Here is a 230,121-nt window from a genome sequence, read left to right on the forward strand (position 1 = left end):
AAACAGCGCAAGGATGGCAGCGCGGTTTCGCTAGTGATACTCCTCGCGTGCCGAGGCGGGGATGCCCGGCCGCAAATCCGCGAAAGCTACTGGCGCGAGGCCTGGAACGTGAAGAAATATTCGGTATTCGCCATCGCCCGCGAGGCCATGCGCGGCCACAAGGGCTGGGAAGAGCAATGGTCTTCGCCGGAGCCGAAGAAGGAATACGACGTCATCATCGTCGGCGCCGGCGGTCATGGCCTGGCCACCGCTTACTACCTGGCCACCGTGCACGGCATCACCAATGTCGCGGTGCTGGAGAAGGGCTGGCTTGGCGGCGGCAACACCGGTCGCAACACCACCATCATCCGCTCCAACTATCTCTACGACGAGAGCGCCGGCATCTACGACCATGCGCTGAAGCTGTGGGACGGGCTCTCCCAGGAGCTCAACTACAACGTCATGTATTCGGCGCGCGGCGTCATGATGCTCGCCCACAATGTGCACGACATCCAGGTGCTGAAGCGCCACGTGCATGCCAACCGCCTCAACGGCATCGACAATGAATGGCTGACGCCGGAGCAGGCGAAGGAATTCTGCCCGCCGCTCAACATCTCCAGGGATGCGCGCTATCCGGTGGTGGGAGCCGCCTTGCAGCGCCGCGGCGGCACGGCGCGCCACGACGCGGTCGCCTGGGGCTATGCGCGCGGCGCCTCGGCGCGCGGCGTGCACATCATCCAGAATTGCGAGGTTACCGGCGTCAAGCGGGCGCCGAACGGCGCGGTCATGGGCGTCGACACGACGCGCGGCTTCATCGGCGCCAAGAAGGTCGGCGTCGTCGCCGCCGGCCACTCCTCCGTCATCATGGATATGGCCGGCGTGCGCATGCCGCTGGAAAGTTACCCACTGCAGGCGCTGGTGTCGGAGCCGGTCAAGCCGGTGGTGCCGTGCGTGGTGATGTCGAACACGGTGCACGCCTATATCTCGCAGTCCGACAAGGGCGAGCTGGTCATCGGCGCCGGCACCGACCAGTATGTCTCCTATTCGCAGACCGGCGGCCTGCACATATTGCAGCACACGCTCGACGCCATCTGCGAGATGTTCCCGATCTTCACGCGCATGAAGATGCTGCGTTCCTGGGGCGGCATCGTCGACGTCACGCCGGATCGTTCGCCGATCCTGGCCAAGACGCCGGTCAAGGGCCTCTACGTCAATTGCGGCTGGGGCACGGGCGGCTTCAAGGCGACGCCGGGCTCCGGCCATGTCTTCGCGCATACGATCGCCAAGGACGATCCGCACCCGATCAACGCGCCCTTCACCATCGAGCGCTTCCGCACCGGCCGCCTGATCGACGAGGCCGCGGCAGCGGCGGTGGCGCACTGATGATGATGGCCGAGATGGCCGTCGCGATGCCGCTGGTGCTCGCCGGCGAGCAGGGCCTGTTTCATTTTCCGACGCCCGAGGAGGTGCGCGTGCAGCCGATCAGCCGCGCCGAAAACGAGGCGGAGTGGCCGTTCTCGGTCGACGACGGCATGCTCGCCTGCGTCTGGAGCGGCGGCCGCAAGGTGGTGATGTTCTTCGAGAACAGGCCGGCTCACCTCGACGAGAGCGAAAGCTTCGAGCCGCGCCGCGTCATTGTCACCACCGATCCGGTGCAGCTCACGATCGGCAACATGGCCTATCGCGACCTTTTCCGCCCGGCGGCAAGCGTCGAGGAGCGCATCCGGCTGATTGCGCCCTTTGTCACGCTCGGCCAGCGGCTTTGCGATCAACCGGCCGGCACCCATGTCGGCCACGGCGAATTGTAGGAACGAAACACGATGCTTCTCATCCGCTGCCCCTATTGCGAGGAAGAGCGCCCGGAACTCGAGTTCCGCAACGCCGGCGAGGCGCATATCGCGCGCTCGACCAACATGGCCGGCGAGAGCGATGACGATTTCGAGAAGTTCTTCTTCATCCGCTCGAACCCCAAGGGCGTCATCTACGAGCGCTGGCGGCACATGCATGGCTGCGCGCGCTTCTTCAACGCCGTGCGCGACACCGTCACTGACAAGTTCATCATGACCTACAAGGCCGGCGAGCCGAAGCCAGCGAAGCTGCCGGGAGCCTCGAAATGAGCACCTCTTTCCGCATTTCCGGCGCCGGCCGCCTCAAGCAGTCGAAGACCGCCCGCTTCAGCTTCGACGGCCAGGCCTATGCCGGCGTCGAGGGCGATACGCTCGCCTCGGCGCTGCTCGCCAACGGCGTCCATCTCGTCGGCCGTTCGTTCAAGTACCACCGGCCGCGCGGCTTCCTCTCCGCCGGCGCGGAGGAGCCCAACGCGCTGGTGCAGATCGTGCGCGACGACGCGCGCAAGACGCCGAATGTGCGGGCGACCGTGCAGGAGCTCTATGACGGGCTCACCGCCAACTCGCAGAACCGCTGGCCCTCGCTCGCCTTCGATGTCGGCGCGGTCAACGACATCGCCTCGCCGCTGTTTTCGGCCGGCTTCTACTACAAGACCTTCATGTGGCCGAAGGCGGCCTGGAAAAGCCTCTATGAGCCGAAGATCCGCGCCGCGGCCGGCCTCGGCGTGTCGCCGGACCGGCCGGATCCTGACCACTATTCCGCGCGCTATGCCCATTGCGAGGTGCTGGTGCTGGGCGGCGGCGCGGCAGGCATCGCGGCAGCACTTGCCGCTGCCGAGACCGGCGTCAGGGTCATCCTCGCCGACGAGCAGGCCGAGTTCGGCGGCAGCCTGCGCTTCGAGGCCGGCGCCAGGATCGATGGCGCGGACGGCTTTGCCTGGGCGCAAGGCGCGATCGCGAAGCTCAAGGCGATGGACAATGTCCGCCTGCTGACGCGCACGACTGCATTTGGCTATTACGCGCAGAATTTCGTCGGCCTGGTCGAGCGGGTCGGCGACCATTTGCAGTATCCGGGCCGTGATGTGCCGCGCGAGCGGCTGTGGCAGGTCCGCGCCAGCCGAGTCGTGCTGGCAACTGGCGCCATCGAGCGGCACATGGTGTTTGCCGACAATGACCGTCCGGGCATCATGCTGGCATCGGCCGCGCGCACCTACCTCAACCACTACGGCGTCGCCGTCGGCAAAAATGTCGGCGTCTACACCGCCAATGATTCCGCCTATGCGGCGGCGATCGACCTGAAGAAGGCCGGCGTCAACATCGCCGCCATCGTCGACCTGCGCGACCATCCGACCGGGCCGGTGATCGATGAGGCGAGGGGGCTGGGCATCGAGGTGAATTTCGGCCGCGCGGTGATCCGCGCCGGCGGCAAGCTGCGCGTATCGTCGATGACCGTGCAGCCGAAGAACGGCGGCGGCGAGCGCACCATCCCGGTCGACGCCATCCTGATGTCGGCCGGCTGGACGCCCTCGGTGCATCTGTTCTCTCAGTCGCGTGGCAAGGTCGCCTTCAACGACGAGACGCGGCGCTTCGTGCCGGGAACCTATGCGCAGGACTGCGTTTCGGTCGGCGCCTGCAACGGCACCGACGGGCTGGCGGCAACCGTCGACGAGGCCTATGCGGCGGGCGCCAAGGCGGCGAAGGAAGCCGGCGGCAAGGATTCCAGCGTGAAGACGGGCAAGGGCGCCAAGCCCAAGGTCGATGCCGGCGAGAGCTGGTCGCGCGGCATGCTGGGTGCTGCGCCCGGCGCCGGGCCGGACACGACGGTCAAGGCCTTCGTCGATTTCCAGAACGACGTCACCGCCAAGGACATCCGCCAGGCGGTGCATGAAGGCATGCACTCGATCGAGCACGTCAAGCGCTTCACCACCAACGGCATGGCGACCGACCAGGGCAAGACCTCCAACATGCACGGCCTGGCGATCGCCGCCGAGACGCTGGGCAAGCCGATCCCGCAGGTCGGCCTCACCACCTTCCGGGCGCCCTATACGCCGGTGACCTTCGGCTCGATCGTCGGCCATGCGCGCGGCGCCCTGTTCGACCCGACGCGCAAGACGGCGATCCATCCCTGGGCGGCCGCGCAAGGCGCGGTGTTCGAGGATGTCGGCCAGTGGAAGCGCGCCTGGTACTTCCCCAGGGGAGGCGAGGACATGCACGCTGCCGTCGACCGCGAATGCGTGACCGTTCGCAAGACGGCCGGCCTGTTCGACGCCTCGACGCTGGGCAAGATCGAGGTGGTTGGGCCGGACGCGGCCAAGTTCATGGAGCTGCTCTACACCAATCCGTGGGAGAAGCTCGAACCCGGCCGCTGCCGTTATGGCATCATGCTGCGCGAGGACGGCTTCATCTATGATGACGGCGTCGTCGGCAGGCTGGCGCCGGACCGCTTCCATGTGACGACGACGACGGGCGGCGCGCCGCGCGTCATGAACCACATGGAGGATTATCTCCAGACCGAGTTCCCGCATCTCAATGTCTGGCTGAGCTCGATCACCGAGCAATGGGCGGTCATCGCCGTGCAGGGCCCGAAGTCGCGCGAGATCATCGCGCCGCTGGTCGAAGGCATCGACATGTCGGACGAGGCGCTGCCGCATATGTCGGTGCGCGAAGGCAAGATCTGCGGCGTGCCGACGAGGCTGTTCCGCATGTCGTTCACCGGTGAGCGCGGCTTCGAAGTCAACGTGCCGGCCGATTACGGGCAGGCGGTCTGGGAAGCGCTGTGGGCCGAGGGCCAGAAGCATGGCGCCTGCGCCTACGGCACCGAGTCGATGCACGTGCTGCGCGCCGAAAAGGGCTACATCATCGTCGGCCAGGACACCGACGGCACGGTGACGCCGAATGATGCCGGGCTCGACTGGGCGGTCGGCAAGAAGAAGACCGACTTTGTCGGCATTCGCGGCATGGTCCGGCCGGACTTGGTCGCCAAGGGCCGCAAGCAGCTCGTCGGCCTCAAGACCAAGGACCCCAAGGTGGTGCTGGAAGAGGGCGCGCAGATCGTCGAGGATCCGAAACAGGCGATCCCGATGAAGATGATCGGCCACGTCACTTCCAGCTACTGGTCGGAGAATTGCGGCCGCTCGATCGCGCTGGCGCTGGTCGCCGGCGGCCGCGACCGCATGGGCAAGACGCTCTATGTGCCGATGCCGAACGGAACGATCGAGGTGGAGGTCACCGGCATGGTGTTCTTCGACGAGAAGGGGGAGCGCCTCAATGGCTAAGGCTGCCGCAAAGACTAGTGCATCCGCCGCGACCGCATCGGCCGAGCGCCGTCCGGCGCTTGCCGGGCGCACAGTGGAGGCGAAGGGCGTCGCGCTCGCCGTGCTGCCGCCGGCTGAGCGCATCTCGCTGCGCGCGCCAGAGGCTTCCGGTGCCGCGCTTTCGAAGGCGCTCGGCGTGAGCTTGCCGACCAAGCCGAAGAGCTCGGCGGCTAAGGCAGGGCGGACAGCGCTCTGGCTCGGGCCGGACGAATGGCTGGTGATCGACGAGGCCGGCAAGGATCCGCTCGCCGACTGCGCCAAGGTGACGGCGCTGCATTCGGCGGTCGGCATCTCGCATCGCAATGTCGCCTTTTCCGTCACCGGTCCCGCCGCTGCCGCGACCGTCAACGCCGGCTGCCCGCAGGACCTGTCGCTGGAAGCCTTTCCGGTGGGGGCTGCCTCGCGCACCATCCTCGGCAAGGCCGAGATCGTGCTTCTGCGCACGGCGGCGGATGCCTTCCGTGTCGAATGCTGGCGTTCGTTCTCGGACTATGTCTTTACTTTGCTGTCGGAAGCGGCAAGCGACGCGGCGGCGTGAACCTAGAGCGTTTCAGCGTTTCACGGAAACGCCGAACCGCTCTATCTCTTTGTTTTCACGCAATTCCGGACGGAAAACCGTTACACACTTTTCCTGGAATTGCTGTGGGAACCATAGTCGCGCTAGGCCGTTTTGCCGCAGCGTGTCGAGGGAGAATGCCGGTGCCGTCGAAATCAGTGTCGAAGTCACCCAAGAAGACCGCGGCTGTGCGCTCGCTCGAGCACGAGCGAAGTCACGAGGTCGAGGAAGAGGAACTCGAGGAAGGCCTCGAGGACACGTTTCCGGCCAGCGATCCGGTGTCGATCACGTCGACCTCTATTCCTGGTGGTCCCGCAAGACCCGGCAGGGCCAAGACGGTACCAGGGCGCAAGCCGCGCAAGTAATTCGACCAGTAAAAAGGGCGGCCAGGATATCCTGCCGCCCTTGTTTTTCATGGTCCAAGATTCGAACCCTCAGAACGTGCTGGGCACGATCCACGGATCGATCTCGATACCCAGACGCGGGCCCTTGGCCGCGTCGGTCTTGGTCGTGGTGCCTGTCTTTTCGATTGAGCCGGTCGTGCCGCAATCGAGCTTCACATTGGTCTGCACGCAGGCCGCGGCAGGAGCCTGCTTGGCCTGATGGCTGGTGCCGGCGAAAGCGGCGCCCGAGAAGGCCAGGACGGTAGCGAGAGCGAGGACTGACTTTTTCATCATCTTTCTCCGGTCAAACCTTTTCGTACATGTACGATACGACGTACATATACGTCCGAAGGATAGAGACTTCAAGTGAGAAATCGTACACGTACGGTCAAATTTTCTGAAAATGCGAAAATGCCGCACCGCTCCCCTAAACCGGATCGTTCCGGCGGAAACCAGCCACGTACTTTTCCTGGAATTGCCCCAATCAGCAGTTGACCGGTGTTTCGGTCAGCGGCGGCACGTCCTGCGCCGAAAGCGAGGCAAGCGTGAAATCGCACATCCGCTTCACGAAGGCCTGCGGGTCGCCGAACGGATAGAAGGGGAAGGTGATCAGCAGCGAGATCGTGCCGTGGCCGACCGCCCACAACATGGTGGCGATGGCGCGCGGGTCGCCCTTGAGCTTGCCGGCGGCGACGCAGGCCTCGACCCTGCTGATCAGCACTTTCATCGCCGGATTGCCCTCTTCCATGTCCTCGTAACTCCGGCCATCCGGCAGCCGGGTCTTCTCAGTCATGAAGACGGTGCGGTATTCGTTCGGATTGCCGAGCCCGAAGGCGGCATATTCGGTCATCACCGCCTGCAGCGCCTCGATCGGATCATCGGCGGGGTGTTCCTCGATCCGCCGCGCCAGCGTTTCGAAAGCGTCCTCGGCCAATGCGAACAGAATGTCCTGCTTGTCGGCGAAGTAGGAATAGACCGACATCGGCGCGTAGCCGACGCGCTTGGCCAGCTTGCGGATGGTCAGGCCTTCATAGCCCTCTTCCTGCACGAGCTTGTGGGCCGCTTCGACCAGTTCGGAGCGCAATTCGGCTTTCTGCTTTTCACGGCGTGTCTGGACGCTCAGCGGCAATGTCTGCCTGCCTTTGATGTTTGGTTGCCTTACTAAATTATATACGCTGTACGGAAACGGACAAGTGCGCCGCAGGTTCCCCAACGTTCGCCCTAACTCTTTGTTCCAACGCGATTCCAGGTCCGAAACGGTCCAGGATCACACCAGTCTAGATGGCGCCGATCCCGCCATCGAGCGCCAGAGCATGGCCGGTCATGAAGGAATTGGCGGGATCGGCAAGGAATAGGATTCCCGTCGTGATCTCGTCGACCTCGCCGACCCGCTTCATCGGCACGCCGCGCGTAAGCTCGGCAATCGCCTCGGTTTCCGGAGAGCCGCTGGAGCGGACGAAGCCGTCCACCATCGCTGTTCGGGTATGGGCTGGGCAGACGGCGTTGATGCGCACGCCTTTGGTGGCGTATTCCACCGCCGCCGAACGGGTCAGACCGACGACGCCGTGCTTGGCGGCGGCGTAGACCGACAGCTTGGGTGCGCCGGAGAGGCCGGCGACCGAGGCGATGTTGACGATGGCGCCGCCCTTGCCGCTGGCCCTGAACTGCCGTTCCATCTGCGGGATCTGGTGCTTCATGGCGTAGAAGACGCCGAGCAGGTCGACCTCCAGCACGCGGCGCGCCTCGTCCGACGCCACCTGCGGCAGGCGCACGAAAGAATGGACGATGCCGGCATTGTTGACGGCGATGTCGAGCCGGCCGAATTTTTCCACTGCCAGGGCGACCAGGTCCTCGGAGAGCTTCTCATCGGCGATGTTGCCGGCAAGGATTGTTGTCTCGGCATCAAGCGTCGCGGCGAAATCGGTGAGGGCCGCTTCGTCGAGATCCGAAAGGACCAGCCGCGCGCCCTCGATGGCGAAGGCTTTTGCCGCGCCCCTGCCGAGACCGCCGGTCGCTCCGGTGATCAGCACCGTCGCTCCATCGAAACGGCCCATCGCTCAGTTCTCCGCGTCGATCAGTTTTACCGCCAGCGAAGCGAGCAGTTTTACCGCCTCGCCATAGGTCCTGGCTTTTTCCGGATTGGAGGCGTTGCCATCCAGCGCGCGGCGGTAGACGCCCTGGCAGATCGCCGCCAGCCGGAAGAAGGAGAAAGCGAGGAAAAAACTCCAGTTGCCGATGCCGGCTAGCCCGCGCCGCCGGCAATAGGCCTCGACATAGGCGTCTTCCGACGGCAGGCCGAGCGACGCGCGGTCGATGCCGCCGAGGCCGCGAAAGCCGGATGCGTGCGGCAGGCGCCATTGCATGCATTGATAGGCGATGTCGGCGAAGGGGTGGCCGAGCGTCGACAGCTCCCAGTCGAGCACCGCGGTCACCATCGGCTCGCTGGCTGCGAAGATCATGTTGTCCAGCCGGTAGTCGCCATGCACCAGCGAAACGCGGCCGTCATCGGCTGGCATATGCGTCTCCAGCCATGCGATCAGCCGATCCATGTCCGGGATGGTTCCGGTTTCGGAGGCGCGGTACTGGCCGGTCCAGCGGGCGAACTGGCGCTCGAAATAACTGCCGGGCTTGCCGAAATCGCCGAGGCCGATGGCTTCTGCATCGACATCGTGCAAGGCGGCGAGCGTCGCGTTCATGGCATCGTAGATGGCGGCGCGTTCGTCATTGCCCGATACGTCCGGCAAGGACGGGTCCCAGAAGATGCGGCCGTCGAGGAACTCCATGACGTAGAACATGCGGCCGATCGGCGTCACTTCGTCGGAAAGGTGCAGCATGCGGGGCACCGGCACGGCGGTGGGGGCAAGCGCCTGCATTACCCTGAATTCACGATCGACCTGATGCGCTGATTTCAGCAACTGGCCCGGCGGCTTGGCGCGCAGCACGTAGCGGCCGCTTGCCGCGGTGAGCAGATAGGTCGGGTTCGATTGTCCGGACTTGAATTTGTCTATCGCGGAAAGCCCTGCAAAACCAGGGATATGCGCCTCTAGATACGGCGCAAGCGCTTCCTGATTGAGCGCAAGCGCCGACTCGTCGTGCGCGTTGGCGTCGCCGCTCATGCGGTCTCGGGCTGGCGCTCGATCAACGTCAGGGTCAGCCAGCGCGCGGTCAGCGCCGGCTTCTTCGAGCCCTCGATCTCGATGGTGACGTCATGCGCGGTCTGCACCCAGCCGGATGGCCGCACCTTGACGTCGGCCAGCACGAAACGGGTGCGGATGCGCGAGCCGGTCTTCACCGGCGCCAGGAAGCGCAATGAATCGAAACCGTGGTTGACGCCCATCTTGCTGTTTTCGAGCGGCGGCATGGTTTCGAAGGTCATGGCCGACAGCAGCGACAGCGACAGGAAGCCATGCGCGATGGTGCCGCCGAACGGCGTCTCGCGGCTGGCGCGCTCCGGATCGCAATGGATGAACTGGTGGTCATCGGTGGCGTCGGCGAACTGGTCGATCATGCGCTGCGTGACCACGCGCCAAGGCGACACGCCGACTTCCTTGCCGACGCTGGCCAGAAGCACGTCGAGACTGATCGGTTCCACGCTGATGTCCTCCACTTCACCCCCGCCGGCGTTCCGGTCGGACATATCATTCCTTGAACAGGGTCAGCCCATGCTGCACCGACTGGCCGCCGTCGATCGGCAGGATGGCGCCGGTGACATAGCTGCCCGCACGGCTGCACAAATAAAGCGTTGCGCCGGCAATGTCATCCGGCATGCCGATACGGCCGATCGGAACATGGCTGCCGACATGACGGGCCTGTTCCTCGGTGCCGGTGGCGAAAGCGGTCATCCGGCTCTGGAAAGGACCGGGGGCAAAGGCATTGACGGTGATGCGGCGGGCGGCGAACTCGATCGCCAGCGTGCGCGTCAGGTGATGAACCGCGGCCTTGGAGGCGGTGTAGGAATAGGCGTCATCGGCAAGCGGCTGTGTGCCCATCACCGAGCCCAGATTGATCACCCGGGCCGGGTCGGCGTCGCCGGCAGCGGCGTCGAGCAGGGGCAGCAGCTCGCGCGTCAAGTGGAAGACGGCGGTGACGTTGACGCCGAACACCTTGGCCCAGGCGTGGTAGGGGAAATCCTCCAGCGGCGCGCCCCAGGAAATGCCGGCGTTGTTGATGAGTATGTGCAGCCGCTCGGTCCGCGCCTTCACCTCGGCGACGAGCGCGGCGATGCCGGCCTCGCTGGAGACGTCACCGGCAAAGCCCTCGGCACGTCCCGGGCCGCCGAGGGCGTTCAATTCGCTGGCGACCTCGACGCAGTCCTCGCCCTTGCGCGAGGCAATCATCACGCTGGCGCCGGCCCTGACCAGGGCGGTCGCCGCCATGCGGCCGATGCCGGTCGCCGCACCGGTGACCAGCGCGGTTTTGCCGGAGACCGAGAACAACTCGTCCAGATAGCTCATCGCACTCCTCCGCTTTGCCCTTCTGGCCGAGACCAGGGACCCGCCCAGGGACTCGCCCAAGGACTCGCGTTGACAAGGCTAGCCGAAGTACGGTCATCCTTGCCACGGGTAAAGATGCATCTCCGAAAGGACCGGAAGCCATGGCGGACATGAATCTCGGTATGACCGAGCGGCTGAAGCCGATCCATGCTCGCGTCGCGGCGATGGTGCGTGACGAGATTGCGCCACTCGGCGAGGAGTTCCTGGCCGAAATCGGCAAGGGCGGCGACCGCTGGGTCTACACGTCGCGGCAGACTGAAATCCTCGAAGGGCTGAAGAAGACCGCCCGGGAGCGCGGGTTGTGGAATTTCTGGCTGACCGGCTCCGAGCGCGGTTATGGGCTTTCCACCGTCGAATATGCCTATCTGGCCGAGGAGATGGGCAAGGCCCATCTCGGCGCCGAGACCTTCAACTGTTCGGCGCCCGACACCGGCAATATGGAAGTGCTGGAGCGCTACGGCTCGGCCGAACACAAGCGGCAATGGCTGGAGCCGCTGCTCGAAGGAAAAATCCGCTCGGCCTATCTGATGACCGAGCCGGATGTCGCCTCCTCCGACGCCACCAACATTTCGATGCGCTGCGAACGGCAGGGCGACGACTATGTGCTCAATGGCGAGAAATGGTGGGCGTCCGGCGCCGGCGATCCGCGCTGCGCCATCTACATCGTCATGGTCCGGACGGGCGGCGACGACGCGCCGCAGCACCGCCGGCATTCGATGGTCCTGGTGCCCGCGGATGCCAAGGGCGTAACCAAGCTTCGGCCCATGCAGGTCTATGGCGACGACGACGCGCCGCACGGCCACATGCATCTCAGGTTCGACAATGTGCGCGTGCCGGCCGCGAACCTGATCCTCGGCGAGGGCAGGGGTTTCGAGATCGCGCAGGGGCGGCTGGGGCCGGGCCGCATCCACCACTGCATGCGCGCCATCGGCCAGGCTGAGATGGCGCTGGAGATGCTGTGCCAGCGCTCGGTGCGGCGCGAGGCCTTCGGCCAGAAGCTGGCGAAGCTCGGCGCCAATTTCGACATCATCGCCGAATGCCGCATGGAGATCGAGATGGCGAGGCTGTTGTGCCTCAAGGCGGCGTGGATGATCGATCAGGGCGATGCACGCGCCGCCGCGCCCTGGATCAGCCAGATCAAGGTCGTGGCGCCCCGCGTCGCGCTCAAGGTCACCGACGAGGCGGTGCAGATGTTCGGCGCGCAAGGCATCAGCCAGGATACGCCGCTGGCGCGCTCGTGGACGCATCTGCGCACGCTGCGGCTGGCCGACGGGCCCGACGCTGTGCACCGCCGGCAGGTGGCGCGGACCGAGCTGAAGAAGTACACGCAGGAGAAGGTCTGAGCGCAAAGCCCGGCCGGTCACAGTCTGCGACAAGCAAGGAGTATTCCCATGGCCGTTCCATCCGAGATGAAGGCGTTGCTGCTCACCGGCGACGGCTACACGAAGACGCCGTCCGGCAGCGCGCTGGAGGCGATGGAGCCTTATCTTGAACAAGGCACGATCGCAGTGCCGACCCCCGGACCCAGCCAGGTGCTGATCAAGGTCAGCCTGGCCTCGATCAACCCGTCCGACGTCGCCTTCATCAAGGGCCAATACGGCCAGCCGCGCGTCAAGGGCCGGCCAGCCGGCTTCGAGGGTGTCGGCACCGTGGCGGCGACCGGCGGCGAACCTTACGCAACAGGTCTGGGCGGCAAGCGCGTCGCCTTCGCCACCGGCCTGTCGAACTGGGGCGCCTGGGCCGACTACGCGGTCGCGGAAGCCGCGTCCTGCATCCCGCTGCTCGACACGGTGAAGGACGAGGATGGTGCTGCGATGATCGTCAACCCGCTGACCGCGCTCGCCATGTTCGATATCGTCAGGCAGGAGGGCGAGAAGGCCTTCATCATGACCGCCGGCGCCAGCCAACTCTGCAAGCTGATAGCGGGTCTGGCGAAGGAAGAGGGCTACAGGCCGATCGTCACCGTGCGCCGCGACGAGCAGATCCCGCTGCTCGAGGAGGCCGGCGCCGCCCATGTACTCAACGAGAAGGCGCCGGATTTCGAGGCCAGGCTGCGCGAGGTGATCAAGGCCGAGCAGCCGCGCATCTTCCTCGACGCCGTCACCGGGCCGCTAGCCTCGGCCATCTTCAACGCCATGCCGAAGCGTTCGCGCTGGATCGTCTACGGCCGGCTCGACGCGCAACCGACGGTGATCCGCGAGCCCGGCCAACTGATCTTCCAGCACAAGCATATCGAAGGCTTCTGGCTTGCCGAATGGATGCGCCAGTACCGCGACAGGATGGGCTCTGCGGTGATGGAGGCGCAAAAGCGCTTTTCCGACGGGCGCTGGTCTACGGATGTGACGGCGGTGGTGCCGCTGGGCGAGGCGATCGGTCGCGTGGCGGGGGAACTCGCCAAGCCGAATGGGAAGGTTTTCATCAAGCCATGAACCTTACCCTCCCCACAAGGGGGAGGGTAAGGGACCTACTCCGCCGGTTCGATATTGGTGTAGGCGGCTTCCTCGAGCTCGCGCTTCAGCCGGGCTTCCTCGTGCGTCTTTGGCGTGACGAAGCGGCCGAGCAGCAGATAGGCGACCGGGGTCAGGAACAGGGTCGAGACGGTGGCGAGGCCGAGCCCACCGACGATCACCCAGCCGAGCGCGATGCGCGCCTCGGCGCCGGCACCGGCGGCCAGCACCAGCGGCACGCCGCCGAGCACGGTGCAGATCATCGTCATCATCACCGGGCGGAGCCGAATGATGGAGGCCTGCTCGATCGCCTCGCGCACGCCGAGCCCGCGGTCACGCAGCTGGTTGGCGAACTCGACGATCAGAATGCCGTTCTTGGCCATGACGCCGACCAGCAGCACGAGGCCGATTTGGCTGTAGGCATTGAGGCTGGTGCCCGAAAGCAGGAGCGCGAAGATCGCGCAGGCGAGGCCCAGAGGCACCGTCGCCATGATGATGATGGCGCTGACGAAGCTTTCGAACTGGGCGGCGAGCACGAGGAGGATGATGACCAGCGCGAAGCCGAAGATGGTGATCATGGCGCTGTTGGTTTCGCCCAGCGTCGCGGCTTCCGCGAGTGGCAGGATGCGGCTGCCGGGCGGCAGAAGCGGCGTCGCGATCTCCTCGGCGTGGCTCAGTGCGTCGCCGAGCGCGAAGTCGCCCGACAGGTTCGAGGTGATGGCGACTGACGGCTGTTGCTGCTCGCGGGTCAGCGATGGCGGCACGGCGCGTTCGGTCAGCGTGGCGATGGTCGACATCGGCACGAAGCGGCCGTCGCCGGTCTTCAGGAAGATGTTTTCCAGGTCGGTCGGGTCGTTGATCGGATTGGTCGTCGAGACCAGCTTCACGCCGTAGCTGCGGTCGGCGATATAGACGTCGACGACGTCGTTGCCGTCGAGCATGGCCTGAAGCGTGGCGGCGAGCCCGGTGATGTCGATGCCGAGGTCGGAGGCGCGCTCGCGGTCGATGGCGACTGCAAGCTGCGGCTGCGTCGGGTCGACCGAGAGCCGTGGCGACTGGAAGCGCGGGTCCTTCTGCATCTCGGCGATGACCTTGACCGCCGCCTCGCCGAGCGCCTTGCGGTCGTTGCCGACCAGCGCGAACTGCAGGCCGTTGCCGGCGCCGCGGATGCCCAGGCTGTTGGGCTGCACGGGAAAGACGCGCACGCTCGGTACCTGCCTTGTCAACCGGCTGATCTCGGCCATGATCTCCTGCTGGCTGCGCGCGCGCTCATTCCACGGCGCCAGCGTCATCACCATGAAGCCTGAGTTGTAGGCGCCGTTCTGGCCGGCGTTTTCGAAGGTGCTGCGGATCTCGCCGGAATCGCGCAGCGGCTGGATCAGCCTTTCGATCTTCTGCATCTGCTCGGTGGTGTAGTCGAGGCTGACGCCTTGCGGCGCGTTGATGCGCAACAAGACGACGGCGCGGTCCTCGCTCGGCGTCAGCTCCTGGCGGATGGTGCCGAAGAGGGCGAAGGCGGTGCCGGCAAAGAGCAGCGCGACGAGGACCACAAGCCATGGCGCGCCGAGGCATGCATGCAGGCAGCGCCGGTAGGCCGCGTTCAGAGCGCCGCCGATGCGGGCGCCGATGCCCTTGCCGCCTTCATGGTGAAGCGAGGCGCTGGATAGCATGCGGGAGGCGAGCATCGGGCAAAGGGTGAGCGCCACCACGCAGGACAGAAGCACCGACATGGCAAGCACGAAGCCGAATTCGCGGAACAGGCCGCCGGTCTGGCCGGGCAGGAAGGAGATCGGCACGAAGACGGCGACGAGCGTCAGCGTGGTGGCGATGACGGCGAAGAAGACCTCCTGTGCGCCAAGCACGGCGGCGGCGCGCGGCCCCATGCCCTGGTTGCGCCGGCGCACGATGTTTTCGAGCACGACGATGGCGTCGTCGACGACGAGGCCGGTGGCCAGCACCAGCGCCAGCAGCGTCAGGATGTTGACCGAGAAGCCGGCGAGATAGATCGCGGCGATGGTGCCGATCATGGCGACCGGCATCGACAGGCCGGGGATCAGCGTCGCGCGCCAGTCGAGCAGGAAGGCGTAGATGACGATCAGCACGATCGAAACCGAGAGCGCCAGGGCGATCTCGACCTCGTGCACGGCACCGTTGACGAAGACGGCGTCGTCGCTGGTGACCTTGATTGACATGCCCTTGGGCAGGTTCTCCTGCAGCTTGGCGACGGCCGCCCTGACGCCGGTCGAGATGTCCAGCGTGTTCGATTCCGCCTGGCGGATGATGCCGAGACCGATGCCGGTCTTGCCGTCCGACCGCAACGCCGTCTGGCCGATGTCGGGACCGAGCGTGACGGTGGCGACGTCGCGGATGCGCGTCTTGCCGCCGATGATGATGTTCTCGAACTCCTCCGGCGTCGTCACGTCCGCAGTGGTGCGCACGATCAGGTCCTGGTTGGTCGTGGTGATGGAACCCGCCGGCGAATCGAAGGCGACCGAGGCGAGGGCCGCCCTCAAATCGGCGACGGTGAAGCCGTGGCTGGCGAGCTTGTTCTGGTCGACATCGATGCGGAAGATCTTGTCGCGGCCACCGGAAACTTGGACGTCGGCGACGCCCGGCACTGCGGCGAGCTCATCCTCGATCTGATCCTGGACGATCACCGTCATGTCCTGCACCGACATGGTGTCGGAGGTGACCGCCAGGCGCATCACCGGCTCGGAATTGGCATCGGCCTTGACGATGCGCGGCGTGTCGGCCGTATCCGGTATCTGGTTGGCGATGCGGCTGACGGCATCGCGCACATCGGAGGCGGCGACGTCGAGATCGACGCCGTCATTGAACTCGATGGTGACGCGGCTGTTGCCGAAGGAGGAGGTCGACGAGATCGACTTGACGCCGGAGACGCGGGCGACCGCGCCCTCGATCGTGTCGGTTAGCTCGCGGTCGACCGTTTCGGCGGCCGCTCCCTCGAAGGTCGTGCTGACGGTGATGACGGGCCGGTCGACATCCGGCAGCTCGCGGATCTCGACACCATAGAAGGCGGCGAGGCCGGCGACGGCGATCAGCGTGTTCAGCACCAGGGCCATGACCGGCCGGCGGATGAACAGCGCGGTGAAGCCGGTCTCGCTGGCACCGTTGACGGCGGTCATGTGCCGTCCGCTTCGGCGGCGCGCTGCTGCTCACCGGCTATGCGGACCTCGCCGCCCTCGCTGACGCTCTGGGTGCCTTCGGTCACCACCATGTCGCCGCTGACGATCGGGGCGTCGATCAGCACCGTCTCGGTGTTGCGCTGGATGATGCGCACCGGCACGCGCCTGGCCTTGCCGTCTTCGATCGCCCAGACATAGGCGCCGTCGGAGCCCCACAGGATGGCCAGCGGGCTGACCGCCGGATAGGAGTCGCCCGGGAATTTCATGCTGATCTGGAATGACATGCCGGCGCGCAGCGAATCCGCCGGGTTGGCGATCGTCGCCTTGACCAGCAGCGTGCGGCTGGCCTCGTCGATATGGTTGTCGATCGCCGAGACCGTTCCGGTATAGGCCTGGCTCGGATTGGCGATCGGCGTCGCCGACAGTTGCGCGCCGACCTTGACGGCGGCGGCGAAGCGTTCCGGCACGAGGAAGTCGACCAGGATCGAGGAGCGGTCGTCGAGCGTGGCGATCGCCGACTGGCTGGTCACGTAGTTGCCGGCCGAAATCGGCAGGATGCCGACCGTGCCCGCTATCGGCGCCACGATGGAGCGGCGCTGCAGGGCGAGTTCGGCGTCGCGCAGCGCCAGCTTGGCGTTGGCCAGCGCCACCTCGGCATCGGCGACGGCGACCGGCGTCGCCGCGTTGGAGGCCCTCAGCGACTTGACCCGGTCGAGCTTGGCCTGGGCGTCCTGCAGGCCGACCTTGGCACGGTCCTCGGCAATCACCTCGGTATCGGAATCGAGGGTGGCGATGACCTGGCCCTTGTCGACATGAGCGCCGGAGGCGACCAGGAATTCGACGAGACGGCCGGAGGAGTAGGGATTGACCGTCACCGAGGCGTTGGCGCGGCCGGTGCCGATCGCCTGCAGGCGGTCGTTGATGGTGGCCATGCTCGCCGGCAGGGCGACGACAATCGCCGGCCGGCCGGCGGCGCCGCGCCCGCTTGCCTGCTTTGCCGCGTCGATCGCGCCAGTCGTCACCGCCGGCGTGGCGGCATCGGCCCATTCGATACCCCAGCGTGCCAGCACCGCCGGCGCGCCCGGGGAAAAGCGGACCCAGGCGGCAGCCGCGGCCACCAGGACCACAAGCGCAAGAACAATCTGTTTCCAGGCGGCCATCGGCACTCCGGTTGGCAAAACGTCTGCCGGGTTCCGGGTGGAAGCGGCGCGCCGACGATACGGACCGGCGGCCACGTCAACCCCCGTTGTGACCGGTTATCGCAATTATCACGCAATCGTGCACATTAAATCTGCGTAACGTGACGCCAAACGAAAGCTAGCGCAGGCCTTCCAGCTCGCGGATGCGCTTGGCGCCGTCGGCCTCGAGCTGCCTGGTGACGGCGCCGATCAGCGTCTCGGCGACGACGAACAGGGCGGCCGAGGAATCCCAGGCCGAGGGCACGGCGGTGCGTCCGGCAATGACGTGACGGGCGAAGCGGGCGATCGGCGACAGCCACTGGTCGGTGAACAGCACGATCTGGACGCCGCGCTGATGCGCCGTCTCGGCAAAGCGCACCAGGCTGTCCTGGTAGCGCCGGATGTCGAAGATCACCAGCACGTCGCGCTTGCCCATGTCGATCAGCCGGTCGCGCCAGATGCTTTCCTGTCCGGCGAGGTGGTAGACGTCCGGCTGGACGATGGCGAGGTGGGCGGCCATATAGCGCGCCAGCGGATCGGTGAAACGCCCCCCGATCAGGAAGGTCTTGCCGCGCCGCGCGGCGAGCATGGCCCCGATGTCGGCAAGCTGCTTCTCGGACAGGTGCCTGAAGGTCTCGCGCATGTTCTCGAGCGTCGCCTCCAGCATCGGCGACACCGCGCCGCCGCTGCCGGGCGAGGCCGGGTTGAGCGTGCGCGACGCCGGCGACTGCAATTGCGCCGCCAGTTCGTCCTGCAGCGCCGACTGGAATTCCGGATAGTTCTGGAAGCCGAGACGGGCGACGAAACGCAGGATCGTCGGCGAGGATACACCGGCGGCGGCCGAGAACTCGGCGACCGTCTTCAATCCGATCAGCGGATAGTTGGCGATCAGCGTCTGCGCCGCTCGCCGCTCGCCGGCCGGCATCGTGCCGATGCGGTCAGAAATCAGTTCGGCGATGCTGGAGATCATCGTTTTCCCCCATCTATTGGCCCGGTCGACGCCGTTCCCCGAAATCGCGTTTGACAAAGCCGGACAAACTGTATGAAATCATCCGCAAGGGCGCAATGACACAAAATACGTAACATACGGTACAGCGCTCTCCAGGGGACGACGGACTATGGAGACAGCACGGCCCGCCAGCCATGCAGAGTCTGAAACCGTGAGGGTCAGCAACCCCGGCGGATCGAGCCCATTTGTGCTGACTTGCGACCACGCCTCCAACTTCCTGCCCGCCGAATTCGGCACGCTTGGCCTGCCCGCCGAGGACCTTTCCCGCCATATCGCCTGGGATCCCGGCGCGCTGCCGGTCGCTCACCGCATGGCCGCCGCGCTCGACGCCACGCTGGTCGAGACCGGCATCTCGCGCCTCGTCATCGACTGCAACCGGCCGCTCGACGCGCCGGACCTCGTGCCGCCAATCAGCGAGACCACGATCATTCCCGGCAATGCCGGCCTGTCGGACAAGCAGCGCGAACGGCGCATCGATCTGTCGTGGCGCCCGTTCCACGACACGATCGCGCGCATCATCGACGGTAGGCTGGCGCGCGGGCAGGAGACGCGGTTGGTGTCGGTTCATTCCTTCACGCCGGTCTACAAGGGCAAGAGCCGGCCCTGGCATATCGGCATCATCCATGACGAGGACCGCCGGCTGGCGGCACCCCTGATATCAGCGCTGCAGCGGCTCGCCGGCGTCACCGTCGGCGTCAACGAACCCTATTCGCCGGCCGACCGCGTCTATTTCACGCTGGAACGGCACGCGCGCTCGCGCGGCCTTGCCTGCGTGATGATCGAGATCCGCAACGATGAAATCTCCGGCGAGACCGGGCAGCGGAGATGGGCGGATCTGCTCACCGGCATTTTTTCCAATCTGGAGCCCGAGGAGGCCAGCGGCTCCCGACAACGCGCAGTGGGATAGTCAGTACAATCGGCCAGCTAAGAAATTAAGGGGACTTCACATGGCAGACTACTCGGACGTCGACAAGCATGAGGACCTAAAGGTCCTTCACGGAATGGGCTATGCCCAGGAACTGTCGCGAAGCATGAGCCGCTTCTCGAACTTCGCGATCTCATTCTCGATCATCTGCATCCTGTCGGGCGGCATCAATTCGTTCGCGCAAGCCACCTCGTCCATCGGCGGCGCCGGCGCCGGCATCGGCTGGATTGTCGGCTGTGCCGTTTCCGGGTTCTTCGCTCTCGCGATGGCACAGATCGCCTCGGCGTTTCCGACCGCCGGCGGCCTCTATCACTGGTCGTCGATCCTCGGTAACCGTTTCACCGGCTGGCTGACCGCCTGGCTCAACCTGCTTGGCCTTATCACCGTGCTCGGCGCCATCAACATCGGCACCGCGTTCTTCTTCGTCGGCACGTTCGGCAGCTGGTTCGGCATCACCGGCACGCCTGGCGAGATCGTCGGGTTCGTTGCCTTCATCACCGTGCTTCAGGCGCTCTGCAATCACTTCGGCATCAAGCTTACCGCCATGCTGACGGATGCCTCCGGCTTCCTGATCCTCGGCGCAACGGCGGTGCTGATCGTGGCTTGCCTGGTGTTTGCTCCGGCAATCGACGTCACCCGGTTGTGGACGTTCACCAACTACTCGGGCGACGCGGGCGGCGGGGTTTTCCCGCAGACCGACTCCATGACCTACCTCTTCCTGCTCTGCCTGCTGCTGCCGGTCTACACGATCACCGGCTATGACGCGTCGGCGCATACGTCGGAAGAGACGCTCAAGGCCGCACACTCGGTTCCGCGAGCGATCGTTTCGTCCGTGCTCTGGTCGTCGCTGATTGGATGGGTCATGCTTTGCGCCATCGTGCTGGCGATCCCGGACCTCGCGGCCGGCGCCAAGCAGGGTTGGAGTGTCTTCTTCTCGACCATGGACGCAATCCTGCCCGTGTGGCTGAAGGAACTGCTCTATTTCGCCATCCTGATCTCGCAGTTCCTCTGCGGTCTGGCCACGGTGACCTCGGCTTCTCGCATGCTGTTTGCCTTCTCTCGCGATGGCGGCATGCCGGTCGGGTCAGCCGGACTCGCCAAAGTCAGCCCAACCTGGCGGACGCCGGTCAACGCCATCTGGACCGCCGCGATCCTCGAGATTATCTACGTCTTCCTTGCCCAGTTCATCTCGATCGGGGGCACCAACATCTACACCATCGTCGTCAACTCGACGCTGGTCTTCCTGTTCCTGTCATTCACGGTCCCGATCGTGCTCGGCATGCTCACTTTCGGAACGGCGAAGTGGCCGAACCCCGGCCCGTGGAATCTCGGCGCCGGCCTGTTCAAGCTGTTCTGCGCCCTGTCGGTCATCGGCATGGCGATCATCTTCTACATCGCCATCCAGCCGCCGAACGACAAGGTGCTCTACATCACCATTGGCTTCCTTGTGCTGACTGCGGTGCTTTGGTTCGGTTTCGAGAACCGTCGCTTCCAGGGCCCGCCGATCGGCGACCAGATCGCGGCACGCCAGGCAGCGATCAAGGCAGCCGAACAGGCGGTCGGCGAAACCGGCAACTGACGTCTATTTTCATGGCCATGGCCGGCCTCGCGCCGGCCATGGCTGCGTTTATGCCTCTCAACGACCAAGCGCTGGAGTGCCAAAGGAATGGCCGGAAATTTCTCGTTCGATCAGTTGAAGAAAGCGGTCTCCAATGGCGAGATCGACACGGTACTGGCCTGTATCGTCGACATGCAGGGCCGGCTCGCGGGAAAGCGGTTCCTGGCCCAGTACTTCGTCGATTCCGCGCATGGCGAGACGCATGGCTGCAACTATCTGCTCGCCTGCGACATCGATATGGAGCCGGTGCCGGGTTACAAGGCGGCGAGCTGGTCGAAGGGCTATGGCGACTTCGTCATGAAGCCCGACCTTTCGACGCTGCGTCGCATTCCCTGGCTGGAAAAGACAGCGCTGGTGATCTGCGATGTGCTCGACCACCACGACCATGAGGACCTCGCGCATTCGCCGCGCGCCATTCTGAAGAAGCAGGTCAAGCGGCTGAGCGAACGCGGCTATATCGGCTACTTTGCGTCCGAGCTCGAGTTCTACCTGTTCAACGAGACATACGATTCCGCCCGCAAGAAGCACTGGCAGGGCCTCGACTCAGCCTCGCCCTATATCGGCGACTACCAGATCGGCATCACCACCAAGGAAGAAGGCGTCATGCGCCGGCTTCGCAACGAGATGGAAGCCGCCGGCATTCCGATCGAGAACTCCAAGGGCGAGTGGGGTCCCGGCCAGGAAGAGATCAATGTGCGCTATGCCGAGGCGCTCGACATGGCTGACCGCCACGTCATCTTGAAGAACGGCGCCAAGGAGATCGCCGATTCCGAAGGCAAGTCGATCTCCTTCATGGCCAAGTACAATTACGGGCTCGCCGGCAACTCCAGCCACATCCACAATTCGCTGTGGAGCGCCGACGGCAAGACGCCGCTGTTCTTCGACAAGAAGTCGGAGTGGACGCTGTCCACGCTCGGCCAGCAATGGGCGGCCGGTCAGCTCAAATACGCCAAGGAGTTCACCTGGTTCCTGGCGCCCTACATCAACTCCTACAAGCGCTTCCAGGCCGGCACGTTCGCGCCGACCAAGATCATGTGGAGCGAGGACAACCGCACCGCCGGCTTCCGCCTGTGCGGCGAGGGCACCAAGGGCATCCGCATGGAGTGCCGCATCGGCGGCGCGGACCTCAACCCCTATCTCGCCTTCGCCGCGCTGATCGCGTCGGGCCTTGCCGGCATCGACGAGAAGCTGGAACTGCAGAAGCCGTTCGTCGGCGACGCCTACCAGGCCTCGCGCCTGCCGGAGATCCCAAAGACGCTGCGCGACGCCACCGAGACGCTGTCGAAGTCGAAGATGCTGAAGCAGGCCTTCGGCGAGGACGTGATCGAGCACTACGTGCACACCGCTCGCTGGGAGCAGTTCGAATACGACCGCCGCATTACGGACTGGGAACTGCACAGGGGGTTCGAGCGGTACTAGACTGGCTGCAGCGGCGGCGGCGCGCTTCACCTTTGCCCTCTCCGATGCGAACGCGGAGAGGGGGGAACTGCCGCCGAAGTTTCGTCCTTTCCCCGTTTGGGAGGAAGTGCCGGCAGGCGGACGAGCGGTGACGCCAACCGACAGAATTTCGATTGTAACAAGTGCGAGGACTGAAAGAATGACCGAAACGGTCAAACTCAAATCACCCATCGATGGCTCGATCTATGCCGAGCGGCCGGTCGCCACCGATCATGCGATCAATGCCGCCGTCGAGCGCGCCAAGGCGGCGCAGGAGAAGTGGGCCGAAACGCCGGTCGTCGAGCGCGGCAAGTACATGCTGGCGATGCTGGAAGCACTGGTCGCCATGACCGACGAGATCGTGCCGGAGATCGCCTGGCAGATGGGGCGCCCGGTGCGCTATGGCGGCGAATTCGGCGGCGTCAAGGAACGCGTCAACTACATGGTTGAGATCGCCGAGCAGGCGCTGAAGCCGGTCATGGCCTCCAACCCGAAGGACGGCTTCCGCCGCTATGTGAAGAAGGTGCCGCTCGGCGTCGTCATGGTCGTCGCGCCGTGGAACTACCCCTATCTCACCGCCGTCAACACCATCGTGCCGGCGCTGATGGCCGGCAGCGCCGTCATCCTCAAGCATGCCGCGCAGACGCTGCTGGTCGGCGAGCGCTTCCAGCAGGCCTTCGACAAGGCCGGGCTGCCCAAGGGCCTGTTCCAGAACCTTGTCCTGAACCACGGCCAGACCGAGAAGCTGCTCGGCTCCGGCAAGATCGACCATGTCAACTTCACCGGCTCGGTCGCCGGCGGGCGCGCCATCGAGAAGGCGGCGGCCGGCACCTTCATGAGCCTCGGCCTCGAGCTCGGCGGCAAGGACCCGGCCTATGTGTTGCCCGACGCCAAGATGGATCATGCGGTCGCCAATCTGGTCGACGGCGCCTTCTTCAATTCCGGCCAGTGCTGCTGCGGCATCGAGCGCGTCTATGTGCACGAGAAGGTCTATGACGAGTTCGTCGAAGGCTTCATCGCCGAGACCAGGAACTATGTCGTCGGCAATCCGCTGGAGCAGGCGACCACGATGGGGCCGATGGCGCAGGCGCGCTTCGCCGACCTGATCCGCGAGCAGAAGGCCGAGGCGCTGCGCAAGGGTGCCGCCGCGCACATCAACATGAAGGTCGAGAACGACAAGCCGGGCTCGCCCTATCTTGCGCCGGAAGTGCTGACCAATGTCGACCACCAGATGAGCGTCATGCGCGAGGAAAGCTTCGGGCCGATCGTCGGCATCATGAAGGTGCGCAACGATGAGGAGGCGATCGCGCTGATGAATGACAGCCCCTATGGGCTGACGGCCTCGATCTGGACGCACGATACCGAGCGCGCTGTCGCGATCGGCGATCGCGTCGAGACCGGCACCGTGTTCATGAACCGCTGCGACTACCTCGATCCGGCGCTGGTCTGGACCGGAGTCAAGGACACCGGCAAGGGCGCGGCGCTTTCGGCCATCGGCTACGACAATCTGACCCGGCCGAAATCCTATCACCTGCGCGAAGCAATCTGACTTTCGAAAGACAAGCCATGTCCAAGCTGATCTCCAAATGGAACTACCCGACCACCGTCCGCTTCGGCGCCGGCCGTATCAAGGAATTGCCCGACGTGCTGGCCGCCGCCGGCATCGAACGGCCGCTCTTCGTCACCGATCCGGGCCTGGCCAAGCTGCCGGTCGTCGCTTCGACGCTCAAGATCCTCGACGACGCCAAGGTGCCCTATGGCGTGTTTTCCGAGGTGAAGCCCAATCCGGTCGATTCCAATCTCACCGCCGGCATCGCGGTGTTCAAGAAGGGCAAGCATGACGGCGTCATCGCCTTCGGCGGCGGTTCGGCGCTCGACCTCGGCAAGCTGATCGCCTTCCAGGCCGGGCAAACGCGGCCGGTGTGGGATTTCGAGGATGTTGGCGACTGGTGGACCAGGGCCAATTCGGACGCAATTGCGCCGATCATCGCGGTGCCAACCACGGCCGGCACCGGCTCGGAAGTCGGCCGCGCCGGCGTCATCACCAACGAGGCGACCCACACCAAGAAGGTCATCTTCCACCCGAAGCTGTTGCCGGCCATCGTGATTGCCGATCCGGAACTGTCTGTCGGCATGCCGGGCTTCATCACCGCCGGCACCGGCATGGACGCGCTTGCCCACTGCCTCGAGGCCTATTGCGCGCCGGGGTACCATCCGATGGCCGACGGCATCGCCGTGGAGGGCATAAGGCTGGTGTTCGAGAACCTGCCCAAGGCCTTCGCCAACGGCAAGGATCTCGTCGCCCGCGCGCATATGATGAGCGCCGCGGCGATGGGCGCAGCCGCGTTCCAGAAGGGGCTCGGCGCCATCCACTCGCTGTCGCATCCGATCGGCGCGCTCTACGACACCCATCACGGCATGACCAATGCGGTGTTCATGCCCTATGTGCTGGCGTTCAACCGCGACGCCATCGACGAACGCATTGCCCGGCTCGCCGCCTATTGCGGCATCAAGGGCGGCTTCGACGGCTTCGCCAAGGCGATCATCAAGCTGCGCAAGGATCTGAAGGTGCCGCATGCGCTGCCGGGCCTGATCAAAGGCCTCGACATGGACAAGAAGCGCAAGGGACTGATCGCCGACATGGCGGTGGTCGATCCGACCGCCGGCGGCAACCCGGTCAAGCTGACCAAGAAGGCAGCACTGACGCTGCTCGAGAATGCCATAGCCGGCGCTGTCTGAAACTGATTTCGGGCGCCGGAATTTGATCCGGGAAACGAGGGGAAAGGAAAGGGGAAGGGCGAAAGACAAGGCGGGAAATGATTAGCCGGAAAAAGAATCGCGGGGCGATTGCTACACCCGGTTAAAAAGAGTTTACTTTTTCGTACTGCGCGTGCTGGTTTCACAAAGCTTTCATCTGGCTGTCACACGAAAACGATACCGCATCGCAGGCGTCCACAGGCGTCAGTTCAACGGAGAGAACACATGTTCAAATTCACGGGGAAAGTGCTTTCCCTTTCGGCCGCGACCCTGATGGTGTCGTCGGTGATTTCGTCCGCGGCTTCGCTGGATGAACTCGTCAAGGCGGCCAAGGCGGAGGGCGAGCTCACCACCATCGCGCTGCCGCATGACTGGTGCGGTTACGGCGCCGTCATCGACGGCTTCAAGGCGAAGTATCCGGAAATCAAGATCAACGAACTCAATCCGGATGCCGGCTCGGGCGACGAGATCGAGGCGATCAAGGCCAACAAGGACAACAAGGGCCCGCAGGCGCCCGACGTGGTCGACGTCGGCCTTTCGTTCGGCCCGTCGGCAAAGGCTGATGGCCTGATCCAGCCCTACAAGGTGTCGACCTGGGACTCGATCCCTGACAGCGCCAAGGATGCTGATGGCTTCTGGACCGGCGACTACTACGGCGTGCTGTCCTTCCTGGTGAACAAGGACCTGGTCAAGGAAGCTCCGGCCGACTGGGCCGATCTCTTGAAGGCAGACTATGCCAACACGGTTGCGCTTGCCGGTGACCCGCGCGCCTCGAACCAGGCCATCCAGGCCGTCTACGCCGCCGGACTTTCCGGTGGCGCGGCTGCTGGTGAAGCCGCTGGCACCGCCGGCCTCGACTTCTTCAAGAAGCTCAATGCCGCCGGCAATTTCGTGCCGGTCATCGGCAAGCCGGCGACGCTCGCCCAGGGCCAGACTCCGATCCTGGTCACCTGGGACTACAACGCGCTTGCCGGCCGCGACACGCTGAAGGGCAATCCGCCGGTCGACGTCGTGGTGCCGAAGACGGGCGTCGTCGCCGGCGTCTACGTGCAGGCGATCAGCGCCTACGCGCCGCACCCGAATGCCGCCAAGCTGTGGCTTGAGTATCTCTACTCCGACGAAGGCCAGGTCGGCTGGCTGAAGGGCTATTGCCATCCGATCCGCTTCAACGACCTCGCCAAGAACGGCAAGCTCCCGGCCGATGTGATGGCCAAGCTGCCGCCGGCCGAGGCCTATGCGTCGGCCGTGTTCCCGACCCTCGACGAACAGGGCAAGGCCAAGGAAGCCATCACCAAGAACTGGGACGCCGTTGTCGGCGCCAACGTCAAGTAGCACAATGGTATCGGCCGGGCGGCCCTTGGTCGCCCGGCTCTACTCAAAGACGGTAGCCGGCGCATGACCGATGTCTCGCTTTCCAACCAGGCCATCGCGGGAAAGACCGCGCCACCCGCCGAGGCGCGAAGCCTGAGGCTGCCGACGCAGTGGCTCGGCGTTGCGCCGTTCTTCGTCTTCGCGATCATGTTCCTGATCCTGCCCACGCTCTACCTAATGCTGGGCGCCTTCCAGAACGATGCCGGTGAGTTCACCCTCGAAAATATCGCGGCCCTGGCGCAGCCATCGATCGTTGCCGCGTACTGGATCTCGATCAAGGTCAGCCTTGCCTCGGCGCTGATTGGCGCCTTCGCCGGCCTCGCCATCGCCATCGCCATCGTGCGCGGCGGCCTGCCGGACTGGATACGCTCGGCGACGCTGACCTTCTCCGGCGTGGCCTCCAACTTCGCCGGCGTGCCGCTGGCTTTCGCCTTCCTCGCCACGCTGGGCCGGCTCGGGCTTGCCACCGTCATCCTGAACACCGTGTTCGGCCTCAACATCTACGCACACGGCTTCAACATCCTGTCGTTCTGGGGCCTCACTCTCACCTATGTCTATTTCCAGATTCCGCTGATGGTGGTCATCATCACGCCGGCCATCGACGGGCTGAAGAAGGAATGGGGCGAAGCCGCCGCGACGCTTGGCGCGACCACGGCGCAGTATTGGCGCATGGTGGTCATCCCGGTGATCTGGCCGAGCTTCCTCGGCACCGTCATCCTGCTCTTCGCCAACGCCTTTGGTGCCATCGCCACCGCCTATGCGCTGACCGGTTCTTCGCTCAACATCGTGCCGATCCTGCTCTACGCTCAGATCCGTGGCGACGTGCTGCACAATGCGCATCTCGGCTATGCGATCGCTTTCGGCATGATCGTCATCACCGGTCTGGCCAATGTGTTCTACATCTGGTTCCGGACGCGTTCCGAGAGGTGGCTCAAATGAAGTCCGGCAGATTCTGGGCCTGGATCGTCTTCATCCTCGGCGCGGCCTATTTCTTCATTCCGCTGATCGCGACCGTCGAATTCTCCATGCGCATGCGGCGCGGCGCCTATTCCTTCGACGCCTATCAGATCGTGCTTGGCGACGAACGTTTCCAGGCCACATTCATGTATTCGGTGATCGCCGCGATCTTCACCATCGTGCTCGGCGTGCTGATCGTGGTGCCGGCTGCCTACTGGATCCGTTTGCGGCTGCCGCAGATCAGGCCGGTCGTCGAGTTCATCACGCTCTTGCCGCTGGTCATTCCGGCCATCGTCATCGTCTTCGGCTACATCAGGATGTACGGCTCCAACTCGCCGCTGCCCTTCCTGGCCAGCGATTCCGGCACCAATGCCTTGCTGGTGATCGGCTATGCGACACTGGCGCTGCCTTACATGTACCGGGCTGTCGACACCGGGCTTCGCACCATCGACGTCAGGACGCTGACGGAAGCAGCGCAGATCCTCGGCGCCGGCTGGGGGACGATCATAACCCGCGTCATCCTGCCCAACGTGCTGATCGCAGTGCTGTCGGGCGCCTTCCTGACCTTCGCCATCGTCATCGGCGAATTCACCATGGCAAGCCTACTCAACCGGCCGGCCTTTGGTCCGTACCTGCAGAACATCGGCGCCAACCGCGCTTATGAGCCGGCGGCGCTTGCCATCATCGCCTTCGCCATCACCTGGGGCTGCATGTCGCTGATCCAGATCTTGTCCCGCTTCGCGCCGAAATCGGCGAACCGCCCGAACTGAAAGTCAAAGCCATGGCCGAGCCGTTCCTCTCCATCCAGCATGTGCGAAAGTCCTTCGGCGCTACGACCGTGGTGCAGGACTTCAACCTCGACGTCGAGCCGGGCGAGTTCGTCTCCTTCCTCGGGCCATCGGGCTGCGGCAAGACGACGGTGCTGCGCATGGTCGCCGGCTTTGAGGAGCCTTCGGCCGGCAAGATCGTCGTGGCCGGCAAGGACATTACGCGGCTGAAGCCAAACCAGCGCAATGTCGGCATGGTGTTCCAGGCCTATGCGCTGTTCCCGAACCTGACGGTGGCACAGAACATCGCCTTCGGGCTGAAGGTGGCAGGCATGCCCAAGGCCGACGCCGACAGGCGCGTCGCCGAGATGCTCGACATCATCAAGCTGCCGCAGATGGGCGACCGCTATCCTTACCAGCTCTCCGGCGGCCAGCAGCAGCGCATCGCGCTGGCGCGCGCCATCGCGCCGAAGCCCAAGCTGCTCCTTCTCGACGAACCGCTGTCGGCGCTCGACGCCAAGGTGCGCGTGTCGCTGCGCGAGGAAATCCGTTCGATCCAGAAGAAGCTCGGCATCACCACCATCTTCGTCACCCATGACCAGGAAGAGGCGCTGTCGATCTCGGATCGGATTGCCGTGATGTATGGCGGCAAGGCCGAGCAGGTCGGCACACCGTTCGAGATCTACAACCGTCCGGCGACGAAGTTCGTCGCCAATTTCGTCGGCACACTGAATGTGCTGGAAGGCACGGTGACCGATGCCGCATCCGGCACGGTGCGCGTCAACTCGCAGGAGGTCGCTCTCAAGGGCAAGCTGAACGGGTCGAAATCGGGCGACACGCTGTCGCTGGCGCTGCGGCCCGAGGCGATTTCGCTCGGCCGCCAGCCCGGTCGCGATTCCAGCCTTTCGGGCGAGATCGCCGAGGTCCACTTCCTCGGCTCGGTCATCCGGGTTCGTGTCGGCATCGGTGGCAGCACGGTCTCGCTCGACACGTTCAACAGCCCGGCCACACCGCCGCCCGCCGTCGGCGAAAAGGCCGAGATCTCCTTCTCGTCCGGCGACATGCTGGTCCTGCACTGAACTCGCCTGGCAGCGGCTTCACGACGGGGGTTTGAAAGGTAGCGTCGTCAGGAATTGGCGATGCTGCTCAAGCCAGTCCGGGTTCTGGGTTGCGACGATCCTGACGCACAGCTGGACGCATTCATCGCAAATGAAAGCATCAGGACCTGCAATTATTTGCAGCACTTGCGATTGGGATTTTCCACAAAAGGAGCAACTCGGTTCCGGTGCCATAACGCAGTCCTTCAAACCTCTGCGGACAGGGTGTCGAAGTTAGGCCGTGATGCGATCCCGGGCATATGGCCAGGGGGCTTGAGTTTGATGGCCAATCGACCGCATCCTGCAACCCGCCCTCAATCCCGCCTCGGATGCAACAGGTCATGGCGCTGTTCGAACTTACCCTCGTCCTGCTTTTGATCGCCGTCGCGCTGACGGCGCTGTCGCGGCGGCTGGAGGTTCCTTATCCTTCCTTGCTGGCTTTGGCCGGGGTCGGGATCGCCTTCGTGCCTGGCGCGCCGACCATCGAGATCGATCCGGAACTGGCGCTTGCGCTGTTCATCGCGCCGGTGCTTCTCGATGCCGCCTATGACACCTCGCTGCGCGACCTGAAGCGCTACCGGCTGCCGCTGGCGCTGCTGGCGCTCGGCGCCGTCGTCTTCACCACCGTGGTCGTCGCTTTCGTCGGCTGGAAGATGGCCGGCTTGCCGATCGCGGCAGCGATCGCGCTCGGCGCCATCGTCGCGCCGCCGGACGCGGTGGCGGCGAGCGCCGTGCTCGGTCAGTTCAAGGTGCCGCACCGGATCACCGCCATCCTGCAGGGCGAGAGCCTGCTCAACGATGCAACCGCACTGCTGATCTACCGGATCGCGGTTTCGGCCGCCATCGGCTCGGTCATGCTGAAGGACGCGGTACCTGTCATCCTGTTGTCGACCGTCGGCAGCGTTGTCGCCGGCTATCTGTTCGGCCGCTTCTCGCTGCTGACGCTGACGCGGATCGAGGACGCGGCAAGCAGCACCGTGGTGCAGTTTGCCGGAACCTTCGCCGTCTGGATCATCGCCGACAAGCTCGGCCTTTCAGCCATCATCACCATCGTCGTCTATGCCATGACAATCGCACGCACCGGGCCGCGCCGGATGTCGGCACGGAGGCGCGTCAGCACCTATTCGGTCTGGGAATCGGCGGTGTTCGTTCTCAACGTGCTGGCGTTCGTGCTGATGGGCCTGCAGGCGCGGTCGATCGTCGGCAGGCTCTCGGGCGACGGGCAAGGCGAAGCATTTCTCTTCGCCGCAACGGTGCTGGTCGTCGTCATCGTAGCGCGCCTTGTCTGGGTGGCGAGCTACGTTGCGATCATCCGATGGTTTGCCCGCTTCGACAGCGAAGACAAAAGGCGAGGTTTGCCGACATTTCCCGGCGCCGTGCTCGTCGGCTGGTGCGGCATGCGGGGGCTAGTGACGCTGGTGGTGGCCATTGCGCTGCCGGCCGGCTTCCCCGGCCGCGACCCGATCGTGCTTGCCGCCTTCGCGGTCGTGCTCGGCACGCTGGTTCTGCAGGGCATGAGCTTGAAACCTCTGCTGCGCTGGCTCAACTTCGAACGGGATACGACGATAGACCGCGAGGTGGCTGAAGCACGCGTCGCCATCATGCAAACCGCGCTCGACGTGCTGAGCGGCAAGACCTCGACCGCGGCCGCCGCCGTGCGCGAGCAATATGAGGCGCAGCGCCGGATCGCCGAGAACCCTGAGGACGCCCAGGCGGCGACCGAATACGACCGGCTGCGCCTCTATGCCATCAAGCGCCAGCGCGACGCGCTGGAGGAGCTACGCAGCAACGGCACGATCGGCGACGAGGCCTATCACCGGCTGGAGGAGGAAATCGACTGGTCGGAACTGGCAGCGTCGCCGGCGGGGCGATTCCAGCCGCTGACCACCTAGGCCGTGCTGATATTCAGGTGAGGTCGGTCTGCAAACGGCGGCTTCCTGCGCTTCCGGTGCTCACGTACTTTGAGTACGCTCCGCTCCGGTTCTCGAAAGCCACCATTTTCGACTCGGCCTGACCTGAATCTCAACACAGCCTAATGCGCAGCCCGACGACGCTACGGCAGTTGGCCTACTGCTGGCGACGTTGCGGTCCATTGCAACACCATCACGGAACCGCTAGTGCCATCGCCGAAAGTTGAGCCGGGTAATCAATGAAGCTGGTCAGCTACAACATCCAGTACGGGTTCGGCGGCGACGGGCGCTACGATCTCGCGCGCGCCGCGCGCGTGGTTGCTGGCGCCGACATCATCGCCTTGCAGGAGGTGGAGCGGCACTGGCAGCGCACCAACGGGGACGACCAGCCGGAAATCCTGTCGCGGCTGCTGCCCGACTACCATTGGGTCTACGGTCCGGCTTTCGACATGGATGCCAGCGAGCAGCGCGACGGCCTCATCGTCAACCGTCGCAGGCAGTTCGGCACCATGGTGCTGTCGAAGCTGCCGATCGTCTGGTCGCGCCTGCACACGCTGCCGCTGCGGCGCACGCTGCGCCCGTTCAACACGCGCAACGCCGCGCTCGAATGCATGATCCGCACGCCGGCCGGGCCGGTGCGGGTCTTCTCGCTGCATCTCGCCCACATCGCCGCAGAGGAGCGGCTGGAGCAGATTGACTATCTGCTCGGAGAACACCGCCGGGCGCCGTCCGACGGCGGCCCTTGGAGCGGCGCCGATGATGAGCCGCAGCGCAACTGGAGCAATGGCGGGCCGGAGCCGGAAAGTCCGCCGGCGGCGATCTGGCTGGGCGACTTCAACATGGAGCCGGGCAGCCCCGAATACCGGCGCATCGTCGGCAGCACGCCCTACCATCGCGGCGCCGCCTATCTCGACGGTTTCGTCGACGCCGCCGCCGTTGCCGGCGAACCGGCCGCCGACTTCCACACCCATGAGAAGATCATCGACGGCAGGCTGGCAAAGCGCCGCCTCGACCACTGCTTCGTCGGCGGCATGCTGGCCACGCGGGTGCGCTCGGTCAGCGTGGACATTGGCGAAGTCGCCTCCGACCATTTTCCGCTGCGGGTCGATATCGACCTGGAAACACCTGGTCTCGCGTCCGGAGGCGGATGAGCCGGGCATGACGCTTTTCGTCTTCTTCGCGGTGCTTGCCGCCGCCGCCATGCACGCGATCTGGAACGCGCTGGTCAAGGTGCATCTCGACCGGTTCCTGTCGATTACGCTGATGACGCTCGGCATGGGTTTCGCCGCGCTGTTCGCGCTGCCTTTCGTCGAGGTGCCGAAGGCCGAGGTGTGGCCCTATATCGTCGCCTCGGTGATCTTCCACATGGGCTACCGGACCTTCCTGATCGGCGCCTACAAAGCCGGAGATTTCGCCCAGACCTATCCGCTGGCGCGCGGCACCGCCCCACTGCTCGCGGCCCTCGGCGGCATGATGGTGGTCCATGAGGTTCCCGCACCGCTCGCCATTGTCGGCATCCTGCTGTTGTCGGCCGGCACGCTGGTGATGTCGTTTCGCGGCGGCGTGCATCTGGAGCGGTTCAACCTGCGCGCCGTCGGCTTCGCATTGGGCACCTCGGTCTTCATCGCCAGTTACACGCTCTCCGACGGCAGCGGCGCGCGGCTGGCGGCTACCGCGCAGAGCTACGCGGCCTGGCTGTTCGTCTGCGATGCTCTGTGGGCCCTGGTGTTGTGCATAGTCTTCCGTGGGCCGCAGTCGCTGCCGGTGCTCGCGCGCGACTGGAAGGCGGGGCTGTTCACCGGCGTGCTCAGCGGCGCCGCCTACTGGATCGTCATGTGGGCGATGACGAAGGCGCCGATCGCCTCGGTCGCATCGCTGCGCGAGACCTCGATCCTGTTTGCCATGCTGATCTCGGTCTTCGCGCTGGGCGAGAAAATGACGGGCTGGCGGGGTGCTGCCGCGCTCAGCATCGTCGCCGGCGTTGTCGCGCTGCGCTTGGGGTAATCTTGGCCGGTTAGCCGAGAATTTCCAAATCGACCACCATCAGCCCGTCGGTGCCACCTTCAAGCGCGGCGACCAGCCGGGCGCCGGCGCGCTGATGCGCCTCGTGCACCAGATAGGCGTCGCGAGCGGCAGCATCGCGGAAGTCGATGGTGAAGCCGTGAGTGAGGCCGCGCGCGAAAGGTTCCGGGCTGACATTGGCGCTGAACTGGACCTTGTCCATACCGTCGATCGCCCAGCGCAGGGCTTCGAGATCGGCATGGATCGCGGCGCGCTCGGAGGCGTCGACGTCGTCGCGGAATCTCACAAAGACACAGTGCCGGATCATGGCGTCCCTCAAGCCGCGCGATTGGAGGAGAACACGGCCGGCGGCAGCGGCTCGCGGCCGAGGATCAGATCGGCGCCCTTTTCACCGACCATGATGGTCGGAGCATTGGTGTTGGAGGAGGGGACGCGCGGCATCACCGAGGCGTCGCAGACCCGCAAACCCTCGATGCCGCGCAGCCTGAGATCCGGCGTCACCACGGCCATATCGTCGTGGCCCATGCGGCAGGTGCCGACGGGATGATGGTCGGTCTTGGAGCTGCGACAGGCGTAGTCGAAGAGATCGTCGTCGCGCTGCAGGGAAGGGCCGGGCAGCACCTCGCGCAGGACGTATGGGGCTAGCGCCTTCTGCCGCATGATCTCGCGCGCCAGCCGCAGCCCCTTGATCGACATGTCGCGGTCGTAGGGGTCGGACCAGTAGTTCGGGTCGATCAGCGGATGGTCGGCCGGGTCGCCGCTCTTCAGCCGCACGGTGCCGCGCGAGCGCGGGCGCAGGAAAGCGGAATTCAGGGTGACGCCCGGGTTCTTCAGCTTCTCGACGCCTGCCTCGATGCCCGAGCCGAGGCCGAGATGGAACTGGATGTCAGGCGAGGCGGCCGTCGGGTCGGCGTACCAGAAGCCACCGGTCTCGAACAGGCTGGAGGCGACCGGCCCCTTCTTCAGCAGCAGATATTGCAGGCCGGCCCACATCGTTCGGTGCAGCTTGGCGTAGTTGTCGTAGGTGTGGTCGCCGGTGCATTCGGCGATGACGAACAGGTCAAGGTGGTCCTGCATGTTGGAGCCGACGCCGGGCAGGTCATGGACAGGCGTCACGCCGACCAACTTCAGATGATCGGCCGGGCCGATGCCCGACTGCATGAGCAGCTTCGGCGAGCCGATGGCGCCGGAAGAGACGATCACCTCGCGCTCGGCGCGCAGGATCGCAGGCTGACCGCCCGGCTTGTCGACCACCTCGACACCAACGGCGCGGCCCTTCTCGACGACGATGCGGGTGACCAGCACGTCGGTCCTCACCGTCAGGTTCTTGCGGGCGCGGATTGGCTTCAAATAGGCGACGGAAGCGGACGAGCGGCGCGCATCCTTCTGGGTGAGCTGGTAGTAGCCGACACCTTCCTGACTGTCGCCATTGAAGTCCGGATTGAAGGGGATGCCCATCTCCTGTCCGGCGCGGAAATAGGCTTCGCAGATCGGCAGCGGCGAGATCGGATTGGAGACGCCGAGCGGTCCCTGGTCGCCGTGGAAGTCGTTGGCGTAGCGCTGGTTGTTCTCGGCCCGCTTGAAATAAGGCAGCACGTCGCGATAGCCCCAGCCGGCGAGGCCTTCCTCCTTCTCCCAGGCGTCGTAGTCGCGCGCATTGCCGCGCGTGTAGATCTGGGCGTTGATGGAGGAGCCGCCGCCGACCACCTTGGCCTGCGTGTACCAGAAGACGCGATCCTTCATGTTCTTCTGCGGCACCGTCGACCAGCCCCAGGAAGCAATACCCTTGGTCATCTTGGCGAAGCCCGCCGGCATGTGGATCAGCGGATGCCAGTCCTTGCCGCCGGCCTCCAGCAGAAGGACCGAGTTGGACGGGTCCTCGCTCAGCCGGTTGGCCAGAACACAGCCGGCCGGGCCGGCGCCAACGATGATGTAGTCGGTCATGGCAGCACTCGCTTACAGTCGCGGCACGGACAGCGCGCCGTCGACATTGATGATCGAGCCGGTCGAAAAGCCGAGTTTGCCGCCGGCGAGACTTGCAACCACGGCGCCGATGTCGGCGGCTTCGCCCCAGCGCCGCGCCGGCACCAGCCCGCTTTCAATCAGCGCGTCGTATTTGGCGGAAACGCCCGCGGTCATGTCGGTGCGGATGATGCCCGGCCGCACCTCGAACACGCCGATGCCTTCGGCGGCGAGCCTGAGCGCCAGCGTCTTCACCCACATCGAAAGGCCGGCCTTGGAGATGCAATATTCGGATCGCTCGGGCGAGGCCATCTCGGCGCTGACCGAAGTGACGGTGATGATCGATTTCGGGTGCTCTCCGGGCGTGCCAAGCATGGCTTTGGCGACGGCCTGGGTGAGGAACACCGTGCCGCGCAGATTGATGTCCAGCGCGCGGTCGAAATTCTCCGGCTTCAGTTCCAGCAGATCGCCGCGCATAACGGCGCCGACGCCGGCGTTGTTGACCAGGCAATCGATGCGGCCGAAGGCGCTCTTCGCGGCTCGGACGAGGGCGGCGTGGCCGGCAAGATCGGCGATGTCGCAGCTTGCATAGGCGAACTTCGCGCCGCGCGCGGCGATGTTCCTGGCCAGCCCGTCGGCGGGCTTGTCGGCGAGGTCGGCGACGAGGATGTCGAAACCGGCATCAGCCAACGCCTCGGCTGAGGCGAGCCCGATGCCGCGCGCGCCGCCGGTGACGATGGCTGCGGGGCGGCTCATGCGGCGAGATCCGTCTTGCGAATGTGGTCGGCGACGCGCAGCGCTTGTGCTGCGATCGACAGCGCCGGGTTGACCGCGGCCGAGGTCGGCAGGAAGCCGCCATCGACGACGAACAGATTCTGGTGATCGAAGGCACGGCAGAAAGGATCGAGCGGCGCCAATGCCGGATCCTTGCCCATCCTGACCGTGCCGCACTGGTGCGAGGGCGTGCGCTTGTCGAATGGCCGCGACAGCACGATCGGATAGCCGCAGGCGCGGAAGTTCTCGCGCATCACCTTGGTCAGGCCGTCCAGCGACTGCATGTTGGAGCGCCGCCACTGCATGACGATGTCCTTGCCGTCGACCATGATGCGGCTCTCGGGATCGGGCAGGTCCTCGCACATCAGGTACCAGTCGACGGCGTGACCGGCCATGAAGTCGAGCGCGAATTTCGGCATCGTCTTCACATTGGCTTTCAGCATGTTGCCATCGATCTTGCCCAGGAGCTGCACGTTGCCGAGCGGCTTGCCGCCCTTGCCGTCCGACAGATAGTAGTCGTTGAGCATCAGCGTCTTCTGGTAGACGGCGTCGTTGCGGCGGCGCGGGTCGATCGCCAGCATGGCGCTGGAATTGTGGTTCATGAAATTGCGTCCGACCTGGTCGGAGCGGTTGGCGAGGCCTTTGCCGCCTGCCTTGGCATTGCCCGAGGGCGAGCGCAGCAGGATGACGGCGGAATTGACCGCTCCGGCCGACAGGATGACCAGCTTCGGCGAGAGCTTCTTTTGCGAGCCCTTCTGCGTGTAGTGGATGGCGGCAATGGACTTGCCGTCCGGCGTTGCCTCCAGATAGTCGACATGGGCGCCGGTCTCGAGCCGGATGTTCTTGTCCGCAAGGGCTGCTGCCAGCGGTCCGGTCTGGGCGTCGACCTTGCCCTGGCCAGTGTTGGGGAAGGCGTCCCAGCCCGTCTTGCCGTCCTTCAGCCAGGCTTCGATATCGACGCCGAGCGGCAGCGATGCCGGATGCAGGCCGAGCCCCTTCAACTCGGCGCGGGCGCGCGCGATCGAAGGCTCGTCGGGCACCGGCTTGAAGGCATAGGGGGTCGAGTGGAACGGCTCGGTCGGGTCTTCACCCAGTGTCCCGCGCACGCGAAAAAGCTGCTCGGTCTTCGAATACCACGGCTCGAACTCGTCATAGGAGAACGGCCATGCCGGCGAGACGCCGCCGAAATGCTCCATGGCGGAAAAGTCTTCCTTGCGGTAGCGGATCAGCACGGCGCCGTAGAATTTCGAATTGCCGCCGACATAGTAGTAGTTGCCGGGATTGAAGGCAGCGCCGCCGGCTTCGCGCCACATCTCCTTCGGCCGGTAGTGGCCGTTGACGAAGATGGCGCGGGTGTCACGCGTCTCGGGCGTCGCCGGCAGTGGCTCGCCGCGCTCCAGGATCAGGATGGAGGCGCCGCTGCCAGCCAGACCGGAGGCGATCGTGGCGCCGCCGATGCCGGAGCCGATGATGACGATATCCGGGTTTGCCATGGCCGTCAGAGAATGCGCTTCTCGGTCGCCGGATCGAAGAACACCGCTTTGGTCAGATTGAAGGCGAGCGGCGTCACCGTGCCAGGCTGGATCTTGGCGTCGGCGCGCAGCCGTGCCACCACCGCCTTGCCGCCGAGATTAGTGACGGCGAAGGTGTCGGAGCCGGCCGGCTCGATCACCTCGATATGGCAGTCGGCCGTGGCGATGTTGGAGGCGTTGCGTTCGGCGCCTTCCGGATCGGTCAGCGACTCCGGGCGGACGCCGAAGATGACCTGCTTGCCCTGGAAGGCCGAAAGGCCCGTCGGCGCGTTGCCGAGCGGCAGCGAGATCGGCTCGCGACCGTCGCGCTGCAGCACCACCGACAGCCCACTGCCATTGCCGCCGATCGTCGCCGGCACCAGGTTCATCGCCGGCGAGCCCATGAAGTCGGCGACGAAGATGTTGGTCGGGTTGTTGTAGATTTCGGCCGGCGTGCCGAACTGCTGCACCTCGCCATCGCGCATCACGGCAATCTTGGTGGCCAGCGTCATCGCCTCGATCTGGTCATGGGTGACGTAGACGATCGTCGTCCCGGTGTTGGCGTGCAGGCGCTTGATCTCGATGCGCATGTCGACGCGCAGCTTGGCGTCGAGGTTGGAGAGCGGCTCGTCGAACAGGAACAGCTTCGGGTCGCGCACCAGCGCCCGCCCCATGGCGACGCGCTGGCGCTGGCCGCCGGACAGCTGGCTCGGCTTGCGCTGCAGCAGGTGGCCGATCTGCAGCACCTTGGCCACCTTGTCGATCGCCTTCTGGCGCTCGTCGGCCGGCACGCCGCGCATCTCCATGCCGAAGGAGATGTTTCCGGCCACCGTCATGTTCGGATAGAGCGCGTAGCTCTGGAACACCATGGCGATGTCGCGCTTGGACGGGTGCAGATCGTTGATCGCCCTGCCGTCGACGCGGATCTCGCCCTCGGTGATGTTCTCCAGCCCGGCGATGGTGTTGAGCAGCGTGGACTTGCCGCAGCCGGACGGGCCGACCAGAACAAGGAAGCCGCCTTTTTCGAGCTCGACATTGATGCCCTTCAGGATCTCGACATTCCCGAAGCGCTTCTTCAGCCCATCAATTTCAAGAAAAGCCATCAGATTATCCTTTGACCGCACCGGCCATCAGTCCGCGCACGAAATAGCGGCCGGCGACGACGTAGACGAGAAGGGTGGGGAGGGCGGCGATCATCGCCGCCGCCATGTTGACGTTGTACTCGACGACGCCGGTCGAGGTGTTGACGACGTTGTTCAGCGCCACCGTCATCGGCATGACGTCGCCGGTGCCGGCATAGGCGGAAGCGAACAGGAAGTCGTTCCAGATGTTGGTGAACTGGTAGATCACGGTGACGACGAAGATCGGCATCGAGTTCGGCAGCATGATGCGGCGGAAGATCTGGAAGAAGGACGCGCCGTCGACCTGCGCTGCCTTGATCAGTTCGGTCGGAAAGGCCTCGTAGTAGTTGCGGAAGAACAGCGTGGTGAAGCCAAGGCCATAGACGACGTGGACGAAGACGAGGTTCACCGTCGAGTTGCCGAGGCCGAAATTGAATCCGGTCGCATTCTGCAGGGTGACGCCAAAGCGGCCGATGCTGCCGAGGATCGTCGCCATCGGCAGCAGCACCGACTGGAACGGGATGAAGCAGGCAAACAGCATCATCGCGAAGACCAGCGTGTGGCCGCGGAAGCGCCATTTGGTAAGCACGTAGCCGTTGAGGGCACCGAGCAGCGTCGAGATCAGCACAGCCGGAACCACCATCTTGATGGAGTTCCAGAAGTAGCCCTTGATGCCGGCGCAGGTGAGACCGACACAGGCCTCGCCCCAGGCCTTCCACCAGGGGTCGAAGGTCGGCGACTGGGGCAGTGCCAGCATATTGCCGTTCTGGATCTCGTCCATGGTCTTGAACGAGGTGACCAGCATGACGAAGAGCGGCATCAGGTAGAAGAGCGCGAAGAGCGCGAGCAGCCCGTAGATGACGATGCGGTTGACCGTCCTGGCGCTGATGCCGCTGCCGGTGGCCGGGCGTGCCGGTGAGGTGATGGCGCTCATCGCGGCTTCTCCCTGAGCTCGGAATAGAGATAAGGCACGATGATCGCGGTCAGCGTCATCAGCATGATCACGGCGCTGGCGGAGCCGACGGCCATTTCATTGCGCTTGAACGTGAACTCGTACATGAAGTTCGACGGCAGCCAGGCCGAGCCGCCCGGCCCGCCGCTGGTCAGCGCTACCACCAGGTCATAGGACTTGATGGCGAGGTGGGCGAGCACGATGAAGGCCGACAGGAACACCGGCCGCAGCAGTGGAATGACGATGCGGCGGTAAAGCTGGAAGGTGGTGGCGCCATCGATCTGCGCCGCCTTCATGATCTCGCCGTCGATGCCGCGCAAGCCCGCCAGGAACATCGCCATAATGAAGCCAGAGGCCTGCCAGACGCCGGCGATGACCACCGTGTAGATGACGAAATCCTTGTTCTTGATCCAGTCGAAATGGAAGCTCGTCCAGCCCCATTGATGCAGCGTCTGCTCGAGGCCGAGGCCGGGATCGAGGAACCATTTCCAGGCGACGCCGGTGACTATGAAGGACAGCGCCATCGGGTAGAGATAGATCGGGCGCAATACGCCTTCGCCGCGGATCTTCTGGTCGAGCAGGATGGCCAGGAACAGGCCGAGCGCCAGGCAGATGAAAATGTAGAGGAAGCCGAAAATGCCCATGTTGGTGATCGAGGTGTACCAACTCGACGGCGGGTCGCTCTCGAAGGTCCAGCGCCACAGCCGCTGATAGGCGCGCGGCCCGGTGATGGCGTAGGACGGGAAGGTCTTGGAATTGGTGAAGGACAGATAGATCGTCCACAGGATGAAGCCGTAGACGAAGACGATCGTCGCCGCGAAGCTCGGCGCCAGCACGATCTTCGGCAGCAGGTCCTGCAGCCGCGAGCGAACGGACGCGCCCGGGCGGGCGTCGTGCTCCGGTGTCGACTTGATGTTGGTTTCGGCAACTGTGCTCATCGGCTCGTCCAGTACCGGTTCGTCGGGGGCCGGCCGGCGCAACGCGCCAGCCCGGGCAACCCGGACCTTGCCTCGGTGAAAGTCTCCCCCACCCAGGGGCGGGGGAGATCAGTTTTCAGTCGCTTACTTGGCGTCGTCGATCGCCTTGACCAGTTCGGTCACGGCCTCGTCCGAGGTCTTGATCTGGCCATGGACGAACTTCGAGACGACGTCCTTGTAGGCGTTGGCAACGGCCGGAGGCGCGCCATAGCCCTGGGCCAGCGAGCCGAACAGCGTGCCGCCCTCGTTGGCGGCCTTCAGGTCGGCAATGCCCTTCTTGCCGCAAGCGTCGAAGTCGGTGTCAGGCACGTCGGTGCGGGCCGGAACCGAACCCTTGACGACGTTGAAGGCCGACTGGAAGCTCTTCGACAAGGTGGCGGTGGCAAGTGCCGCCTGGGCGGCCTTGCGGTCGTCCGGAACGTTGAACATGCCGAACATGTCGGAGTTGTAGATCACGCTGCCGTCGGTGCCCGGGAAGCGATAGCAGAGGAAGTCGGTGCCCGGGGTCTTCTTGGCGGCGTGGAACTCGCCCTTGGCCCAGTCGCCCATGACCTGAACCAGTGCGTCGCCCTTGATGACCATGGCGGTGGCGAGGTTCCAGTCGCGGCCCGAGAAGTTCGGGTCGACATAGGTGACCAGCTTGGCGAGGTTGTCGAACGACTTCTTCATCGTGTCGGACTTCAGCGATTCCTCGTCGAGGTCGTTGAAGGCCTTCTTGTAGAATTCCGGCCCGCCGGTCGACAGCACGACGGAGTCGAACATGGTGGCTTCCTGCCAGTTCTGGCCGCCGAGCGCGAGCGGGATGACGCCCGCCGCCTTGGCCTTGTCGAGCAGGGCGACGAAGTCGTCGAAGGTCTTCGGCTCGGTGCCGCCGATCTTGTCCATCACCGCCTTGTTGATCCACAGCCAGTTGACCGAGTGGACGTTGACCGGAGCCGCGACCCACTTGCCGTCATAGACCGAGAATTTCTGCAGGGCCGCCGGAACGGACTTGTCCCAGCCTTCCTTCTTGGCGGTCTCGGTCAGGTCGCCCATGACGCCGGCGGCGGCATAGTCGAGCACGGTGTAGCCGAGCATCTGCGAAGCGGTCGGATAGTTGCCGGCCGCGACCATCGCCTTCAGCGCGGTCATGGCGGCGTCGCCGCCGCCGCCGGCCACCGGCACGTCCTTCCAGGCATAGCCTTCCTTGGACAGATCCTCCTTGAGGACGTTCAGAGCAGCCGCTTCGCCGCCCGACGTCCACCAATGCAGCATCTGCACTTCCTTGACGTCGGCGGCATGCGCCGAAAACGCAAAGGTCGACGCAAGAGCCGTTCCGATAAGCAGTTTGCGCAACATGTAGTTCCTCCCTTGTTGCAATGCACACAACCGACGGATGCCCGCCGGGGTCTTCCCAACTCAGCCGACCCACCAACCGGTGCGCTGGCCGCGATGAAACTGGATTGTCTTTTCCTCTGTATAGTCCTCGACAGCGCGCTTGCCGAGTTCACGTCCAAGACCGGACTGTTTGTAGCCCCCGAACGGCAGCTCGGGGTAGCCTTCCATGAACGTGTTCACCCAAACAGTCCCCGAACGCACATTACGCGCCACCGACATGCAGGTGTCGATGCTGGCGCTCCACACACCTGCCGACAAACCATAGGGCGTGTTGTTGGCGATGTGCAACGCCCTTTCAATCGATTCAAAGGTGAGCACTGAAAGCACAGGCCCGAACACTTCCTCGCGTGCGATCGCCATGTCCTCGGTCACGCCGCGAATGATGGTCGGATCGAGATACTGGCCGGCATTGGAGGCGCGCTGGCCGCCGCCCGCAAAGACGGAGCCGCCGTCTCCGGCTGCCGCCGTTACATAGCCGGCTACCTTGGCCAGATGGTCGGTGGAAATCATCGCGCCGACCTTGGTGCGGTCGTCCAACGGATCGCCGACCGTCACCCTGGCGGTCAGCGCCTTGACGGCCGCGAGGAAGTCGTCGGCGATCGCCTCATGCACGATCAGCCGGCTGCCGGCATTGCAGCACTCGCCGGCGTTGAAGAAGCCGCCGAAGACGGCCGCATCGGCCGCCGCTTCGAGGTCGGCGTCGGGGAAGACGATCTGGCCGTTCTTGCCGCCGAGCTCCATCGACACCTTCTTCAGGGACTTCGAGGCGGCAGCCATCGTCATCTTGCCGACGCGGGTGGAGCCGGTGAAAGACACCATCTCGACCTGCGGATGGTTGACCATCGGCGCGCCGACATCGGCGCCGAGGCCGGCAAGGATGTTGACGACACCCGCCGGCAGGCCCGCTTCGAGCAGGATGTCGCCGAGCACGAAGGTCGAGGCCGAGGTCATCTCGCTCGGCTTCACCACCGCCGTGCAGCCGGCGGCGAGCGCGAAGGGCAGCTTCTGGCTGACGATCAGGAAGGGGAAATTCCACGGCGTGATGATCGAGACGACTCCGATCGGCTCGCGCAGCACCACGCCCAGCATCGCGTCGCCGAGATTGGCGTAGCTCTCGCCATGCAGCGTGCGGGCGAGCGAGGCGGCGTAGCGCCAGATGTCGACGGCGCCGCCGATCTCGCCGCGCGCCTGGGCGATCGGCTTGCCGGATTCCAGCGCGTCGAGCCTGGCGATCTCTTCCAGCCGGACCTCGATCAGGTCGGCCGCCTTGAGCAGGATGGCAGCGCGCTCGGCCGCCTTCATGCGCGGCCAGGGACCGGTCTCGAAAGCCTTGTGCGCGGCGGCCACCGCGGCCTCGACTTCTGCCTCACCGGCCTGCGCGTAGAGCGAGACGGCAAAGCCGTGGCCGGGGCTCCTGCGCTCCAGCATGCGGCCGTCGCGGGCTTCGACATGCCTGCCGTCGATCAGCAGCCGGTAGGTCTTCGGCGCGGAGGATGCCTCGGCAGGCATGGCGATGTTGAGAGGCGCGTTCATCGGCGATCGGTATCCATTCTGTCCTAGGATCGTGAAAACACTGGCTTCTGCTTGGCCTTGAAGGCGCCGACGCCGGCCTTCAGGTCGCCGGTCAGGGCGATGAAGCCGCTGGCAAGCGCTTCCGTGGCGGCGGCACTTTCCTCGCCTTCGGCGACCGCGATCATCAGCTTGGCGGCCTCGGTCGCGAGCGGCCCGCGTTCGGCGATTTTTTCTCCCCAGGCCTTGGCTTCGTCGAAAGCCTTGCCGGTCTCGGCCACGCGGTCGACGATTCCCAGGGCCAGAGCCTCCGAGGCGAGAAAGATCTCGCCGCCCAGCGCCATGCGCCGCACCGTCTGCGCGCCGAAGCGGCGCACGGCGCGCTGCGTGCCGGACCAGCCGGGAACGACGCCGATCGAGGTTTCGGGGAAGCCGAGCTTCACCTGCGTCTCCGCAATGCGGAAATCGCAGGCCACGGCCAGCTCCAGCCCGCCGCCCAGCGCATGGCCGGACAGCACCGCGATGGTCGGCTGCCTGAGCCGCGCCAGTCGGTCGAAGACACGGTGGCCGTAGCGCACCCACTGCACCTGGAAATCGGCGGCGCTCATGCCGCCCCAGGCCTCGACGTCGCCGCCGGCGCAAAAGCCCTTGCCTTCGCCACGGACGAGCACGACGCGGACACCGTCGGCCAATTCGGCCTCGTCGAGCGCCGTTTCGAGCGCCCGCAGCATCGGAATGTCGAGCGCGTTGAACTTTTCTGGCCGGCGCAGGGTGATGGTGCCGATGGCGCCGTCCTGCTCGAAGCTGACGAGACGCTCAGCCATGACCGCCTCCAAGCGAGGCGCCGCCGTTGAGCGACAGGCGGATCGGCCGATCCTGATAGAGCGCTTCCGGTGTCACCTTGAGGTCGTTGGCCACGCCGAGCGGAATGTCGGCCTGCGCCAGCACATCGCGTTCGAGGTCGATGCCGGGCGCAAGCTCGGTCACCATCAAGCCATCCGGTGTCAGCTTCATCACGCAGCGCTCGGTGACATAGGTGATGTCCTGCCCTTGCGCGACGGCGCGCTTGCCGGAGAAGGAGATGTGCTCGACCTCCTCGACGACCTTCTTGACCTTGCCCTCCTGGTCGATGCGGATGCCGCCATCGGCCAGCGACAGCTTGGCGCCGGCATTGAAGAAGCCGGAGAAGACGATCTTTTTGGCGCGCGCGGTGATGTCGACAAAGCCGCCGGCGCCGGCGGTGACATGCGGCCGCGCTGACAGCTTCGACACGTTGACCGAGCCGTGGCGGTCGATCTGCAGGAAGGAGAGCAGCGAGGCGTCGAAGCCGCCGGCCTGGAAGTAGATGAACTGGTGCGGCGAGGGCATGATCGCCTCGGCGTTGGAGGCGCAGCCGAACTTGAAGTCGAGCAGCGGCACGCCGCCGACCGCGCCCTGCTCGATCACCCAGGTGACCTTGCCGTGCTGGCCTTCCTCAAGGAGGATGCGCGGCACGTTGGCGGAGATGCCGAAGCCGATGTTGACGGCCATGCCGTCGCGCAACTCCATGGCGACGCGGCGGGCGATCACCTTCTGGACGTTCATCTCGGCGTTGCGGAAGGTCGAGAGCGGCCGGAAGATCTCGCCAGAAATCGCCGGGTCGTAAGGCGTCAATGTCGTCTGCAACTGGTCGGGCGCGACGACGATATGGTCGACGAGCACGCCAGGCACACGCACGTCATGCGGCTTCAGCGTGCCGTTCTCGACGACGCGTTTGACCTGAGCGATGACGACGCCGCCATTGTTACGGGCGGCAAGCGCCTGTTCCAGTCCGCCGAGATAGGCCCCCTCATGCTCATAGGTGAGGTTGCCGCGCTCGTCGGCGGTGGTGGCGCGGATGATCGAGACGTTGGGAACGATGGCGCGGAAATAGAGCCATTCCTCGCCGTCGAACTGCTGCACCGAAACGATCGGCTCGCTGGCCGCCGCGTTCATGGCGCAGCCCTGGTGGCGCGGGTCGGCGAAGGTGTCGAGGCCGACCTTGGTCAGCACGCCCGGCCGCTTGGCGGCCGCCTCGCGATGCATGTCGAAGAGGATGCCCGAGGGCACGTTGTAGGCGGCGACCGAATTGTCGCCGATCATCTTCCAGATCTGCGGCGGCTCGGCGGAGGAGGGGCCGGAAGGGTAGGAGCCGCACAGCGTGCGCTTCAACAGGCCGGGCTTTGCCAGATGGTCGATGCCCTTGATGCCGTACATGTCGCCGGCGGCGATCGGGTGCAGCGTGGTGATGTTCTTTGGATGGCCTTCCGCGTCGAATCGCTCGCCGATCGCCGCAAGCACGGCATCGGGGCAGCCGAGGCCGCTCGACGACGACACCGACACGACCATGCCGTCCTTGACCAGCGCGGCTGCTTGTGCCGCGGAAATGACCTTGCTCACGCCGCGCTCCCGAGTTTCGGATCGATGATGACGGCCTTGCCCGATCTTGCCGACTGCAAGGCCGCTTCCGCCGCGGCGAGCGACCAGACACCATCCTCGCCGGTGGCGGAAGGCTGGCCCTCGCCACGGATCGCGGCATGGAACTGGCGCAGCGACCGCGTGTAGAGGTCTTCGCGGTCGAAGCTCAGATCTTCGTCGCCGGCAGCGGTGCGCAGCAGGATCGAGCCGACCGGCTTCTGCGTCATCACATTGCAGGCGAAAAGGGAGCCTTCCGATCCGTGCACCTCGAAGCCGGTGCCGGCGAACCTGGTCGTGAAGCCTTCGTGCGACTGGGCAATGACGCCTGACTTGAAGCGCCAGATGCACATGGCGCCATCCTCAAGCCCGCCGCCGGCCATGCCGGCCGACTGCGTGAAGGCGGAAATCTCGACCGGATCGTCGCCCAGCACGAAGCGCAGCGTGTCGGCGTCATGCACCGTGATATCGAGCACCACGCCGCCGCCGGCTTCAGGCTTGGTGATGCGCCAGCCCTGCAGGTTTTCCGGCAGATAGACGGAATGGAAGACGCGCGCGGCGACCGGCCTGCCGATCCTGCCGGCGGCAATCGCGTCGCGCAGGGCGCGGTGCGCGCCGGCATTGCGCAGATGATGGTTGGTGCCGAGCACGATGCCGGCGGCCTTGGCGGCGGCGACCATCTCCCTGGCATCGGCGCTGGTCAGCGCCAGCGGCTTCTCGCACAGCACATGCTTGCCCGCCCTGATCGCGGCAAGCGCCTGTTCGAGATGCAGCTCGTTGGTGGTCGAGATGTAGACGGCGTCGATGCCGGCATTCAGCAAAGCGTCGAGCGTCGACACGCCGACCGGAATGCCGTTCTCGCCGGCATAGGTTTTGGCGCGCTCGGCGTTCGAGCTCATCACCGCAATGATCTCGCCATCGCCTTGCGCGCGAATGGCGTTGATCATGAATTGCTTGGCGATCGTGCTGGCGCCGATCAATCCCCATCTGACGCTCATGCGGCACCCCCGATCAGCGCATGGCGGTTGCCCGAGGACCGGTCGGGGCCGCTGCTTTCCCTGATGACCAGGTTGACGGCGCCGATATGGTCCTCGGCGCGCGTGGTGCGCGACTGGATCATCTTCAGCATGACATGGGCGGCGCGCTCGCCGAGGCCGGCCGTGTCGACGGCGACGCTGGTCAGCGCCGGCATATAGTGCTCGGCCTCGACGACGTCGTCGAAGCCGACAACGGCGAAATCCGCGCCTGGCTCCAGTCCGCGCTTGCGCAGCGCCAGCATGACGCCGAAGGCGACCGCGTCGTTGAAGCAGAGCGCGGCCGTCGGCGGCTCGGCTGTGGCAAGCGCGGTTTCCAGGCAAGCAATGCCGCCCTTGCGGTTGGTTTCGCCTTCGACAACCAACCTGTCGGCCGCGGCGATGCCGTGCGCATCGCAGGCCTCCAGAAAGCCGCCGAGGCGCTCATGATAGACGACGAGGTCGGACGAGCCGCCGAAGAAGGCCAGCCGGCGGTGCCCCTTGCCGATCAGATGGGCAGTGGCGAGGAAGGCGCCGCGATGATTGTCGGGCGCGATCACCGGGATACGGCTCTCGGGTAGACGACGCATGGCAAAGACCACGGGGACACCCGCCGCCTCGATGCGGCGGAAGGCGCCCGGCATGGTGCCGCGCGCCGGCGACACGATCAGTCCCGCGACCCCTTGCTCCATCAATGACTTCAGCACCTCCTCCTGGCGCACCGGATTCTCCGCCGTGTTGGCGATGAAAGGCACGATGCCGGCCGACTGGAAGACGCGCTCCATGCCGACCGCCAGCTCGGCGAAAAACGGATTGGTGAGGTCGTTGATGACCATGCCGATGACGTTGGAATGGGCCTTGCGCAAATTGGCGGCGCCGCGGTTGTAGACATAACCGACATCCTCGATCGCCTTGCGCACCTTGACCGCCGTCTCGGGCCGGATCAGCCCGCTGCCCTGCAGCACGAGCGATACCGTCGACTTGGACACGCCCGCCTCACGGGCGATGTCGAGTATCGTCGCCTTGGCCCGGCTGGCCATCCAGATCATTCCTCCCGGTTTGGTCAAATCTATTGGAACGTTCTAATCATGAGGCGCCGAAAGAGTCAATCGGGATTTCTGGAAAACCGAAAAGTCGATATTTTTCCACCTCAACGCCTTACCCGGCAAGGTCAACTGTGTTGCGGCGCAGCATTTTGGCGTGTCCATTGCAAAAATCGTAAAGCTTCTTGATTTATTGGAACGTTCCATTTATAGGCGCTGCGAAAGGGAGAGTTTCATGGACATCACCTTGCCCGAGGAGGGTGGCCGCCGCGCTCGCTATCGGCTTGTCGGCCAGCCGGGTCAGCCGGTTGTCGGCGCGCGGTTTTCGCGCATCGCCTATGCCGCCGCCCATGTCGTCGCCGATCCGCTTGCCATGACCGACCCGTGGTCGCGACCCGTCGTCGACTGGGACAGGACGATGGCGTTCCGCCATCATCTGTGGCGGCTCGGCTTCCGCATCGCCGAAGCGATGGACACCTCGCAGCGCGGCATGGGTTTCGACTGGACGAGTGCAAAGGAACTGATCCGCCGTTCGATCGCCGAGGCCGGCACCGTTGAAGGCGCCGATCTCGCTTCGGGCGCCGGCACCGACCATCTGGCGCCTTCCGACGCCAGCACGCTCGATGATGTGATCTCTGCCTATGAGGAGCAGTTCGGATTCATCGAAGGGCTGGGCGGCAAGGCGATCATGATGGCGAGCCGCGCGCTGGCGGCGGTGGCCAAGGGACCGGACGATTATGCCCGCGTCTACGACCGGCTTCTCTCGCAGGCATCCGGCAAGGTCATCCTGCACTGGCTGGGCGACATGTTCGATCCGGCCTTGAAGGGATATTGGGGCAGCGGCGATTTCGAGACGGCGCTCGACACGGTCGTCGCCATCATCGAGCGCCACGCCGGCAAGGTCGAGGGCATAAAGATATCGCTGCTCGACACCGGCAAGGAGATCGCGTTGCGGGACCGGCTGCCCGAGGGCGTCGTCATGTTCACCGGCGACGACTTCAACTATCCGGAGTTGATCGCCGGCGACGGCACAAAGCATTCACATGCGCTGCTCGGCATTTTCGATGCCATCGCGCCGGCCGCCAATGCGGCGCTGGCCAAGCTCGCCGATGGCGACCGCGCCGGCTATGACGCACTGATGGCGCCAACAGTCCCGCTGTCGCGCAAGATCTTCGAGGCGCCGACCGAATACTACAAGGCCGGCATCGTCTTCATGGCCTGGCTGAACGGCCACCAGGAGCATTTCGCGATGGTTGGCGGCATGCAGTCGGCGCGCGGCATCCTGCACTATGCCGATGTGTTCCGGCTGGCGGACCAGGCTGGATTGCTGGCCGATCCCGAGCTTGCGGTGGCCAGAATGAAGAGCCTCTGCGCCGTCGCGGGTATTTGACCACGACGCCCGATCGGTTCTGGTCGAAGACGGCAGATTTGCCTTGGCCGGATAAATCTGTTTTCCCTATTCGTCCCGAGGGGCGGGCGAAGACGGACAATGACGGGCAAAGTGGCGCTCATCACCGGTGTGACCGGTCAGGACGGGGCCTATCTGGCGCAATTGCTGCTTGAGAAGGGCTACATCGTCCATGGCGTCAAGCGACGCTCGTCCACGCCCAACACCGAGCGCATCGATGACATCGATGCCGACCCGCATGAGCGCGACGCGCGCTTCGTCCTGCACCATGGCGATCTGACCGACGCGGCCAGCCTGATCCGCCTCGTGCAGGAGGCGCGGCCGGCCGAGATCTACAATCTCGGCGCCCAGAGCCATGTCCAGGTGAGTTTCGAGAACCCGGAGTATACCGGCAATGCCAATGCGCTGGGGACGCTGCGGCTGCTGGAGGCGATCCGCATCCTCGGCCTCGAAAAGTCGGTGCGCTTCTATCAGGCCTCGACATCCGAGCTCTACGGCAAGGCGTCGGTGGCGCCGCAGACCGAAACCACGCCTTTCCGTCCGCGCTCGCCCTATGCGGCGGCCAAGCTCTACGCCTACTGGACGACGGTCAACTACCGCGAGGCCTACGGCATGTTCGCCGCCAACGGCATCCTGTTCAACCACGAGAGCCCGAAGCGCGGCGAGACCTTCGTCACCCGCAAGATCACGCGCGCCGTCGCCGCTATCCATCGCGGGCGGCAGGAAGTGCTCTATCTCGGCAACATCGACGCCAGGCGCGACTGGGGCCATGCGCGCGACTATGTCGAGGGCATGTGGCGCATCCTCCAGCATGACGAGCCCGACGATTTCGTGCTGGCGACGGGCGAGACGCATTCGGTGCGCGAATTCGTCGAACTTGCCTTCGCCGAGACGGGGCGCACCGTGCTCTGGCAAGGCCATGGCGCCGACGAAGTGGGTATCGATGCCGGTTCGGGCGCGGTCCTTGTGCGCATCGACCCAGTTTATTTCCGGCCAACCGAGGTTGACCTCCTGGTCGGCGATGCGTCCAAGGCGAGAGCCGTGCTGGGCTGGTCGCACAGGACCGGCTTCAGGGATCTGGTGGCGGAAATGGTGCAGGCCGACCTGGCGGATTTTGACGATGCAGCCATGGCAAGGCGGACGTTCCGCCCGGGGATGGACCGATGACTTTCGACCTGAAGGGCAAACGGGTCTTCGTCGCCGGGCATCGCGGCATGGTCGGCTCGGCGGTCGTGCGCCGGCTGGCAGGCGAGGATTGCGAGATCCTGACGGTCGCGCGCAGCGAGCTCGACCTTCTCGACCAGGCCGGCGTGCGGCGCTGGATGGCCGAGCACCGGCCGGACGCCGTGGTGATGGCCGCCGCGAAAGTCGGCGGCATCCTGGCCAACGACACGCTTCCTGTCGACTTTCTCCACGAAAACCTGGTCGTGCAGACCAATGTCATGGAGAGCGCCTTCCGCTGCGAGGTGCGGAAGCTCCTGTTTCTCGGCTCGTCCTGCATCTATCCGAAGCTCGCGCCGCAGCCGATCCCGGAAGACGCGCTGCTGACCGGTCCGCTCGAACCCACCAATGAGTGGTATGCGGTCGCGAAGATCGCCGGGCTGAAACTCTGCCAGGCCTACCGGCGGCAGTATTGCGTGGACTACATCTCCGCCATGCCGACCAACCTCTATGGTCCGGGCGACAATTTCGACCTCACCAGCAGCCATGTCGTGCCGGCCCTGATGCGCAAGGCGCATGAGGTCAAGCGTGCCGGCGAGAAGACGCTAAAGGTCTGGGGATCGGGCAGGCCGATGCGCGAGTTCCTGCATGTCGATGACGCCGCCGATGCGCTGGTCTGGCTGCTGAAGAACTATTCCGGCGACGGCCACGTCAATGTCGGCTCGGGAGAAGACATCAGCATTGGGGAGCTTGCCAGCACGATCCTGTCCGTGGTCGGCGTCGAAGCCACGGTCACCTTCGACGCGACGAAACCGGACGGTACGCCGCGCAAGCTGATGGACGTGTCGCGCCTGTTTGCCACGGGCTGGCATCCGCGCTACTCGCTTCGCGATGGATTGGAACAGACCTATGCGTGGTTTCTCCAGCATGTCGAGAAAGGCGATGTCCGCCTCGGCGTGGGCTGAGCCGCAATCGAAGCTGATTGCCGCGACGCGAAGGGACGGCCTGGGCAGCCGCCTTCTGGCAATGGCCAATGCAAAGTCGGTCGCGGACGCGTTCGGCTACCGCTTCGGCTTCACCTGGAACCGGAGAGCCGTTTCGGACAAGACCTTCCACGTCGTCGACGTCGTCGACAAGATCTTCTCCGCCGAGTTCATCGAGAAGCACTGGTTGGGGGCTCGGATCAGAGAATCCGATTTCGATGTTCTGGATGCAGCCGCCCTCAAGCAATTCGGTCTTGATCAGGGCGCGCGGCAAAGACATTCGCGTGGCTGGATCTGCGACGATTTTCGCATTCTGGATCCTTTTCGCGGCGACGAAGCCGGGCTCTTCGACACATCCCGGGCGCTGCTCGGCTTCGGCTTCTCGGACAATGTGAGGCAGGCGATCGACGCAGCCGCCCGCAATCGATTTCCTCGCCCCATGGCCGCGTTGCATCTGCGCAGCGGCGATATTGTCCGAGGCAAATACCGCACGCGGCTGGTCTTCGGTCGCAAGGTCATCCCGTCGACACTGGCCAGGGCGATCGTGTCGGAATTGTCCTCGATGGGCCTCGCGACCCTGCTGATCGGAGAGGATCGCGCCACGCTCGACTATCTGAAGGCCGAAACCGGAGCGTCCCTGGCGGACGACTTCGGAGCCGGCGCGTTCGAGGACCGGACGCTGAGGGCATTCTTCGAAATGGCGCTGATGGCGCGATGCCAACGGATCTACGCGGGCAGCAGCATCTTTGCATCGATAGCGTCGCTGATGGGCGGTATCCCCTTGGTCGAGACGAAGACGCTGTTTGACAGGTCCCGGGCCGCGGAAATCATCCTGGACGAGTTGAAGGGCCACCAGGCGGACTACCATCCGCTTGAGGCCGCCTTCGGCTATCAAGCGGCCTTCTTGAACCTGGAAGACCGGATCGACCCCGCGCGGGCGCGCGACATCCTCGGGAAGGCTCGCGGTCTTGATCCGGACAACGACGTCTATGCGCTGAAGATGGCCTCGGCCTGCTTTCGCGAGCATGACTATTCCTCGGGTGAGGCAATCCTGAGATCATTGATGACAACGCAATTTCGGGCGCGGCCACAAATCCCATTGCCGATGATGAAAGTCCTCGGAGACGAGGCTTCAGGCGGCTTTGTCCTGGCAAGAGACTTCGAATTCTTCCTCGCAGCGGCGAACGCCGGCCATCCCTGCGCAGCGGCGTGCTCGGCCTGGATCCGCCAGCAGGTTTCGGCCGAAATGAAGCCGGCGCTGGCGCTGGCGCGGCTCTCGGTGAGCGCGGAGCCGGCAAATCGGATGTTCAGGAAAATCGAACGCCGGATAAGGCGGGGCAGGAAACCAAAAGCCGGGCGGCTGGCGAAATTGAGGTGGCGGCTTGCCGGGCTGACGCGTTTCTAGGGCAGGTCAGCGTTTCATGGAATCGCTGACCCGCCCTCAGTATCTGTTTTGACGCAATTGCGGACCTGGCGGCGGACCTTCCGCCCGCCTCGAGAAAGGTTTCCGCAGAAATTTTCCGATTCGTTTGAACCAATCCATGGAGGGACGCGACCCAGCGCTGCGTAACAAACGCGGTCCTTCAAGGAGAACGTCCATGTCTATTGTATCGAGAAACGTCTTGCTTGCCATCGCCACCGCTTCGGTGCTGGCGGGCTGTAAAACCACCACGCCCCCGCAATGCGACAAGCTCAAGCCGAACGTCACCTATCTTGGCAAATGCTGCGGCATTGGCGAAGCGCCGTGCCATGAAGGCAAGAACGGCAACCACGACCGGCCCGATCCTCGGCCGCAGTGAAGGTGGGGAGCAAGGCAGTAGGGGAGTAGGGGAACGAAAGGCGGCGACAAGACCCTACTGCCGTATTGCCTTACTCTCTGATTCCCGTAGGATTTGTTAGGATGGTGGGCGTGACAAGGATTGAACTTGTGACCCCTGCAATGTCAATGCAGTGCTCTCCCGCTGAGCTACACGCCCATCCGATGCCGCGCATACACCATTTTTGATCCAGCGCGTCAATAGGTGGAAAAACGAAAGAAGGGCTCGTTTTGTCGCGCCCGAAGGCGCGCCGGGATCAAGCTGGAAACGCCTCAGGCCGCCTGCAGCATCTTCTCGACCTCGTTGACGAGGTCACGCAGGTGGAACGGCTTCGACAGCACCTTGGCGTCCTTCGGCGCCTTGGAATCGGGATTGAGCGCGACGGCGGCGAAGCCGGTGATGAACATGACCTTGAGGTCGGGATCGATCTCGGTGGCGCGGCGGGCAAGCTCGATGCCGTCCATCTCCGGCATGACGATATCGGTCAAAAGCAGCGAGAACGGCTCCTCGCGCAGCCGCTCATAGGCGCTGGCGCCATTGTCGAAATCGCTCACCTGGTAGCCGGCGCGCTCCAATGCCTTGACGAGGAACCGGCGCATATCATCATCGTCTTCCGCCAGCAGAATGCGTGCCATCATGTCCCGTCCGAATCACCCGCCCGATGTTGATGCCGGGCAAGCCCGTTAACCATCCTGTATATGAGGCGGTGTCGGTAAACATCAAGTGAACGTTGGGAGCATAAGCCCGACTTTGACAACGGGGACAGAGCGCTGAAATGCTGGACATGCGGCCGGGGAGATGGCAGTTTCAGACCATGATGCAGTGCTGTTTCCGGGTTCGTTCACATTGAAGACGGCAGCCGAGGATTTTTCGGTCGTTCCACCCTTCGAAATCCGAGCGGGCGCCGAGCAGCGCGTTCCCTTCCTCTTCAACTCGCCGCATAGCGGCCGCTACTATCCCGAGCGGTTCCTGGCCATGGCCAGGCTCGACAGCAACGCCATCCGCCGGTCGGAGGATTGCTATGTCGACGAATTGTTCGGCGGGGCTGTCGCGCTCGGCGCGCCGCTGCTGGCGGCGAACTTCCCGCGCGCCTATCTCGACGTCAACCGGGAGCCTTGGGAGCTCGATCCGCGCATGTTCGCCGAGCCGGTGCCGTCCTTCTGCAACATCCGCTCGGCGCGGGTGGCGGGCGGGCTCGGCACCGTGCCGAAGCTGGTCGGGGAGGGGCTCGACATCTACTCCGGCCGCCTGCCGCTGGCCGAGGCGGTGGCGCGCATCGAGGCCGTCTACAAGCCCTATCACGAGACGCTGAAGCGGCTTTTGACCAGGACACACGCCAGGTTCGGCTACGCGGTACTGATCGACTGCCATTCGATGCCGGCCAGCATCAGGGTCGGCGACAATGGCGTGCGGCCGGACTTCATCGTCGGCGACCGTTTCGGCATCTCCGCCACGGCGGCGCTGAGCGAGACGGCGATCGGCCTGCTCACCGGCATGGGCTACACGGTTGCCCACAACAAACCCTATGCCGGCGGCTTCATCACCGAGCACTACGGCCGGCCGGCGCGTCATCTGCATGCGCTGCAGATCGAGGTCAATCGCGGGCTCTATATGAACGAGCGGACGTTCCAGAAGTCCGCCGGCTTCGACGCGCTTGCGGACGATCTCACGCGCTTCAGTGCCGATCTGATGGCGATGCCGGACCATCATTTCGTCGACCTGCCGCTGGCCGCCGAGTAACGCCGGCACAGCCGATCCGCGCCGCGAGCCGGGTGAAAAAAAGACCGCATCGTTTTCACGACACGGTCGAAGTCTAGGGAGGAAACGCCCAAGGAGGGCATGGACAGGAAAACCTGTCCGAGAACAAATCTATTGTGCGATGCACAAATGTCAATCGACTTCAGGCTTTTTTAATTCACTCTGAATGGGAAATTGCGTTTCGGTGGCGTTTGCGTGACATTCAGGCAACAGTTGCCGCGGTGCTAAATGATCCATGCCCTTGTTCCGGCAGGAAATCATCGGCAAAGGACGGCATGCTGCAACGCGGGAGAATCAGTTGGACATCAGCATCGACTTCATGCGGCGCATCGCGCATGCCGCCGCCGCCGAGACCTTGCCGCGCTTCCGCAGCCAGGGCACGGTCGTCAACAAGGAGGCGGGCAGCTTCGACCCGGTCACCGAGGCCGACCGCGAGGCCGAGCGGGTGATCCGGGCGCTGATATCGGCCGAGTATCCCGATCACGGCATTCTCGGCGAGGAGCACGGCAGCTCGAACATCTCCAGCCGGCATGTCTGGGTGATCGATCCGATCGACGGCACGCGCGCCTTCATCTCCGGCCTGCCGGTCTGGGGAACGCTGGTCGGGTTGACCGTCGACGGCGAGGCCGTCGCCGGGCTGATGTCGCAGCCCTTCACCGGCGAGCTGTTCTATGCCAACGCGTCCGGTTCCCACTATGAAGGTCCGGGCGGCCCACGCCAGCTGGCGACGCGCAAGACGACGGATCTCGCCAGGGCGACGCTGTTCACCACCACGCCGGCGCTGTTCAAGGGCGAGGCGCGCAAGCGCTACGACGCGTTCGAAAAGCAGGTCCAGCTCGCCCGCTACGGCACCGATTGCTACGCCTTCGCCATGGTCGCGGCGGGAAGCGTCGACATCGTCGCCGATCCCGGCCTGAAACCCTATGACATCGTGGCGTTGATCCCGATCATCGAGAAGGCGGGCGGCGTCGTCACCACGTTCGAGGGCGGACCGGCGGAACAGGGCGGCGACATATTGGCGGCCGCGACACCGGAGCTGCACGCGGCGGCGATGGCGGCGCTGCGCGGCTGAGCCAGCGATTGATCCTCAGCGCGGCGGATGACACCGATCCTGACAGCAGGCTGTCAGCTGCCCTCGGTTATGGAGAACCATGACAGGGGAGGAATCGCTATGCCGGCGCAGACAGCGCAAAGCCACGTCAATCCGGCCGACGGCCGGTCGGATTTCGATTTCCTGCACGGGCACTGGGCGATCAGCCACCGCAGGCTGCGCAAGCGTCTCGCCGGCGACACCGGCTGGGATGTCTTCGGCGGGACATGCGAGGCGCGTCCGATCCTCGGTGGTCTCGGCAATGTCGACGACAATCTGATCGAATTGCCCGGGGACCTTTATCGCGCCGCCACGGTGCGGACCTTCGATCCGGCGACGCGGCAATGGTCGATCTGGTGGATCGACGGCCGCAATCCGCTCAGCGTCGATGTGCCGATGCGGGGATCGTTCAAGAACGGTGTCGGCACGTTCTTCTGCGAGGACGTCTTCGAAGGCCGCCCGATCCGGGTCCGTTTCATCTGGTCGCGCATCACGGAAAAGTCGGCGCGCTGGGAGCAGGCGTTTTCGGCCGATGACGGCGAAAGCTGGGAGACCAACTGGATCATGGATTTCGCCAGACAGGCGTGAGGTGCCGGCCGGCTCGCGAGCCCGGCGCAGCCGGTCAGGGCGCGTCGCCGGTTCCGGGAATGAAGGCGTCGAAGGCGGCGAGGAGCTGCTCGCGATAGAGATCCTTCTCTTGCAGGATCTCATGGTGGGCGCCGTCGATCATCAGCAGAGAGCCGAGGCGCAGGCGCCTGGCGTAGGCTTCCACTGCCTTGGTCGAGACGACCTGGTCGGCGCCGGCGGCGATCACCAGCATCGGAACCTGGATCGCGCTCATGAAGCCCGGATCGCTTATCGTCTCGGACGCCTCGGCCGCAGCCTTCAGCCAGCGGATCGTCGGCCCGCCGAGCGCCAGCTGCGGCCAGGCTTCGTAAATGCCGGTGTTGCGCCGGTAACGCACGGGATCGGACGTCACCTTGTTGAGCTCGAACGGCGTCGTCTCCTTCGGCCGCGGTCCGATGGCGGCATAGAGCCGGCCAAGACCGATCGCACAGAACGCCGCGCAGACGCGGCGGACCGTGCCTATCGAGACAGGCAGATCGGGCAAGGTCAGGAAAGGCGCGATCAGCACCATGCGCCGCACCCGGTTGACCATCGACGGCGAGGCCAGCAGCGCGACCACCGCTCCGGCCGAATGGGCAAGGATGTAATACGGCCCGCGACAGTCCGGCAGCACCACCTCCTCGAAGAATTGCTCGAGGTCGCTGGCGTAGTCGCGGAAGCTGCGGACGTAGCCGCGCTGCGGGTCGCGGATCAGCCGGTCGGAAGCACCCTGGCCACGCCAGTCAAGGGTTGCGACGCTGAAGCCGCGGCCGCAAAGATCGCGGATGGTCTCGAAATATTTCTCGGCGCACTCGTTGCGGCCGGTGAGAAGGACCACGGTGCCCTTGAGCGGACGGGTGGTGGCGGCAAAGACGCCGTAGCGGATCTTCTTGCGGTCACGCGTGGTGAAGAAGCCGCCGGCGGCATTTTCCGGCGGCGGATTGTCCGGCGTCTGATAAAAAAGGTCCGTCATTCGGCGCTTCGTTCTTTGCTCTGCCGCCGCGGCTGGCGAGGTATCGCATGGTGATAGACGGCCATGCGCCAAAAGCAAAGGCGTCGCGGAGATGGTGGAAGGCAACGCACGAGGCCGGAAGCAGCCTTGGCTGCTTCCGGCCCTTGTCGATCCGGGAGGAAGGGACGTTAACACCCGGCTCGGCCTCGTCGCGGCGTCTGCTGGGCGCGCCGCCTGGTCCTTGATCCTGGCAGCATCCTAGCGCCGCCTGGCTGAACGCCGGCCGAAGCCGCGGTTCATCTGCCGTTCATCGAGCCTCGAATGTTCCATCCGCGAAAATCTTGAAATGCCCTTTTGCGCTTCCCAAATGTCTGGAGCGGTCGCCGATGTCGGGACCGCTGGTCCATACGAAACGCCATTCCGGGTTTCGCAGTGGCCAAACGCAAACTCTGTTGCTCAATAGGAGAACACCCTATGCGTCACGTTGATTTTTCCCCGCTTTATCGTTCGACCGTCGGTTTCGACCGTCTCTTCACCATGCTCGACTCGCTCGGCCAGCCCGACGGCGCGCAGACTTATCCGCCCTACAATATCGAGCGCACCGGCGAGAACGCCTACCGCATCTCGATGGCGGTGGCTGGCTTCTCGGAAGACGAGATCTCGATCGAGGCCCACCGCAACGTGCTGACCGTCAAGGGTGAGCGCAAGGAAGAGGGCAATGGCGAAGGCTCCGAGCTGCTCTATCGCGGCATTGCCTCCAGGGCTTTCGAGCGCCGCTTCCAGCTCGCCGACCATGTCGAGGTCGTGGGCGCCACGCTGAAGAACGGCCTGCTCTTCGTCGACCTCACGCGCAACATTCCCGAGGAGCTGAAGCCGCGAAAGATCGCGATCACCCAGTCCTCGGACAAGGCCAAGCAGATCGAGGCCAAAGCGGCCGCGTAATTCCATCGCCTCCCAAGGCAAAGAAGGCGGCGCCGAAAGCGCCGCCTTTCTTATGTTCAGGTGGCGGTTCCAGAAGCCATTACGGCCTCGACGTTTTGTCGGTGAACGGCCTCGTATGGCGCGAAATAGCTGACTGCTCCAGAGGTGAATATCTCGGCAGCGAAGGCTCCCAAGTCCTGCCTCACCAGATCGGGTTCGTGACGGCAGCGAAGCAGCTTTTCGACGTAGGATCGGGTAGCGGCAATGAACTCCCGACCGTACCCACCGGATTGGATGGCTTCCAGCGAACCGTGGTTGGGCAGGATGCGGTCAAAGGTCCAGCCGGCCATGCGTTCGAGATCGTCCAGGTGTTCGGTCAGCCGTTCCGGTTCGCCGACATAGGTGATCGGATCTTCAAGCGTATCGCCGGCAAAGAGCAGGCCGGCGCTTGGCATAACCAACACAGTACCGTCGTGACTGTGGATTTCGACATGCCGAAGGTCGACCGCTATCGACCCGACCATGAGGTCGAGATTGCCGTCGAATGTTCGATTCGGAAGGATAAGTGGCCTGATCGGCGGGTTCTCATTTTCCAGTTTGGTCCGGTTCTCAGCGAGAGCAGAGGCCGTGAGGTTGTTGGCGATGATTTCGCAATCCTGGAATACCTCATTGCCGGCGACGTGATCGTCGTGCCAGTGACTGAGCACGACACGGATCGAGGTAACGCCCATACCCTCCAGCGTTTGCCGGATGATCCGGGCGTGCTGAAGCGAAATATGAGTGTCATAGACAAGCGCTTCCGAGCCGTCGACAATTGCGTAGGTGCAAATGCCGAGCGCATATGCGCCGTCATCGAGCCAATTGGGCTGATCCGACCAGCCGCGAACGCCCTCTATCCGGCCGTCATAAAAGCCAAGCACGTTTGGAGCCGGGCGAACCAGCCGCATAGTCGAGCCGAGCGGTGATATGGTCATTGGACAAGCTCAACCGATCAGGTGGCCAAGTTGGTCGATCTCTTGCTGGGTGGTCGCGAAGCTGGCGACGAAGCGGTAGATCGCCTCGTTGTCGCCAAGGTGGCCCTCAAAACCTTGCGGCACGCCCCATTCGTAGAATTTGGCGCCGGCGGCCTGCAGCTTTTCGGCCTTGGCGCGGTCGAGCATGGCGAACACCTCGTTGGCCTGCGGCAGCCAGGCCAGCCTGCCTGCCGGCGCGTCCTCGATCGTCTCGGCCAGCCGCGCGGCCATCGCGTTGGCGTGGCCCGCCATCCTCAGCCACAGCCCATCGGTGAAATAGGCTTCGAACTGGGCCGAGATGAAGCGTGCCTTGGAGAAGGTCTGCCCGGCGCGCTGACGAAGCAGGCGCAGATCTTTGGCGACATCGGGGTTCAGGATCACCACCGCGTCGGCCATCCAGCAGCCGTTCTTGGTGGCGCCGAAGGAGATGATGTCGACGCCGCTTTTCCATGTCATTTCCGCGGGGGTGACCCCGGTCGCCGCAATCGCGTTGGCGAAGCGCGCGCCGTCCATGTGCAAAGGCAGGCCATGGCGGCGGCTGATCTCGGCGATCGCCTTGACGTCGTCGACCGTGTAGACGGTGCCGACTTCAGTCGCCTGGGTGATCGTCACCGCCATGGGCTGGCCGGCGGGGACGAGGTCCCGCGAATAACGATCTATGGCTTGGTCGAGCGCCTTTGGGTTCATACGTCCCAGAGGCCCCGGGACGGGCGACATGCGCGCTCCGCCGGTATAGAAGCCGGAGGCGCCGAACTCGTCGACATTCATATGCGCCTCGGAATGGCAGAAGGCGACGCCGCCGATGCGGTTCAACGCCGACATGGAGAGCGCGTTGGCCGCCGTGCCCGTCGCGACGAAGAACACCTGGACGTCACGTTCGAAGATCTCGCTGAAACGTCGGTAGACGGCGCGGTCCAGGTCGCCGTCGCCATAGGCGGTGGCGATGCCCGCGGCGTGTCGCGAAAGATTGGTCGAGATGTCGGGATGGACGCCCGCCCAGTTGTCGGATGCAAAGAACATCGAGAGGTCCGTAGCTGATTTGCAGAAGCCGGCGCGACTTGACCGTTTTGGTCTTGCAAGCGCAAGTGGCCAATTGCCGGGAAAGCAGTGATGCCAGCCGAGGCCGAAATCGGTAGCGACCGAAGCTTACGCTTTGCCGTCCTCTCACGAAATTTTATGTCGCGGCGCGGCCAAGATTTTTGTGAATCGGTCTTGTGCGCACGCCAGATTTCTGCCATAAAAAATTTAGGACAGTAGTGCTGTCTTATTTTGTCGCACAAATCAGGCTGGACTGGCGTATCATATGGGCCATTCCGGCCGTTGCCGCGAGCGACGGGTAGACGGCTCGGCTCTGGCCTGTACGATACCGGATACGAACCGGGCGGCGCGCCGCATGGTTCGGCAACGATTTCGCAAGACGTGCAGCAAGGATGAGGGGGAAGCATCGCGCTTCCCAAGGCAAACCAGCGCCCCAAACGGCGCGGAACGGAGGATAGGACGATGACGGAATTGACGCCATCTGCGATCAACGGCCAGGCCGCGCAGACGAAAGCGGCAGCCGTCAAAACCGCGACCCGCACCGCCACCGGTATGGCTGCCCAAGGCCTTTACGATCCGCGCAACGAGCACGACGCCTGCGGCGTCGGCTTCATCGTCAACATGAAGGGCGTGAAGTCGCACCAGATCGTCAAGGACGGCCTTGCCGTGCTGGAGAACCTGACGCATCGCGGCGCCGTCGGCGCCGACCCGCTGGTGGGCGATGGCGCTGGCGTGCTGGTGCAGCTTCCCGACCGCTTCTTCCGCGAGGAGATGGCGGCCCAGGGCATCGAGCTGCCGCCGGCGGGCCAGTACGGCGTCGGACACTGGTTCATGCCGCAGGACGCGGCGCTGCGCGCCCATATCGAGGATATCATCACCGAATCGGCGCAGTCCGAGGGACTGCCGCTGCTCGGCTTCCGTGACGTGCCCGTCGACAATTCGTCGCTGTCGAAGGCTCCGGATATCGTCGCGTCCGAGCCGTTCCATCGGCAAGTCTTCATCGGCCGCACGCCCGACATCACCGATGACGAGGAGTACGAGGCCAGGCTCTATCTGCTGCGCAAGGTGATATCGGGCCGTATCTACGCCGAAAACGACAACAAGGACATCGGCGCCTATTGCGTGTCGCTGTCGGCGCGCACCCTCGTCTACAAGGGCATGTTTCTGGCTTACCAGGTCGGGGCCTATTACAAGGACCTTTCCGATCCGCGCTTCGAGACCGCGCTGATTCTCGTCCACCAGCGCTTCTCGACCAACACCTTCCCGTCGTGGAAGCTGGCGCATCCCTACCGCATGGTCGCGCACAATGGCGAGATCAACACCGTGCGCGGCAACAACAACTGGATGGCGGCCCGCCAGGCCTCGGTCGATTCCGAGCTGTTCGGCAACAACATCTCGAAGCTCTGGCCGATCTCCTATGAGGGCCAGTCGGACACGGCGTGCTTCGACAATGCGCTCGAATTCCTGTTCCAGGGTGGCTACAGCCTCAGCCATGCCATGATGATGCTGATCCCGGAGGCCTGGGCCGGCAACAAGCTGATGGATGCCGACCGCAAGGCCTTCTACGAATACCATGCAGCACTGATGGAGCCATGGGACGGCCCGGCGGCGGTCGCCTTCACCGACGGACGCCAGATCGGCGCCACGCTTGATCGCAATGGCCTGCGCCCGGCGCGCTACATCGTCACCGATGACGACCGCGTCATCATGGCCTCGGAAGCCGGCGTGCTGCCGGTGCCAGAGGAAAAGATCATCCAGAAGTGGCGGCTGCAGCCCGGCCGCATGCTCTTGATCGACCTTGCCAAGGGCCGCATCATCCCCGACGAGGAGATCAAGTCGGAGATCGCGACCAGGCACCCCTACAAGAGCTGGCTCGCCAACACGCAGCTCATCCTGGAAGACCTGAAGCCGGTCGAGCCGCGCGCGCTGCGCAAGGATGTCAGCCTGCTCGATCGCCAGCAGGCGTTCGGCTACAGCCAGGAAGACACCAAGCTCTTGATGTCGCCGATGGCCACCACCGGCCAGGAAGCGGTCGGCTCGATGGGCACCGACACGCCGATCTCGGCGATGTCGGACAGGTCGAAGCTGCTCTACACCTATTTCAAGCAGAACTTCGCCCAGGTCACCAACCCGCCGATCGACCCGATCCGCGAGGAACTGGTGATGAGCCTGGTGTCGTTCATCGGACCGCGGCCGAACATCTTCGACCTTGTCGGCAATTCGCGCCGCAAGCGGCTCGAGGTGCGCCAGCCGATCCTGACCAATGGCGATCTCGAGAAGATCCGCTCGATCGGCCACACCGAGGACCGTTTCGACACCAAGACGATCGACATCACCTATGGTGCGAACGAGAATGCGGCTGGCATGCAGGGCGCCATCGACCGCTTGTGCGAGCGCGCCGAAGCGGCGGTCGCCGGCGGCTACAACATCATCATCCTGTCCGATCGCCAGCTCGGGCCGGACCGCATCGCCATTCCGGCGCTGCTCGCAACGGCAGCGGTGCATCACCACCTGATCCGCAAGGGATTGCGCACGTCGGTCGGCCTGGTCGTCGAATCCGGCGAACCGCGCGAGGTGCATCATTTCTGCTGCCTCGCCGGCTACGGCGCCGAAGCGATCAATCCGTACCTCGCCTTCGACACGCTGCTCGACATGCACAAGCGCGGCGAGCTGCCGGAGGAGGTCGACGCGTACGAAGTGGTTTCGCGCTACATCAAGTCGATCGGCAAGGGCATCCTCAAGGTGATGTCCAAGATGGGCATCTCGACCTACCAGTCCTATTGCGGCGCGCAGATCTTCGACGCCATCGGCCTCAAGTCCGATTTCGTCGAGAAGTACTTCACCGGCACCGCGACGCTGATCGAGGGCGTCGGGCTGGATGAGATCGCGGCCGAGACGATCAGCCGCCACACGGACGGCTTCGGCAACGATCCGGTGCTGCGCAACAGCCTGGAGGTCGGCGGCGAATACATGTTCCGCATGCGCGGCGAAGCCCACATGTGGTCGCCCGACGCGGTCGCCACCCTGCAGCATGCGGTGCGCCAGGGTTCTTGGGATACGTTCAAGGATTATTCCGCGCAGATCGACAGCGACACGGCCCGCGCCCAGACCATCCGCGGCCTGTTCAAGATCAGGCTCGCCGAGGACACCGGCCGCAAGAAGGTCGCGCTCGACGACGTCATGCCGGCGGCCGAGATCGTCAAGCGCTTCTCGACCGGGGCTATGTCGTTCGGCTCGATCTCCAGGGAAGCGCACACGACGCTGGCGCGCGCCATGAACGCCATCGGCGGCAAGTCGAACACCGGCGAGGGCGGCGAGGAATCGGATCGCTATCTGCCGCTGCCCGGCGGCGGCAAGAACCCGGAGCGCTCGGCGATCAAGCAGGTCGCCTCCGGACGGTTCGGCGTGACGGCGGAATATCTCGTCAACTCGGACGTCATGCAGATCAAGGTCGCGCAGGGCGCCAAGCCCGGCGAGGGCGGCCAGCTGCCCGGCCACAAGGTCGACGCCACCATCGCCAAGGTCCGGCACTCGACGCCCGGCGTCGGCCTGATCTCGCCGCCGCCGCATCACGACATCTATTCGATCGAGGATCTGGCGCAGCTGATCTACGACCTGAAGAACGTCAACCCGGCCGCCGACGTTTCGGTCAAGCTGGTGTCGGAGGTCGGCGTCGGCACGGTGGCGGCGGGCGTTGCCAAGGCGCGCGCCGACCACATCACCATCTCCGGCTATGATGGCGGCACCGGCGCCTCGCCGCTGACCTCGCTCAAGCATGCCGGCAGCCCGTGGGAAATGGGGCTTGCCGAGACGCACCAGACGCTGGTGCTCAACGGCCTCAGGTCGCGCGTCGCGCTGCAGGTCGACGGCGGCCTGCGCACCGGGCGCGACGTCATCATCGGCGCGCTGCTCGGCGCCGACGAGTTCGGCTTCTCGACCGCGCCGCTGATCGCGGCCGGCTGCATCATGATGCGCAAGTGCCACCTCAACACCTGCCCGGTCGGCGTGGCGACGCAGGACCCGGTGCTGCGCAAGCGCTTCAAGGGCACGCCCGAGCATGTCATCAACTTCTTCTTCTATGTCGCGGAAGAGGTGCGGGGGCTGCTGGCCGAAATGGGCTTCACCCATGTCGACCAGATCATCGGCGACGCCGACCTGCTGGAGAAGCGCGACGTCATCCAGCACTGGAAGGCGCGCGGGCTCGATTTCTCGAAGATGTTCTTCAAGCCCGATGCGCCGCATGAGGCGGTACACTGGACCGAGCGTCAGAAGCATCCGATCGACGACGTGCTCGACCGCAAGCTGATCGAGCTGGCGAAGCCGGCGCTTGAGGCCAAGCAGCCCGTCGCCATCGAGCTGCCGATCCGCAATGTCGACCGTTCGGCGGGCGCGATGCTGTCGGGTGAGGTGGCCAAGCGCTTCAAGCACAAGGGGCTGCGCGAGGACACGATCCAGGTCAAGCTCACCGGCACCGCCGGCCAGTCCTTCGGCGCCTTCCTGGCGCGGGGCGTTTCCTTCGAGCTGGTCGGCGCCGGCAACGACTATGTCGGCAAGGGCCTGTCGGGCGGCCGCATCGTCATCCGGCCGCCGGAAGAGGCCAAGATCATTGCTGCCGAATCCATCATCGTCGGCAACACGGTGCTTTACGGTGCAACCGAAGGCGAGGCCTATTTCGCCGGCGTCGCCGGCGAGCGCTTCGCGGTGCGCAATTCGGGTGTGGCCGCCGTCGTCGAGGGCGTCGGCGACCATGGCTGCGAATACATGACCGGCGGTATCGTCGTCGTCCTCGGCAAGACCGGCCGCAACTTCGCCGCCGGCATGTCGGGCGGCGTCGCCTATGTGCTCGACGAGAAGGGCGATTTCGCCGAACGCTGCAACATGGCGATGGTCGAGCTGGAGCCGGTGCCGGAAGAGGACGATCTGATGGAGAGGCTGCTCCATCACGGCGGCGACCTCGACCATAAGGGACGCGTCGACGTCTCCGGCGACATGACCAGCCATGATGAGGAGCGGCTCTACCAGCTGATCTCGAACCACGTCCATTACACGCGTTCCGCGCGCGGCCGTGAAATCCTCGACAACTGGGCGACCTTCCGGCCGAAATTCCGGAAGATCATGCCGGTCGAGTATCGCCGCGCGCTGATCGAGATGGAACGCATGCGCATGAGCGTGGCGGCGGAATAAGCATCGGAGAGGCCGGAGACGTGGTTCTCCGGCCGCCATCCTCACCAACAATCCTGACCCCGGACTGCGGTTGCCATGGCGGCCTTAAGGGGTTAACGGGTGCGCCGACAAAAGCGTGCCTTCGGACAGCAGGGACTGGACTATGGGCAAGGTAACTGGGTTTCTCGAGATCGACCGGCAGGTGCACAAGTACCAGCCGGCCTCCGACCGCATCCGGCATTTCCGCGAATTCACACTGCCGATGTCGGACAAGGAGGTCGAGAAGCAGGCCGCGCGCTGCATGGATTGCGGCATTCCGTTCTGCCATGGGCCGACCGGCTGTCCGATCCACAACCAGATCCCTGACTGGAACGACCTCGTCTACAATGGCGACTGGGACAATGCGATCCGCAACCTGCATTCGACCAACAATTTCCCCGAATTCACCGGCCGCATCTGCCCGGCGCCGTGCGAGGAAGCCTGCACGCTGAACCTCGAGGACATTCCGGTCGCCATCAAGACCGTGGAGCAGGCGATCGCCGACAAGGCCTACGAGACCGGTCATATCCGGCCCTATCCGCCGGAGAAGAAGACCGGCAAGCGCGTTGCCATCATCGGCTCGGGCCCCGCCGGCATGGCGGCGGCCCAGCAGCTTGGCCGTGCCGGTCATGACGTGCACGTCTATGAGCGCGAAAGCCGCCCGGGCGGGCTGATGCGCTACGGCATCCCGGACTTCAAGATCGAGAAGCACTATATCGACCGGCGCATCGAGCAGATGCAGGGCGAGGGCGTCACTTTCCACTGCGGCGTCAATGTCGGCGTCGACAAGCCTGTGGCGGAGCTGCTCGCCGAGCACGACGCGGTGCTCTATTGCGGCGGATCGGAAACCCCGCGCGCCGCCAACATACCGGGCGACGACCTCGGCGGCGTGCATGACGCGATGCCCTATCTGGTGCAGCAGAACCGCCGCGTCGGCGGCGAGCCGATCCAGTCGGTGGCGTGGCCGTCGCATCCGATCATCGCCAGCGGCCAGCATGTCGTCGTCGTCGGTGGCGGCGACACCGCGTCCGACTGCGTCGGCACCGCCTTCCGCCAGGGCGCGGTGCGTGTCACCCAGCTCGACATCCGCCCGCAGCCGCCGGAAAAGGAAGACAAGCTCGCGGTCTGGCCCTACTGGGCGACCAAGATGCGCACTTCGTCCTCGCAGGCCGAGGGCGCCGAGCGCGAGTTCCAGGTGGCAACGCTCGAATTCATCGGCGAGGACGGCCAGCTGACCGGCGTCAAGTGCTGCGAGGTCGACGAGAGGCGCAAGCCGATCGCCGGCACCGAATTCGTCATCCGCGCCGATCTCGCCTTCATCGCCATCGGCTTTGCCGGTCCGGCCGCAACGGGCGTGGCGAGCGAACTCGATGGGCAGATGAAGATCGTCACCGACAGCCGCCGCTCGAAGAATGTCGAGGCCAATGACCGCGACTACAAGACCAGCGTCGACAGGCTCTACGCCGCGGGCGACGTGCGCCGCGGCCAGTCGCTGGTGGTCTGGGCGATCCGCGAGGGTCGCCAGGCGGCGCGTTCGATCGACGAAGCGCTGATGGGATCGAGCGTGCTGCCCCGTTAAGGATTAATCGCCGTCGTCTTGTCGGTCGTGGCGGCTGCCGTCGCGGGTTGGGTTTTCGGCGGCCAGGAAAAATCGTCGGCGCGGCCGGGCGAGGCATCCGGCGCCTTGCCCTCGATGACGAGTTTTTCACCGGGCAGGTTCGGATTCACTTTCGCCGGCGCCGCCGCGCCGAGAAGCTCGGAGCCGCCGTCGAGCGCCGGATCGCCAAGCAGCATCGGCACGGTGCGGTCGATCACGATCGGAGCCGCATTGGGCGCCGGCGCTTCGACCGGGGCGCCCGCCGGTGCGGAGACCGTCGTCACGCTTCCCGGCGCCGCCAGCCCGAGGATCTTGGCCAGCGGCTTTTCGGTATAGAAGGCAAGCTTGCGCTTGCCGGCCTTCGAGACGTTGATGCCGTCGTCGGAGCGCAGCCGCACGGCCTGACCGTTGATGTCGGGCCCGGTGGTGACGAAGGCGCCGTTCTCGTCGACGAAACCGTCCCAGACATCGACGAACTCGCCGCCGTGCTTCTGCGCCGCCGAGTGGTAGATGTCGTTGAAGGCGAGCATATCCGAGGTCATCTTCGGCAACCGGAAGGCCGGCATGCCGACCCACAGGAACGGCACCTTGGCCTCCGCCATGGCCTTGCCGAACGCGTCGGTGCGGCGCTCATATTCCTTGGTCCAGTTCTCGGAGCGCGGCTGCTCGCGCACGTCGCCCACCTTCATCTGCTGGCGGTCGTTGGAGCCGAGCATGACGACCACGGCCGACGGCTTCTCGGCCTCGATCAGCGATTTGATCTGTTCGGGCCAGTTGTAGAAATCATCGCGCACGAAGCCCGAAGAGCCGTTGCTGCGCACGACGATCCTGACGCCGGCGTTTTCGGCGAAGGCGGTGTCCAGCCCTTCGCCAAGACCGCTCGCCATGAAATCGCCGACCACCAGCACGACGCGGGCATCCGGCGTCTTCTCGACGATCGGCGTCTCCGGCTCGGCCGGTGGGCGCGGCTTGGATTTCCTTGCCTTTGCCTTTGGCCTTGCCTTCTGGATGTCGAGCGGCGGCTCGATGCGCTCGCTGCGGCGCGGAAACAGCAGGTCACGCAGCGACCAGCCGCGGCTCTGCTCCTCCTGTGCCATGGCGGGCGTGTGGAAGGCGCTGGCGGCTGCCACCATCAGGACGGCGAGGGCCAGGATAAGGATCGGCGTACGGCGAACGATCACCCGTATGCGCGCAACCGAAACCAATCGCTGCCTCCGTCCCTGGGCGGCTCTACCTTTGCCGGAGCCATTTGAGCACTTCCATGCTCGGATAGCCGTCCTGGGTCAAGCCGGCTTTCGCCTGGAAGGCCATGATGGCAGCCTTCGATCCCTCGCCGATCTTGCCATCGAACTTGCCGTCATAATAGCCGTGCTCGGAAAGCCGCTGCTGCAATTCCTGCCTCTCCTCGAAGCTCAGCTTGGTGAAGGGCCGCTTCCAGTCCTGCACCAGGCCGGTGCCACCAGCGATTTCGTCGGCAAGAAGGCCGACGGCAAGCGCGTATTTGTCGGCGTTGTTGTAGGCCTTGATGACCGAGAAATTCTTGACCATCAGGAAGGCCGGCCCGCCGCGGCCGTCAGGCACCTTCAGTGTCGCCTTGTCGGAGCCGTTCTTGAACGGCTTGCCGTTGGCCCTGACGACGCCGAGCGCCTGCCACTGCGCCAGCGTCTTGGAGCCGGCGGGGAGCTTGCCGGCCGGCAGGGTGACCTCATAGCCCCAGGTCTTGCCGGCCTGCCAGCCATTCTTCCTGAGCAGATTGGCGGCGGTCGCCAGCGCATCGGGGATCGAGTTCCAGATGTCGCGCTTGCCGTTGCCGTCCATGTCGACGGCATAGTGCTGATAGCTGGTCGGGATGAACTGGGTGTGACCCATGGCGCCGGCCCACGAGCCGCTGAGATGGCTCTCGTCGATGTCGCCGGTCTGCAGGATCTTCAGCGCCGCGATCAGCTGGGTGCGGGCGAATTTCGCCCGCTTCGGATCGGCATAGGCCAAGGTTGCCAGGGAGCGGATGACGTTGCGCATGATGTCGTTGCGCTTGAGGATCTCGCCATAGTTCGATTCCATCGACCAGATGGCGAGCAGGATGTTGCGGTCGACACCGAACCTCGCCTCGATCCTGTCAAGCCATGGCTTCCATTTCCTGGCCATCTGCTGACCGACGGCAACCGACTGGTCGTGTACGCGGTTGTCGAAATAGTCCCAGGCGGGCGCTGTGAATTCGGGCTGGGTACGGGCCTTTTCCAGCACCACGGGGTCGACGTCGGTGATGTTCCTGAAGGCCTGGTCGTAGAGCGCGCCGGAAACGCCGCTCTGCACGGCCGTGGCGCGGAAGCCGGCGACCCATTGCCGGAACCCGGCATCGGCGAAAGCAGGCCCGGTAGGCATCAGCAAGGCAAGCGACAGGCTGGCCGCCGTCACGACGCTTGCGAGGCGCTTTGCGGTGCTGCGAACGGACATCTGTTCCTCCTTCTTCATATCAGGAAGATCATTCATCGCCGAACCCGGTTAGTATTTAGTTTACCATAGGTGGGGTTGGGAACGAAAAGACGCGACGATGCTTTACGCACTGCAAGTTTTGTAACCCGGTGTTCTTTACGTCTCGATTCCGGCGCGAAAATGTCTCAGAACGGGATTGCGGAGCAGGCAATCAAACGGATAATTGGCAGCATGAAGAGAGTTCGCAAGGCAGTCTTCCCGGTCGCTGGTCTCGGCACGCGGTTCCTTCCCGCCACCAAGGCCATTCCCAAGGAGATGCTGACCGTCGTCGACCGGCCTGTCATCCAGTATGTGGTCGATGAGGCGCGCGAAGCCGGCATCGAGCATTTCATCTTCGTCACCGGCCGCAACAAGGCGGTCATCGAAGACCATTTCGACGTCCAGTTCGAGCTCTACGACACGCTTGCCCAGCGCGGCAAGGACGACCAGCTTGCCCGCCTGCAGCGGCTGCAGCCGGCGCCGGGCCAGACCAGCTTCACCCGCCAGCAGGTGCCGATGGGGCTTGGCCATGCCGTTTGGTGCGCCCGCGAGTTGGTCGGCGACGAACCGTTCGCGCTTTTGTTGCCCGACATGATCATGCAGTCGGAAAAGAGCTGCATGAAGGACATGGTCGAGCTCTATGCCGAGACCGGCAACAACATCATCGCGGTGCAGGAATGCGATCCGGCCGAAGCGCATAAATACGGCATCGTCGGCCGCGGCGAGGACACGCATCACGGCTTCCGCATCACCAGCATGGTCGAGAAGCCGAAGGCTGGCACCGCGCCCTCGAACCTGTTCATCAACGGCCGCTATATCCTGCAGCCGGAGATCTTCGGCATCCTCGAAGGCCAAGAACGCGGCGCCGGCAACGAGATCCAGCTCACCGACGCGATGCTGCGGCTGGAAAAGCAGCAGCCCTTCTACGGCTACCACTACCAGGGCCGAACCTTCGATTGCGGCTCGCCGGAAGGCTTCGTCGAGGCCAATGTCGCCTTCGCGCTTTGGCGCAACGACATGAACGCCAGCATGGCCGGCGTCATCCGCACGCTTTTGGATGAGGTACAGCCGTCGGAGCGGCGCGGCGCCGCTTTCTAGGCGCCTTCCGACGTTCCCTAGCGCTGCACCTTCAGCCCCAGGAAGACGCTGTTGGCGACATAGTCGCGGCCGGGCAGGTTGCTGGTCAGCTTCTCCGTCCTGACCCTTGTGGTGAGGCCGGCATAGCGGTTCAGCCACCATGTCAGCCCGGCCTCGGCGCTCACAATGAGATCGTGGCCGTCGGAGCCGGTATAGTCTCGCCAATCGAGGCCGAGCGCGGAATTCGCCGTCAGATTGGCGCGGATCTGCCGCTCGCCGGTGAGCCGGCCCGAGTAGAGCACATCGCCACTTTCCCCAGCCGTGGTCGTGCTCTCGATAGTGGTCCTGCCCGTGAGTCCGACGATGGTGCCGCGCTCGGGCGACCATTTGAGATCGGCGTTGACGTACGGGCCTGCGTTGGCCGGCAGGCGGTCGTCATCGATCGCTTCGCGCAGCCATCCGACGGAGAATTCGCCCGACAGCTTGTCGTCCATGTCGAGTTCGAGGCCGGCGCGCGCGCCGAGCCTGGTCGAGGATCGCTCGTACAAGTTGCTGTCGAGGCGCTGATCATAGATCCGCCGCCCGGCCTCTACCTCGGCGAAGGGGGTGATGGCGGGTGAAATCTCGTAGCCGGTGCGCAAGGTCGCGGAGTAGAGCGTCGAGTCGCGATCCTTCTGCGACAGCGTGGTGCCGTCCGAAAGATTGGCGTCGCCGAAGAAGTCATGCGTGATCGCGCCGGTCAGCGCGTAGCGCATCTTGCCGACGTCCTTCTCGATGCCGAGGCTGCCGTCCACGGTCTGCCGCAGCGGCTGCGAGGTGACACCGGCGATCGCATCCGGCGAGGAGGCCGATTCCGGCACCGCCTCGTAGCCAAGCTTGGCGATGGCGCGCAGCTCATTGTCGAGGTCGACATTGAGCTGGCCCTCGATGCGGCCTTGCGCATCGTTGATCTTCTGGCCCGCGACTGTGTTGCGGAAAATGCCGTAGCCGTCGATGACGGCCGAGTTCTCGCGCCAGTCGGACGCGGCGGTGAAGCGCAACGCCGTCTCCGACAGCACTGCCGACCTGCCGCCGCTACTGGCATCGGCATTCGACGAGGCGGTAAGGCCCTGCTCGAGCGTCGGCTTGAACACGAAGGTGCCGACCTTGATGCCGGTGGCGGCAAAAGGATCGTCCTCCGGTTTCTTGTTCTGGCTCTCGATGGACTGGGTGCGCTCGGCGCCGGGGTCGAGCTTCCGCCTGTCGACGCTGTCGATGGTGACCGCGCGGCGGTTGGCGCCGTCCTCGTCCCCTGCGGCGATGCCGGCGTCGTCGGAGGCGGTGGCCCCGGTCGTCGTTGCGTCGGTCTGCTGCTTGGTCTTCTTCCTGTCGGCGACCTTCGTCTTGTTCTTTTTGCCGGTGTCCTTGTCGTCGGCCTTCTTGTCCGTGGCGTCGACGCGCTGCCTGGCGGTCGAGGTCCGGCGCGGCTTGACAGGGGCAGGGGTGTCGGCGAACGGATCGTCGGTGGCGGCCGGCTGGTCGAAGATGCTGCCGTTGGCGGCTGTCGCATCGGTGTCGTCAGGCACCGCGCCGGGACTTGCCGGCGCATAGGTGTCGGCGGGCGCGCTGGTGTCGGCGGCCGCGGTCTCCGGCGCGTTTTGATCCTGGGCGCGGGCCCTGCTCATCTGCCTGACCTTGCGCTGCTGGTCCGACAGGATCGCCGATTCCGAAACCTCGCCGCGCAGTTCGGTTTCCTGGGCCTGGAGCGGCATCGGCCGCAGCAAAGCCAGGACGCTCGCCGCCAGCAGCAGCGTGCTGATGGCCTTGCCCGTTCGACCTCTTTTCGTTTCAGGCTGGGCCCCGGTCATCGTCACCACTGCTTGCGCGGCGCAGGCGCGCCATACTTACCGAACCGTAAATGGGGATGGTTAACGGAGGGTTGAGGCAGGCGGTTCTCTCACGCATTCGGTGCACCGGATTCTGAACGCCGAGCGGTTTCGATAACGGACAGAAAGCAGGGTCGGGGCCGACCGCAGGTGCCATTTCTGTTGGACAGGCGCGCGGCAAAGCGCTAAGCGCATCAGCCATGCATGCGGGGTCCCCAGAAAAGAATCGGCCGAACAGGCAGGATTCGATCGATTCGGCGCTGAGAACCGTGGCGACCGAGCAGGCCGGCGTGGCCGTGCTTGCCGCCGCGCTTGAGAACGGGCTGGCCGAGCCCTTCGCGCACGCCGTCGAGCTGATTTCGGGCATCGAGGGCCGCGTCATCGTCACCGGCGTCGGCAAGAGCGGCCATATCGGCTCCAAGATCGCCGCTACGCTCGCCTCGACCGGCACACCCGCCTTCTTCGTTCACCCGGCCGAAGCCAATCATGGCGATCTCGGCATGATCGCCAAGGACGACGCCATCATCGCCATGTCGTGGTCGGGCGAAAGCAAGGAACTGATGGGCATCGTCGCCTATTCCAGGCGTTTTTCGATTCCGCTGATTGCGATCACCGCCGGCGAAACCTCGGCCCTGGCGCGCGCGGCCGACGTGGTGCTTCTTCTGCCGCTGGCGCCCGAAGCCTGTCCGCACGGCCTTGCGCCAACGACATCGACGCTGCTGCAGTTGGTTACAGGCGATGCGCTGGCCATCGCGCTACTCGAGGCGCGTGGCTTCACGCCTGATCATTTCCGAACCTTCCACCCCGGCGGCCAGCTCGGCGCCAACCTGACCCTGGTCTCCGAGATCATGCGGGTCGGCGATCAGGTTCCGCTTGCCCTTCTTGGCACCAAGATGCCGGAAGCGGTTATGACGCTGTCACAGAAGAAAGTCGGCTGCGTCTGCATCGTCGATGCGAGCGGCGCACTGGTCGGGATCATCACCGACGGCGATGTCGCGCGCAACCTGCACCGCAATCTTGCCGACGTCACCGTGGACGAGGTCATGACCCGTACGCCCAAGACGATTGATCCGCAGACGCTTGCGGGTACGGCGATCGCGATCCTCAACGAGCACAACATTGGCGCACTGGTCGTGACCAGGAACAATATGCCCGTGGGGGTGGTTCACTTCCACGACCTGCTGCGCATCGGCGCCGCCTGACCGGTTTTGCCTGTACTTCCAACCTGAGTCAGACAGCTTCGACGGTCAGCTCCAGGTCGGTATCGGCTGCTCCCGTTACGCGCACTTGCGTGCCTGCCGGCAGGTCCGGACCGGAGACACGCCACAGCGTGTCACCGAGCTTGATGCGGCCGCGGCCGTCCTTTATCGGCTCGGCAAGGGTCGCCATCTTGCCGACCATCTGTGCGCCACGCCGGTTGAGCAGCGGCTGATCCGTGGGATCATGCCGTCCACCGACCAGTTTCTTGCCGACATAGGCCGAAACCAACGATAGCGCGAGAAAGGCAAGCACCTGGATTTGCCAGGTCCAGAAGCTTGCGTCCCAGATGAGCAGCGACACCACGCCGATGATCAGGGCGGCAATGCCGATCCACAGCATGAAGATACCGGGCGCGATGACTTCCATCACCAGCAGGACGAAGCCCAGAACCATCCAGTTCCACGGGCCAAGTTCGGAAATGATGCGGTCGAGCATGGGAGTGCGCTCCTAGGATGTCAATTCTCGCTCGGACGAACCACCGGCGGGCGCGCGGCCTGCCGCTGCGCGCCAGTCGTGCCTTCGCTGCGGAAGACTTCCTTGGCAATCTCGCCGATGCCGCCGAGCGTGCCGATGAGCGATGAGGCCTCCAGCGGCATCAGCACGACCTTGCTGTTCGTGGCAGAGCCGATCTTGGTCAGCGCTTCGGTATATTTCTGCGCGACGAAGTAGTTCAGCGCCTGGACGTCGCCCTTGGAGATGGCTTCCGAGACGACCTGCGTGGCGCGGGCTTCGGCCTCGGCCGAACGTTCGCGCGCCTCGGCGTCGCGGAAGGCGGCCTCCTTGCGGCCCTCGGCCTCGAGGATCTGTGATTGCTTGAGGCCTTCGGCGGCGAGGATCTGGGCGCGCTTGTTGCGCTCGGCGGTCATCTGCCGACCCATCGACTCGATGAGATTGGCCGGCGGGTTGATGTCCTTGATCTCGACGCGGGTGATCTTGATGCCCCAGGGGTGCGCGGCTTCGTCGACGACGCGCAGCAGGCGCTCGTTGATGGCGTCGCGGTTAGACAGTAGCTCGTCGAGGTCCATCGAACCCATGACGGTGCGGATATTGGTCATCGTCAGGTTGAGGATGGCGTTCTGCAGGCCGGAGACCTGGTAGGCGGCCTGCGCCGCATTGAGGATCTGGAAGAAGGCGATGCCGTCGACACCCACTATGGCATTGTCTCGGGTGATGATTTCCTGGCTCGGAACGTCGAGCACCTGCTCCATCATGTTCATCTTGGCGCCGATACGGTCGACGAACGGCACGATGAGATTGAGTCCTGGGCTCAATGTCTTGGTATAACGGCCGAAACGCTCAACCGTATAATTGTAGCCTTGGGGTATTGTCCGGATGCCCTTGAAAAGCACCAGCACGACAAGTGCAACAAGAACCATAATGGCGATGTCGAAACCGCTGAAGCCCATTTCGTTTCTCCCTCAAAAGCCCACGACCTCACGAAATCACTTAAGTGTGTTTCCGCAGCGTTACAATCAGGTGATCACGAATATTGGCTCGCGGAGGCTTTTGCGCACCGGTTTCAGGGGGCGGCGACCAAGACTGTCACACCCAGCCGGACAGTTCGCGCCGCACCAGCGCCTCGATCACGGCCATGCCTTCGGCGCTGTCGTTGAGGCAGGGGATGTGGGCGAAGTTCTTGCCGCCGGCATGATGGAAGGTTTCGGCCGCCTCGCGGCCAATCTCGTCCAGCGTCTCGATGCAGTCGACGGAGAAGCCGGGGTTGACGATGGCGATCGATTTGACGCCGTCCTTGGCGAGCTTCTCGACCGTGACATCCGTATAGGGCTGCAGCCACTCTTGAGCGCCGAAGCGCGACTGGAAGGTGGTGATCAGCTTGTTCCCGTCCCAGCCAAGCTTCTCGCGCAGCAGCCTGGTCGTCTCCAGGCAGTGGGCCTGATAGGGATCGCCCTTGTCGGAATAGGGTTTCGGGATGCCGTGATAGGAGGCGATGACCACTTCCGGCTCGAAGTCGAGGCTCGCCAGATGCCGTTCGATCGAGCGGGCGAGTGCCTCGATATAGACGGGCTCGTCATAGTAGGGCGGCACGCTGCGGATCGCCGGCGCGCGCCTCATCTTCATCAGCGCGCGAAACAGCTGGTCGTTGGCGGTCGCGGTGGTCGTCGCCGAATATTGCGGGTAGAGCGGGAAGGAAAGAATGCGGTCGCAGCCCTGCTCGACCAGCCGTTGGGCGACGCTCGCGGTCGAGGGGTTGCCGTAGCGCATCGCCCAGTCGACCACGACGTCCGGCAGGTCGCCAAGCGCCTTGGCGAGCTTCTCGCCTTGCGCGCGGGTAAAGGTGCGCAGCGGCGACTCGTTCTTCTCCCGGTTCCAGATCCTGGCGTAGTTGGCGCCGGATTTCTTCGGACGGGTGGTCAGCACCAGCCCGTAGAGGATCGGATACCAGACCGCCTTGTTGAGCTCGATGACGCGCGGGTCGGAGAGGAATTCCCTGAGATAGCGCCACATTGGCTTGAACTCGGTGCCGTCGGGCGTGCCGAGATTGACCAGCATGACGCCGACCTTGCCGGCCTTGACCGGCACGGAACCCGCCGGCAGCGGGCCGGCGGGCCTCGTGGCTTTGGGGTCGAGTTGGCTGGACAGAGTCATCAGGGTCTCCAGCACCGCGAAACCAGCGGTGACGCGGCGAAACTAACGATGCGGCCCTGGTTTGCAATGCCGCGTCTGGCCGCACCTTATCGGTTCCCGCCTGAAATAGGACACCCGCCCGGTTTCCCGGACGGGTGTCAACAAACCCAAGGAAGGAACTACTTCGCGGCCGGCGGAATGGTCAGCGTCGCACCAAGCGGCAGCCGACGCGGCTTGTAGTCCTTGTTGGCCTCGGAGATCAGCTTCCACTTGGTACCGTCGCCATAGGCCTTCTTTGCCAGATCCCAGAAGGTATCGCCGGCGATGATGACGTGGCTGGCTTCGGCAGGCGCCGCCTCGGCAGGCTTTGCCGGCTCGGCGGCCGGGGCAGGGGCCGCTTCCGCGGGCTTAGCCGGTTCGGCCGCGGGTGCTGCCGGCGCCGCTTCGGCGGGCTTGGCCGGTTCGGCCGCGGGCGCCGCCGCGACGGTCGCCGCGATCTCGGTGATGCGGCCGTCTAGCTTCGGCGTATAGGGCCGATGCGCGCCGAGATAGTCGGCGACGACCTGCTCCAGGCCCGGGCCGTAGTCATAGGCGTTCTTGGCCTTCTCGGCGAAGACCTTGTAGCCGTCGCCGCCCTGGCGGACATAGTTGTTGGTGGCGACCAGATAGTCCTTGTCGGGATTGATCGGCGTCCAGGCGCCGTTCTCCATCACCTCGACCGACTTGACGCGTCCAGCGTTCGGCGCGACCGACTTGTCGAAGGAATATTTCAGGCCGGCAACCTGCGGGAAGCGCCCGGCGCCGTCCTCGATCTGGCTGAGGCCACTTTCGAGGCCGGTGACGAGGTCCTTGCCCGAGATCTGGAAGGTCGCCAGCGTGTTCTGGAACGGCAGCACGGTCAGCACCTCGCCCATGGTCACGGTGCCCTGGTCGATCGATGCGCGCAGCCCGCCGCCGTTCGAGATGGCGATCTCGACGCCCTGGCCCTTGACGCGGTCGAGGATGGCATCGGAGACGAGGTTGCCCATCTCGCATTCGCGGGCGCGGCAGTTGTCGCGGCTACCGTCGATAGGCTTGGTGGTCTCTGCGACCTCCTTGTTCTTCAATTCCTCGATCGGCGCGCCGAGCTCCTTGATGCGGGCAAGCACGGCCGGATCGGGCGTGATCGACTTGTCGAGGAAGATCGGATCGCCGCTCGCTTCCTTGACCACGCCATTGTCGTCGAACACGACCTTGAACTCGCCGAGATATTTCGAATAGGACGCCGCCTGCACGACCGGCACCTTGTAGCCGTCGGGGTTGTCGACCATCGTCGGATAGGGGCCAGCCGCCTTCGGATCGGTGTTCGACAGAAGCGTGTGGCTGTGGCCGCCGACCACGATGTCGATGCCGGGGATCTTGGCGATGACATCGCGCTCGCGGTTGTAGCCGATATGGGTCACCGCGATGATCTTGTTGACGCCTTGCGCCTTCAGCTTCTCGACCTCGGCGGTGATCGACTTGACGTCGTCGGCGATGGCGATGTTGGGGCCGGGCGAGGCAAGCTCCGGCGTGTCGTTGGTGACCGCGCCGACAATGCCGATCTTCTGGCCGCTGACCTCAAGCACGATCGACGGCTTGATCTTGCCCGCGGCGCCCGACTTGTCGTTGGGCACGACATTGGCGCTGACGACCGGGAACTTCGCCTTGTCGAGGTAAGGCACCAGCGCGCTCTCGCCGTCGTCGAATTCGTGGTTGCCGAGCGTCACCGCGTCGGGCTTGATCTGGTTGAGGAATTCCTCCTCCGCGGCACCCTTGTAGGTGATGTAGAAGAGCGAGCCCTGGAAGCTGTCGCCCGCATTGAGCAGCAGCACGTTCTGGCCCTCGAGCTTCTTGCGTTCCTGCGCGATCGCGGTCACCAGCCGGCCGGCGCCGCCAATGCATTCGCCTTTGGTCTCCTCCTCGGCGGAGCACGTCGACTCGTATTTGTTGTTGCCTTCAATGCGGCTGTGCCAATCATTGAAATGCAGGATGTTCAATGTGTAGTCGGCAAAGGATGATCCGGCGGACAGGCCAAGCGTGGATGCTGAAAGAGCGGCGATGGCGGCGATCTTCTTCATTCTCGTCTCCCGGATGACCTTGAACCAGAGGCGCTTAACGCCCTCGCTTGACTGGGCATAACAACCAGCTGCCGGCCATGTTCCCATCGCGTTTTCATCGATGCAAGCGGAATCGGGCCGGCATTGCCGGGCGCAAAAAAACGGCGGCTCGCGGGCCGCCGTTCTTGGAGAAGCGAATGATGTGCCGGCTCAGGTGCGCCGCGTCAGCACGAAGTTCTGGCCCGACGCGCTGGTGCAGTTGAGCTGGCTGATGGAGATCATCAGGCAGTTGAAGCTGACCGGTGTCTGGCGGATCAGCGAAGTGCCGTGGATCTCGACCGAAGTCGCCCCAGTCATGGTGTAGCTGCCTTCGGCGAGCTTCTGGCCGGTGTCGGTGGCGACTGTGGTGAAGGTGCCGGCGGTGAAGCTCGACAGACCGGTGCCCTTGGCGTCGATCCAGGAGCCTTCGACCCCTTTGGGCGCCGCCGCCATCGGCGGTTGCTCGGGGCCACCGGTCATGCAGCCGGCAAGCGACGCCATCAGGGCGCCCGCAGCGCCCATAGAAAGTACCTTGCGCGCAATCGTCATGTGAAAAAATCCTCTCCTCATGCATCGGCCCGAAGTCGATCCGATCTTCGGAAAGGCACGATGCGTGCATTCAAAGTGCTGGAGCGTACTTTCCAAATCGACGCGCGTCGCTCCAGGCCGCGCCCCTTCAATCGCCCGATTTCCGGGCGATTGCAAGGCATCGCGGCATGTCGGCGCCGCTTCGGCCTGAAAATCGAAAATCGATTTTCAGGAAGCGCGATGGGCCTAGTTTCAATGACTTAGGGCGCTCTTGCGCGTCCAAAGGCACACGCGCGCGCTAACCCGCTATCGCACCAGAATGTTGCGGAATTGCCACGGGTCGTTCTTGTCGAGATCCTCGGGGAACAGCCCCGGGCGGTTATCGAGCGGCGTCCAGTCGGTATAGTAGCCCTTGACCGGTCCGAGATAGGGGAACTGCACTTCCAGGCAGCGCCTGTAGTCCATCTCGTCGGCCTCGACGATGCCAGCTTGCGGGTTTTCCAGCGCCCAGACCATGCCGGCAAGCACCGCCGAGGTGACCTGCATGCCGGTGGCGTTCTGATAGGGGGCGAGCTTGCGCGCCTCGGCCAGCGACAGCTGCGAACCGTACCAGTAGGCGTTCTTGTCGTGGCCGTAGAGCAGCACGCCGAGCTCGTCGATGCCGTCGACCAGCTCGTTCTCGTCCAGCACGTGGTGCACGGGCTGCGCCTTGCCCGAGTCGCCGAACATCTCGTGCAGCGACAGCACAGCGTCGTTGCAGGGGTGATAGGCATAGTGGCAGGTGGGTCGGTAGTGGACCTTGCCCTTCTTGCCGCGCAAGGTGAAGAAGTCGGCGATCGAGATCGCCTCGTTGTGCGTCACCAGGAAGCCGTATTGCGCGCCGGGCGTCGGACACCACGAGCGCACGCGGGTGTTGGCGCCGGGCTGTTCCAGATAGATCGCCGCCTGCGACCCGTTCTTGTGCTTCTTGGCGTTCTTCGGCATCCAGGTCTCATGCGTGCCCCAGCCGAGCTCGGCCGGCTGCATGCCCTCGGAGACGAAGCCCTCGACCGACCAGGTGTTCCAGAACACGTCCATCGGCTTCGGCTTCTTGGTGCGCTGGGTGTCGCGCTCGGCGATGTGGATGCCCTTGACGCCGGCCTTCTTCATCAGCTTCGCCCAGCCCTCGCGGTCGGTCGCGGCCGGCTCGGCAAACTCCAGCCCGAGATCGGTGGCAAGGTTGACCAGCGCCTGCTTGACGAACCACGAGACCATGCCCGGATTGGCGCCGCAGCAGGAGATCGCGGTGGTGCCGCCAGGGTTCTTGGCGATTTCCTCGCGCACGCTTTCGCGTAGCGCGTAGTTGGTGCGCGCGGCATTGTCGGCCTTGTCATCGAAGTAGAAGCCGAGCCAGGGCTCGACCACCGTGTCGACATAGAGCACGCCGAGCTTGCGGCAGAGCTTCATCAACTCCAGCGAGGAGGTGTCGACCGACAGGTTGACGCAGAAACCCTGGCCGCCACCATTGGTCAGAAGCGGCGTGAGCAGCTTCTTGTAATTCTTCTTGGTCACGGCATCCTGCATGAAGGTGATGCCGCGCTCGTCGAGCAGCTTGCGGTCGGTGTCGCGCGGGTCGATCACCGTCATGCGCGACTTGTCGAACTTGAAATGGCGTTCGATCAGCGGCAGCGTTCCCCGTCCGATCGAGCCGAAGCCGATCATCACGACGGGACCGGTGATTTCACCGTAAACGGGCCAGTTTTCATTCGCCATTTTTTCAGACACTCCATTAAACAGGGCAAAAGCCGGGCGTTTCTGCCGGACGGCCAAGCGCTACACCACAGATCATTGTCATAAACCAGTGAAAAGCGCCAACCACTGGCCAGGCTCGCCTGACGGCGTGGTTAAGCTGCAATGGCCATGCTGGCGAGGAGGGCGACAAGCCGGTCGCGGTCGGCGGTCAGCCCCTTGTAGTCAAGCTGTGCTTTGTCGAGTGCCTCCAACTGCGCGGCGAAGGATGCCGCGAGCGTCGCCCTGTCGGGATGGCGCGCCAGTACCTTGAGCGGGTCGAGATGGATGCGGATGGTGAACAGGATGTCGCGCGAGACAGGCAGCTTGCGCAGCGTCTGGCGCTCGACGCGGATGAAGGCATGGGCGTCGACGTCGCCATCGGGGAAGCGGGTGGGTCGATTTGTGGCGCGGTCGATGCGCTGGAGGTTGGAGAGCGGATGGTAGAGGGCGTCGCCGGCCTGGATCGACCAGTTGTAGCGCTCCACAGCCTGACCCTGGAGACCGTCGAACATGCGGTTGATCAATTCGGCCGGACGTGTGCCGGGCCCGAACCCTGGCACCGGCGCATGGATCTGCTGCAGCGGCTTGCCGAATTTCTCCTCGAGAGACCAGGACGAGGGGAAGCAAAGCGAGCCGGCGGCGAGCCGCCAGCCGCTTTCATCCCGGCGCATCAGGATCAGGTCCTCCTGGACGAGCAGGGATGCCAGCACGAGCGGCGCCGCGCGCAGGGCCACGGCCGGGCCGCTGCCGCTTTCGGCGCCAATGACCTCAATGCCGGAGCCGGTATCGCGATGGCTCCCGGGGTGTTTCGCCGCGAGATAGGCGACGATCAGATCGAGCACCTCCTGCTGGGCCTCGCGCGTGCCGTCTTCCTCGACGAAGACCTTCTCGGGGATTTCCGCGTAGAGTCGGCGCTTCTCGGCGAGATGAGGCAAAAGATATTCGTCGACATCGATCCACTGGTCGAGGCCGAGCGGCTTCAGCCCGATGGTGAAGGGCTTCGACGAGCCGTCATAGGGCGTATGGGCGGGCCCGTTCATGCTTCCTTGAACGCGTCGAGTTGAGCGGCTGTCATTTTCGCCGTGAATTCGGTGATGTCATAATCGGCGGCGCCGGCCGTGGCGAACGGATCGGCGGCCAGCCTGGCGTCCAGCACGTCGCGCGGGCCGCGCGCGATAATGACGCCGCCGGTCCGTGGCCGCTTTGGCCCGGAGGCGACGAAGATGCCCTCCGCATAGCAGGCCTTCAGCCACTCGACATGCGCGGCTTGCAGCCGATCGATCTCGGTAAGTGGCACCTTGTAGTTCAGCGATACGACGAACATCACTCTCTCCAAACCTACTCAGGCCAACCGTGCGGGGATGAGGCCGCGCAGCGAATTGCCGACGAAGATCGCTTTCGCCGACTTCAGATCGTCAAGGGTGTAGATCGCTTCGCGAGCGCGGCCTTCATCCAGAAGCTCGCCGCGCAATACGCCAGGCAGGAGGCCGCAGTCGAGCCGGGGCGTCGCCAGCACGCCGTCGCCGTAATCGGCGAAGATATTGGTGATCGTGCCCTCGCAGAGCTCGCCGCGTTCGTTGGCGAGCAGCACCTCGTCGGCGCGGCTGGCGAGATATTCGGCGCGTGCACGCTGGTAGGTGTCGCGGCGGCTGGTCTTGTGGCGCAAAAGCATGTCACCGGAATCGAGCCGGATCCGCGCCAATTGCAGCCGCCAGACCTTGTCGGCGGCGAGCGACTCATAGGGCTGGGCGGCAGCCGTCACGTCGCCATTGCGCGCCAGCACCAGACGGGTGCGCAAGGCGATCGTTTGCCGGCCAACCGTGTCCATGAGCACTTCGCCGACCCGTTGCGGATCACAGGCAAAGCCCAGCTCGGCCGCCGAAGCATAGAGCCGCGCGAGATGCCGCTCGAAGCGCAGGAAGCCAGAGCCCCGCTCCCAGCGCATGGTCTCGATCAGCTCGAAATCGGCACGGTCCCGGTCGCGAAGCGGGCTTTCAAGAGACACTCCTGATACTCCTCCTCGGCGGTGGAATCGAAGACGACGCCGCCGCCGACATTGTAAACGGCCTCGCCGCTGGAAAAGAGCGAAATGGTGCGGATTGCCACGGAAAAGCGCATCGTGCCCCCTGGCGCAATCCAGCCGATTGCGCCGCAATAGACGTCGCGCGGTGTGCGCTCGAGATCGTGCAGGATCTCCATGGCGCGGATTTTGGGCGCGCCGGTGATCGAGCCGCAGGGAAACAGCGCCGCAAGGACTTGGCGGATGCCGACATCCGGCAGCAGCCTCGCCCGCACGCGGCTCACCATCTGGTGCACGGTCGGATAGGTCTCGATGCGGAAAAGTTCCGGCACCTCCAGCGTGCCGACTTCGCTTATCAGCGAGATGTCGTTGCGCAGGAGGTCGACGATCATGCGGTTCTCAGCCTGGTTCTTCTCGTCCTTGCGCAGGAACGATTTCAGCCGTGCGTCCTCTGCCCTGGTCGCGCCGCGCGGCGCCGTGCCCTTCATCGGATGCGTCTCGATCATGCCTTCGGCGTCGATTTCGAAGAAGAGTTCCGGCGAGCGCGACAGCACAATGGGGTCACTGAGCGAAATCAGCGCGCCGTATTTCACCGGCTGGCGTTCGGTCAGCGCGTCGAAGGCGGCGAGCGGATCGCCGGACCACTGCGCGCGCACGGGGAAGGTCAGGTTGCCCTGGTAGCAGTCACCCTTGCGGATGTGGTCGTGCAATCGGGCGAAACGCTTTGCATAGTCCTGCGCCGACCAGGCCGCCCGGGCGTCGAAGATCGGGCCGTTGGTTGCCGGGCCGGCGCGGCGCGGCACCGCCTGTTCGACGGGAGCATCGAAGATGCCGAAGCAGACCAGCGGCGTGCGCCGCCCCTCGGGTAGCAGCGGCACCAGTTTCGGCTCGAGCAGGTAGCCAGCCTCGTAGGAGAGGTATCCCGCCAACCATTTGCCGGCGTCGGATGCCGCCTGCGCGGCTGCGAGCGCCGGCAGGAAATCGCCCGCGTCGAGCGCCACGATGATCTCGGCCGGCCGGTCGAAGACCAGCTGGCGGCCGCTCTCGTCGTTGCGGAAAATGGCGGAGGGCAGGGACATGGTTCGGGGTTGCAATCGATGGCGCCAGCGATGGCTCTATATGGGGGCTTGGCGGCGCGCAATCGAGGGAGCGGCGTCCAGGGACGCAAAGGTGGCTGGACCAAAAGAAAGCGGCAGTGCCCAGGACAGGCACCGCCGCTCTGTCACGTGCGGAGCGGGATCAGGTGTTGCTGGCGGTTCCCGCGGTCGGGAAGCGGCGGGCGAATTCCTTCTCGTCGCCGGCGGCGAGCAGCTTGGCCTGCTCGACCCACTGCTCGCGCGCGATACGACCATCGAAGTTCAGCACCTCCTCGATCCGCTTGACGTCGGCTGCTGTCCAGGCGCCAATCTGGGCATAGCTTGTAACCCCAAGGCCCTTGAGCAGCTTCTCGTTGACCGGACCGATGCCGATCAGGCGGCGCAGATTGTCGGGCTTGCCCGTCGCCGCCTTGCCCGCTGCCGCTTTGGCCGAAGCCGGTGCGGCCTTCTTGGTTGCAGCCTTGGGCGCCGCGGCTTTGGATGCGGCAGGTTTCGGCGCCGCGGCTGGCTTGGTTGCCGCTGGCCTGGTTGCCGCCGGCTTGGCTGCCGCCGGCTTGGCGGTGGCGGATTTGGCAGCGGCGGATTTGGCGGCGGCAGGCTTGGCGGCGGCAGGCTTGGCCGTAGCCGATTTGGCCGGAGCGGACTTGGCCGAAGCGGGGGTTGAGACAAGCGCCGCCGGCGCGGAGGCGGAGGCCTTCGCCGCACCGGACGCTGCCGGCGCCTCGCGCAGCCGGCGTTCGAGATCGGCGCGGGCGCGGCCGCATGCATCGAGCTCTCCGGTCAGCCTGTCGGTATCGGCGCGCAGCCTGTCGCGCTCGCTGCGCGTGCGGTCCAGGTCACTGCGTAGGCTGTCGATCTCGCCGCGCAGTCGGCCCCAGAGGAACCAGCCAACCAACACACCCACGATGAACGCCAGGAGAACGTAGAAAAAAGTGCTCATTCCCTCTCTCCAGTCCGATCCGTCCGCCACGGCCTGGAGTGACGACCTTGGCGCAAGGACCATTCAATGGTTCCGCGCTTGCGGAACAGCCGGCTTCAACAGAGCTGTCGGCGCTCGGCTCTTCGCCCATGGCCAACGGCTGCATCGCATTCGCCGAAATGTCGCCACCGGCCGAAGATCGTCCCTGGCCTGAGCATTGCGTCCGGCTGAGCTTGAGGCGGGACGCTACCATATGACTTGCGGAAAGCTAACGGAAAAAACTCCCGGAGAGTTCTTCAAGAACAGATATTTATGCCAAGAATAGAGCCATCCCGACATGCGTCCCGGCTAAACTATTCTGGCGCGGCCCGAAGTCAAAATGGCGCGTCACTTATCCAGCGCTTCCAACTCGTCGATCAGGCCGCCGATCACGCCAAGCCCGATCTGCCAGAAGGCGGGGTTGGTGGCATCGAGACCGAACGGCGCCAGCAGCTCGGAATGATGCTTGGTGCCGCCGGCGCGCAGCATCTCGAAATACTTCTCCTGGAAGCCGCGCTCGGCATTCTGGTAGACCGCGTAGAGCGAGTTCACCAGGCAATCGCCGAAGGCATAGGCATAGACGTAGAAGGGCGAATGGATGAAGTGCGGGATATAGGTCCAGAACACTTCATAGCCGTCGCGCAGCCTGATCGCCGGCCCCAGGCTTTCGGCCTGCACCTCGAGCCAGAACTGGCCGAGCCCGTCGGAGGTCAGCTCGCCGTTCTTGCGCTCGGCATGCACCTTGCGCTCGAATTCGTAGAAGGCGATCTGGCGCACCACCGTGTTGATCATGTCCTCGACCTTCTGGGCCAGCATGGCCTTGCGCTCGCGCCGGTCGGTTGTCTGGTCGAGCAGCGAGCGGAAGGTCAGCATCTCGCCGAAGACGGAAGCCGTCTCGGCCAACGTCAGCGGCGTCGAGGCCATCAGCGCGCCCTGGCCGCCGGCCAGCACCTGATGCACGCCATGGCCAAGCTCATGCGCCAGCGTCATCACATCGCGCGGCTTGCCCATGTAATTGAGCAGCACATAGGGATGCGCCGACGGCACGGTCGGATGGGCGAAGGCGCCGGGCGACTTGCCGGGCCTGACCGGCGCGTCGATCCAGTTGCGGTCGAAGAAGGTGCGGGCGATTTCGGCCATGTCGGGCGAAAAGCGCTGGTAGGCCGACAGCACCGTGTCCCTGGCGTCGTCCCAGCGGATGACCGCCTGCGGGGTCTCCGGCAAGGGGGCGTTGCGGTCCCAGTGGTTCATCACCTCCATGCCGAGCCAGCGTGCCTTCATCGCATAGTAGCGGTGCGACAGGCGCGGATAGGCCTCGCGCACGGCGGCTGCAAGCGCGTCGACCACGCCGCGCTCGACGCGGTTGGCGAGGTGGCGTGAATCGGCGATATCCTCGAAGCCGCGCCAGCGGTCGGAAATCTCCTTGTCCTTGGCCAGCGTGTTGGTGATCAGCGTGAAGGTGCGCAGATTCTTGCGGAAGGTCGCGGCCAGCGCGTCGGACGCCTGGCGGCGCACCTCGCCATCGGCGTCCTGCAGGCGGTTCAGCGCCGGCTCCAACGCCAGCTCCTCGCCGCCGACGTCGAAGCGCAGATCGGTCATCGTCTCATCAAACAGCCGGTTCCAGGCGCCGCGTCCGGTGATCGACTTCTCGTGGAAAAGCTGCTCGACCCTATCCTCGAGCTGGTAGGGCTTGTCCTTCCTGAGGTCGAGCACCCAGGGCCGGTAGTGGGCAAAGGCCGGGTCGGCGGCGAGCGCGCTTTCGATCACGGCGTCGTCGATCAGGTTGAGCTCGAGCGCGAAAAACAGCAGATGCGCGCTGGCGTCCGTCATTTTCTCCTGGATGTCACCATAGAGCTTGGCGCGCTGCGGATCGGCGGTGTTGCCGGCGTAGATCAGCCCGGCATAGGAGACGATGCGGCCGATCAGCTCCTCCAGCGCCTCATAGGCCTGCAAGGCTTCGCCCAGACGGCCGGCGACGCCGCGCTCGGCTTCGGCGGCAAGCGTGCCCTTCCAGCGGGTCTCGAAGCTGACGGCATCCTGCGCGGCCCTGGCAATGTCGCGCTTCAGCTCGGGCGCTTCTATGCCGGAATACAGATCGGCGAGGTTCCATTCCGGCAGGTCGCCAAGCTCCGCGGCGCCGTGACCGGACGCAGTCGCCGAAAACCGCCGATCATGAATCATGCGCATCAAAAATACCTTCCAGAACGAGGGGGAAAGGGGAGGCCGGTCAAATCCTAAGGAATTCGTTCACCGGGTTTTTTGAAACCTTATTTAGAACCCTGTGCCAAGATGATCCACGGGGATTTCTCGGGCCGGGCAATAACACAGTCATGACAGGTTCCATACTCATAGTCGATGACGATCCCGTGCAGCGCAGGCTGCTCGAGGCGGCGGTAACGAAATTCGGCCACGCGGCGATCGTGACCGATGGCGGCGAGGCGGGGCTTGGCGCTCTCGACGGGCCCAATGCGCGCGAGGTATCGGTGGTGATCCTCGACCTCGTCATGCCGGGGCTCGACGGCATCGGCGTCCTGAAGGCGATGCGCGAGCGCGGCATCCATGTTCCGGTCATCGTGCAGACCGCGCAGGGCGGCATCGAGACCGTGGTTTCGGCGATGCGCCATGGCGCCTTCGATTTCGTCGTCAAGCCGGCCTCGCCCGACCGGCTGCAAACCGCGATCTCCAACGCGCTGAAGGTCGAGGCGGTCGAGGACGAGATGAAGCGCACGTCGCGGCGGCGCGGCGGCCATCTGACCTTCAAGGACCTGATCACGCACAGCCCGGCGATGGACCGGGTGATCCGGCTCGGCCAGAAGGCGGCGGCATCCAACATCCCGATCCTGATCGAGGGCGAATCGGGCGTCGGCAAGGAGCTGGTGGCGCGCGCCATCCAGGGCAGCGGCGACCGCCGCTCGAAGCCGTTCATCACCGTCAATTGCGGCGCCATTCCCGACAATCTCGTCGAATCGATCCTGTTCGGCCACGAGAAAGGCTCCTTCACCGGCGCCACCGAAAAGCATACCGGCAAGTTCGTCGAGGCGCATTCGGGCACGCTGTTCCTCGATGAGATCGGCGACCTGCCGCTCGACGTGCAGGTCAAGCTCCTGCGCGCCGTCCAGGACGGCGAGGTCGACCCGGTCGGCGGACGCTCGACCGTCAGGGTCGACATCAGGCTGATCTCGGCGACGCACCGCAATCTCCTGCAGCAGGTCAAGGACGGACGATTCCGCGAGGACCTGTTCTACCGGCTCAACGTCTATCCGATCTTCGTGCCGCCGCTGCGCGACCGCCGCGACGACATCCCCTATCTGGTCAGGCACTTCATGGAGAAGGTGGCGCCGGCCGATCCGCGGCGCCGTCTGCAGGGCATCTCGGCGAGGGCGCTCGCCATGCTGCAGGCCTATGACTGGCCGGGTAACATCAGGCAACTGGAGAACGCCGTTTTCAGGGCCTCGGTGCTCGCCGAGGGCGAAATGCTGACGGAAGAGGAGTTTCCGCAGATCCGCGCGCAGATCGAAGGCACGGTCAATCTCGATGCCGAGGTCGCAACCTCCGCTCCCAGCCAGCCGCTCGGCAATGGGTCGGGAGAGGCTCTAGCCGCGGCCGGCGAGCCGGGGTCGGCCACCGCCGAGCCCGATCCTCCTGCCATATTGCAGCCACGTTTCGGGACGCTCAGGGCGCTTGACGAGCGCGGCAACGTGCGTGCGCTGGCCGAGGTCGAACTGGAGATGATCAAGCTGGCCATCGACCACTATAACGGCCAGATGAGCGAGGTCGCGCGCCGTCTCGGCATCGGCCGCTCGACGCTCTACAGGAAGCTCAAGGAATACGGCATCGACCCGGAAAGCGGCCGCATCGAGCGCCTCGCCTCCTGACCAATCGAGCCGATATCGCAAGCTCCGGACCAGTTTTGTTGCCTAGTAACGGCGCGATCGGCATCGGTCGCCGAGCTGGCGGCGTCCTGACGATGCGGTCGCGGTCGCGATCACGCGATTAAGGCTAACGGTAACAGATCGTGTTTCGTCCGAAGGCGGAAACATGATCTAAACCAGCAGTTTACCAAGAAACCCGGTGCAATATTTTTGACGGGATATCGCCACGGTGTTACCGCATTTCGGCTTCAATAAGCGATGATTAACCATTAGGATCGATATTCGGATGTGAAAACCACGCATCCGTTTGGGCAAATCCGGGGACAAACGGCAGCCTGCAAGGCCTTTTGATTTGAACAAAGTCGAACGACATACAGACGGGCGGCATTATCACATGAGCGTCTGGCCGAGGTGGCTGGCAGCGGTGATTTTTGCGTTTTGTTTCCTTGCGGCGGCAGCGACCGGGGCCAGCGCCGAAGTTCGTTCGCTGAAGCTCTATCATCTCCACACACATGAAAAGGCCGAGATCGTCTACAAGCGCAACGGGCGCTACGATCCCGAAGGCCTGCGCAAGATCAACATCATCCTGCGCGACTGGCGTCGCAACGAGCCGACCAAGATGGATCCGCGTCTGCTCGACCTCGTCTGGGAAGCCTATCGGCAGAGCGGCGCGACCGACTACATCCAGGTCGTTTGCGGCTATCGCTCGCCGGCGACGAACTCGATGCTGCGCAGCCGCAGCAGGGGCGTCGCCGAGAAAAGCCAGCATATGCTCGGCAAGGCCATGGACTTTTATATCCCCGGCGTCCCGCTGAAGAAGCTGCGCAACATCGGTCTCAAGATGCAGGGCGGCGGCGTCGGCTACTACCCTTCATCGGGCTCACCCTTTGTCCATATGGATGTCGGCAATGTACGCCACTGGCCGGGCATCAGCCGCCAGGAACTGGTCGGGCTGTTCCCCAACGGCAAGACGCTGCATGTGCCGAGCGACGGCCGGCCGCTGCCTGGCTATGAGCAGGCGATGGCCGCCTACAAGGCGCGCAGGGGCGCCGGCACTCCCAACATCGAGCTAGCCAGCGCCGGCGGCTCGACCAAGCGGTCCGGTGGGCTGCTTGCAGCCTGGTTTGGCGGCGGCGACGACGAGGCGGACGACAGCGCCGATGTCGCGACAGCAGCGCCTGCGCCCAAGCCGAAGACTGTGAAGCCGGCGATGGCCGCCAAGAGCAGCAACCTGCCGGGCATCGCGATCGTCTCGCCGCAGGACGCCAAGCGCGCCAACATTCCGCAGATCGCCGACGACAGCGACGACGCCGATTCGCAGCCGCAGCAGGACACGCCGGAGACGATCATCGCCGCGCTGCCGCCGAAGGAAGTCCCGGTGCCCAATTTTGCGCCGCGCCCGAAGGTCGATGTCGGGCAGCAGCCTGAAAACGTGCCGTTCGGCGTGGCGGATGCCACCGGCACCACCGAGCAGTCGGTGGCGACGGCGCAGGCGCCGGCCAGCGTGCCCTTCGGCATGGCCAATCCGGCCAGCGCCGATGCCGCTGCCGTCGATCCGGCGCAGGTCGCGGTCAACAACATCCCGCTGCCGACCTGGCGCCCCGACCGCTCGCTGCCGGCCGACCTAGCGGCCCCGGACAAGAATGTGCTGCTGGCGCTGGCCGATACCGCCCAGCACAACAAGACCGCGACCGATGCGTTCTCGGCGCTGCCGACGGCGCGCCCGGACGAGGCCAGGCCGGATGAAGTCAAGGCTGTTCTCGATGAGGCCAACGCCACGGGCGAAGCCATTGCCGCTGGCGGCGACTACCAGCTCGCTTCGCTCGAGCCGCGCTCGGCATTCAACGATCCGTCCGGCGTCGACGCGGCCTCGCCGCGCCAGGCCATCGCCGCCCGCCCCGCCGGTTCCGATCCCGCGCTGGCGATCGGCGCCGGCGTGAAGACGACGCGCAAGGAAGCAAGGGCAACCGCCGCCGACCTGAGGCCAGGCCCCAAGGCGATGGTGGTTGCCGCCGCGCCGCAGGCCGCACGCTGGGCGCTGAACAGCGGCGAGTACGTCGCCACCGTCTCCAGCGCGACGACGGCGCCGCGCTATGCCTACAACATCGTTCATACGCCACCGAGCGAGGTCTACACGGCAGGCTTCCAGGCCGACAACCAGATGGTGGATGCCAACCGGTTCACCGGCAACGCGGTAAAATTCCTTTCGGTCGCCCGCTTCCAGACCAAGTAGTCAACAGGCCAGACATCGCAAAAGCCGCGCCGGGCGACCCGCGCGGCTTTTGCTTTTCAGGCATGCAATTGCGCGGCGCCGTTCGGCTCGGCACTGGCTTCGACCGGGCCGGGATGCTAACGACGTGACGCCTGCTTTCCCGCTTCGTCTAACGGTAGGACAGCGCCCTTTGAAGGCGTGAATCGTGGTTCGAATCCATGAGCGGGAACCAGCCGGCCGAACTGCACATGCCGGCCTGTGCGCGGCGGGCTCGAGCCTGCTGATCACGCAGGACTAAACTTGTCGTGATGGCCTGAGCCGGCCGGGTTTTTCATGACCCGGAGAGGCTCTACTTTTTGAGCTTGCTCGCCGCGCGAGCCAGGGCTTCGATCTCATCCCACTTGCCGGCCTTGACCATATCGTCGGGCGCTACCCAGGAGCCGCCGACGCAGATGACGTTGGGCAGCGCGAGATAGTCGGCGGCGTTCTTGGCGCTGATGCCGCCGGTCGGGCAAAACTTCACGTCGGCAAGCGGCGAAGCGAAGGCTTTGAGCGAGGCGATGCCGCCGGATTGTTCGGCCGGGAAGAATTTCAGGAAGCGCAAGCCGGCCTCGCGGGCGGCCATGATCTCGCCGGGCGTGATGGCGCCAGGCAGCAGCGGCACCTCGCTGTCCTTCGCCGCCGCCAGGAGCTGGCTGGTGATGCCGGGGCTGACGATGAATCTAGAGCCGGCCCTGGCTGCCTCGTCGAACTGCCTGGCGTCGAGAATGGTGCCGGCGCCGACGATGGCGTCCTCGACCTCGCCGGCCACGCGCCGGATCGCTTCCAGCGCATCGGCGGTCCTGAGCGTGATCTCGATCGCCGGCAGGCGGCCGCGGGCGAGCGCGCGGGCAAGCGGCACCGCGTCAGCGACATTGGCGATCTTGAGCACTGGAATGACCGGCTGGCCATTGAGGAGCGACAGGAGCTTCTCGGTCTTGCTGGGCATGCGCTTGTCTCTCCGGTATCGATCGATTTCAACCGATTAACAGAAGGGGTATCCCGAGTCCACGAAACGTGGCGTGTCGCGATGTCACGCATCGTGGCAGGCGAGGTGGCAACGCCCTGCTTCGGAAGGCAAGGCCATTCGCCCTGCCTTGAATCGGCTTTCACCACAGTTTAGTGGCTTGGCTATGACAATTTCCACCCAACCCATCCGTGTCGCCGCGCTCTACCGCTTTGCCAGGCTCGATGGCTTCGAGGCGTTGCGCGCCCCGCTCGCGGCCTTCTGCTGCGGGCGCGGCATCAAGGGCACGCTGCTTCTGGCGCGGGAGGGCATCAACGGCACCGTGGCCGGCAGCGAGGCCGCTATCGCCGCGCTGATCGACCATCTGAATTCCATCGAAGGCCTTGCCGGCATCGAGGTGAAGTACAGCGTTGCCGCCGAAATGCCGTTCCACCGCATGAAGGTGCGGCTGAAGCGCGAGATCGTCACCATGGGCGTCGAGGACCTCGATCCGGCGAGCAGCGCCGGCACCTATGTCGCGCCGGCCGACTGGAACGCGCTGATCTCGGATGAAAACACCATCGTCATCGACACGCGCAATGCCTATGAGGTGTCGATCGGCACTTTCAAGGGCGCGGTCGACCCGGCAACCGCAAGCTTCCGCGAGTTTCCGGCCTGGGTCGAGCGGCATCGCGATGAGCTCGAGGGCCGCAAGGTGGCGATGTTCTGCACCGGTGGCATTCGCTGCGAGAAGGCGACGGCCTATGTGAAGTCGCTCGGCTTCGAGGATGTGTTCCACCTGAAGGGAGGCATCCTCAAATATCTCGAAGAGGTGCCCGCCGAGCAGAGCCTGTGGCAAGGCGAATGTTTCGTCTTCGATGAACGCGTGTCGGTGTCGCATGGCCTCGCCGAGGGCGAGGCCGAGCTCTGCCGCGCCTGCCGGCATCCGCTGACGGTCGAGGACCGGCTATCGCCGCACTATGCCGCCGGGACTTCCTGCCCGCATTGTCACGAGGTCCGCTCCGACGCGGATCGCGCCCGCTATGCCGAGCGCCAGCGTCAGGTCGAGTTGGCCGAGGCGCGGGGCAAGGCTCCGCATATCGGCAGTTGACGCCGGCGCGAGGCCGCCGCCGGTCTTGGCCGCATCACCATGAGACGGAGTAGCGGTCGATGGCCCACAGCCAGGTGCCATCGGCCTGGCGGCGGGCGACTTCGGTGGTGACTGTGCCGTCGGGAAGCCGGGTCGAGGTGAGCGCGAGGTCGCCGTTGATGGCGGCGGGGCGCTGTTCGCCGCGCTGGAATTTCCGTCCCGTCGCGGCGATCTCGGTGAACAGCGCGCGGATCGCCTCGCGGCCCCGCGTCAAGTCCTTCTCGCCGCTGTCGACGACGGCGTCAGGCTCGAACAGCGCCACCATGCCGTCGATATCGCCCGCCCATTGCCGGGCGATCAAAAGACGTTCCAGATCCTGCGGATCACGCGCAAGCTGGCGGTCCTGTTCATCGGCCACGGCAAGGCTCCTCTCCACAACAGAACCGAGATTAGTCGAAGCCAATGCCGGTTTCGACACATCGTTTTCAACTTTGTGGCCCTCCTGTATTTCCGGCGAAGCGCCTGCCCGTCATTGTAATGTCAGCATGCGGGACCTACGTCTGCGACGTCCAAACCTGCTCGTGCATGTTTCGGCGCGAGTCCAATTCTGGAGGCATTGATGCTCGATCCCAAGAAGCTTCTCGACGATCTGCTCGGCTCGCAAATTCCCGGTACCAGCGGCACTGTCCGCGACAAGGCCGGGCAGGCGGTGCAGATGGCCAAGGACAATCCGCTAGCCGCCGGCGCGCTGGCCGCGGTGCTGCTTGGGACCGGCACCGGCCGGCAGGTGACGGGCACCGCCATCAAGCTCGGTGGGCTGGCCGCGATCGGTGGCCTCGCCTACAAGGCCTACCAGAACTACAAGGCCGGCAATGCGCCGGCCGAGACGCCGGCCGCCGGCGAGCCCGAATTGCTGCCGCCACCCAAGGACACCGCCTTCCACCCCTCGCAGGCGCCGCAAGGCGAGGACGAGTTCACGCTGACGCTGGTGCGGGCGATGATCTCGGCAGCGAAGGCCGATGGCCATGTCGATGACGAGGAGCGCCAGAAGATCGCCGGCAAGCTGCAACTGGCCGGCATCGGCGCGGAAGCGGAAAAGTTCCTGATGGCGGAATTGGAGAGCCCGCTCGACCTGGACACGCTGGTCGCCGGCGCCAAGACCGACGCCCAGAAGCTCGAACTCTATACCGCCTCGCGCCTCACCATCGATCCAGACACACGCGCCGAGCGCGGCTATCTCGACCTGCTCGCCGGGCGCCTTGGCCTGCCGGATGCGCTGGTCGACCATGTCGAGGCGACGGTGTCGGCGGCAAAGGTGCCGGTTTCGGACAAGCCCGAAACCTAGCCCAATCCACGCTGGTGAGCGAGGCGGGATAGCCGCGCGGTAACGTCTCGTTAACCGAGGAAGCGCATCATTCTAGGCAGTCGGACCGGCTTTTCCTCCTCCCAAGCCCGGTTCAGATCAGGGCGGTCGCCAATGACCGCCCTTTTTGTCAGACCCACCGGAAAACACTCGTCTTGCCATCGCGCGCGTCATTTGCGATGCCACGATCCAGCGATTTCCGTGGAGGACGCCGATGACTGCCATGACTGAGAAAACCGCCATCGTGACCGGCGCCGGCACCGGCATCGGCAAGAGCGTCGCCACGGCGCTGCTCAGGAACGGCTGGAACACAGTGTTCTGCGGCCGCCGCAAGGCGGTGCTGGAGGAGGCGATAGCTGACGCCGGCAAGACGGACGCCAGGGCATTGGCGGTTGCCTGCGACATCAGCAAGGCCGACCAGGTCGACGACCTGTTCGAGACGGTGGTGGAGGCCTTCGGCCGCGTCGACCTGCTCTTCAACAACGCCGGCATGGGTTACAAGTCGACACCGATCGACGAGATCCCGGTCGAGGTCTGGAACGATATCGTCGGCGTCAACCTCACCGGCTCGTTCCTGTGCGCCCGCGCCGCCTTTGGCGCCATGCGCCGGCAAAAGCCGATGGGCGGCCGCATCATCAACAACGGCTCGGTGTCGGCCTACGCGCCGCGGCCGGGCTCGGTGCCCTATACGGCGACCAAGCATGCCATCACCGGCCTGACCAAGACGCTGGCGCTGGACGGCCGGCCCTATGACATCGCCTGCGGCCAGATCGACATCGGCAATGCGCTGACCGAGATGGCGCAGCCGATGACAGTCGGCGTGCCGCAGGCCAACGGCTCCATCGCCGCCGAGGCGGTAATGGATGTCGAGCGCGTCGCCGACGCCGTGGTCCACATGGCGAGCCTGCCGCTCGATGCCAACGTGCTGTTCATGACGGTGATGGCGACGAAGATGCCGTTCGTCGGGCGCGGCTAGCGCCCGACCTCTCCCACAGGGGAAGCGAACTCACTTCTTCAGGAACGCCTCGATCCGCTCCAGCGCGCGCAGGATGTTCTCCTCGGAATTGGCGTAGGAGAGCCGGATATAGCCTTCGCCGAGAATGCCGAAGTCGGGACCGCCGATCAGCGCCACGCCGGCATCCTCGAGCACGGCCGAGGCAAGCTTCTTGGCCTTCCAGCCGGTCTTCGACACGTTGGGGAATGCGTAGAAGGCGCCTTTCGGCGTGATGCAGGAAATGCCGGGAACCGCGTTCAGGCCCTCGACCACGATCTTCCTGCGATTGTCGAAGGCACGCATCATCTTGTCGACATCGTCCTGCGGGCCGTCAATGGCGGCGATGCCGGCATATTGGCTCGGCGCGTTGACGCAGGACCAGCAATTGACCGCCAGCTTGCGCACCTTGTCGTAGAGATGGGCACCCTTGTCGCCGTTCGGCCAGATCGACCAGCCCATACGCCAGCCGGTCATCGCCCAGGTCTTCGACCAGCCGTTGAGCACGATCAGCCGGTCGCGGATTTCGGGGAAGGTCAGCAGCGAGCAATGCGTCTCGCCGTCATAGGTCATCACGTCGTAGATCTCGTCGGAGAGGATGGCGACATGCGGGTGCGCCTCCAGTCCCCTGACCAGCTTCTCGATCTCGGCGCGCGGCGTGACGCCGCCGGTCGGGTTGGCGGGCGAGTTGAGGATCAGCAGCCTGGTCTTCGGCGTTATCAGCGCCAGCGTCTCTTCCGCCGAGAAGGCGAAGCCGTTGGCCTCGCGGATCGGCACAGGGATGGGGGCAGCACCGGTGAATTCGATCATCGAGCGGTAGATCGGAAAGCCGGGATCCGGATAGAGGATCTCGGCGCCCGGCTCGCCGAACATCAAGATCGCGGCGAACATGGTCGGCTTGCCGCCGGGCAGGATCATCACGCTCTCGGGCGAGACCTCGACGCCGGTGGTGGTCAGCGTGCGGCGCACCACCGCTTCGCGGGTGGCAAGCAGGCCGTTGGCCGGCGTGTAGCCGTGGTGGCCGTCGCGCAGCGCCTTGATCGCCGCCTCGACGATGTGCTGCGGCGTCTTGAAGTCGGGTTGGCCGATGCCGAGATTGATGATGTCGCGGCCCTGATGGGCAAGTGCGGTGGCACGCGCCAGCACGGCGAAGGCATTTTCCTCGCCGAGACGGTCGAAGGCCGCAATCGTGTGGAGCATTTTTCCCGTCCCTGTGGTTCTTACTGTGGGCGAGCGTTTTTGTGAGCGTCCTTCGGCAAAAGTCAAACGGATTGGAGTTTTCGGTGTCGGAAAATCTCAAAGACTGGCAGCCGCGCCCGCGCCCCGAACGCAAGGTGCTGGAGGGCCGCTATGTCAGGCTCGCACCGCTGAGCGCCAAAAAGCACGGCGACGATCTCTACGAGGCCTCGTCCGTGTCCGATATCGACGGCCGCTTCGCCTGGCTGCCCGACTATCCGCCGGAAACCCGCGCCGCTTTCCAGCCCTGGCTCGACAAGGTCGAGGCCAGCGAGGATCCGCTGTTCTTCGCCGTCATCGACAGAGCGAGCGGCAAGGTCGCCGGGCGGCAGACGCTGATGCGCATCGACCCGGCCTATGGCGTGATCGAGATCGGCAACATCTATTGGGGGCCGCTGATTTCGCGCAAGCCGGCGGCGACCGAAGCGCAGTTCCTGTTCATGAAATACATCTTCGACGATCTCGGCTATCGCCGCTACGAATGGAAATGCAACAACCGCAACGAACCGTCGAAGCGCGCGGCCGAGCGTTTCGGCTTCAAGTTCGAAGGGATTTTCCGCCAGCACCTTGTCGTCAAGGGCGAAAACCGCGATACCGCGTGGTATTCGATCATCGACAAGGAGTGGCCGGCACTGCGCAGAGCCTATGAGGCTTGGCTCGATCCGGCCAATTTCGACAATGAGGGCCGGCAGAAGCGGCGGCTCGAAGACTTCCGCGCCGAGTTCGGCGCGTAGCGGGAGCAGGCAGATGGCGCATAGCCATGACCACGGTTCGCATGGGCAGGACGTGCATGGCCACAGCCACGGCGCCGGCCATTTGCACGGCTCGACCGACAAGAAGCGTGTGCTGATCGCCGCCTGCCTGACGGGCGGCTTCATGGTTGCGGAGGCGCTTGGCGGGCTGTTGACGGGATCGCTGGCGCTGCTCGCCGATGCCGGCCACATGCTTGCCGATTCGATCGCGCTCGGGCTCGCCTGGTACGCCTTCCATCTGGCCGGTCGGCCGGCCACGGTTCGCCTCACATATGGCTTCGGCAGGGTCAAGACCCTGGTCGCCTACACCAACGGCATCGCCATCTTCGCCATCGCGCTCTGGATCGTCTACGAAGCCTGGGGACGCTTGATAGCGCCGGCGCCGGTGCTCGGCGGGCCGATGCTGGTGGTGGCGATCGCCGGCCTGCTGGTGAATATCCTCTCCTTCTTCGTGCTGCACGGAGGCGATCGCGAGAACCTCAACATGCGCGGCGCCATCCTGCATGTGCTGGGCGACCTGCTCGGCTCGGCCGCCGCAATCGTCGCCGCGCTGATCATTCTTGCGACGGGTTGGACGCCGATCGATCCGATCCTGTCGGTGCTGGTCTCGCTGCTGATCCTGTCGACGGCCTGGTCGCTGATGCGCGAGGCCGCCCATGTGCTGCTCGAAGGCGTGCCGGCAAGCCTCGACCGCGACGTGATCGCCAAGGATCTGGAAGGCGCGGTCAAGGGTGTGCGCGAGGTGCACCACATGCATGTCTGGTCGCTCGACGGTTCGAGCAACATGGCGACGCTGCACGCCTGCCTGAACGACGGGGTCGATGCCCATATGGCGGTCAGCGCCATCAAGAAGCGGCTCGCCGCCGAGCATGGCATCAGCCATGCCACCGTCGAACCGGAATTCGGGCACTGCGCCGACGACGATGACGATCACGACCACAGTCATGACCACGCGCATCACACGGCGCCGCATCGCGGTCACTATCACTGATGGATCGCGATACACGCAACGCGGCGCTCGGCGCCTTCTGGGTGCTGCTCATCTTCGGCATCGCCGCCTATTTCCTGCCGCGGGTGATGCTGGCGGCGGGCAGCGTCTCGACCGTTCTGGCCGGAATCATCGCGGCCGTCTTCATGGTGGCGATTTTCGTCGTGTTTTGGCTGCGCGGGCGCAGCCAGCGTAAGAAGGGTCCCTGACATGCGCGTGTTGATTACGGGCGCCGCCGGCATGGTCGGCCGCAAGCTCATTGCCCGGCTGGCCAAGGACGGGCAACTGCGTGGCCGCAAGATCAGCGCGCTCGACCTGCACGATATCGTGGCGCCCGAGCCGCCCGCGCTCGCAGGCGTCGATGTCTCCATCCACACTGGCGATCTCGCGGCACCTGGAGCAACCGCTAGCCTGGTCGCTTCGCGCCCCGATGTGATCTTCCATCTGGCCGGCATCGTGTCGGGCGAGGCTGAAGCCAATTTCGACCTCGGCTACCGCGTCAATCTCGACGGCACGCGCGCGCTGTTCGATGCCGTGCGGCTGGCGGCGTTCGCGCCGCGCCTCGTCTTCACCTCGTCGATCGCCGTGTTCGGCGCGCCGTTCCCGGACGTCATCCCGGACGAGTTCCACCCGACGCCGCTGACCTCCTACGGCACGCAAAAGCAGATGAGCGAGGCGCTGCTTGCCGACTACACGCGGCGCGGTTTCTTCGACGGCATCGGCATCCGGCTGCCGACCATCTGTGTCAGGCCGGGAAAGCCGAACAAGGCGGCCTCGGGGTTCTTCTCCGGCATCATCCGCGAGCCGCTGAGCGGCCAGGAAGCGATCCTGCCGGTGCCACGCTCGGTGCTGCATACGCACGCCAGCCCGCGCTCGGCGGTGAACTTCCTGATCCATGCGGCGGAGCTCGACGGCGCCGCCGTCGGGCCGCGGCGCAACCTCACCATGCCTGGTGTTGCCGTGACGGTCGGCGAGCAGATCGAGGCGCTGGAGCGGGTCGCCGGCTCAAAGGTGGTGAAGCTGATCCGCGAGCAGCCCGACGAAACCATCTGGGCGATCGTCAAGGGCTGGCCGACCCGCTTCGAGGCGCGCCGCTCGAGGGAACTCGGCTTTGCCGCCGAGACCAGCTTCGACGAGATCATCCGCGCCCATATCGAGGACGAGCTGGGCGGCAGGCTCGCAGGATAGTCGAAGCGCCTGGTCAGGCTGCCAGGCTGGCCGAGAGAAGCAGCAGGCCGACCAGGAAGATGAAGGCCGCGCCGCCGATCTCGACGATGGCATGGATACGGTTGCCCATGCGGCCATCGCCGGCGAAATAGACCGCCCAGTTCTTGGCCGTCACCGCGAGCGTCGCCAGCGCCGAGACGGTGATGGCGGTGCCGATCGACATGGCGAGCACCGACAGCAGACCGCCGAGCCAGAGCCCGTTGAGCAGGGCGAAGCTCAGCACGATCAGCGCGCCGGAGCAGGGGCGGATGCCGACGGCCGCCACCGCCGACCATGCCGTGCGCCAGTCGAAATTGTCGCCCGACAGCAGCGCCGGATCGGGCGCGTGCGAATGGCCGCAGGTCTCGCAGATTTCACCGGCGGCGTGGTCGTGATGGTGATGATCATGCGCACTGTGGTCGTGATGATGGTGCGCGCCGTGGTCATGGGCATGTGTATGGTGGTGGTCGTGGTCATCATGGTCGTGAACATGAAGCGCGTGCGCCGAATGGGCGTGCGCGGCGTGCGAATGGCCCGCGTGTGAATGACCGGCATGCGAGTGGCCGGCATGCGAGTGACCAGCATGAGCGGCCGAAAGGCTGTAGGCCGGGCCGGCGCCGAACAGGCGGCGGATGGCCGGACCCGCCTTGCGCCAGAGCAGCCAGGCGCCGAACAGGGTGACCAGCACATAGCTCGAGATTTCCAGGAACCATGCCGCGTCTGTCATCGAAATGGCGGTGCCGCGCAGCACGAAATAAGCGAGCATCATGACCACGACCGCCGTCAGCCCCTGCAGCAGCGCCGAGACGAAGGACAGCATGATGCCGCGCTTCAGCGCCACTTCATTGGCGACCATGTAGGACGAGATCACCGCCTTGCCGTGTCCGGGGCCGGCGGCGTGGAAGATGCCGTAGGCGAAGGAGAGGCCGATCAGCAGCCACAGCTTGCTGCCGTCCTCGCGCATGGCTTTCATGGCGGCGGCAAGTGAATGGTAGAATTCCTGCTGCCTGAGATTGATCCACATCAGGATATGGGCGAAGGGGCCGGAGGTGGAGGGCGCCATGCCGTCATTGGTGCCGATGCCGAGCGAGCTCTGGGCATGGGCGGCGCCCGGCAAATGCGTCATCACCAAGGCGGCGGCAAGCAGGCCGAGTGCCAAACGCAGAAACGGTTTCATCACCGATCTATCCTTCCGGCGGGCAGTTCAGTTCGAGCTTGGTGGCGAAGATCTTGCTCATGTCGGTGCCTGTCGGATCGTTGAAGAACGCTTCCGTCAGGGTCTTCTGGTTCTCGGCGATCGCCTCGTCCGGATCGGGACGCACGACCTTCTTGGTGCAGGTCGAAGGCAGGCCCTCGATGGTGAGGTTCGCATCGTCGGTGAAGTCGATCGCCGTGTAGAAAGTCGGGTCATAGACGCCGATATCGATCTTGCCGGTGAGTTTGATCGGCACCTTCGGTTCGGATTCGAACAGGATGATCAGCTGGTCGTTGTCGAAATTGGCCATCAGATGCGGGGGAGGGGCCATCGCCACGTCCTTGCCGTCCTGGGTGACGAGCTGGAAATAGTTGAACTCCGCCAGCGAGGAATGGACGGTGTCGGCCACTTCCTTCAGCTCCTTGTCGTCAAGCTTCAGGTCGGAGTTCTTGTCGAACTCCATCATCACCGTACTCGAAAACAGGTCGTCAAAACGCCAGAGATGGCGCAATGCTTTCACACTTTGGTGATCCTCGCTCAGGATGACGTCGAGGCGGGCCTCGGCGAAGACGTGGGGGTGCACCTGGGCCGGTTCGACCGCCGCCAAAGTCGCCGCCATGGCCGAAGCCAGCATGATTGCTTGCCGTTTCAGGTGCATTTGTGGATGGCGATTCCGTGGATTTATGTGGCAGCCGAGAGTTACCAGAAAGGGGGCGAAATTGGGACCATGCGCCCCACCGGCGTGTCAGGCGCTTTCGCGAGTCCTGAACCACTGCACCAGGAAATCGACGAAGACGCGCACCTTGGCCGGTAGATAGCGCCGGTGCGGATAGACGGCGAAGATGCCGCTGCCGGACAGCAGGCGATCGTCCAGCGCGGTCACCAGCCGGCCGCTTTCGATCTCGGGCGCGGCGATGAAATCGGGCAGAATGGAAAAGCCCAGTCCGGACACCGCCGCGGCCCTCGCCGTCATCGGGCTGTTGACCTCGATCGGACCGGACACCGCAACGCTCACCGTATCGCCGGTGTCGCCCTTGAACGGCCAGTTGGTCAGCCAGCGGCCATTGGTGTCGATGATGCAGGGCATGCGTGCAAGGTCCTGCGGACGCATCGGCATGCCGTGCTTGGCGACCAGTTCCGGCGAGGCGCAGAGCCGCACCGAAAATGGCGCCAGGCGCCTGGCGATCAGCGAGGAACTCTCCAGCCTGGAGATGCGCACGGCGAGGTCGAAGCCCTCCTCGACCAGGTCGACGAAGCGGTCGTCGAGGTGGATGTCGAGCACGATGTCGGGATGCTCCTTGGCGAAGTCGATCAGCGACTGGCCGATCGGCGCGTCGGCGAAGGTGCGCGCCGCCGAAAGCTTGATGCGGCCGCGCACGTCGCCGGAGGATTCGCGCACCGCGTCGGCCAGGCTGTCGACCTCGCGCACGATCTCGGAGGCGCGCCGGTAATAGGTATGGCCGGCCTCGGTCATCGAGAACTGCCTGGTGGTGCGGTTCAGGAGCAGCGCGCCGAGTTCGTCTTCCAGCTCGCGCACATATTTCGACAGCAGCGCCTTGGAGCGGCCGATCTTGCGCGCGGCGGCCGAAAAGCCTTCGGCCTCGACCACGTCGATGAAGGCGCGCATGCGGGTCAGCGTGTCCATGGCTCAGGCCTTTCGTGCGGCGTCGAGGACTTTGCGGCCGAGCCGTATCAGGGCAACGTCGCTTCCGGAAGGGCCAAGCAGCGACAGGCCGAACGGTGCGCCGTCGACCGATCCGAGCGGCAGCGTGATCTGCGGGAAGCCGGACAGGCCTGAAAGGCACAGCAGATGCAGGGCCCTTTCGCGGTAGGTCTGCAGCTGTTCCGGCGTGCTTTTGACCAGCGGCGCCGGCCCCGGAACCGTCGGCAGGACAAGGAAGCCGTGGCTGCCGAGCAGGCCGGCGAGTTCGGCGCGGAAGGCCAGCCGGCGTGCCGTTTCGGTTTCGACCGTCCTGGCATCGACGGCCCGGCCGAAGCCGAAACGCTCGTCGACGCCCGGTCCGAGACCGCGATCGCCGCTGGCGATCCAGCCGCCATGCTCCCGCCAGGCCTCGAAGGCCTGCAGGCGGCGAAAGCACCAGTAGAGTTCGTCGGGGAAGGACGCGAAACTGTATTCCACCTGCGCCGGCTCGCCGATGACGGACGCTGCGAGCGTCTTCATCCTGGCATATTCCGCGGCCTCGGCCGGGCCCGAAACGAAAGCGTCCAGCCAGCCGATCGACAGCGGCCGGTTGAGCGCATGGTGGTGCGGGTCGCGGCCGAGCAGCAGCTTGCCGACCGCCTCGTAAGTCTCGATGTCGTCGGCGAACCAGCCGAAGGTGTCGAAGCTCGGCGCGAGCTTCATGGCGCCGTCGAGCGGGATGCGGCCGTGGGTGGCGCGTAGCCCGATCAGGCCGCAGAAGCTCGCCGGCGCGCGGATCGAGCCGCCGGTGTCGGAGCCGGTGGCGATGTCGGCGAGCTTGCCGGCCACCGCAGCCGCGGACCCCGATGACGAGCCGCCGGTGACGCGCTCGGGCGCGGCGGGGTTCACCGGAAAGGGAAAATGCGCGTTCTGGCCCATCAGCGAGAAGGCGAGCTCGTCGGTCTGGGTCTTGCCGACGAATCGCGCGCCAGCGTCGAGAATCATCCGCACCGCCGGAGCCGTCTGCGAGGCGGCGTGGGCGTCGGCGAATTTGCTCGGATTGCCGCAGCCGGTGCGATAGCCGGCAACGTCGTAGATGTCCTTGACGGCCAGCCTCAGCCCGGCCAGCGGGCCAAGTTCCGCATTCGCGACAGGCATTTGGCGGAGGTTGAGGAAGGCGTTGAGCGGTCCGTGCGTGCCTGTCATCGTTCGATATCCGGATACGGTGATGCGTAGATTGTTCGATGCCGGAAATTTTACAACCGGCGATACGATTTTTATTGATTGTGAAACCCTTCGCTCCTATATCGCGCTTGCCCAAAGTCGCACGTGCCTGTGGGTGTCCGCCGATCCTCGAATGGTGAGGGCAATCGGTAAGGTAACTGGAGCTAACCCCTCCAGTCGGTTTAGCGGCCAACCGCCAGACCGAGGACACCTTGAAGCAACGACGGTGCGGGCCTTTCTGGTGTTCTGCCGGTCGTCCAAAGACCGGGGTTACTGAAGAGGCACACCTTCATTGCCGGCAGTGCGGACGGGTCTCCCATCCAAGCCAAGGCAGACAAAGCGAACCGAGGCCGGGCAAGGCCAAGGTTCACCGCCGCGAGACGGCGTTTCATGGTTCCGGGGTCTCCACCGGCTGGTCCCATGGATTTCCGTCCCGCCTTTGTCCACCGCGTGTTCGCGAGGCCGAGAGCCCGCGTCCCCGCAGCCTTTGTGCGCGCCGCAAGGCGCTTATGGAGAGACCCCGATGGCTACCCAGCGCATCCTCGATTTCCTCGCCACCCGACGTCCGAACGGCCCGTGCCTCGTCGTCGACCTCGATGTCGTGCGCGACAATTTCCGCGCCTTCGAGAAGGCGTTGCCCGATTCCAAGATCTACTATGCGGTGAAAGCAAACCCGGCGCCGGAGATCCTGCGCCTGCTTGCTGCGATGGGCTCGTCCTTCGACACCGCATCCGTTGCCGAGGTCGAGATGGCCATGGACGCCGGTGCGCCGGCCGACCGCATCTCCTTCGGCAACACCATCAAGAAGGAGCGTGATATCGCACGCGCCTTCCAGCTCGGCATCCGCCTGTTCGCGGTGGACTGCGTCGAGGAGGTCGAGAAGATCGCTCGTGTCGCTCCCGGCGCGCGCGTGTTCTGCCGCGTGCTGACCGACGGCGAAGGCGCCGAATGGCCGTTGTCGCGCAAGTTCGGCTGCGTGCCGGCAATGGCGGTCGACGTGTTGCGCCATGCCAAGGCGCTCGGCCTCGACGCCTATGGCGTTTCGTTCCATGTCGGCTCGCAGCAGACCGATCTGTCGGCCTGGGACCGCGCGCTGGGCGATGCCAAGAAGGTGTTCTCGACGCTCGCCGACGAAGGCATCGTCTTGAAGATGGTCAATATGGGCGGCGGCTTCCCGACCCGTTACCTGAAGGACGTGCCGGTGGCGCAGGCCTACGGCCAGGCGATCTTCTCGGCGCTGCGCAAGCATTTCGGCAACGCGCTGCCCGAGACGATTATCGAGCCGGGCCGCGGCATGGTCGGCAATGCCGGCGTCATCAAGTCGGAAGTCGTGCTGATCTCGAAGAAGGCCGACAACGACAATGTGCGCTGGGTGTTTCTCGACATCGGCAAGTTCGGCGGCCTCGCCGAGACCATGGACGAGGCGATCCGCTATCCGATCGTCACTGCCCATGACGGCACCGAAACCGCGCCTTGCGTGCTCGCCGGTCCGACCTGCGATTCGGCCGACGTGATGTACGAGAAGACGCCCTATCCGTTGCCCCTGTCGCTGACCATCGGCGACGAGGTGCTGATCGAAGGCACCGGCGCCTACACGACGACCTATTCCTCGGTCGCCTTCAACGGCTTCGAGCCGCTCCGATCCTACGTGATCTGACCGGTTCGCAAGAACCGTTCAGATCATCCCAGGTGGGCGCCTGTCGCCCACCCGGGTTCGCCTGTGGAACAGATCTCCGCTCGTGAAGGATCGCGGACATGGAATACCTGAACAAATCGGCCATCGCGGCCACCGACATTGCCCCCTCATCCGGCCCTTCGGATCAGCTCTTCTTCGCGGGGGAGAAGAGCCCGATGGCAGCACTTGCGCCCTCCCTTGCCCAATGGGCACAGGCTGGCTCGCGCGGCGAGCCGGGTGAGGGGGCCTCACAGGCTCCGGCATTCGCCATCGTGGCGGAAAGCGCGGGCGATATCGAGGCGCGCGAGGATCTGCTCGACCGCGCAATGGGGGCCGGCCGCCGCAAGAAGTCGTCGGAGAAGCTGCGGCGCGGCCGCCGGCCTTCGGAAGGCCTGGCTTTCGTCGCACGCGATGCCTCGGGCGCGGTCCTCGGCACCGTGCGGCTCTGGGATGTGACGTTGGGCGAAGGCGGTCCGGCGGCACTTCTGCTCGGACCGCTCGCCGTCGAACCCGCGCTCAAGGGCGCCGGTGTCGGCTCGGCGCTGATGCGCCATGCGGTGACCGAAGCGGCGCGCCTCGGCCATGGCGCCATCCTGCTCGTCGGCGACGCTCCTTACTACGGGCGCTTCGGCTTCTCGGCGGCGAAGACCGGCGCGCTCGCCATGCCAGGCCCCTATGAGCGGCACCGGCTGCTGGCGCTGGAACTGGTGGAAGGCGTGCTCGACGGCGCCCACGGCACGCTCAAGGCCGCGGGACGCAAGCAGAAGGCGCAATCGCTGGCCGCCTAGAGCATGGTCCCAAAGAGTGGGAGCCGGTCAGGCAAGACCATGGTCAAACCAAAAGAAAACGCCGCCCATCGAGGCGGCGTTTTGCTTTAATCCGGGCGATGCCGTCAACCGAGCAGCTGGCTGAGCGCCATGGCGACGGTCATGTCGCCTTCGATCTTTATCTTGCCGGACATGAAGGCCATGGTCGGGTTGAGGTCGCCGGCGATCAGCGAGTCCAGATCGTCGAGCGACAGCTTCACGGTGCAGTCGGTCGGGGCATCCGTGGTAGAGACCGTGGCGCCGTCGATGACGATGACGCCATCTCCGCCGGTGTCGAACTTGACCGAATGCTCGAAGCCCGCGCTTGCCACGCGCGACTTGATCCGGTCGGCAATCTCCTGAACGCTCATGCGGTTCTCCTCGTTTCCGTTGCGTTGATGCGCGGCGGCGCTCTTGCCCGGCGCATGTCGCGATCATGATCGCTGACGCATATAGCTTCGCGTTGACGTTTACGTCAACGTGGCGACGATGCGTCATCTCGCATCACCTTGGCGTGGTCAATGGCGAATACGGCTCCGCCGCGGTCAGTGCTGCTTGAAGGCCTTGGTCATCTCCGACGCCGTCTCGCCGGCGCCCTTGCGGCGGCGAATGGCATTGTCGCGGATCTCGTCCTTGGACAGGAAGTTGACCTGGTCGATCAGCACCTCATGCACCAGTTCGACGCCGACACGGGCGTTGATGCTGTCGTGGATGGCCTTGCGGAAGGCATCGAGATCAATCGTGTCCTTCTTGGTGAAATCGATCTGCGGGTTGGCGTAGAGATAGGAGTAGACTTGGTCGGTGATCAGCGCCTGGGCCGGAATCGACAGCTTCTTTATCTGCTCGGGCTCGACTGTGTAGACGAGCTTGGTCAGGAAATAGCCGTCGATCCTGGCGTCGCGGATCAGCGGCACCGAGATGATGTCGGTCTTGACGTAGTCGAGGCCGCCCAGCATCGGCTTCGGCGTCTCGCCGACGCCGGCCTTGCCTGCAGCCTGGAACGAATAGAACACGGCGCCGAGCGTCGCTGCGCAAATCCAGATCGCGGCGGCGATGAACTTGATCACCGGTCTTTCCCTCGCGTGGCCCTGGCGGCCGGGATCATGCTCTTGCCCAGCCGAACTCGCCGGCCGAATAGGTGCCGTCGGCCTCGGCGCGCTGGATGGCGCTCTTCAGCAAATTGGCGACCTCGTTGACGGCGTTGAGATGGGCAAGGATCGCGGCCTCGTTCTTGGCCAGCTTCTGGCGCAACCGCGCCAGCCCTTCGCGATGCTGCTCCAGGAATTCGATCTCGTTTGCGCCCTTCATGGCGCGGGTCAATTCATAGAGGTAGCGGCTCTTGCGGGCGTTGGATGCCTTGAGGTCGAAACCGGTGCTGGCGCGGATACCCGCCGTCTCCTCGTCGACCGCCTCCTCGATGCGGCCGATGATGGCGGCAAGGTTTCCGGGGCGCGCGAACGGGATCGGCGCTTCCGAGGTCCGCGCCGGCAGGTTGGAGAATTCGGATTGGTCGGCCATGAGGCTCCCTAGATTTTCGTATCGGTTTCTATGGTCGTATCGTCGCCGGTCATCGACCGCGCGGCCTGGCGCTGCAACTCCTGCACCATGGACGTCGACAACCGGGTCTGCTGGTCGATCTCGGCCTTCTCCGGCCCACCCGAAACCGGGCCGACCGGCACGGTGCGCTTGCCGTCCTTGTAGTGGTCGGCGAGCATCGACCTGGCGATGCCGATGCCGCCGCGCTCGGCCATGACATTGGCCAGCTGCTCGGCCAACTGCGATTTCCACATGTCGCCGGCGAGACCCTTGCCGTACACGCCCTCGGTGTCCTTGGGCATCATGTTCTGGATGAAGGTCTGCAGCACCATCGCCTCGAAGCGCTGGAACTTCTTCTCCGGGTTTGTCGCCTCGGCCTTGTCCGCGGTGGCTCGCGAAAGCATGGTGCCGGCGGTGTCGACCGAAAAGGTGCCCGTGGCGCCACCGGAGCGCCTTGCCAGTGCGGCCCGCGCGGCCTCGACGTCCGTCGGCTCGGCGGCGCGGGCGACGTCCAGGACGATGTCACTGGGTGGAGAGATTGCCAAAAAAGTCCGCCTTTTGCCGGTTTTCGTGGCAGCGACAATGGCGCAACAAGCTTGCGGCAGGCTTGCGAAAGCGGCGTCTCCACAACTGAGGTTTCCGATAGCACTGGGTGCAGAATGCAGATTGTCGAGCGATTTCAACTCAGTGGCCGCGGTCTTGTCGTAATATGCGATCGACCTACCGACTTCCCGGCGGGCGGAAACCTCAAGGCTACGATCGCCCGGCCCGACGGCTCCAAAGTCATCACGACTGCGTCAAAGGAATATGGCTATCGGAGCGAACCTCCACACGAGTTCGAGGCGTTCGTGCTGAAGGGACTTGACCTGTCTGATGTGCCAGACGGCAGCGCCGTTGAGTTCGGCTTGTGACCGCAGCCTACGAGGGTTCGTTGCGCTTCTGGGCGATGAGATCCAGCCGCTCGCGGTCGGTGCGTTCGCGCTCGTCGCGGCGGCGCACGTCCTTGTAGGCGCGCTCTACCATGTTGGTACGCGCCGTTGCGGTGGCGATCAGGCTCGCTTCCTGCCTGGCGCTCTCCAGGCTTGCCTCCTGGCGGACCAGGGCATTGGCGATGCGGCGATGGTAGAGGTCGGGGAACAGGGCGGCCAGCGACCGGTCAGCGTCGAAATGCTCGACCAGTTCCTTTGCCTCGGCCTCGGCCGCTCCCGCCTGCGCCAGGAATGTCGCATGGCGCGTCTCGTGCAGGGCCTTCAGTTGCTCCTGCACCAGCACCAGTTTCCGCAGCCGTTCCTTGCGCGTGGTCATTGCGTCACCGGGCGAGCGTCAGGTCGACAAAGCCGTCGACGAACAGCGACAGCATGGTGGCGATGGCGAAGTAGAAGAGGATCAGGCCGCCGGCGATGACGAAGGGCAGCGAGATGAAATAGACGGGGATCTGCGGCGTCAGCTTGTTGACGAACCCGATCGTCAGATTGACCAGGATGGCATAGGCGACGAAGGGGCTGCCGAGGCGGATGACCAGGAAGAAGGTGTCCGACACGGTGTCGGTGAGATCGACGAGCGCGGCCTGCGGATTGAAGAAGACGTTGACTGGCGCCACCGTGTAGGAGGCGACCAGCGCGCGCACGATCTCGTGGTCGAAATCGAAGACGAAGAGCAGGAGCAACGCCGAGAACGAGATGATGGCGGCAAGCGCCGCTTGCGGCTCCGGCTCCTCGATCGCCGGGCCGCCGGCGCCGCCATAGCCGATCAGCGTGGCGATGGCCGAGCCCATGAAGCGCAGCGCCTCCATGTAGAGCCGGGTCATTGCGCCGATCAGCCCGCCGACCAGAAGTTCCGAGACGATCATCGGCGCCAGGACCTGCGGTCGCGGGTCGACATACGGGTAGATGCGGTCCCAGAGGAAGGCGAGCAGGCCGCCGGTGGCGGCGACCGACACGAACAGTCGGACCTGGATCGGCACGCGCGCGCTGGAGAGGCCGGGCATCAGCATGAAACAGGCGCCGATGCGGCAGAAGGCGAGGAAGGCGGCGATGACGACGCCTTGCGAGAGCGCGCTCACGAGATCGTCCCGAGCACCTTGATCTCGACGCCCTTGGCGATCTCGACATGGGAGAGAACGGGGAGCGTGGTGAACAGGCGCTCGATGATCATGCGCACATAGGGGCGCGCGTCCGGCGCGGTGACCAGCACGAAGCGCTCGCCGGCCTCGAGATGCTTGCGGATCGCCTTGGTGGCGTCCTGGCCGAACTCCTCCAACTGGCGCGGATCGATGTCGAACTCGCGCACCTCGCCCTTGGCATCGCGCTTGAGGCTCTGGTGGAAGGCGAGGTCCCAGCGGTTGCCGAGGCGCAGCACCTTGAGCATGCCGCCCTCGGAAAGATCGCCGCAGATTTGCTGCGCCATGCGGATGCGCACGTGCTCGACGATCTGCTCGGTGCGGCGCACATGCGGCGCGATCTCGGCGATGGCCTCGATGATCAGGTGCAGGTTGCGGATCGAGACGCGCTCGGCGAGCAGAAGCTTCAACACCGCCTGCAGGCCGGGATAGGAGATGTGCGAGGTGCAGATCTCGTCGGCGAGCTTGCGGTATTCCGGATCCTGCCTTTCGAGCAGCGCCTTCATGTCCTTGTAGGAGAGGAGCTGCGGCAGGTTGTTGCGGATCACCTCGGAGAGATGAGTGAGCAGCACCGACATGTTGTCGGCATAGGTGTAGCTCTCGCGCTTCAGGTCCTCGGCGAAGGTCTCGAGCACCGAGAAGGCGCGCATGCCGAAGGCCGGCTCACGGATCTCCTCGCCGGGCAGCTCCGGCACGTCGCGGGTGCCGAGCAGCACCATGATCTCGCCGACGCGCATCTGGTATTCGGCGACCACCGTGCCATGGACCTTGATCTGATAGCTTTTCGGCGGAATGGCGAAGTCGTCGGCGACACGCACTTCCGGCACCACGAAGCCGTATTGTTGGGCGAACTTCTTGCGCATCTTGGCCATGCGGAAGACCAGTTCCTGGTGCGACACCAGCAGCCGCGTCGACAGCTGCTTGCCGATCAGGAGCTCGATCTCGGCGGTGGTCAGCGAGGCCTTGACCGAGTTCTTCTCTTCCTCGGCCTTCTTGGCCTTCTCCTCATCCTTCAGCGCTTCGGCGGCAGCCATGGCGCGATTCTGGCGCATCGGAATGACGTAGCCGAGCGCCGCCATGCCGCCGGCCAGGGCAAAGAATGGGAACAGCGGCAGGCCGGGCATCAGGCCCAGGATGACCAGAAGGAACGCCGCGACATAGAGCGCTCGCGGATGGGCGCCGAGCTGGCCGAACACGGCCTGGTTGGTTGAGCCGCGGGTGCCGCCCTTGGAGACCAGCATGCCGGCGGCGAGCGAGACGATCAGCGCCGGGATCTGGGTGACGAGGCCGTCGCCCACCGACAGCTTGATGAACACGTCGGCGGCTTCGCCCATGCCCATGCCGTGGCGGATATAGCCGATGGCGATGCCGCCGACGATGTTGATGGCGGTGATGATGAGGCCGGCGATGGCGTCGCCGCGCACGAATTTCGAGGCGCCGTCCATCGAGCCGAAGAAGGAGGATTCCTCTTCCAGCTCGCGGCGGCGCAGCTGCGCGGTCTTCTCGTCGATCATGCCGGCGGACAGGTCGGCGTCGATCGACATCTGCTTGCCGGGGATGGCGTCGAGGGTGAAGCGGGCGCCAACCTCGGCGATACGGGTTGCGCCCTTGGTGATGACGATGAAGTTCACCACGATCAGGATCAGGAAGACGATCAGGCCGATGACGAAATCGCTCGACATCACCAGCTTGGAGAAGCCCGAGATGACATAGCCGGCCGCATGCGTGCCTTCATTGCCGTGCGACAGGATCATGCGCGTGGTGGCGATGTTGAGCGACAGCCTGAGCATGGTGGCGATCAGCAGAACGGTCGGGAAGGACGAGAAGTCGAGCGGCCGCTGGATCCACAGCGCCACCATCAGGATCAGCACCGACAACGCGATCGAGAAGGCGAGGCCGATGTCGATGAGGAAGGCCGGGATCGGCAGGAAGAGCACCGCCAGGATGACGACGATGCCCAGCGCGAAGAAGACGTCGCGACCGTTCTTGGCCGCCACTCCGGCCGGAATGCTTTCGCTGATCGCCATTTCGTCCTCAAGCCTTCACCCTGCCGAACGCGCGGCAGCCCTTCGAGCCTAACCAGCCAAGCTTGCGCGAGGGTGGGAGACTGGCTACTGCCGAAAGGCCGCGCGCAACGTTCAGAAGGGAAGCCCGCATGCTCGTGATCATCGGCACCGTCCGCCTGCCGGCGCACAGGCTGGACGAGGCAAGGCCAACTATGGCGAAGATGGTGGCGGCGAGCCGGGCCGAGCCTGGCTGCCTCGAATATTCGTACGCGCAGGACGTCCTCGACGCCGGGCTGATCCGAGTCACGGAAGTGTGGAGCGACAGGGCCGCGCTCGAGGCGCATTTCCGCTCGCCGCACATCGCCGACTGGCGCGCGAGCTGGGCCTCGCTCGGCATCGGCGAGCGAAATCTCGTGCTCTACGAAGCTGGCGACGCCAGGCGGACCTGATCCGGGCAGTCTTCCTCGATATCATCTCGATCACGCAGCGCCAAAATGGCGCCACAAGCAGTCGGCATTGCGATTGCCACGCAATGCCGCCGGGCGTATCAGGCTCGGCAACCCACCATCCCCTCGGACTATCGGCGAGCCGCTCCGGTGCCTGCCAGAAACCATAGCCAAGTCTATGCCCGCCGGCTTCGCGCGGTGCTGATCCGATCGATCCCGCTGCTCGAAGCGCGCGGCATCGCCATCGTCGTCCTTGCGGGCGTCGTCGGCGTGATGTCGGGCGCGCTGGTCACCGGCATGAGCGCGCTGGTGCAAGGCATGCACTGGCTGCTGTTCGGCGTGCAGCCGGGCGGCCGGCTGTCGGCGATGTTCTCGCTGGCAAGCCCGGTGCAGGCGCTGATCCCGGCGATCGGCGGCATCCTGCTCGGGCTGACCGTGATCTGGCTCAGGAAGCGCAAGTTCCGCACCCCGGTCGACCCGATCGAGGCCAACGCGCTCTATGGCGGGCGCATGTCGCTCACCGACACGTTCATCATCGCCGGACAGACAATGCTTTCCAGCGGCTTCGGCGCCTCGGTCGGGCTGGAGGCCGGCTACACGCAGGTCGGCTCGGGCCTGGCGTCGCGACTGGCGCGCGCCTTCCGGCTGCGCCGCAACGACGTCCGCATCCTCGTCGGCTGCGGCGCCGCCGGCGCCATCGCCGCCGCCTTCGACGCGCCGCTGACCGGCGCCTTCTATGGCTTCGAACTGATCATCGGCATCTATTCGGTCGCCAATGTCGCACCGGTGATGACGGCGGCGATCTGCGCATCGCTGACCGCCGAGGTGTTCGGCGTCGTGCCGTTTCCGCTGGAACTGTCCGGCCTGCCGGCGCTGACCGCCAGCCAGTACATCCCGTTCCTGCTGCTCGGCCTGCTCGGCGGCGCCGCCTCGATCGCCATCATGCATCTGGTCAGCCTGATCGAAAACGCCTTTGCCCGTCTGTCGGTCGACGCCTCGCTGCGACCCTTCATCGGCGGCATCCTCGTCGGGCTGCTCGGGCTGGTCACGCCACAGGTGCTGTCCAGCGGCCATGGCGCGCTGCATCGCGAGTTCGCGATGAACTATGGGCTTGGTGTCGTCGCCAGCGTCTTCGTGCTGAAGCTGGCGGCGTCGGCGATCTCGCTGGGCTCGGGGTTTCGCGGCGGCCTGTTCTTTGCCTCGCTGTTCCTCGGCGCGCTGCTCGGCAAGGTCTTCGCCGGGGTGATGGCCATCGCCTCTCCAGCGACCGGCATCGATCCGGCGGTGGCAGCTGTCGTCGGCATGACGTCGCTCGCCGTCGGCGTGGTCGGAGCGCCGCTGACGATGACCTTCCTGGCGCTGGAATCGACACGCGACCTGACGCTCACCGGCGTCGTCCTGGCGGCCTCGATCATGGCGGCGATCCTGGTGCGCGAGACCTTCGGCTACTCCTTCTCGACCTGGCGCTTCCACCTGCGCGGCGAGTCCATCCGCAGCGCCCACGACGTCGGCTGGATGCGCAGCCTCACGGTCGGCTCGATGATGCGCAAGGATGTCCGCACCATCGATGCCGCAACGACGCTCGATGCCTTCCGCAAGGCGGTGCCGCTGGGCTCGGCCCAACGCGTCATCGCCGTGGACGAGGGCCAGCACTATGTCGGCGTGCTGATCGTGGCGGAACTGCACAGCGAGCTTTCGGATAGCGAGACTCCGGTGAGTGCGCTGGCCGAGTTCAAGGATGCGGTGCTGGTGCCCTCCATGAACGTCCAGTCAGCCGCCGAAACCTTCCAGCGCGCCGGCGCCGAGGAGCTGGCCGTGGTCGAGGATTTCGCCGATCGTGTCGTGCTCGGCTTGCTGACCGAAAGCCATCTGATGCGGCGCTATGCCGAGGAACTCGACAAGGCGCGACGCGATCTGTCCGGCGAAGGGTAGCGGGATCTCCCCACGCATATCTTGCCGATCCGCCGTCGCGCCTTCTGCCGCCGCGGTATCCCTCCAGCCTGAAATCTGGCCCACACGTTGGTGCGAGCCTGGCGCCACGCGCGGCTTGCCGGTTGTACAGTGGTACTGTACAGTCTGTTAAGTGACGTGAGGAGACGGCATGCGCAAGGCTTCCGGCCAGGCTTCGGCAAAGACGGGCGACGCATCGGCCGCGGCGCATGCCCATCAGGTGCTTGGCATGCGCCTCAAGACCCTTCGGCTTGCCCGCAGGCTGTCGCTGCGGGAGCTAGCCGAGGCAACCGGAACCAGCGCCAGCTTCATCAGCCAGCTCGAACGCGGCCTGACCGGCGCCAGCACCGCCTCGCTCAACCAGATGGCTTCGGCGCTCGGCGTCAGCGTGGCAATGCTGTTCGAGGAGAGCGCAACGCAGAACCATGGGGTTTTGAGACGCAGCGAGCGGCCGAGCCTGCCGCCCAGCGACGGCTGCCGCAAGATGCTTTTGTCGCGTCCGCCGCTGAGCGACATGGAAGTCTATGTCGGCGAATTCGACATTGGCGGCTCGACCGGGCCCGATCTCTACACCCATGGCGACGCGCACGAGATGCTCATCGTGCTGCGCGGCATCGTCGAGGTCTCGCTCGGCGAGGCGCGCCACGTGCTCGAGGAAGGCGACAGCATCGAATACACGACCTCGACGCCGCATCGCAGCGAGAACATCGGCGGCGGCCGCGCCGAAGTGATGTGGATCATCGCGCCGCCGACCTCGGCACGCGCCGAGCTCGACCAATACACGGCCTGGAAACCGCTCGCGGCCAGGTAGTTCCGATCAGAACGCGGGTAGCAATGGGAGAATGACAGTCATGCTGAATTCGAAATGTTTGGCGCTTGGCGCCGCGATGGTGCTCAGCCTGCTGGGCACCGCCGCGATGGCGCAGGAGAAGCCGGTCGCGGGCGCGGTGAAGGAAGGTTCGCTCAAGGGCAAGACCCTGACGTTCGTCTCCTTCGGCGGCATCTACCAGGACGGCCAGGTGGCCGCGCTCAAGGAGTTCGTCGACAAGTCCGGCGTCACCTTGCTCAATGACGGTCCGACGGAGATCGCCAAGCTGCAGGCGCAGGTGGAATCGGGCAACGTCACCTGGGATGTGGTCGACACCGCCGACTTCCCGCCCTACGTCTATTGCGGCAAGCTGTTCCAGAAGCTCGACCTCTCCAAGCTCGACGTCTCGCACATTCCCGAGGGCCAAGTCAGCGAGTGCTCGGTGCCGGCGATGAACTACGGCGTCGTGCTTATGTACAACGCCGAGAAGTACAAGGATAACCCGCCCAAGAGCTGGGCCGACTTCTTCGATACGGCAAAGTTCCCGGGCGTGCGCGGCATCGACGGCTCCGGCGACTTCACCGGCGGCCTGCTGGAGCAGGCCCTCAAGGTCAGCGGCGGCGATCCGAAGGCGATGACATCAGCCGATATCGACAAGGCGATCGATGTGGTCCGCAAGCTCGGCTCCGACACGATCTACTGGAAGACCGGCGCGGAATCGCAGCAGCTCGCCGAGTCCGGCGAGGCCGACATGCTGATGATGTGGACCGGCCGCGCCATGACGGCGGTCAAGAACGGCGCCAAATACGCGCCGGCCTGGCAGGACTGGCTGGTGGTGATGGACCAGATGACCATTCCCGTCGGCGTCAAGGACACGGATGCAGCCTATGCGCTGCTCAACGCCTATCTCGGCAAGCAGTCGCAGGAGGTGCTGACGCAGACGACCTCCTACACGCCGATCAACAATGAGGCGCAGCCGAAGGTCGACACCTCCGTTGCCGCCTTCCTGACCAACACACCCGATCGCCAGAAGCAGGGCTACAAGCAGAACATCAAGTTCTGGGTCGAGAACTTCCAGGTGGCGCAGGAGAAGTGGTCCGCGATGATGGCGGGCAACTAAGCGGCGAACGGAGAGAAAGGCCGTGAGCGCGTCCGGGCCGACAAGCAGGTCGGCTGGCCAACCCGCCGCCGAGGGGCGGCCGGGATGGGCATGGAGGCCGTACGCGCTCGCGCTGCCGGCACTCATCCTGCTCGTCGCGGTGATCGGCTATCCGCTGCTCACCATCGTGCTGCGCAGCCTCTCGGAGCCGGAATGGGGCGTGCAGAACTATGCCTGGTTCTTCGGCGCGCCAGTCAATCTCACGGTGCTGCAGCGGACCTTCACCATCTCGGCCTGGGTCACGCTGGTGTGCGTGGTCTCGGCCTATCCTTACGCCTATCTCATGACCGCGGTCGGACCGCGCATCCGGCTGGTGCTGGTGCTCTGCGTGCTGATCCCGTTCTGGGTGAGCGGGGTGGTGCGTACCCTGTCCTGGGTGATCCTGCTGCAGGATTCGGGCGTCATCAATTCGCTGCTGCGCGCGGCCGGGCTGAGCGGCGTCAAGCTGATCCGCACCCAGACCGGCGTGGTGATCGGCATGGCGCAGGTGCTTTTGCCGTTCATGATCCTGCCGCTCTATTCGGTCATGAAGGGCATCGACCTCAGGCTGATGCGGGCGGCGCAGAGCCTCGGCGCACGACCGCTGCGCGCGTTCTTCACCGTCTACCTGCCGCTGTCGCTGCCGGGAGTCTATGCCGGCGCCATCATCGTCTTCATCCTGGCGCTCGGCTTCTACATCACGCCCGCGCTGCTCGGCGGTCCGCGCTCGACCATGCTATCGACGCTGGTGCAGACACAGGTGCTCAGCCTGCTGCAATGGGGCCGCGGCGGCGCGATGGGCGTGGTGCTGCTCGTCGCGACCTTCGTGCTGCTGGCGCTGGCGGCACCCGTGATGCGCTCCAGGCACCGGGATGCGGGGCGGCGCTGATGGAGATGAAGCCGCTCACGCGCCTCGTCCTCGGGCTGGTCTGCCTGCTGGTGGCGATATGGCTGGTGGCGCCGACGCTCGTCGTCGTGCCGATGTCGTTCAATGCCAACAAGTCGCTGGCGTTTCCGCCGCAAGGCTTCTCCTGGCAATGGTACCAGAACTTCGCCACCAGTCCGGAATGGTCCACCAGTTTCCTGAATTCGCTGAAGGTCGCCTCATTGGTGGCGGTGCTGGCGACGGTGCTCGGCACGCTCGCCGCCTTCGGCCTCGACCGCATGAAGGCGCGGCCGGCCAACCTTTTGCGGATGCTGATACTGACGCCGATGGTGGTGCCGGGCGTGGTGCTGGCCATCGGCATCTATGCCGTCTATCTCGACACCCACCTCGTCGGGACGATGCTGGGCTTCGTGCTCGCGCACACCATCCTTGCGCTTCCCTTCGTGCTGATCGCAGTCTCGGCCAGCCTCGAAGTGTTCGACAGGCGGCTCGGGACGGCGGCGGCGAGCCTCGGTGCGGGAGCGCTGACCACGTTCCGCACGGTGACGCTGCCGCTGATCCTGCCCGGCATCCTGTCCGGCCTGCTCTTCGCCTTCGCCACCTCCTTCGACGAGATCGTCGTGTCGCTGTTCATCACCAATCCCTACCTCAAGACATTGCCGGTGCAGATCTTCTCGTCCATCACGCGCGACGCCGACCCGACGGTCGCTGCCGTCGGCACGATCCTTTTGTGCGCCACCACCATCCTGATCGGCGGCGGCATGCTTCTCCTTGGCCGTGAGCGGAAGGGACGCCAATGAACCCGAGGCAGGCGAGCAAGGGCGCCGCGATCGATCTCGAATCGATCAGCAAGGCCTATGGTGGCTTCAAGGCGCTGGACGGCGTCTCGCTGCGCATCGAGCCCGGCGAATTCATGACGCTGCTCGGGCCGAGCGGCTCCGGCAAGACGACGACGCTCAACGTGATTGCCGGCTTCACCGATGTGACCAGCGGCAAGCTTCAGGTCGGGGGCAAAAGCGTCGTCGGCGTGCCGGCGCACAAGCGCAACATCGGCGTCGTCTTCCAGCACTACGCGCTTTTTCCGCACATGACGGTCGGTCGCAACGTCGCCTATCCGCTGACTCTGCGCGGCGTCGACCAGGCAGAGCGCAAGGCGCGCGTGGCAAGGGCGCTCGACATGGTCAAGATGGGCGACTTCGCGCACCGCTATCCGAGCGAACTGTCGGGCGGCCAGCAGCAGCGCGTGGCGCTCGCCCGTGCCATCGTCTTCGACCCGCCGCTGCTGTTGATGGACGAGCCGCTCGGGGCGCTCGACAAGAAGCTGCGCGAGTGGCTGCAGCTCGAGATCAAGCGCATCCACCGCGAGCTCGGCACCACCTTCGTCTATGTCACGCACGACCAGGAAGAGGCGCTGGTGCTGTCGGACCGCATCGCCGTGTTCAATCGCGGACAGATCGAGCAGGTCGGGACCGGCCGGCAACTTTACGATGAACCCGCGACGCTGTTCGTCGGCCGCTTCATCGGCGATTCCACGGTGCTGCGCGGCGAAGCGCGGAGCGACGGCACGAGCACCGCGCTAAGCATCGCCGGCGCGACGGTGACGGCGCCAAAGCGCATCAACGGCGAAGCCAGCCCGGTGATGCTGCTGCGTCCCGAAAAGCTCGCCATCCGCCGGCCCGGCCAGGATGGCGCAAACGGCGCCAACCGGCTGCCGGGGACGATCGCGGAAGCCATCTATCTCGGCTCGGGGTCGAAATACGAAGTCAAGCTCGCCGACGGTTCGACGGCGATCGTGCGCTCGCCGCTGACCGGTGACAGCTTCGACCTCGGCGAACCAGTGGAGCTTTGCTTCGACGGCGCCGATGCCAAGCTCCTGGCCGATGACAGCGCCGCCGATACGACGCTGACCTGATCCCGACCAATCCGCCAATCAATCCGAAGGTCATCCCATGCAAGCCAAGCGCAACGGCGACATATCGTTCTGGTATGCGGATATCGGTGGGGTCCCCGCGTACCGGCCGCCCTTGCCTGGCGATATCGAGGCCGATGTCGCGATCGTCGGCGCCGGCTATACCGGCCTGTGGACCGCCTACTATTTGAAGAAGGCGAGGCCTTCGCTGCGCATCGTGCTGGTCGAGCGCGAATTCGCCGGCTTCGGCGCCTCGGGCCGCAATGGCGGCTGGCTGTCGGGCGGCTTCTCCTGGTCGCGCGAGAAATATCTCAAGACCTCGACCCGGCAGGGCGTGAGCGCCATGCAGGCGGCCATGGCGGGCTGCGTCGACGAGGTCATCCGGGTGGCGACCGCCGAAGGCATCGATGCCGACATCCGCCGCGTCGACAATCTGACGGTGGCCACAAACCCGGCGCAGCTGGAGCGCGCGCGCGAGGAGTGCGAGACGATCCGCGCCTGGGATGTCGATCCGGACCGCGTCGAGATACTCGATCAGGCGGCGACGCGAGCGCGCATTAATGTGCGCAATGTCATGGGCGGCTTCGTCGTCCACGGCCAGGCGCGGGTGCAACCGGCCAAGCTGGTGCGCGGGCTTGCCGCCGCCGTCGAGCGCCTGGGCGTGCCGATCTACGAACAGACGACGGTGAGCGCCATCGCCAAGGGCAGCGTGACGACCGACCGCGGCTCTGTGCGCGCGGAAACCATCATCCGCGCCACCGAGGGCTTTACGGCCGGCATCTCCGGCGAGGAGCGGACCTGGCTGGCGCTCAACAGCGCGCAGATCGTGACCGAGCCGCTGTCGCCCGAGCTGTGGCGCGATATCGGCTGGGAAGGACACGAGCTTCTCGGCAATGCCGCCCATGCCTATTGCTACGCCCAGCGCACGCGCGAGGGGCGCATCACCATGGGCGGACGCGGCGTGCCCTACCGCTACGGCTCACGCACCGACGTCAACGGGCAGACGCAACAGGCGACGATCGACCAGTTGCACCAGATCCTGACGACGCTCCTGCCGCAGACGGCAGGCTGCCGGATCGAGCACGCCTGGTGCGGCGTGCTTGGCGTGCCGCGCGACTGGTGCACGACGGTCGGCCTCGATCCCGCGACCCGCATCGGCTGGGCCGGCGGCTATGTCGGGCTTGGCGTCTCGAGCTCCAATCTGTCTGGGCGCACCCTCGCCGACCTGATCCTCGGCCAGGATACTGAGCTGACGCGACTGCCCTGGGTCAACCGCAACGTGCGGCGCTGGGAGCCCGAACCCTTCCGCTGGCTCGGCGTGCACTCGATGTACCAGCTCTATCATCTCGCCGATCGCCGCGAGGCCGCCGGGCTGGCACACACCTCGAAGCTTGCCGCCTTGGCCGACAGCATCACCGGCCACTAGAGCAGTTCGCAATTCCGGACGGAAAACCGCTGCCGGCTTTTCCCGGAATTGCCTTGATCCATGGAGCCCAACTTGATCGATCTTTCGACTTTCCACGACCTCGCCACGGCCGATATCGGGGCGTTCTCGCCCAAGCCGACCTCGATTGAAGGAGGTCAGATCGAGGCCGTGCGCTCGCTTTTCCAGTCGCCGGACGGGACCATCGATATCGGCATCTGGGAATGCACGCCCGGCCGCTTCACCGCCGATCGTTCAGGCTCGTCGGAGATATGCCACATCATCTCGGGACGGGTGGAAGTGAGCCGCGCCGGCGGCGAGAGGCGCGAGCTCGGTCCGGGCGATCTGCTCGTCCTGCCGCAGGGGTGGAAGGGCGAATGGCTGATCCATGAGACGACGCGCAAGCTCTACATGATCCAGAGCGCCGGCTGATCGGCGGGCGCCGTCAAATCAGTGCTCGATCGGCCCCTTCGGTGAAACCAAAGCGGTGCCGGCGGTGGTCGGGCGCTCGATCATGCGGCGTACGCGCGGCGGCTCATCGCCGCTGTGCAGTGCCCGTATGCGCTCGCCGACGACGGCGTCGGCATGGGTGGCCCGCCTGTTGTGGCGGATATATTCCAGCCAGGTCGGCGTATGGTAGTGCTCGATCCAGACCGCCGGGTTTTCGAGATCGCGCGCGAGTGTCCAGTTGCGGGCGCCGTCGCGGCGGCGGATGCGGCCGCGTTCGGCCATGGTGGCGAGGAACTCCGGCACGTCCTCGTCGCGGATGATGTATTCGATCATGATGGCGATCGGGCCGCTGCGCGGCTTGAGGTCGAGCCCCAGATGCGGCTCCTTGAAACGGTTGAGCGGATCGAGGTTGAGCACCGCGTGCTGCGGCAGGGGCAGGACCAGACCGATGGCGCCGCCCGCCAGCATGCCGATGCTGGCCGCGATCAGCGCGGTCTCGGCGCCATGCGCGTCGGCGACGACGCCCCAGACCCAACTGCCCAGCGCGATGCCGCCGAAGGTCGCCGTCTGGTAGACCGAGAGCACCCGGCCGACCACCCAGCGCGGCGTCGACATCTGCACCGTGACGTTGAAATGCGACAGCGCGATCACCCAGCAGGCGCCGCCTACGAGCAGACCGAGCGCGGTCTGCCAGGCGTGATGGCTGACGGCGGCGTTGAGGGCGCAGACGGCGAAGCCGCCAAAGGCCATGCGCACCATCGTCTCGCTGGTCAGCAATTGCCTCAGACGCAGGCTGATCAGCGCGCCGCCGACCGCGCCGATGCCGAAGGCGCCGAGCATGATGCCGTAGGTCAAGGCATCGCCCTTGACGACATCGCGCGCCACCAGCGGCAGGAGCGCCAGCACGGCGCCGGCGCTGAAGCCGAAGGCCGAGCCTCGCACCAGCACCTTGCCGATGTTGGGCGACATGGCGACATAGCGCAGACCGGCGCCCATCGCGGCGCCCAGCGTTTCGCGCGGCAAGGTTGGCGCCGGTATCTCCGGCTTCCAGCGGAACAGCACGATGATCAGGCCGATATAGCTCAGCGTGTTGGCGGCGAAGGCGGCGGCGGCGCCCGCGGCGGCAACGATGACGCCGCCGATCGCGGGGCCGACGCTGCGCGTCAGGTTGAAGCCCATCGAGTTCAGCGCGACCGCCGCCGGCACCTTGGCGCGTGGCACCATGTCGCCGACAGAGGCCTGCCAGGACGGGCTGTTCAGCGCGGTGCCGCTGTCGATCAGGAAGGTGAAGGCAAGCAGCGTCCACGGCGTGATCAGGCCGAACCAGGTGAAGAGCGTCAGCAGCGCCGAGACGACCAGCATGAAGGTCTGCGCCACCAGCATCACCTTGCGTCGGTTGAAGCTGTCGGCGATGGCGCCGGCAACCAGCGCGAACAACATGATCGGCAGAGTGGTCGAGGCCTGGACCAGCGCCACCTGATAGGACGAGGTGGCGATCGTGGTCATCATCCATGCGGCGCCGACGCCCTGGATGAGACCGCCGAAATTCGACACCAGGCTGGCCGACCATACCGCCCGGAAGATGCCATGACCAAACGGCGCCAGCGCCGAGACGCGTTCGCTGTCCGGCTCGTCATCGATCATCCGTGCTGTCCCGCTTCACATGTCGTTGGTCCAGCCGACGCGGATGTCCTCTCCGGAGATGGAGCATGGCGACGCGGGGGCGGACCCTTGCTTGAAAAGATTATGCTCCAACAACAGGATAGCGAGGCAAAAATACGTCCTGGCGCGGCTAAGCCAATGGTCTGGCCGCCTTGGACCAACCGTTGCTCAATGCGCCTGCGCATCCGCGGCGGCGGCATGCAGCGCCTGGGTCAGGTTGTCCGCCGTCTCGCCGCCGGCATTGAGGCGCAGGAACAGTTCCATGCCGACGAGGCGTAGCCTCGAGGCTTCGTCGCGCCTTGCCAGGTCGACAAGGTCGTCGACGGCAGCGGCCGGCCATTTCAAGGCATCGCGCAGATAGCCGCCGCGCAGCAGGCCCTGGCTGCCCTGGGTGAAGCCCGACGAGATCTCGAAACCGTTCTTCGGCGCGTAGACGTTCTCGCGCGGCAGGTGCTTTTCCGCGACCTTCTTCAAAAGCCATTTGCCGGTCCTGCCACGCAATTTCTGACGCCTCGGCAAATGGATCGCGAAGTCGATCAGCCGGTTTTCGAGGAAGGGAACCCTAAGTTCCACCGAGGCCGCCATGCTCAGCCTGTCGTGCCGGTTGAGCAGGTCCTGCAGATGCGAATAGAGATCGTAGAGGCAAGCGCCGAGGAAGGCCCGATCGCCGAGCGGCGTCACCGGCTCAAGCCGGTCGAATATCCTGGTCTGGAGGAAGTTGAGCTCCGGCGACAGCGCCCTGAGCACGAGATTGCGCTCCGAGGCGGAACTATTGCCGGTCGATGTCTTGAAGGGCGCATGGCGCATGCGCCCGAATTTGCGATCGAGCCAACGCTGCGAACGGAACAGCCGTCCCGGCCATGACCATGCGCGCCAGGGCCGCATGCTTTCGGCCTGCCATTTGTAGCCGCCGAAAAGCTCGTCGGCGCCTTCGCCGGTAAGCAGCACCTTGACGCCGTCGGCCCGGCATTGTTGGGCAAGCGCCAGAAGCCCGACATGGCTTGCGTGCCAGCCGTCGCCTTCAAGGTGCCAGACCGCTTTCGGCCACAGCTCGAGGAAGCGGTCCCTGTCGACCGGCACCCGGCGCAGCGGGACGCCGGCGCGGCGGCCAGTCCGCTCGGCGTTTTCCGCCTCGCTGCGACCGAGTTGGGGATCGACGACATAGCCGTGGATCTCCGGCCTGAAGCGCTTCGACAGCGCCGTGATCAGACCGGAATCGACGCCGCCGCTGCAGGCCGTGGCGATGCTGGCGTCGGCGATGCAGTGGATATCGATGCTGTCCTCGATCAGCCCTTCGAGCCGCGCCAGATGCTCTTCGTCGGAGGTCCTATCGCCGGTGATGCGCGCCGTCTCCAGCACATCGAGGACGTGCCAGAAGCAGCGCTTCTCGATGCCCGCTTCGGTGATCTTCCAGAGGCCCGCCGGCGGCAGCCGTTCGATGCCGTCGAACAGGCTGTGGCTGGAATCGCGGTGCTGCCAGGCGAGCCGCAAGGTGATTTCGCGTGTATCGATGCGGCGGGCAAAACCGTCGCTGGCGAGGATCGCCTTGTCCTCGGAGGCGAAGAGGATCCGTGCCTCTGTCTCGGCCACCGACATCGGTTTGATGCCGAGGCGGTCGCGGGCAAGCCACAGAGCCTTGCCGCGCATGTCGAAATAGGCGAAGGAAAACATGCCGTCGAACAGCGGCACGGCCTTTTCGGGACCCCAATGATGCAGGGCCTGCAGCACCACTTCCGTGTCGGAGACGCTGCGGAAAATGCAGCCTTCCGCTTCGAGGGTCTGGCGCAGCGACCGGTAATTGTAGACCTCGCCATTGTAGGCGAGCACACCCTTGCCGCATGCCGTCAGCATCGGCTCGCGGGCGGCGGGCGAGGGATCGATGATGGCAAGGCGACGGTGCCCCAGGGCGAGCCGGCCGCTGCTCCAGCTGTCATGGTCGTCCGGCCCGCGATGCGCCAGCACCTGCATCATGCGGGCGATGTCCGACAGGTCGCCGGCGCCGATCGGGTCGCGCTTTCGCCAGACGCCGGCTATTCCGCACATGGCCTGCCGGCCGCTTTAGTCTGCCGCATGATTTTCGAAGACCGCCTGAGACCAGTGGCGCCCGTACCGCGCGCCCTACAATCTAGCCGCAACAGGGCTGCCCGCAAGCCGTCCGGTGAGCAAGGAGCAGGCATTCCGCGTCCTGCGTCAGAAGCCGTGCTCGATGCGCTCGAAGATGACGTTGGTGAAGGCCGATATTTGGCTGCCGATGAACGGGCCGGTCAGTGCCACCACCAGCATGATGGCGACGATCTTCGGCACGAAGGTCAGGGTGATTTCCTGGATCTGGGTCAGCGCCTGGATGAGCGCGATGCCGATGCCGACCGCCATCGCAACCAGCACCACCGGCGCGGAAGCGGTCAGCACCGTCCACACCGCGTACTGGACGATATCGAGGGCGTCGGCCTCGTTCATGTTTCGTAACCGAAGCCGGTGGCCTAGCTGGCGGGCTTGATCGTGACGCCGGGGCCGACGGCGACTTCCGTGCCGTTCTGCAGCACCGCGATGAGGCCGCTGCTGGCCAGGCGCACCGAGGCCACCGTACCGGTGGTCTTGCCGTCGGCGGAGGTGATCGAGCGGCCGATCAGGGCGTCGGCCTGCGACAAGGCCGAGGACTGCATGATCTGGTCGAGCTTGGTGTTGGTCTGCACAGATTGCTCGACCTGCGAGAAGGTGGCGAGCTGGGCGACGTACTGCGTCGAATCCATCGGCTTGGTCGGATCCTGGTTCTTCATCTCGGCGATGAGGAGCTTCAGGAACGACTGGTAGTCGACGGCGGTCTTGGAGGTCGACGTGGTGGTCGAGTTGGCGCCGGTCGGTATGGTGGTCGTCATGTCCACGGTCATCGGTATCAAGCTCCTACGGCCATTGGGCGCGAAGCGCCCGGAACATCGTCATTGCCGCCCAGCGCGCGGCGTTCGAGCGGATAGAGCGCGCGGATCGCCTTCAGCGCCTCGTAGACATGGTCCTCGCCGACCATGCGGTCGATCTGCTTCAGCGCGCCGCAAATCTCAGCGTCCTCGAAGCTCGCCAGCAACATGGGCAGCGAGCGGCGGAACATGTCGCGCGCCTCGGCGGCCGCGGCCGGGTTCATCAGCATGACCTGCAGGATGAAATAGAGCTGCCTGAGCGGCGTCGACGCCTGGTCGGCCTGGATGACATGGCTTTCGAGCAGGAACTGCACATCGTTCATCAGCTCGATCGTGACCTTGCGGTCGACGCGGATGACGGCGCCGTTGATGTAGATCTTCTCGTTCGGCTTCAGCGAGATCTTCAGCGTGTTGGTCATTGAATGCCGTCCCGGATGATCTGGGACACCTCGATCAGGCCTTCGAAATTGTTGGTGCGGCCCTGGCGGATGTCCTCGGCCTCGCGCAGCAGCCACAGGCCGATCGAGATCAGGTTGGCGCGCAGCTCCTTCGGCAGGGCGTTGTCACTGGAGCCGAGATCCTCGACGAAGGTGGTCCAGATGCGGTTGGTGAAGTGCAGCGCCTCGGCCGCCTCGATGGAGTCCTGGCCGACCGCGGCCGCCGCCGACAGCATGTCGATCGAGCGGGTGAGCAACTCGCGCTCGCGGTCTTTCGCGTCGGTGACGGAGTCGGTCTGGATGTCGGCGTAGGAGAATTGGTACATCGTCGGGGCTCTGCCGTTCCGGTGGAAGGTTTCAGGTCAGGTAGTTCAGCAGGCTGAGCTGCTGCAGGCGCGCGGTCAGCGCGAAAGAGGTCTCGATATGCTGCGTCAGGTCGGCGACACGTGTCGCGGCCTCGGCCGGGTCGACGCCCTCGAGGTCGATGATATGCTTCTCGAACAGGTCGACCTGCGTCTTCATGCGGTCGCTGGCGTCCGAGACGCGCTTCTGGGCGAGCCCGGCTTCGGATCGCACCTGGACTATGCCGCCGATTGCCTCGCCGACCAGCGTCTGGGCGCGGCTGACGACGGTGTTCTTGGCCGCGTCGCTGATGTTGCCGGAGAACAGGTTGGTGACCATGGCCGCCGCCATGGCGAGCTTGCGGATGCCGTCCTCATTGGCGCTGACCGAGGTCTGGGTCGTTTCGTTCAGGGCGATGCGGCTGGTGATCTGCTCGTCGGTGGCGTTCGACCAGGTGCCTTGCCAGCCCGAGCCGAGGAACTGCGGCTCGACGCTGGTGGTGATGAAGCCGTCCATCTGCGCGGCGGTGATGTTGGCCGCGGCCGGGTCGCTCTGGGTGAAGCCGAAATAGGAGACGAAGGCGGCGTCGAAGGCGGCCTTGGCGGGCGAGCCTGAGGCCGTGAAATCGTCGATCGGCTTGACGTCGGTGTTGGTGCCGGCGAACAGATATTCGCCGTTCACGCTGGTGTTGAGGATGCCGGTCATCTGCTGCAATGCCGATGCGCCGGCCTGCTGCGTGATGCTGGTCGAGGAGTCTCCGGACACGGCGCTGGTCAGGGCCGAGAGGAAGCTCTGCGCGACGTCGGAGAGCTGGCCCAGCGCATCCTGCGTCGATGTCAGCCGGGCGGCGACCAGCGCATTGGAATCGATGATGCCGTTCAGCCGGTCGAGATCGCGCTGGAAGGTCACGGCCTGGGTCGTGCGTCCGCCGAGCGCCAGCCCGACATCGGCGACCTTGCCGGTCGAAGACTCCTTCGTCGCCTTGACGAGATCGGACTGCATGCGCATCTGCTGGTAGCGCATGGCGTTGGATATTGCGGCTGAGGAGACGGCTGTCGCTTTCATCGATTATCCCACGGCATTCATCAGGGCGTCCAGCATGTCGTCGACGGTCTTCATCATGCGGGCGGAGGCCTGGTAGGTGTGTTCGAGATCCAGCAGCAGCGACATTTCCTGATCGACATTGACGCCAGTGTCGTTCGACAGCGCCTCGGCCGTGCGCGTGGCCAGCGCTTCCTTGGCGTCGGCGGTGGTCGAGGCCTGCTGGCGCACGCCTTCGAACCAGCCGATCGCGTTGGCGGCGTAGTCGGCGACGCTGGAGGTCGCCGTTATGCCGGCGGCCGAGTCGAAAGCCATGGGCTGGTCGAGCCGGTCGCCATAGGCGATCAGTTGGTCGGCATAAGACGAGCCGCCGCCGGTGTTCTGCACATAGGCGGCGCCATTGGCGCCGCCGTCGCGCAGCAGCGCCGGGGTCATGGCCGCGTTGACGCTGATCGAGCCGGCAAGGCCGTTGACCAGCGTGCCGGCGGCGGGGACGGCGGGCGCGCCGGACCAGGTGAACAGGCCGGCGGCGTCTGGCGACGACGAGGAGGTTTCGGCAAAGGCGGTGATCAGCCCGCGCGCGGTTTCGTCGAGCTGGCTCTGCATGGTTGCGGCGACGCCGTCGCGCAAGGTGATCAGGCCGGCGAGCTTGCCCACGGCGCTGGTGTTGCCGCCGCTGCCGGCCGAGAGCGGCACATTGTCGATGTAGATGGTGCTGCCGGGGGTGCCGGCGGCGTAGCCGGACGACGGCGTGAAGGTCACCGAGCGCGGCACCGTCTCGAACAGCGTCGTGCCGTCCGTGGTGGTGATGACCATGTCGTTGTCGCCGCGCGTGAAGGTCGAGATCGGGACATATTCGGCGATCTTCTTCAGGATCGCATCGCGCTGGTCGAGCGCATCTGACACGTCGGTGCCCGAACGCGTTCCGGAAATGACGGCCTTGTTGGCGTCCTGGAACTGGCTGAGCAGCTTGTTGAGGTCATCGACCGCGGTGGCGATCTGACCGTCGGTCTGGGTGCGGAAATCCTGGATCGCCTGGGTGCCTTCGTTGAGCGAGCGCACGACGTCCCTGGCCGCGTCGATGACGCTGGCGCCGAGATTCTGGTTGGACGGCGTCGTGGCGTAAAGCTGCAGCGCCTGCTGCAGGTTGGCGATCGCGGTCGATGGCGAGGACGCGTTGTCGACGCCGTTCACGGCCAGCTCCAGCTGGTCCATGCCGTTGTAGAGCGCGCTCTGGCCGCTCCATGCGGAGAGCGCGCTGAGATTCTGCCGGAACAGGAGGTCGTTGGTCGCCCGCTGGATCTCCACCGAACGGGCACCCGGCGCCGTGCTGGTGACGACTGCCGTGCGGCGGGCGTAGTCGGTGTTGGAAGCATCGGCGACGTTGCGCGAGACGATGCTGGTCTGCTTCGAGGTGGTCAGGAGCGCCGACTGTGCGATGCTCAAGGCGGAGGTCAGCGACATGCGGGTCTTTCACGGGCTGGCGCCCGACAATTATCTCTTCAGGTTGACAAGGACATCCATCAGATCGGAACCGGTCTGGAAGACTTTCGAATTGGCGGTGTAGCTGCGCTGCGCCGCGATCATGTTGGTCAATTCCTCGGCGATATCGACGTTGGAATTTTCGAGCGCGCCGGAGACGATGGCGCCGAGCTTGCCTTCATTGGCGAAGCCGATGCGCACCGCGCCGGAGTCGGTGCTTTGCGCGTAGACGTTGCCGGGCAGGGCGGTGAGCCGGTCCGGGCTCGTCACGTCGGCCAGCGGGATCTTGTAGAGCGGCTTGGTGGAGCCGTCCTGGTACTGCGCGTAGATGATGCCATCCTGGCCGATCTGGATCTTCTCGATCGTGCTCGGCGCGTTGCCGTTGACCCCGGCCTCGGAAACCGTGAAGCCGGTGCCGAGCTGGGTCAGCTTCGACATGTCGAGGTCAAGGGTGGAGCCGTTCGGCACCGTGAACGAGATGCCGGTGGTGGCGCCGGTGAGCTTGCCGGTGGTGGTGTCGAAGGTCAGGTTGGCCGAGGCCAGCGCGCCGCCCGTATAGGGGAAGGACGTGCCGGCGGTCGCCTTCGACTGATCGAAGACGGAGACTTCCCAGGTGCCGGTGCCGGTGTTGGTGAAATAGACGTCGAGCAGCACCTTGTTGCCCAGATTGTCATAGGCGACCAGCGAGGACTTCGAGGTGTATTCGGCGGTCGCGCTGTTGCTGGACGGCAAAGCGCCGGAGGGCGGCGTGGCGCCGGCCGGCAGATTGCCGCTGAAGACGCCTTCGGTGGAGGGCGTAGCTGTCATTTCCTGGTCGGAGATCTGCACCGGCTCCAGGCCCTCGAAGCCGTTGGCTGTCGCGGCCGGATCGCCATTGGCATAGCTGTAGGCCATCAGCTGATAGCCGGCGGCATTGACCAGCCGGCCCTGGGCGTCGGCAACGAAGGCGCCGGCGCGGGTCAGATAGGGCGTGCCGCTCGGATCCTGCACGACAAAGAAGCCATCGCCGTTGACGGCAAGGTCGGATACCGAGGTGGTGTATTGCAGCACGCCTTGCGAGCCGATTGCGGAGCGGATCGTCGTCGTCACACCGCCCGAATTGTAGGCGCCGCCGGTGCCCGGCATGATCAGCGTCGAGAATTCGGCGGAGGAGCGCTTGTAGCCCGTGGTGTCGGAGTTGGCGATGTTGTCGGCAACCGTGGACAGGCGATTGGCCTGCGCGTTCATGCCGGAAACGCCGGTCCGCATCATTCCGTAGAGGCTCATCGAAACGTCTCCTCAATGCCCACGACGGTGGGGCCCATGACAGTGGCCGTCAGCCTATGCCTTGTGTCTTGCGCGAGGCTGGCGCGGTCGGGGCGAGTTCCCGCCATCAGAACACCAGCCGGTAGCCGAGGAAGCGCTTGGAATCGATCGGGTCGTGGCCGAGCTTTTCACGCAGCTTCTTGCGCAGCTTGCTGATGTGGCTTTCCACCACGTTCTCCTCGACCTCTTCGTCGAAGATGCCGTAGATGGCGTTGAAGACCTGGGTCTTGGTGACGCGCCGTCCGCGGTTGCTGGCCAGATATTCGAGGATGCGTCGCTCGCGGCGCGGCAAGGGCAGCGGCTCGCCGTCGATCTCCGGATCGCGGCCGTCCATGAAGATGCGCATCGAGCCGACCTCGGTATAGGTCACGTCCTCATGCGCCCGGCGGCGGATGGCGGTGATGCGGGCCAGGATCTCGCGGATATGGACCGGCTTGCGGATGACGTCGTCGACGCCGCTCTCGAACAGGCGCAGCGTGTTCTCCAGCGAATGCTGTTCGCTAAGTGCGATGACAGGTGCGCCGGTGCGGTCGCGGATCTGGCGCGGCGAGATCGCACCCTCGCGGCAGTCGCCGATGAGGAAGGCCCTGACCGAGCGCAGATCGGTGTCTGCAGCCGAGCTCACCCATTCGCCGAATTCGCCTGGCGCGAAGCCCGCGCTGGCGACCCCCTCACGATCGAAAAGTGAGCTGTAGCCTTCAGTTACGAGCTCTCGCTCGTCAACGATCACGATCATCGGCCCGCCCTCCGAATCATCTCATTTGCCCCGTGGAAAGAGGGGTAGCCGGTGGCGGGAATCCTGAACAACCGTCATTTCTTGTAGCTATTTTCTTGGGAGTTTTTTGGGGACTCGAAAATAAGCGCGGTTGCACGGGTGTATCGACTGGGTCTCGTGGCCTGCCGTTTCGAGCGATAGGGCAGGCGCCGCGAGGTCAGAAGATCCTGTGCGCCCGTGAGTGATAATGCATCTACGGGTTGCAGAAAGCGCGGGCGTTGGGCGTCCATTTGCCGAAGCCGGTCGCGACCATGTTGGCGATGACGCGACAGACATAGACCTTTTGAGCCGGGTCGTTGTCGGGGCCGGCGTGATAGCGGGCCACCGCCATCGACCAGGTCACGTGGCGGGCGTGCAGGCTGGCCAGGAAGCGCGCCGCGTAGTCGACATTCTGGCGCGGGTCGAGCATGTCGTCGACGCTGCGGAAATGCGACGCGTGATAGTGATGATTGATCTGCATGCAGCCGAGATCGATCAACGTCTTGCCTTCGCGGCGGGCATTCTCGAATGTCGCCAGGGCCTCCGCACGGCTCCGCGGAAAGACAGCTTTTCCTTCTATATTCATAGCGTTAGGCTGGAGGCTACCTTTGTTTCCGGTTTCCGTCAGGCCAACGGCATAGAGGATGCCGGCCGGCACGCCGTAGCGGTCGGCGGCGCGCAGGATCTCCGGTTCGCAAGGGTTGGTGGCCGCGCTCGCGGCGCCGACGGCAGCGCTAGATAAACATGCCGTCGCCAGCGCGCTCGCGAGCAGGCGAAGCGCCGCGGCCAGGGTCCGGTGTGTCATTGCTGGGGTTCCTTCCAGGCTGCTGACCGCCGGAGCCGGCATTGTTGCCGCTCGAGCCGCCGGGCTGAAAGGAAGGCTGCTCGCGGCCAGCGGACATCGGCATGGAGCTGCCGGCATCAGCGCGCGCGGTGGCGGTTGTTGCTATCGAAGGTTGCAGGATCGTGACCTTGTCGACGTCGAATCCGAGGTCGCGCAAGGACTTGGTGATCGCCTCGCTGTCGGCGGCGAGACGGCGGTGCGCCTCGTGGGTTTCCGGCTTCAGCTCGATCGAAAGTTGCTCCCCGGAAAGCCGCAGGCTGGCGGTGACCATGCCGAGCTCGGCCGGGTGAAGCTCGATCTTCAGCATATGTGTCGGAACGGCAACAGAAGCGGTCGGTTGCGAGGCTGCCGAGGCGGTCGAAAACGCCTGAGGCAGCCCCTTGTCCGAGGCCAGCGCGTCGATCAGCGCCGATGCCGTCTGGCTTAGCGGGTTCTGCGCCGGCGCGGGAAAGCTTTGCTCGGCGACGACGTCGATGCGCGCGGCCGAAGACGACTGCTTTGCCTGCTCCGACGGCGTGGCCGAGCGGATCGCGTCAAGGGTTTTCGATGACGCCCCCGGCCGCTTGGCCGGCGCTGCCGGTACGTCCGCGGGCGCCTGGTCCTGCGGCCGCGATGCAGTTCCATCGTCCCGGCGCGGCAAATCCTTGAAGACGGCGCTGATGGCTTCCGGCTGCCGGAGTTTCCCAGGGAAGTCTTCGGCGTTCGAGGCGCGTTCGGATCGGGAGAAGGCACCGGGATCATGGGCCTCGAGGCCGGACGTCGCATCCGACTTCTTCAAAGCGGAGAGCAACTGCCGTGAAGCCGGCGGCTGGCCGTCCAGCGCCGGCTCGTTGGTCTGGCCATCGCCGGCGTCTTCGTGTCCGTCCGCCTTGGCCGACGCCTGGAAGCGGCCGATATCGTTGAGCGCCATCAGCAATGGCAAGCTGTCCTGAAGCAGGCTTGCATTTGCGTTCGGCGTGGCCGGGTCGGCATCCGTCGAGGTCTCGTCCGCATCGGTATCGGCATCGCTCTCAACGGCCTTGCCGACGGGCGGCTTTGGCGCGGCGGTCCTGGCCGTAGCGTTGCCGTCAGGCTGCGCCTCGCCGGGATTTGCAGACGCCCGCCGGTTCCATCGCGCTTCGTGGGGTCCGGTCTCAGCCGGTTGCTGGTTTTCCTGGGCGGACTGCTTTTCGGCGCCGCGCAGCAGGTCGCCGAAGCTCGCGTCCTCGTTCTTGGCCGCCGGCGCGGCCGACTTGGACGCCGCGTTTGTGGCGACGAGTCCCGTGAGGGCCTGGCCGAGGCTGGGGGTCATTTCGGAGCGGCTCCAAGCAGTTGGTCGATCTTGCTGAGTTGGCGGCGCGTCTGCATCATCGCGGCGTCGGTGGCGTCCTGCGGATCGAGGCCGGCTGACGATTCCGGCGTCGTCGCGGGCTGAGCCGGGGCCGCCCCGGCCGATGCCGCAGCCACCGCCGGTGCTTCGGCCACGGCCGGCTTCGGCGCCGATGGTGCGGCCGTTGCCGAGGCAGGCGCATCCGGTGATGCCGAGGGCTGCGCGTCCGCCGGTTTCGTCGCGGAAGCGGAGGCCTCGACCGCCGGCTGTTCGGACATCGCGCCCTCGACCGGCGGCAGGTCGGCGTCTTCCTGTTTCTCCGCCGCCGCGATCTCGGCCGCTGGTTTCCCGGCCGCGGATTTCCCGGCGTCGGTGTCGGGCTTTTCGGCGGCAGGAACCACCGGCCGCGCGACCACTTCGCCGGCGACGGCTTGCGCGGCATCGAGCAGGGCACGATCGCTTTCCGAGAGCTTGCCGCGATCGATCTTCTTCAGCTTGGCGCGCACGTCGTCGATGGTGCTCGACGTCACCGTGGACAGGCTGGAATAGAGCTGGGCGCGCGGGTCGTCCGCGTTGCCGTTGCCGTCGCGGCCTTTCTCGGCCCTGGCCGAGGCGAAGGTGGAGAGCTCGGTCAGGCCGTCGATAGCCGCCCGGCGGGCGATGCGCAGATAGATCACCGTCTCGCGCTCGGGATCCATCATCGAGGTGATGTCGGCGAGCTTGTCCTGGCTTATCGCCATGTGCAGTTGAATGACGCCGGAGACGAAGGAATCGGCGAACTGGCTGGCATAGGGCGAGTGGAGATAGCTGGCGACATATTGGGTGGAGGCGAGCGCGAAGCGCGCCGCATCGCCCTGCTGCGCGGCGATGCCGACCGAGCGGCGAAGCGCTGCCTCCTCGACCAGCGTGCCGGGGCTGAGCAGGCGGGCATCGTCGAGCAGTGTGAGCGCCGCCGCCGGCTGTTCGGTGGCGAGCAGCGAGCCCTTTACCAGCGCCAGGAAGGCGCCGAGGTCGGCGGGCAGCGCCATCGGGTCGATCGGCTTCAGCGTTTCGATCGCCTCGGCCGGCCGGCCGTTGAGATAGCTGATGATGCCCCTGGCGATGGCGAGGCTGCGCGGGTCGGTCTCGGCGCGCGATGCGGCCGCCTCGACGGTGACGGGATTGCCGCCGCTCATGCCGTAGACGAGCAGGGCGCGGAAGTTCTTCGGCTCCTTGAAATCCTCAGCATCCGCCGCGCGCAGGCGCGCATCGGTCATTTCGAGCAGCTTGGCCTGCATCGGCAGCGCCGCGTGGTCGCCGGCGGCGATGCGGTCTTGCACGAGCTGCAGCGAGCGCACCAGCTGGTAGGGCTGCAGGGCCTCCTCGGCAAAGCCCGCCGACGGCGCCGCGGCGCCCAGGAGCAGCAGGCCGATGGCGCGGCCGATGACCGTCGCACCTCTCATCCGCCCGTCGCCATCAGGATCTCGATGCGGCGGTTGGCGGCCGCCAGCGGATCGGCCGCATCCTTCGGCTGGCGGTCGGCGAAGCCCGCGACCTCGGTGATGCGGCGCTCGTCGACGCCGCCGCGCACCAGCATGTAGTAGGCGGAATGGGCGCGCGCGGTGGACAGGCGCCAATTGTCGTAGGTGTCGCTGCGGAACGGCCGTGAATCGGTATGGCCGTTGATGCTGATCGTGCCTTTCTGGCTGTTGACGATGCGGCCGATCTTCTCCATCGCCAGCACCAGCTCGCGGCGCGGCAAGGCCGAGCCGATCTCGAACATGCCGAAATCCAGCTGGTCGGTGATCGAGATGACGACGCCCCTGTCGGTCGCCTCGACCGAGACGCCGTCGTGCAGCTTGTCGCCGGGCTTGAAGGCTTCGGCCAGCTGCTGCTTGACCTCGGCCGCGGCCTTGACAGTGGCGGCGCTCGGCGCCTTTTCGCCGACATCGGGCTTTGATGCTTCCTCGGCCTTCGCGGCTTCCAGCTTCGCGGCCTCGGCCTTCTCCTCGCCCTTGGCGGCTTCGCTTTTCGCGGCTTCGTCCTTGGCAGCTTCCCCCTTGGCAGCTTCGCCCTTCACGGCCTCACTCTTCGCCGTTTCGGCCTTTGTCGTCTCCAGCTTGGCATCCGCCTTGCCGGGAGCCGCTTTGGCCAGGGGTTCGAGCGGCGCGTCGATCACCGGCGGCGCTGGTGGCACGGCCTTGACCTCCGGCACCTGGGTCTCGGCAACCTTTTCGCCGGGCTTTGCCGGATCGCCCTCGATCTTGGCGCGCTCGGCGCTTGCCTCGGCGCCAGGCGCGGCAACCTGCTGCGACCAGAAGTCCGGCGCGAAAGGATCGCGGTAGGATTCGCCGCCCGAGGCGCCGGTCGCTGGGCCGGCATTCTGCGCGCCGCCTTCGCCCTTGGCGCTGACATTCTGCATCACGCCGGTATCGGTGGCGATCTCCGACAGCACGGCATAGGGATCGGCAAACAAATGCTCGTCGGAAAGGTCGGAGTTCTGCGAAGCTTTCTTCGTCTGCCTGCGGTCCGAGGACCCGGCCCCGCCCTTGCCGTCCTCGCCGGCCTTGCTGGCGCCGTCCTGCGGGTTGTCGGCCGTCAGCCCGACCTTGCTTGGGCCGTCGCCGAGATCCTCCAGGCCCTTGCGGCTGGAGTTGCGGTCGATCAGCTCGACCGGGTTGAAGTAGCTGGCAACGGCCGCCTTGGTCTGTTCGTTGGCGGCATTAATCAGCCACATGACCAGGAAGAAGCACATCATGGCGGTCATGAAGTCGGCGAAGGCGATCTTCCAGACGCCACCATGATGACCTTCGTCGTGACCGTCATGATTGCGCTTGACGATGATGATCTCGTGCCTGGCCTCACCGGCATCGACGGCGCTCATGACAGAACCTCGGACAGCGAAGCGGACCACTCGGCGATGCGCGTCTCGAACACCGCCTCGTCGATGACGACGGTCAGGTCGAAGCCGGGCGACTCGACGAAGTCGAGCTGGCCGGCGCGCGAGCCGAGCGAGGCCGCCAGCGCTTCGAACAGCGACAGCGGGCCGCGCACGGCGATGCGTACCGCCTCGGAGTCGGCGACGGCCTCGCGGATCGTGCGTGCAAGCGCGTCCAGCGAGCGCTTCTGCAGGTCGTCACTGACCATGCCGCCGATGATGCGGGCAAGGGTGGCGCTGACGAGGTCGGTGACGCGCGCCTCCATGGCGTTGATGCGTATGGCGATGGCCTGGCCGAGATCGCCGCCGAAGCCTTCAAGAAAGACCTTTGCCTCGTCGGCATTGGCCCGGCGCTCGGCGTCGAGCGCGGCCTGGTGGGCAGCGCCAAGGCGCGCCTCGAGCGCCGTTTCCGCATCGGCGACCGCTTCGGCGATCAGCGTGCCGATGTCTGCCTGGGGCACCGGTTCGGCCGGGCTGCGTTCGGGCTCGGCCGCGGCCTGCGGCTGCCCGGCGCGTGGGCTGCGCGTTCCGAAATCCGGCAGAAGGTCGAAGAGAGCTGCTGAGGGCATGGTCTATCCGGCGACTTCCTGGGCGGCCCATTTGCGCAGGATCTGCGCGGTGCGCTCCTCGTTGAGGTCGACCATGCGGGCGAGCCGCTCCTGCGGGGCCGGCCTGATCTTCTGGCGAAGGTCGTCAAGCGGCGTGGCGCCCGGGCGGGCACCCGGCAGCGCGCCGGCCTGGGCGGCGGTAGCGTCGGAACCAATCGCTGCCACGGCGGGCTCGGGCGTCGGCAGCGAGCGCTGGACATCGTCGAAGCTCGGGCCGGCGATGGCCGGCTTGGCGGACGCCGTCAGGGCCGCGGCCATCGGCCTCAGGCCGAAGAAGGCGACCAGGAACACGACGACGATGAAGGCCCCGGCATTGATCATGGTGCCGGTATATGTCCCGATCGAGGCCATGATGCCCGGCTGCTCGATCGGCTCGCCGTCCAGCCCGTCGATGAATTCGACCGCGGAGACGTCGATGACGTCGCCGCGCTTGTCGTCGAAGCCGGTGGCCGAGGCCACCATCTTCTGGATGTCGGCGACGCGCTTGGCGATCTGCTCGGGCGTGGCGTCCTTGCCGAGAATGGTCGCCAGGCGCTGCTGGTTGACGACGACGGCGATCGACATCTTGGTGACCGAATAGCCGTTGGAGACGGTGGCGATCTTCTTGGAGTTGATCTCGTAATTGGTGATCTCCTCCTTGCGGTCGTTCTGCGAGGTGGATTGCGGTCCCTCGGTGCTGGCCGCCTGGGTCTCGGGCAGGTTCTGTTCGACGCTAGTCGGGGTCGAGGCCTGCTTCTGGTTGCTGTTCTCGTTGGTGCGCACCGACTGCACCGAGCGCTCGACGCGCGATTCCGGATCGAAGATCGTCTCTTCGGTCTGGCGGGTGTCGGTGTTGACGTCGGCCTTGACGCTGGCGCGGAAATTGTCGGGGCCGAGATAGGGGGTCAGCGCCCGGCGGATGTTGTCGCCGATCTGCGCCTCGACCGTCTGCTCGACGCCCAGCGTGCGGGCCGCGCTCGTGTTGGAGGGGTCATCGCCGGCGGCCAAAAGGTTGCCGTTGGAATCGAGCACCGTCACCTTGTCGACGGAGAGGCCGGGAACGGCGGCGGCGACGAGGTGGCGGATCGACATGGCGCTCTTTTCGGCGTCGATGCCGGCATAGCGGATGACCACCGATGCCGAGGGCTGCTGCTCGTCGCGGCGGAAATTGGCGCGCTCGGACATGACGATGTGGACGCGCGCCGCCTTGATGCCGGCGATCGACTGGATGGTGCGGGCGATCTCGCCCTCCAGCGCGCGCACGCGGGTGATCTGCTGCATGAAGGATGTCAGGCCGAGCGAGCCGACATTGTCGAACAGCTCGTAGCCGGCATTGGCGCTGGTCGGCAGGCCCTTTTCGGCGAGCATCATGCGGGCCCGCGCGGTGGTGCCCGCCGGCACCAGCACCGAGGTGCCGTCGGCCCCGACATCGAAGCCGATGCCGGCCTCGCCCAGCACCAGGCCGATCTGGTTCACGTCGGAGCGCTCTAGCCCGACATAGAGCGTCTCGTAGGCGGGACGGTTGAGGTAGATCGAGGCGACGCCGATGACGGTCATGACGAGGGCGGCGATGCCGCCCAGCATGGCGAGGCGCTTGACGCCAAATCCCCTGAGATTCGAGATGATGCTCTGGATCTGTTCCGGCACGTTCCAACGGCTCCCAGCATGACTGTCCGTGGGAACACTAGACCGCGAAGCTTGTGCGAAGATGATAGGCGGAAAGCAAAAGGCCGCGCGGTTGGCGCGGCCTGTCAGTCAGCGAGAAGGGTTGACCTCGACTAGTTCTTGAACAGGGCCAGGATCGACTGCGAATTGCCGTTGGCGATCGACAGCGCCTGGATGCCGAGTTGCTGCTGCACCTGCAGCGCCTGCAGGCGGGTCGATTCCTTGTTCATGTCGGCGTCGACGAGCGCGCCAACGCCCTTGTCGATCGAGTCGGAAAGGTTCGACAGGAAGCTCTTCTGGGTGTCGACGCGCGACTTGGCGGCGCCGAGATAGGCCGCACCGGTGGAGAGTTTGGCGAGCGCGGTTTCGACGCTGCCGAGCGCGGTGTCGATGGCGGTGTCGGTGACTGCCGCGGCGCTCGGGTCGAAGAAGGTCGTGGCGAGCAGACCGCCGACGATGCCACCCGTGCCGGCAATATCGAGAACCTGCGTGTCGGCGGCCGCGACATTGATGGTGTCGATGGCGACGGTCGTGCCGGTGCGGTTGTAGGAAGCAACGATCTGCAGATCGGAGGCGGCGAGGCCGTCGTTCTGCAGCAGGTTCGAACCGGCGTAGCTGGCATTGGTGACCGAGGACTTGATCTGTTCCTGGATGGCCTTGATTTCCGTCGCGATCTTCTGCTGGTTGTCCTGGCTGGCGCCGCGGGCGGTGACCAGCTTGGCCTTGATCGCGTCGACCTGGTCCTTGATGTCGGTGATGGCGGTGTAGGCGGTGTCGACCTTGCCGGCGCCGAGGCCGAGCGCGTCCTGCACCGCCGAGAGCGCCTGGTTGTCGGAGCGCATGCTGGTCGCGATCGACCAATAGGCGGCATTGTCGGAAGCGGTGGCGACGCGGTAACCGGTCGAGATACGGGCCTGCGTCGTTTCAAGCGCCTTGTTGGTGGCGTTGAGGCTCTGGAGCGCGGTCAGCGCCGCGGCGTTCGTCATGATACTTGCCAAGATACACCCCTTCTCAAAGCAGGCATGCCTTGCGCATGCCGGTCAACCCGTTTGGCGGGGGCGTCATGCCTGTCGACCAACTGGTCTGCCCGTCATAAGTGAATGGTTAACCATAACTAGCGCGACATCGTTAATGCCGCGTTAAAAGCCATGTTTTGACAAGGGAGAATGGCAAGGTTTTCACAAACGAAAATCGGGCCGCGCTGATGGCGCGGCCCGACTTGAAAAGCTGGAATTTGCTAGGCGATCAGCCGCGGAAGAGCGACAGGATCGACTGCGAATTGCCGTTGGCGATCGACAGCGCCTGGATGCCGAGCTGCTGCTGCACCTGCAGGGCCTGCAGGCGGGTCGATTCCTTGTTCATGTCGGCGTCAACCAGCGAGCCGACGCCCTTGTCGATCGAGTCCGAGAGGTTCGACAGGAAGCTCTTCTGGGTGTCGATGCGCGACTTGGCGGCACCGAGCGAAGCAGCACCGGTGGACAGCTTGCCGAGCGCGGTTTCAACGCTGCCGAGCGCGGTGTCGATTGCGGTGTCGGCGACAGCGGCGGAGCTCGGATCGAAGAAGGTCGCTGCAAGCAGACCGCCGACGATGCCGCCCGTGCCGGCGACGTCGAGAACCTGCGTGTCGGCAGCCTTGACGTCGATGGTGTCGATGGTGACGGTCGCGCCGGTGCGGTTGTAGGAAGCGACGATCTTAAGGTCGGACGCGGCGAGGCCGTCGTTCTGCAGCAGGTTCGAGCCGGCGAAGTTGGCGTTGGTGACCGACGACTTGATCTGCGCCTGGATGGCGTTGATTTCGGTCGCGATCTTCTGCTGGTCTTCCTGGCTGGCGCCGCGGGCGGTGACCAGCTTGGACTTGATCAGGTCGACCTGGTCCTTGACGTCGTTGATGGCGGTGTAGGCGGTGTCGACCTTGCCGGCGCCGAGGCCGAGCGAGTCCTGGACGGCCGAGAGCGCCTTGTTGTCCGACTTCATCGAGGTGGCGATCGACCAGTAGGCGGCGTTGTCGGAAGCGGTGGCGACGCGGTAACCAGTCGAAATGCGGGACTGGGTGATCTCGAGCTGCTTGTTGGTGTTGTTCAGGCTCTGCAGCGCGGTCAGCGCCGAGGAATTGGTCATGATACTGGACATGGCTACTCGTACCTTGTTTTTACACGTGTTTTTTTGACATACCGGCTCTTCCGGTATGACGGTGCGGCATCATGCCAATGATCGCTGTTTGGGATCACCCGCCATCTGGGGGGACTATGCTGGCAAGTCCCTACCAAAGCGCTAAATCGGACGGTTAACCGAAAATATATTGCGCAAAATCCGGGCAGGCGCCGCCGTCGCTCGGACGGTCAGGTGAAGGATCGCACCAGGCTGCCGACAAGCAGGTTCCAGCCGTCGATCAGGACGAAGAACAGGATCTTGAACGGCAGCGACACGACGGTCGGCGGCAGCATCATCATGCCCATGGCCATGGTGATGGTGGCGACGATCAGGTCGATGACCAGGAACGGCAGCACGATCAGGAAGCCGATCTCGAAACCGCGCCGGATCTCGGAGATCATGAAGGCGGGCACCAGGATGCGCAGGTCGACAGTGTCGCGCGAAACGGTCTGGCCGCGCTCGCGGGCGAGATCGGCGAAGAGATCGAAATCCTTGTCGCGCACATTGCGCAGCATGAAGGTGCGGAACGGGTCCGAGATCTTCTCGAACGCCTCGGTCTGGCTGATCTGGTTGTCCATCAGCGGCTTGACGCCGGTGTTCCAGGCCTGATCGAAAGTCGGCGCCATCACGTAGAAGGTCATGAACAGCGACAGCGAGATCAGGATCAGGTTGGCTGGCGTCGACTGCAGGCCGATGCCGGCGCGCAGGATCGAGAAGGCGATGACGAAGCGGGTGAAGCTTGTCACCATGATCAAAAGGCCCGGCGCCACCGAGAGCACGGTGAGCAGGCCGAACATCTGGATGATGTAGGCGACGGTCGTGCCATCGGCCTTACCGATGCCGCCGAGATCGAGCTGCTGAGCCCCGGCGACCGTCGTGGCGAGGATCACAAGCGTGGCGGCGAGAAGGAACTTTCTCATTCGAGCAGCAATGTCCTGATCAAAACCTGTTTGGCATGGCCGCCGCTGCGGATGGCGGCGCGCTCCTCGAGATCGGCCTTCAGATGCTGGTAGCCGCTGGCGCCCTCGATCTGGTGCATCTTCAGCGTGCGCACGAGCGCCAGCAGATCCTGGTGGATCTGCTCGGTCATCTCCGGCGGCTGCGGCGCGTCATAGACCACCGACGCTTCCAGCCTTATCCAGACCTCAGCCGGCGACGCCAGATTGGTGGTGATCGGCGCAAGCTGGACAAGCGTCGGTCCGGCAACCTGCTTGCCTGGCTCGGCCGGCTTCTCGGTGTTGCCTTCGTTTTCCGGCGCGACCGGCACCGACGCCGGGGCATCGGTCCCTTTCAGGTAGCCGCCGGACACCCAGCCCATGCCGATCGCGGCGGCCGTCACGACCCCGAGCATGGCCAACTGGATGACCAGGGACGGTCCCTTCTTCTGCGCGACTTGCTCTACATTGGCCATGGCGTGATTTCCCGAGCCCGCCCGTCCTAGAAGGGAAGAACCTGATCGAGGACCTGCTGGCCATAGGCCGGCTGCTGGACCTCGCTGACGCGGCCGCGGCCGCCATAGGAGATGCGCGCCTCGGCGATGCGCTCATAGGAGATGGTGTTCTCCGCGCCGATATCGGACGGGCGCACCATGCCGGCGATGGTGAGCACCCTGAGCTCGTAGTTGACGCGCACCTCCTGCGAGCCCCTGATCATCAGATTGCCGTTGGGCAGGACCTCGGTGACGACGGCGGCGACGTTGAGCTCGAGGTTTTCCGAGCGCTTGATTTCGCCGTCGGCGTTGGTTTCGGTGCTGGAGCTCAAGCCGGCGTCGCCCTTGCCGCTCGTGCTGTTGCCCTCCCATCCGAGAGTGACATCATAGCCGAGCTTGCGCGCGGCGGTGCGGCTCCTGTCGTTCTGGTTCTTGAAGTTGGCCTTGTCGTTGAGCTTGATGTTGACGGTCAGGATATCGCCTTCGCGCAGCGCCCTCGGATCGGTGAACAGCCGGCTCTGGCGGTCGTCCCAGAGCGAGAATTTCTTGACCGGCGCCGCCGGCGGCTCGGGATAGCTGTAGGGCGCGGCCGCGCCATTGCCGATGCCGGAGCCGACCGGCGACAGCGCCGGTTCCCTGCCGACCTCCTTCAGGTCGGTGCCGCAGCCGGACAGGGCGGCGACGCCGACGAGGATGAGCATTCTACGGATCATGACGGATCTACCCTTCGCGCCGCGCTGGCCATGATGCCGGTAAGCGCGGCCGCCGCCTTCTGGTCCATTTCGTTGAGGATGACGCCGGCCTTGCGCGAGTCGAGCTTCATAAGGATGGCGGCGGCGAGCTCGACATTGACCATCGCCAGGCGTTCGGCCGCGGCGTCGGGCTTCATGCCGGCATAGATCTTGACGACGCTGTCCTCGGCGCGCGCCAGGAACACCTCGCGCCGCTTCAGCCATTGCTCGTATTCGGCCCGCTTGTCCTCCAGCGCCTTCATGCGCTGGTCGATGCCAGCCTGCAGTTCCGTCAGCTCCTGCGCCTGCAGCGCGTAGCGGCGATCGCGGGCGGCGTCGGCGATGTTGGAGCAGAAGCGCTGGATCTCGCTCTCGTCCGGCGCCTTCTCCCGCGCCATCTGCTGGGGTGCTGCCGGCGCCTGCCCGCTGGGCAGCACCTGGCGCACGGCCTCTTCGGTGCGGGCTTGGCCGGCGACAAGAAGCATGACGGCGAGGGCCGGGGCGATCAGCGCGGGCCTGGCACTGCGGTTCGTTTGGCGGGGAGCGATCATCGGCATGGCCTATTGGAGGACCAGATCGGCCTGCAGGGCGCCGGCCGACTTGATGCCTTGCAGGATGGCAATGATGCCGTCCGGCTTCACGCCAAGACGGTTGAGGCCGGAAACCAGCGTTTCGAGGTTCGGTCCGTCGAGCACGGCGACGCGCGCGTCGGGCCGGGTGGCCTCGATGGCGGTGAAAGGCTCGACGGCGGTGACACCCTTTGAGAAAGGCTCGGGCTGGACGACCTTCGGCGCCTCGGTGATGCGCACGGTGAGCGTGCCGTGGCTGATGGCGACCCTGGAGATCTTGACGTCGTTGCCGATGACGATGGTGCCGGTGCGCTCGTCGATGACGACGCGGGCCGGCGTATCCGATTCCACGACCAGGTTCTCGACCTCGGCATAAAAGCGCGCCGCCGACACATTCTTCGGCCGCCTGATCTGGACGGTGCGGGCATCGCGCTCGGCCGCGACGCGCATGCCGAAACGCTGCGAGGTGTAATCGTTGATGGCGTCGGCGATGCGAATGGCGGTCGAGAAGTCGGGGTTGCGCAATTGCAGCGTCAGCACGCCCTGATCGTCAAATTCGGCAGGCACCGCGCGTTCGACGATGGCGCCGTTCGGGACGCGGCCCGCGGTCGGCACACCTTGTGTCAATTGCTCCGCCTGGCCCTGGGCGGTGAAACCGCCAACGATCACCGAGCCTTGGCCGACGGCATAGATTTCGCCATCGGCGGCCTTCAGGGGCGTCATCACCAGCGTGCCGCCGGCAAGCGAGGTGGCATCGCCCATCGAGGAGACGTCGATGTCGATGCGGGCTCCCGACTGCACGAAGGGCGGCATGTTGGCGGTGACGATGACGGCGGCGACGTTCTTGGCGCGCGCGCTGCCGCCTTCGGTGGCGATGCCGAGATTCTCCAGCATGGCGCGGATCGACTGTTCGGTGAAGGGCGAATTGCGCAGGCTGTCGCCGGTTCCCGCCAGGCCGATCACCAGGCCGTAGCCGACGAGCTGGTTGTCGCGCGCGCTCTGCAGCTGGGCGATGTCCTTGATGCGCGCCGCGACCTGGCCGGGCGGCAGCGTGCTTGGCCCGGTCGAAACGCGGAACATGCGCGTGGTGGTGGCGGGATCGTATTCCGGATCGTTGAAGGCGCCGCCATTCTTCAAGGCAAGCTCGCGCTTGGCCTTCGGTGTCAGCCCGTCGGCCAGCGCCGGCTGCAGGCCAAGGGCAGCCGCCAGAACAAAGGCAAGTCCGCGTATCATGAAGCGCTGACCATGATGGTGCCGTCGCCCATCACCGTGCCGGAGATGATCTTGCCGCTGTCGACATTGCGGACCTTGACGAGGTCGCCGGCGGCGCCCGGCTGCAAGGTGACGCCGGAGGCCGAGATGGTCAGGGCACCGACTGTGAAGTAGATCTGCACCGCCGCACCCTGATCGACCAGCCAGGCGTCGCGGATGGCGGCGGTGGGAATGTAACGGCCCGGCAGCAGGGTGCGCTTGGCGACCTTGCCCTGGAGCTCCTGCTCGAGGGTGGCGACGGCGTCCGGCTTGTGCTTGCCGGGGATGAGCGTCACCTGCTTCAGGGCGGCGAGCTCGATCGTCTCGCCAGGATAGATGACCCGGTTGGGGATCAGCACGACCTCACCGACGGCCTGGCCGGCATTGCGGGCGGCGAGCTGATTGGCGCTCTGGTTGCCGGCCTGATTGTCGCCGGCGTCCTGGGCAAAAGCCGGCACGCCGGCCACCAGCGCGAGGGCCAGCGCGGCACGGCGGAGCGGAGAGCGGAAGGCCGGCGAAACCATGATCCGTTACCTGATGTTCTTGGACACGACCGAGGCCATGTCGTCGGCGGCCTGGATGACCTTGGAGTTCATCTCATAGGCCCGCTGCGCCGAGATCAGCTCGGTGATCTCCTTGACCGGGTCGACGTTGGAGGCTTCGAGATAGCCCTGCTGGACTGTGGCGAAGCCGGGGTCGCCGGGCACGCCGACATTGGCCGGGCCGGAGGCCGCCGTCTCCTGGAACAGATTGTCGCCGAGCGGCGCCAGCCCCGCCTCGTTGGCGAAATTGGCGAGTTGCAGCTGGCCGAGAAGCTGGAGATCAGTCTGGCCGTCGATGCGGGCGAAGACCTGGCCGGTCTTGTTGACGATGACCTCGACCGCGTTGGTCGGCACGGTGATCGCGGGAACGACGTTGGCGCCGTCGACCGTCACCAGCTGTCCGGTGGCGTTGGTGTTGAAGGCGCCTGCGCGGCTGTAGAGCGTGCCGCCGTCGGCGCCCTCGATCTGGAACCAGCCCCTGCCGGTCAGCGCGAGGTCGAAGCTGTTGCCGGTGCTGGTCAGTTCGCCCTGGGTGTGGACGTTGCGGACGGCCGTCGTCTTGACGCCGAGGCCGATCGAGACGCCCTCGGGCACCAGCGAGGTGTTGGAGCGGTTGGGGACGCCCTGCGTGCGGTCGACCTGATAGAGCAGATCGGAGAATTCCGCGCGAGCGCGCTTGTAGCCGGTGGTGTTGATGTTGGCGATGTTGTTGGCGATGACTTCCAGGTTGGTCTGCTGGGCGTTCATGCCGGTCGCGGCGATGGCAAGGGCTTTCATGGGCTAGATACTCATGCGGCTGATTTCGAGGTAGGCGGAGACGACCTTGTCGCGGATGGCGATGGTCGTCTGCAGGGCCTGCTGGGCACTCATCACCGCATCGACGACCTGGCGGGTGTCGGCGTCGCCGCGCAGCGCCTGGATCGACACCTGCTCGGCATTCTGCAAGGTGTTGACGGTCTTCGATGCCGCCTGGCTCAGCGCCTCGGCGAAGGACGTGCCAAACGTCTCGGTCGCTGTCGTCGGCGCGACGATGCCCTGGAAGGCGCCGGTCGCGGCGTCGGCGCCTTCGGTTGCCGGTTTGAGCGGGCCAATGCTGCCGATGCCGCTGATCATTGCTGGTTCCTCATCAGGTCGATGGTCATGGAAATCAGATCGCGCGCCTGCTTGACGACCTGCAGATTGGCCTCATAGGAGCGGTTGGCCTCGGTCATGTCGGCCATTTCGATCAGCACGTTGACGTTGGGCATCTTGACGTAGCCCTTTTCGTCGGCGGCTTCGTTGCCGGGCTGGAACTCGATCGGAAAATCGGATGGATCGCGCGCTACCGAGCTGACCTCGACAAGCTGGCCGCCGGTGGCGCGGTCGAGCTCGGAAGCAAAGGAGATCGTCTTGCGGCGATAGGGATCGGCGCCCGGGGTGGTGCCGGTCGACTGCGCGTTGGCGAGGTTTTCCGACACCACGCGCAGGCGCTCCGACTGGGCGCCGAGGCCGGATGCTGCGACTTTGAGGGCTGCGGTAAGCGCGTCCATGGTCAGCTCTTCACCGCCATCATCATCATGGAGTGGAAGGCCTTGACGATCGCGGTGTTGAGCTCGAAGGAGCGGCGGACCTCACCGGCCTTCATCAACTCGTCTTCCAGCGCCACCGTGTTCTTCGACGGCATGATCGAGCCGGTGGTTTCTTCCGGTTTGACGGCGAAGCCGGCATTGGTCGCCTGGGTGCCGAGATGCCCGGCCTGGGTGGCCTGCAGCGACACCGCCGTGCGGTCGAGGACCTTCTCGAACGGCTCGACATCGCCCGCAGTGTAGCCCGGCGTGTTGGCATTGGCGATGTTGGAGGCAATGGCGGACTGGCGTACGGCCAGCCACTGCGATTGCTTGGTGGCAAGATCGAAAAGGTTGACGGGCTCCATGGGAATCTCCGGGGCGGGGTTCCCAAAGATTAGGCCGCCAGTCTTGCGCGGACCTTGCGCGGGGCGGGCATGGCGCAGCGTCGCGCGACTGGCCCGTGCGCCGCTATTTGGAGAGTTCGATCACTTGGTCGGTGCTGGTGACCATGACCCATTTGCCGCGGCGTTGCTCAATCGAAGAGACAATGCTGGAGTCCGGCAGCTTTGAGCCGCGCTGGACGATCCACAGGCCGGCGTCGTCCTCGATCATGGCGCGGCCGTTGGCGACATGCACCATGCGGAACTTGGGGTCCGCCGGAAAGGGTTGTTGGTCGACGCCCGGAGCTTGGGCGGGATCCTCGGGGTCCTGCAGCGTGCCGGTGGCGAACAAGTCGACATCGGGAACATCCTTGGCCGTCAGCGGCTGGCCGGGATTTTCCATTTGCGAGCCGCCGCTGACGCGTCCGGCATTGGTGCCGCTGCCGCCGAACTTGATGGCCTGCACACCGAACTGTTCCTGGTTGAAGAAAATATACCAGGGAAACAGCGCGCAGATCAGGCCGAGCGTGACGCCGAGCGCGGCGACGACGAAATCGCTGCGTCGGTCGGGCTTCTTGCCCAGCCGCGGAAATTCCGCCCTTGGCGGTGTGGGCCATTCCGTGCGCGGGAACAGGTCATCGATCAGCGAATCGCGGCTGGCCTGGATCGTCTCGGCGGCCTCAACCTGGGGAGCCTTGGGCAAATCAGACCCGGCTGCCTTGGCAGGCCCAGCGGTCCTCGGAAGGGCGGGCTTCGCCGCCTTGGCCAGGACGGCCTCGGCCTTAGCCGCGACCTTTGCCGCTATGGCGCGAGCGGCCTTTGCTGCGGCGGACCGTGCTTCTTCAGCCAGGGCTTCCTCCTTGGCCCTGGCCTCGTCGATCATCTCGCGCAGCAGGCGCTCGGTATACTGGCGCTCACTCTCCTGCATCGCCATTCTGCTTTCCCTTCAGGTAACGGGCAAGGTCGGCGAACGGATCGACCGAGGCGCGGTCCTTCGGCGACTGCGTCAGCGCCTCGTAGATCAGCGGCACCTGGCGCACGGCGATATCGAGCTCGGCGTCGGCGCCGCCCTGATAGGCGCCGAGCAGGCGGATGTCGCGCGTGTCCTCGAAGCGCGAGATCATCGATTTCAGCCTGGTCACCAGCATCCGCTGCTCGGCGCTCCAGGCCTTGTCGGCCAGGCGAGAGATCGATGACAGCGGGTTAACCGGCGGATAGCGACCCTGTTCGGCGATCGCGCGGTCGAGCACGACGTGGCCGTCGAGGATGCCGCGCACTGAATCGGCGACCGGATCGTTGTGGTCGTCACCATCGACCAGCACCGAGATGATGGCGGTGATCGACCCCTTGCCCTCGGCGCCGGGGCCTGCACGCTCGAGCAGCTTGGGCAGGTCGGTGAACACCGATGCGGGATAACCGCGCGCAACCGGCGGTTCGCCGGTTCCGGTCGCCACCTCGCGCAGCGCATGGGCAAAGCGGGTGATGGAATCCAGCACCAGCAGCACGCGGTGGCCCTGGTCGCGGAAATGCTCGGCGACGCGCATGGCGGTGTCCGGCGCGCGCCGGCGCATCATGGCGCTCTCGTCGCTGGTGGCGACCACGGCCACGGTCTTGGCCATGCTTTCGGCGCCGATCGTGTCCTCGAGGAATTCGCGCACCTCGCGGCCGCGCTCGCCGATCAGCGCGACGACGACCGTGTCGAAGGCGTCGGCGCCGGCGAGCATGGCGAGCAGCGTCGACTTGCCGACGCCGGAACCGGCAAAGATGCCGAGACGCTGGCCGAAGCAGAGCGGGGTGAAGATGTCGATGACCCTGACCCCGGTCATGAAGGCGGTGCCGACGCGCTGCCGCGCCATGGCGCCCGGTGTCGTGGCGCTTTCGCCCGTAGCAGACGCAGATCTCTCCAGCGGCGGGCCGCCGTCGATGGCGCGGGTGAGCGCGTCGATGGCGCGCCCGCGCCACGAGACATGCGGCGCCACCGCCAGTGGCCCGCGCCGGAACACGGCATCGCCCATGCCGGCATCGGCGCTGCGCTCGAAGGGGGCCACGACCACCTCGTCGCGGCCGATCTTGACGATTTCGCCGCGACGCGCGCCGGCACGGCCGCGCTGCTCGACGATGTCGCCCAGCCTGGCGATGTCGGAAAGGCCGCGCACCTTGTAGTGGGTCGGCGAGATCTCGGCGACGCGGCCACCGCGCCGGAGCAGGGACTCGGCACTATCGAAGCGGCGCAGCACGCGTTCCAGCGCGGCAAGCCGGTCGCCGGGTGCTGCTTCGGGCTGCCTTTCAAGGGCGCGTAGCGAGGGCGGGCTGGTCGACATGCCGCTACTTGGAGCCGAGCGTCTTGATCGCGTCGTCGGTGGTCGTATCGGTCTGGCGTATCAGCGCCGCCGTGTTCTCGAAGGCGCGCTGGACCATGATCAGACGGGTCATTTCAAGCACCGGATTGACGTTGGATTCCTCGAGGAAACCCTGCGCGACGCCGACATCGGAACGGTCGGTGACCGGCTCCGGCGTGCGCGCTGGAACGATGCCCGAATTGCCGTAACGGACGAAATTCTGCCCGGGGTCGAAAGTGTAGAGGCCGATGGCGCCGACGAGCTGGTCGTTCTGCCGGAGCGAGCCGTCGGCGCCGGCCTTTGGCGGGCCGTTGCGCGGATCGAGCTGGATCGGGGCGCCGCCGCCGTCCAGCACCGGATAGCCTTCGATCGACATCAGCTCGCCGTTCTCGTTCATCGAAAAACGGCCGTCGCGGGTCATCACCGTGCCGCCCGGCGTCTCGATTGCGAACCAGGCATCGCCCTGGATTGCGAAGTCGAAAGGATTGCCGGTCTCGGTCATGGAGCCGTGCGCCGTCGAAAGATAAGTCTTGCCGGACGATGCGAAGGAGACCGACTTCGGACCGGTGCCGGACACGACATCCTCGAATTTCACGCCGGTGGCGCGAAAGCCGATGGTCGAGGCATTGGCGACATTGTCGGCAATGGTGTCGAGGCGGCGCTCGAGCGCGATCTGCGAGGAGAGGGCGACGTAGAGGCTGTCCTGCATGGTGCTCTCAGAACTTCAGTTTCTGCATGGCCATCATCAGATCGGTCGAGATGCCGACCGTGGTCGGCTGGGCAAAGAGCACGCTGACCGATGTCGATGCCGTCGAGGTGGGGTTGTTGATCTCCCACAGGCTGGTGAAGCGGGTCAGGAACTTGTTCAGCTTGTCGGTGTCCTTGAAATCGGCGATGTCGAGCTTCTGCTCGAACAATTGCGCCTGCTTGTCGATGTCGGCCGAGGCGAAGGAATCGGGCAGGCCGAGCGCGGTGCGCACGACGCTCGAAAGCGCGGTATCGGCCAGCACGTCGTACCAGCTGGTGATGTTGGGCGCCTTGCGTTGGAAATAGAGCGCCAGCCGCACGCCTTCATTGGTCTGGCCGGCATTCTCCTCCAGGGTCTGGCGCATATATTTGTCGACCGTGCCTTGCTGGGCGGAGGGGAACAGCGTGGCGGTTGAGCCGTAGGCCGCGAAGTTGAACGCCTTCACAAACTCGGCGTAGCGCTTGTCGCTCAGCTTGTTGGCGAAGCTGTCCGAGTCCGAGACGCCTTCCTTGAGCGCCTTGACCATGAAAGCCTTGGCATAGGCCATGTCGCCCAGGCCGTACGCCTTCATGGCATAGGTGAACAGGCGCGTGTCCTTGACGAAGTCGTCGATGGTTTTGATGTTGCCGATATTGGCGAGATAGTAGTCGGTATCGCGCTTGACGACGGGCTGCGCCTCGACATGGTCGATCGCCTTGGGGATGTCCTTGGCGATAAGCTGGTAGCTCGTATATGTGTTCAACACGCTGTGCGCCTCCGGCCGAAGCTATTCCATGAAAATACAGCCACTTCCTTGCGCGAAGCTGAATCGGCTCCGCGGCCCGCGATCCGGACCTCCGCGGATCAAGGCCTCGCCGATTCAAGCCTCACACAAGGCACGGGGATTATCGATTGGGCCTTGCGGTGACATGCGGAAGGATCTTGCGTGGGCATTCTGATCGGACTGGTGGTGACGCTCGGCTGCGTCCTCGGCGGCTTCATGGCCATGGGTGGCCATCTGCATGTGCTGATGCAGCCCTGGGAAGCGGTGGTCATCTGCGGCGCGGCGCTCGGCACCTTCCTGGTCGCCAACCCCATGAAGACCGTCAAGGACACCGGCAAAGGCATTCTCGAAGCGTTCAAGCAGGCGGTGCCGAAGGAGCGGGATTATCTCGAGACGCTCGGCGTGCTGCACAGCCTGATGCGCGAACTGCGCTCCAAGTCGCGCAGCGAGGTCGAGGCGCATATCGACAATCCCGAGGAATCGGCGATCTTCCAGGCGTTCCCGACGGTGCTGAAGAACCACGACCTCACGCATTTCATCTGCGACTACTGCCGCATCATCATCATTGGTAATGCGCGTTCGCATGAGATCGAGGCGCTGATGGACGAGGAGATCCAGACCATCAGGACCGACAAGCTGAAGGCCTACCATGCGATGGTGGCGGTCGGCGACGGCTTGCCGGCGCTGGGCATCGTCGCCGCGGTGCTCGGCGTAGTCAAGGCGATGGGCGCGCTCGACCAGTCGCCGGAAATCCTCGGCGGGCTGATCGGCGCCGCGCTCGTCGGCACCTTCCTCGGCATCTTCCTGTCCTATGGCGTGGTGGGCCCCGTCGCCACCAAGATCAAGACCGTGCGCGAGAAGAAGAACCGCCTCTACATCATCGTCAAGCAGACGCTGCTTGCCTATATGAACGGCGCGCTGCCGCAGGTCGCGATCGAGTTCGGCCGCAAGACCATCTCGTCCTACGAACGGCCGACGATCGATGCCGTCGAGCAGAGCACGATGAACACCGGCACGGCCGAGAAGAAAGCGGCCTGAGCATGCGTGAAGACAGACAGGGCCGCTCGCCATCATGACCAGTCCGGGCAGTCCGTCTCAGACCCGTTCCCTGATCATCGAACGTCTTGTCGGCGACAGCGGCGAGGCCGGTCATGTCATTGGTGCCGGGCGGGCGATGGCCGAACGCGCCGTGCCGCTGCTGCAGAAGAGCCTTGCCGTCGAGCTTGGCGCGCCGGTTACGGTGGATCTGCGGGCGGTCGAGGTGAGCCGGGTTCCCCATGCACGCGCCGATGCCGGCGAGACCTTCGCCATGGTCATCGTTCCATCGCCGACGTCGGCCGACGCCATGACCCTGGTGATCGACGCTCAGGCCATAGCCGTCGTGGTTTGCGCCCTGTTCGGCGGGGACCCGGACGTGCCGGTCTCGCCGATCGAACGCGAGCTTTCACAGATCGAGGCCGACGTGGCGACGACGGTGATCCAGCATGTGGCGCAGGCGCTCAATGGATCGGGCAAACGCTCGCTCGAATTGCGGCTGCCGGTGCAGCGGGCAATGTCCGGCATGGAGGCGAAGCGGCGGGTGCTGCGCGACGGGGCGGCGGTCCGCATGGTGTTCGGCATCTCGACACCGACCGACAGCGGCACCGTCACGGTGATGATCCCGCAGCGCATCCTGCTTGCCACTCGTGGCGGCGCGGCCGGCGCCCAGGATGACGATCACGCGACCGGCTCGGACTGGCGCGCGCGCTTCTCCGAAGAAGTGATGCGCTCGACAGTGACGCTGGAAGCGACGATGCCGCTTGCCCGGCTGACGCTCGGCGACCTCGCCAGCCTCGAAGTCGGGCAGGTCATCGAATTCGAAGAGACGGCGCAGTCGCAGGCGAGGCTCAGCGCGCGCGACAAGACGCTGTTTGTCTGCGAGTTCGGCAAGCTCGGCCAGAATTACACCGTCCGCGTCCGGCATCCCTACGATGCCGGACAGGATTTCATCGACGGGCTGATGCCGGGCTGACGCCGGGTGGTCCGATTTTTTGGAGACGACGCATGGCAAAGACCAAGGTGGAAGCCGAACCCGATCAGCCGGACGAGCAGCTCGATCGCGCCATCGAGGAGCTGCGCGGTGTCCTCAAGGAAGAGGAGAAGCGCCCGGACGCTGCCTTCAGGGCCGCTTCAGGCGGCGCCAATTCGAGCATCATCATGGCCATTCCCGTCGACGTGCAGATCATCCTCGGCAGCACCGAGATGCCGGTGTCCGAACTGATGGCGCTGCAGAAGGGCTCGACGGTGGCACTCAACCGACGCATCGGCGAGCCTGTCGACGTGGTGGTCAATGGCCGCAAGATCGCCCGGGGCGAGATCACCGTGCTCGAAAGCGACCCGTCGCGCTTCGGCATCAGGCTGACCGAAATCATCGCCGCCACCAAGAGCGCATAGGCATGGCCGGCGTGCACCGCCACCGACCGCAGGGACAGACAGCATGACGACGCTGACCACGCTGACGCGCCCGCAAAAGGCAGCCGCCATCCTGGTGGCGATGGGCAAGCCCTCAGCCAGCCGGCTCCTGAAATTCTTCAAGCAGGAAGAACTGAAGGCGCTGATCGAAGGGGCGCGCCTGCTGCGCACGATCCCGCAAGGCGATCTCGAGCGCATCGTCGCCGAATTCGAAGCCGAATTCACCGAGGGCGCGGGACTGCTCGATTCCGCCGACCGGATGGACACCATCCTCAACGAGTCGCTGTCGCCCGAGGAGATGAGCGCCATCATGGGCGACAAGAGGTTCGAGGTGGCGCCCGAGGGGCCGCCGCCGATCTGGCCCGACCTCGAGAAGCTGGAGCCCGGCCGCCTCGGCGCCTTCCTGTCCGGCGAGCACCCGCAGACCTCGGCCATGGTGCTGTCGAAGCTTTCCTCGCAGACAACGGCCAACGTGCTGTTGACGATGGAAAAGCCCGTCCGCAGCGAGATCATCAAACGCATGGTCACGTTAGCCTCGGTTCCGGACGCGGCCGCCAAGATCGTCGAAAGCCAATTGCGCAGCAGCCTGCTGTCGCAAGCCTCGACGAAGGACATCTCGGTCGGACAGGCGCGTGTCGCCAGCGTGCTCAACGAAATGGACAAGCCTCAGCTCGAAGAGGTCATGCACGATCTGGAGGCGGCCGGCACGCCGGATCTCGACGGCGTCAGGTCGCGGCTGTTCGCCTTCGACGATCTGCCGCTGCTCGCCCAGAAGGCGCGGGTGCTGCTGTTCGACGGGCTGTCGACCGAACTGGTCACGCTGGCGCTGCGCGGCGCGCCGCCGGCGCTCACCGAATCGGTGCTGTCAGCGATCGGCGCAAGGTCGCGGCGCATGATCGAATCCGAACTCGGGCAGGGGTCTGAAGGCATCGCGCTGGCCGACATCATGGCGGCCCGCAAGACCATCGCGGTGGCGACGATCCGCCTGTCGCGTGAAGGGGCGTTCGAACTCCCCTCATCGTCGCAGAGCGAAGCGGCCTGATGGCGGCGGCTCGGTTAGCACGCCATGGCTGAAGCGGTCGACAAGGACTCGAAAACCGAGGAAGCGACAGAAAAGAAGATCCGCGACACCGTCGAACAGGGCAAGCTGCCCCATTCGCGCGAAGCGGCGATCTTCACCTCCTTCGTCGCCATATTGGTGTTCACTGTCTTCTACGCCAAGGACGCCATCGTCGATCTCGGCATGTTCCTGTCGATGTTCCTGGAGAAGCCCGAAGCCTGGCCGATGGACACCGAGACGGACGTCATCGCGCTTTACAAGACCGTCATCTTCGAGATCGGTCGCGCCGTCGTCAGCCTGCTGGTGCTTCTGGTGGTGGCCGGCGTCGGCGCCTCGGTGCTCCAGAACATGCCGCAATTCGTCGGGGAGCGGATCAGGCCGCAGCTGTCGCGCATTTCGATCAGCCAGGGCTGGAGCCGCATGTTCGGCGTGCAGGGCTTCGTCGAGTTCCTGAAGTCGCTGGGCAAGCTCGGCTTTGCCGTCGTCGTGCTCGGTTTCACGCTGTCGGAGGACCACCGCAAGCTGCTTGCCGGCATGATCACCAACCCGGTCGCCTTCGGTCTCGTCATCAGGAGCATCGCCGTCGACATATTGGTGGCGATCGTTTTCGTCATGGGGCTGATCGCGGTGGCAGACTTTGTCTGGTCGCGCTTCCACTGGCGTCGCGACCTGCGCATGAGCAAGCAGGAAATCAAGGACGAGATGAAGCAGTCCGAAGGCGATCCGATCGTCAAGTCGCGGTTGAGGTCGCTGGCGCGCGACCGTGCGCGGCGGCGCATGATGACGGCGGTGCCGCGCGCCACGCTGATCATCGCCAATCCGACGCACTATTCCATCGCGCTGAAATACGTCCGCGAGGAGGATTCCGCGCCCATGGTGCTGGCCAAGGGCCAGGATCTTGTGGCGCTCAAGATCCGCGAGATCGCCAGGGAACACAACATCCCGATCTTCGAGGACGTGGCGCTCGCGCGCTCCATGTACAAGCAAGTTTCGGTTGATAGCGTGATCCCGTCGCAATTTTACCAGGCCGTCGCCGAGCTGGTGCGGATCGTCTATTCGAAAAAAGCTGAGCGCAGACTGACCTCATGAACCGGCAAGCTTACGCAAAATCCCGCGAGATCATCGTCGCCAACGCCATTGCGCAGGTGATCGCCGAACTCAGGCTGATCGACGTCGCCGACTATATCGCCTTCATCCGGCTGGAGCATTTCGCCTGCCTGTCGGATCTGGTGGATTCGGCAGCCGAACTGTTCTTCATGCCGGGCACGCTCCGGCTCGGTCATGGCGGCGAGGCCCATGTCGACTGGAGCGGCAACCCGCGCATCGTGCTCGACCTCGAGCTCAGGCCACCTGGCGTGACCGTCTATTTCCAGCTGACACTGAGCGGGGACAAGGACCACGTCGTGGTCAACTACGTGTCGTTCGAAAAGCCCGGCGAGAATCCAGAGCACAACACCGCGCTGCTGGAAGCAGTGATCGAAGAAGCGCGCATCCGCAGGACCGAACCGGTCGCCTACTGAAATCCGCCATTGACGGAAGCAAAGCGCGGCGGTCGAGCGACCGCGCGCATTGGCATTCCGTTGCCTCGCGCTCGCGCAGGTTTCGCCGGTCCGGGCGAGGGGCCTTCGGGAGACGATCTATTCGATGAGGCCGAGCCGCAGCGCCTTGGCCACTGCCTGGTTGCGGTTGACGGCGTTGAGCTTCTGCGTCGACTGGGTCAGATACTGGTTGGCGGTGTGCACCGACAGTTTCAGCAGCCTGGCGATCTCCTCGCTCGTGTTGCCGTTTGCAGTCAGCTTCAGGCATTCGAGCTCACGCTTGGAGATCGAGCGCATCCTACCGGTGTCGGTCGGGCGGATGCGGGCGACCGCGGCAAACAGCGAAAAGCAGCGGGCGTGGATCTCGTAGAGCGCTTCCTGCGGCAGGGCGATGTCCGGTCCAAGGAAGATGACCAGCCCGCACTGGCCGCGATCGGCATGGACGGGAAAGGCGATGCCGTTGGTGCCGGGCGCGAGCGGCGCCGTCCGCTCGGACCAGGCAAGGTCCTGGAAGGCCTGCTGCGAGCTGGCGATGCCGTCGTCCACCCACCAGCGCGGCGCCGTCGAAATGCGGGTGTGGCGCACCATGTCCTCGCCGTTGGCGCCGGAGATGAATTTCGTGGCGACGGAGGTGCCGGGATAGTCGGAATCGAAGCATGGGACGAGGCGCGCCCGCTCCAGCGAAGGGCTGACGAAGAACAGGCCGAAGGCCTGAGCATTGATGTCGACGGCGATCCAGCGGCAGCGGCGCACGGCGTCCGGAATGGTGACGGCGTGGTGCGTTTCGGAGCCGAGTGAGAAGGCGCCGAAGGGACTGCGCTGCTCGTTGAAGAGGGCCTCGGCCGCCTCCTTGACCTGTGCCTGTTTCAAATGATGCCGCTCCTGATCGCTGTCGCGATGGCCATCGCGCGGTTGCTGGCCGCGAATTTCTGGATGGCGTGGGTGATGTAGCTGTTGACGGTGTTCGACGAGACGCCAAGGATCAGTGCGACCTCGTCCGTGGTCTTGCCCTCCGACACCCAGAACAGGCATTCGCGCTCGCGGTCGGATAACGGGTCCTGCATGGCGGCGGCGGCGATCAGTTGCGGGATGTTGGAGAGCGCATAGCAGCACTTCAGCTGGGCCTTCATCAGCGCCGGCTGGTCGATCTTGCCAGCCTCGGCGGCCGAAAACAGCGCGAACAGACGCTGGCGGCCGACATTCAGCTTCAACGAGTAGATTTCGGCGTGACCCAGCACATCGAGCAGGCGAGCCTCCTCGCCGGTCAGCAGCGCGCCGGCGTCGGGCGCCTGGGCTGCCACCAGCGGTCTTGGGCGGTTGCCGGGCGCCGCGGTCAACGGTCCCTGGGCGAGGCCGGCTATCAGCCGTTTGCCGATCAGCTCGATGGCATCGAATATCCAGTTGGACGACACGATGCGGGCGTCGCTGCGGTCCTGGTCGTGGATTATGGCGACAAGCATATAGCTGTCGGCGCCGATCTCGGCGGCGAGCTGCATGAAAAAGCTGGTGAGATCGCCGCGAGACGCCAGGCGCGATGGTTCGGATTGGAGAAGCGCGGCGGAACTGCTCATTTTATGCTTTTGCCGGAATCAATCCATGTGCCCGGTGCTGGCGTCGCCAGCGGCCGAACCCGAAATACGCGTCACTGTCACGAAGACACACTCAAGGCGCGGTCAGCGCCCGACCAGACCGAATCCTCTCAGGGAACGCGAAGCCGTCCGCGTCTGGTGCCGGCCGGATGCCGGAACTTGAGACTTTGGGTGGTCGCCGCGCCCCCCGAGGACCGGCTGATTCGGGTCTAATCTACCCGTAGATGAATCCGACATCAAACGCGATTTGACAAAATCGAATCCAGCGGACTCGGGGCGCGACTCACCGGCCGGTTTTTCGCGCCCGCATGCGGCTGGACGGGGCGCGAAAGATGGAATCCGCCGGGCCCGGCAGCAGGCCGCCAGCTTCCGTTACCGGTCCTCGAAGCCGGTCAGCACGCCGACGGCGTTGATGCCGATCTCTGCCACCGCGTAGCCGCCTTCCATGACGAACAGGGTCGGCAGGCCGAGCCTGGCGATGCGCCGGCCGATCTTGGGATAGTCGGCGCTCGTCAGCTTGAACTGGCTAATCGGATCCTTCTCGAACGTGTCGACGCCGAGCGACACCACGACGACATCGGGCGCGTAGGCGGCGAGCTTGGCGCAGGCATCCGCCAGCGCGGCGTTCCAGGCCTCCCAGTCGGTGCCGAACGGCATCGGGTAGTTGAGGTTGAAGCCTTCGCCTTCACCTGCGCCGCGCTCGTCGGCATGGCCGAGGAAGAAGGGATACTCGACCATCGGGTCGGCGTGCAGGTTGAGCACCTGGATATCGGCCCTGTCGTAGAAGATCTCCTGCGTGCCGTTGCCGTGGTGGTAATCGACATCGAGGATCGAGACGCGTTTGGCGCCCTGGTCGAGGAACCATTGCGCGGCGACGGCGGCGTTGTTGATGAAGCAATAGCCGCCCATGAAGGCAGCGCCCGCGTGATGGCCGGGCGGGCGGCAGAGCGCGAAGGCGGAGCGCTCGCCTGCCTTGACCAGTGCGGCCGCCGTCAGCGCGACGTCATGGGACGATTTGATCGCCGCCCAGGTGCCTTCGACGAAGGTGGCGCCGGCGTCGAAGGAATAGTAGCCGAGCAGCGCGTCGACGCGTTGCGGCGGCACGTCGCCGCGCAGTCCGCGCGTCGGCCAGGTGAAGGGCATTGCCGTGCCCTTGTGCCCCTCAGCCGTCCATCGCGGCCACACCGTCGGCAAGAAGTCGATGTAGTCTGCCCTGTGAACACGCTTGGCCACGGCGAGATCATGCTCGACCGGTCCAATGATCGGCCCGAGCTTCTCGCTTTCGACGCGCGCCTTGATGAATTCCACCCGCGACGGCTTTTCGAAACCCGGCACGATGGCGCTCGTGACGAGCTCCATCTGGCCGGCATGGCCGGCATGAAGCGGCGAAAAAACTGTCTTCATGAAATTCCTCTCGAGGCGCGAAATCAGTCAAGATTGAGGTAAGGGCTCACCAGGGCGAGCCACATGGTTTCGACATCGTCCTCGATCAGGTCGTATGTCCTGCGATCTCTTTTCAGCCCCACAAGCCGGCATGCGTGTCCGACTTCCATCATCAGCAAGCCGAGCCGGCTGGCGATCTTGCCTTCAAGCGCCGGGTTCACATGCTGCAGCCATGCGGCGTAGAGAGCGATGATCTGCTCGTCGTATTCGTTCTGGATCGGCCTGAGGTCGGCATTGCCGGATATGGCCTCGATCACCGGCATCAGGTTGGCGTTGTCGAGATAGAGCCTCGATGTGTCGATGAACAGCTTGCGCACTTCCCGCCGAAACTCGTCGCGGTTGGTGGGTGCGGCGACCTTGATGCGCCGTGCGATCACCTCGGGAAAGGACGACAGCCAGCGCCGGGCGAGGTCGAGAAGGATGGCTTCCTTGTTGGGAAAGTACTGGTAGACCGACCCGACCGACAGGCCTGCGCGCTGGGCGATGGCGAGCGTCGTCGGCGCCTTGGTACCTTGCTCTCGGGTCAGGATCAGCGCCGCGTCGAGAATCCTGTCGACCACCTTGCTTGACCGTTCCTGCCGCGGCTGCTTGCGCGGTTCGAGCGCTATCCTGGTTTCGCGGCTGAGACTGCGCTTCACGGCTCGACGTCCTCGTTCCGCACCCGGTCTCGACACTGGCGCAGGGTGCTGTTCACAATACATTCGAAATTCCGAACGTTGACAAACGCGAATAATTAGTCGCATTCTTTATCCACGCTGTCTCCAAGGATAACAAGGGGAATTTCGAAGACAGCGCACTGGCATCATTTTTGTCCGATAGCGCCGCTCCAGTGGAGTGGCGGGTCGTTGGGCACTGGGTTGTCGGTCTCAGCCAGTCGTCAAAAGCGCGGAGTTGCGATGTCTGTCACGGGTGCGGGTCATAGTGCTGATCTGGTCGTTATCAACGGTCGTGTGCTGACCATGGACGATGACAATCCCGTTGCCGAGGCCATTGCCGTCAAGGACGGCGCCATCATCGCGGTTGGCAGCCTCGCCTCCATCGAAGTGTTCAAGGGACCGGCCACCAAGATCGTCGACGCCAGTGGCGGCTCAGTGATCCCCGGCTTCATCGAAGCCCACATGCATCTGTTTTCAGGCGCGGCCGAGCTCGGGCATCTGCAACTGTCGGGCGTCCACGGCTTCGACGCGCTGCAAAGAGCGATCCGCGACTATGCATCGGCTTGGCCCGACGCGAAGATGCTGGTCGGGCAGGGCGTCGACTATACCGTGCTCGGCGACGAGCGGGTGACGCGTCACCATCTCGATGCGATCCTGCCCGACCGGTCCTTCGCCATGGCCGCTCCCGACCACCACACGATGTGGGCCAACACCAGGGCGCTGGAGATGGCCGGCATTCTGCATGGCCGAACGCTGGGTCCTGGCAACGAGATCGTCATGGGTGAGGATGGCCTGGCGGCAGGCGAATTGCGCGAGGGCGAGGCGTTCGGCCCTGTGCTCGATCTCGCCGGCGAAAGCCGGGTGCGGCTGGGGCTGGCGACCGGCGGCGAGCCGGAGCCGATGCCGACCGCTGCCGAGCGCGCGGCCGACCGCGACATCATGCGGCGAGGCCTTGCCTGGTGCGCGCGCCACGGCATCACGTCGATCCAGAACATGGACGGCAATCTCTACCAGCTCGAGCTGCTGGCCGAGATCGAGGCCGAGGAGGGCTTGGCCTGCCGCGTCCAGATCCCGTTCCACTACAAGAACTTCATGACGCTCGACATGCTCGACAAGGCCTCCGTCATGGCCGAGCGCTACAATAGCGAATGGCTGTCGTCGGGCATGGTCAAGGTGTTCTATGACGGCGTGCTCGATTCATGGACGGCGGTGATGGTCGAGCCCTATGCCGACCGCACGGATTGGGTCGGTGAGCCGCTGTTCATACCGCGTCAGTTCGCCGAGCTTGCGGTCGCGGTCGACAGGCGCGGTCTACAGATGGCGGTGCATTCGATCGGTGACGGGGCGGTGCGCGCCGTCCTCGACGGCTATGAGGCGGCCGAGAGGGCCAACGGCAAGCGCGACAGCCGGCACCGGGTCGAGCATATCGAGGTGGTCACCGCCGCCGATGTGCCGCGCTTCGAAAAGCTCGGCGTCATCGCCTCCATGCAGCCGCCGCATCCGCCGGGCGCCATGGATTTTCCATTGGAGCCGACCGTATCGCGCATCGGGCAGGCGCGCTGGCCGCTGAGCTATGCCTGGCGGACGCTGAAGAATGCCGGCGCGCACGTCGTCTTCGCTTCCGACTGGCCGGTATCGCCCATCGATCCGATCCTGGGCATCAAGGCGGCAGTGTTGCGCAAACCATGGGCAAAGACCGATCCCGACCAGAGCTTCTCGCTGCACGAGGCGATTGCCGGCTATACGGTGGAAGGGGCCTATGCGGAATTCATGGAACACCGCAAGGGCCGCCTGAAGCCAGGCTATCTGGCCGACCTCGTGGTGCTCTCGGCCGATATCGAGGCGATCGCGCCGGAAGACCTGCACACGGTGCGGCCGGTCACAACCGTCTGTGGCGGCAAGGTCACGTATCAAGCATGACGGTGGCACGGGAATTGCGTTTTAGGTCCAGTCCAAGCTCCGCAGTTGCCAAGCCGATTGGCTTATGGTGACAATCAAAACAGGAACAAACCTGCCGCCAAGAGCAGGCCATCTCAATGGGGTAATCGTGCCGGAACAACCGGGTAAGAATGCAATCGAGGTTCGTGGCGTTCGCAAGGTATTTGGCACCGGTGAACACCAGGTCGCCGCTCTCGACACGGTTTCGGTGTCGATCCGAGAAAACGAGTTCTTCACGCTGTTGGGGCCCTCCGGCTGCGGCAAGACAACGCTTCTGAGGCTGATTGCCGGCTTCGACTTCCCGAGCGCCGGCGAAATCCTGCTGTATGGCCAGGACATCGCGCCGCTGCCGCCGTTCAAGCGGCCGGTCAACACCGTGTTCCAGTCCTACGCGCTGTTCCCGCACATGACCGTTGCCGAGAATATCGGCTTCGGCCTGGAAATGCTGGGCAAACCCAAGACCGAGATCAAGGCGCGCGTCGGCGAGATGCTGAAGCTGGTCAAGATGGAGGCGCTCGCCGGGCGTCGCACCAGCCAGATCTCGGGCGGCCAGCAGCAGCGCGTGGCGCTCGCCCGCGCGCTCGCGCCACAGCCGAAGGTGCTCCTGCTCGACGAACCGCTGTCGGCGCTCGACTACAAGCTGCGCAAGGAGATGCAGATCGAGTTGAAGCGCCTGCAGCACGAGACCGGCATCACCTTCATCTTCGTTACCCACGACCAGGAAGAGGCGCTGACGATGTCGGACCGCATTGCGGTGATGTCGTCGGGCAAGATCCTGCAGGTCGGCACGCCGTGGGATATCTACGACAAGCCGGCGGAACGCTTCGTCGCCGACTTCATCGGCGAGACCAACTTCCTCACCGCCGCCATCACCAATGTCGGCAACGGCAAGGCGCGCGCGACGCTCAAATCCGGCGCAACCATCGAAGCGACCGTGGCCGAAGGCTTCCAGCCGAAGGACAACGCCACCGTGGTGGTGAGGCCGGAACACGCCAAGCTGAGCGACGGCAAGGGCGACCTGGCGGGCACGGTCGAAAACATCGTCTATTTCGGCACCGACACCCACATCCATGTCCAGTTGGACAGCGGCGAAGCCTTCACCGTGCGCCAGCAGAACACGCGCAGCGCCGGTTGCGGTTTCGAGCGCGGCGACAAGGTCGGCATCATGATCGGCAACGACGCCGCGCAAGTGCTGAGGGACTGATGGCAACCGCGGAAGAAATCGCCAAGGAAGCGGAGCGTCGCGACGTCCGCACGCGCTGGCTGCTGTCGGCGCCGGCGCTCATCATCATCCTTCTCGCGGCGACCGGACCGTTGCTGATCGTGCTGGTCTATTCGTTGCTGACGCCCGGCCCCTATGGCGATGTGAAATGGCAGTTTTCGCCGGACGCCTGGGTGTCGGTGTTCATGGAGCGCGACATTTTCGACGACACGCTTTCGCTTGCCGCCGCTCACGTCACCATTTTCTGGCGCTCCATCAAGCTGGCGATCGTGACGACGATCGCGACCTTGGCGCTCGGTTTCCCGACGGCCTATTTCATGGCGACGCGCAGTGAGAAGACGCGCGACATCTGGCTGTTCCTGATCACCATCCCGTTCTGGACGAACCTGCTCATCCGCACCTTCGCGGTGCTGCAGATCATCCGCAACGAGGGCATCGTCAACACCATCCTGATCAAGCTCGGCATCATCTCGGCGCCGATCCAGATCCTGTTCACCGACACGGCGATCCTGATCGGCATGGCCTATGTCTACCTGCCGTTGATGGTGCTGCCGATCTATGCCAGCATGGAGAAACTCGACTTCAGGCTGGTCGAGGCGGGCTACGACCTCTATGCCAGCCGGTTCCAGGTGCTGAGGCGCATCATCTTCCCGCTGGTCAGGCCGGGCGTGATCGCCGGCTCGATCCTGGTCTTCATCCCGGCGATCGGCGCCTATGTCACGCCCAGCGTGCTCGGCGGCGGCAAGAACATGATGCTGTCCAACCTGATCGAGCTGCAGTTCGGACAGGGCCGCAACTGGCCGCTCGGCTCGGCGCTGTCGATCACTGTGATGATCATCGTCATGGTGGCGCTGCTGGCCTATGTGCGCAATGCCGGACGGGCGGAGGTTCGCCATGGCTAATTTCTCGATCAAGCACCAGCCAGGCTTCACCGCAATCGCCGCGACCTGCTTCGTCGTCCTCTACCTGCCGATCATCGTGCTGGTGTTCTACGCCTTCAACGCCGCGACATCGACGTCGGAATGGGGCGGCTTCTCGCTGAAATGGTTCCAGTCGGCGTGGCAGAACACGCAGGTCATCGATGCCACCTTGCGATCCTTCCAGATCGGCTCGGTTGCCGCGGTGCTGTCGACCATCGCCGCCACAATGGCCGCGTTGGCGACGACGCGCACGGCGCCCTATCCCGGACTGACCTTCAAATACGCGGCGATCAACCAGCCGCTGATGGTGCCGGAGATCGTCACCGGCGTGGCGCTGTTGATCTTCTTTTCGCGCATCAAGATTTTCACCGGCTATTCCGGCCTCGGCTATCTGATCGCCGCGCACACGGCGTTCTGCATCCCCTTCGCCTACCTGCCGATCCGGGCGCGGCTGGAGAACATGGACCTGACGCTGGAGCGCGCCGCCGCCGATCTCTACGCGACGCCGTGGCGGACGTTCCGCCGCATCACGCTGCCGCTGCTGTGGCCCGGCATCCTGGCCGGGTTGATGCTGGCCTTCGTGATCTCGCTCGATGACGTCGTCATCACCGAGTTCGTCAAGTCGGGCGGCCAAGACACGCTGCCGACCTATATGCTCGGCCAGATCCGTCGGGGGATAACACCCGAGATAAACGCGATATCGACCGTATTCCTGCTCTTGTCGGTCGCCATCGTGACGTTGTTTTTCTTCATCAGCAGGAAACGCGATTAGACATGATCAATGGGAGCACATCCATGAACTGGAAGATCACAGCGACCGCCATGGGGTTGGCGCTGCTCGCCTCGACAGGTGCAGCTTTCGCCGATGGTGAGTTGAACATCTACAATTGGGGCAACTACACCAGCCCCGACGTCATCAAGAAGTTCGAGCAGAAATACAACGTCAAGGTGACGATCACCGATTACGATTCGAACGACACGGCGCTGGCCAAGGTGCGCCAGGGCGGCACTGGCTTCGACATCGCGGTGCCGTCGCAGACTTACGTTCCGATCTGGATCAAGGAAGGCCTCGTCCTGGAGACCGATCCGGGCAAGATGGAGAACTTCAAGAATGTGGCGCCGGAATGGGCCAACCCCGAGTTCGATCCGGGCCGCAAATACTCCGTGCCATGGGCGCTTGGCACCGTCGGCGTCGTCGTCAACACCGACGTGTACAAGGGGCCGTCCGATAGCTGGGGCATCATTTTCAACACTCCGGACGAGCTGAAGGGCAAGGTCAACGTCGTTCCCGAAATGAACGACGTCATCTTCGCGGCGATCAAGTATGTCGGGGGTCAGCAATGCACGACCGACAAGGAAGTGCTGAAGAAGGTGCGCGACACGCTTGTCAGCGCCAAGCCCAACTGGATCGCCATGGAGTACAACACCATCGAGAAGATGGGCGCGGGCGATTTCAAGGCGACCAGCGACTGGAACGGCTCGGCGCTGCGCCAGCGGCTGGCGAATCCCGCCATCCACTATTTCTACCCGAAGGAAGGCTATGGCCTGTGGAGCGACAATGTCGTCGTTCTCAAGGAAGCCAAGAATGTCGAGAACGCCAAGCTGTTCCAGAACTTCATCATGGATCCGGAAAATGCCGCCGGCCTGTCGGCTTTCCACCGCTACGCCAACGCCATCACCGGTTCGGACAAATACATGCCGGCCGACATGAAGGATGCGCCCGAAGTGGTCATTCCCGAGGCATCCAAGGCGAAAGCCGAGTTGCAGCTGATGTGTCCGCCGGACGTCCAGGAACTCTACACCAAGATCTGGACCGAACTGCAGAAGTAGCCGCATCGTTACGGACCCGGCGGCAGGCGCCGCCGGGTCCGTTTTCATGTCGTCGGGACATTGATCATGGATTCCTACCGCAACTCGGATCCGCGGCCGCCGATCATGCAAGGCTCGCCGCCCAGGCTGGTGCCGCCGAAGCTCGACTGGGACCGGCCGCCCTGGAACCGTTGGGCATTCCAGCACATCCGCGAGTTCCTGCCGACCGTCGAGGTCTGGCGCGGCCACGGCCATCGCCATCGCTTCGAGCGGGCCGAGGTCGATCTCGACGCGTTGCCGGTGGAGGGCAGCACGGGTGCGCCGACGACGCTCGCGGGGCTGCTCGACGAGACCTATACGGACGGCTTCCTGGTGCTCAAGGACGGCAGGATCGCCTATGAGCGCTATTTCAACGGCATGGACGAGCGCACGCTGCACCTGTCGCAGTCGATGGCGAAGTCTGTCACCGGCTCGGTGTTCGGCATCCTCGTCGGGCGAGGACTGATCGATCCGGCAAAGCCGGTGACCAGCTATCTTCCGGAGCTCGGCGCGACCGGCTGGGCAGACGCCAGCGTGCAGCATGTGCTCGACATGACGACGGGCGTGCGCTTTTCCGAGGAATACACAAATCCCTACTCAGAGATCGGCCAGGTCGATGTCGCCACCGGCTGGAAGCCAGTGCCGCCCGGCAGCGATCCATCCTTCCAATGGCCGTCGCATCTGTTCGAGCTGATCCTGCGACTCAAGGACAAGGTGCGGCCGCATGGCGAGGCGTTCGAATACCGCTCGATCGAGACCGATGTGCTGGCCTTCATCATGGAGCGGGTGACCGGCAAGCGGCTGGCGCAGCTGGTTTCCGAGGAACTCTGGCAAAAGCTCGGCGCGGATGAAAGCGCCTGCTTCACTGTCGACAGCGCCGGCTATGCGCTGGCCGATGGCGGCTTCAACGCGACGCTGCGCGACTATGCCCGCTTCGGCAAGCTGATCCTCGACAATGGCGGCGGCGTGGTGCCGGCCGACTGGATCGAGGCAACGCGCAACGGCAGGCACGGTCCCGACTTCAATCCCAGCCTGCCCTCAGGCAGCTACCGCAACCAGTTCTGGATCGAGGATCCGCACTCGCGCGCGCTGATGTGCCGGGGCGTGTTCGGGCAGCTGATCCACATCGACTGGGACAACGGAATGGTCGCGGTGAAGCTTTCGACCTTTCCGAATTTCACCAACACAGCCTATTCGGTGGCGACGCTGAAGGCCGTGCATGCCATAGCCGCCGCGCTGGCCTGACCCTCAAGCAAGCTGAAGATCCGGGAGACCGTCATGACCGGCAAGACCGCGTTCGAGACAAGATACGGCTTTGCCCGCAATGCGGTGCTGCTCGCCAACTGGCGCGAAAGCCCGTTCAGCCGCTGGTCGTTCCAGAATGTCGGCGAGCTGGTGCCGAGTGCGCCCATCGCGGCCCCCGGCGGCGGCGAGGCGCCGCAGCAGGCGCTTGGCGGGCTGCTCGACGAAAAGGTCGTCCTGGCGAATGGGCCGGAAACGGTCGCGGCCTTTCTCCAGCGCTCGGATACCGATGCGCTGACCATCATGAAGGGCGGCAAGTGGGTCGGCGACTGGCTGGCGCCGCATATGGCATTCGGCGCCCGCCACGTCATCTTCTCGATCAGCAAGTCCTTCACCGCCATTCTCGCCGGCATTCTGGAAGGCGAGGGGGTGTTCGACCCGGAGGCCCCGGTCGTCAGCTACATTCCCGAAGCCAAGGGCTCTGCCTATGGCGATGCGAGCTGCCGGCATGTGCTCGACATGACCGTCAGCCTCGATTTCGAGGAGGCCTATCTCGATCCCGAAAGCGCGTTTGCCCGCTATCGCCGCTCCACGCTGTGGAATCCGGGCGGCGGCTCCGAGAGCCTCACGGCGTTTCTCCTGACGTTGCAGCGTCTTGGCGAACCGCATGGCCAGACCTATCGCTACCGCTCGCCCAATTCCGATTTGCTTGGCGTGCTGCTGGAGCGGGCGTCCGGCCAGCGCATAGGCGACCTCCTGCGCGAGAAATTGTGGCTGCCGCTCGGCGCGGCGGGCGAGGGCTCGATCACCGTAGAGATGGAAGGCACGGCGCGCACGGCCGGCGGCATTTCGGTGACGCCGCGCGACCTTGCGCGCGTCGGCGAGATGATGCGGCAGGGTGGCATGGCCAATGGCCGCCGCATCGTGCCGGAAGCCTGGGTGCGCGACACGGTTGCCACCGGCGGCAGCTTCGAGGCCTGGCAGCGCGGCACGATGGCGTTCCTGTTCCCGAAGGGGCGCTACCGCAACAAATGGTACCAGACCGGCGCCGATAGCGGTGCTTTCTGCGGTATCGGCATCCACGGCCAGTGGCTCTACGTCAATCCGAGGGATGAGCTGGTCATCGCCAAGATGTCATCGCAGCCCGAGCCGGTCGATGACCGGCTCGATGTCGAGTTGATGGCCTTCTTCGAGGCGCTGAGCCGGATGGTCTGAGCCGGGCCGGGGCGTCGATCACGCCAGCTTTCCTGTGGACCGGTCCGGCTCCTCGCAAACGTCACGGTTGGCGGAGCTGATATCACGGCCTATGGTCGCCGCTCTTTTCGACAGGGACTGGCATGGCATCGGACATCAAACGCATCGCAGCAATCATCGCGGCCGAGATCGGCGGGCGGCCGGAGCAGGCGGCGGCGGCGATCGGGCTGCTGGATGAGGGCGCCACGGTGCCGTTCGTGGCGCGCTACCGCAAGGAAGTCACCGGCGGGCTCGACGACACGCAATTGCGCGACCTTGCCGAGCGGCTGGCCTATCTGCGCGAGCTCGACGCCCGCCGCGACACGATCCTCGGTTCCATCCGTGAGCAGGGCAAGCTGACCGAGGAGCTGGAGGCCAAGATCAATGCCGCGGCAACCAAGGCCGAGCTGGAAGACATCTACCTGCCCTACAAGCCTAAGCGGCGCACCAAGGCGGAGATCGCCAGGGAACGGGGGCTCGGGCCGCTGGCCGAGGCGATCCTTGCCGACCGCTCCGCGGTGCCAGCCGACCTCGCGCTCGCCTATGTCAGCGAAGAGGTGGCCGACGTGAAGGCTGCGCTCGAAGGCGCGCGCGACATCCTGTCGGAGCAGTTCGCCGAGAATGCCGACCTTGTCGGCAAGCTGCGCTCCTACATGAAGGAACGCGCCTTCCTGCGCGCCAAGGTCGTCGACGGCAAGCAGGAGGCCGGGGCAAAGTTCTCCGACTATTTCGACCATGTCGAGCGCTGGGCGAATGTGCCCAGCCATCGTGCGCTGGCCATGCTGCGCGGCCGCAACGAGGAGGTGCTGTCGCTCGACATCGAGGTCGATGCCGACGACGCCTCGCCGGTGAAGCCGGTCGAGCGCATGATCGCCAATGCCTATGCCATTGGCGGCAGCCTGCCCGGCGACCGATGGCTGATGGAAGTGGCCGGCTGGACCTGGCGCATCAAGCTGTCCTTGCATCTGACACTCGACCTGATGCGCGATCTGCGCGAGCGGGCCGAGGAAGAGGCGATCCACGTCTTTGCGCGCAATCTGAAGGACCTGCTGCTTGCAGCGCCGGCCGGATCGCGACCTACGATGGGGCTCGATCCCGGCATCCGCACCGGCGTCAAGGTGGCGGTGGTGGACGGCACCGGCAAGCTAGTGGCGACGACGACGGTCTATCCGTTCCCGCCCAGGAACGACGTGCGCGGCACGCAGGCCGAGCTGGCGAAGCTGATCCGGCTGCATAAGGTCGAGCTGATCTCGATCGGCAACGGCACCGGCAGCCGTGAGACGGAAAGACTTGTCGCCGACATGCTGTCGGAGCTGCCTGCCGATGGTGGGCCGAAGCCGCTCAAGGTGATCGTCAGCGAGGCGGGCGCCTCGGTCTATTCGGCCTCGGCGACGGCGGCGGCGGAATTCCCCGGCCTCGACGTGTCGCTGCGTGGTGCTGTCTCGATCGCCAGGCGCCTTCAGGATCCGCTGGCCGAACTGGTCAAGATCGAGCCGAAGTCGATCGGCGTCGGCCAATACCAGCACGATGTCGACCAGTACCGGCTCGGCCGCTCGCTGGAAGCAGTGGTCGAGGATGCAGTCAATGCCGTCGGCGTCGATCTCAACACGGCCTCCGCCCCGCTGCTGGCGCGGGTTTCCGGCCTGGGTACGTCGCTTGCCGAGGCGATCGTCGCGCATCGCGACGCCGGCGGGCCGTTCGCCAGCCGCCGCGACCTGCTGAAGGTGTCGCGGCTCGGGCCGCGCGCCTTCGAGCAATGCGCTGGTTTCCTGCGCATTCCGAACGGCGCCGAGCCGCTCGATGCCTCGGCGGTTCACCCGGAGGCCTATGGCGTGGCGAAGAAGATCGTCGCCGCCTGCGGCCGCGATGTGCGCTCGCTGATGGGCGACAGCGCCGCGCTCAAGGCACTCGATCCTCGCGTCTTCGTCGACGAGCGCTTCGGCCTGCCGACGGTCCGCGACATCTTGGCCGAACTGGAGAAGCCCGGCCGTGACCCGCGCCCCGGCTTCAAGACGGCGACCTTTGCCGACGGCGTCGACGATATCAAGGACCTGAAGCCCGGCATGCTGCTCGAAGGCACCGTCACCAATGTCGCCGCCTTCGGCGCCTTCGTCGACATCGGCGTGCATCAGGACGGGTTGGTGCACGTCTCGCAACTGGCCGACCGTTTCGTCAAGGACGCGCATGAGGTGGTCAAGGCCGGCGATGTGGTGAAGGTGCGGGTCGTCGATGTCGACATCAAGCGCAACCGCATCGGTCTCACGATGCGCAAGGACGGCGATGGCGGAGCCCCGCGAAGCGGGCCGCGCGACAATGGTGGCGGCAAACCAGCGCCGCGTTCGCCGGCGCCGCAGCGCCAGCCGGAGCGGCCGGCCGCGCAGGGCGCGTTCGGTGCCGCGCTCGCCGAGGCCTTGAAGCGGAAGTAGCTACCACGCCAAAACAGCCGGCTCCTTGCCAAGCTGGCCTAGCAGCCAGTCGCGAAAACTGGCGACCGGCGGATGGCTGTGTTTGTCATGCGGGACAACGAGGTAATAGGCGCTGCGGCTCTGCATCGGCTGACCCGGCGCTGGCACCAACTGGCCGCGCTGCAATTCTGCGGCAATCAGGATTTCCGGCAGCAGCGCGACGCCGAGCCCGGCCATGCAGGCCTGGGCGGCGGTGCCGAACTGCTCGAACTGCATTCCCGGCCCGGTCGGCGCGCTGAGCCCCTGATGCTCGAACCATTCGGTCCAGGCGCCGGGGCGCGTTGCCATGTGCAGCAGCGGCAGGCGGCCGATATCGGCCGCCGTGGCGATCCTTTGCCCTTTCAGGAATTCGGGCGATGCCACTGGCGCCACCGTCTCGCGCACCAGCAGCGTGGAATCGGCATCCGGCCAGTCGGGCAGGCCGTAATGGATGGCGGCGTCGAGCCGCTCGCGGGCGAAGTCGAAGCGGCCGACGCGGGTGACGAAGTTGATGGTTATGTCGGGGTTGCTGGCGACGAAATCGGGGATCAGCGGCATCAGCCAGCGCGTGCCGAAGGTCGGCAAAATCGCCAGGTTCAGGATGCCACCATGCCGATTGCTCATCAATCCGAGAGCCGCGTCGCGCAGTTGCCCGAGCGCGGAGCGCACCGCGTCGGCATAGATTTCGCCTGCCGTCGACAGCCGGACATTGCGGCTGTCGCGCACGAATAGCCGGCGTCCGAACTGCTCTTCCAACAGACTGATCTGCCGGCTGATGGCGCCCTGGGTAAGGTCTAGCTCGCGGGCGGCGGCGGTGAAGGAGCCAAGCCGCGCCACCGCCTCGAAGGCGGCAAGGGCGCTGGTGGTCGGCAAGAGACGGCGCTGGACATTCATGATCCATTACTAACGCTCATTGATCGGTGATGCAATTTCGTTTGATTTTTTCGAGAGGGGGGCCGATAAGCCCCGCACCTCAAGATTTTGCGCGGGAGAGACAGGCCATGGCCGCCGACAAGAACGCATTCGTCTGGGAAGATCCCTTCCTGATCGAGGACCAGCTTTCCGAGGATGAGCGCATGGTGCGCGACGGTGCTGCCGCATTCGCCGGCGACAAGCTCGCGCCTCGTATCGAGGAGGCCTATCTGGACGAGAAGACCGATCCCGCGATCTTCCGCGAGATGGGCGAAGCGGGCCTGCTCGGCATCACCATTCCGGAGGAATATGGCGGGCTCGGCGCCAACTACGTCACCTACGGGTTGGTAGCGCGGGAAGTCGAGCGCATCGATTCCGGCTACCGCTCGATGATGAGCGTGCAGTCGTCGCTGGTGATGTATCCGATCCATGCCTATGGCTCGGAAGAACAGCGCAAGAAGTACCTGCCCAAACTGGCGTCCGGCGAATGGATCGGCTGCTTCGGTCTCACCGAGCCGGATGCCGGCTCCGATCCGGGCGGCATGAAGACGCGGGCCGAGAAGACGGCAGGCGGCTACAGGCTTTCCGGCTCTAAGATGTGGATCTCCAACGCACCGATCGCCGACGTCTTCGTCGTCTGGGCGAAATCATCAGCACATGACAACCAGATCCGCGGCTTTGTGCTGGAGAAAGGCATGAAGGGGCTCTCGGCGCCGAAGATCGGGGGAAAACTCAGCCTCCGCGCGTCGATCACCGGCGAGGTGGTAATGGACGGCGTCGAGGTCGGCGAAGAGGCACTGCTGCCCAACGTCTCCGGCCTCAAGGGGCCGTTCGGCTGCCTCAACCGGGCGCGCTACGGCATCTCCTGGGGCGCGATGGGCGCGGCCGAGGATTGCTGGCACAGGGCGCGGCAATATGGCCTCGACCGCAAGCAGTTCGGCAAGCCACTCGCCGGCACGCAGCTCTTCCAGAAGAAGCTTGCCGACATGCAGACCGAGATCACGCTAGGCTTGCAGGGCTCGCTCCGGGTCGGGCGGCTTATGGACGAAGGCAAGATGGCGCCTGAGATGATCTCGATCGTCAAGCGCAACAATTGCGGCAAGGCGCTCGACATCGCCCGCCAAGCCCGCGACATGCATGGCGGCAACGGCATCCAGATCGGCTACCACGTCATGCGCCATGCGCAGAACCTGGAGACGGTCAACACCTATGAGGGCACGCATGACGTGCATGCGCTGATCCTCGGACGTGCCCAAACAGGCATTCAAGCGTTTTTCTAAGCCGGCAACGTTGCTCAAATTAGGTGCAGCGCAACATCTCTGCTTGGAGAATGGCCTGCATTTGTGTCAGGGTTCGGCGATTGAAACGCCGAACTCCGGGGCACCATGGCAATTCTGGCAGCCGTCCACCACCTGACGCACTACAAATACGACCGGCCGGTCGTTCTTGGCCCCCAGGTGATCAGGCTGCAGCCGGCGCCGCATTCGCGCACCAAGGTGCTCAGCCATTCGCTCAAGGTCGAGCCGAAGAGCCATTTCGTCAACCTGCAGCAGGACCCCTACGGCAACTTCCTTGCTCGCTTCGTCTTCCCGGAGCCGGTGAACGAGCTCAAGATCGAGGTCGACCTCGTTGCCGACATGACGGTCTACAACCCGTTCGACTTCTTCGTCGAGGAATCGGCCGAGACCTTTCCGTTCGAGTATCCGGAAGAGATCAGGGAAGACCTTGCCATCTATCGGACGCCGGAGCCGGCGGGCCCGTTGCTGTCGGCTTTCCTCGGAACGATCGACCGCAGCCCGAGGAACACCGTCAATTTCCTCGTCGACCTCAATGCGCGGCTGCAGCGCGAGATCGCCTACATCGTGCGCATGGAGACCGGCGTCTTTTCGCCGGAGGAGACGCTGGCCGCGGCCAAGGGCTCGTGCCGGGATTCCAGCTGGCTGCTGGTGCAGATACTGAGGAATCTCGGCATCGCCGCGCGCTTCGTCTCCGGCTACCTGATCCAGCTCAAACCCGATCTCGTCGCGCTTGACGGGCCGCCGGGCACCGCTGTCGACTTCACCGACCTGCATGCCTGGTGCGAGGTCTATATTCCGGGCGCCGGCTGGATCGGCTTCGACCCGACCTCCGGCCTGCTCACCGGCGAGAGCCATGTGCCGCTGGCCGCCACGCCGCATTTCCGCAATGCCGCGCCGATCTCCGGCATGGCGAGCTTCGCCAATGTCGATTTCGGCTTCGACATGCGGGTCGACCGCATCGCCGAGCATCCGCGCATCACCAAGCCGTTCTCCGACGAGAGCTGGCAAGCGCTCGACGCGCTGGGCAACAAGGTCGACGCGGCGCTCGCAGCGGGCGACGTTCGCCTCACGATGGGCGGCGAGCCGACCTTCGTGTCGATCGACGATTTCGAGTCGGCGGAATGGAACACGGCGGCCGTCGGCCCGACCAAGCGCGAGAAGGCCGACGCGCTGATCCGTCGGCTGCGCGAGCGTTTCGCGCCGGGCGGCTTCCTGCACTATGGCCAGGGCAAGTGGTATCCGGGCGAGAGCCTGCCGCGCTGGACCTTCTCGCTCTACTGGCGCGCCGATGGCGAGCCGGTGTGGAGCGATCCATCGCTGATCGCGCGCGAAAAGAGCGAGGCGGATATCGGGCCGCAGCAGGCCGAAAGCCTGCTGACGGCAATTGCCGGCGAACTTGGCATCGACAAGGCGATGGTCAGCGAGGCCTATGAGGATCCGGCCGAATGGCTGCTCAAGGAAGGCAAGTTGCCGGAGAATGTCGATCCATCCAACTCCAAGCTGGAAGATCCCGAAGAGCGTAGCCGCATGGCGCGCGTGTTCGAGCGCGGCCTGACCAAGCCGTCGGGCTATGTGCTGCCCGTTCAGCGCTGGAACAGCCAGGCGGCGGGGCCGCGCTGGCGCTCGGAGAAATGGAAGACGCGGCGTGGCCGGCTGTTCCTGGTTCCCGGCGATTCACCGGTCGGCTACCGTCTGCCGCTCGGCACGCTGCCCTATGTGCCGCCGGCGCAATTCCCCTATATCGTGCCGGTCGACCCGTCGGTTCCGCGTGGCCCGCTGCCGGAGCGCGCGGCCATTTTGCCAGAAGCATCGCCGGCCGAACTGGAAGGCGCCGACGAAATGGCGCGACGCCAGCAGGCGGTGTCGTTCACCGCCACGACCGGCCAGCAGGACCGTGTCGAGCAGGAGATCACCGAGATCGGCGGCGCGGTGCGCACCGCGCTCAGCGTCGAGCCGCGCGATGGCCGGCTCTGCGTGTTCATGCCGCCGGTCGAGGCGCTGGAAGATTATCTCGAACTGGTCGCGGCGGCCGAAAACGCCGCGCGCTCGATCGGACTGCCGGTGCACATCGAGGGCTACGGCCCGCCGCACGATCCGCGCCTCAACGTCATCCGCGTGGCTCCCGATCCCGGTGTCATCGAGGTCAACATCCATCCCGCCGGCAACTGGCAGGAATGCGTCGCCACGACGACGGCGATCTACGAGGAAGCGCGGCTGACGCGGCTCGGCACCGACAAGTTCATGATCGACGGCCGCCATACCGGCACCGGCGGCGGCAACCATGTCGTGGTGGGCGGCGCCACGCCGAACGACAGTCCGTTCCTGCGCCGGCCCGACCTTTTGAAAAGCCTGGTGCTGCAATGGCAGCGCCACCCGTCGCTGTCCTACCTGTTCTCGGGCCTGTTCATCGGCCCGACCAGCCAGGCGCCGCGCTTCGACGAGGCGCGCCACGACTCGCTCTACGAACTCGAAATCGCGATGGCGCAGGTGCCGCATCCCGACAAGGGCGCGGCCCCCTTGCCGTGGCTGGTCGACAGGCTGTTCCGCAATCTCCTGACCGACGTCACCGGCAACACGCACCGCTCCGAGATCTGCATCGACAAATTGTTCTCGCCAGACGGTCCGACCGGCCGGCTGGGCCTGGTCGAGTTCCGCGGTTTCGAGATGCCGCCCAATGCGCGCATGAGCCTGGCGCAGCAGCTTCTGGTACGGGCCATTATCGCCCGTGCGTGGAAGAACCCGCTCGATGGCCGCTTCGTGCGCTGGGGCACCTCGCTGCACGACCGCTTCATGCTGCCGCACCATGTCTGGGCGGATTTCCTCGACGTGCTGGAGGACCTCAAGCTCAACGGCTTCGAATTCCGTCCGGAATGGTTCGCCGCGCAGCTCGAATTCCGCTTCCCGTTCTGCGGCGAGGTCCAGCATGCCGGCGTCAAGCTGGAGCTCAGGCAGGCGCTGGAGCCCTGGCATGTGATGGGCGAGCAAGGCGCGATCGGCGGCACCGTGCGATTCGTCGATTCCTCGGTGGAAAGGCTTCAGGTGAAAACGGAAGGCCTCAATCCGGAGCGTCACGCCGTCGTCTGCAACGGCCGCGTCGTGCCGATGAAGGTGACGGACAATAGGGAGGTCGCGGTGGCGGGCGTGCGCTTCAAGGCCTGGCAGCCAGCATCCGGCTTGCATCCGGCGCTGCCGGTCAACACGCCGCTGGTCTTCGACATCTACGACCGCTGGTCGGGCCGGGCGGTGGGCGGCTGCGTCTACCATGTCGCGCATCCCGGCGGGCGCAATTACGACACCTTCCCGGTCAATGGCAACGAGGCGGAGGCGCGGCGGCTTGCCCGCTTCGAGCCGCGCGGCCATACACCGGCGGGTTACGTGCTCCACAATGAAGAAGCCTCTGAAGATTTCCCGATGACCCTTGACCTCAGGCGGCCTCCAAGACTCTGATCGACGATGGCGAAGGGGAATCAGAAGAAGATAGGCGGCAAGCCGCTGAGCCACAGTCTGCTGGAGCACTACCAGCCGATCGACGGCGTCGTCGACGAGATGGTCGACGCCTCGGGCAATCCGCGCCCGGTCTGGCGCGCCTTCATCGAGGCGCTGGAGGACCTTGGTCCTGAAAAGCTCGCCCAGCGTTTCGCCCGCGCCGACCAGTATCTGCGCGACGCCGGCGTCTATTACCGCGTCTACGACAAGGCCGGCGCCAATGAGCGCGAGTGGCCCCTGGCGCATGTCCCGCTGCTGATCGAGGAACAGGAATGGGCCGCGATCAGCGCCGGCCTCGTGCAGCGCGCCGACCTGTTCGAGGAGACGCTGGCCGACATTTACGGGCCGAACCGCCTGATCGGGAAGGGCATCCTGCCGGCCGGCCTGATCGCCGCCAGCCCTGAATATTTGCGGCCCGTCGTCGGCACAAGGCCGGCCAGCGGCCATTTCCTCCACATGCTGGCCTTCGAGCTTGGCCGCGGTCCGGACGGCCGCTGGTGGGTGCTGGGCGACCGCACGCAGGCGCCCTCAGGCGCGGGCTTCGCGCTGGAGAACCGCGTCGCCACCACGCGCGCCCTGTCCGACATCTATGGCGAGATGCATGTGCATCGCCTGGCCGGCTTCTTTCGCCGCTTCCGCGACGCGCTGATCGGCATGGCCAAGGACACCGGCGGCCGTGTCGCCATCCTGACGCCTGGGCCGCTCAACGAGACCTATTACGAGCATGCCTATATCGCGCGCTATCTCGGCATCATGCTGCTCGAAGGCGAGGACCTGACCGTCTCCGGCGGCAAGCTGATGGTGCGCACCGTCTCGGGGCTGAAGCCCATCGGGGTGCTGTGGCGGCGGCTCGATGCCGCCTTCGCCGACCCACTGGAACTCAGGCCCGATTCGCAGATAGGAACGCCAGGGCTGGTCGAGGCGATCCGTAGCGGCACGGTCTCGGCCGTCAACGCGCTGGGCTCAGGCCTGATGGAGACGCGGGCGCTGCTCTCCTTCCTGCCGCGGATTTCCAAGGAATTGCGCGGCGAGGAGCTGCTGTTGCCGAGCGTCGCCACCTGGTGGTGCGGGCAGGACGGCGAGCGTGAACATGTGCTCGCCAATCTCGACCGCATGGTGGTCGGCCCGGCGCTGTCGACGCGGCTTGCCTTCGAGGACGACGACGCGACCAGGCTCGGCTCGGAGCTCTCCGACGCCGAGCGGGCGGAACTGGTGGCGCGGATCAAGGGCAGCGGCGGCGACTTCGTCGGCCAGGAGGCGGTGACGCTTTCCACAACGCCCGTCTATGTCGGCGGCTGGCTGGAGCCGCGGCCGGCCAGCCTGCGCGTCTATCTGGCGCGCACGCCGGATGGCTGGACGGTGATGCCCGGCGGTTTTGCGCGGGTCGGCTTCTCGCAAGACACAACGGCCATCGCCATGCAGCGTGGCGGCCAGGCGGCGGATGTGTGGGTGGTCAGCGACCGGCCGGTCGAGCGCGAGACCCTGCTGCCGCAGGAGCACGACAGCTTCACCCGCTCCATGCCGGGCAGCCTGCCCAGCCGCGCGGCGGAGAACCTGACATGGCTCGGCCGCTACATCGAGCGATCGGAAGACACGGCGCGCGTGCTGCGCGCCTATCACGTGCGGCTGGCCGAGACCTCCGATCCCGACACGCCGCTGCTTGCCGATATCAGGGACTATCTCGAACCGTTCGGCATCGACGTCGAAACGGCGATCCCGCTCGGCCTGATCGGCACGCTGGACAGTGCCGTCTACAGCGCCGGCCAGATCCGCGACCGTTTCTCGCCCGATGGCTGGCTGGCGCTGAAGGACCTGTCGAAGACCATCCATCAGTTCGCCAGGACGGTCGCGCCGGGCGACGACGCGACGCGGGCGATGACGGTGATCCTGCGCAAGCTCGCCGGCTTCTCCGGCCTGCTGCACGAGAACATGTACCGCTTCACCGGCTGGCGCTTTCTCGAAGTCGGCCGGCGGCTGGAGCGCGGCATACAGATCGCCCGCATGCTTGCCCGGTTGACCAGGACCGGCGCGCCGGACGGCGCGCTCGACATGATGCTGGAGATCGGCGACAGCGTCATGACCCATCGCCGGCAGTATCCGGTGCAGGCAGGCCGGCGCACGGTGATCGATCTCCTGGCGCTCGATCCGCTCAACCCGCGCTCCATCCTGTTCCAGCTCGAGCGGTTGAAGGCGGAGATCGGCATGCTGCCTTCCACCGGCGGCGAAGGACACATGTCGCCGGCGGCCAAGGAAATCCTGCAGCTCAACACGGCGATCGCCGTCATGGAGCCCTCGGACATGACGGCGCAAGTCATCGACGATCTCGCCAATGAGATCGGCGGCCTCTATAACAGCCTCGCCAAGGCCTATTTCGGATAGGGCATGCTCTACGACATCAGGCTTCATCTGAGCTACGACTATGATGCGGCGGCCGGTGGCGGCCGGCACCAGGTGCGCGTGCTGCCGCCGACGATTGCCGGCGTGCAGCGGGTGGTCGCCGCTTCGCTGTCCTTCGCGCCGGCCCCAGGCGAGCGCTCCGACTTTGCCGATTTCTTCGGCAACAACGTCACGTCGATCGCCTTTCGCGACGCTCATGACGCGCTCGACATCCGGATGAGCGCGCGTGTGTCGGTGTCGCGCCCGGAACCGGGGCTGGACGTATCGCCCGACCTCCAGCGGCTGCGGGAAGAGCTCGGCGGCGTGCGGTCGCTGGCGCCGGATTCGCCGCATCACTTTATCGCCGCCAGCGATCATGCCGGCATCGATGTCGCGATCACCGCCTATGCGAAAGACAGTATCGCCGGCTCGACCGTCGCCACGGTCATGGATCTGTGCAACCGCATCCATCGCAATTTCACCTATGACGGCGAGGCAACCACCGTGCAGACGCGGGCCAGCGATGCCTTCGGCCTGAAACGCGGCGTCTGCCAGGATTTCTCGCATATCATGATCGCCGGCCTGCGCGGGCTGGGCATTCCCGCCGGCTATGTCAGCGGCTTCCTGCGCACCATACCGCCGAAGGGCAAGCCCCGGCTCGAAGGCGCCGATGCCATGCATGCATGGGTCAAGGCCTGGTGCGGGCGTGACGCCGGATGGCAGGAATTCGACCCGACCAACGGCATGCGGGCGAGCAACGACCACATCACCGTCGGCTACGGGCGGGATTATTCCGATGTGGCGCCGATCGTCGGCGTGCTCAAAACCACCGGCGGCCAGGCGGCCGAGCAGGCGGTCGACGTCATCCCGGTGGCGCTTGAGAAGGTGTGATGGCCAAGCCTCTCCGGGTTTCGGAACGGGTAAAGATTGCTTCTCAAATCTCCACGCTATCGCTATCTTGCGCTGCGGGGCGGTAAGGCCGGATGCGTGACGTGCGCCGGCGCGGAGTTTGCCAATTGAAAGCGGTCAGCGTCATCATTCCGGCACATAATGCGGCGGCGACCATAAAAAGGACGCTGGCGTCGCTGCATTCGGAAGCCGATGTCATCGGCGAAGTGCTGCTGGTCGACGATTCGTCGTCGGACGACACCGCAAGCGTTGCCGAGGATGCCGCTTCGCGATTTGCGTTGCCGTTGCGCGTCATCCAGTCAGCTTGCAGGGACGCGGGCGGAGCCCGCAATCTCGCGCTGTCGCAGGCGAACTACCCCTGGATCTACATGATCGATGCCGACGACCTGCATCTGGAGGGCGGGCTGCGGTCATTGCTTTCGCGGACCGACCTGCAGGCGAAAGCCGACATGGTGGTCGGCGCCTACCGCAGGCGGACCGATGGCGTGGACCGGCAGATCAAGCTGCCTGCCGGCTATACGGCCGGCAGCATCGCCAATGCCTCGGCTTACATAGGAGGGCACATACGCTCGATCGCCGTCGGAAGCGCGCTGGTGTCCAGGCGCGCGATCGATGAAACGCGATTCCCGACCGGGCTCGCCTATGACGAGGACACGTTGTTCTGGACAAGGGTGCTGAGCAATGCCCGGCTTGCCGTCATCACGCAACCGGTCATGGTTTATCTCGTTTCGGCGGAACGCTCCGACGATCGCTTTACGGTCAAGCCGGCAAAGCGCTTCCTCGAATGGCGCAAGGCGCTGCACGGGCTCGCCGAATGCGGGATTCCGAAGTCGACGCTGAAGACCAGGGAAGGGCTTGTCGCCCTGAAGATCGCGCGTGTCCATTATGCGCGCGGTGACCTGGATACGGCGGCCCGGTTCCTGGCCGTGGCCAAGGCCGCGCCGAAGGTGCCGTCGGACGTCTGGCGTTGCATGCGCTATCAGTTCAAGCTTGCGGCGCGGCGCCGGTTTTCCATGCCGCGCGTCCAGTTGCAAAGCGCCTGATGGCCGGGAGGCCGGAACTCGCAGTCGTGGTGATTGGTTTCCGGGCGCCCGCCGAGTTGGTCGCAGCAGTAAGGTCGGTGCTCGGCCAGAACATACCGGTCGAGGTGGTGGTCGTGAATTCCGGCGGCGGGGATGTCCAGGCACTGCTGGGCTGCGCCGGTCTCGATGTCAGGGTCATCGAGGTCGAGCAGCGACCGTTCGCCGGCGGCGCGCGAAATGTCGGCCTTGCGGCGACACAAGCCCCGTTCGTCGCCTTCCTCGCCGCGGATTGTCTCGCCTGCCCGGGCTGGGCTGCAGTCCGGCTGCACCATCACAGGCAGGGTGCCGCGACCGTGGCGAGCGCGATCCTCAACAGCCATCCGCGCAATCTCGTTGCCTGCGCGGCGCATCTGGTGATGTACATGCGACGTCTGCCCGGTCTCTCCGCCGAAAAGGCGCTGCGCTACGGCGTCTCCTTCGACCGGGCGCTGTTTGATCGATATGGGCTGTTCGACGAGCACATGGTGTCGGGAGAAGACACCGATTTCATGACCAGATTGCCGGACGCGATGCAGCCGGTCTGGGACCCGCGCATCCTCACCATCCATCGCAACGAGACAAGCCTGTCCGGTCTGCTTGCCGACCAGTACCGCCGCGGCCGCCGCTTTGGCGCCTATCTAAGGTCCGTCGAAGGCGAAAAAGCCGTTGAGGCCGTTTAGAAGGATTTTCCGGGACCGCCGCAATGCCGGCTGGCGAAAGAGGGTCTGTCTGGAAAGGACAGGACGTTCGCGATGCTGTCGCTGCCGATCGTGTGGCTGGCGCTGTTCGCCAAATCGCTGGGATCTCTCATCGGCGCCAAGTATGGTGACGGGAAGGGCTGGCGCCAATGATCACGGTCGAGATGAAGCCGCCGCGCCGGCGGCGCGGCCGATTGTTCTGGTCGAAACGGAGGATCGTGGCGGTGTTCAGCTACCGCTACGACGCACATCTGGTGCCTGGCCTGATCGAGAACCTCGAACCGATCGCTGACGGCTGGATTGCATATGACGATCGTGGTTCGGGGGAGATATTCAGCAGCGAGCCGGCGAGGCGGCGTGCCCTGCTCGGCGCGGCTTTCGAGGCGGGGGCCGATTGGATCCTGGCGATGGACCCCGATGAGCGGCTGGAAAACGCGGTCGCCGATCGAATCGGTGAACTGACCAGCCGGTCGCGGCGTGTAGTCTGGGGCTTCCACACGCTGGAGATGTATACGCCGGCCAGCTACCGCATCGACGGCGCCTGGGGCCAGAAGATGCAGCACAGATTGTTCCACGCCTATCATCCGGATCGCTACCGATCACCGGATCTGCATGGCGCCTGGTTCCCGGAGGACCTCGGCCTCAAGCTCAGGGACAGCGGTCTCAATCTTTATCATTTGAAGATGATCGAGCCAAAGCGGCGTACGGCACGTCGCGATCTCTACAATCATCTCGATCCGGATCGCCTGCACCAGGATATAGGCTACGACTATCTGGCCGATGACTCGGGCGCGGTTCTCGAGACCATACCGCCAGGGCGAGAGTATTTTCCTGTCCACAGCGACGACGGCGGGCTCTGGATGGCGGATGTGTCGACCGTCCCGCGAGCGTGACCCCTTAAGGGCAGCACGGAACCAGTCGCCGGCCATGCGGCTTATCTACGGACCAGTTCCGTGGGATTCATCATGCTGCAACGACCGCAATCCTCCCCTGACCGTTCAGCAGGAGAGGACGAAACCCGAAAGAATGGCGCGCTCGATTCGGCCGAGCGTGCGTCGCTCACCTATGTCAGCGAGGCCGATCCCGGAATTCGACGCCTGAGAAGGGGCAAAGGCTTTACTTACCTCCGGCCTGACGGCCGTTCGGTCCCAGCGGCCACGCTTGCGCGCATCAAGGCACTCGCCATTCCACCGGCGTGGACCGATGTGTGGATTTCGCCCGATGCCTGCGGCCATATCCAGGCGACCGGCCGGGACCAGCGCGGGCGCAAGCAATACCGCTATCATGCACTGTGGGCCGCCGAGCGCGACGGCGCCAAATATTCAAGTTTGATCGCCTTCGCCAAAACCCTGCCCGAACTGCGGCGCCGCATCGACGCCGATCTGCGCCGCCACGGCCTGCCGGCGGAACGCGTCGTAGCGGCCACCGTCTGGCTGCTCGACAATACGATGATCCGCGTCGGCAATGCCGCCTATGCCCGCGACAACAAGAGTTTCGGGCTGACGACGTTGCGCGACCGCCATGTCGACATCGAGGGATCGAGCCTGCGGTTCGCGTTCAAGGGCAAGTCCGGCAAGGAATGGAAGCTGAAGCTGGTCGACCGCCGGATCGCCAGGATCGTGCGCGGCGCGCAGGAACTTCCAGGCCAGAAGCTGCTTCAGTATCTTGACGAGGACGGCAACAGGCATCCGGTCGGCTCCGCCGACGTCAACCGCTATATCCGCGACGCGGCAGGCGCGGATTTCAGCTCCAAGCATTTCCGTACCTGGGGCGGCACCATCCACGCCGCGTCGCTGTTTGCGCAAGCCGAGCGTCCGGAAAGCCAAGCGCAGATGAAGCGAGTCATGAACGGCATCATCGACAGGGTCGCCGAGCGCCTCGGCAACACGCGTGCCGTCTGCCGCAAATGCTACATCCACCCGCTGGTCTTCGAAGCATGGGCGGATGGGCGGCTGCCCGGCGAAATGGCGGAGGCCAGCAAGCGAAAACGGCTGATACCCGGTCTCGACGAAGAGGAGGCGCTGGTGTTGCGATGGCTTGAGGCGCGCGGCGCCTGACCAGCGGCACGGGAGGATTGGCAAGCCCGTGTGATCGCTTCCTATTTTTTTATCGACGATGTGTCGGGAAGGGTCCTACTGTCGCGTCCTTTGATACGGAAAGGATTTGCCATGCTCTACGCCATCCTCTGCTACGCCTCCGAAGACGTCGTCTGCTCCTGGAGCAAGGAACAGGACGACGAGGTTATGGGCAACCTTCTGGCGGTGCAGGAAAAATACGCCCAGGCCGGCCGGCTTGGGCCCGTCGCGCGTCTCCTGCCGACGACCGCCGCGACGACATTGCGCAAGGTCAAGGGCGAGTCGGTCGTCATCGACGGGCCGTTCGCCGAGACCAAGGAACAGTTCCTCGGCTTCTACACGCTCGAATGCGCCGACCTCGACGAGGCCGTCGACTTCGCGCGCGAGCTGTCCGAGGTCAATCCGAGCGGCGGCTCCTACGAGATACGCCCGGTTTCCATCTTCAATCCCGCCAGAGTACCCGCATGACCGAGCTTGCCTGGATCAGCAACGCGATCAGCACCGCCCGTCCGCAGGCGATGGGCGCGCTGCTGCGCTACTTCCGCGACCTCGACGCCGCTGAAGAGGCTTTCCAGGACGCTTGCCTCAGGGCGCTGAAGAACTGGCCGAAGAACGGCCCGCCGCGCGATCCTGCCGCCTGGCTGATCTTCGTCGGCCGCAACAGCGGCATCGATGCTGTGCGAAAGCGGTCCAAGCAGGCGCCGCTGCCGGAGGAAGACCAGATCTCCGACCTCGAGGATGCCGAAAGCGATATTGCCGAGCGCCTCGACGGCGCCCACTATCGCGACGACATCCTGCGGCTCCTGTTCATCTGCTGCCATCCGGACCTGCCGGCGACGCAGCAGATCGCGGTGGCGCTGCGCATCGTCTCCGGCATCACCGTCAAGCAGATCGCGCGAGCCTTCCTGGTCGGCGAAAGCGCCATGGAGCAGCGCATCACCCGCGCCAAGGCGCGCATCGCCGATGCCGGGGTGCCATTCGAGACGCCGGGCGCCGTCGAGCGCTCGGAGCGGCTCGCGGCGGTGGCCGCTATGATCTACCTGATCTTCAACGAGGGCTATTCGACCAACAGCGGCGAGGCGCCGGCGCGCGCGCCGCTCTGCGAGGAGGCAATCCGGCTTGCGCGGCTTTTGCTGCGGCTGTTCCAGACCGAGGCGGAGATCATGGGGCTGACCGCGCTGCTGCTGCTCCAGCATGCGCGGGCGCCGGCGCGTTTCGACGCCAATGGCGAGATCGTCCTGCTGGAGGACCAGGACCGGTCACTCTGGAGCCGCAAGATGATCGATGAGGGCCTGGCGCTGGTCGACAAGGCGCTGCGCCATCAGCAGCCTGGACCCTACCAGGTGCAAGCCGCGATCGCCGCGCTGCATGCGCGGGCGGCGAAACCGGAGGATACCGACTGGACCGAGATCGATCTGCTCTACAGCCTGCTCGAGCGCATGCAGCCGTCGCCGGTGGTGACGCTCAATCGCGCCGTCGCGGTGGCCAAGGTGCGCGGTCCCGAGGCGGCGCTCGCCATGATCGAGCCGCTGGAGGAAAGGCTGTCCGGCTATTTCCATTTCTTCGGCCTCAAGGGCGGCCTGCTGATGCAGCTCGACCGCGGCGATGAGGCGCGCGTCGCGTTCGACCGGGCGATCGCGCTTGCCAACACAGCCGCCGAGGCGGCCCATATCCGGATGCATATCGATCGGCTGATGAAGGAAGGCGCCGCCCAGGGCGCCGCCCGAAAAGCGCACTGACGGACCGGACTTCCTGGTTCAACGGTCTGATCCCGGCTTAGACCATGCCGGGGTGGCGGTTTTTCCCCGAAACGAGTAATGCCACGCCATGACAGCGCCCGACGCCCGTGTAGGCACGAGCAAGCGCGGCGCAGAGCTTTGACCTCCGCCCCAAGAATGGCGGGATCTGAAAGGGATAGAAATGACGATAGCGAAGGAAACGGCCGCACTTCTGGAGAAACTCGGCGTCGCCAAGGACGCGCTTTCCGGCGGCGACCTGATCGTGCGCAGCCCGGTGACGGGAGAGCAGATCGCGGCGCTGAAGACGATCTCGTCGGCGGATGCGGCAAAGACCGTCGACGCCGCCCACAAGGCGTTCCAGGCCTGGCGGCTGGTGCCGGGACCGAAGCGCGGCGAACTGGTGCGCCTGCTCGGCGAGGAATTGCGCGCGCACAAGGCCGAGCTTGGCCGGCTGGTGTCGATCGAGGTCGGCAAGATCCCGTCCGAGGGCCTGGGCGAAGTGCAGGAGATGATCGACATCTGCGATTTCGCCGTCGGTCTTTCGCGTCAATTGTACGGTCTCACCATCGCCACCGAGCGCCCCGGCCACCGCATGATGGAAACGTGGCACCCGCTGGGCGTCGTTGGCGTCATTTCGGCCTTCAACTTCCCGGTCGCGGTATGGTCGTGGAATGCGGCCCTCGCCCTGGTGTGCGGCGACGCCGTGGTGTGGAAACCGTCGGAGAAGACGCCGCTGACCGCGCTCGCCTGCGAGGCGATCTTCAAGCGCGCGGCCAAGCGCTTCGGCGCTGACGCGCCGGCAGGCCTGGCACCGGTGCTGATCGGTGACCGCGCCGTCGGCGAGATCCTGGTCGATCATCCGAAGGTGCCGCTGGTCTCGGCCACCGGCTCGACCCGCATGGGCCGCGACGTCGGCCCGCGGCTGGCCAAGCGTTTTGCCCGCGCGGTGCTGGAGCTCGGCGGCAACAATGCCGGCATCGTCTGCCCGACCGCCGATCTCGACATGGCGCTGCGGGCGATCGCCTTCGGCGCCATGGGCACGGCCGGCCAGCGCTGCACGACGCTGCGTCGCCTGTTCGTTCACGAGAGCGTCTATGACGCGCTGCTGCCGCGGCTGAAGAAGGCCTATCAGAGCGTCTCGGTCGGCAATCCGCTGGAGACGTCTTCGCTGGTCGGTCCGCTGATCGACAAGGCCGCCTTCGACAACATGCAGAAGGCGCTGAAGGAGGCCACCGCGCATGGCGGCAAGGTGACCGGCGGCACGCGGGTCGAGAACGGCCATCCGGATGCCTATTACGTGCATCCGGCGCTGGTCGAAATGCCCAGGCAGGTCTCGCCGGTGACGGAAGAGACCTTCGCGCCGATCCTCTATGTGATGAAGTACACCGACTTCGATGCCGTGCTCGACGAGCATAACGCGGTCGGCGCGGGACTGTCGTCGTCGATCTTCACCCGCGACCTGCAGGAGTCCGAGCGCTTCCTTGGCGTCGACGGTTCGGACTGCGGCATCGCCAACGTCAACATCGGCACCTCCGGCGCCGAGATCGGCGGCGCGTTCGGCGGCGAGAAGGAGACCGGCGGCGGCCGCGAGAGCGGCTCGGATGCCTGGAAGGCCTATATGCGGCGTGCCACCAACACGGTGAACTACTCCAAGGCGCTGCCGCTTGCCCAGGGCGTGTCGTTCGACATCGACTGAGGCCATCACAGTTCCGACGGCTTCACGCCCATGATTTGCGGCATCTCCCTCATGGGGGATGCCGCAGCGATCAACGGCCGGCTTACGTGCCGAAGGCTTCGGCGAAAGCGGCGTCGATGATGGCCAGCTTCACGGCCTGGGCGGTCATGTATTCCTGGTAGAAATCGCGCGACACCCACATCACCGAATGGCCGCGCTGGCCGAGCCAGCCGATGCTGCCCATCTCCTCGGCGTCGCGCAGCTTGCGCGCAAGGTGGGTGCGCGAGAGCTTCAACCATCCGACGAAGTCGCCGATCGAGACCACGACGGTCGGGATGCGGTTCTGGCCGGCATGATCGGGATCGATGCCCGAAATCAGCCAGTCCATGACGGCGCCGCCGTTGTTCAGCCAGGTGAACAGCGAAAAGGTCTGTTTGGGCTCGCGCACCGGGTGGGACGAAAGCAAGCCGTCGGCCACCAGCGGCTGCAGCCTGGCCAGCGCGTCGGACCTCGCAAGAAAGCGGGACAGCCGGTTCGCGCCGTCGAGACCGTCCAGCGTCTGCAAATGGGCAAGCATCCAGCCCACCACCTCCTCCAGGCTCGATGGCGTCGGCTGCACGGGGCGAATGCGCGCATCCTCGCCGGCGGGCGCGAGCTGGATGAAGTTGTAGTGCAGCATCTCCTTGATGAAGGCGTCGGCGGTGTTGCGACTAGCCACCTGATGCTGACGGATGGCGTCGATGATACGGGCTGCCGTCGCTTCCTTTCGGTAGTCGCTTGGGTCGCGCCTGAAATACAGGGCCAGCCCGATATGGGCCATCAGCCAGCGCTGCTGCGTGGCAAAGACAGACGAAAGGCGCGGATTTGCCTGATAGGCCCGGTTCATCGCCAGCGCCTGCATCTGCACGCAGCGGTGCAACGCCGGATGGTCGGCGATCTCTTCGGCGTTCAGCGTAATCCCCCCAGACCCGCTCACATCTCGATGACCATAGCCGATAGCAGTTTCAACCAGCCGCCGCCAGACGGTCAGTTGGGGATCACAGAGGTTGTGAAGAAGCCGGTTACTCAGCCGTTTTCCGGCTCCGGAAAACAGGCATCGAAGGCCGTGTCGACAACGGCGAGCTTGGCCGCCTGGACGGCCATGTATTCGTGGTAGAATTCTTTCGAAACCCACATCAGGGAATGGCCGCGCTGGCCGGCCCAGCCGATGCTGCCGAGTTCCTCGGCGTCGCGTAGCTTGCGTGCGAGATGGGTGCGCGACAGCTTCAGCCATTTGGCGAATTCGCTGATCGAAACCACGCTGGTCGGGATCTTGTCCAGTCCGGCATTCTCCGGATCGATGCCGGACATCAGCCAGTCCATGACGATGCCGCCATTGTTGAGCCAGATGAACAGCGAGAAGGTCTGCTCGGGCTCGCGCACCGGTGTTGAGGACAACAGACCGTCGGCGATCAGCGGCTGCAATTTGGCCAGCATTTCGGGCCGGTCGAGGAAGGTGGTCAGCCGGCTGCCGCCGTCGATGCTGTCCAGAGTCCTCAGATGGGCAAGGACCCAGCCGGTGAATGTCTTGATGGTGGCCGCCGTCGGCTGCATGGGGTGAGCGCGCGCATCTTCGCTCGTCGGCAGATATTCGGCGATGTTGTAATGCAGCATCTCCTTGATGAAGGCTTCGGCGGTGTTGCGGCTGGCCACCGAATTCTGGCGTATGACCTTGAGGAAGCGCGCCAGGGTCAGCGCCGTGTGGTGGTCGTTCGGGTCCCGCCTGAAATGCAGGGCAAGGCCGACATGGCCCATCAACCAGCGCTGCTGCGTGGCGAAGATCGCGGCCAGCCGGGGACTCGTTTCATAGATCTGGATAAGCGCCCGCGACTGCTCCTGGACACCACGGTGCACAGCCGGATGGCCGGCAATGTCTTCGGCGTTCAGCGCCATCCTGCTCCTGCTCCGATTCCGCCGCCGAACCGTGAAACACGAAGCACATATCCAGCCTTCATCGTAGGTGTCCAGTGCCGCGATCACGGTACCAAAGTAGGGCAGGTTGCATTCGGGCCATGGCCATTGCCTCGCTAACTCTTTGCAAGCGTTCGCAAAACCCCTCCCCCATAAGAGTTGGCGGGGAGCGCCTTCCCGGGCCCAGATTGAAACAAGCAACGGCGCCCGCCGGATCGGGCCGATCATCAGAACTCGAGGGCCTGCCGCAGCGCCGGGCCGCTCCTGAGGCGCAGGTCGAGATCGGCCTCGATGTGGTCGATGTGGTGCAGCATCAGCGCGCTGGCGCGTTCGGCATTGCCGCTTTCCAACGCCTCCAGGATCTGCAGATGCTCATTGTGGCCGCAGCTCGAAATGCCGGAGCGGCCATAGAGCGCGATCACCAGCGAGGAGCGCGCGACCAGTTCTTCCATGAAGCGCTGCAGGATGACGTTGCCGGCCACCGAGGCCAGCAGCAGGTGGAAATCGCCGGAGGCCTTGATCTCGGAACGCCTTGCGCTCGGCCCGCGCTCGGCGATGAAGCGGCCCTCTTCCTCCAACTGCGTCTTGAAGGCGGCGACGTCGGCTGGCGTCATGCGCCCGGCGGCGGCGACCGCGATGCCAGGCTCGATCAGCCGGCGCGAGGCAAAGACCTGGCGTGCCTCCTCCGGCGAGGGATTGGCGACGAAGGCGCCGCGATTGCGCTCGGTGCGCACAAGGCCTTCGAAGGAAAGCATCTGCAGAGCCGCACGCGCGACGGTGCGGCTGACATCGAACAGGGTGCCAACCTCGCCCTCGGACAGTTTCGTTCCAGGCGCTAGCCGGCGGTCGACGATGGCATCCCGCAACTGGTCGCGGATCGCCTGGGCGCGATCCTCGTTGGCGTTGTCGGCGGCTGGGAAGGTCTGATCGGCGATGTTCATGGCGGCAAGGTCCCCAACTCTTGTAGCCTGAATCGGGCCGCCTGCACGAGAGCCAAAGTGAACGCAATAGTAGAAAAGATTGCATACGATTTCTGCTGACATCGCAGACAATCGCCCATAATTTGTGCATCGCACAAGAATGCCGCTTTGGTGGGCGCAGGGCTAGGCCGCCGATTCGCCCGAGGATTCAATCGCTTGAGGGTAGCTGCGGGCAACTGGCACGCATGATGCTTTGGTTAATCCGAGCAAAGAGGAGCCCGGATGTCCAAAGCCGCCGAGATCGACATCGTGTCCGTTTCGAAAGTCTATGGCGCAACCACCGCCGTCGAGGATATCAGTCTCAAGATTCCGGCCGGCACCTATTGCTGCCTGCTCGGTCCGTCCGGCTGCGGCAAGACTTCGACGCTTCGCATGATCGCCGGGCACGAGAGCATCTCCAGCGGTGACGTGCGGCTCGGCAACACCGTCGTCACCGACCTGCCGCCGGCCAAGCGCGGCACCGCCATGATGTTCCAGTCCTACGCGCTGTTTCCGCATCTCGACCTCGTCGACAACGTCGCCTTCAGCCTGAAGATGAAGGGCGTCGGCAAGGAGGAGCGCCACGCCAAGGCGCTCGACATGCTGAAGCTGATGCAGATGGAAGCCTATGCGGGCCGCCGTCCGGCGCAGCTTTCAGGCGGGCAGCAGCAGCGCGTGGCGCTGGCGCGCGCGCTGATCACCGACCCCGAGGCGCTGCTGCTCGACGAGCCGCTTTCGGCGCTCGATCCGTTCCTCAAGATCCGCATGCGGGCGGAGCTGAAGAAGCTGCAGACGTCGCTCGGCATCACTTTCGTCCACGTCACCCACAGCCAGGAGGAAGCGATGGCGCTGGCCGACCTGATCGTGGTGATGAACGACGGGCGCATCGAGCAGGCGGCGCCGCCGCGCACCGTCTTCGAACGGCCGGCGACCGCTTTCGTCGCTCGCTTCATGGGCGACCACAATGTCGTCTCCGGCCGCGTCAGCGGCAGCCGCGACGGCATGATTCTCTTCGATGTGCCGGGCGGCGTCTCGCTCGCCGCGAGCGGGCAGGGCCGAGAACCAGGCGAGCCGATCGACATCGCCATCCGCACCGACCATGTGCGCATCGGCGAGGCGCCGGCGGTCGGGCTCGGCTTCAGCGGCATCGTCTCCAACATCGAGTATCGCGGCGCGACCGTGAAGCTCTCGGTCAACGGCGCCGGCATCGAGGATTTCACCGTAATCCTCGATGACGAGGGCTTTTTTGCCAGGCCGGTCGCCGTCGGCGATGCGGTGCCGATCGCCTGGGACGCCGAGGATGCGATCATCCTCGGTCGCCTCGATTCCTGAACCATCACAACCAAACCAAAAAAGGGGAACTGACAATGACCAACATCACCGACAAGAAGACAGGCATCTCCCGCCGCTCGCTGCTCAAGACGGGTGCGGCGGCGGTCGGCCTTGCCGCCGGCTCCGGCGCCATCACCGGCTTTCCGACCATCTGGGCGCAGTCGAACATCACGCTGCGCCAGTTCGGCACCGGCGTGTCGAACCTCAATGCCATCGCCGAGAAGTGCAAGGCGGATCTCGGCATCACGCTGGAGATGACGGCGACCGATTCCGATGCCGCCGCGCAGCGCGCGGTGACGCAGCCCGACAGCTACGACATCGCCGACATCGAATACTGGATCTGCAAGAAGGTGTTCCCCACCGGCGTGCTGCAGCCGATGGACGTCAGCAAGCTGAAATATTACGACGAACTGGTGCCGCTGTTCAAAACCGGCAAACTGACGCCGGACAGTGTGATTGCGCAGGGCACGGCGCCGCACACGGTCGGCTATGTCGAGGCACAGGACAGCAAGGTCTTCGCCAAGGCGCCGACCAACTGGTTCACCATGGTGCCGACGATCTACAACGCCGACACGCTTGGCATACGCCCCGATCTCGTCGGCCGCGACATCACCACCTGGGCCGACATCATGGACCCGGCCTTCAAGGGCAAGACCGCGATCCTCAACATCCCGTCGATCGGCATCATGGATGCGGCGATGATCATGGAGGCCACCGGCAACATCAAATACGCCGACAAGGGCAACATGACCAAGGAGGAGATCGACAAGACGATCGACTTCCTGATCAAGGCCAAGCAGGCCGGCCAGTTCCGCGCCTTCTGGAAGTCCTTCGACGAGAGCGTCAATCTGATGGCGTCCGGCGAAGTGGTGATCCAGTCGATGTGGTCGCCGGCTGTCGCCGCGGTCCGCTCCAAGGGCATTGCCTGCCGGTTCCAGCCGCTCAAGGAAGGCTATCGTTCGTGGGGCGGCGGCCTCGGCCTTGCCGCGCATCTCAAAGGCGCCGAGCTCGACGCGGCCTACGAATACATCAACTGGTACACGTCCGGCTGGGTCGGCGGCTATCTCAACCGCCAGGGCTACTACTCGGCCAACATGGTGTCGGCCAAGAAATTCATGTCCGAGGACGAGTGGGGCTACTGGATCGAAGGCAAGCCGGCCAAGGGCGACATCCTGTCGCCGGACGGCAAGGTGATGGAGAAGGCGGGCGCGGTGCGCGACGGCGGCTCGTTCGAAGAGCGCATGGGCAAGGTCGCCTGCTGGAACTCGGTCATGGACGAGGACCGCTACATGGTGAAGCGCTGGAACGAGTTCATCGCGGCGTGAATTCAAACTCCGCCCCTTCTCCCCTTGTGGGAGAAGGTGGCCGAGCGAAGCTCGGTCGGATGAGGGGTGTTGGACGGATCGCCAACGCTGAGTTTCTTCCAACACCCCTCATCCGTCTTGGCGCTTCGCGCCAATCCACCTTCTCCCGCAGGGGAGAAGGAAACGCCGCTCCGCCCGCATCGCGAACCTGCACCGGGAACATTGATGACAGTCGCGTTCGAACGCCCTGCAATGGCCGCGGCCAAGCCCGCCAGGCGCCGTCGGTTCTCGATCGGCGCGATCACGCCCTATCTGCAGGCGACGCCGCTTGCCCTGATCCTGGGAGCGTTCCTGCTGCTGCCGATCCTGATGATCGTCGTCGTCAGCTTCTGGGACTACGATTTCGCGGCGATGTATCCGGATTTCCTGACCACCAACTATTCCGACGTGCTGGGTTCCTGGGTCACCTGGAAGACCTATCTCAACACGTTGAAATACGCGGCCATCGTCTGGGCGCTGACGCTCTTCATCGGCTTCTGGGTCGCCTATTTCCTCGCCTTCCACATCCGCACCACTGCCATGCAGATGGTGCTGTTCCTGGTCTGCACCGTGCCGTTCCTGACCTCCAACATCATCCGCATGATCTCGTGGATCCCGGTGCTCGGCCGCAACGGGCTGGTCAACTCGACGCTGGTGCATCTGGGGCTGGTGCCGAAGCCGATCGAATGGCTGCTCTACTCCGAATTCGCCGTCGTGCTCGCGATGGTGCATCTCTACACACTGTTCATGGTGACGCCGATCTTCAACACGCTGATGCGCATCGACCGCTCGCTGTTCGAGGCCGCGCGCGACGCCGGCGCTTCCGGCTGGCAGATCCTGTGGAACGTCGTCATCCCGCTGGCCAAGCCCGGCATGGCGATCGGCACCATCTTCGTCGTCACGCTGGTGATGGCCGATTTCTCGACGGTGCAGGTGATGTCGGGCGGGCAAAGCGCCTCGGTCGCCCTGATGATGAAGAACCAGATGTCGCTGCTGCAATATCCGGCGGCCGCCGCCAATGCGGTGGTGCTTCTGGTGCTGGTGCTGCTGATGGTCGCCGGCATCCTGCGCATCGTCGACATCCGCAAGGAGCTGTGAGGCGATGAACCGCGAAAAGCGCACTCTCGAATTCTACGTGCTGGCGGCGTTCTTCGCGCTGTTCGTGCTGTTCCTCTACGGTCCGCTGTCGGCGATCCTGATCCTGTCCTTCCAGGGCGAGAACGGCGGGCTGACCTTTCCGCTCAACGGCGTTTCGCTGCACTGGTTCGCCAACCTGTTCGAGAAGCAGGCGGTTGGCGATTTCGGCGGCAGCTTCAGGCGCTCGCTGACGCTCGGCCTGATGGTGATGGTGGTGACCGTCATCGTCTCGCTGCTCGCCGGGCTTGCCTTCCGCCGCAAGTTCCGTGGCGCCACGGCACTGTTCTATCTCGCCGTCGCCAGCCTTGTCGTGCCGTCGATCATCATCAGCCTCGGCATCGGTGTCGTCTTCCAGCAGATCAGCTTTCATCCCGCCTGGTACACGTCGGCCTTCGGCGCGCACCTGACCTGGACCTTGCCGTTCGGCGTGCTGATCATGTTCGCCGTCTTCAACCGGTTCTCGCCGGCCTATGAGGAAGCCGCGCGGGATCTCGGCGCCACCTCCTGGCAGACCTTCGCGCATGTCGTGCTGCCGATGATCGCGCCCAGCCTGATCGGCGTCGGCCTGTTCGGCTTCACGCTCTCCTATGACGAGTTCGCCCGCACGCTGATGACGTCAGGGACCTTCAACACGCTGCCGCTCGAGATCTACGGCATGACGACCAATGTGACGACGCCGGTGCTCTACGCGCTGGGCACGGTGACAACAGTGTTCTCCTTCCTGGTGATCCTGGCGACGCTCGGTGCGATCGCCTATGTCGGCCGCCGCCGGGCGCGAGCCTGAACGGAGCCGCCGTGCAGATCCTTGTGGTGAACCCGAACACGACCGCCAGCATGACCGCAACCATCGCGGTGGCCGCCCGCTCGGTCGCCGGCGCCTCGACGGAGATCATTGCCGTCACCTCGTCGATGGGACCGGTGTCGATCGAAGGCTACTATGACGAGGCGCTTGCCGTGCCCGGCCTGCTGGTCGAGATTGCCGCCGGCGAGCGCGCCGGCGCGCGGGCGGCGATCATCGCCTGCTTCGACGACACCGGGCTCGACGCGGCGCGCGCGATGGCCAACATCCCGGTCATTGGCATCTGCGAGGCGGCGCTCAGCCTCGCCTCCCTCATTGCCCAGCGCTTCAGCGTGGTGACCACCACCGAACGCTCGCGCGTGCCTGTCGAGGAGCTGGTGCGGCGGTACGGCATGGCTGCGCGGGCTCGCGTGCGCGCCGCCGACATTCCGGTCCTGGCGCTGGAAGACCCGGCATCGGGCGCCATTGTCAAGCTGCGCGACGAGATCGCGCGGGCCATCGAGCAGGATCGCGCCGAGGCGATCGTGCTCGGCTGTGCCGGCATGGCCGATCTCGCCACCGAGCTGCAACGGGATTTCGGCCTGCCGGTCATCGACGGCGTCGGCGCCGCGGTCAAGCAGGCCGAGGCGCTGGTTGCGCTCGGCCTGTCGACATCCAAACGCGGCGCCTATGCAAACCCGCTGGCAAAGCCCTATCGTGGCGTGTTGGAGTCCTTCGCCCCGGGTGCCATCGCCGCCGAGTGATACGATGCCAAGAACAATCCGCGTGCTCGCCTCGCAAGAGGTGGAAATGCTTGTCGACTGGGCCGCGGGCGAGGGCTGGAATCCGGGCCTTGGCGATGCGGCCGTGTTCCGCGCGGCCGACCCCGAAGGGTTCATCGGCGCCTTCGTCGACGGCGAAATGGTGGCCGGCATTTCGGCCGTTGCCTATGGTGATGGCTTCGGCTTCATCGGCCTCTACATCTGCCGGCCCGACAGGCGCGGCGAGGGGCATGGCAAGGCGGTCTGGGATGCCGGCATGGCGCGGCTCGGCGACCGCGTGATCGGCCTCGACGGCGTCGTCGAGCAACAGGCCAATTACCGGCGCATGGGGTTTGCGTCTGTCTATGAGACCCTCCGCTACAGCGGCCACGCCACGGGCCTGACCGGCGGTGGCGACATCCGGCGCCTGACGCCGGATCTGGCCGCCGAGATCCTGACATATGACCGCGCCTGCTTCCCGGCGCCCCGGCCGGCTTTCCTCGAAGGATGGCTGCAGCCGCCGCGCGTTGCCTTGCTGGCCGTGAAAGCCAGCCGGATTTGCGGCTACGGCGTGGCGCGGCAGTGCCGGGAAGGTTTCAAGGTCGGGCCGCTGTTCGCCGACGACACGGAGACCGCGCTGCGGCTGCTGGCGGCGCTGGCCAACCGGATGACGGGCACGCTGCACATCGACGTGCCGGCCGCCAACAGCGGTTTCGTCGCGGCACTTCGGGCCGCCGGCCTGTCGCCCGGCTTCAGCACGACCCGGATGTATCGGGGTGGCGCGCCTGCGAACGCGCAAGCCAGGGTGTTCGGAATAACCACGCTGGAGCTGGGCTGACGCGGAGCGACTTCATCGCCGTGCCGAGCGCCGCAGCGCCTGCGGCGGCTGGCCGAAGCCGCGCATGAAGGCGCGGCGCATGCGGCCAGGGTCGCCAAAGCCGGTGGCGGCGGCGATGCGGTCCAGCGAAGCGGAACTCGTCTCCACCGCAGTGCGGGCGGTTTCTAGGCGTAGCCGCTCCACGGCCTTGGCGGGCGTGGTTCCCGTTTCGGCAGCGAAAGCGCGGGCGAAGTGGCGCGGGCTCATGGCGGCGCGGTCGGCGAGGACCTCGACTGTCAGCGGCTCGGCGAGATGGTCGCGCATCCACTCGATCAAATCGGCGAAGCGGCCGGTTCGCCCGCCGAGCTCGACCAGCGAGGAAAACTGCGACTGGCCGGATCTGCGCTGGTGGACGACGAGCTGCTGCGCCGTGCGCCGCGCGACGTCCGCGCCGAGATCGTCCTCGATGAGGGCGAGCGCGAGGTCGATGCCGGCGGAAATGCCGGCCGAGGTCCAGACGTCGCCATCGTGGACGAAGATGCGGTCGGCATCGACTTTGATCCGCGGATAGCGGCGGGCGAAATCGTCCGTGCTCGCCCAGTGCGTCGTGGCGCGGCGACCGTCGAGCAGGCCTGCTTCCGCAAGCAGGTAGGCGCCCGAGCAGACGCTGGCGATTCGCCGCGCGCCGACGCGCTTCAGCCATGCGGCGATCTGTTCGGCCGCCGCCAGGGAGCGCACGATCTCGCCGCCGGAAATGATGACCGTGTCGAAGCGCTCGTCGCGCAGAGGCGCCGCAGTGAGGCTGACGCCCGACGAGCTTTCGATCTCACCGCCGCCGGGCGCCAGCATCGTCAGCTCGTAGCTCCCGGGGGAGAAACGCCCGGCGATCTCGAAGGCGGCTGTCGGCCCTGCGGCATCCAGCAACTGGAAACCCGGATGGATGACGATAGCGACTGTTCGTTGCATGGCAGTTTTCGCACGATTTATGTCATTTCGGCCAAAGCCTAGCGCCTCTACACTCCCGGTCAATCCCTTCGATCGAGCAGAGGATCCACAATGCGCTTGCGGGATGTCTTGTGGGGCGCGCTGGGTATCGTCCTGCTTTTCCTGGCTCTTGGCGCGGGGTGGCTGTTGTCGCTGCCGCCAGCGCCCGAAGCCATCGCCGCACCGGCGATCGACAGGCAGGAGGCGGATGCCACGATAGCGGCGCTGAAGCCGAAGCGGCAGCGGCCGCTGGTCGCCATCATCGGCATCAACGACGCCACAGAAACCACCGACTATCTCATGCCATACGGCATTCTGAAGCGCGCCGACGTCGCCGATGTGATGGCGGTGGCGACCCAGCCAGGCCCGGTGACGCTCTTTCCCGTGCTCAAGGTCGAGCCGGACGCGACGGTGGCGCAGTTCGATGCACGGCATCCGCAAGGCGCCGACTACGTCATCGTTCCGGCTATGAGCCGGGACGACGATCCGGTCGTCCTCGAATGGCTAAGGAGCCAATCGGCCAAGGGAGCCATCGTCGTCGGCGTCTGCGCCGGAGCCAAGGTGGTCGGCGCCAGCGGGTTGCTCGACGGCAAAAGGGCGACCACGCACTGGTATTCCGTGGGCGAGCTTCGCGACCGGCATCCCTCGATCCGCTATGTCGCCGACCGGCGCTTCGTGGTCGACCGGGGTGTGGCAACGACGACGGGTATCACGGCGTCGATGCCGATGATGCTGACCTTGATCGAGGCGATAGCCGGGCGGGCAAAAGCCGAAGCCGTCGCGCACGACCTTGGGCTGACCGGCTGGGATGCGCGCCATGCCAGCAACGCCTTCAGGTTCACGCGCCCCTTCGCGTTGACGGCGATCCGCAACACGCTCGCTTTCTGGGATTGGGAGCAACTGGGGCTGGAACTGACGCCGGGCATGGACGAGGTGTCGCTCGCCCTTGTCGCGGATGCGTGGTCGCGCACCTACCGTTCGCGCGCCGTGATGCTTTCAGGAACGGCTGGCCCCGTCGAGAGTCGCGGCGGCATCCGCCTCCTGCCGGATCAGGTCGCCGTAAGTTGGCCTGTGCAGCAGCTCATCGCCGGCTTCGACCGGCAGCCGCCGGCCGAGGCGCTGGACCGGACGCTCCGGAACATCGCCGACCGCTACGGAACCGACACGACGGATTTCGTCGCCATGCAGCTCGAATATCCGAAGCAAGGGGCTTCGCAATAGCGGGCGCCGGCGCGCTATGGCCAAGGCCTCGGACTCTGAGGAGCCGCCGGCGGCGACGCGAAAAGGCGCGGCGTTTCAGCCTGGCGGGCGGCGGGTTCGTCGAACGAATTGGCGCTGGACCGTCTCCTTGCACTAGCGGGAAGCCGATGGTTGTGAAAGGTTGTATTTCAGAAACGACTACAGAAGTAGCTTCAAAGGCGCAGAGATTGTTAATTTTTGGCAAGTAGCATAAGTACGAGCGTCAAGCTATCCAGTTAGTTTGTAGTATTCTCGAGTCGAGCATGGCCGTTCCTGCCGCTCTTCCCTCCGATCTCAGCTGCCGACCGATTCGCGATGATGATTGGGATGGCGTGATCGACTGCCTCCGCAGGGGCTTTCCGATGCGTCGCCGCAAATACTGGATACATGCGCTGACCCGTCTGTCGCAGCGGCCCGCCATCGACGACTGTCCGCGATACGGCTTCGCCTTGGAGAGTTCCGGCCGGATCGTCGGGGTCGCGCTCACCCTCTATTCCCGCTACCCGGGGCGCGAGGGTGACGAAATCCGCTGCAACATCTCAAGCTGGTCCGTGGACAAGGCATTCCGCCCTTATGCCATGAAGCTGATCTGGCCGGTCCTCAGGCGAAGGGACGTGACCTACACGAACATTTCGCCGGCGCCTACGACGTTGAACGCCAACAAGGCGCTCGGCTTTCGCCTCTTCGCCAGTGGCCAGTTCGCCTTCCTGCCCGCCTTGAGTTCGCCGCAGCCGTCATGCCGCGTGCTCGAGGTCCGCTCGGACCTCTCCGAAATGGCGATGCTGTCGGACAGCGAGAGATCCATCCTCGAGGACCATGCCGCATTGGGCTGCCTCTCGTTCATCTGCATTCGCGACGGAGCGGCGTATCCTCTGGTGCTGATGCCGCGCCGCATCCTGCACGGCCTCATCCCGTGCGCCCAAATCGTCTATTGCCGTTCGCTCGCGGATTTGAGCCGCTGCGCCGGCGCGGTGGGACGCATCCTGTTGCGACGCGGAATCCTGCTTTGCCTCGCCGATGCAAACGGACCGATCCCAGGCCTGTTCGGCCGCTACTTCGCGAACAAGGGGCTGAAATATTTCAAAGGCCCGAAACCGCCGTCGCCCGGGGATCTGACATTCACCGAACTGGTGATTTTCGGTCCCTAAGCCAGGCGGGCACCGGTGATGCCGTCAGTCTGCTTGCCGGCGCGCTCCTGAAATCACCCCTGCGGGCCGGTCCGGGCGGACGCCACCTCGCGCCAGCGCGTTCCGAGCGAGACGCCGACAAGCAGCAGGCAGAAGCTGAGCGCGAGCGGAGAGTAGAACGCCTCTTCCTGCAGCACGGCATTGGCCGAGATGGTGACGATGCCGACGAAGCCGAACAGGAAATCCGGGTTGCCGGTCTCGATTAGCTGCCGCCGGGCGGCCACCGCGAGCGCTGCCAGGAAGCCGAAGAAGACGAAGCTGCCCACCCCCATCTGGTAGAGCATGACGCCGACCGCGCTCTCGACGGGGACGGAGGCGACGCCCTCGGCCTGGGCGGTCGCCCAACTGAGGTTGAGGCTGGTGCTCGACAGGTTGCCGCCGAACCCCAATCCTTGCCCGAGCGGGTTGGCCAGGAAGTCGCGCAGGCCGGCCGTCAGGCCAAGCACGTGGTAGTCGCCATGCGTGGCGCCATAGGCGATCGCGGCGGTCGTCCAGACTGCTGCCAGAGCCAGGGCGGCTGCAAGTGTCAGGCGGGTGCGCGAAGGGCGGTAGATGATGCGCATGGCGAGCGCGATGAGCAAAAGGAACGTGGCGCCCTTGGAGCCGATGACGAGGAGCAGCGGCAGGGCGGCGATGGGCAGCAGCCAGCGGCCCCTGAACAGGAGCCAGGACGATATGATGCTGAGCGCGTAGGCGTAGCTGATCGAATGGAAATTCGGGCCGCCGATGCGGAAGACGCTGGGCAGGATGTCGTTGAAGAACGGCGTGTTGAAGAAGGTCGTCGTCATCACATCCTGAAGGCTGCGGAAGACGAAGCCCGTTTCCTTGAGCGACTTCTCCCAGACACCGGTCTCGATCTGCCGCGCGATGTTGCGCTGGATGTACATGTCGCCATGGAAGAGGCTGAGGAAATCCATCGTGAAGGTCAGCTCTACATAGCCGTAGATGATGGCGCCGGCGCCGAGCCAGAACATGCTCTTGCGCAGATCGACCGGATAGAGGCTGGCGGCAAGCACTGCGATGTGGAAGCAGGCAAGCGGCGTGATCGTGTTGCGGAAATAGACGACCGCGTCCTTGGGCTGGCCGTGCACGATCCCCAGGACAAGATAGAAACAGATCGTCGCGCACAGCACGATGCTCAACAGCAGCCAGAGGCGCAATTCGATCAGCGCGCGCACGCGATGCTGGAACGACGCGGCAAGGAAGATGCAGAAGGCGGTCATCAGGATGACGAAGTTGGTGCCGCGCAGCGCGTCGAACGTATCGTTGTCGGGGATATAGGGGGTGTACCAGGTCACGATGAGGTTCTGGTAGAGGAAGGCGCAGATGATCAGGACGGGGACGCCCGCTGGCATGGCGTTCGCCACGATCAGCGTCAGCAGGAACGTCGCCGCGATGCCGAACGGCGTCCAGACGGCAAAAGCGGACACCGTCAAGGCGACGAGGGTGAGCGACACGCAGACATGCAGCAGCGCGTCGTCGCGCGGCGCCTCCGCACCGCGTGTGCCCAGCCCAACCGGCGGATATGCTCCCGTGACGCTCATTGCCGGCTCGCCTTGACCTTCGCAAGCATCGGCATCCTGATATTGCGCGCCCTGTCCATGGTCAGTCCCCGCCGCCACCGTCCAGCAGGGCGGCGATCATCGAGCGGTCGAATCCTTCCGCGCTCTGCCTGCTGTCGATGAAGCCGAAGCCCTGGTCGAGCTCCCAATAGGCCCAGCCGATCCGGTTGGCCTCGGCCGCCCTGCGCACGGCGCGGACCCAGCGCACGCGGCTTTCGGCATCGACGCAGAAATTGAGCACCCCGAATTCATTCAGCATGACCGGGCAGTCGTGCATCCCCGACCAGCGTCCGAGCTCGGCGAAGTCCGACGCGATGCGCTCTTCGGTCCACGGGCTTGAGAGTTCCTTCTCCACAAGGGAAGCAGCCTCCTCGTCGCCCGTCGCGCGCAGTTTGGCGACAAGCGCACGGACCGGCGGCGCATCCTTCGTCGCGGGAAAGGGCAGGTTGGCGATGCGGGCGAGCGGCGATTGATCCCACGTCTCGCATTGATGCGTGAACGCCGTCGGCGCGTAGTAGTGGATGGCGGCAATCTGCCTGTCGTCAGCAAGCGGCGGCGTGTCGGCGATTTCCCAGATCCCCTGGAAGCGCGCCGGCCCCCAGACCAGCGTGTGCAGCGGACATCTGGCGCGCAAGGTTCCTGCAAGCCGTTCGCGCAGCGCGAGCCAATCGCGCCGCTCCATCGGCGGTTCGTTCAGCAGCTCCGGATAGACTGAATCCTCCGGCAGGTCGGCGATGACGACGCGGAGCGCCGTCCAGGCTTGAACCACGCGTTCGGCCGCGCTTGCCGGATCGCGCTGGAAAGCCGCGTGCAGGTCGCCTGACGGATGCATGTCGACCAGGACCGCGAAGCCCAACCCGACAAGCTCCGCCACGCCACGCTGAATGCCGCGCAACGCCGCCTGGTGTCCGTCCGCGACGAGATCGCCATTCACCGGCAGGCGGATCGTTTCGAATCCCGTCTGACGGAGCTTCTCCAGCACGGCTGGGGCAGGGGCGGTTCCCCCCTCTCGCTCGAACCATCCAGGAAGGTTGAAGCCATGCGAGGGAACGGAGCGCATCTTCGCCGCCGGCAGCGTGGCGGCGACGGAAAGGGGCAGGGTGGTCAGCAGGGCGCCGCCGGTCAGCGCAAGCGCGCGCCGCCGCGACAGCGCCGGCGATGCCTGCTCCAGCGCCCGCACGGATCAGCTCCTCGCGATGGCGCCGCGGCGCCAGTCGCCGGCCTTCGACGGGACGCCTTGCATGGTGGTCTTGCCAGGCTGGACGCTCTCCTGCGCGATCAGCAGCGTGGCGCTGTGTTCCAATTGGCCGGCCCCGAGATGGCGTTCGATCAGCCCGGCCGCGTCGGATGCCTTCTCGGATAGGTTCAACGCGAGCAGCGTGAGATCGGCCTTGGCAAAGAGCTCCGGGTCCCAATCTTCTTCGCTGAAGGAGGGGGCGACCACCAGCACGAAATCGAAGGCATTGCCGGCCTCGGCCAGAATGCCGCGCAGGCCGTTGCGATCGCGCGATAGCGGATCCTGCCCGGCGGCCCGACCGGCCACAACCGTGCGGAGGCCGCTGGCACCGTCGATGAACATGCCGGAGCCGTATCCCGCGCGATGCGGCAGGTCTCCGACCTCGACCACGAGCACATTCTGCTCGGCTCGCTGCAGGCCGATCCCGACCATCGCGCCCGCGAGCCGCGCCTCGGCGCTGCTTTGCATCGAGGACACCAGGAGCACGAAGGGTTTGGGGTGGTCGCTCAGGCGCTCGAGTATCTGCCGCATCAGCCTCAGCACGGCCAGCGAGAGCGCTTCGTTGCCGGTCTCAAACAGCGACTTTCTCATCGCCTTGATGTTGGCGAGCGCCGTGCCCCCGGCAACTCCGGGCAAGCAGTATTCGCCGAAATCGGCCGGCGCGGGCTGCGATCGCGACCTGGCCTGCGCGCCGTCCTTGCCCGGCTCGACCGCCTGCGGGGCTTCCTGCAGCGGGCCAAGCGGGGCATCCTCCGGCCGGCGGACGGGGCCGAGCGTCAAAGCAAGACCGCATCCGGCCATGAGGCCCAGAAAGACACTCACCGGCAGCAGCAGGGTCGGCTTTGGCCAGGTTGGCTGCAGCGGCGGCGCGGCGGCGCTGATGGTGCGTGCCTCGGACGTCTGGACGCCCTGCAGCTGCGATGTTTCCTGCGCCCGTTTCAGGAAGTCGTCGAGCACAGTGCGGGCGGCCTGAGCCCTCGAGTCCAGTTGCCGCAACTGCACCTGCGCCAGGCTCGAGTCCTGGGACTGCTGGCGCAGGGAGTCGAGCTTGTCCTGCAGCTTTCCGGCATTCTGGACGGCGAGATCGTAATTGGCCTTCAGCTGCTGTCGGATCCGCATCGCCTCGCCGGCCATGAGCCGGTTGATGCGGTCCAGTTCGGACCTCAGCCGTCCGATCGCCGGATGGCGGGGCCCGTACATGGTTTCCAGATTGGCGAGTTCGGTGGCGCGCTGGTTGTAATCGTCGCGCAGATTGGCGGCCGCGTTGGAGGAGAGAATCTCCGACAGCTTGGCCAGGCCGGCCGCGGAGGTGCCCGCCGCCAGGGCCTGATTGTATCTGTCCTTGGCCTTGTCGGCATCGCCCTGCGCGGCAATCAGCTGCGTTGTCAGCTGGTCGAGTTGCGATTGCAGCGTGCCGCCATCGTTCGGGTCGACGATCCTGTGCTGCGATTTGAAATCCTCGACGGCGCGCTCGGCGTCGCTGACGTCCTTCTGCAGGCCCTTGATCCTGTCGTTGAGCAGGGAATTGACATCGTCATTGGCCGTTTCCCGCTCGCCGGCGAGGCTCGCCTTGTAGCGGTCGACGATGGCGTTGGCGATGCGGGCGGCCTTCTCCGGCGACTGCGAGGTGAAGGAGACGTTGATCACATAGGTCAGCCCCTCGCGCTCGACCGACACCGCCTTCTGGAAGCGCCGGAAGGCGGCATCCTGCGAGCCACTTCCGCCGAACAGGGACGTGATGCGCGAAATCAGGCCGCGAGACGAGAATTCGGGATCGTCCCGGAGCTTCTGGCTTTCGAAGACGGTGCCCAACAGGTCCTGCGATTCGATGACGAAGACCTGACTCGCGATGGCGGCGCTGTCGGAGCCGATGCCCGGGAGGACGTTGTTGAAATTGGTCCCGCGCGCATCGCGCGGGTCGATCAGCATCGAAGCGGTCGCGGTGTAGCTGGGGCTGGTCACGGCAAGGTAGAGCACCGCCAGAAGCAGCGCGGCGCCGGTGATGGCAAGCACCAGCAGGCGGCGCCCCCAAAGGATGGTCCACAACGGTCCGATATCGAACAATGGCGGAAGAGCGCGATCGTCGATCCTGGCTGGCTTCATTACCTTTCCCCTGCAGAGCCGCGGCGTCCCGACACCACTCTACACGGTCCAGTATTCAGGACTAACGTTAGCCTTTCGTTAAGGTTACCGAGGTGCTTACGCGATTCATCTCGCGGTAACGGTAACCATGCAGAGCGTTCGCGCTGGCGCGATTGCCGGCTTTTGCTCTATTCAGGGGCAGGTTTCAGCGTCGGCTCGCCTGCCGCGGGGGTTAGGCCAGTTGATTGCTACAGGGGCCGACGTTGAGTGAGAATCAAGCCGATCGCGACGCCGTGGCCGGGAGCGCCAGCCCCGCGGCCGGCATGCGCATGCCCATCGTGGCGCTCGCCAAGAGCGGCGCGGTGGCCGGCATCATCAAGCTCGCCAGCGCGGGCCTGTCCTTCCTGATGTTCGTCGCCGTCGCGATGGTGATGGACGGACGGCAGTTCGGCCTTTACAGCGCGACCTATGCCGGCGCCAGCCTGGTGTCCTTCTTCGCCTCCGTAGGACAACAGAGCACCGTGCTCAGGTTCTGGCCGCAATATGCCGGGCTCGGCGATCTCAACTCCGCCCACGGCATGATGGCGCGCGCCATTCTCGTGGCGCTGGCGGGGCTTATCGGCTCCAGCCTGCTGATCCTCCTAGTCGGGTTCCTGCCGTTCATCGGCAAGGGCACGCCGGAATGGTTCTCGCTGTGCCTGGCCGCGGCGGTGCTGTCCTTCTCGCTCGGCTGGTCGGAGTTCACCTCCGGCGCCTTCCGGGCCAAGAACGCGCTGATCTCGGGCCTGCTGCCGCGCGATATCATCTGGCGCGCGGCGACGATCGGCATCCTTTTCGTCTGCCATTCCATGCGCGTCGAGATGAGCGCGGTCGAGGCGACCTGGCTGACCGCCCTGCTGCTCATCCTTTCGGTCGTGCCGCAAACCGTGCGCCTGGTGCGCGACACGGCGCGCGCCGAGCGTGGCCCCCTGACGGAAGGGCAGAAGCAGGAATTCAAGACGGTGACGCTTGGCCTGTGGGGCGTCACCTCGCTGCCGCCGGCGCTCGGGCAGGTCAGCACGCTGCTTGTGGCCATGATCCTCGGACCCGAGGCCGCCGGCGCGATCTTCGTCGCCGACCGGACGACGCGTTTCGTGGCGCTTGCGCTCAACGGCATCAACCAGGCGCTTGCGCCGCAGATCTCCAGCGCCTTCTACAGCGGCGACAGGGCGCATGTTCAGCGCATCACCAGCCTCGCCGCGCTCGGCAGCTTCGCGATCGCGCTGTGCGTGCTCGCGGCATTCTGGATCCTGGGCGGCTTCATCCTGTCGCTATTCAATCCGGCCTATGCCACGCCGACCATGCGCGCCACGCTCGTCATCTTCGGCATCGGCGCGGCCTTCGGCACCGCTTGCGGTCCGATCGAGGTCCTGCTGCAACTGACCGGTCTGCAGCATGCGCTGTTCAAGGTGCTGGTCGTCGTCAACGCGCTCGGGCTCGGCGCCACCGCCGTGACCACCTATTTCTTCGGGCCCATCGGCGCGGCCGTCAGCATCGCCGGCACGGTCATCGCCTGGACCTCCATTGCCGTGTTGATCGCCAAGCGTAGAATAGGCATCGACCCATCGATCTTCGGCTTTGCGATGGGAGGGCGGCGCCCGCTCCCCGCGTGGCGCTGAAAGGGCGTATGTGAAGATCATCCAGGTTCAGACCCAGGCCGAGGCCGCGGGCGCGCAACGTATTTCCGACATGGTGAGTGAAGGCCTGCGGGCACGCGGGCACGATGTGCGCACCGTTTTCATGTACCGGAAGACTGACGCCTTCGACGGCGATCCGTATGCGGATTTCATCCTTGCCGAGCGCCCGGGAGGATTGCCCGGACAGGTCCGCGCAGCCATCGGCCTTGCGGCCTATCTGCGCGCGGCGCGGCCGGATGCCGTCATCTCCTATCAGCACTACGGCAACATATTCGGCACCATCGGCGCCCGGCTGGCCGGTGTCCGGCACATCGTCGCCAACCAGAGCGGCGCGCCGCAGACCAAAGGGGTGATGGGCCTGCTCTCGCAGATCGACAAGGTGATGGGCATGTCGGGGCTTTACCAGGCGAATGTCGTCAACTCGGCCTGGACGGAAGCCCAGTTCGATCGCTATCCGCGATCCTACCGGCGGCGGATCCGGCGCATCGATCACGGCGTCCCCGCACCGCAGGGAGACTTCGACAAGGTGGCGGCGCGCGCCGCCTTCGGCTTGCCCCAGGATGCATGGCTTGCCGTCTCGTCCGGGCGCCTGACGCAGATGAAGAACCAGATCGCTCTTGTCGGGGCGCTCGCGCACCTTCCGGATATCCATGTGGCGCTCGCCGGCGTCGGACCGGAGCGGGATGCGCTTGTCGATTTTGCCGGGAACCGGGGCATTGCGGACCGGCTGCATGTGGTCGGCGAAGTGCCCACGGCGCGCATTTTCGAGTTCCTCGCGGCTGGCGACGCCTATGCGTTTCCGTCGACGACCGAGACCTTTGGTCTTGCCTGCGTCGAAGCGGCGATCTCCGGTCTGCCGGTGGTGTCGAACGACCTTGCGGTGATGCGCGAGGTGCTGACGGCCGAGGATGGCGAAGCGGCGGCGATCTTCGTCAAGGCCGATGCCGAGGGCATGGCCGGGGGCCTTGCCGAGATGATCGCCAGGCCGGAACTCATGGCCAGGCTTTCCGCGGCGGGACGGCGGCTCGGACAGAAATATTCGCCGGCGCGGATGTGCGCGGGTTACGAGGCGCTACTGCTTTCCTGAGCGCTTTCGCACTGCCGCGATCCCGTCGATCACCTCCAGCCTGCCGGCGCGGTTGAGCGTGTGGATCTTCGGGTATGGCCAGTCGCCTTGCGGGTCGACCGGCCGCGGCTGCGAAAGCCGCACCGTCCGCTGGTCGAGCTCCAGCAATTCGGATAGGCCGAGCCCGCCGCCATAGCCGAGCGTCCCGTCCTGGACAGGGAGCAGGACACTACCCTCCCGATTGCGGATGAAAGCCCCACCGGGGCGGGCCATGCGAAGATCGATCAGGACAGGGTTCATGGGATGCGGCTTCCACGGGCCGGACAGAGCGGGGGCGGAGAAGACCACAAGCGTGTCGGAAGTGCTGCCGTGGCCGTCGCGGTCCGTTGCGAACAGCCAAAGCAGCCCGCCATGCTCGAGCAGCGTGGCGTCGGAGATCTCACCTTCGACCAGCACCGTCTCGGCGATCCAGCGGTCCGGGAAGCTGGACCCGCGATAGAGGGTGAGCCTGCCGCCGGCGCTGGCCTCGGGCAGCATCCAGATGGCGCCGTCGCGCTCGAACACCTGCGGGTAGGAGAGGTGGTGCGGCTCCTCCAGCACGACCCTCGGCTTTTCAGGGACGCCGCTCGCATCGAATGGAACGACGGAGATCACGGCCTTGCCGGTCGCATGAGGGTAATCCTCGACGAAGAGGAATGACCGTCCCCGCCACTGGAACGGGAAAGGGTCGGCGTAGAAATGGTCGCCCGGATCAGGCAGGACCGACCAGCCGGTCCCGAGCCGGCCCGTCTCGGCCACGCCAGGCGCATCGGTGAAGCGGTAGCCGACGCGCCAATGCGCATGGCGGTAGCCGACGCGCCGTATGGCCTCCCGGCCAAGCCTGGGCAGCGCGGAGCCCAGATAGGCGGAGGCGAAGCCAAACGCCGTTGCCTTGCTGCGGTATCGGTCGTCAGGCGTTCCATCGCTATGGAAGGGCCGGCCTTTGGCGAAGGCCCGCGCGATCGAAACGATCAGGGTCACGGCGCGGGCAAGCACATCCTCGGCGCCAAGTGCCGCCGATTCCCGCTTGTCCACCATCGGCAGAGCCCGGCCCACCACCGTCTTGCCGTCGAGGACGGCCTCGATCACTGGCAGCCTGCCGGCCGCGACCGCTATCGCCGCCATGAGGTCAAAGCGCGAACCGTCGAACAGAAGGCCAATTGTTGGGATGTCCGAAGGTGCGGCGTTGCCGGCAAGGTCGAGCCTCAACGCGGCGGGCCGGCCGCCGGATCGTGCCTCGATCTTGCCTAGAGGTGCGCCGAGGCTGGGCCCCTTCCGTCGAAACAGGCGCTGCTCGAAGGCAAAGGCGGCCTTTGCCGCAGCCGGCCATGCGGCCGCTTCGGGTTGATGCAGCACAGCCACATCGTGACCGTCAGCGCCAAGCCGCTCGATGACGAGCTCTTGCCATCGGCGAGGGGCGGATTGCGGAACAATCACATCGATCGAGACCATGTCATTCCCGTTCGCGGTTGTATTGGTGCTCGGGCTGCGGACACTCGAAAACAAATGGCTTGGCCGAAAAAGCTTACCTTGCAGTTACACTTGAAATCCGCATGCGTGATTTGCGGGAAAATAAATCTCGACTGCCCCGGCCCGATCCTGCGGAACGCAGAATGCATGACAGATTTGCAACCGGCGTCCGAACTCTTGCATATACCAAGTTTCTAACTTTCCTGCGATTTGCCTTGACGCGGAACGCGAGACGTCGTCGATAGATCGGGCCGCTGTCTGCGGGTTCGGATCATATGTTTGAAGTCACTGCCGAGGATTCCTTCGACTTCCGCTCGACGGAATATGCCGAGTTGTTCGCCAACTCGGCGGCAACGGCATTTCAGCACCCGATATGGCTGGCGCAGCTCTATGAGCGGATCGTCCGGCAGAGCTCCGCCACGCCGCTGATCATCGTCGTGCGCGCCGGTCCTGGCGGAAAGCTTGCGATGGTTCTGCCACTGGTCAGGCGTCGATACACGCTGCTCAAGGTCGTGGAATTCGCCGACATGCGCGTCTCCGACTATGTGTCGCCGGTCACCGATGAGGAGACCCTGTCGCGCATCCTGGCCGATAGCCGCACCGTCACGGCGATCCGCAAGCTGTTGCGGCCTTATGACCTGCTGCGCATCGGCAAGCTGGCGGATCGCTCGCTGGCCATGGAGCGCCTGCTCGGCATTGAAAAGCGCGAAAGCATGGGCATGAGCGCCTATTCCAGCAAGCTGGAGCCGACATTCGCCTCCTGGCGGGAACATCAGCTCGACCAGTCCTACCGCAAGGAGCTCGACAAGAAATCCCGGCAGCTCGGTCGAATGGGGGAGGCGCGCTTCGAATGCGCCGAGACCATTGACACCATCCGCACCACATTCGACGCGCTCAAGATCTACCGCGGCAAGCGGTTCGACGGGAGCAACGGCCCTGCTGACCTGCTGCAACAGCAGTCGTATTTCGATTTCTATCTGGCCGTAGCGACAGAAGGATGCGACGGCTTCGCGCGCACCTACACGTTCTGGATGAACGACAGGGCGATCGCCGGCGCGCTTGGGCTTGCGCATAACGGCTCGCTTCTCGTCATACTCGGCGGCTTCGACGAGGCCGGCTACAGGAAGCAGTCAATCGGCAGCCTGCTGTTCGAACAGATCGCGCGCGACTGCATCGCGCGCGGCGACCATTCCCTCGACTTCACCATCGGCGACGAGCCCTACAAGCGCATCTTCGGCGGCCGGCCGTCGCCAATGTGGCAGATCTTCCGGGCGGGGAGCCCGCTCGGCTACGCGGCGCATTTGACGGTGGAGAAACTGCCTGCGGCCAAGGTGCTGGCGCGGCGCGTGCTGCACGGCGAGAGGGCTGCGCCCAATCGCGTGGTCGTATCGCCGGTTGCCGCTGACGAGGAATTGAGTCCCGAAGTCCGAAAAACCTGAAGCGCGTCGCGCTCGGCCGACTGTCTACAAAAGCACGGGCTGGATGGTCGGTGTGGTTTGCGGTCTCGGATCAGCCCGCATTACGTCGCGGCTTCGAGCCTCGGCCTTCCCAGCCCGCGCAGCCTGGCGGCGAAACGGGGGCTCAGCCTGTTGATCCCATGCATGATGCGGCGGCGGCTGAAGTGGAGCTGCCGCCACGCGCGCCAGCGCAGGTCATTCTCGATCGTCAGGCTACGGCGGAAGTCCGCCAGATGAAGCCCGCGCGCATCCATCGCGAGCTTCGCCGGGTCGCCGTAGAAGGTCGCGATCTTCGCGGCCGCCATGCCTGGCGAGGCCATCCATTGCGGCACGTGCACGTTGCACAGGCGCTCGACGTCGGTGAGCAGACGGCTGACGCCCGTTCCGGCCGCGGGGCAGGATGTCTGATAGGCGTCGCCGATCAGGACGACGCCGTCTTTCACGCAATTCTCGGCGACGGTGATGTCGGTCAGCCAGCTCTCGACCTTGTCCATGACCTCGAAATCGCCGAATGCCTTGACGAGCCCGGGCAGGGTGTCGATCAACGTTTCCCTGGGCCGCTCGCGCAAGGCCTTCACCCAGGGGTCACGATGATCCCTGAAGACAAATAGATTGGCGCGCGTGACGTCGGCGGCCGGGAATAGGTTGAGATAGTCGATGCCGTCCGAGGTCCGCTCGCCATAGTAGGTGAGCGCCGGATGCTTGAAGGGGCTGGTCCCCGCCGGGCGAAGGTTGAAGCCGAAGGTCAGCGACTGCCGCTGGTGGACGAACCGGCGCTCGATGCCGAGGTCGCGCTTCAGGATGTCGCCCATGCCGGTGGCGAGCACGAGTAGCCTGGCGGTGACGTCGCCTTGTCCCAGGATCGACACGCGCTGACGGTCCGTTCCCGCCTCCAGAGCGTTGACCCGGCCAGCGATGAAGCGGACGTTTTCGGGCAGTTCAGCCCGCATGGCGCCGACGAGGTCATCGTAGAAGATGCCGTAGTGCCGGGCATGCGTGCGGTCGAGAAGACGCCCCCTGCGGATGTTGACGATCTCATCGAACGCGACGGCCGCGCTGGCCAGCCTGTCCAGAAGGCCGATGCGGCGCAACTTTTCGATCTGGTCGCCGGCGATTTTCTCGACGCGGAATTCCCTGGGAAAGACGGGATAGCGGTCGACTAGCGTGACCTGATAGCCTGCACGGCCGAGCACGTTCGCCGCCAGCGTGCCGGACAGCCCGCCGCCGACGATGACGATCTCCGAGTCGACCCCCGCTGGCAGCGGAGGGCGGGACTGATCGACGGTCATTTGGAATACCTCAATATGGCGTAGATGGCCTGGGGGCTGGTGGTGAAATAGCGCCAGAAAAGCCGGCGCGGCTCCATCAGCACGCGCCACAGCCATTCGAAGCCGGCTTTCTGGACCCAAAGCGGCGCCCTCCGCACCTTGCCGGCAAGATGGTCGAAAAGCCCGCCCGACGTCTTGATGACGCCGACATTCGAAAGGCGCGAGGCAAAGTCGCGGACGAAGATCTGCTCGCGCGGAACGCCAAGGCCCAGCCACAATATGTCGGGCGCGAGCGCATTGATCTCGTCGAGCTTCCGTTCAAGTGTTTCGCCGGCGAGGTAGCCATGCGAGTTGCCGACAATGCGCAGGCCGGGATATCTGGCCTTCATGCCGGCAACGGCGTTGCGGTTCTCGGCCTCCGTCGATCCCAGCAGGTAGAACGTCGTGCCCTCGCGCTCGGCGAGCTTGGCCACATCGTGAAAAAGGTCGGTGGTGGCGACCCGTTCCGGCAGGTGCACGCTGCACAGCAGGCGCGAAGCGAAAACAAGCGGCTGACCGTCGGCGAAGATCTGGTCGGCCGCGCGAAAGAGTCCGGCCGTTTCCGCATTGGCGAGCGTCTGGGCGATGACGTCCCCGTTGGCTGAGGTGAAATAGTAGGGACGGTTTCCGGGGAGATGCCCTCGCGCCGCGGCGATCATCAGATGCGCCGCTTCCCGCCGATCGATAACCGTGATCGGCAGCCCGCCGATCAGTACGGTCGGGAAAGCGGAAAGGTTCTCGGCAAAAGGTGCGGATTCCCGGCGCGCGGCAGCCGCCTCATCCGCTTCGGACGAGGGCTCAGGTCCTTCAACGTCTCCTTGCGGATTTTCCATTGCCCTGCGCATTCGAGAAGTATTCCACCCTCGAATATTCTAGATAAAAGCAGCAGGAAGTTAAGCGATACGTTAATGGTTAGTTAATTCATAACTTTTTACTAAAGTTGTATGCAACCTCTCGATTCTCTACTTCAGCCGAGGCGTGTAAGGCGGTGGCGCGGAAAGGCAAATCCGCCTCTGCTTTGGGCGCCAAGAGGGGGGCGCTGGCCCGCTCGCCGTGACGGCGCCGAGGCTTGCCATCTTTTCGGCAGCCGTCCCGCTCAGAAGGTCGGCGGGGTGTTGATCCAGAGCAGGACGGTCTCGCCGTCGTGGCGATTGCGCCAGGAGTGGTAGCGGCGGCTTTCGAAATACAGGGAATCGCCGGGGCCGAGATCGAAGAACTGGTCGGTATCCAGGACCAGCTCGAGGCGCCCGGACAGCACGTGCATGAACTCCTCACCCTCGTGGCGGTAGGCGCCTTCGCTGGCGGCGCCCGGCGCCAGGACAAAGCGGTGGCAGTCCATCATCGTGCGCCCCTCGGCGAGAAGCTGCACGGTGACGCCCGGCGTGGTTTCCGGCCATGTCCGCCATGCGCCGGCACGCACCAGCGCCGGCACGTCGTCCCGCTCCTCGCCGGAAAGCCGTGAAACGGTGGTGCCGTAATACTGCGCCAGGTCATGCAAGGTCTTGAAGCTGACGCCCTGCGACGTTCGTTCGAGGGTGGAGAGCGTGGAGGCCGCAATGCCGACATCGGCGGCGACCTGGTCAAGCGTCTTCCCTGCGCCATGGCGAAGGCTGCGCAGCCTGCGGCCGAGGTCGGACGCATCCGTGATGTCGGCACTGTCGGACGGCGCTTCGCTTTCCAGCGCCTCGCGGATGGCCGCCGGGTTGAGGCCGCGCTCGGTCCTGTACCAGGCGATCTTCTTCAGCCGCGCCACGTCCTCGGCGCTGTACTGCCGATGACCGGTCTCCGACCGTCCCGGCACGACGAGCCCCTGGCTTTCCCAAAGGCGCAGCGTCGAGGCCGAGACGCCCGCGGATTTCGCCGCCTCCGCCACCTTGTAGCGCACGGGCGTGGCACTGCTCATAAGCCGAATATTCCCGGTTCGTTTGTCTCTCAGCCCTGCCCAGGACCATCGCCGAAAACGGCGGTGGTTTGAAGCCGAAAACTCTGCTTGCATTCTTGCAGAAAAAATGTAGGAAGTTTTTACACGTCTTGCAGAAATTATGCAAGATATCTCTGTTCACCCCCCAAAGCGCAGGAGCGCATGATGGCCGCGACCACCCTCACTGACCGGAAGAATGCAGCGATTTCCCGCGGCGTTGGCATGACCACGCAGATCTATGCCGAGCGTGCCGAGAACGCCGAAATCTGGGACAAGGAAGGCCGCCGCTACATCGATTTCGCCGCCGGCATCGCTGTGCTCAACACCGGCCACCGCCATCCGCGCGTGATCGCGGCGGTCAAGGATCAGCTCGATCATTTCACCCACACCTGCCATCAGGTCGTTCCCTATGAGAGCTATGTGCGGCTGGCCGAGCGGCTGAATGCGCTGACACCGGGCGATTTCGCGAAGAAGACGATCTTCGTCACGACCGGCGCCGAGGCGGTCGAGAATGCCGTTAAGATCGCCCGCGCCGCGACCGGCCGCTCCGCCGTCATCGCCTTCGGCGGCGGGTTCCATGGCCGCACCTTCATGGGCATGGCTCTGACCGGCAAGGTGGTGCCCTACAAGGTCGGCTTCGGCGCGATGCCCGGCGACGTCTTCCACGTGCCGTTCCCGATCGAGCTCCATGGCGTGACGGCCGAACAGTCGCTCGCGGCGCTGAAGAAGCTGTTTGCCGCCGATGTCGATCCGCAGCGTGTCGCCGCGATCATCATCGAGCCGGTGCAGGGCGAGGGCGGCTTCTATCCAGCGCCGGCGTCGCTGATGAAGTCGCTGCGCGACCTGTGCGACCAGCACGGCGTCCTGCTCATTGCCGACGAGGTGCAGACGGGCTTCGCCCGCACCGGCAAGATGTTCGCGATGGATCATCATGCCGTGGCGCCCGATCTGGTGACGATGGCCAAGAGCCTGGCCGGCGGCTTCCCGCTGGCCGCCGTCACCGGCCGCGCCGAGATCATGGACGCGCCGGGCCCGGGTGGGTTGGGCGGCACCTATGGCGGCAGCCCGATCGGCGTCGCCGCGGCCCACGCAGTTCTCGACGTCATCGAGGACGAGGATCTCTGCGGCCGCGCCAACCAGCTCGGCAACCGGCTCAAGCAGCGCCTGGAATCGCTGCGGGAGAAGGCACCGCAGATCGTCGACATCCGTGGTCCGGGCTTCATGAACGCGGTCGAGTTCAACGACAGGACGACCAAGCTGCCAAGCGCCGACTTCGCCAACAAGGTGCGGCTGATCGCGCTCGAAAAGGGCCTGATTTTGCTTACCTGCGGCGTGCATGGAAACGTCATCCGCTTCCTTGCGCCGATCACCATACAGGACGGTGTCTTCGGCGAGGCGCTCGACATTCTGGAAAGCGCGATCCTCGAAGCAAGCGCCGGTAACTAGCCAGAGCCCCCTTCCAGCCCCGGAGCAATGACATGGCCTTCACGACCGCGCTGACAAAGCATGTTTCCTTCTCGTCGCGCTTCCTGCGCGACACCGGCTACATCGACGGTGTCTGGACCGCGGGCGGCGCGACCAGGACCTTCGACGTGCTGAACCCGGCGACCGGCGAAGTGCTGGCGTCGCTGCCCGATATGGGCGCCGCCGAAACGCGGGACGCAATCGCAGCCGCTCATGCCGCGCAGCCGGCCTGGGCCGCGCGCCCCGCCAAGGAGCGCGCCGCGATCCTGCGCAAATGGCACGAGCTGATGGTCGCCAACGCTGACGAGCTGGCGGCCATCCTGACCGCCGAGATGGGCAAGCCCTTCGCCGAGGCCCGCGGCGAGATCCTCTACGCCGCCGCCTATGTCGAGTGGTACGCGGAAGAGGCCAAGCGCATCTATGGCGAGACGATCCCGGCGCCGTCGAACGACAAGCGCATGATCGTCATCAAGCAGCCCGTCGGCGTCGTCGGCACGATCACGCCGTGGAATTTCCCCGCCGCGATGATCGCGCGCAAGGTCGCTCCGGCGCTTGCCGTCGGCTGCACGGTTGTCTCCAAGCCGGCCGAACAGACGCCGCTTTCGGCGCTGGCGCTGGCCGTCCTCGGCGAGCAGGCGGGCCTGCCTGCCGGCGTCTTCAACGTCATCGTCGGGGAAGACGGTCCGGCCATCGGCAAGGAATTGTGCGGCAACGACAAGGTGCGCAAGATCAGCTTCACCGGCTCGACCGAGGTCGGCCGCATCCTGATGCGCCAGTGCGCCGACCAGATCAAGAAGGTCAGCCTCGAGCTCGGCGGCAACGCGCCGTTCATCGTCTTCGACGACGCCGATCTCGATGCGGCGGTCGAAGGCGCGCTCGCTTCCAAATACCGCAATGCCGGCCAGACCTGCGTCTGCGCCAACCGTCTCTACGTCCAGTCCGGTGTCTATGACGCCTTCGCCGCCAGGCTGGCGGCAAAGGTCGCGGCGATGCCTGTCGGCGACGGCTTCGAGACGGGCGTGATGGTCGGTCCGTTGATCGACGACAAGGGGCTGGCGAAGGTCGAGAGCCATGTCGAGGACGCGGTGTCGAAAGGCGCCACGGTGCTGATCGGCGGCAAGCGCATCGAAGGCGCCGGCACGTTCTTCTCGCCGACCGTGCTGACCGGCGTCACCCGCGGCATGCAGGTGGCGCGCGAGGAGACGTTCGGCCCGGTCGCGCCACTCTTCCGCTTCGACACCGTCGAGGATGTGATCGCGCAAGCGAACGACACCGAATTCGGGCTCGCGGCGTATTTCTTCGCCGGCGATCTGAAGAAGGTCTGGCGGGTGGCCGAGGCGCTGGAATACGGCATGGTCGGGATCAATACCGGCCTGATATCCAGCGAAGCGGCGCCCTTCGGCGGCATCAAGCAATCCGGTCTCGGCCGCGAAGGCTCCCGCCACGGCGCGGACGACTATTTGGAAATCAAATATCTCTGCATCGGCAATCTGTGAGGCACTGATTGGTCGCAGCGTTGACCGTCTTTGCGGTAATCTCCGCAGTGTTGTACCGCAGGGAATAGTATGCTGGGATCGGCAGAAAGCCGACGCAGCGTACCGCCAACGAACTGGGTTCCACACGGGGGCGTTTCATGAGGGCCGAGGCCGGCACGAAACCCATCCATCGTCCACTCGATCTCGATCCGAAGCGAGCGGGGCGGCTCGAGCGGGACCCGTACGGCATCATCGATATCGGGTCCAACTCGGTTCGCCTTGTCGTCTATGATCAGCTTGGCCGCGCGCCGCTGCCGCGCTTCAACGAAAAGTCTCTCTGCCGCCTCGGCGATGGGCTTGCACAGACAGGTTTGATCGCCGCGGATGGCTTTCGCCGAACCGTCGAGGCTGTACGCCGTTTCCGCGCCATCGCCGATGCGATGAAGGTGGCGCGCCTCGATGCCACGGCGACCGAAGCGGTTCGACGCGCGGCCAACGGCAAGGATCTGGTCGATACGATCCGCGCGGAAACCGGAATCGATGTTCGCATACTTTCAGGCGCTGAAGAGGCCCGGTTTGCCACGCTCGGCGTCATCTCCGGGTTCTTCCGGCCGGTCGGTGTCGTCGGGGACATGGGCGGTGGCAGCCTGGAAGTGGCCGAAGCCCTTGACGATCGGGTCGGCGAACGCTGGGTCAGCCTGCCACTGGGCGCACTGCCGGTCGAAGCGCTCATGCAGGAAAAAGGCAACGCCAAACGCAGCATCGATGCGTTGCTGAAGGGCGGTTTGCCCTCGTCATTTGGTCATCCGACATTCTTCGCGGTTGGCGGCGGTTGGCGGACCTTTGCCAAAGCGCATATGCTTGCTGTCGGAGCGCCCGTTCAGGTCGTGCATGGTTATCGCATTGCGGCAACCGATGCCCGCGCCTTCGCAAAAACCATCTTGCGATTGTCCGCGTCCAAGCTCGCGGAGTTGGAAGGCGTGCCCAAACGGCGCGTCCGCACATTGCCTGCGGCGGCAATGATGCTTGATCGCGTGCTGAAGCACCTCTCGCCGGAACATCTCGTGTTTTCGGCGCTTGGTCTGCGCGAAGGCTGGCTTTATTCGCAGCTTGCCGAGGAAGAACGCTATCTCGACCCCCTGGTGGAAGGGGCCCAGTTGGTCGGCTTGCCGGCCGCGCGCGTGCCGGACTTTGCCCAGGCGCTGGTTTCGTGGACAGCCGATCTGTTTGACGGCGAAACGCCTGCCGACACCCGCTTGCGGGTCGCCCTGTGCGCTCTCTCCGATCTCGGCTGGCGGGATCATCCCGACATCAGGGCCGAGGAGAGTTTTCGTCGTGTGCTCCAGTTTCCGTTCATCGGGCTGGAGCATTCAGAACGGGCTTTTCTGGCTGTTGCCATCCACGCCCGCTACGCGGGCCGTCTCGACGCAGCCTACCTCGGCCCAGCGCAGAGACTCTTGCAAGGGGAAAGGCGTCGCCACGCCGAAGTGCTTGGTCGGGCCATTCTGCTTGCCTATCGGCTGTCCGGCGGCACTCCGTCGGTACTGGCAAGCTCGCGCCTTTCGATTGGCCCGAACCGCGTGCGTCTTGAGGTCGGAAGCTCCGCCCGCGTGCCTGACAGCGAGGCCGTCAGCGAGCGGTTGTCGCTGTTGGCAGCCACCGTAGGCGCCAAGTCATCTGAGATCACCGAATTCGATGAGACTGAAAAGGAGGATAGGTGAGGCAGCGGTTTCTGGCCCACGAGCGCCGCAGCGTGCCCAGCGTCGGGGGCGGTTCATTGCGGCGGTCGCGCCCTCTTCCGCTTCGGCCTCGACCGCGAGGGGCCCGCCGCGGCGTGCACGACTATCTGGAAAAAAGGCGAGGCGGGATCGCGACGGACCGTCGCTTTCACTCGAGCCCGATCCACACAAAGCCATCCTGCTTTCGGCAGGGATAAACGATCAGCTTTGAGCGGTTTTTCGAAATGTCACCCAAATATTCCATGCCCGCCCTGGTACCGTCGTGCTCCAACTTGGCCCAGTCCCTGATTTCACCGGTAAGCAGGTCGAAACAACTCTGATGCCAGCGGCAGACCAGGCCAAGATCCGCGGTGATCGTGCTCTCCGTGTGCGGGAGCTTCAGCTTTTCGGTCTGAGCGGAACTTCGGCGCTCGTAGAGCGGCAGATGAAGATGCGGGCAGGCATTGTTGAAGGCGCAATAGCTGTCGGATCCGCGAACGACGACGATATCGTAGTCCTCAAAATCGAGCACCCGGCGTTCGTAGGGCCGAAGCTCGCCGTCGGCAAAAGCGCGGATCCACCTCCTGCCGCCCTGACGGATGGTTTCACGAGGCCGTTTGGCATTCAGCTCGGCGTCGATTTCGGGCTTCAGCCCGACGATTTCGAACAGGCTCGTGCGCTCGCCGGTACCGCGAAGGCGTACCCTGACGAAGTCGGCGATTTCCACCTTGTCGGCGATCTGGTCGCGAAGGGCCTCGGATATCAGCAGTCGCGTACCGGCATCCTTGTTGGCCGCCTCGATCCGGCTGGCCACATTCACCACGTCGCCGATTGCCGTGAGACGTTCGTGTCCGGCAAAACCCAATGTGCCGATGACGGCTTCGCCATAGTTGAGGCCGATCCGAATATCGAAATCGATGCCATACATCGAGGCAAAGAACGGCTTCAGACGATCGACTGTCGCGAGGGTCTGAAGCGCGGCGTTCACGGCGCGAAGTGGAGCGTCGGGCTGGTCGTCGATACCGAATATTGCCATCAGCCCATCGCCGATGAGCTTGTCGATGAAACCACCATTCTGCTCGATGATGTCGCCGACCTGGGCGAAGTAGCGATTGAGTAGGTACATCACGTCGTAGGGCGAAAGCCGCTCAGACAGCGCCGTGAAATCGACAATGTCGCTGAAGAAGACCGCAACATGCTTTGCTTCGCCGCAACGCGTAGCGGCAGAACCGCCGAGCTGGCTGGTGATCATCAAGTCGGTTTCGTCCAGCACCAGGCGTCGGACGCGAATCTCGCCTTCCGGCCTGAGCTGACAGGCCAGCCGAACCTCGTCCGCCAATCTCAACCGGTCCGCCATCGAAGTCTCAGCTGAATTTCGGTCCGGGCAGGTCTTCAGGCCATCCAGTACCCAGACACGGCATGTCGAGCATTTTGCCCGGCCGCCGCAGGCATGTGCGAACGGCACACCCGACCTGAGAGCCGCCTCGAGCAAGGTCTCATCGGCGGCCACGTCAAAATCGATTTGGTCAGGTAGAGCGGTTACTTTGGTCATGTTCTTGAACAGGCGTCTGCGCGTTGACCGGCTTGCCAGTGTAGCACCGATCGGCCCAGGCAATCGAATCATGTATCTTGCAGGCACCGACCGCTTTGCATTGGCAGTGATCGTTCGCCTGGCGGAACGCGAATGTCGGCTCCGCGCGTCTATGCCGTTCCGCGAGCTCGCATGCTCCTTTCGGTCCAAAAGCATTGATCCGCAGGCCGGACGTTGCCCCGGCGGCTATCCATTCTGGCCAGCCGGCGCGCGTCGCCGGGCGGTCGTTGGCGTGGCTCAGCGCGGCTTCACCAGGAGCGGGAACGCTCCTCTGCGGACCTGTGATGCATGCAGCAATCGCATACTCATCGACAACCCGTCGCCGTCGTCCGCGTTCGGACTCAGACCTAAGCTGGTTCAGGCCGCGTATCTCTGAACCACGCCGGGCTGTCTCGACCACTGGGAATACCAGGTGTCGAATAATTTGAGCTGGGCTTCGGCATAGCCGCGCTGGCTGTCGCTCAGGGCGTCCGTCTCGTTGAAGTGCAGCCTGTATTCGGGATTACCCTTCAGCACCATCATGTGCTTGAAATAGAGCACCAGGTCGGGACCTTCGTCGAAGGAAGAGAGAACGGCGAGCGCGGCGTCCAGCTCCTGCGCGCGCTGGCGGGCTTCGGCGTCGCCCCTGGCGGCCGCCTGGCTCAGCCCGACCAGGTGGAGCACTTCCTTTGGCAGGACATTGCCAATGCCGGTGATGGCGCCGGACGCGCCGCAATTGACGAAACCGTGGAAGACGGCGGTGTCGACGCCGATCATCAGCGCCACCTCATCGTCGCGGCTGGTGATGTTTTCGGCCGCATAGCGCAGGTCCGACGGTCCGCCGAATTCCTTGAATCCGACCAGGTTCGGATGTTCGGCGCGCAGCGCGAAGAACAGGTCGGCGCGCGTGGCGAAGCCGTAATAGGGGCTGTTGTAGATGACCGCGGGCAGGTCGGGCGCGGCGGCGAGGATCGCCTTGAAGTGGTGGCGCTGGGCCGTCACCGAGGGTCCGCGCGACAAGACGCGCGGGATCACCATCAGGCCTCGGGCGCCGACCTTCTGCGCATGGGCGGCATGGGCCACGGCGCTGGCGGTGTTGACCGCGCCGGTGCCGACGATCACCGGCACGCCGGCCTTCACCAGCCGCTCGACCCCCTGCATGCGCTGCTCGTCCGTGAGCAGCGGCCAGTCACCCATCGAGCCGCAATAGACCACGGCGGACATGCCGGCGGCGATCAACTCGCGTCCCTTGCGCACGAGCGCATCGAAATCGGGCTGGCGATCCTCGTTGCACGGGGTCATCAAAGCCGGCATGCAGCCGGAAAAGACATTGGCGCCCATTGGGATTCTCCTTGAGACTGGCTGGCAGATTGACCAGTTTGTCCCGGAGCGGCACTGCTTGCCAAGCAAATAGTGGTGGAGGCCAGGGAGAAACAATGCGCACCAAAGCAAGCATTCGTGTCGTCGGCTGCCATGCCGAAGGGGAGGTCGGCGACGTCATCGTGGGCGGCGTGCTGCCGCCGGCGGGCCGCACGATGATGGAGAAGATGATCACGATGGAGCGTGATCACGACCATATAAGGCGCATGCTGATCTGCGAGCCGCGCGGCAGCGTCGCGCGCCACGTCAATCTCCTGGTACCGTCGACGCGCGATGACTGCGTGGCCGGCGCCATTATCATGGAACCGACGGAGTACCCGCCGATGTCCGGTTCCAACACGATCTGCGTCGCCACCGTCCTGCTCGAGACCGGCATGGTGCCGATGCTGGAGCCGGAGACGCGCTTCAAGCTCGACATGCCGGGAGGCGTCATCGAGGTGCGCGCCGAATGCCGCGACGGCAAATGCCTGTCGATCACTCTCCGCAATGCGCCGGCCTTCGCTGAACGGCTTGACGCCAGCATCGAGGTCGAGGGGCTCGGAACGCTCACGGTGGACATCGCCTATGGCGGCATGTTCTACGCCATCGTCGATGCCAGGGCGCTCGGCTTTTCGGTCGCCCCCGACGAGGCCCGCGAGCTGGCGGTGGCGGGCGAGAAGATCAGGCGTGCCGCGCGCGAGCAGCTCGATGTCGTCCATCCGGAATTCGACCATGTGCGCGGCGTGTCGATCGTGCAGTTCGCCATGCCGTTCCAGGGGCCGGGCAACGTCACGCGCAACACCTGCATCGTCTCGCCGGGACGTTCCGACCGCAGCCCGACGGGGACCGGCACGTCGGCCCGCATGGCCGTGCTGCAGGCGAGGGGCCAGATGGATGTCGGCGACGTGCTGATCCATGAATCGATCATCGGCTCCCGCTTCACCTGCAGGATACTGGAACTGACTGAAATCGGCGGGCGCAAGGCGATCGTTCCGGAGATCACCGGCAGGGCCTGGATCACCGGCGAGCATGCCTACTATCTCGATCCGACGGATCCCTATCCCCAGGGCTATGTGCTGTCCGATACCTGGGGCACATCCACTTCCGTCAAGCAGTAGGGGTCGAAGCCTATCGAGGCACCTCCTGGCAACCGATGACGCGACCGCGACAATCACCATGTGTGCGCCGTGTGCGCGTCCCGAACGCACTTGACGTATCCACCGCATAGATGGGCTGGTCACGAGGACCTCACGGCCTCTGATCGGCGCCCGACATAGCTCGACTGGACGATGACTCGATCCAGGAGCCTTCCGTCGGCTCCATGATTTCGTATTCTCTGTGTATAAGATTTGTGTACATGAAATATACAATTTGTTGACTCGAGCGCCGCTTTGTGCGAATTCCATGCCCGGATCGCGGTCGGCGGGTCCGCGATGCCATGGGAATTCAAGCGAGGGAGGTTCCGGTGAAGAGCGGCAAGAGCGATCTGTACGACGACCTGAAGCGTCAAATTCTCACGATGGAACTCGATCCCGACCAGGATCTCGATGAGGTGAGCCTCAGCGAGCGTTACGGGCTGTCGCGCACGCCCGTTCGGGAGATTTTCCGGCGTCTCGAGGGGGAGGGCTACATCGACATCCGGGCCAATCGCGGCGCGCGTGTCAGCCCCATGAGCCATCAGACGCTCAGGCACTTCTTCCTGGTCGCCCCGATGATCTACGCCGCGATCGGCCGCCTTGCCGTCCAGAACTTCAAGGTGGCGCAGCTCGCCGATCTCAAGGACACGCAGGAACGGTTCCGGACCGCCAGCGTCACAGGAGACCCGCTCGCGATGGTTCTGGAGAACAATCGCTTCCACGAAATCATCGGCGAGATGTCCGGCAACGAATATCTGCAGCCGAGCCTGGGTCGTCTGCTGATCGATCACGCCCGGATCGGCCATACCTTCTTCCGACCCCGCAACGACGACATGCGCCAGCGCCTGCTGGTCGCCGTCGAACATCATGACGGCTTCATCGCCGCCATCGGCTCGCATGACGAGGACATGGTTGTCGACCTCGTCTTCGAACACTGGGAGCTGTCGCGCGAGAACATGGAAATGTTCATCGCGCCGCAGGGAATGAAGGCGGACGCGCTCGTCGAAATGCCTTCTGCGCTGATGGAGAAATCCTCGTGAGGTTTGAAGGTATCTACACCCCGGCCATCACGCCTCTCGATGCCGGCGGGCAGATAGACCGTGATGCTTTCGCGGCGGTGCTCGAGTCGCTCATCGAGGCGAAGGTGCACGGCATCATCGTTGGCGGATCGACGGGCGAGTATTATGCCCAGAGCGCCCAGGAGCGCTTCGATCTCGCCGCCTTTGCCAAGGAGGTGATCGGCAGCCGGCTCCCGCTCATTATCGGAACAGGCGCCACCAGGACCGAAGACTCGGCAGAATATGCCAAGGCAGCGAAGGCGATCGGCGCCGACGCGATCCTTGTGTCGTCGCCTCCCTACGCTCTGCCGACCGAGCGCGAGAATGCGGTTCATGCGCTGACGGTCGACCGCGCCGCGAACCTTCCGATCATGCTCTACAACTATCCGGCCCGCATGGGCGTGATGATGGGTGAGGAGTATTTCTCCCGCGTCGGCAAGTCCAGGAACGTCGTCGCCATCAAGGAAAGCTCCGGCGACATGGGCAACCTGCATAGGCTGGCCCGCAAGTTTCCGCACATCTCGCTTTCCTGCGGCTGGGACGATCAGGCCCTCGAATTCTTCGCATGGGGTGCCAGGAGCTGGGTCTGCGCCGGCTCCAATTTCCTGCCGCGCGAGCATGTCGCGCTCTACGAGGCCTGCGTGCTCGAGAAGAACTTCGACAAGGGCCGCGCGATCATGACCGCGATGCTGCCGCTCATGGATTTCCTCGAGTGCGGAAAGTTCGTCCAGTCGATCAAGCATGGCTGTGAGCTGATCGGCCTTAAGGCCGGCCCGGTGCGGGCGCCGCTGCGCTCGCTCAATTCAGAAGAAAAAAGATCTCTCCAGACTGTCGTCGCCACCCTGAAACGTACGGTCGCCCAGATCACGTCGGGAGCAAACCATGCATGAACCTCTGACCGCGACCGAATACAAGGCGTTGGCTGCAGGCATTCAGTTCCCGGCGAATGCCTTCATCGACGGGGCTTTCCGCCCGGCGAATTCCGGCAAGACATTCAAGACGACCAACCCGGCAACGGGCGAGGCGCTTGCCGAGATCGCCGCGTGCGACGCCACCGATGTCGATTTCGCCGTGGCCAAGGCCAGGGAGGCCTTCGACGATGGCCGCTGGCATCTCCAGTCGCCCGGCGAGCGCAAGGCCGTCCTCCTCAAATTCGCGAAGCTGCTGGAGCGCAACCGTCACGAGCTTGCGGTCATGGAGAGCCTCGACAGCGGCAAGCCGATCCGTGAATGCCAGACGGTCGACGTTCCGGACACCATCAACACCATTCGCTGGCATGCCGAGCTCATCGACAAGCTCTACGACAATACGGCGCCGGTGGGCTCGAAGGCGCTGACCATGGTCGTGCGCGAACCTGTCGGCGTGGTCGGCTGCGTCCTGCCGTGGAATTTTCCGCTCCTGATGCTGGCCTGGAAAATCGGGCCGGCGCTTGCCGCCGGTTGCTCGGTGATCGTGAAGCCGGCTGCGGAGACGACACTGACCACGCTGCGCGTCGCCGAACTGGCGCATGAGGCGGGCATCCCTGCGGGCGTCCTCAATGTCGTGCCTGGCGGCGGCAAGGAGGTGGGCGAGCCGATCGGCACGCATATGGGCATCGATATGGTCGCGTTCACAGGATCGACGCCGACCGGTCGCCGTTTCCTGCGCTACGCGGCCGATTCCAATCTCAAGCGCGTCGTCCTCGAATGCGGCGGCAAGAACCCGGCGGTGGTCCTCGATGATGCCGAAGACCTCGACCTGGTCGCCGAGCAGGTTGTCAACGGCGCGTTCTGGAACATGGGCGAGAACTGCTCGGCCACCTCGCGCCTCATCGTCCACACCAAGATCAAGGACGAGCTGCTGCAGCGTATCGGCGCCTACATGCGCGAGTGGAAGACGGGCGACCCGCTCGACCCGGAAAACCGCATTGGCGCCCTGGTCAGTAAGAGCCATTTCGAGAAGGTGAAATCCTTCCTCACCGACGCAAAAACCGAAAAGCTCACCGTCGCCCATGGCGGTGGCACGCACAAGGGCATCTACGTCGAACCGACTGTCGTCGACGGCGTCAAGCCTTCGAGCCGCCTGTTCCAGGAGGAAATTTTCGGACCGATCCTTTCGGTCACGACGTTCAATTCGCTTGCCGAGGCGATCGCTCTCGCCAACGACACCAACTACGGTCTGACCGCATCCGTCTATACTGGAAGCCTGCGCAAGGCGATCAAGCTTTCGCGCGAGATCCGCGCCGGCGTCGTTACCGTCAACTGCTTCGGCGAAGGTGACGCGACAACGCCGTTTGGCGGCTACAAGGAATCCGGTTTCGGCGGGCGCGACAAGTCTGTTTTCGCGCATGACAATTACTGCGAACTGAAGACGGTCTGGATCGACGTTTCGGATCGTTCGGTCGACGAAACCGTCAGATGAGCGACCTCGTCGTCAAGCGTCTTCCGGCGGAATCCGGAACTTCGGGCTGGGAGGCGATCAGCAAACGCTGCTTCCCCGTCCGGACGCTCGACGGCGACGTATCGGCCGACTGGCTGGTCATCGGTGCCGGCTTCGCCGGCCTCTCCGCCGCGCGGCGGCTTTCGCAGCTGCGGCCACGCGACAAGATTGTCTTGCTGGAAGCGGGAGAGATCGCCAAAGGGACCGCGGGCCGCAACTCCGGCTATATGATCGACGTCCCGCACAATTTGTCATCCGGCGAATATTCCGTTGCCGGTGAAAGCGCGACGAAGGCGGAGATCGCCCAGAACCGTTTTGCAATCTCTTTCGCCGCCGATGCCGCGGCGGAATACGGCATGTCCGAGCGCACCTTCGATCCGTCGGGCAAGGTCAATGCTGCCGCCACGGTGCGCGGAATGAGGCTCAATGCCAATTACGGCCGTTCACTCGAGTCCATTGGTGAAAAGCACAGCCTGCTGGATGCCCGCGAGATGCGGGAGATCACCGGCTCCTCGTACTACCTCGGAGGCCTCTACACGCCCGGCGCCGTGATGATCCAGCCGGCCGACTACATCCGTGGATTTGCTGCGGGGCTGGCGCCCAAAATCGACCTATTCGAACACTCGCCGGTGCTCAGGCTTGAGCGTCTGGGCGGGTCGTGGAAGGCGAAATCCCGCAGCGGGACCGTCACCGCGCCGAAAGTCATCCTCGGCGTCAACGGCCACATCGAGGATTTCGGTCACTTCCGCGGCCGCCTGATGCATGTCTTCACCTACGCGTCGATGACTGCTCCCTTCGCTGGGAGATCAACCGGCAAGGACAGGTGGGCCCTGCTGCCGGCCGATCCAATGGGTGCGACGGTCAGGAAGATCAGTTCCGATGGCAGTTCGCGCATCGTGATCCGGACCCGGTTCACCTACGACTGGGCCGTCCAGGTCGGCGAGAAGCGCTTGGCTGGGATCGCCGCGGAGCAGCGGGCTTCCCTGGACGCCAGGTTTCCGGACCTCAAGGACGTGCCGTTCGAACATGTCTGGGCGGGGCGGCTCTGCCTCAGCCGCAATCATGTTCCGGCCTTCGGTGAAATCGAGGAAGGCCTTTACTCGGCGTGCTGCGAGAACGGCCTTGGCACCGTGAAGAGCACGCTTGCCGGCGTCATGGCCGCCGATCTGGCGACTGGCACCCGCTCGGACATGCTCGACGAATTTTCGGATCAACCTGGACCAGCGAGGCTCCCTCCCGAGCCGCTCGCATGGCTCGGCGTCAACGCCGTGATCCGACTGCAGGAATTGCGTGCTGGCCGCGAGGGATGAGCCCTCGCCGCGCAATGTGAAGACTGAGCCGACCGCAAAGGTCTTCAGTGAGAATGGGAACGAAAAATAAGGAGTGAGTAAAATGAAGACGTTGTGGAAGGCGCTGTGCGCTGCCGCGATGGTCGGTATGACCATGCTGTCCGCTCAGGCGGAGGAAAAGACCATTACTTTGGGCACGATGTCCTGGGAGGACCTCACCCCCATCACCGGCATCACCAAGAAGGTGCTCGAGGATTCCGGCTACACCGTGAAGGTCGTGCCTTTTTCCGAATGGGGCATCGCCTACGCCGCGCTGACCAAGGGCGACATCCAGCTCCTCGCCTCGCAGACGGACTACGTGGCCCAGGACTACTGGGACAAGAACAAGAAGAAGCTGGAGAAGGTCTCGCCGGTTTCGCATGGCCTGTTCCAGGGCGTGGCGGTGCCGAAATACGTGACGATCGACTCCATGGACCAGCTGAATGACAACGCCGACAAGTTCGGCGGCAAGATCGTCGGCATCGAGCCCGGTTCGGGTCTCATGCGCGATACGGCAAACTCGGTGAAGGCATACGACCTGAAACTGCAGCTCGTTGAGGGCAGCACCGCTGCCATGACCGCGGCGCTCAAGTCGGCGGTCGACCGCAAGGAATGGATCGCCGTCACGATCTGGGAGCCGTCCTGGATGATGCAGAAATATGACGTCAAGTTCCTCAAGGACCCGAAGGCGGTCTTCCCGCCGCCGCAGAGCTACTACTGGATCGGCAAGAAAGGCTTCTCCGCCGACAATCCGCATGCCCGCGAGGTGATCGCCAGTGTCTACGTGCCGCTTGCCGACATCACCGCGATCAACTCTGCCGTCAACGAGGGCAAGACCATGGACGAGGCCATCACGGCATGGACCGACAGCCATGCCGACCTGCTGAAGCGCTGGGAAAACATCAAGACCCAGTAACCGTCGAGACGGCGGGCCGTCGGCGTTCGACGGCCCCTCCCGGAACTTCAAAAACAGGAAGGCCGGCATCCTGCGGCCCATGGGGAACGCAATGAACACTGCCATCAATGATGCCAACGAGGTGTTGGTCGACTGCCAATCCGTGTGGAAGATTTTCGGCGGGCGCGCCCAGGCCGCCGTCAAGGCTGTCTCCGAACGCGGACTGTCCAAGAAGCAGGTGCTGCAGGAGTTCGACTGCGTGGTCGGCGTCTCCGACGCCACTCTGCAGGTTCGCCGCGGCGAGATATTCTGCATCATGGGTCTTTCCGGCAGTGGGAAGTCGACGCTGATCCGCCTTCTCAACCGCCTGATCGAGCCGAGCCTCGGCATGATCACGGTGAAGGGAAAGGAGATCGCCAAGCTCAATCCTGCGGAACTGCGCGACATGCGCGCCCGCAACATCGGCATGGTGTTCCAGAGCGTGGCGCTTCTGCCCAACCGGACGGTTTTGGAGAACGCCGGCTTCGGTCTCGAGGTAAGAGGCGTGACGAAAGACGAGCGCAACAAGACGGCTCGTGCGGCCCTCGAGAAGGTTGGACTTGGCGACTGGACCTCGCGCTATCCGAAGGAGCTGTCCGGCGGCATGCAGCAGCGTGTCGGCCTGGCGCGGGCGCTGGCCGCCGATCCGGAAATCATCCTCATGGACGAGCCGTTCAGCGCGCTCGATCCGCTGATCCGGCGCCAGTTGCAGGACGAATTCCGGCAACTGACGAAGTCGCTGGGCAAATCGGCAGTCTTCATCACCCACGATCTCGAGGAGGCCATCCGCATCGGTGACCGCATCGCCATCATGAAGGACGGCGTCATCGTGCAGGTCGGGACAGCGGAGGAGATCGTGACAAAACCCGCTGACGACTATGTTTCCGATTTCGTGGCCGGCATATCCAGGATCCACCTCGTAAAGGCGCATTCCGTCATGCGCACGGTTGCCGAATTCAAGGCGACAGAGCCGCATTGCGACGTGGATGCACTTCTTCGCACCTCGCCAGAGGCCGACATCGGCGAGCTTATCGACCTCACCATGCAGTCCGATCGCGACGCAGTCGCCGTCGCCGAGAACGGTGCCGTCATCGGCGTCGTGACCATTCGCGGCCTGCTGCGCGGCGTCGCCGGCACACAAAGCGCCGCCTAGCGTGGGAGGAGCGAAATGGACATCTCGACCATCACGGACGCCTTCGACAGCTGGACGGACAACGCGCTTGGCTGGATCAGCGACAATGGCGAATGGCTGTTCGAATTTATCAGGGCCGTGCTCGAAGGGACCTATGGCAGCGTGCTGTGGCTGCTTCAGCTCGCCCCCTTTTACGTGATCGCAATCGTGGCGGCTCTGCTCGGATGGCGCCTGATCAACGCCTTCGCCGGCATCCTGGCAGGGCTTGCCCTGGTCTTCTGCGCGGTGATGGGGCTGTGGAGCGAAACCATGAGCACACTGGCCCTGGTGATCACCGCAACGATCCTCGCCCTTCTTGTCGGCATCCCCATCGGGATCGCGGCGGGTTTCATGAGGTCATTCGACCGGTTCCTCGAGCCGATACTCGATCTCATCCAGACACTGCCGCCCTACATCTATCTGCTCCCGGCGATCGCGCTCCTGGGTTACGGCGCCGCGACCGCGCTCATCGCCACCTTCATCGTGGCGATGCCTCCAGCCATCCGGCTCACCTCTCTGGGCATCCGGATGACGCCGAACGAATTCATCGAGCTTGGCCAGGCAAACGGTCTGACTTCCTGGCAGATGTTCACCAAGATCAGGCTTCCTTTCGCCATCCCAAGCATCATGGCCGGCATCAACCAAAGCCTGATGATGGCCTTCGGCATGGTCGTCATTGCGGGCATCGTCGGCTCGGGCGGTCTCGGCGAGACGATCTATTCAGCGGTGCGCACACTCGACATCGCCACGTCGATCAATGCCGCAATCGCGATTGTCATCCTGACCATGGTGCTCGACAGGCTCACACAGAGCGCGGCCCGCCGCGCCAGCGGAGGCACGAGATGAACCTTGACGCGCTGCAATTCTCGCCGGGGGCTTATCTCGCACCAGCCGTCGATTGGTTGAACATGAACTTTCATCCGTTCTTCGATGGGATTGCCAGGCTGATCGAGGCGGTATTGGGCAGCATTGAAGCCGTGCTGCTCTATCCGCCGCCCTATGCGGCGATCATGGTCGCCGTCCTGCTCGCCGCGTTCTTTGTCGGTGTTCGGGTCGCGATGGTGACAGCCATCGCCCTCATCTTCTGTCTGCTGGCGGGATTTTGGGCGGCCTCGATGCAAACACTGGCGCTGGTGACGGTGGCGGTCATCATTTCCGTGTCGATCGCATTCCCGCTCGGCATCCTGGCGTCGCGCTACAGGAAGTTCGAGGCCGGGATTCGACCGGTGCTCGACATCATGCAGACCGTGCCGCCCTGGGTCTATCTGATCCCCGCGGTGATGATCTTCAGCCTTGGCCGTGTTCCGGCGATCATCGCGACGATCGTCTACGGCATACCGCCCATGCTGCGCCTGACGACGCTCGCCTTCAACCAGGTGCCAAAAGACCTCCTGGAGCTTGGCCATGCCACCGGGGCCTCGCCGCGATCGATCCTGTTCAAGATCGAGATCCCGTCGGCCACCCCGACACTGCTGGTCGGTCTCAACCAGTGCATCCTGCTGTCGCTGGCGATGGTTGTGCTGGCGGGTCTTGTCGGCGCCGGCGGTCTCGGAGCCGAGGTGACCAGGGGATTGACG

The 230,121-nt window shown here is 65.0% G+C and carries 208 protein-coding genes, 2 tRNA genes and 1 pseudogene (1 of these 211 only partly in view); 104 read left to right on the top strand and 107 right to left on the bottom strand.

The features are described 5' to 3' along the window. Positions 1-108 precede the first annotated feature (108 nt). From JG743_RS09055 to JG743_RS09080, 6 genes are all read left to right on the top strand, one after another. Complete coding sequence (locus JG743_RS09055; RefSeq protein ID WP_202299687.1) at positions 109-1,362, top strand: sarcosine oxidase subunit beta; 1,254 nt, start codon at positions 109-111, stop codon at positions 1,360-1,362. Positions 1,363-1,364: 2 nt separating this feature from the next. After that, entirely contained in the window at positions 1,365-1,787 is a 423-nt protein-coding gene (locus tag JG743_RS09060; protein WP_202302524.1) for a hypothetical protein, read from the top strand. Between the two features lie 12 nt (positions 1,788-1,799). Continuing rightward, the gene (locus tag JG743_RS09065) at positions 1,800-2,096 is read left to right on the top strand and encodes a sarcosine oxidase subunit delta (RefSeq protein WP_126058369.1); all 297 of its coding nucleotides are present in this window, start codon (positions 1,800-1,802) and stop codon (positions 2,094-2,096) included. Then, positions 2,093-5,101, top strand: a complete 3,009-nt coding sequence (locus tag JG743_RS09070; RefSeq protein ID WP_202299689.1) for a sarcosine oxidase subunit alpha — start codon at positions 2,093-2,095, stop codon at positions 5,099-5,101. Before JG743_RS09065 ends, JG743_RS09070 begins: the two co-directional genes overlap by 4 nt. Further along, complete coding sequence (locus JG743_RS09075; protein WP_202299691.1) at positions 5,094-5,678, top strand: sarcosine oxidase subunit gamma; 585 nt, start codon at positions 5,094-5,096, stop codon at positions 5,676-5,678. Before JG743_RS09070 ends, JG743_RS09075 begins: the two co-directional genes overlap by 8 nt. A gap of 161 nt (positions 5,679-5,839) precedes the next feature. Further along, complete coding sequence (locus tag JG743_RS09080) at positions 5,840-6,061, top strand: hypothetical protein (protein WP_446720890.1); 222 nt, start codon at positions 5,840-5,842, stop codon at positions 6,059-6,061. Positions 6,062-6,130: 69 nt separating this feature from the next. On the opposite strand, the gene JG743_RS09085 is transcribed toward JG743_RS09080, so the two are convergent. The 6 genes from JG743_RS09085 to JG743_RS09110 form a co-directional block, all read right to left on the bottom strand. Then, positions 6,131-6,370, bottom strand: a complete 240-nt coding sequence (locus JG743_RS09085; RefSeq protein ID WP_202299695.1) for a DUF680 domain-containing protein — start codon at positions 6,368-6,370, stop codon at positions 6,131-6,133. Between the two features lie 193 nt (positions 6,371-6,563). Further along, on the bottom strand, positions 6,564-7,208 hold the full coding sequence (locus JG743_RS09090; RefSeq protein WP_202299697.1) for a TetR/AcrR family transcriptional regulator: 645 nt from the start codon (positions 7,206-7,208) through the stop codon (positions 6,564-6,566). Between the two features lie 148 nt (positions 7,209-7,356). Further along, entirely contained in the window at positions 7,357-8,133 is a 777-nt protein-coding gene (locus JG743_RS09095; RefSeq protein ID WP_202299699.1) for an SDR family NAD(P)-dependent oxidoreductase, read from the bottom strand. Between the two features lie 3 nt (positions 8,134-8,136). Further along, a complete protein-coding gene (locus tag JG743_RS09100) occupies positions 8,137-9,195 on the bottom strand; it encodes a phosphotransferase (protein WP_202299715.1) in 1,059 nt (352 codons plus the stop codon). Beyond that, positions 9,192-9,716 (bottom strand): MaoC family dehydratase, encoded by a 525-nt coding sequence (locus JG743_RS09105; RefSeq protein WP_274608523.1) that lies wholly within the window; start codon positions 9,714-9,716, stop codon positions 9,192-9,194. The genes JG743_RS09100 and JG743_RS09105 overlap by 4 nt, the downstream gene beginning before the upstream one ends. 1 nt (position 9,717) lies before the next feature. After that, the gene (locus JG743_RS09110) at positions 9,718-10,533 is read right to left on the bottom strand and encodes an SDR family oxidoreductase (protein ID WP_202299717.1); all 816 of its coding nucleotides are present in this window, start codon (positions 10,531-10,533) and stop codon (positions 9,718-9,720) included. A gap of 140 nt (positions 10,534-10,673) precedes the next feature. Between JG743_RS09110 and JG743_RS09115 the strand changes: the two genes are divergently transcribed. Together JG743_RS09115 and JG743_RS09120 are read left to right on the top strand one after the other, a co-directional pair. Next, on the top strand, positions 10,674-11,915 hold the full coding sequence (locus JG743_RS09115) for an acyl-CoA dehydrogenase family protein (RefSeq protein WP_202299726.1): 1,242 nt from the start codon (positions 10,674-10,676) through the stop codon (positions 11,913-11,915). 48 nt (positions 11,916-11,963) lie between these two features. Further along, complete coding sequence (locus JG743_RS09120; protein WP_202299728.1) at positions 11,964-13,001, top strand: zinc-binding dehydrogenase; 1,038 nt, start codon at positions 11,964-11,966, stop codon at positions 12,999-13,001. A gap of 35 nt (positions 13,002-13,036) precedes the next feature. Here JG743_RS09120 and JG743_RS09125 read toward each other — a convergent pair whose 3' ends face one another. The 3 genes from JG743_RS09125 to JG743_RS09135 all read right to left on the bottom strand — a co-directional run bounded on the left by JG743_RS09125 (position 13,037) and on the right by JG743_RS09135 (position 18,313). Continuing rightward, positions 13,037-16,165, bottom strand: a complete 3,129-nt coding sequence (locus JG743_RS09125; protein ID WP_202299730.1) for an efflux RND transporter permease subunit — start codon at positions 16,163-16,165, stop codon at positions 13,037-13,039. Continuing rightward, positions 16,162-17,325 carry an efflux RND transporter periplasmic adaptor subunit gene (locus tag JG743_RS09130; protein ID WP_202299732.1) on the bottom strand — a complete coding sequence of 388 codons (1,164 nt, stop codon included), beginning with the start codon at positions 17,323-17,325 and terminating at the stop codon, positions 16,162-16,164. Before JG743_RS09130 ends, JG743_RS09125 begins: the two co-directional genes overlap by 4 nt. A 157-nt stretch (positions 17,326-17,482) precedes the next feature. After that, positions 17,483-18,313, bottom strand: coding sequence for a MurR/RpiR family transcriptional regulator (locus JG743_RS09135; protein ID WP_202299734.1), 831 nt, complete (start codon positions 18,311-18,313; stop codon positions 17,483-17,485). A 148-nt stretch (positions 18,314-18,461) separates the two neighbouring features. Between JG743_RS09135 and JG743_RS09140 the strand changes: the two genes are divergently transcribed. From JG743_RS09140 to JG743_RS09180, 9 genes are all read left to right on the top strand, one after another. Continuing rightward, positions 18,462-19,259 carry an N-formylglutamate amidohydrolase gene (locus tag JG743_RS09140; RefSeq protein ID WP_202299736.1) on the top strand — a complete coding sequence of 266 codons (798 nt, stop codon included), beginning with the start codon at positions 18,462-18,464 and terminating at the stop codon, positions 19,257-19,259. Positions 19,260-19,299: 40 nt separating this feature from the next. Next, the gene (locus JG743_RS09145) at positions 19,300-20,856 is read left to right on the top strand and encodes an amino acid permease (RefSeq protein ID WP_202299738.1); all 1,557 of its coding nucleotides are present in this window, start codon (positions 19,300-19,302) and stop codon (positions 20,854-20,856) included. Positions 20,857-20,943: 87 nt separating this feature from the next. Continuing rightward, positions 20,944-22,314, top strand: coding sequence for a glutamine synthetase family protein (locus JG743_RS09150; RefSeq protein ID WP_202299740.1), 1,371 nt, complete (start codon positions 20,944-20,946; stop codon positions 22,312-22,314). Positions 22,315-22,492: 178 nt separating this feature from the next. Next, positions 22,493-23,881, top strand: a complete 1,389-nt coding sequence (locus JG743_RS09155; RefSeq protein ID WP_202299742.1) for an aldehyde dehydrogenase family protein — start codon at positions 22,493-22,495, stop codon at positions 23,879-23,881. 17 nt (positions 23,882-23,898) lie between these two features. Continuing rightward, positions 23,899-25,071 carry an iron-containing alcohol dehydrogenase gene (locus tag JG743_RS09160; protein WP_202299744.1) on the top strand — a complete coding sequence of 391 codons (1,173 nt, stop codon included), beginning with the start codon at positions 23,899-23,901 and terminating at the stop codon, positions 25,069-25,071. A gap of 243 nt (positions 25,072-25,314) precedes the next feature. Then, positions 25,315-26,421: an ABC transporter substrate-binding protein gene (locus JG743_RS09165; protein ID WP_202299746.1), complete on the top strand. Its 1,107-nt coding sequence runs from the start codon at positions 25,315-25,317 to the stop codon at positions 26,419-26,421. A gap of 63 nt (positions 26,422-26,484) precedes the next feature. Further along, a complete protein-coding gene (locus tag JG743_RS09170) occupies positions 26,485-27,399 on the top strand; it encodes an ABC transporter permease (RefSeq protein WP_202299748.1) in 915 nt (304 codons plus the stop codon). Further along, positions 27,396-28,187, top strand: a complete 792-nt coding sequence (locus JG743_RS09175) for an ABC transporter permease (protein ID WP_202299750.1) — start codon at positions 27,396-27,398, stop codon at positions 28,185-28,187. The genes JG743_RS09170 and JG743_RS09175 overlap by 4 nt, the downstream gene beginning before the upstream one ends. An 11-nt stretch (positions 28,188-28,198) precedes the next feature. Continuing rightward, positions 28,199-29,263, top strand: coding sequence for an ABC transporter ATP-binding protein (locus tag JG743_RS09180; protein ID WP_120014820.1), 1,065 nt, complete (start codon positions 28,199-28,201; stop codon positions 29,261-29,263). Positions 29,264-29,358: 95 nt separating this feature from the next. Here the strand turns inward: JG743_RS09180 and JG743_RS09185 are convergent. Continuing rightward, a pseudogene (locus JG743_RS09185) lies at positions 29,359-29,476 on the bottom strand (ClpX C4-type zinc finger protein); the annotation flags it as partial. Between the two features lie 146 nt (positions 29,477-29,622). Between JG743_RS09185 and JG743_RS09190 the strand changes: the two are divergent. From JG743_RS09190 to JG743_RS09200, 3 genes are all read left to right on the top strand, one after another. Next, positions 29,623-31,173 (top strand): cation:proton antiporter, encoded by a 1,551-nt coding sequence (locus JG743_RS09190; RefSeq protein WP_202299754.1) that lies wholly within the window; start codon positions 29,623-29,625, stop codon positions 31,171-31,173. A 257-nt stretch (positions 31,174-31,430) separates the two neighbouring features. After that, the gene (locus JG743_RS09195) at positions 31,431-32,342 is read left to right on the top strand and encodes an endonuclease/exonuclease/phosphatase family protein (protein WP_202299762.1); all 912 of its coding nucleotides are present in this window, start codon (positions 31,431-31,433) and stop codon (positions 32,340-32,342) included. Between the two features lie 7 nt (positions 32,343-32,349). After that, positions 32,350-33,195 (top strand): EamA family transporter, encoded by an 846-nt coding sequence (locus JG743_RS09200; protein ID WP_202299764.1) that lies wholly within the window; start codon positions 32,350-32,352, stop codon positions 33,193-33,195. A gap of 10 nt (positions 33,196-33,205) precedes the next feature. Here the strand turns inward: JG743_RS09200 and JG743_RS09205 are convergent, their stop codons facing one another. The 13 genes from JG743_RS09205 to JG743_RS09265 all read right to left on the bottom strand — a co-directional run bounded on the left by JG743_RS09205 (position 33,206) and on the right by JG743_RS09265 (position 47,882). Next, positions 33,206-33,520, bottom strand: a complete 315-nt coding sequence (locus tag JG743_RS09205; protein ID WP_202299766.1) for a Dabb family protein — start codon at positions 33,518-33,520, stop codon at positions 33,206-33,208. 8 nt (positions 33,521-33,528) lie between these two features. Next, positions 33,529-35,157 (bottom strand): GMC family oxidoreductase, encoded by a 1,629-nt coding sequence (locus JG743_RS09210; RefSeq protein WP_202299768.1) that lies wholly within the window; start codon positions 35,155-35,157, stop codon positions 33,529-33,531. A 12-nt stretch (positions 35,158-35,169) separates the two neighbouring features. After that, entirely contained in the window at positions 35,170-35,931 is a 762-nt protein-coding gene (locus tag JG743_RS09215) for a 3-ketoacyl-ACP reductase (protein ID WP_202299770.1), read from the bottom strand. Beyond that, positions 35,928-37,442 carry an FAD-dependent oxidoreductase gene (locus tag JG743_RS09220; protein ID WP_202299772.1) on the bottom strand — a complete coding sequence of 505 codons (1,515 nt, stop codon included), beginning with the start codon at positions 37,440-37,442 and terminating at the stop codon, positions 35,928-35,930. Before JG743_RS09220 ends, JG743_RS09215 begins: the two co-directional genes overlap by 4 nt. A gap of 5 nt (positions 37,443-37,447) precedes the next feature. After that, complete coding sequence (locus JG743_RS09225; protein WP_202299774.1) at positions 37,448-38,563, bottom strand: ABC transporter ATP-binding protein; 1,116 nt, start codon at positions 38,561-38,563, stop codon at positions 37,448-37,450. Positions 38,564-38,567: 4 nt separating this feature from the next. Next, positions 38,568-39,515: a carbohydrate ABC transporter permease gene (locus tag JG743_RS09230; protein WP_202299776.1), complete on the bottom strand. Its 948-nt coding sequence runs from the start codon at positions 39,513-39,515 to the stop codon at positions 38,568-38,570. Next, the gene (locus JG743_RS09235) at positions 39,512-40,471 is read right to left on the bottom strand and encodes a carbohydrate ABC transporter permease (protein WP_202299778.1); all 960 of its coding nucleotides are present in this window, start codon (positions 40,469-40,471) and stop codon (positions 39,512-39,514) included. The genes JG743_RS09230 and JG743_RS09235 overlap by 4 nt, the downstream gene beginning before the upstream one ends. A gap of 123 nt (positions 40,472-40,594) precedes the next feature. Continuing rightward, a complete protein-coding gene (locus tag JG743_RS09240) occupies positions 40,595-41,848 on the bottom strand; it encodes an ABC transporter substrate-binding protein (RefSeq protein ID WP_202299780.1) in 1,254 nt (417 codons plus the stop codon). 60 nt (positions 41,849-41,908) lie between these two features. After that, the gene (locus JG743_RS09245) at positions 41,909-43,420 is read right to left on the bottom strand and encodes an aldehyde dehydrogenase family protein (protein WP_202299782.1); all 1,512 of its coding nucleotides are present in this window, start codon (positions 43,418-43,420) and stop codon (positions 41,909-41,911) included. Positions 43,421-43,443: 23 nt separating this feature from the next. Then, the gene (locus tag JG743_RS09250) at positions 43,444-44,220 is read right to left on the bottom strand and encodes an enoyl-CoA hydratase/isomerase family protein (RefSeq protein ID WP_202299784.1); all 777 of its coding nucleotides are present in this window, start codon (positions 44,218-44,220) and stop codon (positions 43,444-43,446) included. Continuing rightward, complete coding sequence (locus JG743_RS09255; RefSeq protein ID WP_202299786.1) at positions 44,213-45,814, bottom strand: acyl CoA:acetate/3-ketoacid CoA transferase; 1,602 nt, start codon at positions 45,812-45,814, stop codon at positions 44,213-44,215. Before JG743_RS09255 ends, JG743_RS09250 begins: the two co-directional genes overlap by 8 nt. Then, positions 45,811-46,827, bottom strand: a complete 1,017-nt coding sequence (locus tag JG743_RS09260) for a Gfo/Idh/MocA family protein (RefSeq protein WP_202299788.1) — start codon at positions 46,825-46,827, stop codon at positions 45,811-45,813. The genes JG743_RS09255 and JG743_RS09260 overlap by 4 nt, the downstream gene beginning before the upstream one ends. Then, positions 46,824-47,882 carry a LacI family DNA-binding transcriptional regulator gene (locus tag JG743_RS09265; RefSeq protein WP_202299790.1) on the bottom strand — a complete coding sequence of 353 codons (1,059 nt, stop codon included), beginning with the start codon at positions 47,880-47,882 and terminating at the stop codon, positions 46,824-46,826. Before JG743_RS09265 ends, JG743_RS09260 begins: the two co-directional genes overlap by 4 nt. 238 nt (positions 47,883-48,120) lie before the next feature. Between JG743_RS09265 and JG743_RS09270 the strand changes: the two genes are divergently transcribed. The 5 genes from JG743_RS09270 to JG743_RS09290 all read left to right on the top strand — a co-directional run bounded on the left by JG743_RS09270 (position 48,121) and on the right by JG743_RS09290 (position 53,236). Then, complete coding sequence (locus tag JG743_RS09270; RefSeq protein ID WP_202299792.1) at positions 48,121-49,275, top strand: dihydrodipicolinate synthase family protein; 1,155 nt, start codon at positions 48,121-48,123, stop codon at positions 49,273-49,275. Positions 49,276-49,374: 99 nt separating this feature from the next. Further along, on the top strand, positions 49,375-50,460 hold the full coding sequence (gene gmd, locus JG743_RS09275) for a GDP-mannose 4,6-dehydratase (protein WP_202299794.1): 1,086 nt from the start codon (positions 49,375-49,377) through the stop codon (positions 50,458-50,460). Next, complete coding sequence (gene fcl / locus JG743_RS09280) at positions 50,457-51,419, top strand: GDP-L-fucose synthase (RefSeq protein ID WP_274608524.1); 963 nt, start codon at positions 50,457-50,459, stop codon at positions 51,417-51,419. The genes gmd and fcl overlap by 4 nt, the downstream gene beginning before the upstream one ends. Continuing rightward, positions 51,397-52,842, top strand: coding sequence for a hypothetical protein (locus JG743_RS09285; protein WP_244673091.1), 1,446 nt, complete (start codon positions 51,397-51,399; stop codon positions 52,840-52,842). The genes fcl and JG743_RS09285 overlap by 23 nt, the downstream gene beginning before the upstream one ends. 193 nt (positions 52,843-53,035) lie before the next feature. Beyond that, the gene (locus JG743_RS09290) at positions 53,036-53,236 is read left to right on the top strand and encodes a hypothetical protein (protein WP_202299796.1); all 201 of its coding nucleotides are present in this window, start codon (positions 53,036-53,038) and stop codon (positions 53,234-53,236) included. Positions 53,237-53,338: 102 nt separating this feature from the next. On the opposite strand, the gene JG743_RS09295 is transcribed toward JG743_RS09290, so the two are convergent. Both JG743_RS09295 and cpdR read right to left on the bottom strand, forming a co-directional pair. Continuing rightward, positions 53,339-53,413, bottom strand: a tRNA-Val gene (locus tag JG743_RS09295). 113 nt (positions 53,414-53,526) lie between these two features. Then, positions 53,527-53,889 (bottom strand): cell cycle two-component system response regulator CpdR, encoded by a 363-nt coding sequence (cpdR, locus tag JG743_RS09300; protein ID WP_006199474.1) that lies wholly within the window; start codon positions 53,887-53,889, stop codon positions 53,527-53,529. A gap of 163 nt (positions 53,890-54,052) precedes the next feature. On the opposite strand from cpdR, the gene JG743_RS09305 reads away from it, so the two are divergent. The 3 genes from JG743_RS09305 (at position 54,053) to JG743_RS09315 (ending at position 56,690) form a co-directional block, all read left to right on the top strand. Then, complete coding sequence (locus JG743_RS09305; protein ID WP_202299798.1) at positions 54,053-54,994, top strand: N-formylglutamate amidohydrolase; 942 nt, start codon at positions 54,053-54,055, stop codon at positions 54,992-54,994. Between the two features lie 316 nt (positions 54,995-55,310). Next, a complete protein-coding gene (gene hisN / locus JG743_RS09310; protein WP_202299808.1) occupies positions 55,311-56,084 on the top strand; it encodes a histidinol-phosphatase in 774 nt (257 codons plus the stop codon). Positions 56,085-56,183: 99 nt separating this feature from the next. After that, positions 56,184-56,690 (top strand): DUF1579 domain-containing protein, encoded by a 507-nt coding sequence (locus JG743_RS09315; protein ID WP_202299810.1) that lies wholly within the window; start codon positions 56,184-56,186, stop codon positions 56,688-56,690. A gap of 34 nt (positions 56,691-56,724) precedes the next feature. Here JG743_RS09315 and JG743_RS09320 read toward each other — a convergent pair whose 3' ends face one another. Next, on the bottom strand, positions 56,725-57,681 hold the full coding sequence (locus tag JG743_RS09320; RefSeq protein WP_202299812.1) for an alpha/beta fold hydrolase: 957 nt from the start codon (positions 57,679-57,681) through the stop codon (positions 56,725-56,727). A gap of 453 nt (positions 57,682-58,134) precedes the next feature. On the opposite strand from JG743_RS09320, the gene JG743_RS09325 reads away from it, so the two are divergent. After that, positions 58,135-58,602 (top strand): Hsp20 family protein, encoded by a 468-nt coding sequence (locus JG743_RS09325; protein ID WP_202299821.1) that lies wholly within the window; start codon positions 58,135-58,137, stop codon positions 58,600-58,602. Between the two features lie 56 nt (positions 58,603-58,658). On the opposite strand, the gene JG743_RS09330 is transcribed toward JG743_RS09325, so the two are convergent. Then, positions 58,659-59,528, bottom strand: coding sequence for an MBL fold metallo-hydrolase (locus JG743_RS09330; RefSeq protein WP_244673092.1), 870 nt, complete (start codon positions 59,526-59,528; stop codon positions 58,659-58,661). Positions 59,529-59,564: 36 nt separating this feature from the next. Beyond that, entirely contained in the window at positions 59,565-60,614 is a 1,050-nt protein-coding gene (locus JG743_RS09335; RefSeq protein ID WP_202299839.1) for a threonine aldolase family protein, read from the bottom strand. 480 nt (positions 60,615-61,094) lie between these two features. Here JG743_RS09335 and gltB point away from each other — a divergent pair, with 480 nt between their 5' ends. Together gltB and JG743_RS09345 are read left to right on the top strand one after the other, a co-directional pair. Further along, entirely contained in the window at positions 61,095-65,816 is a 4,722-nt protein-coding gene (gltB, locus tag JG743_RS09340) for a glutamate synthase large subunit (protein ID WP_202299841.1), read from the top strand. Between the two features lie 142 nt (positions 65,817-65,958). After that, on the top strand, positions 65,959-67,413 hold the full coding sequence (locus JG743_RS09345) for a glutamate synthase subunit beta (protein ID WP_202299843.1): 1,455 nt from the start codon (positions 65,959-65,961) through the stop codon (positions 67,411-67,413). On the opposite strand, the gene JG743_RS09350 is transcribed toward JG743_RS09345, so the two are convergent. Together JG743_RS09350 and JG743_RS09355 are read right to left on the bottom strand one after the other, a co-directional pair. Further along, positions 67,410-68,636, bottom strand: a complete 1,227-nt coding sequence (locus JG743_RS09350) for an SGNH/GDSL hydrolase family protein (protein WP_202299845.1) — start codon at positions 68,634-68,636, stop codon at positions 67,410-67,412. The two genes, JG743_RS09345 and JG743_RS09350, sit on opposite strands and share 4 nt — an antisense overlap. 25 nt (positions 68,637-68,661) lie before the next feature. Continuing rightward, positions 68,662-69,885 (bottom strand): lytic murein transglycosylase, encoded by a 1,224-nt coding sequence (locus tag JG743_RS09355; protein ID WP_202299847.1) that lies wholly within the window; start codon positions 69,883-69,885, stop codon positions 68,662-68,664. 201 nt (positions 69,886-70,086) lie between these two features. On the opposite strand from JG743_RS09355, the gene galU reads away from it, so the two are divergent. Then, positions 70,087-71,001: a UTP--glucose-1-phosphate uridylyltransferase GalU gene (gene galU, locus JG743_RS09360; protein ID WP_202302532.1), complete on the top strand. Its 915-nt coding sequence runs from the start codon at positions 70,087-70,089 to the stop codon at positions 70,999-71,001. A gap of 17 nt (positions 71,002-71,018) precedes the next feature. Here galU and JG743_RS09365 read toward each other — a convergent pair whose 3' ends face one another. After that, a complete protein-coding gene (locus JG743_RS09365; RefSeq protein ID WP_202299849.1) occupies positions 71,019-72,827 on the bottom strand; it encodes an outer membrane beta-barrel protein in 1,809 nt (602 codons plus the stop codon). Positions 72,828-73,045: 218 nt separating this feature from the next. On the opposite strand from JG743_RS09365, the gene JG743_RS09370 reads away from it, so the two are divergent. Then, complete coding sequence (locus tag JG743_RS09370; protein WP_202299851.1) at positions 73,046-74,047, top strand: KpsF/GutQ family sugar-phosphate isomerase; 1,002 nt, start codon at positions 73,046-73,048, stop codon at positions 74,045-74,047. Between the two features lie 28 nt (positions 74,048-74,075). Here JG743_RS09370 and JG743_RS09375 read toward each other — a convergent pair whose 3' ends face one another. The 5 genes from JG743_RS09375 to JG743_RS09395 all read right to left on the bottom strand — a co-directional run bounded on the left by JG743_RS09375 (position 74,076) and on the right by JG743_RS09395 (position 79,357). Then, the gene (locus JG743_RS09375; RefSeq protein ID WP_202299853.1) at positions 74,076-74,540 is read right to left on the bottom strand and encodes an NfeD family protein; all 465 of its coding nucleotides are present in this window, start codon (positions 74,538-74,540) and stop codon (positions 74,076-74,078) included. A gap of 20 nt (positions 74,541-74,560) precedes the next feature. Continuing rightward, a complete protein-coding gene (locus JG743_RS09380) occupies positions 74,561-75,511 on the bottom strand; it encodes an SPFH domain-containing protein (RefSeq protein ID WP_202299855.1) in 951 nt (316 codons plus the stop codon). A 136-nt stretch (positions 75,512-75,647) separates the two neighbouring features. Then, on the bottom strand, positions 75,648-76,712 hold the full coding sequence (gene hemH, locus JG743_RS09385; protein WP_202299857.1) for a ferrochelatase: 1,065 nt from the start codon (positions 76,710-76,712) through the stop codon (positions 75,648-75,650). A 158-nt stretch (positions 76,713-76,870) separates the two neighbouring features. After that, complete coding sequence (locus tag JG743_RS09390) at positions 76,871-78,790, bottom strand: bifunctional metallophosphatase/5'-nucleotidase (protein WP_202299859.1); 1,920 nt, start codon at positions 78,788-78,790, stop codon at positions 76,871-76,873. A 189-nt stretch (positions 78,791-78,979) separates the two neighbouring features. Further along, positions 78,980-79,357: a hypothetical protein gene (locus tag JG743_RS09395; RefSeq protein WP_202299861.1), complete on the bottom strand. Its 378-nt coding sequence runs from the start codon at positions 79,355-79,357 to the stop codon at positions 78,980-78,982. A gap of 60 nt (positions 79,358-79,417) precedes the next feature. Here JG743_RS09395 and JG743_RS09400 point away from each other — a divergent pair, with 60 nt between their 5' ends. After that, positions 79,418-79,600: a hypothetical protein gene (locus JG743_RS09400; protein ID WP_202299863.1), complete on the top strand. Its 183-nt coding sequence runs from the start codon at positions 79,418-79,420 to the stop codon at positions 79,598-79,600. Between the two features lie 42 nt (positions 79,601-79,642). Here JG743_RS09400 and JG743_RS09405 read toward each other — a convergent pair whose 3' ends face one another. The 7 genes from JG743_RS09405 to JG743_RS09435 form a co-directional block, all read right to left on the bottom strand. Further along, complete coding sequence (locus JG743_RS09405) at positions 79,643-81,088, bottom strand: homospermidine synthase (RefSeq protein ID WP_202299865.1); 1,446 nt, start codon at positions 81,086-81,088, stop codon at positions 79,643-79,645. A gap of 131 nt (positions 81,089-81,219) precedes the next feature. Next, on the bottom strand, positions 81,220-82,146 hold the full coding sequence (locus JG743_RS09410; protein WP_202299867.1) for a heme-dependent oxidative N-demethylase family protein: 927 nt from the start codon (positions 82,144-82,146) through the stop codon (positions 81,220-81,222). After that, positions 82,143-82,430, bottom strand: coding sequence for a YciI family protein (locus JG743_RS09415; RefSeq protein ID WP_202299869.1), 288 nt, complete (start codon positions 82,428-82,430; stop codon positions 82,143-82,145). Before JG743_RS09415 ends, JG743_RS09410 begins: the two co-directional genes overlap by 4 nt. Positions 82,431-82,448: 18 nt before the next feature. Then, a complete protein-coding gene (locus JG743_RS09420; protein ID WP_202299871.1) occupies positions 82,449-83,111 on the bottom strand; it encodes an aminotransferase class IV family protein in 663 nt (220 codons plus the stop codon). Then, positions 83,060-84,205, bottom strand: a complete 1,146-nt coding sequence (locus JG743_RS09425) for an aminodeoxychorismate synthase component I (RefSeq protein WP_202299873.1) — start codon at positions 84,203-84,205, stop codon at positions 83,060-83,062. Before JG743_RS09425 ends, JG743_RS09420 begins: the two co-directional genes overlap by 52 nt. Before the next feature lie 160 nt (positions 84,206-84,365). Further along, positions 84,366-85,163, bottom strand: coding sequence for a proton-conducting membrane transporter (locus tag JG743_RS09430; protein WP_202299875.1), 798 nt, complete (start codon positions 85,161-85,163; stop codon positions 84,366-84,368). 366 nt (positions 85,164-85,529) lie between these two features. Continuing rightward, positions 85,530-87,368 (bottom strand): M3 family oligoendopeptidase, encoded by a 1,839-nt coding sequence (locus JG743_RS09435; RefSeq protein ID WP_202299877.1) that lies wholly within the window; start codon positions 87,366-87,368, stop codon positions 85,530-85,532. Positions 87,369-87,511: 143 nt separating this feature from the next. Between JG743_RS09435 and JG743_RS09440 the strand changes: the two genes are divergently transcribed. From JG743_RS09440 to JG743_RS09450, 3 genes are all read left to right on the top strand, one after another. Beyond that, positions 87,512-89,056, top strand: coding sequence for a sigma-54-dependent transcriptional regulator (locus JG743_RS09440; protein WP_202299879.1), 1,545 nt, complete (start codon positions 87,512-87,514; stop codon positions 89,054-89,056). Positions 89,057-89,447: 391 nt separating this feature from the next. Next, complete coding sequence (locus tag JG743_RS09445; RefSeq protein WP_202299881.1) at positions 89,448-91,286, top strand: DUF882 domain-containing protein; 1,839 nt, start codon at positions 89,448-89,450, stop codon at positions 91,284-91,286. A gap of 137 nt (positions 91,287-91,423) precedes the next feature. Then, positions 91,424-91,497: transfer RNA gene (locus JG743_RS09450), tRNA-Gln, on the top strand. Between the two features lie 117 nt (positions 91,498-91,614). Here JG743_RS09450 and JG743_RS09455 read toward each other — a convergent pair. Then, a complete protein-coding gene (locus JG743_RS09455) occupies positions 91,615-92,253 on the bottom strand; it encodes a 2-dehydro-3-deoxy-phosphogluconate aldolase (protein ID WP_202299883.1) in 639 nt (212 codons plus the stop codon). Positions 92,254-92,437: 184 nt separating this feature from the next. Here JG743_RS09455 and trhO point away from each other — a divergent pair, with 184 nt between their 5' ends. After that, positions 92,438-93,361, top strand: coding sequence for an oxygen-dependent tRNA uridine(34) hydroxylase TrhO (trhO, locus tag JG743_RS09460; protein ID WP_202299885.1), 924 nt, complete (start codon positions 92,438-92,440; stop codon positions 93,359-93,361). 34 nt (positions 93,362-93,395) lie between these two features. On the opposite strand, the gene JG743_RS09465 is transcribed toward trhO, so the two are convergent. Next, a complete protein-coding gene (locus tag JG743_RS09465; protein ID WP_202299887.1) occupies positions 93,396-93,758 on the bottom strand; it encodes a YybH family protein in 363 nt (120 codons plus the stop codon). A 201-nt stretch (positions 93,759-93,959) separates the two neighbouring features. Here JG743_RS09465 and JG743_RS09470 point away from each other — a divergent pair, with 201 nt between their 5' ends. Continuing rightward, positions 93,960-94,685 (top strand): tellurite resistance TerB family protein, encoded by a 726-nt coding sequence (locus JG743_RS09470; RefSeq protein ID WP_202299889.1) that lies wholly within the window; start codon positions 93,960-93,962, stop codon positions 94,683-94,685. A gap of 241 nt (positions 94,686-94,926) precedes the next feature. After that, the gene (locus JG743_RS09475; RefSeq protein ID WP_202302534.1) at positions 94,927-95,679 is read left to right on the top strand and encodes an SDR family oxidoreductase; all 753 of its coding nucleotides are present in this window, start codon (positions 94,927-94,929) and stop codon (positions 95,677-95,679) included. A gap of 30 nt (positions 95,680-95,709) precedes the next feature. Here JG743_RS09475 and JG743_RS09480 read toward each other — a convergent pair whose 3' ends face one another. Beyond that, positions 95,710-96,894 carry a pyridoxal phosphate-dependent aminotransferase gene (locus JG743_RS09480; protein WP_202299891.1) on the bottom strand — a complete coding sequence of 395 codons (1,185 nt, stop codon included), beginning with the start codon at positions 96,892-96,894 and terminating at the stop codon, positions 95,710-95,712. A gap of 83 nt (positions 96,895-96,977) precedes the next feature. Here JG743_RS09480 and JG743_RS09485 point away from each other — a divergent pair, with 83 nt between their 5' ends. From JG743_RS09485 to denD, 4 genes are read left to right on the top strand one after another with little or no spacing between them, the layout of a single operon-like run. Beyond that, positions 96,978-97,664 (top strand): GNAT family N-acetyltransferase, encoded by a 687-nt coding sequence (locus JG743_RS09485; protein ID WP_202299899.1) that lies wholly within the window; start codon positions 96,978-96,980, stop codon positions 97,662-97,664. Between the two features lie 13 nt (positions 97,665-97,677). Beyond that, on the top strand, positions 97,678-98,673 hold the full coding sequence (locus JG743_RS09490; RefSeq protein WP_202299901.1) for a cation diffusion facilitator family transporter: 996 nt from the start codon (positions 97,678-97,680) through the stop codon (positions 98,671-98,673). Further along, complete coding sequence (locus JG743_RS09495; protein WP_202299903.1) at positions 98,673-98,879, top strand: hypothetical protein; 207 nt, start codon at positions 98,673-98,675, stop codon at positions 98,877-98,879. The genes JG743_RS09490 and JG743_RS09495 overlap by 1 nt, the downstream gene beginning before the upstream one ends. Before the next feature lies 1 nt (position 98,880). Beyond that, positions 98,881-99,858: a D-erythronate dehydrogenase gene (denD, locus tag JG743_RS09500; RefSeq protein WP_202299904.1), complete on the top strand. Its 978-nt coding sequence runs from the start codon at positions 98,881-98,883 to the stop codon at positions 99,856-99,858. 13 nt (positions 99,859-99,871) lie between these two features. Here the strand turns inward: denD and JG743_RS09505 are convergent, their stop codons facing one another. The 4 genes from JG743_RS09505 to JG743_RS09520 form a co-directional block, all read right to left on the bottom strand. Next, positions 99,872-101,053: a nickel/cobalt transporter gene (locus JG743_RS09505; protein WP_202299905.1), complete on the bottom strand. Its 1,182-nt coding sequence runs from the start codon at positions 101,051-101,053 to the stop codon at positions 99,872-99,874. A gap of 7 nt (positions 101,054-101,060) precedes the next feature. After that, the gene (locus tag JG743_RS09510; protein WP_202299906.1) at positions 101,061-101,729 is read right to left on the bottom strand and encodes a DUF1007 family protein; all 669 of its coding nucleotides are present in this window, start codon (positions 101,727-101,729) and stop codon (positions 101,061-101,063) included. A gap of 87 nt (positions 101,730-101,816) precedes the next feature. Further along, positions 101,817-102,716, bottom strand: a complete 900-nt coding sequence (locus tag JG743_RS09515; RefSeq protein ID WP_202299907.1) for a LysR family transcriptional regulator — start codon at positions 102,714-102,716, stop codon at positions 101,817-101,819. A gap of 3 nt (positions 102,717-102,719) precedes the next feature. Further along, entirely contained in the window at positions 102,720-103,919 is a 1,200-nt protein-coding gene (locus JG743_RS09520) for an amidase (RefSeq protein WP_202299908.1), read from the bottom strand. A 541-nt stretch (positions 103,920-104,460) separates the two neighbouring features. Here JG743_RS09520 and odc2 point away from each other — a divergent pair. Further along, positions 104,461-105,594: an ornithine/lysine decarboxylase gene (odc2, locus tag JG743_RS09525; protein WP_202299909.1), complete on the top strand. Its 1,134-nt coding sequence runs from the start codon at positions 104,461-104,463 to the stop codon at positions 105,592-105,594. Positions 105,595-105,692: 98 nt separating this feature from the next. Beyond that, positions 105,693-106,400 carry a GNAT family N-acetyltransferase gene (locus tag JG743_RS09530; protein ID WP_342215708.1) on the top strand — a complete coding sequence of 236 codons (708 nt, stop codon included), beginning with the start codon at positions 105,693-105,695 and terminating at the stop codon, positions 106,398-106,400. Positions 106,401-106,504: 104 nt separating this feature from the next. Here the strand turns inward: JG743_RS09530 and JG743_RS09535 are convergent, their stop codons facing one another. The 4 genes from JG743_RS09535 to JG743_RS09550 form a co-directional block, all read right to left on the bottom strand. Beyond that, positions 106,505-106,789, bottom strand: coding sequence for an SCP2 sterol-binding domain-containing protein (locus JG743_RS09535; RefSeq protein ID WP_202299913.1), 285 nt, complete (start codon positions 106,787-106,789; stop codon positions 106,505-106,507). A 174-nt stretch (positions 106,790-106,963) separates the two neighbouring features. Further along, positions 106,964-107,485, bottom strand: coding sequence for a hypothetical protein (locus JG743_RS09540; RefSeq protein ID WP_202299915.1), 522 nt, complete (start codon positions 107,483-107,485; stop codon positions 106,964-106,966). Positions 107,486-107,519: 34 nt separating this feature from the next. Continuing rightward, entirely contained in the window at positions 107,520-107,936 is a 417-nt protein-coding gene (locus tag JG743_RS09545; protein ID WP_202299916.1) for a hypothetical protein, read from the bottom strand. Between the two features lie 8 nt (positions 107,937-107,944). Beyond that, positions 107,945-108,499, bottom strand: coding sequence for a rod-binding protein (locus JG743_RS09550; protein WP_244673093.1), 555 nt, complete (start codon positions 108,497-108,499; stop codon positions 107,945-107,947). 114 nt (positions 108,500-108,613) lie between these two features. Here JG743_RS09550 and JG743_RS09555 point away from each other — a divergent pair, with 114 nt between their 5' ends. Then, positions 108,614-108,865 (top strand): hypothetical protein, encoded by a 252-nt coding sequence (locus JG743_RS09555; protein WP_202299917.1) that lies wholly within the window; start codon positions 108,614-108,616, stop codon positions 108,863-108,865. Positions 108,866-108,872: 7 nt separating this feature from the next. Here the strand turns inward: JG743_RS09555 and JG743_RS09560 are convergent, their stop codons facing one another. Genes JG743_RS09560 through flhA form a run of 3 tightly spaced genes read right to left on the bottom strand, consistent with a single transcriptional unit; the run spans position 108,873 to position 112,100 of the window. Next, a complete protein-coding gene (locus JG743_RS09560) occupies positions 108,873-109,259 on the bottom strand; it encodes a hypothetical protein (protein ID WP_202299918.1) in 387 nt (128 codons plus the stop codon). Positions 109,260-109,263: 4 nt separating this feature from the next. Next, the gene (gene fliR, locus JG743_RS09565) at positions 109,264-110,016 is read right to left on the bottom strand and encodes a flagellar biosynthetic protein FliR (RefSeq protein ID WP_202299919.1); all 753 of its coding nucleotides are present in this window, start codon (positions 110,014-110,016) and stop codon (positions 109,264-109,266) included. After that, positions 110,013-112,100, bottom strand: coding sequence for a flagellar biosynthesis protein FlhA (gene flhA / locus JG743_RS09570; RefSeq protein WP_202299928.1), 2,088 nt, complete (start codon positions 112,098-112,100; stop codon positions 110,013-110,015). The genes fliR and flhA overlap by 4 nt, the downstream gene beginning before the upstream one ends. Positions 112,101-112,228: 128 nt before the next feature. On the opposite strand from flhA, the gene JG743_RS09575 reads away from it, so the two are divergent. The 9 genes from JG743_RS09575 to JG743_RS09615 all read left to right on the top strand — a co-directional run bounded on the left by JG743_RS09575 (position 112,229) and on the right by JG743_RS09615 (position 121,071). Then, entirely contained in the window at positions 112,229-112,528 is a 300-nt protein-coding gene (locus JG743_RS09575; protein WP_202299930.1) for a putative quinol monooxygenase, read from the top strand. 195 nt (positions 112,529-112,723) lie between these two features. Continuing rightward, complete coding sequence (locus JG743_RS09580; RefSeq protein WP_446720905.1) at positions 112,724-114,457, top strand: chloride channel protein; 1,734 nt, start codon at positions 112,724-112,726, stop codon at positions 114,455-114,457. Positions 114,458-114,626: 169 nt separating this feature from the next. After that, entirely contained in the window at positions 114,627-115,286 is a 660-nt protein-coding gene (locus tag JG743_RS09585; protein WP_202299934.1) for a helix-turn-helix domain-containing protein, read from the top strand. A gap of 40 nt (positions 115,287-115,326) precedes the next feature. Beyond that, on the top strand, positions 115,327-116,403 hold the full coding sequence (locus JG743_RS09590) for an extracellular solute-binding protein (protein WP_202299936.1): 1,077 nt from the start codon (positions 115,327-115,329) through the stop codon (positions 116,401-116,403). Positions 116,404-116,425: 22 nt separating this feature from the next. Next, positions 116,426-117,310 carry an ABC transporter permease gene (locus tag JG743_RS09595; protein WP_202299938.1) on the top strand — a complete coding sequence of 295 codons (885 nt, stop codon included), beginning with the start codon at positions 116,426-116,428 and terminating at the stop codon, positions 117,308-117,310. Next, on the top strand, positions 117,310-118,107 hold the full coding sequence (locus tag JG743_RS09600) for an ABC transporter permease (RefSeq protein ID WP_202299940.1): 798 nt from the start codon (positions 117,310-117,312) through the stop codon (positions 118,105-118,107). The genes JG743_RS09595 and JG743_RS09600 overlap by 1 nt, the downstream gene beginning before the upstream one ends. Next, positions 118,104-119,219, top strand: coding sequence for an ABC transporter ATP-binding protein (locus JG743_RS09605; RefSeq protein WP_202299942.1), 1,116 nt, complete (start codon positions 118,104-118,106; stop codon positions 119,217-119,219). Before JG743_RS09600 ends, JG743_RS09605 begins: the two co-directional genes overlap by 4 nt. A 37-nt stretch (positions 119,220-119,256) precedes the next feature. Next, on the top strand, positions 119,257-120,642 hold the full coding sequence (locus JG743_RS09610; RefSeq protein ID WP_202299950.1) for an NAD(P)/FAD-dependent oxidoreductase: 1,386 nt from the start codon (positions 119,257-119,259) through the stop codon (positions 120,640-120,642). A gap of 60 nt (positions 120,643-120,702) precedes the next feature. Next, the gene (locus JG743_RS09615; RefSeq protein ID WP_202299952.1) at positions 120,703-121,071 is read left to right on the top strand and encodes a cupin domain-containing protein; all 369 of its coding nucleotides are present in this window, start codon (positions 120,703-120,705) and stop codon (positions 121,069-121,071) included. Positions 121,072-121,089: 18 nt separating this feature from the next. Here the strand turns inward: JG743_RS09615 and JG743_RS09620 are convergent, their stop codons facing one another. The 32 genes from JG743_RS09620 to JG743_RS09775 all read right to left on the bottom strand — a co-directional run bounded on the left by JG743_RS09620 (position 121,090) and on the right by JG743_RS09775 (position 150,778). Continuing rightward, on the bottom strand, positions 121,090-122,733 hold the full coding sequence (locus JG743_RS09620) for an MFS transporter (RefSeq protein ID WP_202299954.1): 1,644 nt from the start codon (positions 122,731-122,733) through the stop codon (positions 121,090-121,092). Between the two features lie 186 nt (positions 122,734-122,919). Beyond that, on the bottom strand, positions 122,920-124,794 hold the full coding sequence (gene asnB / locus JG743_RS09625) for an asparagine synthase (glutamine-hydrolyzing) (protein ID WP_202299956.1): 1,875 nt from the start codon (positions 124,792-124,794) through the stop codon (positions 122,920-122,922). 147 nt (positions 124,795-124,941) lie between these two features. Then, a complete protein-coding gene (gene fliQ, locus JG743_RS09630; protein ID WP_027165133.1) occupies positions 124,942-125,208 on the bottom strand; it encodes a flagellar biosynthesis protein FliQ in 267 nt (88 codons plus the stop codon). Positions 125,209-125,231: 23 nt separating this feature from the next. Continuing rightward, on the bottom strand, positions 125,232-125,639 hold the full coding sequence (gene flgD / locus JG743_RS09635) for a flagellar hook assembly protein FlgD (RefSeq protein WP_202299965.1): 408 nt from the start codon (positions 125,637-125,639) through the stop codon (positions 125,232-125,234). A 5-nt stretch (positions 125,640-125,644) separates the two neighbouring features. Next, positions 125,645-126,082 carry a flagellar biosynthesis repressor FlbT gene (gene flbT, locus JG743_RS09640; RefSeq protein ID WP_202299967.1) on the bottom strand — a complete coding sequence of 146 codons (438 nt, stop codon included), beginning with the start codon at positions 126,080-126,082 and terminating at the stop codon, positions 125,645-125,647. Next, positions 126,079-126,426, bottom strand: coding sequence for a flagellar biosynthesis regulator FlaF (gene flaF, locus JG743_RS09645; RefSeq protein ID WP_202299969.1), 348 nt, complete (start codon positions 126,424-126,426; stop codon positions 126,079-126,081). Before flaF ends, flbT begins: the two co-directional genes overlap by 4 nt. Before the next feature lie 31 nt (positions 126,427-126,457). After that, positions 126,458-127,507 (bottom strand): flagellar hook-associated family protein, encoded by a 1,050-nt coding sequence (locus JG743_RS09650; protein WP_202299971.1) that lies wholly within the window; start codon positions 127,505-127,507, stop codon positions 126,458-126,460. 3 nt (positions 127,508-127,510) lie between these two features. Beyond that, positions 127,511-128,947 (bottom strand): flagellar hook-associated protein FlgK, encoded by a 1,437-nt coding sequence (flgK, locus tag JG743_RS09655; protein WP_202299973.1) that lies wholly within the window; start codon positions 128,945-128,947, stop codon positions 127,511-127,513. Positions 128,948-128,977: 30 nt separating this feature from the next. Then, positions 128,978-130,231 (bottom strand): flagellar hook protein FlgE, encoded by a 1,254-nt coding sequence (locus JG743_RS09660; protein ID WP_202299975.1) that lies wholly within the window; start codon positions 130,229-130,231, stop codon positions 128,978-128,980. 106 nt (positions 130,232-130,337) lie between these two features. Beyond that, positions 130,338-131,006 carry a response regulator transcription factor gene (locus tag JG743_RS09665; RefSeq protein ID WP_202299976.1) on the bottom strand — a complete coding sequence of 223 codons (669 nt, stop codon included), beginning with the start codon at positions 131,004-131,006 and terminating at the stop codon, positions 130,338-130,340. 232 nt (positions 131,007-131,238) lie between these two features. Then, positions 131,239-131,829, bottom strand: coding sequence for a transglycosylase SLT domain-containing protein (locus JG743_RS09670; RefSeq protein ID WP_244673094.1), 591 nt, complete (start codon positions 131,827-131,829; stop codon positions 131,239-131,241). After that, positions 131,759-133,159, bottom strand: coding sequence for a flagellar hook-length control protein FliK (gene fliK, locus JG743_RS09675; RefSeq protein ID WP_202299977.1), 1,401 nt, complete (start codon positions 133,157-133,159; stop codon positions 131,759-131,761). The genes JG743_RS09670 and fliK overlap by 71 nt, the downstream gene beginning before the upstream one ends. Then, a complete protein-coding gene (locus JG743_RS09680; RefSeq protein ID WP_202299978.1) occupies positions 133,156-134,619 on the bottom strand; it encodes a chemotaxis protein MotC in 1,464 nt (487 codons plus the stop codon). The genes fliK and JG743_RS09680 overlap by 4 nt, the downstream gene beginning before the upstream one ends. Further along, positions 134,616-136,040, bottom strand: coding sequence for a MotB family protein (locus JG743_RS09685; protein ID WP_202299979.1), 1,425 nt, complete (start codon positions 136,038-136,040; stop codon positions 134,616-134,618). Before JG743_RS09685 ends, JG743_RS09680 begins: the two co-directional genes overlap by 4 nt. After that, positions 136,037-136,663 (bottom strand): hypothetical protein, encoded by a 627-nt coding sequence (locus JG743_RS09690; protein WP_202299980.1) that lies wholly within the window; start codon positions 136,661-136,663, stop codon positions 136,037-136,039. Before JG743_RS09690 ends, JG743_RS09685 begins: the two co-directional genes overlap by 4 nt. 3 nt (positions 136,664-136,666) lie before the next feature. Continuing rightward, positions 136,667-138,328 (bottom strand): flagellar basal-body MS-ring/collar protein FliF, encoded by a 1,662-nt coding sequence (gene fliF, locus JG743_RS09695; protein ID WP_202299981.1) that lies wholly within the window; start codon positions 138,326-138,328, stop codon positions 136,667-136,669. Between the two features lie 131 nt (positions 138,329-138,459). Next, positions 138,460-139,344, bottom strand: a complete 885-nt coding sequence (locus tag JG743_RS09700) for a flagellin N-terminal helical domain-containing protein (RefSeq protein ID WP_202299982.1) — start codon at positions 139,342-139,344, stop codon at positions 138,460-138,462. Positions 139,345-139,591: 247 nt separating this feature from the next. Next, complete coding sequence (locus JG743_RS09705; RefSeq protein WP_202299983.1) at positions 139,592-140,476, bottom strand: flagellin N-terminal helical domain-containing protein; 885 nt, start codon at positions 140,474-140,476, stop codon at positions 139,592-139,594. 209 nt (positions 140,477-140,685) lie between these two features. Then, positions 140,686-141,417 carry a flagellar type III secretion system pore protein FliP gene (fliP, locus tag JG743_RS09710; protein ID WP_202299984.1) on the bottom strand — a complete coding sequence of 244 codons (732 nt, stop codon included), beginning with the start codon at positions 141,415-141,417 and terminating at the stop codon, positions 140,686-140,688. Further along, positions 141,414-141,908: a flagellar basal body-associated FliL family protein gene (locus JG743_RS09715; RefSeq protein WP_202299985.1), complete on the bottom strand. Its 495-nt coding sequence runs from the start codon at positions 141,906-141,908 to the stop codon at positions 141,414-141,416. The genes fliP and JG743_RS09715 overlap by 4 nt, the downstream gene beginning before the upstream one ends. 26 nt (positions 141,909-141,934) lie before the next feature. Beyond that, complete coding sequence (gene flgH, locus JG743_RS09720; RefSeq protein ID WP_202299986.1) at positions 141,935-142,639, bottom strand: flagellar basal body L-ring protein FlgH; 705 nt, start codon at positions 142,637-142,639, stop codon at positions 141,935-141,937. Then, positions 142,636-143,214, bottom strand: coding sequence for a MotE family protein (locus JG743_RS09725; RefSeq protein WP_202299987.1), 579 nt, complete (start codon positions 143,212-143,214; stop codon positions 142,636-142,638). Before JG743_RS09725 ends, flgH begins: the two co-directional genes overlap by 4 nt. A gap of 3 nt (positions 143,215-143,217) precedes the next feature. Then, a complete protein-coding gene (locus JG743_RS09730) occupies positions 143,218-144,459 on the bottom strand; it encodes a flagellar basal body P-ring protein FlgI (protein ID WP_202299988.1) in 1,242 nt (413 codons plus the stop codon). Beyond that, positions 144,456-145,001, bottom strand: coding sequence for a flagellar basal body P-ring formation chaperone FlgA (flgA, locus tag JG743_RS09735; protein WP_202299989.1), 546 nt, complete (start codon positions 144,999-145,001; stop codon positions 144,456-144,458). The genes JG743_RS09730 and flgA overlap by 4 nt, the downstream gene beginning before the upstream one ends. A gap of 6 nt (positions 145,002-145,007) precedes the next feature. Further along, on the bottom strand, positions 145,008-145,796 hold the full coding sequence (gene flgG, locus JG743_RS09740; RefSeq protein WP_202299990.1) for a flagellar basal-body rod protein FlgG: 789 nt from the start codon (positions 145,794-145,796) through the stop codon (positions 145,008-145,010). A gap of 3 nt (positions 145,797-145,799) precedes the next feature. Continuing rightward, entirely contained in the window at positions 145,800-146,132 is a 333-nt protein-coding gene (locus JG743_RS09745; RefSeq protein WP_202299991.1) for a flagellar hook-basal body complex protein FliE, read from the bottom strand. Continuing rightward, positions 146,129-146,548: a flagellar basal body rod protein FlgC gene (flgC, locus tag JG743_RS09750; protein WP_202299992.1), complete on the bottom strand. Its 420-nt coding sequence runs from the start codon at positions 146,546-146,548 to the stop codon at positions 146,129-146,131. The genes JG743_RS09745 and flgC overlap by 4 nt, the downstream gene beginning before the upstream one ends. A gap of 2 nt (positions 146,549-146,550) precedes the next feature. Beyond that, positions 146,551-146,931 carry a flagellar basal body rod protein FlgB gene (gene flgB, locus JG743_RS09755; RefSeq protein ID WP_202299993.1) on the bottom strand — a complete coding sequence of 127 codons (381 nt, stop codon included), beginning with the start codon at positions 146,929-146,931 and terminating at the stop codon, positions 146,551-146,553. Positions 146,932-147,034: 103 nt separating this feature from the next. After that, positions 147,035-147,880, bottom strand: coding sequence for a hypothetical protein (locus JG743_RS09760; RefSeq protein WP_202299994.1), 846 nt, complete (start codon positions 147,878-147,880; stop codon positions 147,035-147,037). Beyond that, positions 147,861-149,267, bottom strand: coding sequence for a flagellar protein export ATPase FliI (gene fliI / locus JG743_RS09765; protein WP_202299995.1), 1,407 nt, complete (start codon positions 149,265-149,267; stop codon positions 147,861-147,863). Before fliI ends, JG743_RS09760 begins: the two co-directional genes overlap by 20 nt. 4 nt (positions 149,268-149,271) lie before the next feature. Beyond that, positions 149,272-149,994: a flagellar basal-body rod protein FlgF gene (gene flgF, locus JG743_RS09770; protein ID WP_202299996.1), complete on the bottom strand. Its 723-nt coding sequence runs from the start codon at positions 149,992-149,994 to the stop codon at positions 149,272-149,274. A 7-nt stretch (positions 149,995-150,001) separates the two neighbouring features. Continuing rightward, on the bottom strand, positions 150,002-150,778 hold the full coding sequence (locus JG743_RS09775; protein WP_202299997.1) for a DUF1217 domain-containing protein: 777 nt from the start codon (positions 150,776-150,778) through the stop codon (positions 150,002-150,004). Positions 150,779-150,958: 180 nt separating this feature from the next. Here JG743_RS09775 and motA point away from each other — a divergent pair, with 180 nt between their 5' ends. The 6 genes from motA to JG743_RS09805 are packed head-to-tail and all read left to right on the top strand — an operon-like array spanning position 150,959 to position 155,827. Beyond that, positions 150,959-151,834, top strand: coding sequence for a flagellar motor stator protein MotA (gene motA, locus JG743_RS09780; protein WP_126058496.1), 876 nt, complete (start codon positions 150,959-150,961; stop codon positions 151,832-151,834). Positions 151,835-151,868: 34 nt separating this feature from the next. Beyond that, positions 151,869-152,807 carry a FliM/FliN family flagellar motor switch protein gene (locus JG743_RS09785; protein ID WP_202299998.1) on the top strand — a complete coding sequence of 313 codons (939 nt, stop codon included), beginning with the start codon at positions 151,869-151,871 and terminating at the stop codon, positions 152,805-152,807. A gap of 32 nt (positions 152,808-152,839) precedes the next feature. Beyond that, the gene (fliN, locus tag JG743_RS09790; RefSeq protein ID WP_202299999.1) at positions 152,840-153,229 is read left to right on the top strand and encodes a flagellar motor switch protein FliN; all 390 of its coding nucleotides are present in this window, start codon (positions 152,840-152,842) and stop codon (positions 153,227-153,229) included. Between the two features lie 43 nt (positions 153,230-153,272). Continuing rightward, the gene (locus JG743_RS09795) at positions 153,273-154,289 is read left to right on the top strand and encodes a flagellar motor switch protein FliG (RefSeq protein WP_202300000.1); all 1,017 of its coding nucleotides are present in this window, start codon (positions 153,273-153,275) and stop codon (positions 154,287-154,289) included. Positions 154,290-154,313: 24 nt separating this feature from the next. Beyond that, complete coding sequence (gene flhB / locus JG743_RS09800) at positions 154,314-155,396, top strand: flagellar biosynthesis protein FlhB (protein ID WP_202300001.1); 1,083 nt, start codon at positions 154,314-154,316, stop codon at positions 155,394-155,396. Beyond that, the gene (locus JG743_RS09805; protein WP_202300002.1) at positions 155,393-155,827 is read left to right on the top strand and encodes a hypothetical protein; all 435 of its coding nucleotides are present in this window, start codon (positions 155,393-155,395) and stop codon (positions 155,825-155,827) included. The genes flhB and JG743_RS09805 overlap by 4 nt, the downstream gene beginning before the upstream one ends. A 117-nt stretch (positions 155,828-155,944) precedes the next feature. On the opposite strand, the gene JG743_RS09810 is transcribed toward JG743_RS09805, so the two are convergent. From JG743_RS09810 to JG743_RS09825, 4 genes are all read right to left on the bottom strand, one after another. Next, on the bottom strand, positions 155,945-156,715 hold the full coding sequence (locus JG743_RS09810) for a helix-turn-helix transcriptional regulator (RefSeq protein ID WP_202300003.1): 771 nt from the start codon (positions 156,713-156,715) through the stop codon (positions 155,945-155,947). Beyond that, positions 156,712-157,416 (bottom strand): helix-turn-helix transcriptional regulator, encoded by a 705-nt coding sequence (locus JG743_RS09815; protein ID WP_202300004.1) that lies wholly within the window; start codon positions 157,414-157,416, stop codon positions 156,712-156,714. Before JG743_RS09815 ends, JG743_RS09810 begins: the two co-directional genes overlap by 4 nt. A 390-nt stretch (positions 157,417-157,806) precedes the next feature. Next, positions 157,807-158,838 (bottom strand): histone deacetylase family protein, encoded by a 1,032-nt coding sequence (locus JG743_RS09820; RefSeq protein ID WP_202300005.1) that lies wholly within the window; start codon positions 158,836-158,838, stop codon positions 157,807-157,809. 23 nt (positions 158,839-158,861) lie between these two features. Then, the gene (locus tag JG743_RS09825; RefSeq protein WP_202300006.1) at positions 158,862-159,515 is read right to left on the bottom strand and encodes a TetR/AcrR family transcriptional regulator; all 654 of its coding nucleotides are present in this window, start codon (positions 159,513-159,515) and stop codon (positions 158,862-158,864) included. A 258-nt stretch (positions 159,516-159,773) separates the two neighbouring features. On the opposite strand from JG743_RS09825, the gene JG743_RS09830 reads away from it, so the two are divergent. The 8 genes from JG743_RS09830 (at position 159,774) to JG743_RS09865 (ending at position 170,362) form a co-directional block, all read left to right on the top strand. Beyond that, positions 159,774-161,453 carry an amidohydrolase gene (locus tag JG743_RS09830; protein ID WP_202300007.1) on the top strand — a complete coding sequence of 560 codons (1,680 nt, stop codon included), beginning with the start codon at positions 159,774-159,776 and terminating at the stop codon, positions 161,451-161,453. Positions 161,454-161,580: 127 nt separating this feature from the next. Continuing rightward, positions 161,581-162,675 carry an ABC transporter ATP-binding protein gene (locus tag JG743_RS09835; protein ID WP_202300008.1) on the top strand — a complete coding sequence of 365 codons (1,095 nt, stop codon included), beginning with the start codon at positions 161,581-161,583 and terminating at the stop codon, positions 162,673-162,675. Beyond that, a complete protein-coding gene (locus JG743_RS09840) occupies positions 162,675-163,595 on the top strand; it encodes an ABC transporter permease (protein ID WP_202300009.1) in 921 nt (306 codons plus the stop codon). Before JG743_RS09835 ends, JG743_RS09840 begins: the two co-directional genes overlap by 1 nt. Continuing rightward, positions 163,588-164,385 (top strand): ABC transporter permease, encoded by a 798-nt coding sequence (locus JG743_RS09845; RefSeq protein WP_202300010.1) that lies wholly within the window; start codon positions 163,588-163,590, stop codon positions 164,383-164,385. The genes JG743_RS09840 and JG743_RS09845 overlap by 8 nt, the downstream gene beginning before the upstream one ends. 23 nt (positions 164,386-164,408) lie before the next feature. Continuing rightward, positions 164,409-165,443, top strand: coding sequence for an ABC transporter substrate-binding protein (locus tag JG743_RS09850; protein ID WP_202300011.1), 1,035 nt, complete (start codon positions 164,409-164,411; stop codon positions 165,441-165,443). A gap of 66 nt (positions 165,444-165,509) precedes the next feature. Further along, positions 165,510-166,706: a serine hydrolase domain-containing protein gene (locus tag JG743_RS09855; RefSeq protein ID WP_202300012.1), complete on the top strand. Its 1,197-nt coding sequence runs from the start codon at positions 165,510-165,512 to the stop codon at positions 166,704-166,706. A 33-nt stretch (positions 166,707-166,739) separates the two neighbouring features. Beyond that, on the top strand, positions 166,740-167,918 hold the full coding sequence (locus JG743_RS09860; protein WP_202300013.1) for a serine hydrolase domain-containing protein: 1,179 nt from the start codon (positions 166,740-166,742) through the stop codon (positions 167,916-167,918). A 122-nt stretch (positions 167,919-168,040) separates the two neighbouring features. Next, entirely contained in the window at positions 168,041-170,362 is a 2,322-nt protein-coding gene (locus JG743_RS09865) for a Tex family protein (protein ID WP_202300014.1), read from the top strand. Here JG743_RS09865 and JG743_RS09870 read toward each other — a convergent pair whose 3' ends face one another. Beyond that, positions 170,363-171,274 carry a LysR family transcriptional regulator gene (locus JG743_RS09870; protein WP_202300015.1) on the bottom strand — a complete coding sequence of 304 codons (912 nt, stop codon included), beginning with the start codon at positions 171,272-171,274 and terminating at the stop codon, positions 170,363-170,365. 107 nt (positions 171,275-171,381) lie between these two features. Here JG743_RS09870 and JG743_RS09875 point away from each other — a divergent pair, with 107 nt between their 5' ends. The 11 genes from JG743_RS09875 (at position 171,382) to amaB (ending at position 186,630) form a co-directional block, all read left to right on the top strand. Then, a complete protein-coding gene (locus JG743_RS09875; protein WP_202300016.1) occupies positions 171,382-172,572 on the top strand; it encodes an acyl-CoA dehydrogenase in 1,191 nt (396 codons plus the stop codon). Between the two features lie 105 nt (positions 172,573-172,677). Beyond that, entirely contained in the window at positions 172,678-176,037 is a 3,360-nt protein-coding gene (locus JG743_RS09880; protein WP_202300017.1) for a transglutaminase family protein, read from the top strand. 6 nt (positions 176,038-176,043) lie between these two features. After that, positions 176,044-178,455, top strand: a complete 2,412-nt coding sequence (locus JG743_RS09885; protein ID WP_202300018.1) for a circularly permuted type 2 ATP-grasp protein — start codon at positions 176,044-176,046, stop codon at positions 178,453-178,455. Positions 178,456-178,458: 3 nt separating this feature from the next. After that, complete coding sequence (locus JG743_RS09890) at positions 178,459-179,343, top strand: transglutaminase family protein (protein WP_202300019.1); 885 nt, start codon at positions 178,459-178,461, stop codon at positions 179,341-179,343. Positions 179,344-179,468: 125 nt separating this feature from the next. Continuing rightward, the gene (locus JG743_RS09895; RefSeq protein WP_202300020.1) at positions 179,469-180,404 is read left to right on the top strand and encodes a glycosyltransferase family 2 protein; all 936 of its coding nucleotides are present in this window, start codon (positions 179,469-179,471) and stop codon (positions 180,402-180,404) included. Further along, positions 180,404-181,102 (top strand): glycosyltransferase family 2 protein, encoded by a 699-nt coding sequence (locus JG743_RS09900; protein ID WP_202300021.1) that lies wholly within the window; start codon positions 180,404-180,406, stop codon positions 181,100-181,102. The genes JG743_RS09895 and JG743_RS09900 overlap by 1 nt, the downstream gene beginning before the upstream one ends. A gap of 167 nt (positions 181,103-181,269) precedes the next feature. Next, positions 181,270-182,013, top strand: a complete 744-nt coding sequence (locus JG743_RS09905) for a hypothetical protein (protein ID WP_202300022.1) — start codon at positions 181,270-181,272, stop codon at positions 182,011-182,013. A gap of 72 nt (positions 182,014-182,085) precedes the next feature. Further along, the gene (locus JG743_RS09910; RefSeq protein ID WP_202300023.1) at positions 182,086-183,177 is read left to right on the top strand and encodes a DNA topoisomerase IB; all 1,092 of its coding nucleotides are present in this window, start codon (positions 182,086-182,088) and stop codon (positions 183,175-183,177) included. Positions 183,178-183,288: 111 nt separating this feature from the next. After that, positions 183,289-183,663, top strand: a complete 375-nt coding sequence (locus tag JG743_RS09915; RefSeq protein ID WP_202300024.1) for a YciI family protein — start codon at positions 183,289-183,291, stop codon at positions 183,661-183,663. Next, complete coding sequence (locus JG743_RS09920) at positions 183,660-184,934, top strand: RNA polymerase sigma factor (protein WP_202300025.1); 1,275 nt, start codon at positions 183,660-183,662, stop codon at positions 184,932-184,934. Before JG743_RS09915 ends, JG743_RS09920 begins: the two co-directional genes overlap by 4 nt. A gap of 181 nt (positions 184,935-185,115) precedes the next feature. After that, complete coding sequence (gene amaB, locus JG743_RS09925; RefSeq protein ID WP_202300026.1) at positions 185,116-186,630, top strand: L-piperidine-6-carboxylate dehydrogenase; 1,515 nt, start codon at positions 185,116-185,118, stop codon at positions 186,628-186,630. A gap of 82 nt (positions 186,631-186,712) precedes the next feature. On the opposite strand, the gene JG743_RS09930 is transcribed toward amaB, so the two are convergent. The 3 genes from JG743_RS09930 to JG743_RS09940 all read right to left on the bottom strand — a co-directional run bounded on the left by JG743_RS09930 (position 186,713) and on the right by JG743_RS09940 (position 189,500). Continuing rightward, on the bottom strand, positions 186,713-187,567 hold the full coding sequence (locus JG743_RS09930; protein ID WP_202302541.1) for a hypothetical protein: 855 nt from the start codon (positions 187,565-187,567) through the stop codon (positions 186,713-186,715). Between the two features lie 107 nt (positions 187,568-187,674). Continuing rightward, a complete protein-coding gene (locus JG743_RS09935; RefSeq protein ID WP_202300027.1) occupies positions 187,675-188,541 on the bottom strand; it encodes a hypothetical protein in 867 nt (288 codons plus the stop codon). Positions 188,542-188,786: 245 nt separating this feature from the next. Beyond that, positions 188,787-189,500, bottom strand: a complete 714-nt coding sequence (locus JG743_RS09940; protein ID WP_202300028.1) for a GntR family transcriptional regulator — start codon at positions 189,498-189,500, stop codon at positions 188,787-188,789. 261 nt (positions 189,501-189,761) lie between these two features. On the opposite strand from JG743_RS09940, the gene JG743_RS09945 reads away from it, so the two are divergent. From JG743_RS09945 to JG743_RS09970, 6 genes are all read left to right on the top strand, one after another. Then, positions 189,762-190,850, top strand: a complete 1,089-nt coding sequence (locus tag JG743_RS09945; protein ID WP_202300029.1) for an ABC transporter ATP-binding protein — start codon at positions 189,762-189,764, stop codon at positions 190,848-190,850. A gap of 35 nt (positions 190,851-190,885) precedes the next feature. Beyond that, positions 190,886-192,175, top strand: coding sequence for an ABC transporter substrate-binding protein (locus JG743_RS09950; RefSeq protein WP_202300030.1), 1,290 nt, complete (start codon positions 190,886-190,888; stop codon positions 192,173-192,175). Between the two features lie 231 nt (positions 192,176-192,406). Further along, positions 192,407-193,291 carry an ABC transporter permease gene (locus JG743_RS09955; protein WP_244673182.1) on the top strand — a complete coding sequence of 295 codons (885 nt, stop codon included), beginning with the start codon at positions 192,407-192,409 and terminating at the stop codon, positions 193,289-193,291. A 4-nt stretch (positions 193,292-193,295) separates the two neighbouring features. Continuing rightward, the gene (locus JG743_RS09960; protein WP_202300032.1) at positions 193,296-194,114 is read left to right on the top strand and encodes an ABC transporter permease; all 819 of its coding nucleotides are present in this window, start codon (positions 193,296-193,298) and stop codon (positions 194,112-194,114) included. Positions 194,115-194,125: 11 nt separating this feature from the next. After that, positions 194,126-194,872 (top strand): aspartate/glutamate racemase family protein, encoded by a 747-nt coding sequence (locus tag JG743_RS09965; protein WP_202300033.1) that lies wholly within the window; start codon positions 194,126-194,128, stop codon positions 194,870-194,872. 4 nt (positions 194,873-194,876) lie between these two features. Further along, a complete protein-coding gene (locus JG743_RS09970; RefSeq protein WP_202300034.1) occupies positions 194,877-195,707 on the top strand; it encodes a GNAT family N-acetyltransferase in 831 nt (276 codons plus the stop codon). Between the two features lie 12 nt (positions 195,708-195,719). On the opposite strand, the gene JG743_RS09975 is transcribed toward JG743_RS09970, so the two are convergent. Further along, a complete protein-coding gene (locus tag JG743_RS09975) occupies positions 195,720-196,652 on the bottom strand; it encodes a GlxA family transcriptional regulator (protein WP_202300035.1) in 933 nt (310 codons plus the stop codon). 90 nt (positions 196,653-196,742) lie between these two features. Between JG743_RS09975 and JG743_RS09980 the strand changes: the two genes are divergently transcribed. Both JG743_RS09980 and JG743_RS09985 read left to right on the top strand, forming a co-directional pair. Further along, positions 196,743-197,891 carry a DJ-1/PfpI family protein gene (locus JG743_RS09980; RefSeq protein ID WP_202300036.1) on the top strand — a complete coding sequence of 383 codons (1,149 nt, stop codon included), beginning with the start codon at positions 196,743-196,745 and terminating at the stop codon, positions 197,889-197,891. Positions 197,892-198,172: 281 nt separating this feature from the next. Continuing rightward, positions 198,173-199,057, top strand: coding sequence for a hypothetical protein (locus tag JG743_RS09985; protein ID WP_244673095.1), 885 nt, complete (start codon positions 198,173-198,175; stop codon positions 199,055-199,057). A 53-nt stretch (positions 199,058-199,110) separates the two neighbouring features. On the opposite strand, the gene JG743_RS09990 is transcribed toward JG743_RS09985, so the two are convergent. The 3 genes from JG743_RS09990 to JG743_RS10000 all read right to left on the bottom strand — a co-directional run bounded on the left by JG743_RS09990 (position 199,111) and on the right by JG743_RS10000 (position 203,998). Further along, a complete protein-coding gene (locus JG743_RS09990; RefSeq protein ID WP_202300037.1) occupies positions 199,111-200,640 on the bottom strand; it encodes a hypothetical protein in 1,530 nt (509 codons plus the stop codon). Positions 200,641-200,701: 61 nt separating this feature from the next. After that, on the bottom strand, positions 200,702-201,838 hold the full coding sequence (locus tag JG743_RS09995) for a glycoside hydrolase family 5 protein (RefSeq protein WP_202300038.1): 1,137 nt from the start codon (positions 201,836-201,838) through the stop codon (positions 200,702-200,704). Positions 201,839-201,841: 3 nt separating this feature from the next. Next, positions 201,842-203,998 carry a GumC family protein gene (locus tag JG743_RS10000; protein WP_202300039.1) on the bottom strand — a complete coding sequence of 719 codons (2,157 nt, stop codon included), beginning with the start codon at positions 203,996-203,998 and terminating at the stop codon, positions 201,842-201,844. A 242-nt stretch (positions 203,999-204,240) separates the two neighbouring features. Between JG743_RS10000 and JG743_RS10005 the strand changes: the two genes are divergently transcribed. Beyond that, positions 204,241-205,635: a lipopolysaccharide biosynthesis protein gene (locus JG743_RS10005; RefSeq protein WP_244673096.1), complete on the top strand. Its 1,395-nt coding sequence runs from the start codon at positions 204,241-204,243 to the stop codon at positions 205,633-205,635. Between the two features lie 10 nt (positions 205,636-205,645). Next, a complete protein-coding gene (locus tag JG743_RS10010) occupies positions 205,646-206,740 on the top strand; it encodes a glycosyltransferase family 4 protein (RefSeq protein ID WP_202300040.1) in 1,095 nt (364 codons plus the stop codon). On the opposite strand, the gene JG743_RS10015 is transcribed toward JG743_RS10010, so the two are convergent. Continuing rightward, the gene (locus JG743_RS10015; protein ID WP_202300041.1) at positions 206,726-208,210 is read right to left on the bottom strand and encodes a glucosamine inositolphosphorylceramide transferase family protein; all 1,485 of its coding nucleotides are present in this window, start codon (positions 208,208-208,210) and stop codon (positions 206,726-206,728) included. The genes JG743_RS10010 and JG743_RS10015 overlap by 15 nt on opposite strands. 293 nt (positions 208,211-208,503) lie before the next feature. On the opposite strand from JG743_RS10015, the gene JG743_RS10020 reads away from it, so the two are divergent. Further along, positions 208,504-209,667 (top strand): GNAT family N-acetyltransferase, encoded by a 1,164-nt coding sequence (locus tag JG743_RS10020; protein ID WP_202300042.1) that lies wholly within the window; start codon positions 208,504-208,506, stop codon positions 209,665-209,667. Between the two features lie 80 nt (positions 209,668-209,747). On the opposite strand, the gene JG743_RS10025 is transcribed toward JG743_RS10020, so the two are convergent. The 3 genes from JG743_RS10025 to JG743_RS10035 form a co-directional block, all read right to left on the bottom strand. Continuing rightward, positions 209,748-210,974: an FAD-dependent oxidoreductase gene (locus JG743_RS10025; RefSeq protein WP_202300043.1), complete on the bottom strand. Its 1,227-nt coding sequence runs from the start codon at positions 210,972-210,974 to the stop codon at positions 209,748-209,750. After that, the gene (locus JG743_RS10030; RefSeq protein ID WP_244673097.1) at positions 210,971-211,837 is read right to left on the bottom strand and encodes a WecB/TagA/CpsF family glycosyltransferase; all 867 of its coding nucleotides are present in this window, start codon (positions 211,835-211,837) and stop codon (positions 210,971-210,973) included. The genes JG743_RS10025 and JG743_RS10030 overlap by 4 nt, the downstream gene beginning before the upstream one ends. A gap of 251 nt (positions 211,838-212,088) precedes the next feature. Further along, the gene (locus JG743_RS10035) at positions 212,089-212,895 is read right to left on the bottom strand and encodes a MerR family transcriptional regulator (protein WP_202300044.1); all 807 of its coding nucleotides are present in this window, start codon (positions 212,893-212,895) and stop codon (positions 212,089-212,091) included. A gap of 183 nt (positions 212,896-213,078) precedes the next feature. Here JG743_RS10035 and JG743_RS10040 point away from each other — a divergent pair, with 183 nt between their 5' ends. The 3 genes from JG743_RS10040 to JG743_RS10050 all read left to right on the top strand — a co-directional run bounded on the left by JG743_RS10040 (position 213,079) and on the right by JG743_RS10050 (position 217,573). After that, positions 213,079-214,359: a 4-aminobutyrate--2-oxoglutarate transaminase gene (locus JG743_RS10040; protein ID WP_202300045.1), complete on the top strand. Its 1,281-nt coding sequence runs from the start codon at positions 213,079-213,081 to the stop codon at positions 214,357-214,359. Positions 214,360-214,391: 32 nt separating this feature from the next. Further along, positions 214,392-215,873 (top strand): NAD-dependent succinate-semialdehyde dehydrogenase, encoded by a 1,482-nt coding sequence (locus tag JG743_RS10045; protein ID WP_202300046.1) that lies wholly within the window; start codon positions 214,392-214,394, stop codon positions 215,871-215,873. 137 nt (positions 215,874-216,010) lie between these two features. Continuing rightward, complete coding sequence (locus JG743_RS10050) at positions 216,011-217,573, top strand: Ppx/GppA phosphatase family protein (RefSeq protein WP_202300047.1); 1,563 nt, start codon at positions 216,011-216,013, stop codon at positions 217,571-217,573. Between the two features lie 166 nt (positions 217,574-217,739). Here the strand turns inward: JG743_RS10050 and JG743_RS10055 are convergent, their stop codons facing one another. Together JG743_RS10055 and JG743_RS10060 are read right to left on the bottom strand one after the other, a co-directional pair. Further along, a complete protein-coding gene (locus tag JG743_RS10055) occupies positions 217,740-219,122 on the bottom strand; it encodes an adenylate/guanylate cyclase domain-containing protein (RefSeq protein ID WP_202300048.1) in 1,383 nt (460 codons plus the stop codon). Between the two features lie 396 nt (positions 219,123-219,518). Continuing rightward, positions 219,519-220,481, bottom strand: coding sequence for a dihydrodipicolinate synthase family protein (locus JG743_RS10060; protein WP_202300049.1), 963 nt, complete (start codon positions 220,479-220,481; stop codon positions 219,519-219,521). A 95-nt stretch (positions 220,482-220,576) separates the two neighbouring features. Here JG743_RS10060 and JG743_RS10065 point away from each other — a divergent pair, with 95 nt between their 5' ends. The 9 genes from JG743_RS10065 to JG743_RS10105 form a co-directional block, all read left to right on the top strand. After that, the gene (locus JG743_RS10065) at positions 220,577-221,617 is read left to right on the top strand and encodes a proline racemase family protein (RefSeq protein WP_202300050.1); all 1,041 of its coding nucleotides are present in this window, start codon (positions 220,577-220,579) and stop codon (positions 221,615-221,617) included. 320 nt (positions 221,618-221,937) lie between these two features. Further along, the gene (locus tag JG743_RS10070; RefSeq protein WP_202300051.1) at positions 221,938-222,675 is read left to right on the top strand and encodes a GntR family transcriptional regulator; all 738 of its coding nucleotides are present in this window, start codon (positions 221,938-221,940) and stop codon (positions 222,673-222,675) included. Continuing rightward, the gene (locus tag JG743_RS10075; RefSeq protein WP_202300052.1) at positions 222,672-223,583 is read left to right on the top strand and encodes a dihydrodipicolinate synthase family protein; all 912 of its coding nucleotides are present in this window, start codon (positions 222,672-222,674) and stop codon (positions 223,581-223,583) included. Before JG743_RS10070 ends, JG743_RS10075 begins: the two co-directional genes overlap by 4 nt. Continuing rightward, positions 223,576-225,093 (top strand): aldehyde dehydrogenase, encoded by a 1,518-nt coding sequence (locus JG743_RS10080; protein ID WP_202300053.1) that lies wholly within the window; start codon positions 223,576-223,578, stop codon positions 225,091-225,093. Before JG743_RS10075 ends, JG743_RS10080 begins: the two co-directional genes overlap by 8 nt. Then, positions 225,090-226,421 (top strand): NAD(P)/FAD-dependent oxidoreductase, encoded by a 1,332-nt coding sequence (locus tag JG743_RS10085; RefSeq protein ID WP_202300054.1) that lies wholly within the window; start codon positions 225,090-225,092, stop codon positions 226,419-226,421. Before JG743_RS10080 ends, JG743_RS10085 begins: the two co-directional genes overlap by 4 nt. A gap of 82 nt (positions 226,422-226,503) precedes the next feature. Continuing rightward, a complete protein-coding gene (locus JG743_RS10090; protein WP_202300055.1) occupies positions 226,504-227,355 on the top strand; it encodes a glycine betaine ABC transporter substrate-binding protein in 852 nt (283 codons plus the stop codon). 91 nt (positions 227,356-227,446) lie between these two features. Then, entirely contained in the window at positions 227,447-228,526 is a 1,080-nt protein-coding gene (locus JG743_RS10095) for a quaternary amine ABC transporter ATP-binding protein (RefSeq protein ID WP_202300056.1), read from the top strand. Between the two features lie 15 nt (positions 228,527-228,541). Beyond that, a complete protein-coding gene (locus JG743_RS10100; protein WP_202300057.1) occupies positions 228,542-229,390 on the top strand; it encodes an ABC transporter permease in 849 nt (282 codons plus the stop codon). Then, a protein-coding gene (locus tag JG743_RS10105; RefSeq protein WP_202300058.1) for an ABC transporter permease crosses the window boundary here: on the top strand, positions 229,387-230,121 show its 5' portion. The gene runs 123 nt beyond the window's last position; the window shows 735 of its 858 coding nt (coding positions 1-735); its start codon is at positions 229,387-229,389; its stop codon lies beyond the right edge, outside the window. The genes JG743_RS10100 and JG743_RS10105 overlap by 4 nt, the downstream gene beginning before the upstream one ends.

This window comes from Mesorhizobium sp. 131-2-1, assembly GCF_016756535.1.
GTDB lineage: Bacteria > Pseudomonadota > Alphaproteobacteria > Rhizobiales > Rhizobiaceae > Mesorhizobium.

Coding starts and splice junctions, on each gene's coding strand:
- JG743_RS09060 (WP_202302524.1), top strand. CDS start 1,365: ATGATGGCCGAGATGGCCGTCGCGATGCCGCTGGTGCTCGCCGGCGAG.
- JG743_RS09065 (WP_126058369.1), top strand. CDS start 1,800: ATGCTTCTCATCCGCTGCCCCTATTGCGAGGAAGAGCGCCCGGAACTC.
- JG743_RS09070 (WP_202299689.1), top strand. CDS start 2,093: ATGAGCACCTCTTTCCGCATTTCCGGCGCCGGCCGCCTCAAGCAGTCG.
- JG743_RS09075 (WP_202299691.1), top strand. CDS start 5,094: ATGGCTAAGGCTGCCGCAAAGACTAGTGCATCCGCCGCGACCGCATCG.
- JG743_RS09085 (WP_202299695.1), bottom strand. CDS start 6,370: ATGAAAAAGTCAGTCCTCGCTCTCGCTACCGTCCTGGCCTTCTCGGGC.
- JG743_RS09095 (WP_202299699.1), bottom strand. CDS start 8,133: ATGGGCCGTTTCGATGGAGCGACGGTGCTGATCACCGGAGCGACCGGC.
- JG743_RS09100 (WP_202299715.1), bottom strand. CDS start 9,195: ATGAGCGGCGACGCCAACGCGCACGACGAGTCGGCGCTTGCGCTCAAT.
- JG743_RS09105 (WP_274608523.1), bottom strand. CDS start 9,716: ATGTCCGACCGGAACGCCGGCGGGGGTGAAGTGGAGGACATCAGCGTG.
- JG743_RS09110 (WP_202299717.1), bottom strand. CDS start 10,533: ATGAGCTATCTGGACGAGTTGTTCTCGGTCTCCGGCAAAACCGCGCTG.
- JG743_RS09115 (WP_202299726.1), top strand. CDS start 10,674: ATGGCGGACATGAATCTCGGTATGACCGAGCGGCTGAAGCCGATCCAT.
- JG743_RS09120 (WP_202299728.1), top strand. CDS start 11,964: ATGGCCGTTCCATCCGAGATGAAGGCGTTGCTGCTCACCGGCGACGGC.
- JG743_RS09125 (WP_202299730.1), bottom strand. CDS start 16,165: ATGACCGCCGTCAACGGTGCCAGCGAGACCGGCTTCACCGCGCTGTTC.
- JG743_RS09130 (WP_202299732.1), bottom strand. CDS start 17,325: ATGGCCGCCTGGAAACAGATTGTTCTTGCGCTTGTGGTCCTGGTGGCC.
- JG743_RS09135 (WP_202299734.1), bottom strand. CDS start 18,313: ATGATCTCCAGCATCGCCGAACTGATTTCTGACCGCATCGGCACGATG.
- JG743_RS09140 (WP_202299736.1), top strand. CDS start 18,462: ATGGAGACAGCACGGCCCGCCAGCCATGCAGAGTCTGAAACCGTGAGG.
- JG743_RS09145 (WP_202299738.1), top strand. CDS start 19,300: ATGGCAGACTACTCGGACGTCGACAAGCATGAGGACCTAAAGGTCCTT.
- JG743_RS09150 (WP_202299740.1), top strand. CDS start 20,944: ATGGCCGGAAATTTCTCGTTCGATCAGTTGAAGAAAGCGGTCTCCAAT.
- JG743_RS09155 (WP_202299742.1), top strand. CDS start 22,493: ATGACCGAAACGGTCAAACTCAAATCACCCATCGATGGCTCGATCTAT.
- JG743_RS09160 (WP_202299744.1), top strand. CDS start 23,899: ATGTCCAAGCTGATCTCCAAATGGAACTACCCGACCACCGTCCGCTTC.
- JG743_RS09165 (WP_202299746.1), top strand. CDS start 25,315: ATGTTCAAATTCACGGGGAAAGTGCTTTCCCTTTCGGCCGCGACCCTG.
- JG743_RS09170 (WP_202299748.1), top strand. CDS start 26,485: ATGACCGATGTCTCGCTTTCCAACCAGGCCATCGCGGGAAAGACCGCG.
- JG743_RS09175 (WP_202299750.1), top strand. CDS start 27,396: ATGAAGTCCGGCAGATTCTGGGCCTGGATCGTCTTCATCCTCGGCGCG.
- JG743_RS09180 (WP_120014820.1), top strand. CDS start 28,199: ATGGCCGAGCCGTTCCTCTCCATCCAGCATGTGCGAAAGTCCTTCGGC.
- JG743_RS09190 (WP_202299754.1), top strand. CDS start 29,623: ATGGCGCTGTTCGAACTTACCCTCGTCCTGCTTTTGATCGCCGTCGCG.
- JG743_RS09195 (WP_202299762.1), top strand. CDS start 31,431: ATGAAGCTGGTCAGCTACAACATCCAGTACGGGTTCGGCGGCGACGGG.
- JG743_RS09200 (WP_202299764.1), top strand. CDS start 32,350: ATGACGCTTTTCGTCTTCTTCGCGGTGCTTGCCGCCGCCGCCATGCAC.
- JG743_RS09205 (WP_202299766.1), bottom strand. CDS start 33,520: ATGATCCGGCACTGTGTCTTTGTGAGATTCCGCGACGACGTCGACGCC.
- JG743_RS09210 (WP_202299768.1), bottom strand. CDS start 35,157: ATGACCGACTACATCATCGTTGGCGCCGGCCCGGCCGGCTGTGTTCTG.
- JG743_RS09215 (WP_202299770.1), bottom strand. CDS start 35,931: ATGAGCCGCCCCGCAGCCATCGTCACCGGCGGCGCGCGCGGCATCGGG.
- JG743_RS09220 (WP_202299772.1), bottom strand. CDS start 37,442: ATGGCAAACCCGGATATCGTCATCATCGGCTCCGGCATCGGCGGCGCC.
- JG743_RS09225 (WP_202299774.1), bottom strand. CDS start 38,563: ATGGCTTTTCTTGAAATTGATGGGCTGAAGAAGCGCTTCGGGAATGTC.
- JG743_RS09230 (WP_202299776.1), bottom strand. CDS start 39,515: ATGAGCGCCATCACCTCACCGGCACGCCCGGCCACCGGCAGCGGCATC.
- JG743_RS09235 (WP_202299778.1), bottom strand. CDS start 40,471: ATGAGCACAGTTGCCGAAACCAACATCAAGTCGACACCGGAGCACGAC.
- JG743_RS09240 (WP_202299780.1), bottom strand. CDS start 41,848: ATGTTGCGCAAACTGCTTATCGGAACGGCTCTTGCGTCGACCTTTGCG.
- JG743_RS09245 (WP_202299782.1), bottom strand. CDS start 43,420: ATGAACGCGCCTCTCAACATCGCCATGCCTGCCGAGGCATCCTCCGCG.
- JG743_RS09250 (WP_202299784.1), bottom strand. CDS start 44,220: ATGGCTGAGCGTCTCGTCAGCTTCGAGCAGGACGGCGCCATCGGCACC.
- JG743_RS09260 (WP_202299788.1), bottom strand. CDS start 46,827: ATGAGCGTCAGATGGGGATTGATCGGCGCCAGCACGATCGCCAAGCAA.
- JG743_RS09265 (WP_202299790.1), bottom strand. CDS start 47,882: ATGGCCAGCCGGGCCAAGGCGACGATACTCGACATCGCCCGTGAGGCG.
- JG743_RS09270 (WP_202299792.1), top strand. CDS start 48,121: ATGGACATCACCTTGCCCGAGGAGGGTGGCCGCCGCGCTCGCTATCGG.
- gmd (WP_202299794.1), top strand. CDS start 49,375: ATGACGGGCAAAGTGGCGCTCATCACCGGTGTGACCGGTCAGGACGGG.
- fcl (WP_274608524.1), top strand. CDS start 50,457: ATGACTTTCGACCTGAAGGGCAAACGGGTCTTCGTCGCCGGGCATCGC.
- JG743_RS09285 (WP_244673091.1), top strand. CDS start 51,397: ATGTCCGCCTCGGCGTGGGCTGAGCCGCAATCGAAGCTGATTGCCGCG.
- JG743_RS09290 (WP_202299796.1), top strand. CDS start 53,036: ATGTCTATTGTATCGAGAAACGTCTTGCTTGCCATCGCCACCGCTTCG.
- cpdR (WP_006199474.1), bottom strand. CDS start 53,889: ATGGCACGCATTCTGCTGGCGGAAGACGATGATGATATGCGCCGGTTC.
- JG743_RS09305 (WP_202299798.1), top strand. CDS start 54,053: ATGGCAGTTTCAGACCATGATGCAGTGCTGTTTCCGGGTTCGTTCACA.
- JG743_RS09315 (WP_202299810.1), top strand. CDS start 56,184: ATGCCGGCGCAGACAGCGCAAAGCCACGTCAATCCGGCCGACGGCCGG.
- JG743_RS09320 (WP_202299812.1), bottom strand. CDS start 57,681: ATGACGGACCTTTTTTATCAGACGCCGGACAATCCGCCGCCGGAAAAT.
- JG743_RS09325 (WP_202299821.1), top strand. CDS start 58,135: ATGCGTCACGTTGATTTTTCCCCGCTTTATCGTTCGACCGTCGGTTTC.
- JG743_RS09330 (WP_244673092.1), bottom strand. CDS start 59,528: ATGCGGCTGGTTCGCCCGGCTCCAAACGTGCTTGGCTTTTATGACGGC.
- JG743_RS09335 (WP_202299839.1), bottom strand. CDS start 60,614: ATGTTCTTTGCATCCGACAACTGGGCGGGCGTCCATCCCGACATCTCG.
- gltB (WP_202299841.1), top strand. CDS start 61,095: ATGACGGAATTGACGCCATCTGCGATCAACGGCCAGGCCGCGCAGACG.
- JG743_RS09345 (WP_202299843.1), top strand. CDS start 65,959: ATGGGCAAGGTAACTGGGTTTCTCGAGATCGACCGGCAGGTGCACAAG.
- JG743_RS09355 (WP_202299847.1), bottom strand. CDS start 69,885: ATGTCCGTTCGCAGCACCGCAAAGCGCCTCGCAAGCGTCGTGACGGCG.
- JG743_RS09365 (WP_202299849.1), bottom strand. CDS start 72,827: ATGACCGGGGCCCAGCCTGAAACGAAAAGAGGTCGAACGGGCAAGGCC.
- JG743_RS09370 (WP_202299851.1), top strand. CDS start 73,046: ATGCATGCGGGGTCCCCAGAAAAGAATCGGCCGAACAGGCAGGATTCG.
- JG743_RS09375 (WP_202299853.1), bottom strand. CDS start 74,540: ATGCTCGACCGCATCATTTCCGAACTTGGCCCGTGGAACTGGATGGTT.
- JG743_RS09380 (WP_202299855.1), bottom strand. CDS start 75,511: ATGGGCTTCAGCGGTTTCGACATCGCCATTATGGTTCTTGTTGCACTT.
- hemH (WP_202299857.1), bottom strand. CDS start 76,712: ATGACTCTGTCCAGCCAACTCGACCCCAAAGCCACGAGGCCCGCCGGC.
- JG743_RS09390 (WP_202299859.1), bottom strand. CDS start 78,790: ATGAAGAAGATCGCCGCCATCGCCGCTCTTTCAGCATCCACGCTTGGC.
- JG743_RS09395 (WP_202299861.1), bottom strand. CDS start 79,357: ATGACGATTGCGCGCAAGGTACTTTCTATGGGCGCTGCGGGCGCCCTG.
- JG743_RS09400 (WP_202299863.1), top strand. CDS start 79,418: ATGCGTGCATTCAAAGTGCTGGAGCGTACTTTCCAAATCGACGCGCGT.
- JG743_RS09405 (WP_202299865.1), bottom strand. CDS start 81,088: ATGGCGAATGAAAACTGGCCCGTTTACGGTGAAATCACCGGTCCCGTC.
- JG743_RS09410 (WP_202299867.1), bottom strand. CDS start 82,146: ATGAACGGGCCCGCCCATACGCCCTATGACGGCTCGTCGAAGCCCTTC.
- JG743_RS09415 (WP_202299869.1), bottom strand. CDS start 82,430: ATGTTCGTCGTATCGCTGAACTACAAGGTGCCACTTACCGAGATCGAT.
- JG743_RS09425 (WP_202299873.1), bottom strand. CDS start 84,205: ATGTCCCTGCCCTCCGCCATTTTCCGCAACGACGAGAGCGGCCGCCAG.
- JG743_RS09430 (WP_202299875.1), bottom strand. CDS start 85,163: ATGAGCACTTTTTTCTACGTTCTCCTGGCGTTCATCGTGGGTGTGTTG.
- JG743_RS09435 (WP_202299877.1), bottom strand. CDS start 87,368: ATGCGCATGATTCATGATCGGCGGTTTTCGGCGACTGCGTCCGGTCAC.
- JG743_RS09440 (WP_202299879.1), top strand. CDS start 87,512: ATGACAGGTTCCATACTCATAGTCGATGACGATCCCGTGCAGCGCAGG.
- JG743_RS09445 (WP_202299881.1), top strand. CDS start 89,448: ATGAGCGTCTGGCCGAGGTGGCTGGCAGCGGTGATTTTTGCGTTTTGT.
- JG743_RS09455 (WP_202299883.1), bottom strand. CDS start 92,253: ATGCCCAGCAAGACCGAGAAGCTCCTGTCGCTCCTCAATGGCCAGCCG.
- trhO (WP_202299885.1), top strand. CDS start 92,438: ATGACAATTTCCACCCAACCCATCCGTGTCGCCGCGCTCTACCGCTTT.
- JG743_RS09470 (WP_202299889.1), top strand. CDS start 93,960: ATGCTCGATCCCAAGAAGCTTCTCGACGATCTGCTCGGCTCGCAAATT.
- JG743_RS09475 (WP_202302534.1), top strand. CDS start 94,927: ATGACTGAGAAAACCGCCATCGTGACCGGCGCCGGCACCGGCATCGGC.
- JG743_RS09480 (WP_202299891.1), bottom strand. CDS start 96,894: ATGCTCCACACGATTGCGGCCTTCGACCGTCTCGGCGAGGAAAATGCC.
- JG743_RS09490 (WP_202299901.1), top strand. CDS start 97,678: ATGGCGCATAGCCATGACCACGGTTCGCATGGGCAGGACGTGCATGGC.
- JG743_RS09495 (WP_202299903.1), top strand. CDS start 98,673: ATGGATCGCGATACACGCAACGCGGCGCTCGGCGCCTTCTGGGTGCTG.
- denD (WP_202299904.1), top strand. CDS start 98,881: ATGCGCGTGTTGATTACGGGCGCCGCCGGCATGGTCGGCCGCAAGCTC.
- JG743_RS09505 (WP_202299905.1), bottom strand. CDS start 101,053: ATGAAACCGTTTCTGCGTTTGGCACTCGGCCTGCTTGCCGCCGCCTTG.
- JG743_RS09510 (WP_202299906.1), bottom strand. CDS start 101,729: ATGCACCTGAAACGGCAAGCAATCATGCTGGCTTCGGCCATGGCGGCG.
- JG743_RS09515 (WP_202299907.1), bottom strand. CDS start 102,716: ATGGACACGCTGACCCGCATGCGCGCCTTCATCGACGTGGTCGAGGCC.
- JG743_RS09520 (WP_202299908.1), bottom strand. CDS start 103,919: ATGACAGGCACGCACGGACCGCTCAACGCCTTCCTCAACCTCCGCCAA.
- odc2 (WP_202299909.1), top strand. CDS start 104,461: ATGGCTACCCAGCGCATCCTCGATTTCCTCGCCACCCGACGTCCGAAC.
- JG743_RS09530 (WP_342215708.1), top strand. CDS start 105,693: ATGGAATACCTGAACAAATCGGCCATCGCGGCCACCGACATTGCCCCC.
- JG743_RS09535 (WP_202299913.1), bottom strand. CDS start 106,789: ATGAGCGTTCAGGAGATTGCCGACCGGATCAAGTCGCGCGTGGCAAGC.
- JG743_RS09545 (WP_202299916.1), bottom strand. CDS start 107,936: ATGGCCGACCAATCCGAATTCTCCAACCTGCCGGCGCGGACCTCGGAA.
- JG743_RS09555 (WP_202299917.1), top strand. CDS start 108,614: ATGCAGATTGTCGAGCGATTTCAACTCAGTGGCCGCGGTCTTGTCGTA.
- JG743_RS09560 (WP_202299918.1), bottom strand. CDS start 109,259: ATGACCACGCGCAAGGAACGGCTGCGGAAACTGGTGCTGGTGCAGGAG.
- flhA (WP_202299928.1), bottom strand. CDS start 112,100: ATGGCGATCAGCGAAAGCATTCCGGCCGGAGTGGCGGCCAAGAACGGT.
- JG743_RS09575 (WP_202299930.1), top strand. CDS start 112,229: ATGCTCGTGATCATCGGCACCGTCCGCCTGCCGGCGCACAGGCTGGAC.
- JG743_RS09585 (WP_202299934.1), top strand. CDS start 114,627: ATGCGCAAGGCTTCCGGCCAGGCTTCGGCAAAGACGGGCGACGCATCG.
- JG743_RS09590 (WP_202299936.1), top strand. CDS start 115,327: ATGCTGAATTCGAAATGTTTGGCGCTTGGCGCCGCGATGGTGCTCAGC.
- JG743_RS09600 (WP_202299940.1), top strand. CDS start 117,310: ATGGAGATGAAGCCGCTCACGCGCCTCGTCCTCGGGCTGGTCTGCCTG.
- JG743_RS09605 (WP_202299942.1), top strand. CDS start 118,104: ATGAACCCGAGGCAGGCGAGCAAGGGCGCCGCGATCGATCTCGAATCG.
- JG743_RS09610 (WP_202299950.1), top strand. CDS start 119,257: ATGCAAGCCAAGCGCAACGGCGACATATCGTTCTGGTATGCGGATATC.
- JG743_RS09615 (WP_202299952.1), top strand. CDS start 120,703: ATGGAGCCCAACTTGATCGATCTTTCGACTTTCCACGACCTCGCCACG.
- JG743_RS09620 (WP_202299954.1), bottom strand. CDS start 122,733: ATGATCGATGACGAGCCGGACAGCGAACGCGTCTCGGCGCTGGCGCCG.
- asnB (WP_202299956.1), bottom strand. CDS start 124,794: ATGTGCGGAATAGCCGGCGTCTGGCGAAAGCGCGACCCGATCGGCGCC.
- fliQ (WP_027165133.1), bottom strand. CDS start 125,208: ATGAACGAGGCCGACGCCCTCGATATCGTCCAGTACGCGGTGTGGACG.
- flgD (WP_202299965.1), bottom strand. CDS start 125,639: ATGACCGTGGACATGACGACCACCATACCGACCGGCGCCAACTCGACC.
- flbT (WP_202299967.1), bottom strand. CDS start 126,082: ATGACCAACACGCTGAAGATCTCGCTGAAGCCGAACGAGAAGATCTAC.
- flaF (WP_202299969.1), bottom strand. CDS start 126,426: ATGTACCAATTCTCCTACGCCGACATCCAGACCGACTCCGTCACCGAC.
- JG743_RS09650 (WP_202299971.1), bottom strand. CDS start 127,507: ATGAAAGCGACAGCCGTCTCCTCAGCCGCAATATCCAACGCCATGCGC.
- flgK (WP_202299973.1), bottom strand. CDS start 128,947: ATGTCGCTGACCTCCGCCTTGAGCATCGCACAGTCGGCGCTCCTGACC.
- JG743_RS09660 (WP_202299975.1), bottom strand. CDS start 130,231: ATGAGCCTCTACGGAATGATGCGGACCGGCGTTTCCGGCATGAACGCG.
- JG743_RS09665 (WP_202299976.1), bottom strand. CDS start 131,006: ATGATCGTGATCGTTGACGAGCGAGAGCTCGTAACTGAAGGCTACAGC.
- JG743_RS09670 (WP_244673094.1), bottom strand. CDS start 131,829: ATGACACACCGGACCCTGGCCGCGGCGCTTCGCCTGCTCGCGAGCGCG.
- fliK (WP_202299977.1), bottom strand. CDS start 133,159: ATGACCCCCAGCCTCGGCCAGGCCCTCACGGGACTCGTCGCCACAAAC.
- JG743_RS09680 (WP_202299978.1), bottom strand. CDS start 134,619: ATGAGAGGTGCGACGGTCATCGGCCGCGCCATCGGCCTGCTGCTCCTG.
- JG743_RS09685 (WP_202299979.1), bottom strand. CDS start 136,040: ATGAGCGCCGTCGATGCCGGTGAGGCCAGGCACGAGATCATCATCGTC.
- JG743_RS09690 (WP_202299980.1), bottom strand. CDS start 136,663: ATGCCCTCAGCAGCTCTCTTCGACCTTCTGCCGGATTTCGGAACGCGC.
- JG743_RS09705 (WP_202299983.1), bottom strand. CDS start 140,476: ATGTCCAGTATCATGACCAATTCCTCGGCGCTGACCGCGCTGCAGAGC.
- fliP (WP_202299984.1), bottom strand. CDS start 141,417: ATGAGAAAGTTCCTTCTCGCCGCCACGCTTGTGATCCTCGCCACGACG.
- JG743_RS09715 (WP_202299985.1), bottom strand. CDS start 141,908: ATGGCCAATGTAGAGCAAGTCGCGCAGAAGAAGGGACCGTCCCTGGTC.
- flgH (WP_202299986.1), bottom strand. CDS start 142,639: ATGATCCGTAGAATGCTCATCCTCGTCGGCGTCGCCGCCCTGTCCGGC.
- JG743_RS09725 (WP_202299987.1), bottom strand. CDS start 143,214: ATGCCGATGATCGCTCCCCGCCAAACGAACCGCAGTGCCAGGCCCGCG.
- JG743_RS09730 (WP_202299988.1), bottom strand. CDS start 144,459: ATGATACGCGGACTTGCCTTTGTTCTGGCGGCTGCCCTTGGCCTGCAG.
- flgA (WP_202299989.1), bottom strand. CDS start 145,001: ATGGTTTCGCCGGCCTTCCGCTCTCCGCTCCGCCGTGCCGCGCTGGCC.
- flgG (WP_202299990.1), bottom strand. CDS start 145,796: ATGAAAGCCCTTGCCATCGCCGCGACCGGCATGAACGCCCAGCAGACC.
- JG743_RS09745 (WP_202299991.1), bottom strand. CDS start 146,132: ATGATCAGCGGCATCGGCAGCATTGGCCCGCTCAAACCGGCAACCGAA.
- flgC (WP_202299992.1), bottom strand. CDS start 146,548: ATGGACGCGCTTACCGCAGCCCTCAAAGTCGCAGCATCCGGCCTCGGC.
- flgB (WP_202299993.1), bottom strand. CDS start 146,931: ATGGAGCCCGTCAACCTTTTCGATCTTGCCACCAAGCAATCGCAGTGG.
- JG743_RS09760 (WP_202299994.1), bottom strand. CDS start 147,880: ATGGCGATGCAGGAGAGTGAGCGCCAGTATACCGAGCGCCTGCTGCGC.
- fliI (WP_202299995.1), bottom strand. CDS start 149,267: ATGTCGACCAGCCCGCCCTCGCTACGCGCCCTTGAAAGGCAGCCCGAA.
- flgF (WP_202299996.1), bottom strand. CDS start 149,994: ATGCAGGACAGCCTCTACGTCGCCCTCTCCTCGCAGATCGCGCTCGAG.
- JG743_RS09785 (WP_202299998.1), top strand. CDS start 151,869: ATGACCAGTCCGGGCAGTCCGTCTCAGACCCGTTCCCTGATCATCGAA.
- fliN (WP_202299999.1), top strand. CDS start 152,840: ATGGCAAAGACCAAGGTGGAAGCCGAACCCGATCAGCCGGACGAGCAG.
- JG743_RS09795 (WP_202300000.1), top strand. CDS start 153,273: ATGACGACGCTGACCACGCTGACGCGCCCGCAAAAGGCAGCCGCCATC.
- flhB (WP_202300001.1), top strand. CDS start 154,314: ATGGCTGAAGCGGTCGACAAGGACTCGAAAACCGAGGAAGCGACAGAA.
- JG743_RS09805 (WP_202300002.1), top strand. CDS start 155,393: ATGAACCGGCAAGCTTACGCAAAATCCCGCGAGATCATCGTCGCCAAC.
- JG743_RS09815 (WP_202300004.1), bottom strand. CDS start 157,416: ATGAGCAGTTCCGCCGCGCTTCTCCAATCCGAACCATCGCGCCTGGCG.
- JG743_RS09820 (WP_202300005.1), bottom strand. CDS start 158,838: ATGAAGACAGTTTTTTCGCCGCTTCATGCCGGCCATGCCGGCCAGATG.
- JG743_RS09830 (WP_202300007.1), top strand. CDS start 159,774: ATGTCTGTCACGGGTGCGGGTCATAGTGCTGATCTGGTCGTTATCAAC.
- JG743_RS09840 (WP_202300009.1), top strand. CDS start 162,675: ATGGCAACCGCGGAAGAAATCGCCAAGGAAGCGGAGCGTCGCGACGTC.
- JG743_RS09845 (WP_202300010.1), top strand. CDS start 163,588: ATGGCTAATTTCTCGATCAAGCACCAGCCAGGCTTCACCGCAATCGCC.
- JG743_RS09850 (WP_202300011.1), top strand. CDS start 164,409: ATGAACTGGAAGATCACAGCGACCGCCATGGGGTTGGCGCTGCTCGCC.
- JG743_RS09855 (WP_202300012.1), top strand. CDS start 165,510: ATGGATTCCTACCGCAACTCGGATCCGCGGCCGCCGATCATGCAAGGC.
- JG743_RS09860 (WP_202300013.1), top strand. CDS start 166,740: ATGACCGGCAAGACCGCGTTCGAGACAAGATACGGCTTTGCCCGCAAT.
- JG743_RS09865 (WP_202300014.1), top strand. CDS start 168,041: ATGGCATCGGACATCAAACGCATCGCAGCAATCATCGCGGCCGAGATC.
- JG743_RS09870 (WP_202300015.1), bottom strand. CDS start 171,274: ATGAATGTCCAGCGCCGTCTCTTGCCGACCACCAGCGCCCTTGCCGCC.
- JG743_RS09875 (WP_202300016.1), top strand. CDS start 171,382: ATGGCCGCCGACAAGAACGCATTCGTCTGGGAAGATCCCTTCCTGATC.
- JG743_RS09880 (WP_202300017.1), top strand. CDS start 172,678: ATGGCAATTCTGGCAGCCGTCCACCACCTGACGCACTACAAATACGAC.
- JG743_RS09885 (WP_202300018.1), top strand. CDS start 176,044: ATGGCGAAGGGGAATCAGAAGAAGATAGGCGGCAAGCCGCTGAGCCAC.
- JG743_RS09890 (WP_202300019.1), top strand. CDS start 178,459: ATGCTCTACGACATCAGGCTTCATCTGAGCTACGACTATGATGCGGCG.
- JG743_RS09900 (WP_202300021.1), top strand. CDS start 180,404: ATGGCCGGGAGGCCGGAACTCGCAGTCGTGGTGATTGGTTTCCGGGCG.
- JG743_RS09905 (WP_202300022.1), top strand. CDS start 181,270: ATGATCACGGTCGAGATGAAGCCGCCGCGCCGGCGGCGCGGCCGATTG.
- JG743_RS09910 (WP_202300023.1), top strand. CDS start 182,086: ATGCTGCAACGACCGCAATCCTCCCCTGACCGTTCAGCAGGAGAGGAC.
- JG743_RS09915 (WP_202300024.1), top strand. CDS start 183,289: ATGCTCTACGCCATCCTCTGCTACGCCTCCGAAGACGTCGTCTGCTCC.
- JG743_RS09920 (WP_202300025.1), top strand. CDS start 183,660: ATGACCGAGCTTGCCTGGATCAGCAACGCGATCAGCACCGCCCGTCCG.
- amaB (WP_202300026.1), top strand. CDS start 185,116: ATGACGATAGCGAAGGAAACGGCCGCACTTCTGGAGAAACTCGGCGTC.
- JG743_RS09935 (WP_202300027.1), bottom strand. CDS start 188,541: ATGGCGCTGAACGCCGAAGACATTGCCGGCCATCCGGCTGTGCACCGT.
- JG743_RS09940 (WP_202300028.1), bottom strand. CDS start 189,500: ATGAACATCGCCGATCAGACCTTCCCAGCCGCCGACAACGCCAACGAG.
- JG743_RS09945 (WP_202300029.1), top strand. CDS start 189,762: ATGTCCAAAGCCGCCGAGATCGACATCGTGTCCGTTTCGAAAGTCTAT.
- JG743_RS09950 (WP_202300030.1), top strand. CDS start 190,886: ATGACCAACATCACCGACAAGAAGACAGGCATCTCCCGCCGCTCGCTG.
- JG743_RS09955 (WP_244673182.1), top strand. CDS start 192,407: ATGGCCGCGGCCAAGCCCGCCAGGCGCCGTCGGTTCTCGATCGGCGCG.
- JG743_RS09960 (WP_202300032.1), top strand. CDS start 193,296: ATGAACCGCGAAAAGCGCACTCTCGAATTCTACGTGCTGGCGGCGTTC.
- JG743_RS09970 (WP_202300034.1), top strand. CDS start 194,877: ATGCCAAGAACAATCCGCGTGCTCGCCTCGCAAGAGGTGGAAATGCTT.
- JG743_RS09975 (WP_202300035.1), bottom strand. CDS start 196,652: ATGCAACGAACAGTCGCTATCGTCATCCATCCGGGTTTCCAGTTGCTG.
- JG743_RS09980 (WP_202300036.1), top strand. CDS start 196,743: ATGCGCTTGCGGGATGTCTTGTGGGGCGCGCTGGGTATCGTCCTGCTT.
- JG743_RS09985 (WP_244673095.1), top strand. CDS start 198,173: ATGGCCGTTCCTGCCGCTCTTCCCTCCGATCTCAGCTGCCGACCGATT.
- JG743_RS09990 (WP_202300037.1), bottom strand. CDS start 200,640: ATGAGCGTCACGGGAGCATATCCGCCGGTTGGGCTGGGCACACGCGGT.
- JG743_RS10000 (WP_202300039.1), bottom strand. CDS start 203,998: ATGAAGCCAGCCAGGATCGACGATCGCGCTCTTCCGCCATTGTTCGAT.
- JG743_RS10015 (WP_202300041.1), bottom strand. CDS start 208,210: ATGGTCTCGATCGATGTGATTGTTCCGCAATCCGCCCCTCGCCGATGG.
- JG743_RS10020 (WP_202300042.1), top strand. CDS start 208,504: ATGTTTGAAGTCACTGCCGAGGATTCCTTCGACTTCCGCTCGACGGAA.
- JG743_RS10025 (WP_202300043.1), bottom strand. CDS start 210,974: ATGACCGTCGATCAGTCCCGCCCTCCGCTGCCAGCGGGGGTCGACTCG.
- JG743_RS10030 (WP_244673097.1), bottom strand. CDS start 211,837: ATGCGCAGGGCAATGGAAAATCCGCAAGGAGACGTTGAAGGACCTGAG.
- JG743_RS10035 (WP_202300044.1), bottom strand. CDS start 212,895: ATGAGCAGTGCCACGCCCGTGCGCTACAAGGTGGCGGAGGCGGCGAAA.
- JG743_RS10040 (WP_202300045.1), top strand. CDS start 213,079: ATGGCCGCGACCACCCTCACTGACCGGAAGAATGCAGCGATTTCCCGC.
- JG743_RS10045 (WP_202300046.1), top strand. CDS start 214,392: ATGGCCTTCACGACCGCGCTGACAAAGCATGTTTCCTTCTCGTCGCGC.
- JG743_RS10050 (WP_202300047.1), top strand. CDS start 216,011: ATGAGGGCCGAGGCCGGCACGAAACCCATCCATCGTCCACTCGATCTC.
- JG743_RS10055 (WP_202300048.1), bottom strand. CDS start 219,122: ATGACCAAAGTAACCGCTCTACCTGACCAAATCGATTTTGACGTGGCC.
- JG743_RS10060 (WP_202300049.1), bottom strand. CDS start 220,481: ATGGGCGCCAATGTCTTTTCCGGCTGCATGCCGGCTTTGATGACCCCG.
- JG743_RS10065 (WP_202300050.1), top strand. CDS start 220,577: ATGCGCACCAAAGCAAGCATTCGTGTCGTCGGCTGCCATGCCGAAGGG.
- JG743_RS10070 (WP_202300051.1), top strand. CDS start 221,938: ATGGGAATTCAAGCGAGGGAGGTTCCGGTGAAGAGCGGCAAGAGCGAT.
- JG743_RS10080 (WP_202300053.1), top strand. CDS start 223,576: ATGCATGAACCTCTGACCGCGACCGAATACAAGGCGTTGGCTGCAGGC.
- JG743_RS10085 (WP_202300054.1), top strand. CDS start 225,090: ATGAGCGACCTCGTCGTCAAGCGTCTTCCGGCGGAATCCGGAACTTCG.
- JG743_RS10090 (WP_202300055.1), top strand. CDS start 226,504: ATGAAGACGTTGTGGAAGGCGCTGTGCGCTGCCGCGATGGTCGGTATG.
- JG743_RS10095 (WP_202300056.1), top strand. CDS start 227,447: ATGAACACTGCCATCAATGATGCCAACGAGGTGTTGGTCGACTGCCAA.
- JG743_RS10100 (WP_202300057.1), top strand. CDS start 228,542: ATGGACATCTCGACCATCACGGACGCCTTCGACAGCTGGACGGACAAC.